191 protein-coding genes, 1 tRNA gene and 2 pseudogenes (2 of these 194 running past the window's edge) are annotated in these 230,686 nt (G+C 49.6%); 78 read left to right on the forward strand and 116 right to left on the reverse strand.

Features of this window, described 5'->3' with window-relative positions; all coding sequences use genetic code 11:
• The 8 genes from RGU75_RS21180 to RGU75_RS21215 all read right to left on the reverse strand — a co-directional run.
• A protein-coding gene (locus tag RGU75_RS21180; protein WP_322239385.1) for a flagellar basal body L-ring protein FlgH crosses the window boundary here: on the reverse strand, window positions 1-403 show its 5' portion. The gene continues 383 nt to the left of window position 1, outside the view; the window shows 403 of its 786 coding nt (coding positions 1-403); it begins with the start codon at window positions 401-403; the stop codon falls past the left edge of the window.
• Window positions 403-1,185 (reverse strand): flagellar basal-body rod protein FlgG, encoded by a 783-nt coding sequence (gene flgG / locus RGU75_RS21185; protein ID WP_322239387.1) that lies wholly within the window; start codon window positions 1,183-1,185, stop codon window positions 403-405. Before flgG ends, RGU75_RS21180 begins: the two co-directional genes overlap by 1 nt.
• A 195-nt stretch (window positions 1,186-1,380) precedes the next feature.
• A complete protein-coding gene (locus tag RGU75_RS21190; protein ID WP_322239389.1) occupies window positions 1,381-2,124 on the reverse strand; it encodes a flagellar basal body rod protein FlgF in 744 nt (247 codons plus the stop codon).
• A 94-nt stretch (window positions 2,125-2,218) separates the two neighbouring features.
• The gene (gene flgE, locus RGU75_RS21195) at window positions 2,219-3,508 is read right to left on the reverse strand and encodes a flagellar hook protein FlgE (RefSeq protein ID WP_322239391.1); all 1,290 of its coding nucleotides are present in this window, start codon (window positions 3,506-3,508) and stop codon (window positions 2,219-2,221) included.
• Window positions 3,509-3,607: 99 nt separating this feature from the next.
• Window positions 3,608-4,270, reverse strand: a complete 663-nt coding sequence (locus RGU75_RS21200; protein ID WP_322239393.1) for a flagellar hook assembly protein FlgD — start codon at window positions 4,268-4,270, stop codon at window positions 3,608-3,610.
• A 166-nt stretch (window positions 4,271-4,436) separates the two neighbouring features.
• Entirely contained in the window at window positions 4,437-4,832 is a 396-nt protein-coding gene (gene flgC / locus RGU75_RS21205) for a flagellar basal body rod protein FlgC (RefSeq protein WP_416186887.1), read from the reverse strand.
• A gap of 113 nt (window positions 4,833-4,945) precedes the next feature.
• Window positions 4,946-5,350: a flagellar basal body rod protein FlgB gene (gene flgB / locus RGU75_RS21210; protein WP_322239397.1), complete on the reverse strand. Its 405-nt coding sequence runs from the start codon at window positions 5,348-5,350 to the stop codon at window positions 4,946-4,948.
• Between the two features lie 273 nt (window positions 5,351-5,623).
• A complete protein-coding gene (locus RGU75_RS21215) occupies window positions 5,624-5,758 on the reverse strand; it encodes a hypothetical protein (protein WP_322239399.1) in 135 nt (44 codons plus the stop codon).
• Between the two features lie 124 nt (window positions 5,759-5,882).
• Between RGU75_RS21215 and flgA the strand changes: the two genes are divergently transcribed.
• The 3 genes from flgA (at window position 5,883) to RGU75_RS21230 (ending at window position 7,622) form a co-directional block, all read left to right on the forward strand.
• A complete protein-coding gene (gene flgA, locus RGU75_RS21220) occupies window positions 5,883-6,602 on the forward strand; it encodes a flagellar basal body P-ring formation chaperone FlgA (protein ID WP_322239401.1) in 720 nt (239 codons plus the stop codon).
• A gap of 183 nt (window positions 6,603-6,785) precedes the next feature.
• Window positions 6,786-7,142 carry a flagellar biosynthesis anti-sigma factor FlgM gene (gene flgM, locus RGU75_RS21225; protein ID WP_322239403.1) on the forward strand — a complete coding sequence of 119 codons (357 nt, stop codon included), beginning with the start codon at window positions 6,786-6,788 and terminating at the stop codon, window positions 7,140-7,142.
• 21 nt (window positions 7,143-7,163) lie between these two features.
• Window positions 7,164-7,622 carry a flagellar protein FlgN gene (locus RGU75_RS21230; protein WP_322239405.1) on the forward strand — a complete coding sequence of 153 codons (459 nt, stop codon included), beginning with the start codon at window positions 7,164-7,166 and terminating at the stop codon, window positions 7,620-7,622.
• Between the two features lie 63 nt (window positions 7,623-7,685).
• On the opposite strand, the gene RGU75_RS21235 is transcribed toward RGU75_RS21230, so the two are convergent.
• From RGU75_RS21235 to RGU75_RS21290, 12 genes are all read right to left on the reverse strand, one after another.
• Complete coding sequence (locus RGU75_RS21235; protein ID WP_322239408.1) at window positions 7,686-8,279, reverse strand: flagellar protein FlhE; 594 nt, start codon at window positions 8,277-8,279, stop codon at window positions 7,686-7,688.
• A 1-nt stretch (window position 8,280) separates the two neighbouring features.
• A complete protein-coding gene (locus RGU75_RS21240) occupies window positions 8,281-9,039 on the reverse strand; it encodes an RNA polymerase sigma factor FliA (RefSeq protein WP_322239410.1) in 759 nt (252 codons plus the stop codon).
• Between the two features lie 118 nt (window positions 9,040-9,157).
• Window positions 9,158-10,024: a flagellar biosynthesis protein FlhG gene (locus RGU75_RS21245; RefSeq protein ID WP_322239412.1), complete on the reverse strand. Its 867-nt coding sequence runs from the start codon at window positions 10,022-10,024 to the stop codon at window positions 9,158-9,160.
• 34 nt (window positions 10,025-10,058) lie between these two features.
• Entirely contained in the window at window positions 10,059-12,863 is a 2,805-nt protein-coding gene (flhF, locus tag RGU75_RS24010) for a flagellar biosynthesis protein FlhF (protein ID WP_416186836.1), read from the reverse strand.
• Window positions 12,860-14,947 carry a flagellar biosynthesis protein FlhA gene (gene flhA / locus RGU75_RS21255; RefSeq protein ID WP_322240711.1) on the reverse strand — a complete coding sequence of 696 codons (2,088 nt, stop codon included), beginning with the start codon at window positions 14,945-14,947 and terminating at the stop codon, window positions 12,860-12,862. Before flhA ends, flhF begins: the two co-directional genes overlap by 4 nt.
• Before the next feature lie 41 nt (window positions 14,948-14,988).
• The gene (gene flhB, locus RGU75_RS21260; protein WP_322239414.1) at window positions 14,989-16,137 is read right to left on the reverse strand and encodes a flagellar biosynthesis protein FlhB; all 1,149 of its coding nucleotides are present in this window, start codon (window positions 16,135-16,137) and stop codon (window positions 14,989-14,991) included.
• A gap of 150 nt (window positions 16,138-16,287) precedes the next feature.
• A complete protein-coding gene (gene cheZ, locus RGU75_RS21265) occupies window positions 16,288-16,971 on the reverse strand; it encodes a protein phosphatase CheZ (protein WP_322239416.1) in 684 nt (227 codons plus the stop codon).
• 1 nt (window position 16,972) lies between these two features.
• Window positions 16,973-17,371 carry a chemotaxis response regulator CheY gene (cheY, locus tag RGU75_RS21270; protein ID WP_322239417.1) on the reverse strand — a complete coding sequence of 133 codons (399 nt, stop codon included), beginning with the start codon at window positions 17,369-17,371 and terminating at the stop codon, window positions 16,973-16,975.
• A gap of 237 nt (window positions 17,372-17,608) precedes the next feature.
• Window positions 17,609-18,649: a protein-glutamate methylesterase/protein-glutamine glutaminase gene (locus RGU75_RS21275; RefSeq protein ID WP_416186888.1), complete on the reverse strand. Its 1,041-nt coding sequence runs from the start codon at window positions 18,647-18,649 to the stop codon at window positions 17,609-17,611.
• 272 nt (window positions 18,650-18,921) lie between these two features.
• Window positions 18,922-19,551, reverse strand: coding sequence for a chemoreceptor glutamine deamidase CheD (gene cheD, locus RGU75_RS21280; protein ID WP_322239421.1), 630 nt, complete (start codon window positions 19,549-19,551; stop codon window positions 18,922-18,924).
• Window positions 19,548-20,417, reverse strand: a complete 870-nt coding sequence (locus RGU75_RS21285; protein WP_322239423.1) for a CheR family methyltransferase — start codon at window positions 20,415-20,417, stop codon at window positions 19,548-19,550. Before RGU75_RS21285 ends, cheD begins: the two co-directional genes overlap by 4 nt.
• A gap of 531 nt (window positions 20,418-20,948) precedes the next feature.
• A complete protein-coding gene (locus RGU75_RS21290; RefSeq protein WP_322239425.1) occupies window positions 20,949-22,706 on the reverse strand; it encodes a methyl-accepting chemotaxis protein in 1,758 nt (585 codons plus the stop codon).
• Between the two features lie 436 nt (window positions 22,707-23,142).
• Here RGU75_RS21290 and RGU75_RS21295 point away from each other — a divergent pair, with 436 nt between their 5' ends.
• Together RGU75_RS21295 and RGU75_RS21300 are read left to right on the forward strand one after the other, a co-directional pair.
• Window positions 23,143-24,066: a DedA family protein/thiosulfate sulfurtransferase GlpE gene (locus RGU75_RS21295; RefSeq protein ID WP_322239427.1), complete on the forward strand. Its 924-nt coding sequence runs from the start codon at window positions 23,143-23,145 to the stop codon at window positions 24,064-24,066.
• Between the two features lie 89 nt (window positions 24,067-24,155).
• A complete protein-coding gene (locus RGU75_RS21300; protein ID WP_322239428.1) occupies window positions 24,156-25,094 on the forward strand; it encodes a LysR substrate-binding domain-containing protein in 939 nt (312 codons plus the stop codon).
• Window positions 25,095-25,120: 26 nt separating this feature from the next.
• Here the strand turns inward: RGU75_RS21300 and RGU75_RS21305 are convergent, their stop codons facing one another.
• On the reverse strand, window positions 25,121-26,065 hold the full coding sequence (locus RGU75_RS21305; RefSeq protein ID WP_322239430.1) for a hypothetical protein: 945 nt from the start codon (window positions 26,063-26,065) through the stop codon (window positions 25,121-25,123).
• A 123-nt stretch (window positions 26,066-26,188) separates the two neighbouring features.
• On the opposite strand from RGU75_RS21305, the gene RGU75_RS21310 reads away from it, so the two are divergent.
• The 9 genes from RGU75_RS21310 (at window position 26,189) to RGU75_RS21350 (ending at window position 47,314) form a co-directional block, all read left to right on the forward strand.
• Complete coding sequence (locus tag RGU75_RS21310; protein ID WP_322239432.1) at window positions 26,189-26,917, forward strand: glutathione S-transferase; 729 nt, start codon at window positions 26,189-26,191, stop codon at window positions 26,915-26,917.
• A gap of 607 nt (window positions 26,918-27,524) precedes the next feature.
• On the forward strand, window positions 27,525-30,056 hold the full coding sequence (locus RGU75_RS21315) for a hypothetical protein (protein ID WP_322239434.1): 2,532 nt from the start codon (window positions 27,525-27,527) through the stop codon (window positions 30,054-30,056).
• A 187-nt stretch (window positions 30,057-30,243) separates the two neighbouring features.
• A complete protein-coding gene (istA, locus tag RGU75_RS21320) occupies window positions 30,244-31,767 on the forward strand; it encodes an IS21 family transposase (protein WP_322240175.1) in 1,524 nt (507 codons plus the stop codon).
• Between the two features lie 11 nt (window positions 31,768-31,778).
• The gene (gene istB, locus RGU75_RS21325) at window positions 31,779-32,549 is read left to right on the forward strand and encodes an IS21-like element helper ATPase IstB (protein WP_322232626.1); all 771 of its coding nucleotides are present in this window, start codon (window positions 31,779-31,781) and stop codon (window positions 32,547-32,549) included.
• Window positions 32,550-32,673: 124 nt separating this feature from the next.
• Window positions 32,674-35,208: a hypothetical protein gene (locus RGU75_RS21330; RefSeq protein ID WP_322239436.1), complete on the forward strand. Its 2,535-nt coding sequence runs from the start codon at window positions 32,674-32,676 to the stop codon at window positions 35,206-35,208.
• A gap of 840 nt (window positions 35,209-36,048) precedes the next feature.
• Complete coding sequence (locus tag RGU75_RS21335) at window positions 36,049-41,067, forward strand: hypothetical protein (protein ID WP_322239438.1); 5,019 nt, start codon at window positions 36,049-36,051, stop codon at window positions 41,065-41,067.
• A 417-nt stretch (window positions 41,068-41,484) separates the two neighbouring features.
• Window positions 41,485-42,363, forward strand: coding sequence for a translesion DNA synthesis-associated protein ImuA (gene imuA / locus RGU75_RS21340; RefSeq protein ID WP_322239440.1), 879 nt, complete (start codon window positions 41,485-41,487; stop codon window positions 42,361-42,363).
• Between the two features lie 50 nt (window positions 42,364-42,413).
• Window positions 42,414-43,889 carry a DNA polymerase Y family protein gene (locus tag RGU75_RS21345; protein WP_322239441.1) on the forward strand — a complete coding sequence of 492 codons (1,476 nt, stop codon included), beginning with the start codon at window positions 42,414-42,416 and terminating at the stop codon, window positions 43,887-43,889.
• A gap of 206 nt (window positions 43,890-44,095) precedes the next feature.
• A complete protein-coding gene (locus tag RGU75_RS21350) occupies window positions 44,096-47,314 on the forward strand; it encodes an error-prone DNA polymerase (protein WP_322239443.1) in 3,219 nt (1,072 codons plus the stop codon).
• Between the two features lie 344 nt (window positions 47,315-47,658).
• Here RGU75_RS21350 and RGU75_RS21355 read toward each other — a convergent pair whose 3' ends face one another.
• Window positions 47,659-47,907, reverse strand: a complete 249-nt coding sequence (locus RGU75_RS21355) for a DUF3297 family protein (RefSeq protein WP_322239445.1) — start codon at window positions 47,905-47,907, stop codon at window positions 47,659-47,661.
• Window positions 47,908-48,363: 456 nt separating this feature from the next.
• On the opposite strand from RGU75_RS21355, the gene RGU75_RS21360 reads away from it, so the two are divergent.
• Together RGU75_RS21360 and RGU75_RS21365 are read left to right on the forward strand one after the other, a co-directional pair.
• Window positions 48,364-50,388 carry an AAA family ATPase gene (locus tag RGU75_RS21360; protein ID WP_322239447.1) on the forward strand — a complete coding sequence of 675 codons (2,025 nt, stop codon included), beginning with the start codon at window positions 48,364-48,366 and terminating at the stop codon, window positions 50,386-50,388.
• Window positions 50,389-50,397: 9 nt separating this feature from the next.
• Complete coding sequence (locus RGU75_RS21365; RefSeq protein ID WP_322239449.1) at window positions 50,398-51,264, forward strand: hypothetical protein; 867 nt, start codon at window positions 50,398-50,400, stop codon at window positions 51,262-51,264.
• 367 nt (window positions 51,265-51,631) lie between these two features.
• Here RGU75_RS21365 and RGU75_RS21370 read toward each other — a convergent pair whose 3' ends face one another.
• The 5 genes from RGU75_RS21370 to RGU75_RS21390 form a co-directional block, all read right to left on the reverse strand.
• Window positions 51,632-51,952 carry a hypothetical protein gene (locus RGU75_RS21370; RefSeq protein ID WP_322239451.1) on the reverse strand — a complete coding sequence of 107 codons (321 nt, stop codon included), beginning with the start codon at window positions 51,950-51,952 and terminating at the stop codon, window positions 51,632-51,634.
• Between the two features lie 66 nt (window positions 51,953-52,018).
• Window positions 52,019-52,231, reverse strand: a complete 213-nt coding sequence (locus tag RGU75_RS21375; RefSeq protein ID WP_322239453.1) for a hypothetical protein — start codon at window positions 52,229-52,231, stop codon at window positions 52,019-52,021.
• 54 nt (window positions 52,232-52,285) lie between these two features.
• A complete protein-coding gene (locus RGU75_RS21380; protein WP_322239455.1) occupies window positions 52,286-52,672 on the reverse strand; it encodes a hypothetical protein in 387 nt (128 codons plus the stop codon).
• A 597-nt stretch (window positions 52,673-53,269) separates the two neighbouring features.
• Window positions 53,270-54,253: an aldo/keto reductase gene (locus tag RGU75_RS21385; protein WP_322239457.1), complete on the reverse strand. Its 984-nt coding sequence runs from the start codon at window positions 54,251-54,253 to the stop codon at window positions 53,270-53,272.
• 398 nt (window positions 54,254-54,651) lie between these two features.
• Window positions 54,652-55,212, reverse strand: coding sequence for a gamma-glutamylcyclotransferase (locus RGU75_RS21390; protein ID WP_322239459.1), 561 nt, complete (start codon window positions 55,210-55,212; stop codon window positions 54,652-54,654).
• A gap of 275 nt (window positions 55,213-55,487) precedes the next feature.
• Between RGU75_RS21390 and RGU75_RS21395 the strand changes: the two genes are divergently transcribed.
• Complete coding sequence (locus RGU75_RS21395; protein ID WP_322239461.1) at window positions 55,488-56,375, forward strand: 1-aminocyclopropane-1-carboxylate deaminase/D-cysteine desulfhydrase; 888 nt, start codon at window positions 55,488-55,490, stop codon at window positions 56,373-56,375.
• 101 nt (window positions 56,376-56,476) lie between these two features.
• Here the strand turns inward: RGU75_RS21395 and RGU75_RS21400 are convergent, their stop codons facing one another.
• A complete protein-coding gene (locus tag RGU75_RS21400; protein ID WP_416186837.1) occupies window positions 56,477-57,370 on the reverse strand; it encodes an EamA family transporter in 894 nt (297 codons plus the stop codon).
• Window positions 57,371-57,599: 229 nt separating this feature from the next.
• Between RGU75_RS21400 and RGU75_RS21405 the strand changes: the two genes are divergently transcribed.
• Entirely contained in the window at window positions 57,600-58,616 is a 1,017-nt protein-coding gene (locus RGU75_RS21405) for an IS30 family transposase (RefSeq protein ID WP_322234666.1), read from the forward strand.
• A 145-nt stretch (window positions 58,617-58,761) separates the two neighbouring features.
• Here the strand turns inward: RGU75_RS21405 and RGU75_RS21410 are convergent, their stop codons facing one another.
• Window positions 58,762-59,052: an HU family DNA-binding protein gene (locus RGU75_RS21410; protein WP_322239463.1), complete on the reverse strand. Its 291-nt coding sequence runs from the start codon at window positions 59,050-59,052 to the stop codon at window positions 58,762-58,764.
• Window positions 59,053-59,302: 250 nt separating this feature from the next.
• Between RGU75_RS21410 and RGU75_RS21415 the strand changes: the two genes are divergently transcribed.
• A complete protein-coding gene (locus RGU75_RS21415) occupies window positions 59,303-60,577 on the forward strand; it encodes a DUF2863 family protein (RefSeq protein WP_322239465.1) in 1,275 nt (424 codons plus the stop codon).
• Between the two features lie 256 nt (window positions 60,578-60,833).
• On the opposite strand, the gene RGU75_RS21420 is transcribed toward RGU75_RS21415, so the two are convergent.
• The 4 genes from RGU75_RS21420 to RGU75_RS21435 form a co-directional block, all read right to left on the reverse strand.
• Entirely contained in the window at window positions 60,834-61,322 is a 489-nt protein-coding gene (locus RGU75_RS21420; protein WP_322239467.1) for a hypothetical protein, read from the reverse strand.
• A gap of 296 nt (window positions 61,323-61,618) precedes the next feature.
• The gene (locus RGU75_RS21425; protein ID WP_322239469.1) at window positions 61,619-64,684 is read right to left on the reverse strand and encodes an efflux RND transporter permease subunit; all 3,066 of its coding nucleotides are present in this window, start codon (window positions 64,682-64,684) and stop codon (window positions 61,619-61,621) included.
• 20 nt (window positions 64,685-64,704) lie between these two features.
• Window positions 64,705-65,889, reverse strand: coding sequence for an efflux RND transporter periplasmic adaptor subunit (locus RGU75_RS21430; protein ID WP_322239471.1), 1,185 nt, complete (start codon window positions 65,887-65,889; stop codon window positions 64,705-64,707).
• A gap of 187 nt (window positions 65,890-66,076) precedes the next feature.
• A complete protein-coding gene (locus RGU75_RS21435; RefSeq protein ID WP_322239473.1) occupies window positions 66,077-67,672 on the reverse strand; it encodes an efflux transporter outer membrane subunit in 1,596 nt (531 codons plus the stop codon).
• Between the two features lie 314 nt (window positions 67,673-67,986).
• On the opposite strand from RGU75_RS21435, the gene RGU75_RS21440 reads away from it, so the two are divergent.
• The 5 genes from RGU75_RS21440 to RGU75_RS21460 all read left to right on the forward strand — a co-directional run bounded on the left by RGU75_RS21440 (window position 67,987) and on the right by RGU75_RS21460 (window position 72,630).
• Window positions 67,987-68,712 (forward strand): TetR/AcrR family transcriptional regulator, encoded by a 726-nt coding sequence (locus RGU75_RS21440; RefSeq protein WP_322239474.1) that lies wholly within the window; start codon window positions 67,987-67,989, stop codon window positions 68,710-68,712.
• A 178-nt stretch (window positions 68,713-68,890) separates the two neighbouring features.
• Entirely contained in the window at window positions 68,891-69,514 is a 624-nt protein-coding gene (locus RGU75_RS21445) for a paraquat-inducible protein A (RefSeq protein WP_322239476.1), read from the forward strand.
• Complete coding sequence (locus tag RGU75_RS21450; protein ID WP_322239478.1) at window positions 69,511-70,335, forward strand: paraquat-inducible protein A; 825 nt, start codon at window positions 69,511-69,513, stop codon at window positions 70,333-70,335. Before RGU75_RS21445 ends, RGU75_RS21450 begins: the two co-directional genes overlap by 4 nt.
• Window positions 70,328-71,959 (forward strand): intermembrane transport protein PqiB, encoded by a 1,632-nt coding sequence (locus RGU75_RS21455; RefSeq protein ID WP_322239480.1) that lies wholly within the window; start codon window positions 70,328-70,330, stop codon window positions 71,957-71,959. The genes RGU75_RS21450 and RGU75_RS21455 overlap by 8 nt, the downstream gene beginning before the upstream one ends.
• Window positions 71,956-72,630, forward strand: coding sequence for a PqiC family protein (locus tag RGU75_RS21460; protein ID WP_322239482.1), 675 nt, complete (start codon window positions 71,956-71,958; stop codon window positions 72,628-72,630). The genes RGU75_RS21455 and RGU75_RS21460 overlap by 4 nt, the downstream gene beginning before the upstream one ends.
• A 139-nt stretch (window positions 72,631-72,769) precedes the next feature.
• On the opposite strand, the gene ampC is transcribed toward RGU75_RS21460, so the two are convergent.
• From ampC to RGU75_RS21475, 3 genes are all read right to left on the reverse strand, one after another.
• Entirely contained in the window at window positions 72,770-73,954 is a 1,185-nt protein-coding gene (gene ampC / locus RGU75_RS21465; protein WP_322239484.1) for a class C beta-lactamase, read from the reverse strand.
• A gap of 302 nt (window positions 73,955-74,256) precedes the next feature.
• Complete coding sequence (locus RGU75_RS21470; protein WP_322239486.1) at window positions 74,257-75,609, reverse strand: TAXI family TRAP transporter solute-binding subunit; 1,353 nt, start codon at window positions 75,607-75,609, stop codon at window positions 74,257-74,259.
• 4 nt (window positions 75,610-75,613) lie between these two features.
• Entirely contained in the window at window positions 75,614-76,804 is a 1,191-nt protein-coding gene (locus RGU75_RS21475) for an acyltransferase (protein WP_322239488.1), read from the reverse strand.
• Window positions 76,805-77,026: 222 nt separating this feature from the next.
• On the opposite strand from RGU75_RS21475, the gene RGU75_RS21480 reads away from it, so the two are divergent.
• Window positions 77,027-77,251, forward strand: coding sequence for a DUF3820 family protein (locus RGU75_RS21480; RefSeq protein ID WP_322239490.1), 225 nt, complete (start codon window positions 77,027-77,029; stop codon window positions 77,249-77,251).
• A gap of 101 nt (window positions 77,252-77,352) precedes the next feature.
• Here the strand turns inward: RGU75_RS21480 and RGU75_RS21485 are convergent, their stop codons facing one another.
• The 5 genes from RGU75_RS21485 to alkB form a co-directional block, all read right to left on the reverse strand.
• Window positions 77,353-77,847: an acyl-CoA thioesterase gene (locus tag RGU75_RS21485; protein WP_416186838.1), complete on the reverse strand. Its 495-nt coding sequence runs from the start codon at window positions 77,845-77,847 to the stop codon at window positions 77,353-77,355.
• Window positions 77,848-77,970: 123 nt separating this feature from the next.
• Window positions 77,971-79,071, reverse strand: a complete 1,101-nt coding sequence (locus RGU75_RS21490) for a lipocalin-like domain-containing protein (protein ID WP_416186839.1) — start codon at window positions 79,069-79,071, stop codon at window positions 77,971-77,973.
• Window positions 79,071-81,653, reverse strand: coding sequence for an FtsX-like permease family protein (locus RGU75_RS21495; protein WP_322239492.1), 2,583 nt, complete (start codon window positions 81,651-81,653; stop codon window positions 79,071-79,073). Before RGU75_RS21495 ends, RGU75_RS21490 begins: the two co-directional genes overlap by 1 nt.
• A 19-nt stretch (window positions 81,654-81,672) precedes the next feature.
• Window positions 81,673-82,353 (reverse strand): ABC transporter ATP-binding protein, encoded by a 681-nt coding sequence (locus tag RGU75_RS21500; RefSeq protein WP_322239493.1) that lies wholly within the window; start codon window positions 82,351-82,353, stop codon window positions 81,673-81,675.
• Window positions 82,354-82,581: 228 nt separating this feature from the next.
• The gene (gene alkB, locus RGU75_RS21505) at window positions 82,582-83,241 is read right to left on the reverse strand and encodes a DNA oxidative demethylase AlkB (protein WP_322240721.1); all 660 of its coding nucleotides are present in this window, start codon (window positions 83,239-83,241) and stop codon (window positions 82,582-82,584) included.
• Between the two features lie 492 nt (window positions 83,242-83,733).
• Between alkB and RGU75_RS21510 the strand changes: the two genes are divergently transcribed.
• The 8 genes from RGU75_RS21510 to RGU75_RS21545 all read left to right on the forward strand — a co-directional run bounded on the left by RGU75_RS21510 (window position 83,734) and on the right by RGU75_RS21545 (window position 92,209).
• Complete coding sequence (locus tag RGU75_RS21510; protein ID WP_416186889.1) at window positions 83,734-85,215, forward strand: ABC transporter substrate-binding protein; 1,482 nt, start codon at window positions 83,734-83,736, stop codon at window positions 85,213-85,215.
• A gap of 28 nt (window positions 85,216-85,243) precedes the next feature.
• Window positions 85,244-86,182, forward strand: coding sequence for an ABC transporter permease (locus tag RGU75_RS21515; RefSeq protein WP_322239497.1), 939 nt, complete (start codon window positions 85,244-85,246; stop codon window positions 86,180-86,182).
• Between the two features lie 9 nt (window positions 86,183-86,191).
• Window positions 86,192-87,118: an ABC transporter permease gene (locus RGU75_RS21520; protein WP_322239499.1), complete on the forward strand. Its 927-nt coding sequence runs from the start codon at window positions 86,192-86,194 to the stop codon at window positions 87,116-87,118.
• Between the two features lie 13 nt (window positions 87,119-87,131).
• Complete coding sequence (locus RGU75_RS21525) at window positions 87,132-88,091, forward strand: ABC transporter ATP-binding protein (RefSeq protein ID WP_322239501.1); 960 nt, start codon at window positions 87,132-87,134, stop codon at window positions 88,089-88,091.
• An 81-nt stretch (window positions 88,092-88,172) separates the two neighbouring features.
• Entirely contained in the window at window positions 88,173-89,138 is a 966-nt protein-coding gene (locus RGU75_RS21530; protein ID WP_322239503.1) for an oligopeptide/dipeptide ABC transporter ATP-binding protein, read from the forward strand.
• A 48-nt stretch (window positions 89,139-89,186) separates the two neighbouring features.
• Window positions 89,187-90,797 (forward strand): gamma-glutamyltransferase family protein, encoded by a 1,611-nt coding sequence (locus RGU75_RS21535; RefSeq protein WP_322239505.1) that lies wholly within the window; start codon window positions 89,187-89,189, stop codon window positions 90,795-90,797.
• A gap of 282 nt (window positions 90,798-91,079) precedes the next feature.
• A complete protein-coding gene (locus RGU75_RS21540; RefSeq protein WP_322239507.1) occupies window positions 91,080-91,289 on the forward strand; it encodes a hypothetical protein in 210 nt (69 codons plus the stop codon).
• A 92-nt stretch (window positions 91,290-91,381) separates the two neighbouring features.
• Window positions 91,382-92,209, forward strand: a complete 828-nt coding sequence (locus RGU75_RS21545) for a GntR family transcriptional regulator (protein ID WP_322239509.1) — start codon at window positions 91,382-91,384, stop codon at window positions 92,207-92,209.
• Window positions 92,210-92,251: 42 nt separating this feature from the next.
• Here the strand turns inward: RGU75_RS21545 and RGU75_RS21550 are convergent, their stop codons facing one another.
• The gene (locus tag RGU75_RS21550) at window positions 92,252-93,073 is read right to left on the reverse strand and encodes a M55 family metallopeptidase (RefSeq protein ID WP_322239511.1); all 822 of its coding nucleotides are present in this window, start codon (window positions 93,071-93,073) and stop codon (window positions 92,252-92,254) included.
• Window positions 93,074-93,442: 369 nt separating this feature from the next.
• On the opposite strand from RGU75_RS21550, the gene RGU75_RS21555 reads away from it, so the two are divergent.
• Complete coding sequence (locus RGU75_RS21555) at window positions 93,443-93,640, forward strand: hypothetical protein (protein ID WP_322239513.1); 198 nt, start codon at window positions 93,443-93,445, stop codon at window positions 93,638-93,640.
• A 66-nt stretch (window positions 93,641-93,706) separates the two neighbouring features.
• On the opposite strand, the gene RGU75_RS21560 is transcribed toward RGU75_RS21555, so the two are convergent.
• The 7 genes from RGU75_RS21560 to RGU75_RS21590 all read right to left on the reverse strand — a co-directional run bounded on the left by RGU75_RS21560 (window position 93,707) and on the right by RGU75_RS21590 (window position 102,711).
• Window positions 93,707-94,780 carry a P1 family peptidase gene (locus RGU75_RS21560; RefSeq protein ID WP_322239514.1) on the reverse strand — a complete coding sequence of 358 codons (1,074 nt, stop codon included), beginning with the start codon at window positions 94,778-94,780 and terminating at the stop codon, window positions 93,707-93,709.
• The gene (gsiD, locus tag RGU75_RS21565) at window positions 94,780-95,664 is read right to left on the reverse strand and encodes a glutathione ABC transporter permease GsiD (RefSeq protein ID WP_322240723.1); all 885 of its coding nucleotides are present in this window, start codon (window positions 95,662-95,664) and stop codon (window positions 94,780-94,782) included. The genes RGU75_RS21560 and gsiD overlap by 1 nt, the downstream gene beginning before the upstream one ends.
• A 53-nt stretch (window positions 95,665-95,717) precedes the next feature.
• Complete coding sequence (gsiC, locus tag RGU75_RS21570) at window positions 95,718-96,638, reverse strand: glutathione ABC transporter permease GsiC (RefSeq protein ID WP_322239516.1); 921 nt, start codon at window positions 96,636-96,638, stop codon at window positions 95,718-95,720.
• A gap of 260 nt (window positions 96,639-96,898) precedes the next feature.
• Window positions 96,899-98,467 carry a glutathione ABC transporter substrate-binding protein GsiB gene (gene gsiB, locus RGU75_RS21575; RefSeq protein ID WP_322239518.1) on the reverse strand — a complete coding sequence of 523 codons (1,569 nt, stop codon included), beginning with the start codon at window positions 98,465-98,467 and terminating at the stop codon, window positions 96,899-96,901.
• A 193-nt stretch (window positions 98,468-98,660) separates the two neighbouring features.
• Window positions 98,661-100,571: a dipeptide ABC transporter ATP-binding protein gene (locus tag RGU75_RS21580; RefSeq protein ID WP_322240726.1), complete on the reverse strand. Its 1,911-nt coding sequence runs from the start codon at window positions 100,569-100,571 to the stop codon at window positions 98,661-98,663.
• 26 nt (window positions 100,572-100,597) lie between these two features.
• On the reverse strand, window positions 100,598-101,611 hold the full coding sequence (locus tag RGU75_RS21585) for an isoaspartyl peptidase/L-asparaginase (RefSeq protein WP_322239520.1): 1,014 nt from the start codon (window positions 101,609-101,611) through the stop codon (window positions 100,598-100,600).
• A complete protein-coding gene (locus tag RGU75_RS21590; RefSeq protein WP_322239522.1) occupies window positions 101,608-102,711 on the reverse strand; it encodes a MurR/RpiR family transcriptional regulator in 1,104 nt (367 codons plus the stop codon). Before RGU75_RS21590 ends, RGU75_RS21585 begins: the two co-directional genes overlap by 4 nt.
• A gap of 144 nt (window positions 102,712-102,855) precedes the next feature.
• On the opposite strand from RGU75_RS21590, the gene RGU75_RS21595 reads away from it, so the two are divergent.
• Together RGU75_RS21595 and RGU75_RS21600 are read left to right on the forward strand one after the other, a co-directional pair.
• On the forward strand, window positions 102,856-103,503 hold the full coding sequence (locus RGU75_RS21595; RefSeq protein ID WP_322239523.1) for a hypothetical protein: 648 nt from the start codon (window positions 102,856-102,858) through the stop codon (window positions 103,501-103,503).
• A gap of 323 nt (window positions 103,504-103,826) precedes the next feature.
• Window positions 103,827-103,902 (forward strand) — tRNA-Lys (locus RGU75_RS21600).
• A 749-nt stretch (window positions 103,903-104,651) separates the two neighbouring features.
• On the opposite strand, the gene RGU75_RS21605 is transcribed toward RGU75_RS21600, so the two are convergent.
• Window positions 104,652-105,296, reverse strand: coding sequence for a LysE family translocator (locus RGU75_RS21605; protein WP_322239525.1), 645 nt, complete (start codon window positions 105,294-105,296; stop codon window positions 104,652-104,654).
• A gap of 686 nt (window positions 105,297-105,982) precedes the next feature.
• Between RGU75_RS21605 and RGU75_RS21610 the strand changes: the two genes are divergently transcribed.
• Window positions 105,983-107,053, forward strand: a complete 1,071-nt coding sequence (locus RGU75_RS21610; RefSeq protein ID WP_322239527.1) for a flavodoxin family protein — start codon at window positions 105,983-105,985, stop codon at window positions 107,051-107,053.
• Window positions 107,054-107,500: 447 nt separating this feature from the next.
• Window positions 107,501-107,830, forward strand: a complete 330-nt coding sequence (locus tag RGU75_RS21615) for a hypothetical protein (protein WP_322239529.1) — start codon at window positions 107,501-107,503, stop codon at window positions 107,828-107,830.
• Window positions 107,831-108,151: 321 nt separating this feature from the next.
• On the opposite strand, the gene RGU75_RS21620 is transcribed toward RGU75_RS21615, so the two are convergent.
• Window positions 108,152-108,520, reverse strand: a complete 369-nt coding sequence (locus tag RGU75_RS21620; protein ID WP_322239531.1) for a DUF2784 domain-containing protein — start codon at window positions 108,518-108,520, stop codon at window positions 108,152-108,154.
• 415 nt (window positions 108,521-108,935) lie between these two features.
• On the opposite strand from RGU75_RS21620, the gene RGU75_RS24015 reads away from it, so the two are divergent.
• A complete protein-coding gene (locus RGU75_RS24015) occupies window positions 108,936-109,004 on the forward strand; it encodes a VOC family protein (RefSeq protein WP_323506680.1) in 69 nt (22 codons plus the stop codon).
• 430 nt (window positions 109,005-109,434) lie between these two features.
• On the opposite strand, the gene RGU75_RS21630 is transcribed toward RGU75_RS24015, so the two are convergent.
• Complete coding sequence (locus RGU75_RS21630) at window positions 109,435-109,707, reverse strand: hypothetical protein (RefSeq protein WP_322239534.1); 273 nt, start codon at window positions 109,705-109,707, stop codon at window positions 109,435-109,437.
• 631 nt (window positions 109,708-110,338) lie between these two features.
• Between RGU75_RS21630 and RGU75_RS21635 the strand changes: the two genes are divergently transcribed.
• From RGU75_RS21635 to RGU75_RS21645, 3 genes are all read left to right on the forward strand, one after another.
• Complete coding sequence (locus tag RGU75_RS21635) at window positions 110,339-110,968, forward strand: PEP-CTERM sorting domain-containing protein (RefSeq protein ID WP_322239535.1); 630 nt, start codon at window positions 110,339-110,341, stop codon at window positions 110,966-110,968.
• 245 nt (window positions 110,969-111,213) lie between these two features.
• Window positions 111,214-111,468 carry a type II toxin-antitoxin system HicA family toxin gene (locus RGU75_RS21640; RefSeq protein WP_322239538.1) on the forward strand — a complete coding sequence of 85 codons (255 nt, stop codon included), beginning with the start codon at window positions 111,214-111,216 and terminating at the stop codon, window positions 111,466-111,468.
• Between the two features lie 217 nt (window positions 111,469-111,685).
• Window positions 111,686-111,802, forward strand: coding sequence for a toxin-antitoxin system HicB family antitoxin (locus tag RGU75_RS21645; protein WP_322239540.1), 117 nt, complete (start codon window positions 111,686-111,688; stop codon window positions 111,800-111,802).
• A gap of 455 nt (window positions 111,803-112,257) precedes the next feature.
• Here RGU75_RS21645 and RGU75_RS21650 read toward each other — a convergent pair whose 3' ends face one another.
• The 4 genes from RGU75_RS21650 to RGU75_RS21665 all read right to left on the reverse strand — a co-directional run bounded on the left by RGU75_RS21650 (window position 112,258) and on the right by RGU75_RS21665 (window position 114,803).
• Window positions 112,258-112,659, reverse strand: coding sequence for a hypothetical protein (locus RGU75_RS21650; protein ID WP_322239542.1), 402 nt, complete (start codon window positions 112,657-112,659; stop codon window positions 112,258-112,260).
• A 283-nt stretch (window positions 112,660-112,942) separates the two neighbouring features.
• Window positions 112,943-113,104 carry a hypothetical protein gene (locus RGU75_RS21655; RefSeq protein ID WP_322239544.1) on the reverse strand — a complete coding sequence of 54 codons (162 nt, stop codon included), beginning with the start codon at window positions 113,102-113,104 and terminating at the stop codon, window positions 112,943-112,945.
• A gap of 63 nt (window positions 113,105-113,167) precedes the next feature.
• Window positions 113,168-114,214 carry a nucleotidyl transferase AbiEii/AbiGii toxin family protein gene (locus RGU75_RS21660; RefSeq protein WP_322239546.1) on the reverse strand — a complete coding sequence of 349 codons (1,047 nt, stop codon included), beginning with the start codon at window positions 114,212-114,214 and terminating at the stop codon, window positions 113,168-113,170.
• Window positions 114,207-114,803, reverse strand: coding sequence for a DUF6088 family protein (locus tag RGU75_RS21665; RefSeq protein WP_322239548.1), 597 nt, complete (start codon window positions 114,801-114,803; stop codon window positions 114,207-114,209). The genes RGU75_RS21660 and RGU75_RS21665 overlap by 8 nt, the downstream gene beginning before the upstream one ends.
• Before the next feature lie 189 nt (window positions 114,804-114,992).
• Here RGU75_RS21665 and RGU75_RS21670 point away from each other — a divergent pair.
• Window positions 114,993-115,352: pseudogene (locus RGU75_RS21670) on the forward strand (helix-turn-helix transcriptional regulator); the annotation flags it as partial.
• On the opposite strand, the gene RGU75_RS21675 reads toward RGU75_RS21670, so the two are convergent.
• The 3 genes from RGU75_RS21675 to guaB form a co-directional block, all read right to left on the reverse strand.
• Window positions 115,353-116,609 (reverse strand): tyrosine-type recombinase/integrase, encoded by a 1,257-nt coding sequence (locus RGU75_RS21675; protein ID WP_322239550.1) that lies wholly within the window; start codon window positions 116,607-116,609, stop codon window positions 115,353-115,355.
• Window positions 116,610-116,908: 299 nt separating this feature from the next.
• Window positions 116,909-118,486 carry a glutamine-hydrolyzing GMP synthase gene (gene guaA, locus RGU75_RS21680; protein ID WP_322239552.1) on the reverse strand — a complete coding sequence of 526 codons (1,578 nt, stop codon included), beginning with the start codon at window positions 118,484-118,486 and terminating at the stop codon, window positions 116,909-116,911.
• A 371-nt stretch (window positions 118,487-118,857) separates the two neighbouring features.
• Window positions 118,858-120,318 (reverse strand): IMP dehydrogenase, encoded by a 1,461-nt coding sequence (gene guaB / locus RGU75_RS21685; protein WP_322239554.1) that lies wholly within the window; start codon window positions 120,316-120,318, stop codon window positions 118,858-118,860.
• A gap of 190 nt (window positions 120,319-120,508) precedes the next feature.
• Between guaB and RGU75_RS21690 the strand changes: the two genes are divergently transcribed.
• A complete protein-coding gene (locus tag RGU75_RS21690) occupies window positions 120,509-121,036 on the forward strand; it encodes a DUF4124 domain-containing protein (protein ID WP_322239556.1) in 528 nt (175 codons plus the stop codon).
• A 256-nt stretch (window positions 121,037-121,292) separates the two neighbouring features.
• Here the strand turns inward: RGU75_RS21690 and RGU75_RS21695 are convergent, their stop codons facing one another.
• A complete protein-coding gene (locus tag RGU75_RS21695) occupies window positions 121,293-121,670 on the reverse strand; it encodes an RnfH family protein (protein WP_322239558.1) in 378 nt (125 codons plus the stop codon).
• Window positions 121,671-121,679: 9 nt separating this feature from the next.
• Window positions 121,680-122,120, reverse strand: a complete 441-nt coding sequence (locus RGU75_RS21700) for a type II toxin-antitoxin system RatA family toxin (protein ID WP_322239560.1) — start codon at window positions 122,118-122,120, stop codon at window positions 121,680-121,682.
• Window positions 122,121-122,185: 65 nt separating this feature from the next.
• Here RGU75_RS21700 and smpB point away from each other — a divergent pair, with 65 nt between their 5' ends.
• Window positions 122,186-122,635, forward strand: coding sequence for an SsrA-binding protein SmpB (gene smpB / locus RGU75_RS21705; RefSeq protein ID WP_322239562.1), 450 nt, complete (start codon window positions 122,186-122,188; stop codon window positions 122,633-122,635).
• Between the two features lie 134 nt (window positions 122,636-122,769).
• On the opposite strand, the gene RGU75_RS21710 is transcribed toward smpB, so the two are convergent.
• From RGU75_RS21710 to ppsA, 3 genes are all read right to left on the reverse strand, one after another.
• Window positions 122,770-123,696, reverse strand: a complete 927-nt coding sequence (locus RGU75_RS21710; protein ID WP_322239564.1) for an SPFH domain-containing protein — start codon at window positions 123,694-123,696, stop codon at window positions 122,770-122,772.
• Window positions 123,697-123,713: 17 nt separating this feature from the next.
• Window positions 123,714-124,181 carry an NfeD family protein gene (locus tag RGU75_RS21715; protein WP_322239566.1) on the reverse strand — a complete coding sequence of 156 codons (468 nt, stop codon included), beginning with the start codon at window positions 124,179-124,181 and terminating at the stop codon, window positions 123,714-123,716.
• Window positions 124,182-124,325: 144 nt separating this feature from the next.
• Window positions 124,326-126,734 (reverse strand): phosphoenolpyruvate synthase, encoded by a 2,409-nt coding sequence (gene ppsA, locus RGU75_RS21720; RefSeq protein ID WP_416186890.1) that lies wholly within the window; start codon window positions 126,732-126,734, stop codon window positions 124,326-124,328.
• Window positions 126,735-127,037: 303 nt separating this feature from the next.
• On the opposite strand from ppsA, the gene RGU75_RS21725 reads away from it, so the two are divergent.
• Complete coding sequence (locus tag RGU75_RS21725) at window positions 127,038-127,883, forward strand: pyruvate, water dikinase regulatory protein (RefSeq protein WP_322239570.1); 846 nt, start codon at window positions 127,038-127,040, stop codon at window positions 127,881-127,883.
• A 103-nt stretch (window positions 127,884-127,986) separates the two neighbouring features.
• On the opposite strand, the gene RGU75_RS21730 is transcribed toward RGU75_RS21725, so the two are convergent.
• From RGU75_RS21730 to rpsB, 16 genes are all read right to left on the reverse strand, one after another.
• Window positions 127,987-128,775, reverse strand: coding sequence for an RNA methyltransferase (locus RGU75_RS21730; RefSeq protein WP_322239572.1), 789 nt, complete (start codon window positions 128,773-128,775; stop codon window positions 127,987-127,989).
• Between the two features lie 72 nt (window positions 128,776-128,847).
• Window positions 128,848-129,474: a ribonuclease HII gene (gene rnhB / locus RGU75_RS21735; protein ID WP_322239574.1), complete on the reverse strand. Its 627-nt coding sequence runs from the start codon at window positions 129,472-129,474 to the stop codon at window positions 128,848-128,850.
• A 206-nt stretch (window positions 129,475-129,680) separates the two neighbouring features.
• The gene (lpxB, locus tag RGU75_RS21740) at window positions 129,681-130,838 is read right to left on the reverse strand and encodes a lipid-A-disaccharide synthase (protein ID WP_322239577.1); all 1,158 of its coding nucleotides are present in this window, start codon (window positions 130,836-130,838) and stop codon (window positions 129,681-129,683) included.
• Between the two features lies 1 nt (window position 130,839).
• Window positions 130,840-131,628, reverse strand: a complete 789-nt coding sequence (gene lpxA, locus RGU75_RS21745) for an acyl-ACP--UDP-N-acetylglucosamine O-acyltransferase (RefSeq protein ID WP_322239579.1) — start codon at window positions 131,626-131,628, stop codon at window positions 130,840-130,842.
• 5 nt (window positions 131,629-131,633) lie between these two features.
• Window positions 131,634-132,140, reverse strand: a complete 507-nt coding sequence (gene fabZ / locus RGU75_RS21750; protein ID WP_322239581.1) for a 3-hydroxyacyl-ACP dehydratase FabZ — start codon at window positions 132,138-132,140, stop codon at window positions 131,634-131,636.
• Window positions 132,133-133,188 carry a UDP-3-O-(3-hydroxymyristoyl)glucosamine N-acyltransferase gene (lpxD, locus tag RGU75_RS21755; protein ID WP_322239583.1) on the reverse strand — a complete coding sequence of 352 codons (1,056 nt, stop codon included), beginning with the start codon at window positions 133,186-133,188 and terminating at the stop codon, window positions 132,133-132,135. Before lpxD ends, fabZ begins: the two co-directional genes overlap by 8 nt.
• A gap of 23 nt (window positions 133,189-133,211) precedes the next feature.
• The gene (locus RGU75_RS21760) at window positions 133,212-133,733 is read right to left on the reverse strand and encodes an OmpH family outer membrane protein (protein ID WP_416186840.1); all 522 of its coding nucleotides are present in this window, start codon (window positions 133,731-133,733) and stop codon (window positions 133,212-133,214) included.
• 59 nt (window positions 133,734-133,792) lie between these two features.
• Window positions 133,793-136,180: an outer membrane protein assembly factor BamA gene (gene bamA / locus RGU75_RS21765; protein WP_322239585.1), complete on the reverse strand. Its 2,388-nt coding sequence runs from the start codon at window positions 136,178-136,180 to the stop codon at window positions 133,793-133,795.
• Between the two features lie 106 nt (window positions 136,181-136,286).
• On the reverse strand, window positions 136,287-137,654 hold the full coding sequence (rseP, locus tag RGU75_RS21770; protein ID WP_322239587.1) for an RIP metalloprotease RseP: 1,368 nt from the start codon (window positions 137,652-137,654) through the stop codon (window positions 136,287-136,289).
• Entirely contained in the window at window positions 137,654-138,823 is a 1,170-nt protein-coding gene (gene ispC, locus RGU75_RS21775; RefSeq protein ID WP_322239589.1) for a 1-deoxy-D-xylulose-5-phosphate reductoisomerase, read from the reverse strand. Before ispC ends, rseP begins: the two co-directional genes overlap by 1 nt.
• Window positions 138,824-138,831: 8 nt before the next feature.
• Window positions 138,832-139,665 (reverse strand): phosphatidate cytidylyltransferase, encoded by an 834-nt coding sequence (locus RGU75_RS21780; RefSeq protein ID WP_322239591.1) that lies wholly within the window; start codon window positions 139,663-139,665, stop codon window positions 138,832-138,834.
• The gene (gene uppS / locus RGU75_RS21785) at window positions 139,665-140,429 is read right to left on the reverse strand and encodes a polyprenyl diphosphate synthase (RefSeq protein WP_322239593.1); all 765 of its coding nucleotides are present in this window, start codon (window positions 140,427-140,429) and stop codon (window positions 139,665-139,667) included. The genes RGU75_RS21780 and uppS overlap by 1 nt, the downstream gene beginning before the upstream one ends.
• A gap of 228 nt (window positions 140,430-140,657) precedes the next feature.
• The gene (frr, locus tag RGU75_RS21790) at window positions 140,658-141,218 is read right to left on the reverse strand and encodes a ribosome recycling factor (protein WP_322239595.1); all 561 of its coding nucleotides are present in this window, start codon (window positions 141,216-141,218) and stop codon (window positions 140,658-140,660) included.
• 173 nt (window positions 141,219-141,391) lie between these two features.
• Window positions 141,392-142,108 carry a UMP kinase gene (pyrH, locus tag RGU75_RS21795; RefSeq protein ID WP_322239597.1) on the reverse strand — a complete coding sequence of 239 codons (717 nt, stop codon included), beginning with the start codon at window positions 142,106-142,108 and terminating at the stop codon, window positions 141,392-141,394.
• 294 nt (window positions 142,109-142,402) lie between these two features.
• On the reverse strand, window positions 142,403-143,284 hold the full coding sequence (tsf, locus tag RGU75_RS21800; RefSeq protein ID WP_322239599.1) for a translation elongation factor Ts: 882 nt from the start codon (window positions 143,282-143,284) through the stop codon (window positions 142,403-142,405).
• 194 nt (window positions 143,285-143,478) lie between these two features.
• The gene (gene rpsB, locus RGU75_RS21805) at window positions 143,479-144,231 is read right to left on the reverse strand and encodes a 30S ribosomal protein S2 (protein ID WP_322239601.1); all 753 of its coding nucleotides are present in this window, start codon (window positions 144,229-144,231) and stop codon (window positions 143,479-143,481) included.
• Between the two features lie 374 nt (window positions 144,232-144,605).
• On the opposite strand from rpsB, the gene map reads away from it, so the two are divergent.
• The 3 genes from map to RGU75_RS21820 all read left to right on the forward strand — a co-directional run bounded on the left by map (window position 144,606) and on the right by RGU75_RS21820 (window position 148,963).
• Window positions 144,606-145,409, forward strand: a complete 804-nt coding sequence (gene map / locus RGU75_RS21810) for a type I methionyl aminopeptidase (RefSeq protein WP_322239603.1) — start codon at window positions 144,606-144,608, stop codon at window positions 145,407-145,409.
• Window positions 145,410-145,609: 200 nt separating this feature from the next.
• On the forward strand, window positions 145,610-148,162 hold the full coding sequence (locus tag RGU75_RS21815) for a [protein-PII] uridylyltransferase (protein ID WP_322239604.1): 2,553 nt from the start codon (window positions 145,610-145,612) through the stop codon (window positions 148,160-148,162).
• 54 nt (window positions 148,163-148,216) lie between these two features.
• Window positions 148,217-148,963 (forward strand): pseudouridine synthase, encoded by a 747-nt coding sequence (locus tag RGU75_RS21820; protein WP_322239606.1) that lies wholly within the window; start codon window positions 148,217-148,219, stop codon window positions 148,961-148,963.
• A 140-nt stretch (window positions 148,964-149,103) separates the two neighbouring features.
• Here the strand turns inward: RGU75_RS21820 and RGU75_RS21825 are convergent, their stop codons facing one another.
• Complete coding sequence (locus tag RGU75_RS21825; protein WP_322239608.1) at window positions 149,104-149,574, reverse strand: DUF1854 domain-containing protein; 471 nt, start codon at window positions 149,572-149,574, stop codon at window positions 149,104-149,106.
• A gap of 13 nt (window positions 149,575-149,587) precedes the next feature.
• Window positions 149,588-151,849 (reverse strand): ABC transporter ATP-binding protein, encoded by a 2,262-nt coding sequence (locus tag RGU75_RS21830; protein WP_416186891.1) that lies wholly within the window; start codon window positions 151,847-151,849, stop codon window positions 149,588-149,590.
• 356 nt (window positions 151,850-152,205) lie between these two features.
• Here RGU75_RS21830 and cphA (RGU75_RS21835) point away from each other — a divergent pair, with 356 nt between their 5' ends.
• Complete coding sequence (gene cphA / locus RGU75_RS21835; protein WP_322239612.1) at window positions 152,206-154,404, forward strand: cyanophycin synthetase; 2,199 nt, start codon at window positions 152,206-152,208, stop codon at window positions 154,402-154,404.
• A gap of 191 nt (window positions 154,405-154,595) precedes the next feature.
• The gene (gene cphA / locus RGU75_RS21840; RefSeq protein WP_322239614.1) at window positions 154,596-157,166 is read left to right on the forward strand and encodes a cyanophycin synthetase; all 2,571 of its coding nucleotides are present in this window, start codon (window positions 154,596-154,598) and stop codon (window positions 157,164-157,166) included.
• A gap of 203 nt (window positions 157,167-157,369) precedes the next feature.
• Here cphA (RGU75_RS21840) and def read toward each other — a convergent pair whose 3' ends face one another.
• Window positions 157,370-157,906 carry a peptide deformylase gene (def, locus tag RGU75_RS21845; RefSeq protein ID WP_322239616.1) on the reverse strand — a complete coding sequence of 179 codons (537 nt, stop codon included), beginning with the start codon at window positions 157,904-157,906 and terminating at the stop codon, window positions 157,370-157,372.
• A 361-nt stretch (window positions 157,907-158,267) separates the two neighbouring features.
• Here def and RGU75_RS21850 point away from each other — a divergent pair, with 361 nt between their 5' ends.
• Window positions 158,268-159,371, forward strand: coding sequence for a hypothetical protein (locus tag RGU75_RS21850; RefSeq protein WP_322239618.1), 1,104 nt, complete (start codon window positions 158,268-158,270; stop codon window positions 159,369-159,371).
• A gap of 238 nt (window positions 159,372-159,609) precedes the next feature.
• Window positions 159,610-159,957 (forward strand): hypothetical protein, encoded by a 348-nt coding sequence (locus RGU75_RS21855; RefSeq protein WP_322239620.1) that lies wholly within the window; start codon window positions 159,610-159,612, stop codon window positions 159,955-159,957.
• A gap of 705 nt (window positions 159,958-160,662) precedes the next feature.
• Here the strand turns inward: RGU75_RS21855 and galU are convergent.
• The 10 genes from galU to smc all read right to left on the reverse strand — a co-directional run bounded on the left by galU (window position 160,663) and on the right by smc (window position 178,545).
• Window positions 160,663-161,538 carry a UTP--glucose-1-phosphate uridylyltransferase GalU gene (gene galU, locus RGU75_RS21860; protein ID WP_322239622.1) on the reverse strand — a complete coding sequence of 292 codons (876 nt, stop codon included), beginning with the start codon at window positions 161,536-161,538 and terminating at the stop codon, window positions 160,663-160,665.
• Between the two features lie 311 nt (window positions 161,539-161,849).
• Window positions 161,850-164,048: an NAD-dependent DNA ligase LigA gene (ligA, locus tag RGU75_RS21865; RefSeq protein ID WP_322239624.1), complete on the reverse strand. Its 2,199-nt coding sequence runs from the start codon at window positions 164,046-164,048 to the stop codon at window positions 161,850-161,852.
• A gap of 390 nt (window positions 164,049-164,438) precedes the next feature.
• Complete coding sequence (locus RGU75_RS21870) at window positions 164,439-166,007, reverse strand: FGGY-family carbohydrate kinase (protein ID WP_322239626.1); 1,569 nt, start codon at window positions 166,005-166,007, stop codon at window positions 164,439-164,441.
• 20 nt (window positions 166,008-166,027) lie between these two features.
• Window positions 166,028-167,155, reverse strand: coding sequence for an alcohol dehydrogenase catalytic domain-containing protein (locus tag RGU75_RS21875; RefSeq protein ID WP_322239628.1), 1,128 nt, complete (start codon window positions 167,153-167,155; stop codon window positions 166,028-166,030).
• 54 nt (window positions 167,156-167,209) lie between these two features.
• Window positions 167,210-168,205, reverse strand: a complete 996-nt coding sequence (locus RGU75_RS21880; protein WP_322239630.1) for an ABC transporter permease — start codon at window positions 168,203-168,205, stop codon at window positions 167,210-167,212.
• Window positions 168,183-169,682 carry a sugar ABC transporter ATP-binding protein gene (locus RGU75_RS21885; RefSeq protein ID WP_322239632.1) on the reverse strand — a complete coding sequence of 500 codons (1,500 nt, stop codon included), beginning with the start codon at window positions 169,680-169,682 and terminating at the stop codon, window positions 168,183-168,185. The genes RGU75_RS21880 and RGU75_RS21885 overlap by 23 nt, the downstream gene beginning before the upstream one ends.
• A gap of 67 nt (window positions 169,683-169,749) precedes the next feature.
• Window positions 169,750-170,637 carry an ABC transporter substrate-binding protein gene (locus RGU75_RS21890; protein ID WP_322239634.1) on the reverse strand — a complete coding sequence of 296 codons (888 nt, stop codon included), beginning with the start codon at window positions 170,635-170,637 and terminating at the stop codon, window positions 169,750-169,752.
• 339 nt (window positions 170,638-170,976) lie between these two features.
• Window positions 170,977-171,858: an AraC family transcriptional regulator gene (locus tag RGU75_RS21895; RefSeq protein WP_322239636.1), complete on the reverse strand. Its 882-nt coding sequence runs from the start codon at window positions 171,856-171,858 to the stop codon at window positions 170,977-170,979.
• A 1,365-nt stretch (window positions 171,859-173,223) separates the two neighbouring features.
• Complete coding sequence (locus RGU75_RS21900; protein WP_322239639.1) at window positions 173,224-174,387, reverse strand: cell division protein ZipA C-terminal FtsZ-binding domain-containing protein; 1,164 nt, start codon at window positions 174,385-174,387, stop codon at window positions 173,224-173,226.
• Window positions 174,388-175,023: 636 nt separating this feature from the next.
• The gene (smc, locus tag RGU75_RS21905) at window positions 175,024-178,545 is read right to left on the reverse strand and encodes a chromosome segregation protein SMC (RefSeq protein ID WP_322239641.1); all 3,522 of its coding nucleotides are present in this window, start codon (window positions 178,543-178,545) and stop codon (window positions 175,024-175,026) included.
• Window positions 178,546-178,971: 426 nt separating this feature from the next.
• Between smc and dapC the strand changes: the two genes are divergently transcribed.
• The 10 genes from dapC (at window position 178,972) to RGU75_RS21955 (ending at window position 190,470) form a co-directional block, all read left to right on the forward strand.
• A complete protein-coding gene (dapC, locus tag RGU75_RS21910; RefSeq protein ID WP_322239643.1) occupies window positions 178,972-180,183 on the forward strand; it encodes a succinyldiaminopimelate transaminase in 1,212 nt (403 codons plus the stop codon).
• Window positions 180,184-180,338: 155 nt separating this feature from the next.
• On the forward strand, window positions 180,339-181,166 hold the full coding sequence (gene dapD, locus RGU75_RS21915; protein WP_322239645.1) for a 2,3,4,5-tetrahydropyridine-2,6-dicarboxylate N-succinyltransferase: 828 nt from the start codon (window positions 180,339-180,341) through the stop codon (window positions 181,164-181,166).
• Window positions 181,167-181,472: 306 nt separating this feature from the next.
• Window positions 181,473-182,624 carry a PilT/PilU family type 4a pilus ATPase gene (locus RGU75_RS21920; protein WP_322239647.1) on the forward strand — a complete coding sequence of 384 codons (1,152 nt, stop codon included), beginning with the start codon at window positions 181,473-181,475 and terminating at the stop codon, window positions 182,622-182,624.
• 127 nt (window positions 182,625-182,751) lie between these two features.
• Window positions 182,752-183,105 (forward strand): ArsC family reductase, encoded by a 354-nt coding sequence (locus RGU75_RS21925; protein WP_322239649.1) that lies wholly within the window; start codon window positions 182,752-182,754, stop codon window positions 183,103-183,105.
• Between the two features lie 2 nt (window positions 183,106-183,107).
• Window positions 183,108-184,250: a succinyl-diaminopimelate desuccinylase gene (gene dapE, locus RGU75_RS21930; RefSeq protein ID WP_322239651.1), complete on the forward strand. Its 1,143-nt coding sequence runs from the start codon at window positions 183,108-183,110 to the stop codon at window positions 184,248-184,250.
• A gap of 260 nt (window positions 184,251-184,510) precedes the next feature.
• On the forward strand, window positions 184,511-185,395 hold the full coding sequence (prmB, locus tag RGU75_RS21935) for a 50S ribosomal protein L3 N(5)-glutamine methyltransferase (RefSeq protein ID WP_322239653.1): 885 nt from the start codon (window positions 184,511-184,513) through the stop codon (window positions 185,393-185,395).
• Between the two features lie 301 nt (window positions 185,396-185,696).
• On the forward strand, window positions 185,697-187,676 hold the full coding sequence (locus RGU75_RS21940; protein WP_322240730.1) for an ATP-binding cassette domain-containing protein: 1,980 nt from the start codon (window positions 185,697-185,699) through the stop codon (window positions 187,674-187,676).
• Window positions 187,634-188,608 (forward strand): Rossmann-like and DUF2520 domain-containing protein, encoded by a 975-nt coding sequence (locus RGU75_RS21945; protein ID WP_322239655.1) that lies wholly within the window; start codon window positions 187,634-187,636, stop codon window positions 188,606-188,608. The genes RGU75_RS21940 and RGU75_RS21945 overlap by 43 nt, the downstream gene beginning before the upstream one ends.
• Window positions 188,609-188,816: 208 nt before the next feature.
• Entirely contained in the window at window positions 188,817-189,614 is a 798-nt protein-coding gene (locus RGU75_RS21950) for a cystine ABC transporter substrate-binding protein (RefSeq protein WP_322240732.1), read from the forward strand.
• Window positions 189,615-189,807: 193 nt separating this feature from the next.
• Window positions 189,808-190,470: an amino acid ABC transporter permease gene (locus RGU75_RS21955; RefSeq protein WP_322239657.1), complete on the forward strand. Its 663-nt coding sequence runs from the start codon at window positions 189,808-189,810 to the stop codon at window positions 190,468-190,470.
• Between the two features lie 100 nt (window positions 190,471-190,570).
• On the opposite strand, the gene RGU75_RS21960 is transcribed toward RGU75_RS21955, so the two are convergent.
• Together RGU75_RS21960 and RGU75_RS21965 are read right to left on the reverse strand one after the other, a co-directional pair.
• Entirely contained in the window at window positions 190,571-190,726 is a 156-nt protein-coding gene (locus RGU75_RS21960; RefSeq protein ID WP_322239659.1) for a hypothetical protein, read from the reverse strand.
• Between the two features lie 110 nt (window positions 190,727-190,836).
• Window positions 190,837-191,076 carry a hypothetical protein gene (locus RGU75_RS21965; protein WP_322239661.1) on the reverse strand — a complete coding sequence of 80 codons (240 nt, stop codon included), beginning with the start codon at window positions 191,074-191,076 and terminating at the stop codon, window positions 190,837-190,839.
• 214 nt (window positions 191,077-191,290) lie between these two features.
• Here RGU75_RS21965 and RGU75_RS21970 point away from each other — a divergent pair, with 214 nt between their 5' ends.
• From RGU75_RS21970 to ureG, 13 genes are all read left to right on the forward strand, one after another.
• A complete protein-coding gene (locus tag RGU75_RS21970; protein ID WP_322239663.1) occupies window positions 191,291-192,151 on the forward strand; it encodes a ferritin-like domain-containing protein in 861 nt (286 codons plus the stop codon).
• Between the two features lie 331 nt (window positions 192,152-192,482).
• On the forward strand, window positions 192,483-193,736 hold the full coding sequence (gene urtA, locus RGU75_RS21975) for an urea ABC transporter substrate-binding protein (protein WP_322239664.1): 1,254 nt from the start codon (window positions 192,483-192,485) through the stop codon (window positions 193,734-193,736).
• A 210-nt stretch (window positions 193,737-193,946) separates the two neighbouring features.
• Window positions 193,947-195,563 (forward strand): urea ABC transporter permease subunit UrtB, encoded by a 1,617-nt coding sequence (gene urtB / locus RGU75_RS21980; protein ID WP_322239666.1) that lies wholly within the window; start codon window positions 193,947-193,949, stop codon window positions 195,561-195,563.
• A gap of 86 nt (window positions 195,564-195,649) precedes the next feature.
• Window positions 195,650-196,753, forward strand: a complete 1,104-nt coding sequence (gene urtC, locus RGU75_RS21985; protein ID WP_322240734.1) for an urea ABC transporter permease subunit UrtC — start codon at window positions 195,650-195,652, stop codon at window positions 196,751-196,753.
• Window positions 196,750-197,604 (forward strand): urea ABC transporter ATP-binding protein UrtD, encoded by an 855-nt coding sequence (gene urtD, locus RGU75_RS21990; protein WP_322239668.1) that lies wholly within the window; start codon window positions 196,750-196,752, stop codon window positions 197,602-197,604. The genes urtC and urtD overlap by 4 nt, the downstream gene beginning before the upstream one ends.
• A 131-nt stretch (window positions 197,605-197,735) precedes the next feature.
• On the forward strand, window positions 197,736-198,434 hold the full coding sequence (gene urtE / locus RGU75_RS21995; RefSeq protein ID WP_322239670.1) for an urea ABC transporter ATP-binding subunit UrtE: 699 nt from the start codon (window positions 197,736-197,738) through the stop codon (window positions 198,432-198,434).
• Window positions 198,435-198,442: 8 nt separating this feature from the next.
• Window positions 198,443-199,405: an urease accessory protein UreD gene (locus RGU75_RS22000; RefSeq protein WP_322239672.1), complete on the forward strand. Its 963-nt coding sequence runs from the start codon at window positions 198,443-198,445 to the stop codon at window positions 199,403-199,405.
• A 55-nt stretch (window positions 199,406-199,460) separates the two neighbouring features.
• On the forward strand, window positions 199,461-199,763 hold the full coding sequence (locus tag RGU75_RS22005; RefSeq protein WP_205320292.1) for an urease subunit gamma: 303 nt from the start codon (window positions 199,461-199,463) through the stop codon (window positions 199,761-199,763).
• A 65-nt stretch (window positions 199,764-199,828) separates the two neighbouring features.
• Window positions 199,829-200,191: an urease subunit beta gene (locus RGU75_RS22010; protein ID WP_322239676.1), complete on the forward strand. Its 363-nt coding sequence runs from the start codon at window positions 199,829-199,831 to the stop codon at window positions 200,189-200,191.
• The gene (gene ureC, locus RGU75_RS22015; RefSeq protein WP_322239678.1) at window positions 200,188-201,888 is read left to right on the forward strand and encodes an urease subunit alpha; all 1,701 of its coding nucleotides are present in this window, start codon (window positions 200,188-200,190) and stop codon (window positions 201,886-201,888) included. Before RGU75_RS22010 ends, ureC begins: the two co-directional genes overlap by 4 nt.
• Before the next feature lie 15 nt (window positions 201,889-201,903).
• On the forward strand, window positions 201,904-202,425 hold the full coding sequence (ureE, locus tag RGU75_RS22020) for an urease accessory protein UreE (RefSeq protein ID WP_322239680.1): 522 nt from the start codon (window positions 201,904-201,906) through the stop codon (window positions 202,423-202,425).
• A gap of 13 nt (window positions 202,426-202,438) precedes the next feature.
• A complete protein-coding gene (locus tag RGU75_RS22025) occupies window positions 202,439-203,119 on the forward strand; it encodes an urease accessory protein UreF (RefSeq protein WP_322239682.1) in 681 nt (226 codons plus the stop codon).
• Between the two features lie 78 nt (window positions 203,120-203,197).
• On the forward strand, window positions 203,198-203,848 hold the full coding sequence (gene ureG / locus RGU75_RS22030) for an urease accessory protein UreG (RefSeq protein ID WP_322239684.1): 651 nt from the start codon (window positions 203,198-203,200) through the stop codon (window positions 203,846-203,848).
• 24 nt (window positions 203,849-203,872) lie between these two features.
• On the opposite strand, the gene RGU75_RS22035 is transcribed toward ureG, so the two are convergent.
• From RGU75_RS22035 to gabT, 6 genes and pseudogenes are all read right to left on the reverse strand, one after another.
• Window positions 203,873-205,177, reverse strand: a complete 1,305-nt coding sequence (locus RGU75_RS22035) for an MFS transporter (protein ID WP_322239686.1) — start codon at window positions 205,175-205,177, stop codon at window positions 203,873-203,875.
• A 43-nt stretch (window positions 205,178-205,220) separates the two neighbouring features.
• Window positions 205,221-205,784 carry an isochorismatase family cysteine hydrolase gene (locus tag RGU75_RS22040; RefSeq protein ID WP_322239688.1) on the reverse strand — a complete coding sequence of 188 codons (564 nt, stop codon included), beginning with the start codon at window positions 205,782-205,784 and terminating at the stop codon, window positions 205,221-205,223.
• A gap of 221 nt (window positions 205,785-206,005) precedes the next feature.
• Window positions 206,006-206,467 (reverse strand): MarR family winged helix-turn-helix transcriptional regulator, encoded by a 462-nt coding sequence (locus RGU75_RS22045; protein WP_322239690.1) that lies wholly within the window; start codon window positions 206,465-206,467, stop codon window positions 206,006-206,008.
• A gap of 221 nt (window positions 206,468-206,688) precedes the next feature.
• Window positions 206,689-206,975 (reverse strand): annotated as a pseudogene (locus RGU75_RS22050) (ABC transporter permease subunit); the annotation flags it as partial.
• Window positions 206,976-207,199: 224 nt separating this feature from the next.
• A complete protein-coding gene (gabD, locus tag RGU75_RS22055) occupies window positions 207,200-208,654 on the reverse strand; it encodes an NADP-dependent succinate-semialdehyde dehydrogenase (RefSeq protein WP_322239692.1) in 1,455 nt (484 codons plus the stop codon).
• A gap of 715 nt (window positions 208,655-209,369) precedes the next feature.
• Entirely contained in the window at window positions 209,370-210,683 is a 1,314-nt protein-coding gene (gabT, locus tag RGU75_RS22060) for a 4-aminobutyrate--2-oxoglutarate transaminase (RefSeq protein WP_322239694.1), read from the reverse strand.
• Between the two features lie 108 nt (window positions 210,684-210,791).
• Here gabT and RGU75_RS22065 point away from each other — a divergent pair, with 108 nt between their 5' ends.
• Window positions 210,792-210,962, forward strand: coding sequence for a hypothetical protein (locus RGU75_RS22065; RefSeq protein ID WP_322239696.1), 171 nt, complete (start codon window positions 210,792-210,794; stop codon window positions 210,960-210,962).
• Window positions 210,963-211,348: 386 nt separating this feature from the next.
• Here RGU75_RS22065 and RGU75_RS22070 read toward each other — a convergent pair whose 3' ends face one another.
• The 12 genes from RGU75_RS22070 to RGU75_RS22125 form a co-directional block, all read right to left on the reverse strand.
• Window positions 211,349-211,915, reverse strand: coding sequence for a hypothetical protein (locus RGU75_RS22070; protein ID WP_322239698.1), 567 nt, complete (start codon window positions 211,913-211,915; stop codon window positions 211,349-211,351).
• A 100-nt stretch (window positions 211,916-212,015) separates the two neighbouring features.
• Complete coding sequence (locus RGU75_RS22075) at window positions 212,016-212,228, reverse strand: hypothetical protein (protein ID WP_322239700.1); 213 nt, start codon at window positions 212,226-212,228, stop codon at window positions 212,016-212,018.
• Window positions 212,229-212,258: 30 nt separating this feature from the next.
• Window positions 212,259-212,474 (reverse strand): hypothetical protein, encoded by a 216-nt coding sequence (locus RGU75_RS22080; RefSeq protein ID WP_322239702.1) that lies wholly within the window; start codon window positions 212,472-212,474, stop codon window positions 212,259-212,261.
• Between the two features lie 264 nt (window positions 212,475-212,738).
• Entirely contained in the window at window positions 212,739-213,092 is a 354-nt protein-coding gene (locus RGU75_RS22085; RefSeq protein WP_322239704.1) for a hypothetical protein, read from the reverse strand.
• A 70-nt stretch (window positions 213,093-213,162) separates the two neighbouring features.
• The gene (locus RGU75_RS22090) at window positions 213,163-213,492 is read right to left on the reverse strand and encodes a type II toxin-antitoxin system RelE/ParE family toxin (protein ID WP_322239706.1); all 330 of its coding nucleotides are present in this window, start codon (window positions 213,490-213,492) and stop codon (window positions 213,163-213,165) included.
• Window positions 213,492-213,761 (reverse strand): type II toxin-antitoxin system Phd/YefM family antitoxin, encoded by a 270-nt coding sequence (locus RGU75_RS22095; RefSeq protein ID WP_322239708.1) that lies wholly within the window; start codon window positions 213,759-213,761, stop codon window positions 213,492-213,494. The genes RGU75_RS22090 and RGU75_RS22095 overlap by 1 nt, the downstream gene beginning before the upstream one ends.
• Before the next feature lie 164 nt (window positions 213,762-213,925).
• A complete protein-coding gene (locus RGU75_RS22100; RefSeq protein WP_322239710.1) occupies window positions 213,926-214,309 on the reverse strand; it encodes an LPD7 domain-containing protein in 384 nt (127 codons plus the stop codon).
• Window positions 214,266-214,937, reverse strand: coding sequence for a hemagglutinin repeat-containing protein (locus RGU75_RS22105; protein WP_322239712.1), 672 nt, complete (start codon window positions 214,935-214,937; stop codon window positions 214,266-214,268). Before RGU75_RS22105 ends, RGU75_RS22100 begins: the two co-directional genes overlap by 44 nt.
• 216 nt (window positions 214,938-215,153) lie before the next feature.
• Window positions 215,154-215,357: a hypothetical protein gene (locus RGU75_RS22110; RefSeq protein WP_322239714.1), complete on the reverse strand. Its 204-nt coding sequence runs from the start codon at window positions 215,355-215,357 to the stop codon at window positions 215,154-215,156.
• A 53-nt stretch (window positions 215,358-215,410) separates the two neighbouring features.
• Entirely contained in the window at window positions 215,411-215,620 is a 210-nt protein-coding gene (locus RGU75_RS22115; protein WP_322239716.1) for a DUF4926 domain-containing protein, read from the reverse strand.
• On the reverse strand, window positions 215,617-224,322 hold the full coding sequence (locus RGU75_RS22120; RefSeq protein WP_322239718.1) for a hemagglutinin repeat-containing protein: 8,706 nt from the start codon (window positions 224,320-224,322) through the stop codon (window positions 215,617-215,619). The genes RGU75_RS22115 and RGU75_RS22120 overlap by 4 nt, the downstream gene beginning before the upstream one ends.
• Window positions 224,323-224,436: 114 nt before the next feature.
• Window positions 224,437-226,248: a ShlB/FhaC/HecB family hemolysin secretion/activation protein gene (locus RGU75_RS22125; RefSeq protein ID WP_322239720.1), complete on the reverse strand. Its 1,812-nt coding sequence runs from the start codon at window positions 226,246-226,248 to the stop codon at window positions 224,437-224,439.
• 463 nt (window positions 226,249-226,711) lie between these two features.
• Here RGU75_RS22125 and RGU75_RS22130 point away from each other — a divergent pair, with 463 nt between their 5' ends.
• Window positions 226,712-228,154 carry a catalase gene (locus RGU75_RS22130; protein WP_322239722.1) on the forward strand — a complete coding sequence of 481 codons (1,443 nt, stop codon included), beginning with the start codon at window positions 226,712-226,714 and terminating at the stop codon, window positions 228,152-228,154.
• 197 nt (window positions 228,155-228,351) lie between these two features.
• On the opposite strand, the gene RGU75_RS22135 is transcribed toward RGU75_RS22130, so the two are convergent.
• From RGU75_RS22135 to RGU75_RS22145, 3 genes are all read right to left on the reverse strand, one after another.
• A complete protein-coding gene (locus RGU75_RS22135) occupies window positions 228,352-229,122 on the reverse strand; it encodes a hypothetical protein (protein WP_322239724.1) in 771 nt (256 codons plus the stop codon).
• Complete coding sequence (locus tag RGU75_RS22140; protein WP_322239726.1) at window positions 229,115-229,915, reverse strand: hypothetical protein; 801 nt, start codon at window positions 229,913-229,915, stop codon at window positions 229,115-229,117. The genes RGU75_RS22135 and RGU75_RS22140 overlap by 8 nt, the downstream gene beginning before the upstream one ends.
• Window positions 229,916-230,209: 294 nt before the next feature.
• On the reverse strand, window positions 230,210-230,686 hold the end of the coding sequence (locus RGU75_RS22145) for an FAD-binding and (Fe-S)-binding domain-containing protein (protein WP_322239728.1). It continues 2,565 nt past the right edge of the window; only the last 477 of its 3,042 coding nucleotides appear in the window; its start codon lies beyond the right edge, outside the window; it ends in the stop codon at window positions 230,210-230,212.

A 230,686-nucleotide genomic window follows, 5' to 3' on the forward strand; every position in this document is an offset into this window, starting at 1 on the left:
AACTAGCGCTACCGGTACGACTGGCATTGGTACCGGAATTCTTTGTGGCATTGACGTTTTCATTGACAACAATCGTCAAAATATCGCCGACATTACGCGGTCTTCTGTCTTCGAATAAAGCTTGTGATCCGTAGCCGGATTGAAAAATAGAGCCATTCACTGGCGCTACCGGACGGACTTCGGCACGTGCAGACATCGGCTGTTGTATCAACGGCTCACGCGGGATTTGCGCACAACCAGCCAATTGCGCAGTAAGTAGAACGATTACACCCGCCAACCTGATGTGCAAATTGCTATGCTTATCAGTGCAGTTGTGCGTATTTTTCGCCTCGCAGGCAATCTCACGCGTACGGCTATATTTTCCTGCCAACCGATCCAGACCAGCGTTAACCACTTCCATCATCACAACTGCGTCAGTTTTTGTAACATTTGATCTGATGTAGTCACGGCCTTGCTATTGATTTCATATGAGCGCTGAGTCTGAATCATGTTTACCAGCTCTTCCACCACGTTGACGTTGGAGCCTTCAACGTATCCCTGACTGAGCGTTCCACCGCCATTTTGGGCCGGCGCGGTTTGATTAGGACCTCCAGAAGCATCGGTTTCAATGTACAAATTTTCGCCCTGACTTTGTAAGCCGGTCGGATTCAGAAATGTCGCTAACTGGATTTGTCCCACCTGTACAGCAGCGGTGTTGCCCGGTTGCGTGACCGAAACAGTGCCGTCACGACCAATCGACATACTAGTAGCGTTTTGCGGCAAAATAATTGCTGGTTGCATCGGAAAACCGCTGGCTGTTACCAATTGACCGTTCTGGTCAGTTTGAAACGAGCCATCGCGGGTATAAGCTGTTGTACCGTCTGGCATCAAGACCTGAAAAAAGCCATCGCCGTTGATCGCGATATCCTTAGCGTTATCGGTCTTGGTCGGATTGCCCTGCGTATGGATTCTTTCAGTGGCCACCACACGCACACCGGAGCCGACCTGCAAACCCGACGGCATGCGCGTCTGATCCGACGTCTGTCCACCCGCCTGGCGCAGGTTTTGATACATCAGATCTTCAAATACAGCACGACTACGTTTAAATCCTGTAGTGCTGACGTTGGCAAGATTGTTGGAAATGACGTCGAGGTTGGTCTGTTGAGCGTCAAGACCGGTTTTAGCAATCGAAAGGGAACGCAACATCTAAAACTCCTGCAAGGTGGCCGAAGCCGTAATCAAATATTCTCGGGAAAGACTGGCTAGCTAGTCACCGGAACTGTGAAATGTTCAATCCAGATCGGAACAATCAAACGTGGCAAAATTGCATAACTATTCAGCCTGTATTCAAGCGAAACGATGAGACTCAGATTCAGCTTAAGCCTCAACCACAACTCAACCTCAACTCATGCTCAGCAATTGATTGGCATGTTGATCGTTCGTATCGGCGCTCTGCACTACTTTCATCTGCATCTCAAACTGTCGTGCATTGTTGATCATGTCAACCATCACTTCGACCGGATTCACGTTGCTGCCTTCTATCGCACCCGAGGTAACAGTTACCGTTGGATCAGCTTCTGCGGCAGCCATCCCGTCACGCATACGAAACAAGCCATCATCGCCGCGCACTAAATCTGCGTTGGATGGCTTAACCAATTTCAACCGACCAACTCCCGCTGCGCCAGTGATCGGATCGCCCGCCCCCATAGCGGTAATCAATCCATCTTTGGTAATGCTGACAGTCGAACCCGGTGGCACGACCAGCGGACCGGCGTCGCCGATCACAGGTCGTTGATCCATGGTAGTCAATTCACCGCCAGCGCCAACCTGAAGATTGCCGACGCGTGTATACGCCTCCCCGCCATCGGATGCTTGTACTGCTAACCAGCCATTGCCATTGATGGCGACGTCCAATGCGCGACCAGTTTCTGTAATCGGACCATTGCGCATATCGGCTCCAGGCGTTGATGCCACTACAAACGACCTGGTTGCCGCACCTTCGCCGACTACCGGCACCGCGCGGAAGTTGTTGAGTTGCGCCCGAAAACCGGCAGTTGAGACGTTCGCCATATTGTTCGCTATGGAAGCTTGTTGCTCCATAGTTTGCTTGGCGCCGCTCATGGCGACATAAATCATCCGATCCATGATGCACTCTCTTTACATTGCGCTGCGCGGAGTTCATCAGACCAGTGATGACAGCATGAATCAAACGTCAGCAGGTGTAGTGATGGCAACTTCATTAGCGCATGCTCACCAAGGTCTGCATGACCTGATCTTGCGTCTTGACTGTTTGTGCATTGGCTTGATATGTGCGCTGTGCAATGATCATATTCACCAGCTCGCTAGTCAAGTCAACATTAGATGCTTCCAGCGCGCCGGAACGTAATGCTCCTACTTTGCTACCGACACCTGGCGCGCCAGTCAGCGGCTGACCGGAGGCAGCAGTTTCCGAATAGCCATTGTCGCCAGTAGGCACCAAGCCATCAGGGTTGGCAAATGCGCTCAATACGATTTGCCCCAGTGACTTGGTTTGCTCATTTGAATATTTGCCGGTAACCGTACCGTCCGGATTAATCGCAAAAGCGGTCAACGTACCCGAAGTGTAGCCATTTTGATTCTGGTTTTTGGCCTCACTGACATTCCCAAACTGACTAGTGCTAGTGATATCCATGCTGAACGCTAATGGGGTTGACCCGTTACCGAAATCCAGACCTGCAAAATTTATTTTCCCACCAGCCGGGCTAGTCGGTTGGCCCGCTGCATCAACGGCTAGTTTTCCGTTAGTGTCAAAGGCAATGGCACTCAGTGCGGCACCACCGCTTGATGGCTTGGTCGCATCAGTGGCGTCAGGCGCCACTTTTGCACCGTTAGCATCTAGCGGCCAGCCGTCGGCCGTGGCGTACATACTCCACGCGTTAGCACCAGTTTTAACAAAATAGGTTGAAATTTCGTGTGAGTTACCGAGCGAATCAAACACCGTTGTCGCATTGGGATAGTTGTAAGTCGTCGAATCCGTAGCGTCGAATGGTGTTTTGATCGGGACCGCACTGCGCGAATCCAAATTGAATTGCGACACAATAGCGGTAGTCGATTTTGGTGCCATGGCAACTTGCGGTATCTGTAGCGCCGTTGGATTGCCACCACTCAAAGTACCGCTGGCGGTGACAGGATAGCCAGTCAGACGCAGACCGCTTGCGCTGACGATATAGTTATCTTTATCCACATTGAACTGGCCATTGCGTGAATAGGATATTTCGCCACTAGGACTAGCCAGACGAAAAAATCCATCCCCGCCCGTGATCGCCATATCGAGTGCTCGTGTGCTGGTCTGAACTGCACCTTGCGTGAAATTTTGCGTAATACCGGCAACATGCGTCCCCAGACCGACCCGTGAACCTGCATAGACATCAGCGAACAAAACACTACCTGTCTTAAATCCAACGGTCCCCGAGTTGGCAACGTTATTGCCGATAACATCGAGATTATTAGATGCGGCATTTAAGCCGCTTACTCCCTGTGCAAAACCCATTGTGTTTCCTTTTCGGATTGATTGTAAACAACCTAATTTTTTACCATCGCTAACCCGGCGTTATGCCATGAACCACGATGAAGATGGTGACAGACCCAATTACAAAATCAACTTAACATCACTCAAACTGACTTTGGCTGGCTTGCCCACATCTAGCGAAACCGACCCGCCGCTCTGCACAACGCTGGCCACATTCTCGTACGTGAGCGTATTTGCTGCGACTTTGTCGACCCCAGAAGTACCTGCAACACTGATCGTGTAATTGCCATCCGCCAATTCCGTTCCGGCATCGCTCTTGCCATCCCACACCATATTGGTAACTCCCATTGGCTGCGCGCCAAGATCAAAGGTACGCACGACATCACCTTTGGCATTGGTCACGCTGACACTGACCTTATCGGCAGAGCCCAGCATTTCTACGCCAAATTTAGTATCGCTACCGCTTACATATTTGATGTCTTGACCCGGTACCAACACCGTCCGACCGATCAACGACGCCGCTTGTAGCGCCTGGTTGGCCCCACTTTGATTCACCAGCGAATCCAGCGTCGCATTGAGTTTTTCGATCCCACTGACGGTGCTCATCTGGGCTAATTGCGAGGTAAGCTGGGCATTGTCGAGCGGATTAAGTGGGTCCTGATTATTCAATTGCGTGACGAGTAATTTAAGAAAGCGTTGTTCACTGTCAGCGGTCGATGTACCGTTTAGCGATGCCGTTGCAGAAGACTGAGCGTCGAGTGAATTTGTTGCGGTAATTGCCATAAATTTTTCCTGAATCGAACGAAGAAGAAAGCACCGCGTAAAAAACGCGTAATGCACTATTCTGAGTTGCGTGAGCTGGGCTAAATAGTCCTGTTCTAAATAAGCTGATAGTAAGTAATCTGGTATTACGTGATGAGCTCGCTTCAAGTGATATCTCGCTATTGCTTTATTGGCCGATCGTCAGGGTTTTTAGCATCATGGTCTTTGCGGTATTCAAGACTTCCACGTTCGCTTGATAGGACCGCGATGCCGACATCATATTGACCATTTCCTCGACCACATTGACGTTCGGCATTGTGACGTAACCATCTGCGGCGGCCATTGGATTTTTAGGGTCGTACACCATCCGCATGGGCGACTGATCCTCCACTACACCTGCAACTTTGACGCCACCGATATCGCTTTGATTCGATGATGCGACTTCAAACATGACTTGCTTGGCCCGGTAAGGTTTACCGTCGGGGCCGCTCACGCTATCGGCATTGGCAAGATTGCTGGCGGTGACGTTCATACGTTGCGATTGCGCGCTCATGGCAGAACCAGCAACATCGAAAATACTCATGGAAACATTCGACGGCATGTGCTTATCCTTTCGTAACTAGGTGCTGACATCTCTATGTCAGTTTATGACTTCGGCCATTTGCCGACCGTCTTATTGGTACTTCCAATAAGACATTACTGCACCGCCGATAGCATTGATTTAATTTGCGCACTAATCACGGTCAGACTAGATTCGTAGTGCAACGCGTTATCAGCAAAATTGACACGCTCAACATCCATTTCTACTGTATTGCCATCGATACTGGATTGGGTGGGAATCCGATACAGTAAATCTGTATCGTTGCTAAGCGTTTGCTCACCTGCCAAATGCCGGGAAGAAGTCGTTGTCATAGAAAGCGATTCAGATTGCCGTCCACGCTCAACTGCCTGCGTCAACGTGCTGCTGAAATCGAAATCGCGCGCTTTGTAATTAGGCGTGTCTGCATGGGCGATATTGACCGACAAAACCTCTTGCCGCCGAGCGCGCAAATTGAGCGCCTCCTGCTGAAACCGAAGTGCATTATCAAGTCTGTCGACCATGTTTCCATCCTATAAATTAACCGCCCTGCCTACATCCCGAGTGCATTCCGATCTTGGCTATCCAAGTAAACCAACCGCGATAAGATCGCGTAATTTTCCTAGACCTTTTGATGAAAACAATTATAGGTAGCGCGACGCCATCCCAATCGCTAGAACAAGAAGAGAATGTCAATCCAATTCACACTTTGCAGGGACCAATGCATTTGTCCGTGCATGCGTTTTAGATCGTAGGTAAGCCCGATTACCCAAACAAGACTGCGATCACTTGCCTCTTCAACGGTTGGTGCGAATCGAATATTCCGTAAAATCAAGGCAACTGACTGGTGCGCCAGTGATCACCGATCCAAAATCGGCAAAAGTGCCGTTTTCACCGGCGTGCGCACCACCATCAACAGATGATTTAATCAAATATATTACCCAGAGCGAGGCTGCATCAATGCACCTGCATCGACAAAATCGACGGCAATCACGATCATTCCGCACGCAGCTTTGCGTCCTTTTACGCTTTAGCGTGGACCTGCTAGCTGCTGTCATGAGTATGCTTCTGGTTGCGAATCACTCTTACGCTAGTACACAAAGAGCTACGCCGCTTAGCGGTAATGCGCTGCCGATCATTAAGGCATTTTTGTTAAATCAGGCTGCTGGGCTGCCCGGAAAAATTGTTATTACAGTCGATACCCCGATGTCCGGCGCATTGCCGCCGTGCGATGCGCCCGAGCCATTTTTACCAAGCGGCGCAAAAGTATGGGGCCGCGTATCCGTAGGCATCCGCTGTAATGGTGTCTTACCCGTCGCCGCGACGTCGATCAATGCGCCCGCTCCTCAAGCGCAACAGGCGTGGACACGCTACGTGCCGGCCTATGTCGCAGTCATCGCCAATTATGTTGTCGCAACCCGTGCGATCAATGCGGGGGAAACATTGCGCGCTGGTGACTTCAGTTTGCACGAAGGCGATCTCTCCATGCTGCCACCCAATATTCTGACTAACGTTGAACAAATTAATGGCATGGTCGCACTCAATCGCATTGCGTTGGGCGCGCCAGTGCGACCAGAACTATTGCGTGGCGTGGTCGTTATACAGTCGGGACAAAACGTCAAGGTAATGGCAACAGGAACCGGATTTGTCGCCAGTACCGAAGGTCGCGCCATGACTAGCGCAGCCATCGGTTCCCGACTACAAGTCAAGACCGTCAGTGGCCAAATGGTCAGCGGTAAAGTGCGCGCGGACGGCAGTGTTGATTTACTATATTAGTCCAATGACTATTCGCTATAGTGGGATAGCAAACATCAAGTTGATAACCCAAAAGTATCGACAATGGCATAAGTTGTCAACTTAACATCAATAAAAAAGCTATCTCGCTCCCTACACGAACAACCAGACTAAAGTTTTTCAACCAACTGCCGTTATACCGTTGAGATCCTCTGAGGAAATATTTTGAAAATCAATCTACCCATTAATTCGGCAAATAGTATCGTTAGCCCTGCCTCTGGCATCAACAAGCCAAACTATAGTCGCGTTCAGGGGAGTAATCCCCCTGCTACGACAGCGACCAACGTTGTCGATACCGCCTCCGGCCTACCGAATAACCCCAGTTCGCTGACAAACCAGGTGCGTGAATTGCAAAATCAACTGGTGCAACCAAGCAATGGCGATTTCGATGCTGCCAAGGTGGAAAAAATCCGTCAGGCTATCAGCGAAGGGCATTATCAGGTAAATGCAGGCAAAATCGCTGACGGTCTGCTGGACACGGTAAGGGACTTACTAAAAACGTCAGCCGAACCGAACCAATAATTTGGGTCACCTGGTAACTTTATGAGCAGACATCACATCAGCCTTATGGATGAGGAACGCGCCGCTATGGAAGCGTTTCTGGCGTTACTCGAGCAAGAGGCGCAAGCCTTGATCGGTGGCAAATTCTCGGATTTGGCGTTGTTGACAGAGCGCAAAGGACAATTGGCTGATCGTATCGCTGTCCTTGACCATGAGCGCGAGCAACAATTGCAAGAACTGGGTTATCCGACCAATCGCGCAGGTGCAGATGCGGCAGCCGCGGCTGGCGGCGATGGCTTGCAACGCGCTTGGCAGAGACTGTTGTCATGCGCGGCGACATCACGCGACCTGAATCACCGAAACGGTATTCTGATCCATACTCATCTGGAGTTCAGTCGTAATGCAATTAATTTTTTAAGCGCCTGCGGACAATCTCTGTACGGTCCCGATGGACAGCACAGGGTTGGGCGAGGAGTTGGTAAAAGCCTCGCTTCAGGCTGAAACACGCTCCTATATCGGCCCTTAATATCAGATACCACAATTGGCACGGTTAGTATTAAGTGGTTATTCGTAATTCATGGTGACCTGACCCGATTGCCCCTGCAATCCTGGTGTCAAAGCCCCTCTCCCGCTGATCACAAAAGCAAACGTAAAATTTGAATAGGCGTTATCGCCATCAAAAGCTTCAGTGGACCCGCTCGCACGGCTCAAGCCAACACATCGGGTTGCATTACATAAATAGGCTAGTAATCCAACTGGAGGCGGCGACATGAAGGCGTACCGCCAACTAACTTTACGTGCTGTAGCGTTGTTTTTGATAGTTCCATAAGGCTTAATCTGACCGGACTCGACTGCTTCACCACGTTGGAAAATGGCCGGTAGTGAGATTGATCCGGTCCACGAACCGTTGACCCTTTTGTTTAACGCCTCCTTAAATCGGCTATCTCCACCTGATTTATACCGCTTCAACGGATCGTTAGCCGCGGTGTCATAACGCTGTAAATAGCGCGCTAAAGGTATCGCATCGGGTGCGGTTTCCGTGGCGTTAGCAGGCGTAGAACCCACCATTAAAAAAAATAAAAGCCACGTTCCACTGCCTGCCTTTGCCCATTTTCCATGCGCGGAATGTACGCTTTTTTTCTCGTATTGTTGACGCATATCAAACCACCTCCGCCCCAATCGTGTCACGCATGCGCCCACGCAAACGACTGATAGCCTGACTATGCAATTGGCAGACGCGAGACTGACTTACCTCAAGTACTGCGCCAATTTCCCGCAAATTTAGCTCCTGATCGTAATATAAACTCAGCAAAAGACGCTCTCGATCAGGCATACTTTCTATCGCCTCCAACAGCACCTTACGCAGCCCGCTTTGCAGCAATTTCTGGAGAGGATCACTATTGTCGGTCGGCTTATCTTTTTCATGATGCGCGCCGCTTAATTGCTGATCAAGAAACGAATTCTCATTACTGCCACCTTCGAAGTCTTCGTAATACACCAACTGACAACCATGAATCTCTTGCAATAGTCGTTGGTATTCCTCCAGTGACAACGCCATGGCCTGCGCGATTTCACTTTCAGTCGGTGACCGCGCAAGTTTTTGTTGAAGCCCTTGCAAGGCGACCTCAACCTTGCGCGCAGACTGTCGCAACCCACGTGAGAGCCAATCGTTGGCACGCAACTCGTCAAGCATTGATCCACGAATTCGCTGGCTAGCGTAGGTTTCAAACTGCGCCCCCTGATTGTCCTGGTAACGATTAGCGGCATCCAATAGGCCCAACATACCAGCTTGTATCATGTCATCAAGCTCAACGCTGGCTGGTAATTTGGCAATTAGCTGCAAGGCCAGACGACGTACCAACGGTGCAAATTTAGTCAGCGTCCCGGACTTGTCCATTCTCCCCTGTGCTGTATACATTGCGATGTTCCTTATCTTCCCTATCTTCTTAATTAACGCTGGTACCAAACTTTAGGTATCGCCACTGACTACGCCCCTCACACATTAGCTGACGTGCCAAAGTCATTCGGTCATTCGGTCATGCAAGCAGTTCCGGCATCGCTGTGCGGTGTGAAGAGTCTCCATTTGCCACATCGCTCCTTACCTTGGATGACCATTGCATCAGGTCAGCCGCTATCCGGCGAAACGTCAGGGCTGCGGTGCTCCTTTTGAATGCCTCTACCACGGTCAAATGTAATTGCTGCGCGTGTAAAATCTGCAAGTCAGTCATCACCGCACCAGCCGGTTCCACCGATACGGCCAGATAACGACTGCCGGTAACGGCAAGATTAGTAAGAATGCGAGATGCCTCTGCATCGCTGGCAGCACCATTCAGCACTATCCGTACCTGTTGAAGCGCGTGTGCATGGTGAAGACGTTTGATACAAGCATAAGCGGCCGTAATGGACGCCGGTTGTGGCTGCAACACCACCATCACATAATCGGCCTGACATGCTAATGGCGACAGCGTACCGTCGTCGCCTAAAGCGGCATCAATCAGGATAATCTGATCTTGGCGCAATTGCTGTAACCCAGTCGCTGATACCGCCTTTGATACTAACTCTCTCCGTGCTATGAGTACCTGAACGCCGCAAGCGGCACGACCACCCGCCGCATCCAGAGACAGCCGTCCCGACACTACGTCGCTCCAGTTACCCAATGCGTCAACTTGCCAGATCGCAGAAGCTGTGCCTGAAGGACTCGGCGTGTGATGGACAGATTCATCGATAAGTAATACGTGCTGACCTTGTTGTGTCAGTGCAGCGGCAAGATTCATCACGACCGTGGTCGCGCCACTTTTACGACCGCTTCCTACCACGGCGATCATCCGTTGGACGTTAGTTGAAGAGGACTGCGCCATCATCGCGCGCAACCCATCGGCCTGATCGGACATTTTTGGGATCATCCTAATCTCCGCTGGCGTTGGCGGGTCTCAGCCGTCACCGCAGCCCCGACTCAGGAATTGCCGATATATTGATCAAAGCTATGGCTGGATCGATATCCACTACACCAGAGTCAGCACTTTCACGATTTTCTATCGGCATGTCTTTTGCGGCATTTTGTAGCGACACTACGCCAGTATCCAAAACGTCCATCAATACCAAACATTTTTCCAGCCCTTCGAGCAACACCGTGCCTGACACGGCAGCCGACACCGGACTGATCCCGTCCATGCGCATGCGCATTGATCTTCCAGCCAGATGGGCTAACAATGCACGAGCCGACGGGGCCCATTCCGCTTGCGCACGTTGCAAACGCCATACGGTCACGCTGGTCTGACCAGCGATGAGCAATCGCTTCATCATGTCGGCATCACCAGGCTCACCGCAGCCACCAGATTGCTGGATAGCCTGCTTCAACAATTTGAAATAAGTGTCGGCTTCCACACGCCAGCGATACCACTCGATCATTTGTGAGGCCGCTACTGATTGCCCCAGATTGCTTAACAAATGCCATTGCGCCAAACTCTTACCTGATCGTAAATCGATGATCCTCGTCACCACGCAACGCACCTCGGTGATCACTTGGCAATGAATAGTCGTATCGCCTTTTTTTTGTAAATTGCGTAGACCAACCGTTATTTCTGCTAAGGATTGAAGCGCTGCTTTGCCTTTATAGATAATCGGTTCCGACGATCCAAAATGCAGTTTATCAGCTAGCTTCGTCAGAGAAATCAACGTATCAGCAAAGATGACGGAAGTAGAAGCGCGGCCCCGCGCCAACCATTGCAAACTGCTGTTTTGCTGATCAATGAGCAAGCTGAACGGGGGCAAGCTATCCAGAACATGGATAACAGGCTTGCCAAAATCCTGTTGTTGCAGCCACGATAATTGCCGCAGAACAGGTGAACTGGCTGACGCTTTTTCCGCGGTGACAGGGTTCTGGCGAACAGCCGTTGTCAATATCTGACGCGGCGCGGCAAGCGCCATACCAGTACTATCCGACAACAGCAAACCGCCATGCAACATATAAGCATCGCCGCTATGCGCCGCATTTAGCGTCACTTTGCCACCAATCGCCAGCACCACCTCGTTACAACCGACTGCAATTTCGTGACGGGCATGTGTCATCAATGTCTGGGTTACACCGGTAGCGCTCACCTCTTTATCGTCCAGTTGGCGTCGCAGGCTTCGTGTCGCATCAAAACCAATACCACCGGCGGCAAGAGCGGCTGCATTGGCTCTCAATGCTACGGAGTCATTGGATAGCGCCCGAATCAATTGCCGACATTGCATGCGCAAGCGCTCCGTAGTTGCGGTGTGTAATACCGTCTGGGCCTCGTGCGCCGCGGCTTGCAAAGCGGCAGCTTGAGCGATCTCCGGTAACGGCGTCAGTGGACTTTTCAGATCAGCCTCACCGGGAACAAATAAGGCACTCCGACTCGCGGACTGAAACACACTTTCGACTAGTTCAGACCGATTGGCAACGATCAGATTTTCAGGCACTTTTTGGCCGGTTGAAACATAATGGACCGGCAGTCGGTGGCGTATGGCCGTGTCCAGCAATGCGCCTGGATGCGTGGCTTCGTCCATCTTTGTGAATATGCATCCAGCTAATGTGCCGCCATCGATATCTTGACGGTACGCGTGTACCACTTCGTTAAGGGTATCGCCATGGCTGCTGGCATTGAGAAGCAACAAACGCTTAACCGGATGGCCTGTGCCGCACAGCATCGCGACCTGTTCGGCGACACTACGATCACGCTGACTTTTGCCCACAGTATCAATCAGCACCATATGTTTATCCCGCAAATCGTCAAGGACCAGCCGCAGGTCCACAGCATCCTTCACCGCATGCACCGAAACACCCAAAATCTGACCATAAATACGCAACTGCTCGTAAGCACCGATTCGGTAAGTGTCAGTGGTCAACAATGCCAGCTTTTCAGGACCGAAACGCATTACGCAGCGGGCCGCTAATTTTGCGGTGGTAGTCGTCTTGCCAACGCCGGTCGGCCCCATCAACGCATAGACGCCGCCATTATCCAGCAGTGCATTTTCATCTTCGAGAACTGGCAGATTACGTGCTAACTCGGCTTTAACCCACGCCATACCGGAAGCGTAATTTCGTCCCGTCGGCAAATGATCCAGCATAGCCTTCGCCAGCCGTGCACTGAATCCCGCTCCCAGCAGCATGCGTAATAAATGACTGCGAACGGGATCGCGACGCTGCTTTTCGTTCCATGCCAAACCTGCCAGTTGCTCCTCAATCATGCCGCGCATTGACTGTAACTCGGTTAATACACTGTCTTTAGTTGGACTGTCATCAACTTTTATGACTGGTGTTTGCAGCAATGGCTGAGGCAACGGTGGGACCGCAGCAATGTTGATCGGCGCAACAAGCTGCTCAGAAGGCGTTGATGGCGTGGTACTAATCATCGGGATGATTGCCGGTGCGACCGCAGACAAGACAGCAGACGCAAAAACGTCGCCCTCTACAAACGCCACGATTTCTACGCCTTGTGGGGTAACACGATTAGAAATAATCACGGCATCCGGCCCTAGCTTTTCGCGCACCAAACGTAGCGCCTCCCGACTGGTTGCTGCGGTGATCGTCGTGGTGTTGACGACATTACTGATGGCAGTGATATTGCCTCCCTGGCTAACCGGTGTGGATGCTACAAAATCTGCTAAATGACTTGCTGATTCAGCTTTTGATTCAGTTTTTAAGTTGCTCATCAAGATGCGCTCAGATTCGCCCATTAACGCTTGATCGGTTGCGGTCATGTCATTAAGGGCGTTCAACCTTTACCTCCGATAGTGGCAGTAACCTTGATATTGCGGTTATCTGGAATTTCGGCATGCGACAGCACTTTTAGCTGCGGCAAGCTACGTCTTAAAAAGCGCGCCAAGAGTGCACGCAGTGGATGCTGGACCACCAGAACAGGCGTCAGACCAAGTTGTTGCTGGCGATCAATAGCCACCTGCGTCTGACTCAGCAAACTATCCGCCAGACCAGGCTCAAGACCGCTTCCGGTGCTTAACGCCTGTAACAACATGCGATCAAGCGCCCCATCAAGACCAATGACCTGCAATTCGCTATCGCCGGGAAACAACTGCTGCGTAATCGCACGACGTAACGCCAATCGTGTCATTGACGTCAACTCGTTAGCGTCACTGATCGCTGGCGCATGTTCGGCCAACACTTCTAAAATGGAGCGCATATCACGGATAGGAACACTTTCGTCAAGCAAGTTCTGCAAGACTTTCTGTAAATTCGTCAGTGACAGGACCTTTGGCACCAAGTCATCACAGAGCTTGGGCGCTTCTTTGCTGATCCGATCCAATAGCTGCTGAACTTCTTGCCGTCCTAATAATTCGGCTGCGTGCGCATGGATCAGATGGTTCAGATGTGTCGCGATCACCGTGCTTGCATCGACCACTGTGTAGCCATAAATTTGCGCCTGTTCACGCAAATTGCTATCTATCCAGAAAGCGGGAAGCCCAAAAGCCGGATCGACGGTGGCCGTACCCGGCAAGGACGCGCTGACCTGTCCTGGGTTGATCGCCATCCATTGCCCCGGAATCGCTTCACCATGGCCTATTTCAACCCCTTTGAGAGTAATCACATACGCATTGGGCTTGAGTTCAAGGTTGTCTCGAATATGGACGACTGGGACCAAAAAGCCGATGTCCTGCGCAAACTTTTTACGAATACTTTTGATGCGCCCGAGTAGTTCACCATTTTGCGTGCGATCCACCATGGCAATCAATCGATAACCAACTTCAAGTCCAAGCGGATCAATCAGCGCCACATCGTCCCACGTCGCCTCCGCTGGCTCCATCGCCGCAGCCGCAGCAGCGGCAGCGTTCGCGGCAGACGCGGGACTATTGGCAGCATCCGCCGCCATTACTTTGCGTCGGGCGACGCGCTGACCAATCCAGACCAGACCACCAGCAATCGCCAAAAACGCGAAATGCGGCATACCCGGAATCAATCCCATCAGGCCAATGATGCCCGCGGTCAAATACATTACCTGTGGATTGGAGAACAATTGCCCCATCAACTGCTCGCCAACGTTCTCATCGGTAGTCACGCGTGAGACGATCACACCAGCAGCGGTCGATATCACCAGCGCCGGAATCTGGGCGACCAGACCGTCGCCGATGGTGAGCAAAGTGTAACTCTTGGCAGCGACTGATATATCCAATCCGTGCTGCGCCACGCCGACCACCAGTCCGCCAATCACATTGATCAACATGATGAGCAAACCGGCAATGGCATCACCGCGCACAAATTTGCTGGCACCGTCCATGGAACCGTAAAAATCAGCCTCTTGCGATACTTCTGCGCGGCGTTTACGTGCAACATCCTCACCAATCAGTCCTGCATTCAGGTCAGCATCAATCGCCATTTGCTTACCCGGCATTGCGTCAAGGGTAAACCGTGCGCCCACTTCGGCAATCCGGCCTGCACCTTTTGTGATGACCATAAAATTGATCAGCACTAAAATGATGAACACGACGATGCCGACCGCAAAATTACCGCCAACCAAAAAGTGACCAAACGCTTCGATCACCTTCCCCGCAGCATCTGGCCCTTTATGACCTTCCATGAGAACCACGCGGGTAGAAGCGACGTTGAGCGATAGCCGCAACAAAGTCGAAAACAACAAAATCGCCGGGAAAGCAGCAAAATCCAGCGCCTTCATTGTGTACATGCTGACCAGCAACACCATCACTGACAGCGCAATGTTGAAAGTAAATAGCAGATCCAGCAGAAACGGCGGCAACGGCAAAATCATCATGCCGAGAATCAGAATGATCAGAATAGGACCGGCCATGCCTTTGATCTGATTGCCCGCTAACAGCAACTTTGGTAGTTGCATAAAAGAGGTCAGGCCAGATTTGGCGGTTAAGTCTGCAAACTTCATACCGGACTTCCTAATGGATCAAGTGATTCGGGTACTGGTAAATCTTCCGGATTACGCGGGGCGGCGCCGTTGCCACTTCCCTCGCGCCAACGCTGCAACTGATATACCCAGGCCAACACTTCAGCAACCGCGGTATAAAGCGCTGCCGGTATCTCATCACCGAGATTGGTGTGCCGATAAAGCGCACGGCTCAAAGGTGGCGCTTCGAGAATGGGCACATTATTTTCGACACCGATGGCACGGATTCGCAAGGCGATCAGATCGGTCCCTTTGGCCACCACGCGCGGTGCACGCATTTCTTTATCCTGATACTTAAGCGCGACGGCAAAATGGGTTGGATTCGTGATCACTACGTCTGCAGTCGCCACGTCCGACATCATGCGACGACGCGCCATCTGTTGCTGCTGGCGACGTATCTTGGCCTTGACCAGCGGATCGCCTTCACTTTCTTTATGTTCTTGGCGCAGATCTTCACGCGACATGCGCAACTTCTTATGAAAACTCCATAGCTGATAAGGAACATCAATAGCGGCGATCAAAAACAATGACGCGATAATCCATCCGCAACAATTGGCGACTAGTCGCACTGTATAAGGGAGCGCTGAATTAATCGGTTCGGTTAAGAGCGCCAGTATCGCGTCCATTTTTGCGGAAATAATCGCGTAGGCGATGCTACCGACCAAAAATGATTTGGCGATGGCCTTGGTTAATTCAGCCAGCGATTGAGACGAAAACAGCCGGCCAAGGCCAGCGAGTGGATTTAGCTTGGAGAATTTGGGTGCCAGCGATTCAACTGAAAACAGCCATCCACCCAACAAAAGTGGCGCTACCAGCGCCGCTATAAACATCAGCCCCAATAGCGGCGCAATGGCTTGTAATGCCTCAAGCCACACCATTCCAGCCTGCGCCAGCATGTGCGAGGGATCGAAGGCAGAAGCACGTTCGAATTGCAAGCTGCTTTGTAAAGCATGGCCCAGCCGTTCGCTCATGGGTATCGCGGTCAACCACAACCCACCGACGCCGGTTACCAATAATACGAACGTAGTCAGTTCTCGTGAACGTACAACCTGCCCTTCTTCCCGCGCCTTTTCAAGACGACGAGGTGACCCTGGTTCCGTTTTTTCGAGATCGCTTTCTTCCGCCATGCATGCTCCGTGCCTGAGGGAGCGAAGTGTGCTCCCCCGACAGGGATTATTGCTGCTGGAGCCATGGTTTGATCAAGGGAACAGGCTCGAGAACGGGTTGCTTCTTGGGCAATCGATGCGTTTGAGAGCTATCCGCACAAATCAGAGGACTTAAAAACCCATACTGGCAAGCAGGTCATCAACTTGGGTCTGATCGGATACAGCATCTGCCGAACTGATAGGAGCGACTTGCGGACCGTTCAAGAGACCTTGGGTATCGGTCTGAATCACGACATCAGGACGCTTATCCTGTGATGTATTGTCAATAAGCAATTGCAACAATTGTGTTTCCATTTGTTGTACCACTTCCATCATTTTTTTGATTACCTGTCCCGTCAGATCCTGAAAGTCCTGCGCCATCATGATTTCAGTCAATTGCACGTTCGTTGCTGCTGTTTGCTGCGGGACTGCTTGCAGATAGCTGCGCGTGTCGGTCACAAGTGCTCGGGCATCGCCTAGCGCCACAGGTTTTGCAAACCAGGCATCCCAACGGCTGTGTAATTGCCTGGCTTGGGACGCTAACTGATCTTGAATTGGTTGTGCAACATCGACGGCATTCAAAGCACGTTCCGCCGCACGTTCGGTCATGGCAGCCACATAATTGAGACGGTCGCGCGCATCCGGTATCGCCTGTGCTGCTTTGGCAATCTCTTGATCCAACCCTAACTCGCGCATGCTTTCGCGTAACGTCCGTGTCAAATGCCCAATACGACTAACCAGCTGTTCGGCAGTGTCTGCGGCAACCGGAATGGGGGATTGAAGCGACATATCTGATGCAACGATGGTATGCGGCATCTCACACTCCTTCTCTTTGAATTTTTTCAAAAATCTTGGTGATTTTCTCTTCCAGCGTTGCGGCGGTGAATGGCTTCACCACATAACCGCTTGCACCCGCCTGCGCCGCTGCAATAATATTTTCTCTTTTGGCTTCCGCCGTGACCATCAATACTGGCAACTTTGCCAGCAACGGATCGGCGCGAATCACCTTCAACATGATCAAACCATCCATGTTAGGCATATTCCAATCCGAGACAACCAGTCCGAAGTTACCCGCTTTCAACTTCTCCAGCGCCGCAACACCGTCTTCTGCTTCATCGACGTTGATGAAATCCAACTCTTTGAGCAGATTGCGAATAATTCTGCGCATGGTTGGGAAATCATCTACCACGAGAATTTTGATACTTTTGTCGATCATTTAGTGCTCCAGACGATGATTACTATTGCAGGTCGACCGCTTTTCTGGCGGACAAAACTGCTACTTTATAAAAAATTTTCAGGTAAAAGGTAGGACTAAACACCACTGCTTATCGATCTGGTCTTTGGACTACAAATGCCGTGCACATTAGCTTTCAAACAATCGGTATAAATTGGTGTGCCTGGCTTCCGGTAGCCTCTCATTAGTCTTCACTTGCCACTCGTTAACTTCTTTTCTTTAAAAACGACGCGTTCTTTCGCTCAGTACCGTAAAACGGGTGAATACACGCTGACTCATTTCACTCATACTCACCACTTCAGTTGCTGCCCCAATTGCTATCGCTTCGCGTGGCATACCAAACACCACGCAACTGGCTTCGTCTTGCGCAAACGTGTAAGCACCCGCCTGACGCAACCGTAGCAAGCCGGCGGCGCCATCGCGGCCCATACCGGTCAGGATGATGCCAATAGCATTTTTTCCTACGGCTTTGGCAGCTGAATCAAATAAAACGTCGATTGATGGTCTGTGCCGATTGACTGGTGGCTCCTGATCGACCTGAAGTAGGTATTGCGCGCCCATACGCGCTATCGAAAGGTGATAGCCGCCTGGGGCAATGTAGGCATGACCGGGTAAAATTGGTTCGCCGTGAACAGCCTCCTTGACCGTAATTCGACACAATCCATTAAGACGTTGTGCAAAAGATTGCGTAAATCCGGGCGGCATGTGTTGCGCGATCAAAATACCAGGGCACTCCGGTGGCATGGGCTGCAATATCTCCCTAATTGCCTCGGTCCCACCAGTCGAGGCCCCAATGACAATAATTTTTTCTGCATTTAATAACGACACACACGCTAAGGGCGGCGGTGCAACATTGATCTCGTTTTTCTCGCGGCGAACCAACGTGCGCCTGATCTGCAGACGTGCACGTGATGCCGTACGAATTTTATCTGCAACCAGATTGGTGTATTCAACCAGGTCATCAGAGGCACCAAGCCGCGGCTTTGGAACAAAATCGACTGCACCCAACTCCAGCGCACGCAAGGTAGTTTCTGATCCTTGTTCCGTCAGCGAAGAGACCATTACGACCGGCATTGGTCGTAATCGCATAAGTTTTTCCAAAAAATCAAGGCCATCCATACGTGGCATTTGTACATCTAACGTCAACACATCTGGATTTAATAGTTTAATCAGCTCACGCGCAACAAGCGGATCGGGCGCTGTCGCAATCACAGTCATATCCGGCTGACTATTGATGATTTTACTAATCAGACAGCGCATTAAAGCTGAATCATCAACACATATTACTTTTATTTTATTAGCCACTTGTCCCTCGTTTTTTATGGCCGTCTCATTCCGGGTTTATTTCACCGACTACAACAATTCAACTTATTTCCGTCAATTCAGATCTCTTAATACAGGTGTACGATCTGATCATCAAATCGCGGCAAGCAAAGGAAAGCTGGGATCAGCTTCAGTCCGTCAAGATTTAAGCACCGTTTAGTCCGCGATACAAACGTGTAGTGAGGATCAAAGAAAGCTTCCCTGCAAAGTTACGGCAAACGCGCTAAAACCTGCACCAGTTCACGCTCCTCTTTTTGCACTTGCACGAAATCATCATGTCGACGTAACTTCAACACCATCACTTTTCCGGTTCTTGGAAAGTAATTCACTCGCCGCGGTAATTGCCCGCGTAAATCCTGCGCTGCTAAACGAATCTGATTCAACTCAAGATAACGCAGCACAAACTCAGCGTTGCGATCCCCTATGTTTAACATCGTCATATTTGCTAATACCGCACCGCCACCGAAAACCTTGGCTTCGAGTCGATCACGACGCGCACCGGCTTTCAATAGCTCGTTCAAAAGCACTTCCATGGCGTACGCGCCATACCGCATGGCATGCATTGATTTCATTCCCTGCAAAGCATTCATTGATACCGCGGCTGTGGCATCCCGCGTATTGGCCCCGCCATCTTCAGGCAGCATGAAATGATTCATACCACCAATACCCGCCATACTATCGTGCACACACGCCGACACGCATGAGCCGAGTACTGTTGTCAGTACCATGTCCTTGTCGGTGACGTAATATTGATTGGGTAACAGCTTCACGGCTTCAATCTGAAATTCGCGATCAAAATAATGATGACTAGCGACCGGCTCCATTTTTGCAGAAATCATGGTCGCACTTTAGGTGTGGTCAGTTCATAGACGGTTTGTCCACGCAATCTAAACGGTTGATTTACATAAGAAAAACTCTCCGAATGTCCAGCAAATAACAGGCCGTGCGGCTTCATTAAAGGCGCAAAACGCTCCAGAATTTTTCCTTGGGTTGGCTTATCGAAATAGATCATTACATTGCGACAAAAAATGGCGTCAAATGGCTCTTTGAGAGCCCAGTTTGGGCTCAAAAGATTCAATTGTTCAAAGCGGACCATAGCGGCAACTTCCGGTCGAATTTTTGCCTTTCCGGTCTGTGCTCCGGAACCTTTTAAAAAAAATCGCTTCAGCCGCTCCGGTGACAATTTTCTCACCTGTTCGATGCTGTACTCACCGGTTGCAGCCTTATCAAGTACCTGCGTGTCGATATCTGTTGCCAATACCCGGGCGGTGCTAGCCCGATTACCGAGCGCCTCAATAAGCGTCATGGCGATTGAATACGGCTCTTCACCGGTGGAAGCAGCAGAACACCAGACGGTGATCGGCTGGGCGCATTTAAGAGCGTGCGCTGCCAATAACGGAAAGTGATGCGGTTCGCGAAAAAAAGCGGTCAGGTTGGTAGTCAGTGCGTTAGTAAAGGCCTCCCATTCGAGGCTATCCTGATCAGATTCCAGCATCGCCAGATAGGACGCAAATTCGGTAAGTCCCAAAGCGCGCAAGCGCCGCGATAACCGGCTGTAGACCATTTCACACTTTTTTTCGCCCAAGGCTATACCAGCGCGTTGATAGATCATATTTCTTACGCGGGAAAAATCATACTCCGTGAGCACAAAGTCGCGCATAACGCTAGTGTTTGAAACTGGTGATATTGGTGAAGAACGCGTCATGGCGTTACCGTCCTGACCATGCGGATACAGAAAAATCGTTCGCTAGCATCCTGCAACGGAAGGTTTTTCGAAAATTTTGGAGTGCACACATCAAATAATTTGCCAGTGATATTAACGATGATGCGAACCATCTAAGAATGACAGCCAACGATGTCAGAAACTGATGGTCATGCTGTGATTTTCTGCAACTATCTGGATATCCCTTCAACACAGTCAACGTTATGTGTACCCGATCAAAATCAATCGATTGGCAAATAGCATTGGCTACCCATTTTTTTCTTTGCGTATTCGACCGAAAAATATTGTTATGCATGTTTTATCTACACGATGATAAATATACATAAATCTGTTGCCATTCAATGGGTCGAAAAACACGTTAAAACAAGGCTTCCTTCCTGCATGTAACAAATACTTGCGCCCGAAAGCTTACCTTGAATGTCGGACTGATCACCTGCGTACAAGTTTGCAAATCTGATTAACGACCCATACAAAGCAATTTGACAACGTTCACCAAGCAATTCGACGGAATCGTTATTCAGAGCCCGTTGGATGCTTTGATGGCGAATGGGTGTGACTTGTATGGCCTGCGCGACCATGTAACATGCGCGCTGGTGGGGTAATATCGATGACGCGCTTGGCTGCCGGCTGGTTTTTTTCGGTAGTGGTTTGTGATGTATTCAATGATGCATGCAATGAACTATTGAATGATGTCTGACCATGCAAATGTGTCACAACATCATGTCGATCCAGCTTAAATGCGCTGACGACGTCAGCCAGAGCAGCAGCTTGATCTTGCAAACTCTCAGCCGCCGCAGCCGCTTCTTCAACCAATGCGGCATTTTGTTGTGTGACCTGATCCATCTGACTAACCGCCTGATTTATCTGATCGATCCCGGCAGTTTGTTCATGACTGGCCGCGCTAATATCACCCATGATGTCAGTGACGCGACGGATGCTAACTACAATGTCGTTCATCGTGGTACCGGCCTGATCAACCAGCTGAGAACCAAGGGTGATTTTGTTGACCGAATCATCGATTAAACCTTTGATCTCTTTGGCAGCACTCGCGGAACGCTGCGCCAAATTTCTGACTTCTGCAGCGACGACGGCGAAACCGCGCCCTTGTTCACCCGCCCTCGCCGCCTCGACCGCGGCATTCAATGCCAGAATATTGGTTTGAAACGCGATCCCATCGATGACGCCGATAATGTCTACAATTTTTTTCGATGACGCATTAATTGAGCCCATCGTCGTCACCACCTGAGTGACGACAGAACCGCCGTGGAGAGCGACTTCCGATGCAGTGACGGCAAGTTGATTAGCCTGGCTTGCATTGTCGGCATTTTGCCTTACGGTTGATGTCAATTGCTCCATCGATGCCGCTGTTTCTTGCAGTGAACTAGCTTGTTGCTCGGTACGCGACGATAGATCCTGATTCCCTGCTGCGATCTGACTCGATGCGGTGGCAATCATATCGGTACCATTGCGTACTTCACCCACTATCTGCTGAAGGCTTGCATTCATATCTTTTAACGCCTGCATGAGTTGCCCGGTTTCGTCCTTCGACCTGACTTCAATATCGGTGGTTAAATCACCATCCGCCACCCGACGCGCAACATCCACTGCAAACTCCAATGGCTGCGCTACCTTGCGCGCAATCCACATCGCCATCCCCATACCAATGACGATCATCGCGATCAATAGTGCACAAATAGCAAGGCGAGCGTTACGGAAAAGTGTCTCTCCATTTGCGCTAGCTTTTTGGCTGCCAATACTATTCGCCTTTTCCAACTGATCGAGCGAAGCATTTAATCCTTGAAAGGTCGAAAAAGATTCATCACGAATAGCGTTTAGCGCATCTTCTTTTTCGTTTCCTTTCGATAACGCGAATATCTTATCGTTCTGGGAAAAGAAAGTCTCCATACCGGCTTTAACTTTTTCAAAAGTAATCTTCTCGGCCGCTCCTAGATTCATCGCTCCATAAAAAGATATATTTCTTTTTAGCGCCGCTTTTATTTCTGGCACCTGGACGGAATAGCTTTCCATGCCCTTTTCATCGTAGGACGTGACGTGCTGCAACTCCATTAGACGCAATCTGGACAACTCCGATTTCAGACGCAGAACGGCACGAACACTTGGTAACCAGTTGCTGTTAATTTCGGTGGCTGCGCTATTTACACGCCCCAACTGCAAAATCGAAAAGCCGCCCAGTAATATGGTCAGAATCAGCATCAATGCGAAAGAAAGTACCATCTTCCTTGCAATCTTGAGGTTATTGAACCAAGTCATATTTTTCTTTTCAATTCAAAAGTGTAAGCAACGTATCAGTCGCAGCGGTGTAAAAATGGGTGCAGATGTCAGGATGTTAAATATCAATATGGCACTATTCTAGTTTTCGATCAGTCACGCTTAAAAGATCTTTATATAATCTCTGAAAAGTAGCCGTTACCAAGACCAACAACGCGACTTAAAGGGGTTAACGGCAACATTGAAGATTTATTTAAGCCTTCTACTACAGAATTTTCACAAGAAGATTTGACGAAAGCGATGCACATAAAAACTCATCAGAGAGCACGTAGAACATTTGGCGCGGACTCCATGACAAAAAAACGCATAACAAACCATGCTAAACATGAGCAAGCAGTAAAATAGGGGCTCAATACCAACCATCTCCAGTCAAACCCATGAACACATCACCAAACACAGTCGTTGCACTGGAGATTAAATGTCTTACCTGCTCCAACTGATCGAGCAATACGGTCTGATTATTGTTTTTTTTAATGTCTTACTCTCACAGTTAGGCGTGCCGCTGCCAGCATATCCGACGTTGATCATCACTGGCGCACTAGCCAGCGGTGGTGAATATTCAACTACAATGTTGTTACTCACGGCAGTATTGGCGGCATTAATTGCTGACTATGGCTGGTATCTGACAGGACAACGCTACGGCAGAAAAGTGATGGGAATGTTATGCCGCGTTTCGCTGTCGCCAGATTCCTGCGTACGGCAAACGGAGGCGATTTATGCACGATGGGGTCCGCCCTCATTGCTAATTGCCAAATTTATTCCTGGCTTCGCCTCAATCGCCAGCGCATTGGCCGGTACGATCGGGACCCGTCGCCCAACTTTTCTGCTCTTTGACGGGGCTGGTGTGGCCTTGTGGGCCGGTCTGGCAATTTTCCTTGGTTCGCGCTTTAGCACGACAATCGACCAGTTATTGCTTCTGCTAGAAGAGTTGGGTGAAACCGGTTTAGCGATCATCCTTGCTGGAGTTGCCATTTTTGTCGTGGGGAAATGGTGGCAACGCAAACGTTTTATGAAGTCATTACTGATGGCGCGTATTTCGGTGGCGGAATTAGAACGATTACTGCAGCAAGGTATAAAACCGGCGATTGTTGATGTCAGAACGCCTTTGGCGCAACAGCAGGGTTGGATTCCTGGTGCAGTCATCACCTCATTACAACAGATCAATACCTTCACCCTCGATGCGACGACCGATCAGGAAATCATCGTCTATTGTGCGTGTCCTAATGAAGCATCGGCGGCAGCGGTCGCCAAACAATTGATGCAACGTGGTTATAAAAAGGTACGGCCCCTGACTGGCGGTATCGATGCGTGGGTTGCTGCTGGTTATCCTGTCGAAACCTGACACCGAACTAAGACAACATGGTTGTAGCGCTGGCGGTATTGCGATGAAATACCAAAGGTGTCGAACTATTTTCCCCCACGAAAGTTGGCATGCTTAGATTAAGCCTTGATGCGTTACAAATTTTGGATGCAATTGACAGGCGTGGTTCATTCTCAGCAGCGGGCATTGCCTTACATCGCGTTCCCTCGACAATTTCCTACACAGTCGCCAAACTGGAACAGGACTTAGGCGTACAAGTATTTGAGAGACGTGGACCAAAAGTCACATTAACCTTAGCTGGTGCTGAACTTCTAAAAGAAGGCCGCTATATTTTAAAGGCCGCAGAAGACCTTCAACATCGCGTCAGACGCGTGGCGTCCGGCTGGGAAACTGAACTCACCATCGGGTTGGATTCACTATTTTCAGGCGGAGCGCTGGCAACCGCACTGGTGACTGATATCGCCGCATTCTATGAAGTCGCTGATCATACGCGGCTGCGCATTGCACGAGAATCGCTGGATGGCACGTGGGAAGCACTACTTGATCGTCGTGTCGACCTGCTCATTGCAGCGCCGGGTGAAGGCCCAGCTGGTGGCGGCTACATTGCCGAGCCGATGGGAAGTCTTTCATTCGTCTTTGCCGTCGCGCCAAACCATCCTCTTGCACAAGTAACGCACCCTTTAGGAAAAGCCGACATGCACCCTTATCGCGCCATTACGGTGGCCGATTCTGCCAGAAAAATGGCGGCGCGCACTGTCGGACTTTTGCTGGGACAAAATACCTTAACAGTACCCGATATGCAGAGTAAGTTCGCATTACAAGTTGCCGGGATCGGCTTTGGTTTTTTGCCAGAACCGTGCGCGCGTGCAGCGCTTGCTTCGGGTCAGTTAATCGCCAAAGAAGTGGAAGAACCGAGACAGGATGAACAGTTTTATCTGGCTTGGCGAACCGGTGAGAATGGTGCTGCGCTGGCGTGGTGGGTAGAACGCATGCAGCAACCAGATGTAATGCCGCGCCTAATCAATCGCATGATTCAGGGAATACATTAATCCACATCGAAAACGCAATTGATCTTTTATGACGATGGCTTCTGCTGACGCTGATACTCACTATGCTTGATCTCAAGATAGGTAGCACGATCCATTTCATGTAACTGTTTCGCATATTGTTCGGTAGAAGTAAACCAACTTTGCAGCCGCATTTCACGCTGCGCGGCGGGTGGCGCAGAAAATGCGGAGAGGTAGGAATCAATGGCGAGGTAATAGCGCATCGTATTACGCTCCACCAGGCCACGCACGCCGCCGATATAATCCGGGCTTGCATGCAATTGCTTACTCGTACCATTTTGGATGGTGAACCCGACTTTATCTCGACCGATTGTTGCGAGATAACTTTGCATAGCTAAACGCCCTGCGAAGCTGTAAGCGTATGAATACGTCAGATGCAGAAAAGTTTTACCTTCCTGAAGCGATGCTGCTTCAAGTTGTATATGGTAGTCACTCGTACTAAGGGGACCGTTTTTTGCATGAAGACGCACAGCAAAATAATCTGGTGTCTTCGCAGCTACGCTGTACGAAAATGTGACATCAAAAGCTTGAGAAAGTGGCTTATCGTATTTTGTCCCAACGCTAACCAGCAGCGCGTCGCCACTTTTATCTGCAGAAGCATGACAATATTTGATATTAAGATGCAGCGTTAACACGTCACACCAATGCGACGGATCATTGAGCGCTATATTGACGGTAGAAAATGGGTAATCCACTAATACGTAAATATCACCCTTCAAATGACTGGAAGACTCGGTAGAGTCGAGATATAACGGCCTATTAAACTGATTATGACTAAGTTGTCCGCGCAAATCGGCATATCTGGCGCGTAGGGTTACGGGTGAAAGCGATTCCACTACTTCTGGCTTGACTATTCCTGCGGCAACAGCGGATCCCGCACCAATTAATAGCATGCAGATAGCTAAACAGCGCAACATCCGCCTTGTTGAATATTTTTTAACTAAAGTATTCATCCTTCTTATATCTTACTGCGTGCAGAATTTATCTGCTGAAATACTGTCACTCAACAGTAGGTTCTAATAACCTACGATTGTTTGACCTTGCCTTGTCCAATATCTTCCGGCTATAGTTAAGGCATGCGTTATAAACTATATTACTGGCCGACGATTCAAGGGCGCGGAGAATTTATTCGACTCGCGTTAGAGCAATCCGGGGCGACCTATACAGACGTAGCACGTCGATCGGAGCGAAGCGGGATGGGCGTGGCGGCGATGCTGCGTTTGATGGAAAATGGCGTCAATCCGTTACCCTCGTTCGCCCCGCCGTTCTTACAATCTGGCGATATATTCATTGGGCAAACTGCAAACATCCTTTTGTTTTTGGGCCCACGTCTACATTTAGTTCCTGAAGATGAAGCAACGCACCTCTGGGCCCATCAGCTACAACTCACCATCGCCGATCTGGTCACCGAAGTGCACGATACCCATCACCCTGTCGCCAGTGGCCTGTATTACAAAGATCAAAAGCCTGAAGCATTACTGCGCGCAACTGACTTCACTGGTGCAAGGCTACCGAAATTTTTGGATTACTTTGAGTCGATTATCGTCAGCAACCCAAAAAGTGACAAACACTTAATCGGCGACGCGTTATCTTATGTGGACCTGTCAATGTTTCAGATAGTCGCAGGATTGCGATATGCATTTCCAAAAACCATGAAAAGACTTGAACCCGATTATCCCTGTTTGATAGCATTGTACAAATTAGTCGCTTCACAGCCGCGGATAGCACGATACCTGGCCTCATCAAGACGGCTGGCGTTTAACCAGCAAGGGATTTTTCGCCGCTACCCTGAATTGGATAGCTGAGCGCACACGCAGTACCCATCAAGAATAACAGCGTTTAGTACGGCTGAGCGTCCTAATATAACGCGACCACGCCACCACCTAATACCCCACATATGAGAACTAAACTTTCGTTCTAGTCCTAGCGACAGAAGAAAAGCTTAGTGATAATTTAGAGAAACCAACGCAATTAAATAAATACGATACCGTACTTATTTAGTTGCTATTGGTAGCGTCCACAGGGCGTGAATTTGAAAGCTTTAGCGCGTACAAGGCAACAACTAGCTTGTCTTACCTTCAATTTATATCCTTAGTTTCAATTTATATCTTTTCTTAACTGTCACCCAGCCATGTTAGACGGCTTCGCATCAATAAATGCACGATTGACAACCAAAACTATAACCGGAAACATCCCCAGCTAAGTCGGTGTTTCGCAGCATCTTGGTCGCTCGTCGTTACCTGTCAATAACATCATCAAAGGATGCCCATGGGCCCTATCACCTCCCGTCTCTCAACGTCACCGCCCCCCGCGAATTCCGCAGCTCACGCGCCGGCTTTAACTGCCGGCGCCCGTTCGACATTTAGCACTCGGGTCACAAACTGCAATGGTGTTGATGCCTCACAACACAAAGTGAAATTGTCGCATCATGCAAAAGCGCCCAGGGAAACCCGCAGACAACGCATTAATACGGAAATTAAAAATGAAAAAATAAATGAAGAAAATGAACAAGTGGAAATGGCCGCACTGCGAGATGGTTACGCGCAATTTTACGGGAATCCTGGCGACGTTTCTTGCCTTAGCTCATGCGCTGCGGAAGGACCTATCAATAAAACAGGATTGGCGCTAGCCATTGTACTGATAGCAAATGCATGTAAACCATCGCTATTATTTTCAGCTTATTGTAAACAGACGGGAACGCGTTTTCCTATCTTACCGACGACCACTGAAGACCTGAAGCTAACGGCACCCATCAAAAGCCGGAACAATGATACGGCTGCAGTCACACCGTCAAATATACCCACGTTAGCAGACATCGGGAACGGCCTTTTAGAATGTGGAAAATATGTATATGACAGCCTGCCAGCGTTACCCAAGGGAGGTATACAGGGCGTCGGCGCAAGTGTTCCTGAACATAACCGGGAAAGATATTGGCACGTAGCTGATCAAGAACCTAAGCCTACTCCTAAAACTTTCTGGGCCGCCCTTACCGCCGATGCTGAGACAACTTCTTTAAATACCTCAGCAGCAATATTTAGCGGTATCAACGCTTATCACCACTGGCTACCGAATGTTCCGCAAGACGAACGATTAAAGGGTCTAGCACTCGAGTACACCCGTAATAATATAGTCGATGTTAAGCAGCTTCTGGTCGCGTTCGCACCTTTAATTCGGCGCGAGTGGGGGAAGGAGGTAACGGTTGATCAATATGAGTACGCGATATTGAAGTATGCGACGCAGCTCCAGCGCGCTCCCGCTGGCAGCAGGGTCTGGTTGAGTGACATTGTGCAACCGCAAACGGTTAGGCCGCAGACAGAATTAAAAGAAGCAGCCACGAAGCTATTCTTTAATGCTTTAGCAGAAATAAATGAAACATTGGGCGCTCGAACCTTAAGAGATTTCATACACAGCATTGTAGACTGGGATCTACACGCTAATCCCACCTTGGATAAATTGCCTAAATTGGCTACTCAAATAAGAGGGTTAGTGCTCAGGAGGCTGGCGCTTCCCGGGCTTTCACTGACTGCGACGGAGCGTCACCGATTGGATACGCTGGTAAATTGGTTTACCGAGGCGACATTGGTGGATATGGATCCGTTGCTTAGCGCGGAACTTAACATTCAGCATCCTGACTTTGGCCAGACTTCCTATCATAGTCGTGACGGCACATTAATGAGCATTGGGGCCGGATTCATTCATCAATTTCCAGCAAAAACCAGCCACGCCCTCACGCCCGCCGTTCTGCGTGAGGTGGGCCTGCATAGCTTGATTAATCTTTCTCCTCAAGCATGGCCATCGACTACCGGCGCTGCCCTGATACGCTTTTACAATTCGCTTCCGGCAAATGCGCCTGGTGAGCCCTTAAAGAGTCCCGCTGAACGTATGAAAGCCGGACTATCTTCTCTGATGGCGCCTGTACTAACCAAAATTCGGCTCTTGCAGGAAGTCAAAATTAAAGAGAATGCGTTCTTATTATGTGCAGCCGAACGGTTCAATAACGATACATTTCACGAACAGCAGTCCAGGAGTGCGCTAAATGAACTTGAGTTAAGTAAATTTCATTTATACAAATTCGGCATTGAGCATTTGCCACAAACCGATCAAGAAAATCTTATCCGCTCAAGTAGTGAGGGTCGACTAGAAGTATTTGTACCCGAAGTGATTTTATATAAAGCCGAAGACGATAACGCCTCTTATAAAGCCACACTTACTGCAACATCTGGATTTATTGTCGGAACCGGATCCACACACAGCACGGGGTCTTCCGAATATTATTTATTTTCAGAGGAGCGCTCCTGGAGCTCCCCGGTTGTTTCCAGAATTACGAAACAAATAGCGGGCGATGTAACAAGGTACGTGAATGACCATCATGCCACCTTTACCAGCGGCGTCCGGTTCCAGCCGTCCAGCCAGATTAGCTTTGAGACTTCATCTATCTTTACATTTGGAACAAATCCAGATGAAATCGCCATCGCCTTGAGTGGGTTGTACAACTTCCCACCATCGATACATAAAAGATTTATCGATGCGTCAGCGGAGAAACCACCATCGACAACCGTAACCGGAAACCTCCATTCTACAATTTATGCATTCGGAAAATTCCTTATTGGAATGATTCCAGAGGGAAGTTGCGTAATTGCCGTCCTTGACACAGCTGAAATGATCGCACTGCCCGCAAATACCGACGAGGGTCTCGCGGAGCAAGGAATGGCAATAGGGACGGATGCCTTATTTTGTTTCACCGGGATGGTCAGAGCAGAGCAGGCAAGTTATCTGATTCCCTCTGTTCGCCCTCCTTTTAACTTCAGAATTTCAGACGAATTTGCGGAATCCAAGATTACAACGCATCTGGCAAAACAAGCGCCCGAAACCGGCTCAAAAGTGGATCTGAAGCAGGAGTGGGTATTCTGGCCGATCGTGACCACCGATTCTGGTCTATCGTGACCGACCATTCTGGCGCATCGTGACCGCTCATTCCGGTCTATCGTGACCGATTTCAAGCCCGACCAGAATCGGCGGTCACGATAGCAGAATCATCGGTCACGATACCGGAATGGTGTCGTACAGCACCGTGATGATGTTACGCATAGAGCAACCGAACGGGTACGCTTCCAGTTTGTCTGGAGACAACGTGCCCGTACAAAGGATCACTATGCGTAAGATAAAAGACGTATTACGTTTAAAACTGGATGCCAAACTATCGCACCAGCAGATTGCCGCAGCACTGGGGATTTCAAAAGGAGTCGTCACCAAGTATGTCGGCCTGGCCGCCGTTGCCGGTTTGGACTGGTCGGCGGTGCAAGATGTAGACGACACCGAGTTGGCGCACCGGCTTTTGGTCACGCCAGAACGGACCCGAGACCATGTCCAGCCAGATTACGCCAGGCTGCATCACGAACTGCGGCGCAAGGGGATGACGCTGATGTTGCTATGGGAAGAGTATCGTGCCGATTATGCCCAGCACCAGACCTATGCCTACTCACAGTTCTGCGTGAATTACCGGCAGTTTGCCAAACAGCTCAAACGCTCTATGCGCCAGATTCACCGGGCTGGCGAGAAACTGTTCATTGATTATGCTGGTCCGACTATCGGTCTCACTGATGGTAGCCGTGCCCACATCTTCGTCGCTGCTCTGGGCGCATCGAGCTACACCTATGCCTGTGCTACGCCGCGTGAGACGATGGCCGACTGGCTCACTTCGACAGCGCGTGCGCTGCGCTTCTTCGGCGGGGTACCGCAGTTGATTGTTCCCGATAATCCGAAGGCTATGATCGCCGACGCCAATCGCTACGAACCACGCAGTAACGACACCGTACGCGATTTTGCGCGCCACTACGGCACCTCCATCTTGCCAGCCCGTCCGCGTCATCCTCAGGATAAAGCGAAGGCCGAATCAGCAGTGCAGATCGTCGAGCGCTGGATCATGGCGCGTCTGCGACATCAGCAATTTAGCAGCGTCCACGAGGTCGATGTCGCCATCGCACCGCTGCTGAGCGTACTTAACGATAAGCCGTTTCAGAAGCTACCCGGTAGTCGCGCCAGTGCGTTTGCCCAACTCGATGTCCCGGCGCTACGGCCTTTGCCATTGCAATGTTATGAGATGGCGCATTTCAAGACTGTCAGGGTGCATAACGATTACCACGTTGAGATCGGCCGCCATCACTACAGTGTGCCGCAAGCCCTGGTCGGTCAGGTGCTGGAAGCCCGGATGACAGCGACGACAGTGGAAATCCTGCATCGCGGTCAACGTGTCGCCAGTCATCCGCGCAACAGTGGCGAAGGCGGGTTCACCACCGACACCCTGCATATGCCGGTGGCGCATCGTGCGCAATTGGAATGGACGCCACAGCGACTGATTCACTGGGGACAGACCATCGGTACGGCGACAGCGGAGGCGGTGACGCGTCTGATGGCCGAGAACAGACATCCCGAGCACGGCTACCGTGCCTGTCTTGGTCTGCTGTCATTGGCCAAGCGCTACGGCAAGCCACGTCTTGAAGCAGGATGCATGCTGGCCTTACAGCTCGGTGCCTGCCAATACCGCCACGTCCGTGACATTCTCAAAAATAACCGTGATCGCACACCGTGTGCCCCAGTTGGCGATTGGGTCAGTCCTGACCATGCCCATGTGCGTGGCCCTGATTACTATCAATGAGGATGTCAACGATGATGATGCATACCACTCTGGCCCAATTGCGGACCTTAAAACTCGATGGCTTAGCGACCGGACTGGAGGAACAATTGACGCAGGCCAGTATGGCGGCGATGAGTTTCGAGGAACGTCTGGCACTCTTGGTTGATCGCGAAGTCCATTGCCGCAATGACCGCAAGCTCCTGCGCCTGCTTAAGAACGCCCACCTGAAATACGCACAAGCGGCGATTGAAGACATTGATGCCCGCTCGGGGCGTGGCATCGACCGCCGTGAAGTGATGAGTCTGGCGCTGGGAGATTGGGTCAGTGCTGGCCACAGCATTCTCATTACCGGACCGACCGGTGCTGGCAAATCGTGGCTGGCCTGCGCACTGGCACAGTACGCCTGTCGGCGCGGATACTCTGCTGTTTATCAACGCGTACCCCGTCTACAGGAAGAACTACGCATCCGGCACGGCAGCGGCAGCTTTGGGAAATGGCTGCTCCAACTCGCCAAGATCGATGTCTTGGTACTTGATGACTGGGGCATGGGCGCGATCGACAGCACGACCCGTTCCGACTTGCTGGAGATGATTGACGACCGGGCGGCAAACAGAGCGACGATTATTACCAGTCAACTTCCTGTTGACCATTGGCATGCCTGGATTGGCGACGCCACTATTGCCGACGCCATCCTGGACCGCATTCTGCAGCGCAATCATCGGCTGACACTGACCGGCGATTCACTGCGTGGCGCAGAACGACCTAAAACCAGCAAAAAGGAGAAAACTATCGACCCATCGTGACCGCAGACATTACAATTTAACCGCGTAACAACATCGCAGGCGCAGCGGTCACGATCGGCCAGAATGAGCGGTCACGTTGACCAGAATACGCAAGGAGAGAAGAAAGCTTGCGGCAAGTACTCATATGGCGATGAAACCAAAGGACTTACAGTTTAGAACTGGGATTTCCGAATTTATTGACACTACACCAGCTAAAATCGTAACGCTCCCTAACAAGATTTCAGTTCGGGGAAACACCCTCAGGGTGCCGCGCAACTTGGCCCCGAAAGGCCTTATACAAAAGTCTGAGGGTGGGCAAATATATATCGTCATGGGGTTAGCTAATTCAGAAAAAAAAGTGAGTTACCTCTGGAATGAGCCAAAACAAATATTGGAATTGCAAACCGATCAATGGTTGAAGTCATATGAACATCTGCTCGATCAAGATCCGCAAGTTTTATCCACATTTATGCGTAAATTTCCCCAACCCTCATCCTCAGCAGATGTAGCCGGCATGTTATACAACAACAAACGTCTCAACAGCGTGCGCCAGATCAAATACCAGAGTTTCTTTGATCATCCGCCTGTGCAGGCAAAGCATGGTATCTACAGCGTAGGAGACCGTGAATATATCAAACTTGAGGGCGGATTCTATTTACTCGAAGAACAATCCGAGCCCAGTGGAGAACGTCGTATTAAGGGAGAGGGTATTTTGGGAAAGGGCATACCGGAAGACTTACGTCTTGATATGAAATATGACGGCGCTAATTGGTACGTAACGAACAATCATTTGATTACACCCATGAGCGAACTTCCCAAGACTATTACTTCTTTTAACGCGGCAATAGAACAGGGGTTTAACCTACCAGAAGGTTGGTCGACATCCACGATGTACGTTGATCATTTTAACCGCGATCAATTTATTTTCAGCTTTCATGATAAGGAAGGCAGAATCCAGTATCGCTCTGGCCCGGACCGAAATGATGCACTCGAAGAACTTACCACTGAAAAATTCGATGAAAAGCAATGCCGAGTGAAACGAGCGCCACCCGTCAGTTTGCAAGCAAGCTGTAGTTCGCCGGCCGCGTATATTTCTCCTCTGCCATCCGAATCCATGCGTAGACAAGCGATCAATGAGCTGGTTGCATTAGACATTGAAACGCGTCCGTTTTATGAACGCCCACTGCTGCGACTTGAAATACTTCGCGATGCTGAAAAAATTCAAAATGTGTTCCACACTAATCCTGAACTGGAACTACACTTTTCCACCATAGCCCTCCTTATCCGTAGAGAAAGATCAACATGGCTGCGCATAATGAGCCAAATGAAGACGTTGCAATGGGGAACTGATACCGTACCGGCAAAAAGTTTATTGCGCCTGTCAAATTTTTGGAAAGGCGTGCAGGACCATTTAAAACGTGCATCGTTTGAAGATTTTGGAGGTCAGGAATCGGCGTTAAACGATATCTGCGAGACGAACCTGAAACTCTGCGAGAGCCAGCGATCCTATAGTGAACTGAAAGAGGTTTATCTTAAAAAAGTAGTTACGTTGAATCGGTTAAGTAATGAATACAAAACTGACTTCCTCATACCACAACAAAAAGCCACAACCCGCTTATGGAAAGTGGTTATAGGTCCCGTTTTAACCACAAAGTTTACTAAGGCTGAAGACTGGACATTCGAGATACATGCGAGAGGTATATCGGAAATAAGAAAGGCTTATGGACAAAACTTTGCTGATAATGTCCTATCTGCTTACGCCACCAACCATGAACATGCGGAAAATTTGGTCGACTGGTCGAAAGACGCCCCTGAATCATTCTGGAAGGACGCTTCTGCGTTTTTTCACGTTATCCCTGAAGATATAACGCTAGCTTACAAAAAGGAAATGATTGGAGTACTGTCGAATTTTCGGAATCACGCTGCTCCGGCCAGTGCCGACAATTTACGCATCGTCTCACCGGCAATCAGCCCAGAAGGAGTTCAGTATCGATATAACCTGCAGAACCACGTAAAAGGCGCTCCTCAGGAGTCTTCGCTCTTTGGCAACGAGATTACAGCCTATACGTTTGAAGAGAATTGGGAGGGTGGGCAGCGGGGCGAGGTATTTCTAACGACCTCAGCATTTTTATCACCCATTAATAGCCCCATGACGCTGGAGGAAGTTCTGGGACACGAGTTGGCACACCTGGCAATTCCAGAGGGTCAGCAGGAAATTTATCTCTCTGCAGACCAATCAAAATTCGGCCATTGCTCAGAAGACGGGATGCGTCGGCACGCGGACGCGATACTCGGCTCACCGGCGGCATTTCTGAGTTATATAAAAAATCCACCGGATATGAAACTAGGTTTTCTAACGCATTTCAGGACGGTATTGCCCTCTCGTTTCAAAGAGCATTTTCCCCAGGGCATCAAAGGAGCTATCAATCAGGAACGCTTTGATGGTTTTGTAACAAAATTGTTCGAAGGGCCACCTGATGAAAAAATTAAGGCGTTTATGATGCCCGACATATTTGTATCATGGCTTCAACACATGTTGAAAACACTGCCCACTGGAGACGCTCAACCATCAAATTTTAGACATAAACGCGAGTCCTCACCTAACCCTTTAGATGCTCAAATCCAAAAACTTCTGGTACGTGAATTGTTTGACGCAAGCCGACGCAAAAAAAACACCTGATGTCGCACCCATGGATTTGATGTGTGTTAGCTGTCAGGTCGTTATGCAATATCAAAAATTCATGAAGGCCTATCGACTTTATTTTAACTAAAAAACCGAAATCGCTATTGCTAGTGTTGCGAATATACCTATGCGTTGAGCCCGTTTGTTGTAACTTATATTGATTCAGTACAAGCCTACATGGTTTGTGACATTCGCAGAATCGCTCCACCACATTACGGTTTCGGTACTACTGGCAGTATTCTCTTTGTTCGTTCCAGTTTTCTGTCGCTTGTTGCATATCAGCTCTCTCTTGAGCATAACAAATTAGACTTTCGTTCTCGTCCTAACGACAGATGAAAATGGCAATGATAATTTAGATAAACCACCGCAATTAAACAATGTCGCCTCGTACTTTTTTGAACCACTTTCTTTTGCGTTCAGAAGGACATGAAATTCTTTTTTAGTTGGTATGAGAAGAGACGAACAGCCTACCTCATTTTGATTTTTACCATCTTCACTCAGCTATCACCGAGCAGTTTTAAATGGCATGACCTCACTGAAAGCGCAATTAAATATCCGTGAACATGCGCAGAAAAGTCAGTGCTTTACAACCTCTAAGTTGTTCATAGTTACCGGTTATTAACATCATCAAAGGATGCTCATGGGTCTCGTCATCTCCACTCCCTCAACCCTAACCTCTTTTAAGAGCTCCGCAGCTCGACGACAGGGTACTAGCCCTGGCACTCCATCCCAATTCAGTACGCGATTCAAAAGCTGTAACGGTTCTGAAACGTCCCTGCATCGCGTGAATTCACCGCATTCAAAAGCACCTAGACTAAAGCGCAAAGAACGCATTGGGTGAGAAATAAAGCTGAAAAGATAGCCCAACAACAGGAACAACAAAGAACGGCGGCAATTCGAGAGATGAACACGCCTATATTGCAGGACTCAATCCGCCCACTAATCGGTAAAACAGAATTGGCCCATGCAGTTTTAGGGCTAGTCACTGGAATTAATCCCATGCCAATTTGGTCGGCTTACCGTGATCATCCTGGCATGCACTTTCCTGTGTTGGCGAATACAACTGGACGGACGTATCTGGTGGGACCTATCGAACGCGAAAACACTAGTACTGCGAAGGTCGAACCGTCGCACTTACCGACCTTGAAAGACATCGGAAACAGCCTTTCAGAATCTGACAAGCATATAGACGACCACCTACAAAAGTTACCGGGTTCGCGGAGGTTATTGCAGGTAGCCAAGGATGCGCCTGTCTTTTTGAAGAGTCCATATCGGCCGCCAGATGATGAAGCTAAACAAGAGACATCTGCTTCTTTGATCAGAAGCTCCTCTCCCCCGGCACCGACGGTAACTGCAGCTCCGGGTTCCACTCCTGTTACTACCAGCATCGCAAAATCCTCATCTCCTACAAATCAGGCTTATGCTTCGATAGACAAAGCAGCGATGTTGAGCGGCATAAACGCTTACCAACACTGGCCTACGAACGTCCCGCAAGACGAGCGATTAAAGGGTATCGCATTCCAGCGACATAATGATCATATCTCAAATGTTTATCAGCTTCTGGACGCGTTCGCGCCGTTAATGCCACGTACATGGGGAAACAAGGTATCGGTGGATCAGTATGAGTACGCGATGTTGAAATATGCGATGCAATCCCATCGTTTTTCTGCTGATGGCGGAGGCGCTCGGATTGACCCTGCAGAACCGCAGCCAGCCAAACAGCAGGCAGAACTGCAAAACGACGTCGCGAAGTTATTTTTCAGTGCTTTAGTACAAATAAATGGATCATCTAGCGCGCAAAGCTTAGAGGATTTTGTACACGACCATGTAAGCGCGGAACTAGACACTAATCCTACACTGGATAAATTGTCCAAATTTGCAGTTCGTACCAAAGCGACGGTTCTTCAGCGGCTAGCATTGCCAGCGCTCTCGCTGAGTGGAGCCGATCGTAACCGGTTCAATACACTCACAAGGTGGTTTGCCGAGGCGGTATTAATTGATATTGATCCTTTGTTCAGCACACGACTTAACATTGAGCATGCTGATTTTCGCCATACGCCGTACCACAGCCATGACAGCACATTAATGAGCATCGGGGCGGGATTTATTAATCAATTTCCAGCTAAAACTAGCCAGGTCCTTACGCCCGCAGTTTTACGTGAGGCGGGACTGCATAGTGTGATTGATATGTCTCCTTCGGCATGGCCATCTGCCACTGGACAAGCGCTGATGCGCTCCTACAATTGGCAGACAAAAAATATATCGGGTGAGCGTTTGGGAACGCCATCTGAACGGATAAAGTTCGCACTTGCGACCTTAATTGCACCTGACATACCAAAGATCCGACTCATGCAGGAAGTCGAAATTAATGAGGAGGAATTCTTATTAAGTGTGAATGATCGGTTTAATGGAGATGCGCTCCACAAACTGCAATCCAAGAATGCGTTAAATAAACTTAAACTCAGCAAATATAATTTATACAATTACGGCCTAGAGCATTTACCTTTATGGGATCGAGAGAACTTAATCGCATCAGGTAATGCTGCGCAATTAGAAGTGTTTGTGCCGAAAGTAATTTTGTATGAAGCCAAACATGCTGATGTCTCTTATAAAGCCGTGTTTAATGCAACATCAGGCCTCATTATACGAACCGGTTCAATAAACAACGATGCGCCTTCTGACTATTATTTATTTTCCGAAGAGCGCTCGTGGGGATCGCCCGTCGTTTCAAAAATTACGGAACAAATACATCAAGCCGGTAGTGTCAATAAGTATGTGAACGAAAATCATGCCAGCTTTACCAGCGGGGTTCGGTTCCATCCATCCAATCACACCACCTTCGAGGCTACATCTACCTTTATCCATGCAGAGAATTTTGACAAAATTGCCAGAGTCGTGAGTGGCTTACAGAGCTTTTCGCCGACAATACATGAAAGGTTTACTGATGCCTCCCCTTCGCAACCACTGTCTCCAACGTTAACTGAAGAAATCTTTCACTCCGAAATTTATGCACTTGGAAAATTTATTATTGGGATGATTCCGGGAGGTAATTGCGTGATCGCCATCATGGATACTGCAGAAATGATCGCACTGCCGGCAAAAACCGAGGATGGTAAAGCCGAGCAAGGATTAGCGGTAGAGATGGATGCGCTATTTTGCTTTACCGGACTGGTTAAAGCTGATCAGGCGCGTTATCTAATACCCTCTGTTCGTACTCCTTTTAACTACAGGTCACCGAACGAATTTGCTGCATCTAAGGCTACAGAGCATCTTTCAAAACAACCTCCCGAAATAAGCCCAAAAGCCGGCTTACCGATAGAACACACGAAACTTGAAATAAGTACACATCTCGCTACCAAACCAGAAGATTTGCACTTCAGAACTGGCATTTCCGAATTTGTCGATACCGCACCAGCAACCGTCAGCGCGCTTCCGAACACGATTTCAGTTAAGGGAAACACGCTCAATATCCCGCATAACCTGTCCCCCAAAGGACTCATACAAAAGATGGCTGGTGGACCGATATATCTGGTCATGGCCTTAGATGGTTCAGAAAAAAAAGTGGGTTACCTCTGGAATGAATCGGAAGAAAAATTGGAATTGCAGACTGAGCAATGGTTTAAAGGATATGGACATCTGGTCGATGAAGATCCGCAAGTTTTTTCCAGGTTCATGAAAAACTTTCCACAACTCTCATCGTCATCGGACGTAGCGGATATGTTGTACAACAACAAAATTCTCAACGCGGTGCGCAAGCTTGAGTACCAGAGTTTCTTTGACCAAGCGCCGGAACGGCCAGAAAGCGGCGTCTATAGCTTAGGAGGCCGTGAATATGTCAAGCTTGAAGACGAATTCTATTTACTGGAAGAGAAATCTGGACCGGGCACGGAACGTCGCGTTATGGGAGAAGGTATTCCAAACGACTTACGCCTTGATATGAAATATGACGGCGAAAACTGGCACGTAACAAATAATCATTTGATTACACCAGTCTCTGAGCTTCCTAAGACTATTACCTCTTTTGATGACGCAATAAAACAGGGGTTTAACTTACCAGAAGGTTGGTCAGCATCGACGATGTACGTTGATAATTTTAATGCCGATCAATTTATTTTCAGCTTTCAAGATGAGAGCGGCAACATCATATATCGCCATGGCCCGAACCAAAAAAATGCATTCGAAGAACTTTCTGCTGAGGCGTTTGAAGAAAAGCGATGCAGAGTGAGGCGAGCGCCACCTGGTACTTTGCAAGCAAGTTGTAGCATGATGGGCTTTAACATCACGCCCTTACCACGAGAGTCGGCACGGACTAAGGCAATCAATCATCTTGTTACGCTGGATATGAAAAACCTTCCTTTTTATGAGCGCTCGCTGCTTCGACTTGAAATGCTACGCGATGCTGAAAAAATTGAAAATGCGTTCCAAAAAATTCCCCAACTCGCACAAGATTTTCTCGCTTTAACCGCTCGCATGGTTAGCAAGCCGAAATTGACCGTGTCTGCCGCCAGCAAGGAGCTACGCACGTTAACATGGGGACGCGGCACTGTGCCAGCAAATAGGCTGCGGGATTTGACGCAGTTTTGGCAAGAAGTACACTTACAGCTAGAGCATGAATCCTCTGATCATTTGGGAGGGGCGGCCACTGCACTGAAAGATGTGTGCAAACTAGGCCTGCAACTCTGCCAGACACAACAGTCTTATGGCGAATTAGCAGACCTTTACGTTGATCAGGTAAAAGAGCTGAACCACTTAAATGATGATTACGAAACCAACTTCATCATGCCGCAACAAAAAATGACATCGCGGCTCTGGAAAACGGTATTTGGTCCCCCTCCAGCCTCAGTACTGACAGAGGCTGGAGGCTGGACATTTGCGGTGCGTGCCAAAGGCTTATCTGAAATAAGTGCTATTTATGGAGCGAAATTTGCCCACGATATTAGTGCTGCATACGCCAATAGCTACTCACTTGCCGGTCAGTTGACAGACTGGGCGAAGAACGACCCACAACCATTCTGGCAGCATGCTTCTGCTTTTTTTCACGTTGCTGAAGAAAGTTTGACAATGGCCTACAAAGATAATTTGGTACGAACAATATCAAAATTTGGCAGTTGCGCCGCTCCCTACAACATCAATAAGCTACGCATTATCTCGCCGTCAATCAGCCCGCAAGGAATACATTACCGATATAACCTGGAAAAACATATAGAAAGCGCACCTCAGGAGGCGTCGCTCTTTGCCAACACGATTTCAGCCTACACTTATGAAGGCGGCCCTGAGCGTGGCGAGCTTTATCTGACAACCACAACATTTTTATCACCAATCAACAACCCCAGTTCGTTGCAGGACACCTTACAACATGAGTTGTCACATTTGGCAATACCGGACGGTCACCAGGAATTTTATCTTACAGCAGACAGATCAAAATATGGGCACTACTCAGAAAACGGTCTGCGTCGGAACGCCGACGCCATACTCAGTTCACAGGCGGCATTTCTGGGATATGCGGGAACTCAACCACAAACAAAGCAGATTTTTTTAGCGCATTTCAAAACGGTATTGCCCGCTACCCTCAAGAATTATTTGCCCGAAGGTATTAAGAACGATCTCACTGATAAACGTTTTCAGGAGTTTGTCAAAAAAGTCTTCGAAGGACCACCCGATGAAAAAATTGCGGCATTTATGATGCCTGATCTATTTATCGCATGGCTTCAACATATGTCAATAGTATTACCTAAAGTAGGTGCTGAAAATACAAAATTGAGACATACGCGCGATGCTTCACCTAACAATATGAATGTCCAGGTCCAAAAATTTCTGGCACGTGAATTGTTTGAGGCGAGCAGTCATAAAAAGTAAAATTGGTGTAGATTTCATGGTATTTTTGCCTCATGTGCATGATGTAAGGAAGGTATGCGGTATCAAAAGCACATCGAGGTGAGTTGATATTCGTCAACCAAAGTACCGAAAACAATGCCACAAATGAATCGAAGCGAACTTGTCGCAAAGCCAACTCACCTAGGTTCCGCAATATGCGGAAAGAATCACCCCGCTAACGCTATCGATCTACAGACAAAATAAAGCCAATATTTAGCAAAATTCAGCATCAAAGTGGGCTCATAACAAAATTAGCTAATGAATTATTGAAGAGCCATTGAAAAAGTACTGTATATTTATACAGTACAATAGAAATTATCTTTTCCTCGTCTATTCAAATAATCTGTTAATTAAGTCAGTTAGCAAAAATGCTATCCGACTAAACAATTGAGCTAAATTATGTCCGCCACTCCACATATTATTGCGCCTCCTGCCGCTCGCTCCAGCAGCATATCCGTTGCTGCACAGTCGCTAGTTGAATCGCTCCCGCATGCGTTGTGGCGCGGCAATCAAATGTCATCTTATCGCGGCGCCGTCATGACATCTGGTCATGACGCTCTGGATCAAGAACTCCCCAATCGCGGATGGCCCCATTCGGCATTAATAGAGCTTTTGTTGCAGCAAGCTGGAAGTGGTGAAATGCATTTATTGCAACCTGCCTTAACCATGCTCACGCAAGAGAATCGAAGGATCGTCCTTTTGCACCCCCCCCATTTACCCCAAATAGCAGCGTGGAGCGGCTGGGGTCTGCCTGTGCATCAATTGCTATGGATAAAGACCGCCGGAAGCGCTGATGCACTTTGGTCAGCTGAGCAGATTTTACGCAATGGTAGTTGTGGTGCTCTGGTTTTCTGGCAATCTCATATCCGTACCGATGCGCTACGACGCTTGCACCTCGCAGCACAAGCCAGCAACACCATGTTGTGGATGGTCCGACCTTTGAGCGCGGCCCATGAGTCGTCACCTGCGCCGTTAAGACTGTTGCTCCGCCCTGCACATAACGGTATCGAAGTACAACTACTCAAGCGTCGCGGACCGCAACATATTGAACCGCTTTACCTGACTTGGGCCAATAGCGAAGCATCGGATGCAGTGGAAGAAACATCAAATCCATTAATACATTCAGTCAGCACAAATATTACGGACACAAAAATACTCTCAAGAATCAACATTAAGACAACTCAGTCCATGAAGAAGAACCAAGGGCATAACCAGGAACTCGCACTAGAAACACAAATCCAGTCTGTGGAATTGCCAGCACCGCATAACCAATATTGACGCGAATTGACTCGAACTGACGCGTACAGCCACTTTTTAGGAGGCCAATAATGATGCCTTTGTGGATTGGTGTACATCTTCCTTTATTACCGCTTGAAACCTGCCGCCCGCGCTGGTCTGCACCAGGCATGATGGCGGTAATGGATCACGATCAGGTATTGACGATGACAACCGATGCTGCCGCCAGCGGTGTGCGCAGCGGAATGCGGCGCGGCGGCGTGCTGGCAATCGCTCCCCAAACTACCCTTTATGAACGGGATTTAGTCAAGGAGCAAAGTGCAATGGATGCGATAGCGCTGACATTGTTGCAATACACACCGGAAGTCACACATGCCGAAGAAGCCAGCTTACTGCTTAACATCAGCGCCAGCCTGAGCGCTTTCGGCGGTCGCTTAGTACTCTGTCGTCGTGTGCGTGCAAGCATTGATGCGCTCGGCTTTACCGCACAAATCAGCATGGCGCCAACCGCACAAGGAGCGTGGTGTTTAGCGCGTTATGTACCGCGTTCCGGTCTACCCAAACAACGTCGCAGCGTCCGAATGGATACCGCACTGCGCTACATCCAGGCATTACCATTTTCTGTATTGCCGGCAACACATCCTTATCAAGAGTGGCTGGAAGGAATCGGCTGTCGCACCATTGCTGATCTTCGCAGATTACCGCGCGCGGGATTGCTGCGACGTAGCGACAAACGGATACTGGAAACGCTCGATTGTGCGTATGGCGTCGCACCGGAAATGTTTGAATGGGTGCAAGCCCCGAAAGAATTCTCAGCCTATCTGGAATTACCAGATCGGATAGAACATGCCGAATCGGTCTTGTTCGGCGCACGTCACTTAATCCAGCAAATGATCGGCTGGCTGGCGGCACAACAGTTGGCGATCTCTGGTTTTGTTCTTTCAATGGAACATGAACGCGGGCGTCAGGCAATTGCACCAAGCACTTTGGAAATAACACTCGCAGAACCGGCATGGCATGAAGCGCATTTGTTGCGCTTGCTAAAAGAGCGTCTTAGCCGTTATCAGCTAAGTGGTCCGATTATTGCCGTGCGACTGAGTGCAACCCAGGTAACCCCAATGTTGCCACCTACCGCATCACTCTTTCCTGAGCCCGGCGGCACCTCAGCTGACTATCATCGTTTGTTAGAACTCTTAACAGCACGACTCGGCGCAGAAAATGTCCTCGCGCCAGCTGCATTGGCAGATCATCGGCCAGAAGTGGCGAATGCCTGGCAAGCTGCCAGCAATACCCTTTTGCAGACGACCAATACGATCATTGCAAGCCAACGACCATTTTGGCTTTTACAACAACCACTCGCCCTGTTGGTGCGCGACCATCGACCATTTTATGGATCACCGTTAAGGTTGCTGTCGGGGCCGGAAAGAATTGAAGCCGGATGGTGGGACGAAGGACTTGCTGTACGCGATTACTTCATCGCAGAAGGCAGTGAAGCGGCGCGTTATTGGGTCTATCGCGAACGTGATGGAGAAGATATCAATTGGTATTTACACGGACTGTTTGCCTGAATCCTCTCGTCTTTAATTCAGTAATGAAAATCGTCAATAAATGATAATCCCACTTAAATAAGAGTATTGGCGTACTGCATACAAACCAAGAATCACCTTCAAGAATATCAAAAATACGCGTTAAATTTTGACTTATTTTTTACTAATTAAATGTAAAGACTTCCCGTAAAGCCGCGTTTTATCGTTTTTTTATCGTTTTTTTTAAAATGAATACTCTGCCCCTAAAATCAACACTTCCGGACTATGCTGAACTGCACTGCGCCACCAACTTTAGCTTCCTGCGTGGTGCGTCGCATCCGGAAGAATTGGCTACCCGCGCTGCACAGTTAGGCTACCGCGCACTCGCCATTACCGATGAATGCTCTGTAGCTGGCGTTGTCCGCGCACATACCGAAGCCAAAATCCATAAGCTGCATCTGATTATCGGCAGCCGATTTCAGTTAGTCGACCAAGATGACAATCCGACTTTCTCAATCATCGTATTAGCCCAAAATCGCGAAGGCTACGGTAATTTATCAGAGCTCATAACATTAGCACGTACGCGGGCTACCAAAGGATCATACCGCCTGAGCGCCGATGATCTGACTGAACTTGATGTCGCTCCCCACTCAGATGAATGCGAGAATCCGTACGCACATCTGCGCACTCTGCCTGATTGCCTGATCATACTGTTGGCTAGTCATGGCATGAGTGCTGCCGCCCTCGCCAAACAGGCAAAGTGGCTGAAAAAAAACTTTCCACAGCGGGCCTGGATCGGTTTAACGTTGCTCCATCGTGCCGATGACGATCATCATCGTGGCATCGTCGAAATGGTGGCAAGCAAGATGTCCATTCCAATAGTTGCGACCGGCGATGTCTGCATGCATGTGCGCTCGCGCAAGCCGTTGCAGGATACGCTGACCGCTATCCGTTTGGGTAAGCCGATTGCAGCGTGCGGATATGATCTGGTACCAAATGCCGAACAGCATCTGCGGACGCGATTGCGTCTGACTAACCTCTACTCACCTGCGGCATTAGCAGAAACCATCAACATCGCCGATTTGTGTCATTTTTCACTCGATGAACTACGTTACGAATATCCGGATGAGTTAGTACCTGCGGGTCAGACGCCCACCACTTATCTGCGACAGGAAACCTATATCGGCGCGCACCAATTGTTTCCGGAAGGTATTCCCCTTAAGGTCCAAAAACAAGTTGAGCAAGAACTCGACCTGATCAATGACCTCGGTTATGCGTCGTACTTTTTAACCGTCTATGACATCGTTCGCTTTGCGCGCAGTCAGGACATACTATGTCAGGGACGCGGTTCGGCTGCGAATTCTGCAGTATGTTATTGCCTCGGCATTACCGCAGTGGACCCAGCGCGCAGTACGCTTTTATTTGAACGCTTTATTAGCAAGGAACGCAACGAACCACCGGATATCGACGTCGATTTTGAGCATCAGCGGCGCGAAGAAGTTATCCAATATATCTATAATAAATACGGACGGCTGCGTGCTGCATTGACGGCAGTAGTGATCAGCTATCGTCCGCGCAGTGTATTGCGCGATGTCGGCAAAGCGCTTGGTGTTGATCTCGGCGTAGTCGATCAGGTTGCCAAATCGCATCGGTGGTGGGATGACAAGCACAATCTGGATCAGCGTTTTCTGGAGTGCGGGGTCGATCCCCAATCAGCGCTGGCCCAGCAGTGGTCAACGATATCCCATACGTTATTGGGATTTCCCCGCCATCTGTCTCAGCATCCCGGTGGCTTTGTGATTTCACGCGGCAAGTTATCACGTTTGGTGCCGATCGAAAACGCAACGATGAAAGATCGTAGTGTTGTCCAATGGGATAAAGACGATCTGGATGCCTTGGGAATACTGAAAGTTGACATACTGGCGCTAGGCATGCTGACGATGCTACGGCGTGCCTTGGCGTTGGTGGCGCAACAACGCGGTGAAGCATTTGAGCTGCGCAATATTCCTGCCGAAGATACGGCAACCTACGACATGATTTGCAACGCCGATACCGTTGGCGTATTCCAAATTGAAAGTCGGGCTCAGATGAGCATGCTGCCGCGTTTGCGACCAAGAAAATTTTACGATCTGGTCATCGAGGTGGCAATCGTCAGGCCCGGACCGATTCAGGGCGGCATGGTACATCCTTATCTTCGCCGAAAACAAGGGCTAGAAAAAGACAACCTTCCTAATGACGAATTAAAAGCGGCTTTAGGCCGCACTTTAGGCATCCCTATTTTTCAGGAACAGGTCATGCAAATCGCCATTATCGCAGCAGGATTTACACCCGGCGAAGCAGACGGTCTGCGCCGTGCGATGGCAGCATGGAAACGAAAAGGCGGATTGGATAAATACCGTGAAAAATTGATTGCCGGGATGACGGCAAATAATAAATATGAAAAGTCATATGCCGAAGCAATCTACAGCCAAATTCAAGGATTTGGCGAATATGGCTTTCCAGAAAGTCATGCGGCCAGTTTTGCTTTGCTGGCCTATGCCAGCGCATGGTTGAAATGTCATGAACCGGAGGCTTTTCTATGCGCGCTATTGAATAGTCAGCCAATGGGATTTTATTCGCCATCGCAACTAACGCAGGATGCCCGCCGCCATGGCGTTGAAGTGTTGCCGGTTGATGTCACCATCAGCAATTGGGAGGCAACTCTGGAAACCTGTTCTCAATCAGAAGCAACTCAATTAAATACAGCGCAGCCAAGGGCAAGACAAGCAGTAAGATTAGGACTAAATATGGTGCGCGGCTTAAGCGCCGATAGCGTGATGGCGATCGAAGCGGCCCGTGCAATCAGAGCCTTTAGCGACATTCATGACATGGCCTTACGCGCGCATTTAAAGCGCGATCAGTTACAAGCATTGGCGGCAGCCAACGCACTGATCGCCCTATCTGGCAATCGTCGACAGGCGTTATGGCAAGCATTGATCAGCGCACCCGATAGAGATTTGTTAAAGATCGCAAAAGTAGAAGAGCCGTCGCTATTGCTAAACGCACCCAGTGAAGAAGAAAGTCTGGTCAACGATTACCGCACGCTAGGACTGACACTTGGTCGCCATCCTCTCGCATTTTTGCGCAAACAATTAAGCGCAAAACGGTTCGTTCCAGCCGATGTACTCAACACCTTTGCCAATGATCAACTGGCCCGTGGCTGCGGCATCGTCACTGTTCGGCAACGTCCCGGCACAGCAAAAGGCACCATGTTTGTCACCATCGAAGACGAGACCGGTTCAATCAATGTCATTGTCTGGCCTGGATTAGTCGAAAAACAGCGCAAAGAATTGCTCAGCGCCACCCTTCTCGGCGTCTATGGCATTTGGCAATCCAAGGACAACGTCAGACATCTGGTCGCTAAACGACTGGTGGATTTATCTGCATTACTTGGGCAATTACAGACTAGCAGCCGAGATTTTTGTTAAACGCATTTACCGCAAGATTATTTACTTGTAGCAGAGCAAATCGACCCCGCCAATCAGTGTACGATTTTATCGCGCCTTAACACTTCTCGAACTTCTGACTTCGACCGAGATTGTATGAAAACGCAAAAGCAGGAAATTTTCGTGGGTAGAGTGATCATTGCCGATATCGTGACGATCACGTAGCGACCGTTTTATGGTGCCGATTGTTATGTGCACCGAATTTTTCTGCGTTTTCACACAGCCTCGGCCAAAAGCGGACGTGTAATCGCTATCGAAAAAAAGTGAGCGCACACGCCCTTGCAGGCTATCAAAGAAGTAAAGAAATGCGAATCAAAGAACAGCACCTACCGATAGAAAGATTCGACCGTGCCTTTCACTTTAGTCATTAAGGGGTTGCCCTTCCGATCTAGCGCCTTTCCGGCCGGGACTTTAATCCATCCCTCGCTGATACAATATTCCTCAACATCGAAGCGTTCTTTATCGTTAAGTTTAATACCAACATCATGTTCAAATATGGCCGCATTATGGAAAGGGCTACGAGGATCGACTGAGAGCCGATCAGGAAGTGGGGGGCGGTTTTGGGTATCGTTCATGGAGTCAATTATCAACTATAAGATTAACCAAAACAATTTTTTTTCGTGGTTTCGCTAAATCACTTGATTGAATCTGCCGCCAATTGCGGTCATTTACACAGCGCCAGCTGAACGGCCCCTTCAGACTGATAGCAGCCTGTCAGGCTCTCTCATAAGCTTGCACAATGATTGATTTAATGTCAATCTCAGTTTTGCCGTTTGTCACGCGACAAATGGCCACAATCGAATAGCTGCTTGAAACGAATAAATAGCGTCTTTGTTGCACGCGGATGGCTTTTTAAGCACTTGATGGAGGCCTCGGCGGGGGCGGCTGGATTAGAGTCGGATTCCCCTAAATGTAGACCAATGACAGTTACGGTTTTGAAATCTAAAGCGTTGAATTTGGCAGAGCCTTGGTTACCTATCAAAGTTAATTTCATCAGATAGTCGAAATAATTAAGTTACATAAAGAATATCATGATCCGAATATCACGCTCTTTGGTGAGCGCTCCCTTAAGTGACGGACAGAGATCGGCGCTCCGTAAAAAGGCGTATAGCTTTTTTGAATCGCCTCTCGAGGCACGCCGGCAGAACCGTTACGACTTTGATGCATTCAATCCCGATTGGAACATTCACGCTGTACGGGCCGCGCTTACCCAGCTATTTCACGGGAAATGTGCTTACTGTGAGTCGCCTCTTTCTGCAGCATCGGGGTACGTTCACCGTCACCGTCCAGCGAAGGATACGATTTCCGAAACCGGCGTATATCTGCCCGACCACTATTGGTGGATGGCCTATCGCTGGAGCAACATGTTTCTGACGTGTGCGATTTGTGCTAGAGCCAAGGGTTCAAAATTTCCAATTGAAGGCCCGCGTTCACCTGTCGACGGTCAGTCAGGATCGTTACGCGCCGAGCGTCCTCTTCTGCTGAATCCCTGTGAGGACGACCCGTCGCAGCATCTGATCTCTGACCGTAGCGGCAGACTCCTGCCCAGAACCTCGAGAGGTTATGTAACGATCGAGACCCTTGATCTGAATCGCCTAGATCTGGTTGGTGAGCGGAAAAAACTGGCGCAGACCGTTTCTATCGATCTTGAAGATATGTTAAACGAGATGACGAGCGACCGCGCACCGTACTCGGGTTTCGTGAGATCCCTCGTGTTTGTCAGAACAGATGAGGGAAAACAGGCACTGGGTGCTGCGCGGGCCAACGCGCAACATTTCAGCGAGAGAGCTGGAAATGAAGCCGGGGGCAGACCGGATGAGACGGCCGAGAAGGATTCGTCCAACTATATTGCCAGTGTATCGATGAGCAATGTTGGCCCTCTGGGTGACATTAAAATCGATCTGAACCGGAGTACTGATGAAAGGGCTCCATGGCTCGCGATCATTGGCGAAAACAATATCGGCAAGACATCGATTCTAAAAGGAATCGCTGTCGCACTTGCGGAAGGGAGCGCCATCAGGAAATACAAACCTGGGATGATTTCCGGATCGGATCATGGAGGCGTCACCGTAGAGCTCAGTAGGACCGGTCGAAATTCGGTCCAATGGAACGATAGAAATCGTCTCGAAGTGTCCCGATCGAATGGTAAGGTTTTGATTTTTGCATACGGCGCAACCAGACTTCTCGGACGGGATGAAGATAAAGAAAAACGTTCCAGAATAACCAACCTGTTTGACCCCTACCGTGGACTGACGGATCCTGTAAGATGGCTTCTTTCATTGAGCAACGAGCAGTTCGATTACGCGGCTAGAGCGCTCAAGTCCATATCCCATCTGCCAAAGGATGCCAAGCTTGAGCGGAATCCGAACACAAACGAAGTGTTCTTACGGAGCCACGGTGTACTAACTCCCTTCAACCGGCTTAGCGACGGCCTGCAGTCCATGCATGCACTGGCGTGCGACATCATGAGTGGTCTCCTCGAACACTACGTGGCTGCAGAGATCGCGGAGGGCATCATCCTTATTGATGAGATAGAAAACCATCTTCATCCAAAATGGAAAATGCAGCTGGTCCCGATGCTCAGAAAAGCATTTCCAAGAATGCAGTTCATCGTTACGACGCATGATCCCCTATGCCTGAAGGGGCTCAGTCACGGAGAGGTTCTGGTATTGCGGCGAGACCAACATGGAGTGGTCAGGGCGCTTGAGAACCTGCCTGACATCGGATCGATGCGGGTCGATCAGATACTTACTTCTGAGCACTTTGGTCTGTCGTCAGCTGTGGATCCTGATGTCGAGCGGCTTTTTGATGAGTATTACAGTCTTCTCCGTTACGAAGAGTTTGCACCCGCCGACCGCAGCAGGCTGGATGCGATTACGTTGGAATTGCAGAGCCAGCATCAGTTCGGCTTTACCCGGCGAGAGCGTTTGATGCTGGGTGCGATCGACCGATATCTGAGCGGGATCCCGGAAGCCGAACTAGACTCGAAAAAACTGCTTTCCGATCTCAACCGTAAACTGGCGCAACTGTCGTCTCCTAACGATGACAACAAGTGAGTTAGGCAAATGATTTTTATCGCACGCGGGAATGTCCCTGCCGTATTGTCCGCTACTGATGCAGATCGGCTGGACGAGCTAGCTCGTGCTAAAGCGCATTACAACAAGCAGGTACTCCCTCGCAAGGGGTTCGAATTTGTGCATTACAAACACGACTCGGTTAAGGTCGCCTTAAGGATAATGTTTGGCCGATTCTGTGCCTACTGTGAATCCGATTACGCCTGTGCGACCCCAGCTGATATTGAGCATTTCCGTCCCAAGGGCGCATATCTTGTTCAAGGCAAAAAGAAAGCGAAACTACATAAGCCTGGTTACTGGTGGCTGGGCGCGTCGTGGGACAATCTCCTTCTGTCCTGTCCCGGGTGCAACCGGGTCTGGACCCAAGAGATAAAAAGGGTTGCGCAGGCGCCGACAATGGACCTTGCAGGAAAGGGCAACTGGTTCCCTTTGGCTGATGAGTCCAAGCGAGCAACCAAGGAGGGGGATGAGGTACACGAGCAGTCAGTACTGGTTAATCCCTGCATCGACAAACCGAAAAATCATTTCAGGTTCCTTGAGAACGGGATGATAGAACCCATGGACATTCGGGGCGACATATCGATCAAGGTGTATGGGCTGGCGCGCGCCGACCTGGTCAGTTCAAGGTCAGATCACGCGAAGCGAATCCGTTTTGCGATGAGCATGTTAAAAATGGCAGTCAACGAACTCAACTTTGCCAGTCCAAATCCCTTTGAAAAGATCAAGCTGGCCCTGGACGAGATTTATGCGATCAGGAGGGAGCGTTACAAGGCAGTAGTACATGCCCTGTTTGACACAGACTTCAGGCAACTGATGGACGGGGTCGAGTCTGCTCTGCTGGATTACTTTAAGACCTAGAGGCGCACAGAAATCTTCAAATATCCTGTGCAAGTGCTGTAGGAGCCCGTCGCGCCTACGACCCACCGGCTGACACAGCAAGGAGGAATCGGAGGTGCTTAGTCGGACGAAGACGAGGTGACAATCTGCAGATGACATGATCTAGAAGGTCCGCTTTGGGGCTTGGATTCAACCGGTCAGAAGCGGCAGTTCCGCCAATGTCCGCAATCGCTGCATAGCTGTCATTGCAATGAAAAATCTGTACGACTCTTATTGGTCGATAGCGCGGGCATTAAGGGCAATATTGCCAGGGGCGATAACAGTGTAATCTGCGCCATTTCTGAGCTGACACTTCCTGTCAGATCAAACCATGACTACTGCATTGCACTCAATCAGGGCCGGGATTGCGTTTAGGCGATAATGCCGCCGGATCAATGGCCGGTGTTGAAGACGGTTGTAAACTGCTACCACTTTCTACTTTGGATTCCACCATTTGCTCAATGCCGGCACCCGGATCTTCGGTTCCATCCGCCTGCACCGCGACTTCATGCAAAATATGCTGCGAATTCAGCCTATCTTCCGTGGCGGAAGGTGAAGACTGATCCTTTTCTACGTGAGAGGTTGATCCAGAACTAGAAGTCTGGGTCGGTACTTTCTGAGCTAAGAATTTTTTATCTTCCTGCTTAAATTTCTCTTTGCTGGTATCCATTTCTGCTCCCAACTGTCTAAGAATTTAATCGCGCCCAAGTCCTATTGTAGACTCCGTATTCAAAACTTAAGGCTCAATCGACCATCCGGCATAGACATCACGCCTATCGTCTTCGTACTGCCACTTTACACCGCATTCCTCGCAGACGTAATGCGTCATGATGACTGCGGGCTGCCCCATATTGCGAACTTTCACCGGTTCACCAATTTGCGTCAACTTAGGATGGCCCACGCCTTTACGTTTTCTCAACTCTATTGCATTGCATGCTTGACACGACATACTGACTCCCTTTATTCGGACAACTCCAAAAAAATATCACCACGCTTCATTCGTCTAGCCAGCGTTGGAGTCGATGTCAGCCAGGCTTTCACGCCCACGTAATGTTATCTCAAAGCCATCGCCGGATTCGTTAGCGACGATATGCCCTTTTCTACCGAGAAAAACTTCTACGTCAGCTTCAAGCGGCGCGAGCGGGTCGGTCGAAATAGCCCGAAGTCCTTCAATGCAACTTTTAACGAATAGCGTTTGCTCGCCCTTTTCTGTTAGGGCCAGTTGCCCATTCTTCCCATAGGCAATATATTTCAAACCCGATAGGCGCTTAGCATTACGCGCTACGCAAGCCGTCTCTGGCCCACGGTTCCGTGTCCGCGCGATCTGTGCCAAGGCGTCGTATTCATCTTTTGTTAAACTTGTTGGACCGTTACTATTATTGTTACTCATTACTATTCCTGTTAAATATTCTTCTGTTATTTTCCGCTTGCTGAAAACCTGCATCATTTTAACGCAGCGCAATTAAACAGTTGAGTTGTAAAACAAGCTTATTACATAGAAAACTCTTTGAAGACCGCTAATAACCCTATTAATCATGTTATTGCATACGCAAGGAAACACAATGCCAGCCGAGTGCACTCACCGACCAGTGCAAACGCACTACCGGCGCGTTCTTTAATAGCCTCAATTGAATGACAATAGAACATCATTCATCGAGGTTGACACGCGTCAAAATGATAAACAAGAAATCGCATGCAAACCCTTCAATGTACGGAAAAATGGCACCGATACCTGGTCAGGCTATGCTTAGTCCCAATAAATGATGCGACAAATAAGTTCGAAGTTGTACATCCAGCAAGCCGAATAATTGTCGAATGTATATTGAACCGCCTTTAACTGAGTGGTCTGTAAGTGGATTTGCAAAGGCGTGGACGGAACGGGATAGACGGTGTGTTTTCTTTTTAATTGGTCGGCCAAACCGTCGATTTGTGACAAACAAACTGGCGATATCATTACATTAGTTACGCATCATATCGCCAGCAAAAATCACCAGTAATGTTGAACGTGTGGTCGAACTCGCTCACGATAAAGAACATCTATTGCTTGCAGCAAGCTATCTGGTAGCGGCGGCAAATCGGCGGCGATCATATTTTCTGCAACCTGATCCGCGCGCTTGGCGCCCGCTAATACGCAGGTGACCGCCGGTGACATCAATATCCAGCGCAGCGCCAGTTGCGCCATCGACATACCAGTCGGTACCAAAGCGCGCAACGCTTCAACTGCTTCCAAACCGGTGGCATAATCCAGCCCTGAGAACGTCTCGCCACGATCAAAAGCAGCGCCTTGTCGATTAAATTGACGATGGTCATCTGCTGCGAACGTACTGCTCGCATTGAACTTACCCGACAACATACCGGAAGATAACGGCAATCTGGCTAGCACACCTACATGACGACGCGTGGCTTCTGCAAAAAAGAGCTCTTGCGGACGTTGACGGAAAATATTGTAAATGATCTGAACGCTCTGCACATCCTGATATTCAATGGCCTTTAATGCTTCTTCCACCCTTTCAACGCTAACACCGTAATGCTGCACCTTACCGGCTTTGACCAAGTCATCCAATACACCAAACACTTCCGGCATGTAATAAACATCGGTCGGCGGGCAATGCAATTGCAGCAGATCTAGTGCATCAGTGTCCAGATTTCGCAAACTGCGTTCAACAAAGGCAGTTAAATTTTCGCGGTTATAACCGCCAGCAACATGCGGATCTAACCGACGTCCGGCCTTCGTCGCAATATGAAATTTTTCGCTACGTTCTTTGCGCAATTGCGCCAATAACCGTTCACTGCGGCCGTCACCATACACATCTGCAGTATCGAAAAAATTCACGCCTTCATCTAATGCCTTGTGTAACGCCAGACGCGACTCTTCATCGCTCACAGTGCCCCACGTTCCACCAATTGCCCAGCTACCAAAACTAACCGTTGAGACTTTCCAGCCAGTCCGGCCAAGTACACGATATTCCATTGATTGTTCCACCTTGATGTTGACTACTCATTAGTTGTCGACCGTTGCCGAGACTGAATTGCCGACATTGAATGACACTCTGCAATACGTCACTCTGTTCACTATAAGGGCTTCAAGAAAATACATCCAATGATAACTTTGCTTTGGTTGATACCGGTTTTGACATCAACACACCGACACTGTGCTCATTGATACCAGAATCACTGCCGTCATCATGGCGCTGATTGCGCTGCAAGTACTTTAGAAGGTAGCTAAACGCTATACAGATCCCGCTGCGGCAGCTTCCCTTGCCCGCTCTGCGTCATAGACTTTCAGATGTGCGTAAGCAATCCGCAAAGGTGACGGACTCTGTCACATCTTACTTCGTGGCAGACCTGAGTTATCAGGTCTGCCTGATGTCACAATGCGATCAAATGGCGCTCAATTTCAAACACATGCGCATCTTCTTTACCGAGCGCTCTGAGTGCTTCTGCCAGACCAACGAGATAGTCTTTATTGTCGCCGCTGGGACCAGCGGATGCGGCGATTTGTCGTGCAATCTCCAGCTCGGTCGCCGGTCCGAGGAAGGCCGAATTTTCTTCTGTCGCGATATAAACCAATCCCTGAGCGCTTGTGCCATCTTCAAATACCATCTCTGTGTAGAGACGCAGGTAACCGTTCTTTTCGCGAAAATCAAGCTGCTCTAAAATATCTGGCGTAATAAGATAGGCCATTCCTTCGCAAACTGCGTCAGTTTGCGGTATCAGCGTCACCACTCTGCCGGGCGCATCAAGCGTCCCGCGATGATCGTATGAGCCTTGCCAGAAGCGTCGGCTCCAATGTTTAATATATGCAGGCCGTCGTTCGACAAACGGAAAATCAACTTTGAATATCAACGATCCATAGCCGAATAACCAAACACTGGAATGTGCATTAAAACGATCCATCAATTTATTAATAGCCGTTGTATCAGCAGGCATGGCCAAACCTTTTAGCGCTTATTAGTAATCGTGTTAATAACCAACTACGGGGATTCAGAAACATGAAATTAGTTATCTATTAATTAAAACCTAATACTACAGAAATCTTTCTATGCTTGCTTGTCAAAATTAGCTGAAAGGTTGAAAAAACATAATCTGATCGTACACACTTTAAAGCCACACAAACGCATTTGACAAGATTAGTCGGGATTGCCATTTCCCTAAAAAACATCTATAAACTCTTCACCCTTCTTTATTATGAATGCTCTGCCCTCATGCCTTTTTTTGCCCCGCCGTCACCGCTTCACGCCATCGCATTACCATCGTTGATTGGGCGGGCGGTATGGATTAAACGTGATGACTTATACCATCCAACAGTCTCCGGAAATAAATTTCGCAAGCTTAAATATCCACTCATCGCGCTTAAAGGCCGCAAAGTTACACTGACCACGATGGGTGGGCCTTGGTCGAATCATCTGCATGCACTTGCTCATGCGGGCGCTTTGTTTGGATGGCCAACGCGCGGATTGGTACGTGGAACCGAAGCAATGAATACAGCAACGTTAGATGACTGTCGACAACTCGGGATGGAAATTCAATTTGTGACACGCGAAGACTATCGCGCGCTACGTGATATAACGGATGAATGGCGACGCTACCTATCCGAAACAAACGATGACGTCTGGTTTCCAGAAGGCGGTAGCTCGGCCGCCGCACTAAAGGGCGTAGCGGAACTAGTCAACGAACTTCCCTTTATTCCAGAAGTCATGATGGTGGCTTGCGGCACTGGTGCTACGATGGCAGGATTATTAGCAGGCATGCAGGGCAGAGGACGTGTAATCGGCATCGCCGTACTCAAAAATGCAGGCTATCTCCATAAAGAAATTGCATTATTACTGCAACAAGCTGGTTATCCATCCTACACAAATTATGAGCTTATCACCGATGCGCATCATGGCGGCTATGGAAAAGCACCGCCAGAATTACGACAATTTTGTCGCGATTTTTCGCAGGAAACTGGTATTCCTATAGAGCCGGTCTACACTGGAAAGCTTTTTTTTGCTTTGCGAAATATGGTCCACGCTAATGCATTTAGAGATGACGAACGCATTGTCGCTGTGCATACAGGAGGACTACAGGGAGCACGTGGATTTGCCGACTGACAGATCGCTTCGTATCGCCTTGGGCGTTACTTCTATAATGCTAAACCGAGACTTGCATTAGACGATCCGACGAATGTTGTAGGTTATACATTACTCAGATTTCACTTTCGCGTTCTGCCTATCGCGCCCGTAATGCCCATTGAGCTCACAATAATGCACAACACCGCAATTCCCTGCGATGACGTCAATCCTTCTTTTAAAAACAGATAGCCGGAAATCGCGCCCAAGGCAGGTTCAAGGCTCATTAGCATACTAAAAGTTTTGGACGGCAATCTTGTTAGCGCGATCATCTCAAGGCTGTAAGGCAGAGTCGACGAAAACAACGCTACCAGCAACGCAGTCGGCAAGATCGATAATGAGAACAAGTCAGTTCCCGCATGATAAAAGCCAATAGGAAATATAAAAATGGTCGCCACCAACGCACCTAATGGGACACTCATGCGGCCATTCGCATCACCCGCCTTTTTACCCGCGATGATATAAACAGCCCAGCAGGCGCCAGCAAACAACGCAAATAAGATGCCCGTCGTGTCTAGCGCCCCTGACAATTGTCCGATCGGCAATAACAGATACAACCCAAAGACGGCCAATCCTAGCCAGATCAGATCAGCAGGACGGCGCGAATAAAATATGGCAACGGCTAAAGGCCCAGTGAATTCGATGGCGACTGCTGGCCCCAACGGTATTGTTTTCAACGCCATGTAAAACGCGAGATTCATACAACCTAACGCGGTGCCATACATAATGATAGGACGCCAGGCGATCTGCGTTAACGGGGTTCGCCAAGGGCGAAAAATGGCACATAAAAAAATGGCTGAGAATCCGATGCGTAAAGCCGTCACACCTTCGGCCCCAATACCAGCGAATAAGCTTTTAGCCAGCGCAGCGCCGCCTTGCAGCGATGACATCGCGACTAGCAAGCAGACTATCGAAAGCGCTTTGCCTTGGCCCTTCGCCACCGACTGGACTGCGGGTGCTTCAGAAGAATGCTGCATGAATAGTCTTTTTTGAGTCACTACAAAAGAAATAACCAGCACATAACCAGTAAATACCAAGTAAATAATAACCGGCATCCGCTTAGATCACTTTGATGCATTTAAGAAATAGGGAAGATAGTATCCTTGATTTGCCGTTAACTCACCAGTCGACCAGCTATTCGAACCAAAGAGTAAACAGGGCGTTCTCAAAGACCAAGTGCAACACCTTCTGCTGTAAGGTGCCGCCATGGCGAAAATTTACAAACATTTAACTACTCAGGAACGCGCCGTCGTCATGACCATGCGCGACGACCTGTGCTCCACCCGATCCATTGCTAAACGCCTTTGCCGTTCAGCCAGCACGATTAGCCGCGAACTCAAACGCACCAGCGGTGCCGGCGTCTACGATGCCAATCTGGCCCACGCACAATGCCAGGCGCGTCGTGTCCTGCCGCGACGTCTTCCCAAACTGCACGCGGACGGGGCCTTGTTCCAGGTCGTCCGGCATCAGCTAAAACTCCTCTGGTCGCCGCAGCAAATAGCGCGCAAACTCAGGGCCCTTTGGCCCGACAATTCTGAGAAATCTGTGTCCCACGAGACCATCTACAACGCCATCTACTTGCACCCACGCGGCGAACTCAAGCGTGAGCTGATTGCCTGCCTGCGTCACCACAACCAGGTCCGTAAGCCACGCAGCCGTGGCACCGATCGCCGGGGTCAGATCCCAGATATGCAGAGCATCCACATCCGGCCTCCAGAGGTCGAGGACCGCCTCATTCCCGGCCATTGGGAAGGGGACTTGATCAAGGGTGCCGGCAACCGCTCATCGGTGGGCACGCTGGTCGAGCGCACGACCGGCTTTGTGGTGCTCGCCAAGATGGACAACGCAACCACCAAAGCGGTCGTCGACAGCTTCTCGGCGGTGCTCAACCGCGAGCCGGCAGCGATGCGCAAGACCATGACTTACGACCAAGGGCGCGAGATGCACGGCCACAAAATCCTCACCGAGCGCACCGGTGTTCAGATCTATTTCGCCGACCCGCACAGCCCTTGGCAGCGCGGGTCAAATGAAAATACCAACGGCTTGTTGCGCCAATACATGCCCAAGGGTTCGGACCTGTCGATCTACTCTCAGGACGAACTCGACGCCATCGCCTTGTCGCTCAATACGCGTCCAAGAGCAAGGCTCGATTATGAGTCGCCACTCGTCGTTTATACTCAGCACATCGCGTTGCTACAACATCCGACTGACACTGTTAATTAACCCAGTGTTGCGCTTGGTATTTGAAACCGCCCAGTCTTGATCGTAGCCCAACTGATCGATGCAACATGGAACGTTAACAAGCTCAGAAGAAAAAAAATGGCGAACGTTGGTTCGCCATTTTTTTAAATCAGCCCAACAGAAAAATTTATTTTTTCTTTTTTGCACCGTTAACAGCGTCTTTAAATGCTTTACCTGCGGTGAATTTGACCGTCGTTGCTGCTTTAATTTTGATCGCTTCGCCTGTACGTGGATTGCGTCCGGTGCGAGCAGCACGCTTACCACTGCCGAATGTACCGAATCCAATTAATTGTACGGAGTCGCCCTTTTTTACCGCTTTAATGACGTTAGCAATCAAAGAATCGACAGCACGTTTAGCGGCTGCTTTTGATAGTTCACAATCTGCAGCAATACCTTCAATCAATTCATTTTTATTCATTTGGTGACTCACTCTATAGGTTGATAGAAAGAAAATTCTAGCACTGCATTGCCTAAAAGAAAATGAAACGTCGGTTATCAGGGCAAAATAGATGAAAATACACCCTATTTAACATAAATGCACACCCTCAACGCCTGTTCCTCTCCTGAAATTGCCGTGTTAGGGGATAATTACGTCTACATTCCTGCATGCGCAACGACCTCTTTATTGTTACGCCAACAGATTCTTGTATTCACTTAATCAAACAATCATGCCAAAAAACAAGCGCCCAATACCCCGAAAATCCGCCCCTTCCGACGAAGAAATTCAGGATGCTTTAGTTCAGCAACTGTGCGATCTGTCTATCGGTCTGGCCGAGCAGGAAATCGGCGCAAGCAACGAAAATAACGAATCGGATGGTTCAAATGGACCATCAAACGATACCTTAAAAGAACAAGAGCGCGAAGTGTACAAGATCATTAAAAAAAGTCTGCATCAAAAGAAAGACGACGTCTTATACGAATCGCTAGACCGCTTAAAACACGCAGACACGGCCGTCTACCAATTGCTAAAAGAGCGCATTGAAGAGGCTGCAGAAGTAGTCTTAACGCGTCGTGATGAAGGTATTACAGTTGAAATCAATGCATTTTTAATCCCTATGTTCGTACGCACGATCGGTGGCCTAGAGTGCGCGCAGTCATTTCAAAATCAGGATGCCTTCGATTTGCTGACCAAAAGTTTGCAAAAGGCGCAATTGGAAAGTCAGGACGCCACGGTCGTTCTGGTTAGCTACGCCTATCATTTGGATGAAATCGACAGCATCACTTTTAGCCACATCAACGCCATGGTGCGCGAAGCGCTGGCATCGATGACCGACAAAAAAGCGGCTGCGACACCCGCTATTGAGAGTAGCTTTGGCGGTTGGCCTGACAGCGATTTCGGGCCGGATGATATCGCGGTCGAACTGCGCTTTTTGCTTGGCTTTACGTTAAAGACTGCTGATGACGCGTTTTATCACGTCCCGGATGAGGACGCTGCCGTTGACGCTTATTTTGAAGCGCGTGAGAAGCGTTTCCAAAGTTGGACAGAGCAAGCCGCACCGCTCGTCAAGCAATGCCTTATCACCGATGACCGCGAAGTCGATGTTAATTTTCTCTATCAGGATCTATTTCATGGCGGCAAAGAACGCGGTATCGCCGAATACTTTATGCTGCAAATGATGTCGGAATTAAATCACGGTCTGGAACAGCAAGGTGTCAGTGCAGAAAATACTACCGCCATTATCGGACCGGCGGAAGTTCGCGGCGACGTGGTTTTGCGCGTGAATTTATATAACGAATCCGATGGGGCGTTGATCGCATCGTCAGAAAAACCTTCCGCGGTTACCCGTGAACTAGGTATTGAAATCGAAGATACCTACGATGCACTGACGACAATCGGCGTCAGATCGTTGTCGATTGCGATGAAATTTGATGTTTACGGACAAGCTATAGACGTTGAGGCTTATGTAGAAGGGGAAGCCGAAGCTGAAAAGAAGGCTACATAGGCCGATAAAACGCAAACGCGAGTACGCACTAAAAAACTAGCGCGTTGTTCGTATTTGTCTGGTATTCATCTCGTATTTATGGCGTCTCGGTGTTTCTGCGACCACATCTCGGCTAGCCTTTAGTGACGAGAGCAGTTTTAATTCGAGAAGAACCAAGCGCACGCTCAGCAATGCTGGTGCGCTTGACGGCAGCCTTTTAAACCGCCCATCTCCTCAAGTCAACTCAGATAACTATCAACTCCATCATGCAAGATCATTACTGACTGCCGCTCGGCATCGCACCAGAGGGTGGAATGATTATCACAGGGGGGCCTACCTCGGTGGTCACACTCTCTCTTAAAATCCCACCAGACTGAGAACTTCCTCCGACTACGCCACCCGGCTGCATACGCTGAACACAATCCGAACGATCTTTTTCAGGCAATGCATCGCAACGGCTCAATCTATTTTTCTCGAGTTGCGCTTGCGGATCGGTCAACTGACCTTTTTTTGCTGCCTGAAGTGCCGCGCCAGCTTCACGCAGGCAAGTAGGCCGGTCTTCATTGGATGTACCGTTCATACAGGCGGTGCGTTGCCTTTGATAAGCGGCATTCGCATTCGATTGATTGCTATCTGCGGCTTGTACGGAAGTACCAAAAAGCATCGCCAGTAATGCAGCAAGGGCCAAAAATGAGGCACGAAAATGTTTGAACTTGCTTTGTGATGATGTATTTGATGTCTGGATCAGGTATCGAGGGGAAAGCATAAAAACCTCCTTTTAATAGCGGCCAATAGATATCTGGCTGCTGAAGACGAATTATGTTGCGAATATCGATGATGCCAGTGTTGGACTTCTTAAGATGTAATAAATTGTCTCAAACCAATTAAAGCCAGAAACAGAGGAGCACTAAAACGTTTGTGTGACATATACCTCGTATTGGTGGGATACGTACTATTGCATCCCACCAAACCAAACTTCAACCACCGCTCCCGATGATTGAAGCCCATTGAAGCTGAGCTTAGCCTTGTGACCATTAAATTTCTGTGATGTTCAATCGATTCTTAATCTGCCTGCAATAATTTTCCCGGAGCGGCTTTTTTTGCAGCAACCGCCTGATGATCTTCAGCCAGGAACAAATACATGGCAGGAACAACAAACAGCGTGAATAATGTGCCGATTGACAGGCCGGTAAAAATCACCAGCCCCATCGCATGCCGCCCCGCCGCGCCCGCGCCAGATGCGATCACCAGCGGTAATACACCAAAGACCATGGCCGCAGTCGTCATCAAAATAGGCCGCAACCGCACAGCGGCAGCCTCTTCAATCGCCTGCCGTTTACCTACGCCGGTTTTTTGTAGTTGATTCGCCACCTCAACAATCAAAATACCGTGTTTGCTGATAAGCCCCATCAGGGTCACCAAACCGACTTCGGTATAAATATTGATCGAAGCAAATCCCAAAAAGATAAACATCGTGGCCCCGAACAATGCCAGCGGCACGGACACCAGAATCACAATTGGATCGCGGAAACTTTCAAACAATGCAGCCAACGCCAGAAACACAATAATCACCGCAAATAGCATAGTCACGAGGAACCCGCCCGACTCCTGCATGAACTGCCGCGACTGTCCCGAATAATCAACCGTATAACCGCTCGGCGCGACCTCGGCGACTGCGCTGCGCATGAAAGCCAACACATCCCCTTGTGAGGAACCAGAAACGCCTGAAAGCGTGACCGAATTGAGCTGCTGAAAACGACTGATCGCTTCCGGCACTACGTCGTATTTAATATGGGCAACAGTGCTCGCTGGAATCATCGTACCGGTTGGCGTCTTGATGTAAAAATTCAACACCTCGGACGGATTTAAACGGTTGACTTGCAAGACCTGTGGAATCACCTTATACGAGCGCCCCGCGATCGAAAAATAATTGACGTAACCACCGCCCAGCGCAGCACCTAACGCAGCGCCCACATCTTGCTGCGTCATACCAAGCGCGGCAATCTTATCCCGATCCACCACCACTGTCGCCTGCGGTTTATCGATCTTCAGGTCAGTATCGATAAAGTAAAATTTGCCGGAAGTCCGCGCCTTGTCCAATACGAGTTGTGCGATGGTATTGAGATTTTCGAAAGGCTCGGTAGTGGTGATAACAAACTGCACCGGCAATCCAGACGAGCCCGGCAAAGCGGGAAACTGAAACGCTGCAATTTTTGCACCGGCAATCTTATTCCACTGCGCCTGCAAATCTTGTTGAATTTCCTTGGCGCTGCGGGTTCGATCTTCCCACGATTTCAATAGCATGCCGCCAATACCGGCATTCACGGTAGGCACACCGGTTATCTGGAACATTTGGCTATACTCAGACATGCCCTTGCCGACCTTGAAAACCTGGTCCGCATACCTTTGCATTTGATCCGAGGTAGCCGTTGGTGCACCGACGACCTGAGACAAGACGATGCCCTGATCTTCTTCCGGCGCAAGTTCCGATTGCGACATCTTGAACATCAGGCCAAGCACCACCATCAATATCACCGCCATCACAATTAACACCGGCCAGGTATTCAACAATGAATGCAAGGTGCGCTGATAAGTGTGATGGACCTTTTCAAATACCCGATCGATTTTTTGTACAAAGCGCCCCGTGTCCTGCTCCGGACGGAAGAAGCGCGAACACATCATTGGTGACAAGGTCAAGGCGACCACGCCCGATACAGCCACCGCACCCGCCAGCGTGAACGCAAACTCCGTGAATAACGCACCGGTCAGACCACCCTGAAAACCAATCGGTACGTACACCGCAATCAGCACCACGGTCATGGCCAGAATCGGACTACCAAGTTCACGCGCGCCCAGCAACGCGGCATCCATCGGCGACTTGCCTTCCTTCATATGCCTGTCAACGTTTTCCACCACGATAATCGCATCATCCACGACCAGACCGATCGCTAGGACGATGGCCAGCAGGGTCAGCAAATTGATGGAGTAACCCAATGCCAACATCACAAAGAAGGTACCGATCAACGACAACGGCATCGCAATCACCGGCACCAACACAGCGCGGACACTGCCGAGGAAAAGGAAGATCACAATCGTTACAATCAACAGCGCCTCAACCAAGGTTTTAATAACCTCTTTAATCGAGGTATTGATGAACGCAGTTGAGTCGTACACAATTTCGCCCGTCAAGCCCGCTGGCAACTGTGACTGAATACTCGGAAAAACGGCGCGAACACGTTTAGCAACGTCCAGAATATTGGCATCTGGCGCAACTTTGATACCAATGAACACTGAACGTACGCCGCTAAAGGCTACGTTGAAATCATAGTTTTCAGATCCAAGCGAGACTGTCGCCAGATCCTCCAGTCGAACCACGGAATCACCACTGTTCTTGATGACCAGTTTCTTAAACTCATCTACCGAATGGAGATCGGTACCAGCGGTCAACGGTATCGTGACCATTTGACCTTTGGTTGATCCCAGCGCCGCCAAATAATTATTATTCGCCAGGGCCTGACTGACATCCGCAGCTGTCACGCCATAAGCAGCCATTTTTGTAGCGTCAAGCCACGCTCGCAGCGCAAACAAACGCGCACCCAGCAACTCGGCTGTCTGCACGCCATTTACCGAATCCAGCTTAGGCTTGACCACCCTGCTTAGAAAATCGGTCACGTTATTGGTCGGCAACGTGTTGCTGTAAAAACCCAGATACATGGCATCCGTGGTCTGACCTGTCTGAACGGTCAGTACTGGTTGCTGCGCCTGCGCTGGTAACTGATTTTTAACCGAGCTGACTTGGGTATTAATTTCGGTCAAAGCCCGATTGGCATCGTAGTTCAGCCGCAAAGTTGCCGTGATGGTTGAGACGCCACTACTGCTGGAGGACGACAAATAATCGATCCCCTGCGCCTGCGCAATCGCCGACTCGAGCGGTTGCGTAATAAAACCCGCTATCGTCTGCGCATCAGCGCCGTAATAGGTAGTCGACACGGTAACAACGGCGTTCTGCGTTTTTGGATACTGATTGATCGGCAAGCTAAACAGTGAGCGCAATCCCAGCACCACCAGGAGCAAGCTCACCACCATGGCCAAAACAGGTCGGCGGATAAAAATATCGGTGAAATTCATAAAGGATCGCCTTGGTGGCCTCAGTGTTCCTGCGGAGTCGGGTTTGGATTATCGAGTGGCTCGACCGTATTGTTAATGACTACAGCAGTACCGTTTTTCAACTTCAATTGTCCACTGGTAACCACACGTTGGCCTTCCTTCAGACCGGTCAATATCGCGACCTGATCACCTCGCGTTTCGCCGGTTGTCACAAAAACCTGCTGGACTACAAGATCGCCTTCTTTAGGCGCGTTGGCCGCATCTTTAGGTGCATCCTTAGGTGCATCTTTAGAGCCATCTTTTTGTGGCGGTTTCTTCTCGGCCGGCGCGATAACGAACACAGTGGACCCGTACGGGTTGTATGTAATCGCGGTTTGCGGCAGCGTCAAATACATCTTCTTGCCACCTATTTCAACGTTCACATTTGCAAACATACCTGGCAATAGCTGGCGCTTGGCGTTAGACACCGTAGCCTCAACCTGCACATTTCGCGTAGCCGGATCCACCTTGGAACTGATGGCGGTGACCTTACCACTGAAGGCGGTATTGGCGTAAGCGTCGTTCGTCAGATTTAATACCTGTCCAACCAATAATCCACCGAGTTGTTTTTGCGGGATATAAAAGTCAACATAGATTGGATCAATCGTTTGCAGCGTCACAATCTTATCGCCAGGATTGAGATATTGCCCCGGATTAACTGTCGTTATTCCTAACTTACCCGCAAATGGAGCGCGAATGGTCTTCTTATCAACCGTGGCAGATTGTTGGTCGGCTAATGCGCGCTTGCTCTTTAAATCGGCCATATCGCTATCGATCTGCGCCTGACTAATCGCCTGCACTGCAAGCTGTTGTTTGTCACGCGCTAATACCGAGGCCGCAAGTTCAGCATTGGCTTGTAGAGAGTGCAATTGGGCAATGTCGGAATCAGCGTTCAGTTGAACCAGCAACTGTCCGGCTTTAACATCCTCACCTGACTTGAAATTGACTGTGCGTACCAACCCCGCAATTTCGCTCGTCACATCAACGCCTCGCACCGCCACCATCGTGCCGACCGACGATAAATGCGGCTGCCATTCAACGTTTTTAATCGTCGTAGCCGAAATCGTTTGAGCGCCTTGTTTGGGCGCACTAGCGATCAATTTTCTGATATGAAGAAAAAATCCAAGAGCCAATAAAGCAATCAAAAAGATCACCGCTCCAAGCATAATGAGCATGCGTTTAGTCATGGATACTTCCCTTTAGCATTCTGAATTCAGATGTTATTTGTTGATTTTTGTTAGGTCTATTGCGTGCAGGGTAAAACAGGCATAACGTCTACATTATTGCCGCTTTCGGCTCCGGGTACTAAGTACTGAGTACTAGGGTCACCACTAAAGTAGCTGTCACAGCCACATTGTCCAACGTGCAGATCGATCAATCTTCTTTAATAGGAACAGGCAAGGTCACCCCTGTGGACGCCGCTGCCAACGTGGCGCGATTCCACCAGCCGCCGCCAAGCGCCTGAAACAACGCGGCGCTGTCGGCATAACGTGCCGCTTGCGCCTGAACCAACCCGACTCTCGCCTGTTGATAAGTGCGCTGTGCGTCGAGTAGCGTGAGATAACTAATTGCACCAAGCTTAAATTGTTGCGTGCTCAGGTTCAAAGATTCCCGCGACAGGGATTCGACTTCGGCCTGTTGCTTCAGCGTCGATGCGTCTAAATCTAACGCTCGCAGTGAATCCGCCACATTTTGAAATGCAGTCAGCACGGTTCCGCGATAATTCGCCGCAGCCACATCGTACGCAGCAATCGCCGCCCGCCGTTTGGCGGTCAGTGCGCCACCATTAAAAATCGGTTGAGTCAGTCCTGCGGCCAAACTCCAAATCGCCGCACCGCCAGTAAATAGCTTAGGAAACTCAGTGGCAACCGGACCATAACTTCCGGTCAAATTGATTTGTGGATAGAGATTGGCGGTGGCGACACCAATTTGCGCACTGGCCTGGTGCAGCAAGGCTTCGCTGGCGCGAATATCCGGTCTTTGTCGAACCAGCGCCGATGGTAACGATACCGGCATTTCTTGTGGCAGTTGCAACGATCCCAGATCGAATTCAGACAAACCCGCTTCGCTTGGAAGCTTGCCCGCGTAGACGGATAATTGGTTACGCGTTAAAGCTAATTTTTTTTCAAGCGGCGGTATCGTCGCGCGCGTCTGCGCGACCGTATTGCGCTGAAGCAGAATGGTCGAACGCGCGATAGCACCAAGGCTGAACTGTTTCTCAATCACGTCTAACTGCTGCTCTTGTGCCTTGAGTATCTCGCGCGTAGCCTGAAGTTGAGCCCGCAATGAGGACTCCTGAATCGCGGTTGTCACCAAATTTGATGTCAGGGTCAAATAGGTCGCTTCTACCTGAAACTGTTGATAGTCAAGACTAGCCTGCAGCCCTTCCAGCTGACGACGGTTAGCGCCGAATACATCCAACGTGTATGACACGTTGACTGAAGCGTTATACAAATTAAAAATTCCTGAACCTTGGCTGTTTAGTGGACTAGCCTTCTCACGCGTAGCGCCAAGTTGGCCGGAGACACTAGGAAAAAGCAGACTGCCAGTTTGGGCGCGCAAATTTTCCTGTGCTTCACGCAACGAAGCTTGGGCAGAAGCCATGCTTGGACTACGTTTAAGCGCGTCACGAATCATTTGATCAAGCGCAGCAGATTGAAAGAGTGACCACCATTGTGCCGGAATATCTTGCCCAATGGAAAAACTCTGTGCAATCCCTGCAGGACCGGGCGCAGCGTCAGTTTGTTGCGGAAGCGACGTCGGGGTGTAATGATCACCAACGTCAGGTACATCGGGGGCCTTGAAATCAGGACCCACGGCACATCCGGCGAGCAGCAGCAACATAGCCACACTCAACCGTGCACGCGCAGTCAGATAAGAACCTCCGCTTATGTGCTGGCGCATGGCCTGCAATCCAGCCTTATGCGCTCGGTTTCTTAGCTTATTACGTGGTCGATTTGTAGGGATCATGGTTCTTATCCGACTGTGTGATATACCGACACCATAGCTTGAAAGAGTTAATTCAAATAACAGCAACTTATCGCAGATTTTACCTAATTTTTCTAATCTTTTCTGACAGAGAATAACCGCTTCTCTGGCCTGTGCTCGCTGTTAAAACAAGTTAAGCACTGGTAATATTGTGAGGCTTTTAACTACGTTTGTTGTTTCTTTAACCTTGGGGAAAATTGGTTAAAGGTTGATCTCACTGACGACCTGAGCAAGATACTAAAAACGAAGTATGTTAATGTAGCATGAATTAAAAAAACCAAACGTTTTATTTACCCATGAAAATAACAGCTCCAAAAGACAGACAAAAAGTGGCGCAGGAATCGGTCCAGGACCTGGCCCTTACTGCTCCAGCTACTATTATCAAAAAAAACCGTGTTGGCCGACCACGTTTAGGCACGGAGGCAGAACGCCTCGATCTTCTGCTCGATGCCGCGACGACGGTCTTTTTGGAAGAGGGCTACGGGCTAGCAAGCATTGCCCAGATTGCTCGCGCTGCCGGTGTGTCCACGCGTACCATTTACGAGAATTTTTCCAATAAGTCTGCACTTCTGATCGCAACGGTTAAACGATTAGTCGTCAATGAGCTGACCAAAGTCATTGAAGACGGCGTACTCGAGACCTGCACACCAGACGCGGCGCTCACCAGACTCGGCACCGTCATTCTGACGCGGGTCACTTCTCCGGATGCCATTAGGCTGTACCGCCTGGGTTTGGCGGAAGTTGCACGAAATCCAGATCTGGCAGAAACTGTTTATCAGGCTGGGCCGATGCATACTGAATCACTGGTTGCTGGTTACCTTAAGGCACAAGTCTGCCGCGGAACGTTGGAAATAGATGACCCAGTGAAAGCGGCCAGATTATTCATCGGCATGGTCACCGCAGCCCCGCTTCAAATTGCGTTATTTGGTTTAACGCAACGAATAGGCCAAACTGAACTAGACCAACATATTAAAAGCGCGGTACAGTTATTTCTTAGGGGCACATTGCCGCGAGAGAAATAATGGAAACTATGATGAGAGTCAAAACGCGAGCCATATAAAGAACCCATATGTCTCCTTCACCATGAATCCCCATTAATTCATTCCACCCGGCGCAAACATTCGCGCCTTTACCCAAGAGTTTAACAATCGAGCAATATTTTTCCACCCTGTTTTTATCGATCAATATGCCAGACCCAACATGCGCGAACTCCCAGACCTGATCGCTTGCGAAGGATGTGATGCTGTTTATCATAAGCGGACTCTGCACAACCGTGAGATCGCGGTTTGCTTGCGCTGTGGTACAGAACTGGCGCGCGATTCATCGCACACGCGAGCACGTATATTGCCGCTGGCTGTCGCTGGCCTGATCGTGTTCATCATTGCAAATGCCTTTCCGATTGTTGAAATTGAACTACAGGGACTGACCAATCAAACGACATTGTTTGGTGCCGTGCTGGCCTTAAGCGCGGAAGGCATGTCGCTGGTCGCTTTTTTAGTATTGGCAACCACTATCCTCTCGCCTCTTCTACAGTTGGTCATACTCATCTATTTGCTAGTTCCACGTTCAGAGGCGCTACAACCTCCCGTATTTCGCTGGTTGCTGCACACGATGCAAACGCTGCGCCCTTGGGGCATGATCGAAGTATTTTTACTTGGCGTGCTGGTAGCTATTGTTAAGCTGTCAAATATGGCCACCGTCCTACCGGGCATCGCGTTATGGGCTTTCGCCGTATTGACAATATTACTGGCAGCAATTATTTCATTTGATCCGCGCTACCTATGGCAAACAACGTCGCAATATGAAGACGGAGAAACGCCGTGAGTACGCCAATGTCATACCCAGCTGCGTCTGATGCCAGAGCCGAGATTAATGGCGGCGTTATAGACTTCCAGGATGAGGAAGAAGTTAGCAAAATCGCACTTCCAACTGCGGTCAGCCTTGGTTTGATTTCCTGCCATCATTGCGGCACAGTATGGAAAGAAGTAAAAGAACACGAACGCTGTGGCCGCTGTAAAGCCACGCTGCATACGCGTAAGTCAGATAGCATCAACTGCACCTGGGCGCTGCTTATCGCCGCTTGCATCATGTATATTCCAGCCAATCTGATGCCGGTCATGATCACCCGAACGCTTCTCAGCGTTCAGCATGACACGATCTTGAGCGGTGTCATTTATTTTTGGATATCAGGAGATTGGGAACTTGCCGGCATTATTTTTATCGCTAGTTTTTTAGTGCCGTTATTTAAACTAAGTGCCATGATATTGCTGACCATCACGGCGCAACGACAAAGCAGATGGCGTCGTTTCCAGCGCGCAAAGCTATATCGTATTGTGGAACTGATTGGGCGCTGGTCAATGCTGGACGTTTTTGTCGTATCGCTACTCGCGGGACTGGTGCAGATTAGTGGCTTCGCCAGAATTACCGCCGGCGTTGGCGTAGCGGCATTTGGCTCGGTAGTGATCTTGACCATGCTCGCCTCACTGACCTTTGACCCACGACTTATATGGGACCAAGGGGACCAAGGGGACCAAAATCCCGAAGAACCGCATCAGGATCGGACGCAAGACCAAGCTTCGGAAGTCACTGACATGGCAGACGCCACAGACAGACAAGAGAATAAACGGAAAGAACGCAATGACTGAAGAAAAAGAAAATCCTTCGCTACCCGACCTGCCGACGCCGCGGATGAAACGCCAGCGTAACTGGTTGCCGTCTCTTGTATGGTTGATTCCGATTGTTGCCGCCTTAGTCGGTCTGACGCTGGTGGCAAAAATAATCGTCGAACGAGGTCCGGTTATTACCGTCACGTTTATTACCGCAGAAGGTCTGGAGGCGGGTAAAACCAAAGTGAAATACAAAGATGTGGATATTGGGACGGTTGAAAAAATTACGCTTAGTAAAGACCACTCTCATATTATCGCGACAATACAATTACTTAAAGAGGCCAAAAGCTTTACCGCGATGGATGCCCGCTTTTGGGTGGTACGCCCGCGCGTTGCCGCATCCGGCATATCCGGCCTTGGCACCCTACTCTCTGGTGCCTATATCGGTGCCGATGCGGGTAACTCCACAGAGACCAAAGACGAATTTACCGGACTTGAAGTCCAACCCATCGTTACCCGTGACTCTACCGGCTTACGCTATCTGTTACATGCCAGCGATATTGGATCGCTGGATATTGGCTCGCCAATTTATTATCGCCGCATTAAAGTCGGCCAGGTCGCCGCTTACGATCTGGACAACGATGGCAAAGGTGTCACTTTACGTATTTTCATCAACGCTCCTTACCAGAAGTTTGTTGGCGCAAATACGCGGTTTTGGCATGCCAGCGGATTCGATATGCAAATTAGTTCCAGTGGGTTTAAACTTCGCACCGAATCGTTGGCAACGGTTGTTTTGGGCGGGATCGCCATGCAATCGCCCGACGATAATATTGGAACGCTGGCGAAAGAAAATACCGCATTTGGATTGGCAGAAGATCAAAGCGCCGCAATGAAACCAGCCGACGGCCCGCCTCAGACAGTCTTACTTTACTTTAACCAGTCGCTACGAGGACTATCGCCAGGTGCCACGGTTGACTTCCGAGGCGTCGAACTAGGTGAAGTCAAATCGATCGGAGTCGAATATGACACCAAAAAACGTGAGTTTCTGATGCCGGTACTCATCCAGATCTATCCTGAACGATTAGGACGCCGGATGATAGAAGACGAACGGGAATCCCCTTATACCCAGCAGCAACGGTTGCAATATATGATCAGTCGCGGACTGCGGGCGCAACTGCGGACTGGCAATTTGCTTACCGGTCAGATTTACGTCGCACTCGACTTTTTCCCCAAAGCACCGGCGGTAAAATTTGATGTCACAAAAGCACCATTAGAATTGCCAACCATTCCAAACAGCCTGGACGAAATCCAATCTCAAATCGCTGATATCGCGCGCAAATTGAGCAAAGTACCATTCGACCAAATTGGCACCGATCTCCAGAAAACGTTGGGAACACTCAATCGCACTCTGACCAATACGGAGAAATTAACCAACACATTGAACACCGATATTGCACCAGACGTTTCCGCAGCAATGAAAGATCTGCGCAAAACTTTGTCCGCTGCACAGCAAACGTTATCGTCGGACGCACCTCTACAGCAAGATATTCGTCAAACCTTGCAAGAACTATCGCGCTCGGCGGCTTCATTGCGGGTGTTAACCGACTATCTGGAACGCCATCCCGAATCTTTGATCCGCGGCAAGCAAGAGGACAAAAAATGACATTCCCCCTATTTCGTGCGTATCAACCCGCGCATCGCCTTGGTCTTAAGCACGCCCATAAATCTGCGTTTTATGGCCTCGCTGCCATCGCCGCAGTCACGATATTAGCCGGATGCTCGGTGACGCCAACACGGTTCTACACGCTCGCAACGCCATCCGCGGTTCGTGCATCCAAGCCCGTTGTGGCACAACAAAGCATCTACATTGAAGTGCCTGCGGTTGGCGTGCCAGAACGTCTGGCGCGACCGCAACTCGTGGTGCGTGCGCAAAATACCCGGGTCGATATTCTGGAGCAGGATCGCTGGTCATCGCCATTCAATTACGAACTCAGGGATGCGCTGGCAAGCGGACTGGCAGACCGACTGAGTGCGGTCGACGTCACCCGTGGCGGTCGTCCATCTGGCGCACCTGGCTATCGGATTGCGATTGACTTGCGTGAATTCGATGCAGCACCGGGGGATAAGGTTCACGCGTTATTCGGTTGGACCATCACACGCTCTGACGATGGCCGCAGCACTTCGTGTCAGTTAGCGGTTGCGGAACCAGTGAATGGCGGAATCGACGGGTTGGTTGCGGGTGTCCAGCGTGCGATAGCGGAAACCGTGGAGGCTATCGCGGTAGACGTGGGCACATTGGCAGCGGGTAATCCCAGCCGGTGCAAAAGTCTTTAATGAGATTGTTTTAGCCTGACCTTGCAAAAAAACTTATTACTAAAAAAACACGCAATGGAACGTCAGCAACTCCTTGCGTGCTTTTCAGTGGAGACGTGATGTTTCGCTAACTTAGCCGGTACTAGAGAGGGATTAGCGACTATTTTTTTGATCCGCTCTGACGATTCAATTGATCTAATATTTGATAAGCAGCGGTCACTCTTTGATCCACCGGATAGGACTTGTTTGCCAGGATCACAATCCCTATTTTCTTTGTCGGAATAAAAGCAGCATAAGATGAAAAACCATTAGTAGAACCCGTTTTGTTAATCAGCACATCTTTTTTTGGCTGCAACGGCGGATGCAAGGCCGTTGCTATAGATCCATCATAGACGAAGGACGCGGCGTTTCCAGCTAGTAATTTTTTCAGTTCCACCGGATAAGCATACTGTTCCCAGATCAAATCCTGCGTAAACTCGCCCGTCGTGAAATATCCTGTATGCGTAGCGGTCACTGCTCGCTGCAATGTGGCATCAAGGTGGATCACCGCCATATTGGCTTCAATAAATCGAATCAAGTCGGCAGAATCAGTTTTCACTCCATAAGCTTCTGACGCCAGAACGCCGGGATTCACTCTGACCGGCACATCCTTTGTTGTGTAGCCTTGCGCATAATCCTTTTGCTGATCTGCTGGCACATTGATATAACTGTGCGTCATCCCCAACGCAGGAAATAAATTCTTTTCAAGCGCATCTTCAAAAGACACGTTCATACTCTTGGCGGCAATTACGCCGAGCATGCCAATACTGACATTCGAGTATTTTCTGTAAGTGCCCGCGGCGTGCGTCGGCTTCCAGAGCTTCAAATAATCCATCAACTGGTCGGTATTATTAATACTGTCCGGCACTTGCAGCGGAAGGCCACCGCCAGTATGTGTGCCGAGATTAAGAAGACTGACGTTATCGAAACTGCTGCCTCGCAATGAAGGCAAATACTTGCTTGCACTATCCGTTAGCAAAAGACTGCCATTAATTTGCGCATAAGAAGCCAGTGTTGCCGTAAAGGTTTTGCTAAGCGACCCGATTTCAAAAAGAGTTTTGTTGGTAATGCGTTGCTGCGTCTCCTTTGAAGCCAAGCCATAGTTATAGAAATAACTCTCTCCATTAATCGTGACGGCAATCGCCATGCCCGGGATACTATATTTTTGGATGAGCGGCGCGACAGCATTGTCCACGACATCTTTTATGGTGGCTTGTTCGGCATTACCTGCAGCAAAACTGCTGTTTGCCAAAAAAAATGATAGAAAATATAAAATTTTTATCCTGCTTATTGCACTTCCACGCATAGGTTAAACACCCTTCAATTTCAAATAAAAAGATTTATTAAAAACGTCTCGCTGACATAACTCTGACGCAAAAGTGATCCTTTATCAAGATCGGAAATTCACCACTTTGCACAGCAAATCGGCAATATCCTCGCTTGCTCAACTTGCTCAACTCGCTAGCATGGATGAAGTTCAGATCAATCTAGTCAGTAATGAAATCCGCGCATAACCGGATTATTGACCAAGCCATTCATGAACCGGCGAATCATATTGATGACATTTTATTGCCGCGTCAGGGATGATTGGAAAGGCGCAGTTGGACTTTAATGATTATTGGCCAGTCTGGACCGGACGAAGCCTATATGTTCCCGGAGCACATAAAATTGATCGGCAAAAGCTAGTGGCATTTTCATCCGATTAACAGATTCTTCAATATGATCGAGCCGTTGCAGCATATCGGCACGCTCTTCCGGAGTCTGCGCGGTTGCCCCACGCTCGAGCGCTATCAACGAACCGTACCAGCGATAAATCCGTGATTTTATGCGCCAGCCATAGAGCAAAGGAACCAGACGAAATGCGGGGATCAGAAGCAATATCAACGGCAGCAATATCACCACAGTGCGATCAACAAGGCTAGCCAGCCAGTATGGCAATGTACGATAAAAAAATCCTTTACCTGACTTGTAATACCGCGTTGCATCGTCGCTGATCCGAAATTCGTGCGCCAGCGGAGCGGGAAACTCATTAGCGCGTTGCAATATGTTCGCACCGCTATGCACTTCCTTGAGGGCGTCAATGAGCAAGTCAGATAAGGCCGGATGCAAATCATCCCGTGCAATCAACTCAGCAGTCGGTGCTATGAGTTGAATATCGCGGTTAGGAATATTTTTTCCAAAATCGAATACCCCCTTAGGAATTTTCAACTCATTCAGATAAGCAAAGCGCCGCGCATAAGCACTCGCCTGGGCAAAATCCAGCAGGCGAATACCGGGCGCTCGCAGTAACCTACCCATAGTTGGCGGCGCAGCGGAGTCACCCATCAAGAATGCTGCATCGATCGTATCATCCGTCAGTGCCTTGGCCGCTTCATCCCCGCCCATATCCAACAGTGCAGTGTTGCCGCCCGGGACAATACCATTTGCCTTCAAAAGAGTGAGAGCGAGCACTCGCGATCCACTTCCTTGCAGACCGATTGCCACGCGCTTGCCTTTTAATTCGGATAGCCGATCAATGGATTTTTTGCCTCGATAAAATACCGACACCGGAACGTACGCAATACTTCCCAGCGACATCAAACGATCTGTCGACATATCTGCCGCCACGCCGCCTTGCACAAGTCCGATGTCGACGCCAGTGGTTGGATCGTTCAGTTTTCGGAGATTATCCAGTGATCCTTCAGACGTGACGATGATGAGCTTGACGCCGTTTCGGGCTAATATCTTGCGATATTTTTCCGCATCGTTCCAGAAATTACTATGCTCCGGTCCGGTCGAAATAGTGAGTGTTTTGGGCGGTGCCGGATCGATCAACCAGATCGCCAGCCAGATCCCGATGATCCCAAGCAAAACAATCGGACCGAAACTGATCGCAAGATCGCGCCACGAGATCGCGACAAAGCGCGTCTTGATGTTTTTAACAGATTGCTTATATTCAGATGCAGTGTTTGGAATCGCCATGAACCTATTTTAACGTTGAAAGCGTCGGTTGCAAAAATTGCGGTGCATTACTATCAACCAGCGGACGTCGCAGTGTGCCCCATGAAAGGCGGCCAAGCGGACACTGCACCCAACGATAAAACGCAGCACCAGCCAAAATACTTGCCATCCACGCCACCAGCATACCGATCGCTTGCAATAGCGGCCTTGTCGCAACAAAGCGGGTAAAAATCGCGTTCACAACCAAACAAACCGGAAAATGCACCAAAAATATACCATAGGAAATATTCCCACACCCGCGAAAACGCGACCACCATTGTTTTCCGACAATAATATTGGACTGACTGCTAAGCCGACTAATCCAAATTAAAGCACACGCAATGACCAAAGCAACCGCAATGCGGCTACGAAAATCGATGAGTAGCGCGCCGGTTGCTGGCAACAATATCGCCGTAAGCAGAAGCGCAACCGACAGTGGCCGACGCGCCGGATCGCGTGCCCACCAGGCAATGACGCCTAAACCGTAGCTTCCAAAAAAATATACTGCCCAGGAATCCCATCGCGCATCCCGATTAAAGTATAGAAGTGATAAACAAACGCCGCCGATGATCATCGCGGGCACAAGCCATGGCACGCTGCGCCGCGCAGCCAGCTTGCCCGCCGACCACAGCATCAGCGTTAACAAAGCATACAACTGAAAGTCAATCGCAACATACCAGGCACCGGCCGATATCGACTCATACCCTAATACGGTATGGAGTAACAGAACGTGCGCAGCCATTTGCGCGAACGTGGGCATTGCAGAGATAGAGGAATGCGTCATCCACACACCAGCCAAAATCGACGCGCCGACTGCCAATCCTGTCGCGACCATAAAAGGCGGCACTAAACGAATATAACGCCGCCATACCGTGTGTAACGGGTCGATGAAGCCCGGCGCACCTTTTGGGGAGAGCGATTTCGCAGCTAAAAACCCACTGGTCACAAGAAAAACCTGTACCGCGATCCGCGCGTAAGATTCCAGCCAACCGATAAAAGTGGGCGCGAAAGGTCTGACGTAGTCCGACATAGGGCCATAAAATGCCAAATGGTGCAGCACGATCAACTGTGCGGCGATGATCTTTAAGAAATCAATAAAGCCGCTTTGGAAGCCGTGGCTATTACTGTTTTTTAGATCGGAATTCGATGGCCCGGGCAAAGGCGGAAGATCGCGCATTTTTACTTGTTTTTATAACGACTGGGCGCTCATGATACTGTTTACGTTGTGCCTGTCTAGTAAATTAATTTTTACACCCGATATTTTCTGAATGACAATTCTTACTCATGAACAAGAATGGTAGGACGGGAGCAACATAACCATTAATATTCACCGCAAAATAAGTTGCACATTATGTTATACCTAGCCGGTTTGACCACGCACTAAGCCCCGACATTTAAGATGAACCCCGACCATTTACCCCTTTTAGTGAGCCGCGAAATGCCCTTCGGCAAATATAAAGGTCGCTTGATTGCCGATTTGCCAGGCCATTATTTGGGCTGGTTTGCGCGGGAAGGTTTTCCATCCGGGGAACTGGGAGGGCTATTAGCGCTGATGTATGAGCTTGATCACAATGCACTAAGGCATCTGCTTGACCCGTTGCGGACCACAGCCAGACAAAAATAACGCTCTCTCGGCCGCTATCGTTAACAACAGGCAATCATCAACGCGCCATGCCGCTGCGGCAGATTAACCCATGACGCGTAAAGAATCACGCCAATCCTGGTTTAACGTTTGGTTTCGATTTTTTTGCGGAATTCTCTGCGAACTATTGCATTTTGAAAACGTTGTATTTGCTCATCGGTGACAGGAACCAGCGGTGCTACGGGGATAGGCTTACGATGCTCATCGACTGCAACCATTGTAAAATAGCAACTATTTGCATGGCGAATCAAGCGTTTCTGGATATTTTCGGTGACAACTTTGATTCCGATTTCCATGGATGTGGTGCCCGTGTAGTTGACCGACGCCAAAAAAGTGACCAATTCACCCACATGAATCGGTTCGCGGAAAACGACCTGATCGACCGATAGCGTCACCACATAAGTAGCAGAATAACGGCTAGCGCAAGCGTAAGCCACGCTGTCGAGATACTTTAGTACAGTGCCACCGTGCACATTACCCGAAAAATTTGCCATGTCAGGCGTCATCAACACGGTCATCGTGAGTTCGTGCGAAGGAGAAGCGATCATTGTGAGTTCCGGGGAGGGAGAAGCATTCATAAAACCGTACCTTTAATAATATTGCGAATTCTATTGATATTGTTTAACACGCATACGAAGTTACTTTTTTTCATATTATGCCGCAGATAGCATGCCAAACATCGCAAAGCCACTGCACCGCGCTCAAAATTTCAACGGTTTCACATAACCGGTCAATTCAAAATAGCCGCGCCCAACCGGCTTGCCTGCCCTGCTGACCGTCACAGCGCCCTCCCAATAGACCGATCCGGTCGACTGTCGTGAATCCAGTTCCTGATCGTCTTGCAAGGGATTCAGCGCCCATTCAACCGTTCCTGTACGCAACACGGATTGCACCGGATAACTGGCATCCGTGCGTGGCGAGCGCCAATTGCGCTGCGGTAAAAACTGCACCTGATCCTGGTTAAACTGCGTCGTTTCTCCATTCGCCTCACGCAACACCGCATGCGCCCACACTTTGGCACCGTTGCGACTACGAATTTGAAATGCCATCAACGCCACGCCATCGTCCAGATTAGCACCCAGCCAATCCCAGCCAGAGGCATCGGCCGCCAACACGCTGGTCGACCACTCATGATCAAGCCAGGCCGTTCCCGTCACCACTTCCTCACGACCAGCGCGTCCAATCGTGCCACTCACACGTAATTGTGGTTCGCTATAGTAATAACTGGCCTGTGCCGGCAAAGGCCCCTTGCGAGAATAACCGTTCTCTCCTTGTAATAAAGGAGCTTGTGTTGGCGTCAAAGCAAACTTCAGGGTGAAATCCCGCGCCTCAACGGTGACTTGATACCTACCATCAACGCCGCGCACTAGTCGCCAATTATCCAGCGCCACATCAGTATTACCTTCTTTTGCATACGCAAGACCAAAACCGGCGCGGGCGCTCTTTTGATCATGTAACAACTTACCCAGACTAGGATCGGATAACGCGGCGTGCGCGATGATTAATTGGGTTGGCGCAAAAGCACTGGGGTTAGCATGATCGTTATCCGTGGCGGACCGAAAAAAAGTGATCTGAAATCCCAATGGCTTACCGTCCGGTTTGGTCAGCCAACCAGTGGCGTACCACCATTCCGTGCGAAAATCCGGATGCGCACCAGTATCGCGGGGCAGCGAGACTGCATGATCTGGTGTTACCTGAGAAAACTGCGGCGGCGCGGCATCTGCCATACGCATTGATGTCGCTACCGATACGGAAAACATCATGAACAAAACAGCTAACCAACGTTTGCAGACCGTGTGCATTACCAATCTTCCTTTACAGCGCGTACCGCATCAATAGCCACCGCCCGCAGTCCTGATACGACCGCCGTGATCGTGGCAGAAATCAGTAGCAACAGCGCGACCGAACCGAGACTAAGCCACGGCATATGTAGTTGCATGGTCCAATGAAACGACTGCGGGTTAACGATAAAAACAAGGATCAGACTGATTGTCCATCCCAGCAAGAAACCGACCGCAATCCCCGCAGCGGTTAGTAGACCACCTTCCACCGCCAAGACGCCCAAAATCTGCCGCCGCGTCACACCGACATGACGCAACATGCCAAATTCCTGCGTGCGAGCCAAGGTCTGCGCCGAGAAGGTCGCTGCCACGCCAAACAGACCAATTACAATCGCAACGATCTCCAACAAATACGTCACGGCAAAGCTGCGATCAAAAATTTTAAGACTAATGTCGCGAATGTCACCCGGCGTAGAAAACTCCAGCAACTTGCCAAATGACAACTTGCGCATTGCCGCTACCACCGTAGAGAGTTGAGCGCCGTGCTGCAGAGTAATCGCTGAATCCGTCGCATCATTATCCCCGCTCAGTCGACGATAATCGTTCAGTTGCAACTCAACAGTCCCGGTTTGCCGCGCATAGTCGCGCAAAATACCTGCAACCACAAAATGTTGTGCGTGCGCGCCAATCGGTAGTTGAACCCGCTGACCCAACTTGTATCCATAACTATCTCGCATCGCCTCAGATACCCAGATCGGTAACGCATCAGATGAAATTGCTGATGGAAGAATATTTTTACCGATTAATGGCAGACTTTGCGCTGGATCTGATACATCAATTTCACGCGCGACTAATGTCACAGGCGGACGCGCCGAATCGAGTGTCAAGGTGGAAGTGTGCGAAAACCTGGCGCGCTCAACACCTGGAATGGCCGCCAGCAAAATCTGCTCACCACGTCGCATTGATCCGGTATCGCCATTAGTTGCCGAGCGCACGTATAAATCGGCCGACAGCAATCCTGTCAGCCAGTCGTCAACCGACACCCGAAAACTCGACACCATGATCGCCATCGCTACAATTAAACTAAAGCTTGAGAGCACACCGCCCAACGCGATCGAAGCCTGACCCGGCACATTGGCAAGACGCGCCACCGCTAAAGTCCAGATGACACTACTATGGCCACTCACTTTTTGGACGACAGGAAACACCAGCGCCGATAATCGCGGCGTCAGCGCAATGCCGCCGATCAACAACAATGCCACAGCGATGTAACCGAAGATCGGCAGATCAAACAACGGCGGCATCTGCGTCAACAGCCCACCAACCATCAGGCACAGCAACGCAGGCCACGCCGTCGCAAGACGCCCTAACGCAGTTTCTTCGCTACCCGATTTTAGTGCCGCGGCAGGCCTCGCTCGGGATGCTTCGAGCGCTGGCACCAGACTGCCAAGTAGTGCAATACCAGTGCCAAGCAGCAAAAAAATACCCGCTGCGGGTGCATCGACCTGCACGCGTGGTTCTACGCCACGGAAAAAACCGCCACCCAAATCACCACCGAAAAAATGTAATGCCGCTGCCGCCATCACGTATCCCAACAGCAATCCTAAAAGCGATCCCAATCCTCCTAGCAAACCGCCTTCCAGCAAAACCTGACGCAGCAACTGACCACGTTCCAAACCCATCACACGCAATAATGCAAACTGCGCACGGCGTCGAATCACCGATAACGCCTGTGTCGAAAATACCAAAAATGCGCCGGTGAACAGCGCCACCAATGCCAGCACATTCAGGTTAACCCGATAAGCACGCGACATATTATTCGTGCGATCTTCCTGATCCTGATTTTCCTGAACCTGCAACCGGCCTTGCATCTGCGTCTGAAGCGCACGTCGAAATACCTCCCGATTGACACCGGGTGACAATCTCAGATCGACGCCCGACAATTGTCCTAAACGGTCAAACCGCCATTGTGCCGCGCCGATATCCATCACCGCAATGCGCTGCCCTTCCCTTGCTCGCACCAAACCGCCAGCGACGCGCAAATTAACTGTTCCGGTGCCATTGCGCAACGCAAGTTGATCGCCCGGCCGCACATTGAGCCATTCCTGTGCTGCTGTAGAGAGAAATATCGCATCGTCAGAAAGCGTATCAAATGGATGCGTCGGGTCCGGCACGCCGATTAAGTCAGGTGCAATAAGAGCGGCTCGAAAGACATCAATTCCCAAGACTTTCAATGCACTGCGCTGTCCCGGTACAGTGACATCGAGTTCCAATATAGGACTTGCCAGCGCCACCCCTTTTTCACGTGCAATGACTGGATACAAGCCCTCGTTGAAGAGCGGCTGCACGCCACGAATCTGGAGATCGGATGCACCAGAGAGACTCCTCGCCGCGGCCGAAAACTCGTTAAATGCCGCGCCATTAATTAAGTCGACGGCATAACCCAACGAGACCCCGAGCGCGATAGCAATGATCGCCACCAGCGAGCGCACCGGATGCGCGCGCCATTCAGCACGCAAGAGCCAGCGCGATAATAGACGGGTCGGACTGAAGCCAGACCGGAATCGGTCAATGGCGGGCGGTTTCTCAATCACTTGACTCATTGCCCGATTTTCGAAGAGGTCATGCCGCGACTCGCAAAGGATGCAAACCACTTGCAGTCAACTCAAGAATACGATCCGCGGTGGCGGCCGCTGCCATCGAATGCGTCACCATGATCGCCGATGCACCGTTAGCTTTGATTTCGTTGCGTAGTAAAGTCAACACATCATGCGCAGTTTCTGGATCGAGATTACCGGTTGGTTCATCGGCCAGAATAAGTTTAGGGCGATGCACTAGCGCACGGGCGATCGCAACACGCTGCATTTCTCCGCCAGACAATTGGCGTGGAAAGTCGTTACCTCGTCCCGCCAGACCAACCGCTGCCAGCATCTCAGTGGCACGTTCAAACCCCACCCCATTCAACAACAGCGGCAACGCCACGTTTTGTTGCAGGGTCAAATGCGGAAGGACATGAAAAGCCTGAAAAATGAAGCCGAGTTTTTTTCGCCGTAAGCGTGTAGCCGCATCGTCATTCAGACTAGACATAGCGACACCATCAATCAATACCGCTCCTGAATCCGAGACATCAAGCCCGGCGATCAAATTTAACAGGGTCGATTTACCGACGCCGGAATCACCCATCACAGCGACGTATTCTCCGGGCTGAAGCACAAAGTCGAGATGCGCCAGAACGGTGCGTCCATGACCATAAGATTTTTGCAAACCGCGACATTCCAGCGCGGGAACCGTGGCTTTATTCATAGTTACGCATAGACAGTGTTAATTCTATTGGCATGACATCTAACAAAGATTGAATTGTGTGGAAAATAGAAATAGGAAAATGTAAGCGCGCATTAGATAAACTTATGCAATCACTATGAGTGTAGCGGATTCGGCGCAAAGTCACCGGCCGCCGAATTTAAGCGATTAAGACTAATCACTATCACCCAAATAGTACGCACCAATTCACCATTTCAGGGACCTGTTCGGTTATTTGCTTACTTTTCGAAACGTCAGATTGATACGAAACGCACCCGTCAATGGATGCACCCCGTCTTTGATCGGCAACACGCCGTGAAAATACAGTCTGGCCGGACCGCCCCACACCACCACATCCCCGTGCGTCAACTGCACGCGCAGTGGTTTGTCCTCACGTCGCAGCCCGCCAAATTGAAAATTTGCCGGAAGACCCAATGAAACCGAAACGATAGGGGCGCCCAGATCGGGCTCGTCCTTGTCCTGATGCAACGACATCTTTGCACCCACCGCATAGCGGTTAATAAGGCAGGCGTCCGGTACAAAACTCGGATATCCGGCAGCAGTCGCCGCCTCTATCCCCAATCTGAGTAACGCGTCTGGAAGCGGTGGCCATGGCAATCCTGTCTGTGGATCTGTAGTGTTGTAGCGGTAACCAGTTCGATCTGCCAGCCAGCCAAATCCCCCGCAACTCGTCATCGCTGCCGACATCTGAAAGCCACCCGGCGTCACCATGTGACGAAACGGTGCTTGTCCCACAACATCAGTGAGCGCCGCAAAAATCACGGTTTCATAGGTCAAAGCAAAGTGTCGAAGCACCACAGCACCGGGGCAAATTGTTTCTTTCCAGACACGGCTTTGCTCTGCATGGTCGAATAAATTCAGCGTCATGATCAATCCACTTGTTTTCGTTACAAATAGCACCAAGGCACGATAGAAAGATGCGAATCGACCAAAAGGAGCATTTTCAATCTTACCAATAATGATAAAAGAATTTTACCTCCGCTTTATACTTAGCTCTCGTGCATGACATCAGAACTCATTTAAAAATATTTTCTTTTTTGTGACGGGTATTTCCCAAGCACACAATTAATAATATTATAAAAGCCCTCAATTTAGCGCCACTACGGTGCTAAATCAGTCCCAAGATGGTGCCTTGTGCACGCATTAAATGCAACCGCGCACCAAGCTGAATCCGCAGTTAACATTCACCTATCACCAATCAAGTCTTTTAGATTATTGCATGTCCACGACCATGTATACATCAACGACGACATCAACTAATATACCAACGGACACACCCATTCACGCAGGCAACTTACCGTTTGCATCAACATCGATTATCACAATTAAGGGTCGACAATGGCGAAGCGTTTGGCATCACTAATGGTTTATGGGGTCTATGGCGTCTCTGGTTTGTTGGCTGGCATCGGCGGTTCTGCCAATGCGATGACCATCAATATTTCTCTGGATAACGATCCCGGCAAACTTGATCCGACCCGCTCATCGATGATCGCCGAGCGCATGGTGTATCAAAGCATCTTCGACAAATTGCTCGATCTGGACGAGACTGGCAAGATCATTCCCATGCTGGCCCAGCGCTGGACCATTTCGGATGACAAAAAAACCTATACGCTCTTTCTGCACAAGGGCGTCAAATTCCAGGATGGCACACCGTTTAATGCCAAAGCGGTGGAATTTAATCTGCGCCGCGGACAGGAAAATAACTCCCTTCGCAAAAATGATCTCAAATACATTAAGCAGATCACAGTCGTGGATGACGCGACGGTGAAGCTTGAACTGAGCGAGCCGTTTGCACCGTTTTTATCGATCCTCACTGATCGTGCGGGCATGATGTCATCACCCGAAGCCGTGAAAAAATTTGGCGACGACTACGTCAATAATCCGGTCGGTACGGGTCCCTTTATTTACAAGGGCCGTCTGAAAGGCGCCACACTAACGCTGGATAAAAATCCCAATTACTGGCAACCCGGCTTGCCTAAAGCGGATCAGGTGGTCTACAAGATCATGTCCGACGTCAACGTCGCATTCAATAATTTGCGCAGCGGTCAGGTGGATATCACCAATCGTTTTCCGTACAAAGAACTCAGCAACAGCAATCCCGGTGCCAAATATACGGTCATCAACAAACCTTCACTCGGCTTCCGTGGTTTCTATTTTAATACTTCCAAATCGCCATTCGATAAAAAAGAAGTACGCGAAGCGATTGATATCCTGATCGACCGCGTTGCTATTGCCAAGGTGGTCTATAACGGCGCTGTATCTCCCGGCCATTCACCCTTCAGCAAATCCCAATTCGCTAACGGACCTTTGGATCTTCCCCCAAAAGTCGATCTGGCAAAAGCCAAGGCGTTGTTAAAGGCCGCTGGCAAAGAAGCTGGATTCTCGTTTCGCTTGACCTTGCCGACCACGCCGGAAGAGTTACAAGTCGGTCAGATGATACAAGGCATGCTGCGCCCTGCCGGCATCAGCGTCACGCTAGAAAAAGCCGACTTGGCGACCCAAATTGAATCTGGCAAAGCGGGTACTTATGAAGCGCTGATGGTTGGCTGGAGCGGCCGCCCCGATCCCGATCAGAATATCTATGATTTTGCGGTCACCAACGGTTCGCTGAATTATTCCAAATACGGCACCAAAGAAGTCGATACGCTGTTGCAGCAAGCGCGGATCGAAAGTGATGACGCAAAACGGAAAGTTTTCTATGATCAGGCGATGCAGATTCTGGTCAGCGATGTGCCGTATGTTTATCTGAATCATGACAACGTCCTGTTCGGTATTGCGAAGGCCGTCAAAGGATTCAAATTCGTGCCCGATGGCGTGATCAGAACTGTGACGCTTTCCAAATAGACCTCACCGATACAAGTTACCCAAACCCATGCCTAAGATTTTGAAACGGATTTTGCTGGTTTTGCCGACGTTGTTGCTGGTAAGTATCGTGATTTTTTCGTTGCTTGCCATTTTGCCTGGTGACCCCGTAACCGCCATCCTAGGACAAGAAGCCACGCCCGAAGCAGCACTTGCATTGCGGGCGCAACTGGGGCTGGACAATCCTATCTATGTGCAATACGGGCATTGGCTTTGGGCAGTTTTACACGGTGATTTAGGACGCTCCTTTGTTGACCATACTCCGGTAGTCGATAGTCTGATGCAACGACTTCCCGTGACCATCGAGTTGGCACTGGGAAGTTTTCTGGTGGCCGTTCTGATTGCCGTACCGGCCGGGATCATGGCGGCTGCCCGTCCTCGCGGTGTTGCCAATTATGTCAGCACATTTATCGCATTGTTTGGCATGTCCGTACCGCATTTTTGGCTCGGCATGATGTTCATCGTATTGTTTGCGGTCAAGTTAGGATGGCTTCCCGCATCTGGTTACGTCCCTTTTATGGAGGACTGGCGCGGCAATCTTCTCGCCATGCTGATGCCGGTAGTGGCAACGGGATTGCGCGAATCGGCGATCCTTATGCGGATGGTGCGCAGCAGTCTGCTGGAAGTATTAAACGAAGATTACATCCGCACTGCATTCTCAAAAGGTTTAAAAGACTGGCAAGTCGTCATCGGTCATGCTTTGCGTAACGCGATGATCCCTGTGGTGACCGCGAGCGGCTTGATGGTCTCTGGCTTGCTCGGCGGTTTAGTCATTACTGAGAGCATCTTTGGGATTCCCGGAATGGGAAAAATGATCGTCGATGCCATCTTCCAGCGCGATTATGTGACAGTACAAGCCGGTGTCATGGCGGCGGCCTTGATGGTCATCATCGTCAATCTTGCGGTAGATCTGCTTTACAGCATGATCGATCCGCGTATCGCTAAATAGAGGATACGCATGAATCAATTGCATCAACCTCTTGCCCAAACCGGGCAAACCGGACAGACCCAACCAGCAAGTCCGGTCAATGCACTCCCGCAAGTAGTGCGCTTTGCCGCCTTGCGCCGCTTCGCAGCTAACCGTCTGGCTGTGGTCGGCGCGGTAATTATCATGCTGCTGATTTTGATCGCCATATTTGCACCGTTGATGGCGACGCATGACCCCATTTTTGATCAGGACTACGGCAACATTTTGTCGTCCCCTAGCAGCGCGCACTGGATGGGAACCGACGACTTAGGGCGCGATATTTTTTCACGCATGGTGTTCGGAGCGCGAATCTCGTTGCAAGCGGCGCTGATTGCTGTCGGACTGGCTTTTTTTATCGGCGTACCAATCGGTATTGCAAGCGGTTATTTCCGCGGATTTTTGGATGAATGGATCGTGATGCGGGTGGTAGATGCTTTGCAAGCTTTCCCTTCATTAATTCTCGCGCTAGCCCTTGCCGCAGCGTTGGGCGGTGGTTTTTATAACGCGATGGTCGCCATTGGGATTGGTTTTATTCCGGCCTTCATCCGACTCGCCCGCGGGCAAGCAATGTCTATCCGCAATCTGGATTACGTCATGGCGGCGCGCTCGGTCGGTGCCACCGATCTACGTATTATGCGACGCTACGTTTTGCCTAATGCAATGGCGCCGTTGGTCATTCAAGCGACATTTGCGATGGGCTCGGCGATCATTGCCGAGGCTGGATTATCGTATCTGGGCATAGGCGCAAGACCGGAAGACCCAAGTTGGGGCTCGATGCTGCATATCGCGCAGGGTTACCTGAATACCAATCCGACATTGGCATTGTGGCCCGGCATAGCGATTTTTACCGTCGTGCTCGGATTCAATCTTCTCGGCGATGGCATTCGTGAAGTCTTTGATCCCAAATTAAGTCGCTAAAGAAAGCTGATCCATGCTGGAAGTCAACAATCTCAAGGTCGAATTTAAAAGCCATGGCAAATCCGTCGCTCCGGTAGATGGCGTATCGTTCACCGTCGGCGACAACGAAACCGTCGGTTTACTTGGCGAATCCGGCTGCGGAAAAAGTGTCACTGCCCTTTCCGTATTGCGGCTATTTCCCATGGCGAGTAAGCCGATATTAAGTGGTGACGTGCGCTACGGTGGACGCGATTTGTTGGCGGCCAATGATGCAACGATGCGCAGCATTCGCGGCAAAGAGATCGCGATGATCTTTCAAGAGCCGATGACCTCACTCAATCCGCTCCATCGTATAGGTACGCAGCTTGGTGAAATGCTCCGCATGCATACCACGCTTGACCGTCAGCAGGTTGATGCGCAGGTCATCGCCATGCTACAACGCGTCGGCTTGTCGCGCGCAACACAGTTAATTGACGATTATCCCCATAGTCTCTCGGGCGGTATGCGCCAACGTGTCATGATTGCCATGGCCCTTTTATGCAAGCCAGGACTATTGATTTGCGACGAACCGACTACGGCGCTGGACGTGACCATTCAAGCGCAAATCCTGGACCTGATGCGCGACCTTAAGCGGGAACAGGGAACGTCCATTTTAATGATTACGCATGATCTCGGCGTAGTGGCGGAAATGTGCGAACGGGTCGTGGTTATGTATGCCGGACAAGTGGTAGAACAAAGCACAGTGCGCGACCTGTTCGACGCGCCTGCCCACCCTTACACGCAAGCTTTAATGCGCGCACGCCCGGCGCTGGATAGCATTCCCGGCCAGCCGCTCATGGCAATCCCGGGATCGGTGCCACTGCCGGGATCAGTCGCAACGGGTTGTCGCTTCGCGGCACGTTGCCCCAAAGCAGACGACCGCTGCCGTGCGTTAATGCCAGCGCTACAACCAGTCAAATCCAATCACTTGGCGCGATGCTGGTATCCGGGCTGATCCCATCAAATCCTTGCCGAATTTGAAGCCGACTTTAAAGGCGAATTTAATGCCGAATTTAACGACTATGCCGACACTCACATGACTTCACCAACGTTACCGCTACTGCAAGTCTCTGGACTCAAAAAACATTTTCCATCAGGAACCCGCGGTTTGCCGCCGGTGAAGGCGGTCGATGACGTTTCGTTTGAGATCGCCGAAGGCAAGACGCTTGGATTGGTTGGGGAATCCGGTTGCGGCAAATCGACAACCGGACGCAGTGTATTGCGCCTGATTGAACCAACTGGCGGCGCGGTTCATTTTATGGGTCAGAATCTTGGTGGATTATCAGCGTCTAAATTGCGTGCCATGCGCCGCAATATGCAAATGGTGTTTCAAGACCCGTTTGCCTCGCTCAATCCACGCATGACAATCGGCGAAGTGCTGGAAGAGCCATTGATCGTGCATCAACTGTTTGACCGAGCAACCCGTAAACGTAAAGTCGCAAAAATACTGGACGTGGTAGGACTCAGCCAATCCTATGCTGGCCGTCACCCGCATGAGTTCTCGGGCGGACAGCGGCAGCGCGTAGGGATTGCCCGCGCCATCATCACGCGTCCCAAACTGGTGGTCGCTGACGAGGCGGTATCGGCATTGGATGTCTCCATTCAAGCCCAAATTCTCAACTTGCTGTTAGATTTGCAAAAAGAATTGGGACTCACCTATTTATTTATCTCCCACGATCTAGCCGTGATTCGCCACGTCAGCGATACCATCGGCGTCATGTATCTGGGGCGCATGGTTGAGTATGGAAATTGCGAGTCCGTTTATAAAGCACCGAAGCATCCCTATACGCAAGCGCTACTATCCGCGATTCCACGTGAACATCCCGATCAGATTCGCCAGCGCATCGTATTACAGGGCAGCATTCCCAGCCCGACCGCGCCACCGACCGGTTGCCATTTTCATCCCAGATGCGCATCTTGCATGGACATCTGCAAAACGCAGGCCCCGCCGCCAGTTCAAACCGCTCCCGGCGAATATGTGACTTGTCACCTTTATTCTTAGCCACCTTATTGTTAATATCCTTTATAGCTAACCGCCTAGAAAGAATGTATGCCATCCTTCAACACTAATCACTATCCCTACGCTTCCCGCCGAAGTGCAGTCTTCGCCAATCGCGGCATGGTGGCAACATCGCAACCCTTGGCTGCGCAAGCTGGTTTACAGGTTTTGCAAGCTGGTGGAAATGCCATTGATGCAGCCATCGCTGCGGCCGCCGCGCTGAGCGTGGTCGAGCCAACCGCTAACGGTATCGGAGGCGACGCCTTCGCCCTGATCTGGCACAAAGACAAGTTGCACGGGCTCAACGCCAGCGGCGCGGCGCCGCAGGCCATTTCGCTCGAAGCCCTTAAAGCCGCGGGACATACCAGCATGCCAAAATACGGCGCATTGCCGGTGACTGTGCCGGGGACACCGGGCGCGTGGGCCACCATGGCAGAACGTTTTGGCAAGTTGCCGTTGACCCAGTCGATGGCTGGTGCGATCACTCTGGCGCAAGAAGGATTCCCCGTTTCGCCGATGATCGCCGTAGCTTGGGAAGCGGCGCATAAAGGCTTCACCATCAACCTGAAAGAAGCACACTTCAAGCCATGGTTCGACACCTTCGCCCCGCAAGTCCGTGCGCCCCGTGCTGGTGAAATCTGGCGTTCCGCAGACCACGCCCAAACGCTACGCACTATCGCTGAAGATAACGCCGAAAGTTTCTATCGCGGTGCCTTGGCAGAAAAAATCGCCGCCTGTGTACGTGGTGCTGGCGGCTATCTGGATGTCGCCGATCTGGCCGCTTACAAACCGGAATGGGTCGATCCGATCAGTGCCAATTATCGTGGCTATGACGTATGGGAAATTCCGCCAAATGGTCATGGCTTGGTGGCGTTGCTGGCACTGAATATATTGAAGGGATTTGATTTCAGCGAGCGTGATGCGTTGCTGACCTATCATCGTCAGATCGAAGCGATCAAGTTGGCTTACGCTGACGGTCTGACACATATTGCTGATTCTGGTCACATGCGGGTGTCGGTTAAAGATTTGCTGTCCGATGGTTATGCCGACGAGCGTCGCAAACTGATCGGGCAACGCGCTAACTTGCCTGTGGCTGGTGAACCGCCGCGTGGGGGAACCGTTTATCTCAGCACCGCTGATAACGAGGGCAATATGGTGTCGTTCATTCAGAGTAATTACATGGGCTTCGGTTCTGGATTGGTCGTGCCGGGCACTGGCATCGCGCTGCATAATCGTGGTAACAACTTTACTTTGGACGCTTCTCATCCTAATTGCCTGGGGCCTGGCAAGCGGCCTTATCACACTATTATTCCTGGCTTTCTGACCAAGGATGGGCATGCGGTTGGGCCGTTTGGTGTGATGGGAGGCTTTATGCAGCCGCAAGGACATGTGCAGATGGTGATGAATACGGTGGATTTTGGCTTGAATCCGCAGTCTTCACTTGATGCACCGCGTTGGGAATGGGAGACTGGTAACAAAGTTAGTATTGAGCATACTACTGTTGAACCGTTGTTTCGTGGTTTGAGTGGGTTAGGTCATGATGTTGCCTGGTCTGGTAATCAGCTTGGATTTGGTCGTGGGCAGATTATTTGGCGCGATGAGTTTGGTGTGCTTTGTGGTGGTACGGAGCCGCGTTCGGATGGGTGTGTGGCGGCTTGGTGACGTTGGTTTTTTTGACGTTTGAATGTTGATTTAAATTTTCTTTTAAGTAGTGTCGATTTGGTTAGGTTAGGTTAGGTTAGGTGGTTGTTTAGGTTAGTTGGTTGTTGAGACGGTTGATGCTCCGTGGATGCTTGTCGGGGGTAGCCCGACAGCTAGTTACTTTTTCTTGCTTCGCCAAGAAAAAGTAACCAAAAAGAAGGCGACCGCAACGACGCCGCCCTGCGGGTTCCCAAGTATTTCAGCCGCCAGTCGGGTTGAAAGACCAACTCGCTACGCTCAAACATGTCTTCCAACAATTCCCGACTGACAGCTGAAATACTTGGCAGCGTCCATGACGGAGTACGTCAAGGTCAACTTCAAGAACAACCGCAACGTCAAAGGTGGCTGCGCCTGCAAGGTCAAAGGCAACGTCAACTGTGGCTGCGCCTGCAAGGTCAAACGCAACTGCAACTGCAACTGCAACTGTGGCTGCGCCTGCAACGGCCTTTATAGTTGATGTGATTTAGTTTTGTACTAACCTCATCTACAAGCTTTATATGAATACGCACTTTAGACTGATTTTCGATAACGACAAATAAATCATCATGAAGAAAATCTCAATCACCCGCGTTTTATCCGAGTTACCTGACTCGTCTGAATCGGTTCCAGCCATTACTGGTGGTGAGCCTGTTAAATCAGTTTCACTGCCTGAATATGTCTATGCAAAGTTACGCGAAGATATTTTTGAGATGCGGCTGTTGCCGGGTGATCAAATCACGGAAACTGATATCGCAGCTCATTTCAAGGTATCCCGTACACCCGTGCGTGAGGCTTTGCAACGTTTACAGGGTGACGGTCTTGTGCAAGGCTATGTGCGTGGCGGTTGGGAAGTTGTGCCGATCAATTTAAAACGTTTCGAAGATTTATACGAATTTCGTAAACTGATCGAAGTACACGCGGTCGGCCGCCTTTGCGCTGGATTAGCCGGAGGATTAGCCGATGGTGGCGCGGTCAATGGTGCCTTGATCGATAACCTCAAAGCGATCTGGTGTGTGCCGGTGAGCGAACGCTTGACTGATGGCGGCCAGGTCGCTGCTATGGACGAGGTATTCCATCAAACCTTGGTGCGTGCGAGTGGAAATCTGGAAATGGCAAGTGCTTTTGACCGCCTGACTGATCGCATCCGTATCGTACGGCGTTTAGATTTTGTCTACGGTGATTGCGTACAATCAACCTACGATGAACATGCGGCGATTTTGGCGCAAATCAGCGCGTACGCGGGTGGGGAAGCTATTCGACTGATAACGGAACACATTGAAGGTAGCCATGCCGAAGTGAATCAAATTACGTTGCATAGCCTTCACAGCGCACGTGCCGCGGCGTCAACCGAGCGAGTGCGTTATGCGGCGGTAAAGGTATTGCGCAATGCTTGATCAGGTATTTAACACCATTATTCTGACACCGTCATTTCGCGCTTAGTTACGCAACATAAAAGACATCGCCGACAAGCTATTTAATATCCTGACAGCGTATTGCACAGAGGGTGCAGAGAAGCTCACATTAACACCATCAATCCTCTGCAATATCGGCAGTTGACAGAAACAATCTGCCAGCGCAGGACTCTGCGTTTGTAGCTTGCAGGTGATCTGTGGCTGTAGAACGAACGGAGCGGCGTCTTTAATCGTGTGCATTGCGGCTTCGGCGCCTTCGGCTAGCAACGTAACAGCACGTTGTGGCGATATCGAGATGCCGCTGGTATTTCCTTGCGCCATTTTTACGCTGATCAGATTGGCTTGTGGAAATAGCAGTTTGGCCTCATCAACGAAGATATCGTCACCGCTGCCAAAAATCACCGGGACGCCGAACTCTCCGGCCAGTGCGCCGTAGATTCCAGCCTCTCCTAACTCCAGATCATTGAGCCAGACTCGGGCGAAGGCGAAGCTGTTGATGGTGTGCGCGAGGATACCGCTACTTTGTGAGCGGCCGTGATAGCCGACCATCATCACCGCGTCAACGCCGGTCTCGACGCCGCTCATCATTCCTAGCAGGCGGGGTTTGCCGAGAATTGCGCTGGCGGAGGGGTGCAATAGATCCGGTAGGAGGTTACGAAAACCGCCGTGTGAGTCATTGACGAGGACTTCTGTTGCTCCTCCGGCGAATGCGCCCTCGATTACTGCGTTGGCTTCTAGTGTCATTAGGCGTCGTGCACGTTCGTACTCGGGATTACCGGCGCGGGTTTGTTCGGGATGGAATACGCTGGCAATGCCCTCTATGTCTACCGAGATAAGTATTTTCATTGTGGTCATTCTTAATTAGGTCTTCTATTGCGATGGTTTGAGTCGTCTGTAGCTGAAACGGTTGCGGCTCCGCGGGTGCTTGTCAGGGATTAGCCCGGCGGGCTTCCTCGCCGAGAAAGTGCAACGATAAGGACACGGCTCTTTCGGGTTGTTGTATCAAATACAGTCGTCGTTAATTATTGCGGTTGCCGCTCCGTGGGTGCTAGTCGGGGGTAGCCCGACAGCTAGTTACTTTTTCTTGCTTGGCTCGGCGCCCCCCACCAAGAAAAAGTAACCAAAAAGAAGGCGACCGCAACTGACGCTGCCCTTCGGATTCCCAAGCATTTCAGCCGCCAGCCGGGTTGAAAGACCAACTCGCTGCGCTCAAACATGTCTTCCAACAATTCCCGACTGACAGCTGAAATACTTGGCAGCGTCCATGACGGGGTAGGTCAACTTCAACTTCAACTTCAACGGCAACGGCAACTTCAGCTTCAAGAACAACCGCAACTTCAAAAGTGGCTGCGCCTGCAAGGTCAAGAGCAACGTCAACTGTGGCTGCGCCTGCAACTGCAACTGCCTAAATAGTTGATGTGATTTAGTTTTGTACCGATCTCATCTACAAGCGTTATATGTTAATACGTCTTAATTGAATTAATTACGTTTAGTAGTATCGTCACCAGACGCCGCCACATCCCGCAACGATCTGCGCAGATGACCGTCCCGCCCTTCCACTGTTTCAGCTGCAAACAAGGCATTAACTATCGCTTGTTCAGTGCTCTCAGCCACGGCCTGAAACAACGGATCAAGCACGCTATCGTGCAGCGTTGTCCATTGTTGTGTCGCGCAATCGGGACGGTATGAAACCGTTTGCGTGGTCGAGAACGCTAGCGCTAGGTCGCCGCTGCCGTGTCCGTAGTTGGAGCCGGCGCGACCAAGACCGATACCGCAGCGCGTGGCTAGACGTCTTAACTGACGTGCATCCAGCGGTGCATCGGTTGCGATAATCATGATAATTGAACCCATTTCCGGCGCGTCGTTTAGAGGCAACCAAGGATGGGCCAAATTGAGTTGATGCAGTTGTTCGCCGATGTTGATGCCGGCCAGTGTCAACTCAGGGAGTTTGCCGAAGTTCGCCAATACTAATGCGCCGACACAATATTGTTGACCATTAGCGCCGCCAATGTTGGCGTAGCGCGATGCAGAGCCGATGCCGCCTTTCAAGTCAAAGCAGGACATGCCACGGCCTGCACCCACGGAACCTTGTAAAAATATCGGTTCTGCGGCGTTCAATGCATGCTGGTAATGCTCGGTAGTGACCGCCATCGCCTGAATATCGTTGAGGTAGCCATCATTACATTCAAATACCAACGGATTGAGAGTGGGATCAGCGCGCCCGATTTCGGGATTCGTTTTGATCGCTGAGATGATCTGTGCGGTGGCGACCGTGCCTACCGACAGCGTATTGGTCAACGCAATCGGCGTCTCCAGCACGCCTAGTTCCTGCAACTGTACCAAGCCGATACTTTTGCCAAAACCATTGAATACCACGGCTGCGGCAGGCACTTTGTCGCGGAACGGGTCACCGTCGTGGGGGCGGATGACTGTCACGCCGGTCTGTATCGCACCTTGCATCAAAGTGACGTGACCAACAGTGACGCCAGCCACATCGCTGATCGCATTGTTGGGGCCGGCAGCGAGCGAGCCGATGATAGGAATGGATAGCATCAGCGACGATCGATCTTAGGGTCCAAAGCATCCCGCAGACCATCTCCTAGCAGATTAAATGCTAGCACCGTAAAGAAAATTGCCAGACTCGGGAAGATCGCAATATGTGGCGCTGTCATCATGTCGGCACGTGCCTCATTGAGCATCGCGCCCCACTCCGGCATCGGCGGCTGTGCGCCCATACCAAGGAAAGACAGACTCGCTGCGGTAATAATCGAGGTACCGATACGCATCGTGAAATATACCACCACAGCCGACACCGTACCGGGAAAAATATGCCGCAAGATAATCGTGCGATCATTCGCGCCAATACTGCGCACCGCCTCAATAAAAGTCAGATGCTTCAATACCAGCGTATTGCCGCGTACCAGGCGGGCAAAGGTGGGAATGCTGAAAATAGCCACCGCGAAGATGACGTTCGACATACCGCTACCCAAGATCGCAACGATACCGATGGCCAGCAAAATGCCGGGGAAAGCGAACAATACGTCGCAGATACGCATAATGATGCGATCGGCCCAGCCTTCATAATAGCCCGCGATCAGACCGAAAAATGTACCCACGATTGCGCCCACCGCCACCGATGAAAATCCTGCGGCAAGAGAAATCCGCGTACCCATCAATATACGGCTAAAAATATCGCGGCCCAGAGAGTCGACACCGAACCAGTGCGCCAGCGATGGACCGGCATTTAGTGCATCATAATCAAAATAGTTTTCTGCGTCATAGGGCACCAAATACGGTGCTGCTATTGCCAACACGATCAAAAACAATACGAAGCAACCGGCTGCGACGGCCAGATGTTGCTTCTTGAACTTGCGCCAGAACTCACTCCATGGTGTCCGAATAGAAGTGGGAAGCGGGGCTAAGACAGCAGCCACAATAGCGGCACTGCGGACGGATGGAAGATCGCTGGTTGGGTTCGACACGGCCGGCCTCACTTGTAACGGATGCTCGGATTGATGACGGCATACAACATGTCAACGATCAGATTAATAAAGATGAATTCGAGCGAGAACAACAGAATCTCCGCCTGAATAACCGGATAGTCACGCATATCAACCGCGTCAATCAGCAGCCGCCCCATGCCCGGCCAGTTAAAGACCATTTCCACCACGATAGAACCGCCCAGCAAAAAGCCGAATTGCAGGCCCATCATCGTCACGACCGGAATCAGCGAATTGCGCAAACAATGTTTAAGAACGACAACAGTTTCAGAAAGTCCCTTGGCTCGTGCGGTTCTCACAAAATCTTCTTGCAGAATCTCTACAAAAGATGCACGGGTAAAACGCGCCATCACCGCAGCGACTGCCGCGCCAAGGGTTAGCGACGGCAAGATATAGTGACGCCAACTATCTGCACCAATCGTCGGCAACCAGCCAAGCTTGACCGAAAACAGTTCCATCAACAGCATGCCAAGTGCAAACGCCGGGAATGAAATCCCAGACACTGCCAATGTCATGCCTAGTCGATCAGGCCATTTATTGCGCCATACCGCAGAGACGATGCCAATGAACAAACCAAAGAATACCGCCCACACCATGCTGGTCACCGTCAGCAAGAACGTAGGCCAAAACCGCTCCGCAATCTCCTGACTCACCGCACGCTTGGTACGTAGCGAATGTCCGAAGTCACCCCGCAAGGCATTGCCGAAATAATTCAAAAATTGCTGATGAATCGGCTTATCCAGACCAAGATCGTGACGAATCATCTGCACCGTCTGGAGATCCGCTTCGGGTCCCGCAACCAGACGCGCAGGATCGCCCGGTAACAAATGGACGAACATAAACACCATGACCGCAACAATCAGCAAGGTCGGTATCAGGCCCATCAGGCGTTTTAATACATAAGGAAACATGGCACGTTCTGGTAAATGGTGAATCTGCAATTTCTACAGAGCCAGCCGGGATGAGTGATGTTGCATGATGTTGCGTTATTTTTTTGCACTATCTGGCGAGCGGTCTTGCAGCCGCAATATGGCATTAGCGGCATTAGCAACTTTTACGGCATTACTCCAAGTCTGCGACCACCCCATCGCCTTTTCCTGCTGGTACAACTTTATTTGATGGGAGTGAATGATGTGTTTTTATTCCATTCATTCCCATCAGCAAGTGACGACTATTTCAATTCTATTTCGTCGAAATTGAACGATCCATCAGGCATCACAAACATACCGCTCAGATTTTTGCTTCGTGCGTACAGCAATTTTTCAGTCACGAGGAAAGCCCAAGGTGCATCCTTCCAGATTTCAGTCTGCGCATCTTTGTAAAGAGCAGTTTTTTGCGCACGGTCAGTGGTAGTGAGCGCATTGGCGATATCAGCATCCACCTTGACGCTCTTGTAATAGGCGGTATTGAACAACTTAGGTGGGAACGATTCCGACGCTAATAATGGACGCAAGCCCCAATCCGCCTCGCCAGTAGACGACGACCAACCTGTGTAATACATCCGTACCGGCGCCGTGGCGGGATTCGGTGAACTTTCCACCTTCTCCACACGTTGTCCGGCTTCCAGTGCCATGACCTTCACTTTGATACCAACCTGCGCCAACTGCTGCTGAACAAACTGAATGATTTTCTGCGCTGTTGTGTGGTTATAGGCTGACCACAACTCCGTTTCGAAACCGTTCGGATATCCCGCTTCAGAAAGTAATTGCTTGGCTTTTTTAATGTCGTAAGGCCAAGGACCGGTTTTCAAGGCGTAATCGACGCCTTGTGGCAACACGCCATCTTGCGGCACGGCATAGCCATTAAAGGCAACTTTTACCAGCGCTTGTTTATTGATCGCGTAATTGATCGCTTCGCGTACTTTTGGGTTATCAAACGGCTTTTGTTGCGTGTTCATCGAAATGTAACGTTGCACAATCGATGGCGAAGAAATCAAATCCAAATTGGTCTTGCTCTTCAGCAAATCAGCTTGTTCATAAGGCAGTGGAAACGCAAACTGTGCCTCGCCGGTTTGCATAATCGCGCTGCGGGTATTGTTATCGATGACCGGCTTCCAGGTAATGCTATCAATCTTCGGATAACCTTTTTTCCAATAGCCGTCAAACTTGGTCACTTTCAAATAATCGGTTTGCTTCCATTCCACAAATTTGAAAGGGCCAGTACCGACCGGATGGAAAGCAATTTCCTTGTTACCGTATTGCTTCAAAGCAGTCGGTGAAATCATCGCGGCAGAAGAATGTGCCAGCGTATTGATAAATGGCGAGAAAGGTTCTTTCAACGTGATCTTGGCTTCGTAGTCATTGACAACATCGACCTTAACAATCCGATTGAACAGATTAAACCGTTTAAGTTTATTATCCGGATTGATCACCCGTTCGAGCGACATTTTGACCGCATCTGCCTTGAAATCAGTACCGTCCTGAAACTTCACATTTTTGCGCAGGCGGATGGTGTACACCAAACCGTCTTTGCTAACGTCATAACCTTCTGCCAGCACATTCACCAATTTCAAATCTTTATCAAAGCCAAACAAACCTTGATAAAACGACTTAATCACTGCTTGTGACAACGTATCATTACTATCATATGGGTCCATCGTAGTGAACGTCGACGCGACTGCCAGCGTGACATCTTTGGCGGCAAAAGCCTGCCCCGCTGCAAGTTGTGCTGCCAGTGCGACTGCGGTGCTGACTAGCACTTTGCCGATCGGTTTTCCATAAAAATGTCGCGCTGAAAGCATGTTATTTCCCCTGGTTCAGATTTAATTCAAGATTGGTTAGGCAGATACAAATGACTATTAAAGCAAAAAAAACAAGAAAAATAGTGGACGAATCACGCCCCAGAATTAAGCGCAGAATTGACGCCTTATTCATTCGCTAGTGCAGCTAAGAAAGTAACGCACTCGAGGCGATTTTGCATAAGTTGCATCCTATTTAAAAAGCGCCACCTACCTTATGCATAGCCACAAAGTGTCCCGGGCCAACTTGCCTCAACGGCTCAACCAACGGCAGATCGCCGACTGCACGAATGGGACTAGGAATTTCATCCTGCTGCAACGCGCGTTTCCGATGACGCTGAGTTGGATCAGCGACCGGCACGGCAGCCATTAACTTGCGGGTATAAGGATGCTGCGGATTTTCAAAGATTGCACGGCGCGGACCAATCTCCACAATTTGTCCGAGATACATGACCGCCACCCGATGACTGACGCGCTCCACCACAGCCATATCATGTGAAATAAAGATGAACGAAATACCTAATTCTTGCTGCAAATCCAGCAGCAAATTCACAATCTGCGCCTGTATCGACACATCCAGTGCCGAGACTGATTCGTCCGCAATCACTATCTTGGGATTCAGTGCTAACGCACGCGCGATACAAATGCGCTGACGCTGACCGCCAGAGAATTCATGCGGATAGCGCTGTGCATGTTCCGGCAGCAAACCTACCCGCTCCAGCAAATACGCCACCCTGTCTTGTGCGCCTTTTGCCATGCCATGCACCAACAGCGGTTCCATGATGGAGTATCCCACCGTTAAGCGTGGATCAAGGGAGGCGAACGGGTCTTGGAAAATAAATTGAATCTCACGCCGCAGCGAACGCAATTCCGAGCGCGGCAAAGTCGCCAGATCACGACCACCAAACTCCACGCTTCCGCTGGTGATATCCACCAGTCTCAACAACGAACGTCCAGTGGTCGATTTGCCACAGCCCGACTCGCCAACCAACGCCAATGTCTCACCCGGATAGAGATCAAAACTAATTTGTTCGACCGCATGCACGCGCTGCCTAACGCGACTGAAAATACCGCTTTTTATATCGAAGCGCGTCGTCAAATTGCGTACTTTTAGCAACGGCTGTTGCGTCGGATCTGCACCGGGAATCGACCGGACCAACTGCGCTGCATCGGCCAGGTCCACGCTCATCGACGGTACAGTTCCAGCGATGGCAATTCGCTCCGGCAAGTCGGTCCCTTGCATTGCACCAAGACGCGGCACTGCCGCCAGCAACGCACGCGTATAGGCATGCTGCGGTGCTGCAAAAATCCCGTGTACGACCCCTTCTTCGACCTTTTCACCCTGACGCATGACAACTACCCGGTCTGCGATTTCTGCAACGACGCCCATATCGTGGGTGATGAACATCACGGCCATTTGCATTTCATCCTGCAAAGCGCGGATTAGTTGCAATATCTGGGCCTGAATCGTCACGTCCAGCGCCGTAGTTGGCTCATCCGCAATCAACAGTGACGGCTTGCAAGATAGCGCCATCGCGATCATTACGCGTTGGCGCATTCCGCCAGATAATTGATGTGGATGCCGATCCAGCATCCGCCGTGCTTCTGGAATCCGCACGATCTCCAGCATACGTAATGCTTCAGCGCGTGCAGCAGAAAAGTCCTTGCCCTGATGCAGTCGAATCGACTCAGCGATTTGCTCACCCACCGTAAACACGGGATTAAGTGACGTCATCGGCTCCTGAAAAATCATCGCGATTTCTGCACCACGGATGTGCCGCATCGTATTTTGATCGGCGCTTGCCAGATCAATGGCGCTGCCATTACGACGGTGAAACATCATCCGACTGGTGTTGGATATCTTGCCGCCACCATAATCAATCAAGCGCATAATCGCTTGTGAAGACACTGACTTACCGGAGCCCGATTCACCCACAATCGCCAATGTTTCCCCCGCATCAACATGGAATGATAGCCCTCGCACTGCTTCGACCGACCGCTCCGAGGTCACAAAACTGACCCCAAGCTGATCCACGGTCAACACACGGCGCGCAACTGGATTGCGCAACTCTTCAGACGCTGGCACTTGGTGCGCTGATTGGGTCATGGTCGTCATGGTGGTCATGATCCGCGTCATTGGCTATCTGACTTATAAATTGCCGTCAGCGGCGATTCGCCGACTCTTGCGACGCCGCGATACATACCTTCAGTATTAAAAGGAAACGTCACATTACCTTTTGCATCGATAGCAATTAACCCGCCACGACCGTTATAACGCGGCAACAATTCCATCACCACCTGTTCGGCCGCATCTTTTAGCGATAGTCCCGCATACGCCATCCGCGCTGAAATATCATACGCGGCGACAGTACGCATAAAGGCTTCGCCCGTTCCGGTAGCCGAAATAGCCGCCGTACGATTGTTGGCGTAACAACCCGCTCCAATGAGCGGCGTATCGCCCACCCGGCCTATACGTTTATTTGTAATCCCGCCAGTCGATGTCGCCGCCGCCAAGTTACCGTGCGAATCAAGCGCTACCGCCCCAACTGTTCCAAATTTATTATCCGGATCGATGGGCGCAATCTCGGCAGCAGCGTTGCCAGCAGCTTCGCTAGTCGCATCATGATCCAACAACATCATGCCGCCCTGATTACGCGCACGTAGCCACTGCGCATGACGCGCTTCGGTATGAAAATAAGCAGCATCGACAACCGCAACACCATAATCCGCCACAAAACTTTCTGCACCCGCACCCACCAACAAGATGTGTTCGCTATGCTCCATCACGGCACGTGCCGCCAATATCGGATTGCGCAGATGGGAAACATTGGCAACCGCACCGGCAGCCAACGTCGCGCCATCCATAATCGCTGCATCCAATTCGTGCGTTCCTGCGGACGTGTAGACCGCCCCTTTGCCGGCATTGAACAGCGGGCAATCTTCCAACATACTGACCGCAGTAGCAACGGCATCTATTGCGCTGCCGCCATCCGCCAATATTTTTTGACCAGCGCGAAGGATGTCATTCAAAACTTGGTGATACGCCCGCTCTTGCTCGGTATTCATCGCGCTGCGCAAAATCGTACCCGCACCACCGTGGATGGCGATCGTCGCGGAGATGGCTGAAGTTGAAATTGCGGTTGTCACGTTAGCTCAGCCTTTTTGGGAAGTGATTTGATTTTTCCTGTCTTAGTAACAGGTAATTTAGTAGCAGCCGACTTAGCACCGGCAGACTTAGTATCCGCAGACTCATCAGCGGCTACTTTTAGCAGCGACGATTTCTTATTGGTTTTGCTGGCCTTCACAACTGGCTTACTTTGTTCAGCGTCAGACTTTTCCTGCCAGTCCGGATAATGCAACCAAGGCAGCACAAATTCAGTCATTTTCGATGCAGCATGGACGGAGCGATCCGCCCGATGCGCAACCGCGTCGCAGGTTGCCTGAATCAGCGCCAGCGCCGCAGCATCCGAAGTTGGCGACAATTGACGCTCGGTCTGCGCATACAACGTCACATCGGCCAACGGCACCAACGGCGAAGTTGGCACATCGGTAAACGCCAGCAACTGCGCGCCGCGCTCCTTCGCCAGCGTTGCCAGCGTGATCGTATCCGAGACATAACGCGGGAAAGCCATCGCAATCACCAGATCGCGTTGATCCACTTTAAAAAACTGACGCGCTGTCTGCGACGGGCCGCCTGGCCCAGCCACCGACAACACATTGCGACAATACGGCTCCAATCCATGCGCCGTGATACCGGCCAGATGCGCACTTGCCCCAAACCCAAGCACAAAAATGCGCTCCGCCTTGAGTATCATGCTGACCGCCCGATCACACAGTTCCGGCACCAGCGCCCGCTTGGTCGCCTCCAGATTCTGAATATCCGCAGCCAGCGCATTCGCCATGATTTCTGCACTAGTCGCCGCCCGCCCAACCTGATCGCGCAGCTTTTCAACCGGTGCTAACGACGATGCAAAATCCAATACCAACGCCGCCCGAAACGCGGGATAGCCATCAAACCCAAGAGCATGCGCAAAACGATTTGCCGTCGCCAGAGAAAAGCCAACAACGTCAGCCAGTTCATCAATGGTCATCGTCGCCGCCCGAAAGACATTCGCCAAGACGTAATCAGCAGCCTTCCGGTGCGCCTTTGACAGCTCGGGATAAACTTTGCCTATACGCTGGGCAACGGCGCTATGACGTTGCCATGCATTTGCAGTGTGATGTTGCACCCGATATCTCGCTCTCATTATTAAGTTATGTAAATATATTCTCAAAACATTTTTATGTAAAGAAAATTTATTTTCATTTTTAAAGCGTTAAAAATTGCACAGAACTATGCAAAAAATAGGTGATTTCATGCTTAAATACACAATATTGCGTATAAACAAGAAATGCAAAAAAATGCACCGCTGAGGCATAACCTGAAGAGTAAAAGTAGAGAAAAGACAGAGCAAAGGCAAAATATGCGCAGCCACGTAACAGGAAAAATCATCAGCTTTGCTTTAGCGCTCGGCGTCGTTAGCGCCCTATTTTGGGTGATGTCGACATCAATAAATTTACCGCAAAAAGACAAACCACAGCCATCGCCGCAAACCACCGACACTCCGAGCAAAGCTAGCCTCGCTCCAAATAATCCTCCAAATCGAGAGCCAAACCAAACAATCCAATCCGATCAGCAGAACCAAATATACAAATGCAGAACCAACAATCGGGCAAGCTACTCGGATCAAAAATGCGGCGATACGCAAAGAACGACCACCGTTAACATCCACGAAACAAGCGGCGGATTTATCAGCCCAGATCCACACACCATCGCGGACACACGCGCAAAAATAAGAACAGAAATGCAGCAGCCAGGTGCAACCGCCATCGTCTCTGACTCAACGACGAATAATCCTCCTTATGAATGCACGTATCTTGCTGCGGAAATTAACGCGATTGACGCTGCGTCGAGAGAACGTCATACAGGACAAGAGCAACAGCGACTTCGGTTGAGACGAGAAGAGGTGAGGACGCGGGAGTTTCGTTTGGGATGTTGAGGTGTGTGATTCACGCACACTCGTTTCACATTCCTAAAACAAAATCGTCGCGATAATTTTGCGCATGAATCCGCTCTTTGGGCGTTGCAAAATAAACTGCAAACTCTTACAAAAGTAAAGTTTTGTCTGCAATTTTAGCCAAGCGCTTCGCTTGCAGAAATGTATAAAGAATATCGGCCCAAAGCGCACTAAAAAGTAACGGAGCCTGACCGATTAAACGCCCTCTAAGCGCTTGCTCTTTGATTATTTTAAAGAGACTAAGCCAGAAAAAAACAGAAGCACTAGTACAAATATTGAACAGAGGATATAATTCCACCCCTGTTGGGGCGTTAGCTCAGTTGGTAGAGCAGCGGACTCTTAATCCGTAGGTCGTGTGTTCGAATCACACACGCCCCACCAAGCTACATAAGGCTCTCCGAGATATAGCGGGAACCTTTTCATTTTTTGTGGTGGGGGAAATTTTGTCTAATCTTCTCAATCGCAGCCTTAAGCGAGTCATTCGCAAGGTGCGCATACCGCTTTGTACTGCTTGCAGACTTAAATCCCAATACAGCGCCGACAGTATATTCCCCGAAAGATGGAAGGCTCGGACGAATGTAAATTTATCTAACCGTCTGTTGATATCCTATTCTGAATCTTGCATGATTTTCTCTCCTTGGGATCAACTTACTGCGTAACGTGAGTGATTTTTATGGAATGGGCGGGGATAAATTATTAAAAAAGTGATCACCGTGTTTACCTAACACACACAAAATCGAACAAAATGTTTCCAAGGAAGGAAATTTCAAGGTCTGTGTACTCCTAACCGATCACATAGCTCATAACGGTTTGTCGCCAGAACAGGCGGAACAAATCGCCCAACAGATGGCGCTTGGGCCGGACTACTTTAAGGGGTATATGGTATCGACTGAGGTGAATCGTATAGGCAGAAGTGATCCGTCCATCGTTGAAGCGCTTGGTTAGAAACTGGAGTTAGCGCCCTTTCCGTCGACGCCGAATGTCATTTGATATTTTAATCAACTGCCTGCTTTCGACCCGAAGCGGTCTTTCGACTTGCCGGAAACGAGTAACTCAATATTTACGTAAAAAAACTACCTTCGTTTGTGTGAAGTTGAGAATCTACGTGACTAATCGCTTGATAAATACCTTTAAGTAGGGCGCCGTATAAAGGCCAGAATCAGGCCAAATACGATCAACATTGCACCACTTATAAGATTGAACCATCGAAATCTTCGAGCGTTATTCGTCAACGTTCCGAGCCGTGCGCCGATACCCGCATAAATGGCAATGGCTAACAATTCAAACAATAAGAACGTCGTACCGAGTATAAAAAAGCTAGTCGCGTATGCCGAACGATCAACAAATTGCGGGAAAAATGCGGTAAAAATTAGAATTGCCTTTGGATTTCCCGCTGCGACGAGAAATTCTTGTTTCGCAAGTCGCCGTAGCTTGTCCCTTGGAAGCTCGGCGTCGAACTGAGTTTCTTTAACTGAATCTGATAGGTGAACGGGTACAGAGCGGAGCATTTTTACGCCGAGCCATACGAGGTAAGCTGCACCACCAAATTTCAATAAAGTGAAAAGTGTTTCTGATGCAATCAGAAGCGCTCCTAAACCAAAGCCGGAGATTGATATCATCCCAGCAAAGGCGAGCAATCTTCCAAATGCCGCAAGTATTGAATAGCGGACGCCATCACGAGCACCATTGGATAAGGACAGTACGTTATTTGGGCCGAATGCCATATTTAGAGCAAAGCAGGCAGGAAGAAAGAGCCAGTAATTTTGAAACGACATTTTATTCACCTCTCTTTAGCTAACTGTATTACCGTTGTTAGCCGATTGTACGCATTTGGTAACTGGCGGTTTAGACCCGAAGCGCATGTTCGGACATTCTGGAGAACGGTCATGTATCGTCGGGTGCAAAAGTGTCAACCTATTTCAGGACGGAAGCCCACAAAAAAAAGCCCGCATGACCTTTCGGTTGCGGGCTGAATCCAAACCTTTGCGGTGTTGGAGGAGACAGCTAAACTTTAACACAAAAATGGTGCGGTGCAATATGGTAAAAATACGGTAGTGCCAATTGCCTAACCATAACGCGGACTATGCGGGGCGCTGTTTCAATCTGGCGTGGGGTACAAATACCCTAAAAATGGCGATGGGCCTTTTAGAATTATGATTTATTCTAGATCGAAAAAAACAACAATGCGTATAAAAAACTGCAACAATTCATTTCCTTGTCGCAAATAATATTAAAAAATCCATTGATTCAGATTGCTTTTCACCTTTGCTGACACTACGATAAATCAAATGCGTGCGGATTCTGCAACCCAAGACGAGCGCGTGTAAGTCTGCAATCAATGATTCAGAGAACGATAGACGAATGATTGCTCTGATCGTCCTATTTCTTGATACAGCATCGCTTAGCGAGGCTTTTCACTGCACTAAAACCGCCCGCTCCCACACCCGATCTGGAGATTATTGTGACGGAACCACGCAAAGGCCAAGCGCCTGCAGTGTTAAAAAGAGATGAGTTTCACCTTGAATTTCGTCGCTCTTTTATTGATCCCACGTTTGATGTGGTGAAGTCGGAAATCGATAAAGTCGAGCAAGTGGCGTGGGAAAACTATATCAATGGCAACAAATCACCCATCACTGCAAAGGCGGGTCCCGAATTTGAGGACCCTGATTATGATCTGTCGGTGGAGTGGAAGGCGACCCGCGATGCTTTGATTGAAGCGGAGGATCGACAAAAGAATCCTGCGACGAAATCGCGGGTTTTGTTGATTTGTGGTTCTGCGCGCAATGACGGCAGTTGTCCTGGCGAGATATCCAAAAGTTTTCGGCTAGTTAAGTACGCTACCGAGACGTTGGAAGCACGCGGTATTGAGGTGGATTTGCTGGATCTGAGTCTGCTCATTTCGGACTATGACAAGCATATTTATCCTTGCAAAGCCTGTGCTTCTACAGCGATGCCGTTGTGTCATTGGCCGTGCAGTTGTTATCCCAATCATGGTCAGCGGCAGACCAATGACTGGATGGCGGATATCTACGAAAAATGGGTGTCGGCGCATGCGATCATTATTGTGACCCCGGTTTATTGGTATCAGACGCCGTCGGTGTTGAAACTAATGATAGACCGGTTGGTGTGTGCTGATGGTGGCAATCCCGATCCGACCACAACGTCGGGCAAAGATGCGAAGAAAGCCAAGGATCTGGAGTTGAAAGGATGGCCGTATCCGAAGCATCTGGCGGGCCGTGGTTATGGTCTGGTGGTGCATGGTGACGTGGCGGGGATTGAGGGCGTGCGGCGCGGATTGTCGGATTGGCTGGATTGGATGGGCCTGATTGATGCGGGTGCATCGTCGCGGCTGGACCGGTTTATCGGCTATTACGAATCGTATGCAGAAAGCCATGAGGTTTTGGACCGTGACCTGGCGGTGCAACAAGAGGTGCGTAACGTTGCCAGCGCTGTGGCGAATGCGGTGGTCAAAATAAGGGAGGGGAATTTTACGCCGCCGGATGCGGATTTGAAGCGCCCTAGGCCTAAATAGGGTTGGCTTTATTGGACGGCGTTTGCAGCTTACAAACGATTCAGCGGAATCTTGCTCTAAAAGTTTGCGCTTGATGGATATATCCGCTATCGTCTGCTGGTCTCCGAGAAAAAGGAGAACGGGTTTGATCGCTCGACAATGTACAAGGCGCACAACGGCGCAATGCCGTTTTTTTGTGCGACTTTCCTTCGCTCGTCCTTAATGGGCGGTGGTGGTGGGGATACCTTCGGGTATGCCGGTATCCTTGTACGCCGGTCGATCAACCTTATCATTTACCGCCCACCCCGTTTGATCGCGGGGCGCGGTCTAACCGTACAAGGAATCAATAATGTCTAGTACCGTCACATTTACTACCCCCCACTTACAAATCACGCCACGCCTTGCCCACCAAGCCAGCGCCCGTTTCATTCAAACGATTGCCGCTAACATTATTGGGAGGATCCAATCATGAGCGATCCGAGCATGAATGATCCGTCATCGTCTCCAAAACCAGAGTCATTGCATCAAGCGTTTTCATGGTTACCGGCCCGCCATCAATCAGATGAGCCTGCGCAGTTTTATGCCATGACAAAGGATGTCTGCGAAGGTATTCAGACCTGTGTCGATTTGGCCCATTTCAGCATCATGGACAGAGATAGTGATACGACGCCAATGCTGAATGTGGACGACACGGATGGGTTGCTGTGCTTGGCGATAACGTCGTCTCAGATGCTGGCGCACATTGCTTCTCTGCGGATTGATGGGTTGGATGTGTGTGCGCGTAAGAGGCGTCAATAATCCTGCTTTAAAGTGGCCAGTCTCACCGCACGTGCTCTGATTTTTTTAAGCATTTCGAAAAAAAAGAAATTCACAAACCGCAAGCAACATTGGCCTCAGATCAGCGGACTGGGCTGATCTCGGCTTGATGATACCAAGGTGAAGCAACTGCTCACCTTGGGTTTGGTCGGCTTGCGCCATCTATTTATCGGTGATTTCTGGCGCAATAACTAGATCAGTCCAGCGTATTGTTGATTTGGGTAATTTCGCAATATACTGATCTGTCGCGCCAAGAGCACGCGCCGGATCAGCAATTTTCTTAGCACAGCGACTGCGCAAGCATCATCGCGGCTTATTGCGGGTGATGAAAAGCCAGCCATAGATGCCGAGATTGACAATTATGACGACACAAGCCAGTAATAACTGGATGTCTCTGGATAAACCGGCGGGATAGATAATCGCCAGGAAATAATGTTCGACGAAGTCACCCGCATAGCCCGATTGACCAGCTTTGACGCGCAGGAAATTCTCGATATAGGTAAGAGGACAAATGCGCCCCGTAAGCTCTACAAAAAATCCCCATGCAACGGCTGGCAAATGCGCGACGATGAGCCAACGCCAGCGCACCACTAACGCGGCTCCGAGAAGGACGAACGCGATAAAAGTGAGATGAAATAGCAGTACTGCGTCGGCGGCTAGTCGATAGAGCATGATCTCAATGGCACGCGGTGGGCGGCCAAACCTTTTATAAATAACACTGTAAACACACATTTATCTATGACACCACGATCTGGCGTGTAATTTGCCCGCGTCGGCGAATTTATGCGAAAGACGTTTGTGTCACCTTCATAAAACGTTGAATGGGAATGCATTTGACATCTTAGCGCCATCCTTTAGTTTAGTTGCAATCTATGCAGCCACTCAGGTTGACGATGCACTATTTTTTGATCCGGTTGAGGACTTCGCTTCGTTGGCTGAGCAGAAATAGGCTAGGCTCAGGCAACATTGGGCGAGCGCACCGTATAGGTCAGATGGATAACTCAGGCAATTTAAACCTGCATCGTCAAAGTTAGCAAGATGCGTCAGATAGCTGCGCGGTACGCCCCAACAACAAGTGAGGTAAAACATGCTGGATCACATTTTTGTTTCGGTCAGCGACATGCAGCAATCAATCGCGTTCTACGAAAAACACTGATACCACTTGGCATTAGCCACGTGATTGACTACGACGGGGCCAAGGGACCTGCGGGCCATCCTGACCTGAAAGGCTTTGGCCGCGACGGCCGTGTATTCTTCTGGCTGCGGCACGGTACTGCAGATGCCCGCGCAATCCATGTCGGCTTTGTCGCCGATAGCGAACCGGTAGTGGATACGTTCTATGCTGCAGCCATCGCAGCAGGTGCTACCGATAACGGCAAACCTGGCGCTCGCCTCTACTACGACCCGCGCTACTACGCTGCTAACGTTTTCGATCCCGATGGTTACAGCCTTGAGGCGGTGTACAAGAGCTGGCAACACCCGTAGTCATGAGAGAGAATCCTCAATGACTACGAACTTGTGCGTTATGGCGTGATTAGCCCATTGAAGAGCACCGTATTGATGCTCTTGTGATGACGAGGTTACGGTTAATACACCAATGAGGCCGCAAACTCAAGTGCGCTTCTAAACTGAGGGCGGCTCTTATAAGTGAGTGCGGCGTAGAGTTTCAGTCTGTGCTTAAAAGCCTTCCGATTCGTCACCGCATTGCTACTTGAGACGATAGAAAAATAATCGCACGCCTCGTTGACGACGGCCTCCATTTCGCGGTCAACGTTTTGTCCTGAATCCGCCTGAGTGGCCAATTGCTGCACTTGAGAAACATAGAGTTTGATCAAACTTTCATCACGAGACGCTTGCATTCGCTACTCCAATAAAAAAATGTAATCGATCCTACGACTCTGTACCCACTTGTCGAGTGAGACAGCAAGTTAAGACATCTCTCAACAGAAACAGTTATCATTTTAACATTATTTATTTATATACAACGTGTTTAATATTGAAATTATCGGTCTACGGAATAATTGAGAGCTTTGAAGTGAACATTCCTCGAAACGCGAGAGCGGTCACGGATTTAGTTATTTTAGCTATGCACACAATGATGATGATCAGGAATTCTCTCTCGACGGATCACTTGGGATGGAAGCCCCACGGCTACGAATCGACAGTAATCTTCCAATAAGTTGATGCATCAGCAGCGATGCCCTGGTCGATGGTACGTTCCAATTTAGTTGGCAATCCTGTTCGCAATGATCAGCGTCCATCCAGCAGATTTCTTGGGCGCAGGATTCGGTAGTTTTGGTCTGGATCATGCGCTCACACAAAATCAGAAAAAGAAAACGGCTAACAGTAAGTCGATATTCTTTACAGCTACAACCTTTTTTGACAGGGGTTGCGCGTAAGTATCTGATTGTTATATCAATAATTTTTAGGCATCTTTATTGCTTATCTAACTCCGATAGTATTAATTTTTACTTGACCATAAAACTAAAAATGAAACTTTCCCACCTGACTTTCCTCGCCGCCGCATTATTTAGTCTTGCCGCCGTGTCAAATAACGCGATTGCGGCCGCGATAACCTCGTTAAGCGGTACCGCGGTTACTATCCCTGTCACTCAGACGTCGAGCGCAGGCCCGATTGCGGTCACGCCCAACATTACATGGTCCAGTACGACCGCGTATTCGGTATTTGGCTACAATGCCAGTTATGGATTTGGAAACAATGGAAACTGGAACGCAAATCTTTCAATGGTCGGTTCGAATTCAGCCAGTGATACGATGACATTTTCATTCCTGGCACCGGTAGCCGGTTTTGGCGGCTTCCTGAACTACGCTCCTGGTTATGGCCCAACGGCCATTTCAACGTACGATGCGATGAATACTCTCTTGGAATCTACCCTACTGACATTTACAACTAATGGCTCGACTAATTCTGGCGAATTTTTAGGCTTTCTCGATACAACAGCAGATATCAGCTCTTTTACATTACAGGGTGCATACATTGGCGGGGCGAACTTTATCGTGGTGGATGGAGACGTTCCTGAGCCGGCTTCCTTAGCACTTTTGAGCTTGGGCTTGTTAGGTTTTGGCTTGGCGCATAAGCGTAGACAATCAGTCGCTTAGATTGCGTAATCCTTCTGCGTGAAGGCTTACCAGATTGGAAGCAGAATGAAGTGTCGACGTTGCCTGGCAATGTTGCATTGCCGTTTATTGTTAAAAAATATTATTAGAAACGCTGCCTGAAGTTTCTGAAACTCCCAACCAGTAAACGCCAATTTCTTACTCGTCCCCGGGGAGCCATTGTTACGGCATCTCGCAGCGTTTTAAAGATAACAGGTCTGCAATCACAATGTGCTATCAATTAGCGCATGAAAGCAAAACACCGAAGAACGTTACAAGCGGTATTTACCAAACCAACCTTGCCGTTTATTATTTTTTCTGACATGGAAGCGCTAATCATTGCGGTCGGAGGCGAAGTGCGCGAAAGCGAAGGGTCTCGCGTTGTGTTTGAATTAAATGGCAAACGCCTATATCCCCACCGTCCACACCCCGGTAAAGAAGCCAAGCATTATCAAGTTGAAGAACTCCGTGAGTTGCTTACTTCACAAGGAATCACACCATGAACAATGCAATGATTTATAACGGTTACACCGCCCGTATAGAGTTTGATCCACGCGACAATATTTTTGTGGGCCGCGTGCTGGGCATCACCGACAGCATCAGCTTTCACGGCGAAACGGTCACAGAGCTCAATGCTAATTTTCATCAGGCGATTGCGCATTATTGTGCCGATTGCAAAGCCACTGGTCGCCCCCCGAAAAACCAGCGTCCGGTAAACTCATGCTGCGCGTGCCGCCAGAAGTGCATGCTTCTGCTAGCATTGCCGCACAAGCATCCGGCAAGAGTCTGAATCAATGGGCCAGTGAAGCATTGGCACGGGCTGCGCACGCTCTATAGCGTGAATGCCAAGTGCCCATCTAATCGGCATAAGCTACGATCTGCGCACCAACTCTTATTGGATTTAAGTACGGACGATCACACCTTGATTTAGAGACCCGTTACTAAAACACTGCCCGTAGGTCGACATCTGCTCACGACCGATGCACCTATTTTTTGTATAAACAAAAAATACCTGACCTAAAGAATTTTTGTTTATACAATAAATCGAATGAACCATGAATTCGATACAGCCAACGCCAACGCGCATGGCATCGGCCAAAAACGTACCAAGGGCTATACCATCAAAAACGTTTACCAGTCACTTCACCGAAGCACCAAAGTATACGCGCTCCACCAACGACAAAGCCTGCTTAACGCGGGCTTATAAGGTTTTGGTGCGGGTTGCTACCACCGTTTACCGGCGCTAAAATCACTCCCATTGGATCATCAATGAGGTTCGCCGACCCGCATGGTTAAAGGGTTTGGCTGTGGTCGATATGGCGTCCCAGACGATGCCCCCCCAATCCCACCTGTTTATTCGGGGGATTCTTCTCCAACAGCAACCACAACGAACGAATCAGATTCTTGATCATCAATTCGATATGTTGACGGTATAAAAAGACGATGGGATAGACCAGAAAATCCAGGTGCCGGCCTGTCCCTGCCGCTCGATCCACAAGCATGTCCGCAGCATCCCTGTAGCCTGTTGCGTAGACCGACCACTTGTCACCATACAAGCGATGGTTAAGCTGCGCGCTGTCAACCCATGAACCGCTTTTGAAAAGCTTGTCGCCGGGCACCGGGAACAAGACTCCACTGATCAGATCTGAGGGATCGTCCAATCGCGGTTCTTCATCATCGCCGGGAGTTGTCATGGCCTGACCTTATGTCTATCGAACAGACGTTCAAAGAAATCGATCACTATTTTCTTGGCCTGCGGCCCTACAATCCATGCCAAACGCGAGCACATCCTCTCCCCGCATTGACATATTGCGATGGTCTTTCCACCGCAAGCGCTGGACCCATGTTTGAAAGCCGTGAACTCTCCAAGGTAGGAAGTTCCCAAGATTTCACCTAGATCGCCGGAACGAATGGGCTTTGTCGTGGGCAGCTTCTCTTCGATGAATTCGGCCATCGCAGTCTTTCCCAACGTCTTCATTAGGTGGGCGACACGTGCGCCTGACGCGTATTGCGAGGGGATAGCTTTGCTAGCGCCTTAACGGCAGCATTTACTCTCTTCGGTTCAGCATCGAGAACCGTCATCTCGTGGCCGTTGACACTCTCCTTGGTGGATATACACCATTTTGCGAACTGCGTCATTCCCCTCCCCGATTTGTTGTAGTTTTCTTAAAATAGTATCAGATTAATCACATAGGTAACGGTTTACGCAGGTTCGCCAGGAGGAACATCTTCAGGAGACGAGGGCACATTTGCCTTTTGCTGAATGATTCGGCATCGTTCCAGCAGAACCTCAAAAGGCTCAGCGTCATCCAGGAACAAGCCGTCATCGACCATGTGCTGATAGTCGGAAGCAAGCGTAACCAGCGCACCGTCATCTGGTACAAGTTGCAGGCCGCCAGAAACTGCCGCGTGGTAGTCGATCAGTTCGCCCTGCGGGGATTTCTCGGCGAAGAACATGTTCTTATGATCGGCAACTGCTTTACCGAGCGCAGTGTCTGCGATAGCCGCATCCACGAAACCGGCCGCATCCAGCCGAGCCACGTCATGCCAATGACGAGCAAAACGTTCACCCCCACGGAAAGCACCCTGGGCACAGAAGACATGGATCGCCGTGGCCTTCTCCCAAAAGGTGCGCTCGGCGCGCATCACCTGCGGCGTGGCCATCGGGAATACGAGCATCGGCAGGTATGCAGCCGCATCGCACTGGATAAGGCGTGGTTCGCTGGGCTCGCCGGTAGAGCGGGCACCGAATTCCAGCATGACAGCCGAGGCAACGTAGCCCGTACCTGCTATCAACGGAACGTAGTCGATAAAAACCTTGTCATGTTCGGCCCGTACCGATGCGGGTAGAGACTGCCGCTCAAGGTCCTGCTTGAGCCTTGGCACAATTTCGCTAGCAACCCATTCTGCCAAGCGCGCCCGGATCTCTTTGCTCCATTTCTTTTCTTGGCTCTTGCTGGCTGGCAGCGGTGCGTCGGCGTCTCCGACTAGATCACCTGCGATTGCGCGGATATCGTAGGTCAGATCGACATCCTCCGAAAACCGGCGGATGACACCATAGGCCTTGGACAGAGATGTTCCACCCTTGAAGACCAGATGACCAGCATGGGGACCATCGAACAGGTGTCGTAGCGACCAGACGACCCAGATATCTTTTTCAAGCAGATGAGGCAGGCGGCCGGAACTGCTGGCAGCCGCGTTGAGCGCCTCCAGACGCTCAACAGTGGAGAGTTCGAAAAACTCAGCCATGCGCCAGCAAAGCGCTAACTTCTTGCGCCATCCAGGTCGGCAAGCGCGCACGCGCCGATGCGACTTCTTCGAGTTCGGACGGTTGCAGTTTGGACCGAAGCTTACGTAGTGCTTCGCCAGCCTTCTCAGGCCCCAGCCAAGCGAGCGCCCGCACTACTTCTCCAGCTGGACGGCCAGGAAAGATCAGTTGCCAGATTGGCGCGTGCCGGAATTCGACCGTTTGCGCGCCGACCTTCAGACGCCGATTGCGCCCGGATGTCAGATAGATGGCCTTCATTGGCACTTGAGTGGTGAGGCCAAGCGCATTGGCTGCAGCTGCCCCATGGGGCACGATTGTTTCCCCACGCTGACTAGCCAGTCCTTCGACCAGTTTGTTGGTGGACGGCGCATGCGTCCCGAAACGGCTCTCCACGGGCAAAACGTAAATACCTCGCCCAGCCCGCAACAAGGCACCGCGCTTCACCAGGCGAGAGAGCACTTGATCGACAGCAGCCCTGCCACCCAAATGCAGAAGCTCCTTAGCGACCAAAGGGGTGCCTTCCGGCAACCCGGCTGCGTATTCCAGTACTTGTTTGGCAATGGTTTGCATAATGAAACACCCTATTTGGTAGAATTATGCGAAAACTTCTGACACTTGTCAAGTTGGCTGACGGATGACTTGGCAGCGCCCGCCCATGTACGCCCTAGCGAGTTGTCTACAAGACTGCCTATAGTCATCATTGCTCTACGTGACCAATTCCGAACGATGAATGATCATCGCCCCGTGAGGGAACAAAAGATGGATAACCAAGATTCAGGCCAACTTGACCGCATCAACGCTCGCAGCACGTCGGCCGAACCGCCTTGCGGCGTCGACGGATACGAAGAACGCCACCAACTTGTCGTTGCCCACCCTCTCCCCTTACGGCGCACCATCCGCCGACCCGAACTGCACCAGTTGGTCCCGCTCGCTGATACGACGATCTACGATATGGAGCGCCGTGGAGAATTTCCGAGGCGCTTCAATCTGACGCCGCGTTGCGTGGTGTGGGATCTTGCGGAGGTAGAGGCTTGGCTGGCGGCGCGCCGCCAAGCCTCGGATGCAGATGCGCTGAAACGCACCCCTTCACCGGATGTACGCCAACGCAAGCGACGCCCGTCAAACAAGCGCCCGAAGCGTAGGCACCGACAGCGACGCAGGGAGCAGCGTGGCCGTATAAGCACCAGCTCCCACCCAAGCATCAACCATATTCGCCCACTCCTGCAACATGTGCCGACGCTGCTCACCGTATTCCGCTTTGTTGTAAATGGCTCGCGACGAACGTCCGTCCTCGTGCGCCAAGGACTTCTCGATCCAATCACGGTTAAAGCCAACTTCGTTGAGCAATGTCGATCCAGTTCGCCTCAGGTCGTGCACTATGAACGGTTCCAGTGGGAGGCCGGTTGTTTTCGCCCGCTCAGCCACGATCTGCGTGACCCGATTCAACGTTGCCTGGGACATGCACCGACCCGCGTCGTAACGCGACGGCAGCACGTACTTGGAGCCGCCAGCGCAAGTGTGCAGCGCCACCATGATGTCGATTGCTTGCCGGGATAGATAGACGTTGTGCGGATTGCGGCCCTTCATGCGGGACTTCGGAATGGTCCATAGAGCCCCCTCGAAATCGACCTCATCCCAAGTCGCCTGGATCAACTCGCTCTTACGCACTAGGGTGAGGAGGATCATCCGTAGCGCCAGCCGGATGGTAGGGTATGTCGCCACTGACTCCATTTGGCGGTGCATCAACCGGATTTCGGTTGGCGTGAGCGCCCGGTCCTTCGGAACAAATGTAGCAATGGATGCCGCCCCCACATCGTCCGCAGGATTGGCGACCTTCTCACCGTGCAGGATCGCAAAGACGTAGATCTGTTTGACGATGTCGCGGACATGGACGGCGGTAGCCAGCGCTCCCCGAGCCTTGACCTTCTGGCAGAGCGTTCGCAGATCGTCGGCGCTGATCTCGCCGAGCAGTCGATTTTTGAAAACCGGCGTGATGTCGCGGTCGATGATGCTCTTGCGCATTGAGCGCGTGGTCTCCGCCATCTTGGCACCCGCCAGCCATTTGACGGTAAACTCGCCGAAAGTCTTGGCCTCGGTCAGACGGCGTTTTTCGCGCTGCTTCTCCATTGCTGGGGACTTGCCGTTGCCGATTGCCCGCTTGGCATCCAGCAGCTTCTCCCGGGCCATCGCCAGCGAGATACCCGCCGGACCATAGCGGCCGATAGTCAGCGCCTCTCGACGACCATTGAGACGGTAGTCGTAGCGGAAAGTGATCGTTCCCGCCGTTGATACCGTGACGTACATACCGTCACGGTCGGCGAGCTTGTACGGAGCCGCGCCAGGCTTGAGGTTTCGGAGTGCGGTGTCGGTAAGCATCTTGGGTTTTCTCCTGTTCGAGACGGTTTTTACCGTCAAGGGTCAGAAGACCTAAAGATGCCCGAAAACCCGCATGAAACCTAGCTTTCCGGGGTGATTTTTACCGTCAAGACCGAAATAGTCATAACGGTAAAAATCTGGGTCTGAATCCGAGGTCAAAATCTTACCGTCAGCTTTACCGGCAAGTTATTTTGCTTGGGGTCGATAGCTACCGATAGCTACCGTGACGTAAATTATTATAAATCAATAACTTACGTCACTTTTTCGATAGGCACCGATAGTCCCCGAACAACCTCAAATCACTCCCACTCAATCGTTGCCGGAGGCTTGCCTGAGATGTCGTAGACGACACGATTTATGCCGCGTACTTCGTTAATAATCCGATTCGATACACGCCCCAAAAGCTCGTACGGCAAATGTGCCCAATGTGCTGTCATAAAGTCTTGGGTTTGCACGGCGCGTAAGGCAACGACATACTCGTAGGTGCGCCCGTCGCCCATGACGCCAACGGATTTGACCGGCAAAAATACGGCAAACGCCTGACTGGTTTTGTCGTACCAGGACTCACCGCTCTCGTCTTTGGTATTGCGCAATTCTTCAATGAAAATCGCGTCAGCACGGCGTAACAGATCAGCAAATTCTTTTTTGACTTCACCCAAAATGCGCACGCCTAAACCTGGGCCCGGGAACGGATGACGATAGACCATGCCATGCGGCAGACCTAATGCGACGCCGAGTTTGCGGACTTCGTCTTTGAAGAGTTCACGCAATGGTTCGAGTAATTTCAGATTCAAGGTTTCTGGTAAACCGCCAACGTTGTGATGACTCTTGATGGTGGCGCCCTTTTTGCCCTTACCAGCGCTTTCGATGACGTCTGGATAAATCGTTCCTTGCGCTAGCCATTTGGCGTTTTTTAGCTTGGCTGATTCGACCTGAAAAACTTCGACGAATTCACGACCAATGATTTTACGTTTGGCTTCAGGATCAGTTACACCCGCCAGATGCCCCATGAACTGGGCGGTAGCATCGACACGGATGACTTTGACGCCGAGATTTTCGGCGAACATTTCCATAACCATGTTGCCTTCATCGAGACGCAGCAAACCGTGATCGACAAATACGCAGGTCAACTGATCGCCGATAGCGCGATGGATCAGGGCTGCGGCGACACTACTGTCGACGCCGCCGGACAAACCGAGAATGACCTCATCCGTACCGACTTGCTTGCGGATTGACTCTACCGCTTCGGCGATGTAATCGGGCATATTCCAATCAGGCTTGCACCCACAAATATCCACAACGAAACGTTTAAGGATGGCCTCGCCCTGCTCAGTGTGCGTGACTTCAGGATGGAACTGAACGCCATAAAAGCGACGCTCTTCATCGGCAATACCAGCGATCGGGCAATTCGTGGTCGATGCCATCAACTTAAAACCTGGCGGCATCTGCTCCACTTTGTCGCCATGACTCATCCATACTTTCAGCATCCCGTGTCCGTCTGGCGTGACGAAATCAGTGATTTCATTGAGCAGCGCGGTGTGACCACGTGCCCGTACTTCGGCGTAACCGAATTCACGCACTTTGCCCATTTCGACCTTGCCGCCGAGTTGTTCGGCCATGGCTTGCATGCCATAACAAATACCAAATACCGGCACGCTCAATTCAAATACTGCTTGCGGCACGCGTGGCGTATCGCCTTCGGTCACGCTGTTCTGTCCACCGGAAAGAATCACGCCAGCTGCACCGTAATTGCGAATGAATTCGTCTGATACATCGTACGGATATACTTCGGAAAATACACCCGCATCACGCACACGACGTGCAATCAACTGGGTAACCTGAGAACCGAAATCGAGAATGAGTATTTTTGAGTGCATGATGTGCGCCTAAATAGCATAAAAAAATAAATAAGACTTACGCAAAATCGCCCCAGTGGCAGTGCGCCTTTCTGGACGCCTAGCGTGCCGTCTTGGTCAACACGCTTTGTTGGGATGGTTTTGCGTAAGTCCTGATAAAAGGTAAATTCCAATCTGGTACGATAATATGCGCATGCAATGCAGAGAGCGCTAGCTTTCATCCGACTACAAACAAAATCAAGTTAAAACCGCAACTACGTCGACCTTTATGACAACAAGTTACGTGCACTTAAGCCGAAACCACAAGCGCCACGTATGGTAAAACCACACGTGGCGCGACGTTCACAGGCCAAGCTGGGGATCGGTGGTAAAACCGTTCACCAGAATATCGGTCACTCAGTCCGATAGTTCGGCGCTTCCTTGGTGATCTGCACATCATGCACATGCGACTCACGCATGCCAGCCGATGTGATTTGCACGAATTCAGCCTTGCTTTGCAAATCTTCAATTGTCGCGCAGCCACAATAACCCATGGATGAACGGACACCGCCTATCATCTGATACAGGATGGTCAAGACGCTGCCTTTGTAAGGTACGCGTCCTTCAATCCCTTCAGGGACAAACTTATCGGCCTTGCTTGCCGAATCCTGAAAATAGCGATCAGCAGATCCATCCGACATCGCGCCCAAACTACCCATGCCACGATATGATTTGTAGCTGCGCCCCTGAAACAGAATAACTTCGCCAGGCGCTTCTTCGGTCCCGGCAAACATGCTGCCCATCATCACCGTCGAGGCACCGGCTGCGAGTGCTTTGGCAATATCGCCAGAGAAACGCACGCCACCGTCCGCAATCACAGGCACGCCGGTTCCCTTGAGAGCTGCAGCGACATTTGCAATCGCCGAAATTTGCGGTACGCCGACGCCAGCTACGATACGGGTGGTGCAAATTGAACCTGGGCCAATACCGACTTTAACGCCATCTGCACCATGCTCAACCAACGCCAATGCTGCGGCGGCAGTGGCGATATTGCCGCCAATGACATCTACACCGGGAAAATTTTGTTTGACCCATCTCACGCGATCCAAAACACCTTTTGAGTGACCGTGCGCAGTATCGACAACGATAACGTCAACGCCTGCTTTGACCAACAGGGCTATGCGCTCTTCATTATCAACACCAACACCGACCGCCGCACCCACGCGCAACTTGCCCTGATCATCTTTCGATGCCAGCGGATGAGTTGTTGATTTTTGGATGTCTTTAACGGTAATCAAGCCCCGCAACTCAAACGCGTCGTTGACGACCATCACGCGCTCAAGGCGATGCTTGTTCATCAGTCGCTTGGCTTCGCTTAGATCAGCACCGTCCTTGACGTACACCAATCGATCCCGAGGTGTCATCTTGGCGCGGACTTGCGCGTCCAGTTCTTCTTCAAAGCGCAAATCGCGGTTGGTAATGACACCAACCAGACTTTTGCCTTCGACTACTGGAAAACCGCTGATACCATGCTGTTCAGATAGCGCAATAACGTCACGAATAAGCATGGTTGGTGGAATGGTGATTGGATCACGTACCACACCGGACTCAAAACGTTTGACCTTGGCGACTTCTCGCGCTTGCTCCAGTGCCGTCAAATTTTTATGGATGATACCAATGCCACCTTCTTGGGCCATGGCGATTGCGAGGCGAGCCTCGGTAACCGTGTCCATTGCTGCTGACAATAGCGGTATGTTCAACACAATGTTACGCGTCAAACGTGTCTTGAGTGTAGTATCTTTAGGGAGTACGTCCGAATAAGCCGGAACCAACAGCACGTCATCGAATGTGAGTGCATTTTGAACAAGACGCATAGCTTTTCCTATAGGCGCAAAACCGAATTATACAGAAATCTTGACAACTCGTCGCCTATGTAACGCTTTTTAGCGTAACTATTCGCTTCTCTGTGCTCCTCTGTTTCACTCGCTGATTGACATGGCAATCAAAGCATGGCGAAATCAGACTCTGACTTGATCGCCGACTCTTGTAAGGTTTTGGATAAAAATGATCCAACTTCGTATAAAACACTTTTTTATCACTACCGCCACGTTTTGCCTGTTGGGCATTGGTAGCGCAGCTTTAGCACAATATGTGTGGCTCGATGATAAAGGTTCGAAACAATATTCGGATATGCCGCCACCTACTTCCGTACCGGCCAAACGCATACTGAAGATGCCGGGAAATTTTTCCATTCCCTCCGCCGATATCAGCCCAAATAAAGCCGAAAGGAGCGACACGCAAAATGGCACTCAAAGCATGGAAAAAGTTCCGCCTACGCTGGCGGAGCAAAACGCTGCTTTTAACAAACGTCAGAGCGATCAGGCTGAAAAAGACAAGAAAGCCGCTGATAATGCCAAAATCGCAGCAAATAAAGCCAAAAGTTGCGAAAGCGCCCGGGCTTTTCAGCGGAACCTCGACTCTGGCCAACGCATCGCTCAAGTGGACAAAAATGGACAGCGTGCTTTTTTTGACGATAGTCAACGTAACCAGGCGTCGCGTGACAACAGGCAAGTTTTGGACGAGTGCAAATAGATCTACACTTATGCCGTGAGTCTAGGAGACTTGGTTGCAACGTGATCGTATAGTTGAAAATTGTCGGCGCTGTAAGCATAACTGTAATGTATTTATGCTGAAAAACAAAAAACAATCCATTGGGGTGCCGAGCGATTTCGGGCGCCGGAACCGGCACCGACTGCCTTGCGAAGCCTTGGCTTATGGAATAAAACTCTGAAACGTGGTCGCTGGCTAGCGACGGTACTTGAAAGCAATTTTCTCCCGTTAACCCGTTTTACGATTTCTCATGGGATTTTTTGTCTGCCCGTTTCCGTCTCGATTCCTTAGGATCTGCAATCAGAGCGCGATAAATTTCAATTCTATCCAGTTCCCGTACAACGGTATCGAGCGTTTTGAGCTTGCCGAAAATACCGACGCGACAAAGGTCTAGGTCAATTTCAGGACATTCATCTAGCAACCCGCTCAAGATAATCGCATCTTGTAGCAAGGTGCCTTGCGGCACACTCAAAGTGCGGATTGGCTGACTGGTTGGCGTGCCATAGCAAACCTGAATGCGGATCAACGCTACGCTGGAATCTGCCTTCTCCGAGTTTGCAGACGCATCAATGATTTTAGTGTCAGGGGCCGTGACCTGATACGTATTAGTCGTCATATCCGCATCTCACGGATTGTCGCCGTAAACAGTTTCAGCACGTTTGCAAAACGAGTCTACAAAACTATTGGCGATCATACTGAACACTGGACCGATTAATTTGTCCAAAATTTTATTTGAAAATTCATAGTGCATATCGTACTCAATCTTGCATGCATCTGCTCGTAACGATTTAAACGTCCATGTGCCTTCCAGATGCTTGAAAGGCCCTTCCACTAGCCGCATTTGCATTGAGACCGGGGCATTATTGATATTTTCAGTAGTAAACGACTGCTTGATGCCGTGATAGTGTATGTTGAGGGTCGCGATTAATTTGTTATCGTCCCGCTCGAGCACCTTAACACCGCCGCACCATGGCAAGAATAGCGGATAATCTTCCACGCGCTCGACAAGGGCGAACATTTGTTCAGCGCTGTATCCCAATAATACCGTTTTGTGTACAACTGCCATTAGCTTCAACCATTTGATAGAATCACAACTTGAAATTTTAACCGACCTGCACCATCTTTGACTACATGAGTATTATTGACAACAAAAAAGCTTTTCATGATTACTTCATTGAAGAGCGTTTCGAAGCCGGCATGGTTCTTCATGGCTGGGAAGTAAAAGCTATCCGGGCAGGACGCGCTCAGCTAAAAGAAGCCTACGTGATTATCCGTGACGGTGAAATTCATTTGTTTGGCGCGCATATCAGCGCCTTGCTGAGCGCCTCTACGCACGTCCATCCAGAGGCAGTACGTACCCGAAAATTGCTTTTGCATGCCGAAGAGATCAAAAGACTGATCATCAAGGTAGAGCGTTCAGGTTTTACAATGATACCGCTGAATTTACATTACAAAGGCGGCCTCATTAAATGTGAAATTGGAATCGGCAAAGGTAAAAAGCAACATGACAAACGCGATACGGAAAGACAACGTGACGGCGAGCGCGAAGTGCAAAGTGCGATGAAGCAACACCGACGTTAAGAGTTTTCTTCCATAAAGAAAGTCTGTTTAGCATCGGGGCTTTAAATGTCAACAGCGCCATCAAAACGTTTTGCTGGCGCTATTTTATTTTCTTCTGCGTAGAGACTTAAAATTTTTGTATTAAAGGTTTTGCGTTAAGGCTTTCTCACGCCACCCTGGGATTTAACCACTTGCATCGCTGTGCTTATCAAGCCACTGATATCGCCCAAATTTGATGGGATGATAATAGAGTTGTTGGTTTTTGCAAGTTGGCTAAATGCTGCGACGTATTGTTCGGCTACCTTTAGATTGGCAGCGTCCGTACCACCGGGTTCTTGCAATGCTGCTGCTGTTTTACGAATAGCTTCGGCACTGGCCTGAGCGATTGAAAGAATTGCAGCAGCCTGACCTTCAGCGCGATTGATTGATGCCTGCTTTTCACCTTCTGACTTGGCGATCGATGCTTCACGCTCACCAGTGGCAATATTAATTTGCTCTTGCTTGCGTCCTTCAGAGGCAGCAATCAATGCACGCTTCTCACGCTCGGCAGTAATTTGGGCCTGCATCGCGTGCAAAATTTCTTTTGGTGGTGTCAAATCCTTGATCTCGTAACGTAAAACTTTTACGCCCCAGTTAGCGGCCGACTCATCAATCGCGTTCACGATCGTGGTGTTAATGTGATCACGCTCTTCAAACGTTTTATCGAGTTCCATCTTACCAATTACCGAGCGTAAAGTCGTTTGCGCTAATTGTGTAATCGCAGCAAGATAGTTTGATGAGCCATAAGATGCGCGCATCGGATCGGTAATCTGAAAGTAAAGAACACCGTCAACTTGCAACTGCGTGTTATCACGCGTGATACACACTTGCGGCGGAACATCGAGTGGGATTTCTTTTAGAATATGCTTGTATGCAACGCGGTCGATAAAGGGCAAAACGATGCTCAGTCCTGGTCCAAGCGTTGCGTGGTACTTCCCTAAACGCTCCACAACCCAAGCATGCTGTTGCGGCACGACTTTGACCGTTTTCATGACAAACACGATAGCGATAAAAAATATAATTAACGTTACGCCCTGGAACATAGTAAATCCTTCCTCTATTATTTATTTGAATGACCGGCCACAATTAAGCGACTGCCACGTATTTCCTGAATAAAGAATTGCCCGGAATGCGCCACTTCTCCTTGGGCCAATTCAACATCCCACAACGCACCACGGTACTTAACCCGTGCTGTATACAATCCAACATCGGCTGCATCGCCGCCAACGTTTTCTTTCATCCAATGCGCGACATTGATGGTCTGCCCGATGTCTAAATTGACATTGCGATCCTTGGCAGAGTCGATCTTTTCACGCTTACCAAATTGACTACGCCGCACCACAATTGTCCCCGCAACCGACACAATGGCAGCAATCACGAATTGCCACTCCAAATCGGCACCAAGCCAAGCCACTAGCGCACCAGCAACCATACCGATGGCGATCATCAACAAATAAAAGGTTCCGGTAAACAGTTCAGCCAACACGAGAGCGCCGCCTAATAAAAGCCATCCTATCCAAGGCATCATAAATTACTCCCTTGCAATTATTTGTTATTAGTTTAACGCACAAAAAAAAATGCGAGCATTTTGCTCGCATCTTTATGGAAAAAAACTTAATTGAAGCAGCTTTAAAACCTGCTTCGAGGTCAAATCAACCTACAGATGGCAATGTTATTGCGCTGCAGCGAGATTCTTCCATGTATCAATGACAGTATCGGGATTAAGCGAAATTGACTCGATACCTTGCTTCATCAACCACTCGGCAAAGTCTGGATGATCAGATGGACCTTGACCACAAATACCGACGTACTTCCCTTTTGCCAGACAGGTCGCGATGACCTTGCTCAACAACACTTTGATGGCAGGATCACGTTCGTCAAAGTCAGCTGCTAATAACTCCATGCCAGAATCACGATCAAGACCTAGGGTTAATTGAGTCAGATCGTTGGAACCGATGGAGAAACCGTCGAAATGCTCAAGAAACTCTTCAGCCAAAATAGCGTTAGAAGGCACTTCACACATCATGATGACGCGCAAACCGTTCTCTCCACGTACGAGGCCATTTTTACCCAGTAAGCCAATGACCTTTTCGGCTTGGCCAACTGTACGCACGAACGGCACCATGATTTCAACGTTAGTCAAGCCCATGTCTTCGCGCACACGCTTCATCGCCTGGCATTCCATTTCAAATGCTTCAGCAAAATCTTTAGACAAATAACGTGCAGCTCCACGGAATCCCAACATCGGGTTTTCTTCATCTGGCTCGTAGCGTGAACCGCCGATGAGTTTTTTGTACTCGTTCGATTTGAAGTCTGACAAACGCACGATCACGGTCTTAGGCCAGAATGCTGCGGCGATAGTCGCAATCCCTTCAGCCAACTTATCAACATAAAACGCTTTAGGTGACGCATGACCACGCGCTACCGATTCAACGGCTTTCTTCAAATCTGCGTCGATATTCGGGTACTCCAGAATCGCCCGTGGATGCACACCAATATTGTTATTGATGATGAACTCAAGACGCGCCAGGCCAACACCGCTATTTGGAATCGACTGAAAGTCAAAAGCCAACTGTGGGTTACCGACGTTCATCATGATTTTCAATGGCAGCTTCGGCAATTCACCGCGTGCCACTTCAGTCACTTCTGTTTCCAGCAGGCCGTCATAGATCTTGCCTTCATCACCTTCAGCACAAGACACCGTGACAAAAGTACCATCGACCAGAACATCGGTTGCATCGCCGCAGCCAACGACAGCCGGAACACCCAGCTCACGCGCAATAATCGCCGCATGACAGGTACGACCACCACGGTTGGTAACAATCGCAGCAGCGCGCTTCATGACCGGCTCCCAGTTAGGGTCGGTCATGTCGGCAACCAATACATCACCCGGTTGCACACGCTCCATATCCGCAGCATCGTGAATCACGCGAACTGGGCCAGCGCCGATTTTTTGTCCGATAGCACGACCGGTTGCCAACACGTTACTGCTACCTTTGAGCTTAAAACGTTGCTGTGCATCAGTTGGTTTTTCTTGCGACTTCACGGTTTCTGGACGTGCCTGCAAAATATAAATTTTGCCATCGCGACCATCTTTGCCCCATTCGATATCCATCGGACGCTCGTAGTGCTTTTCGATAATGGTGGCGTACTTTGCCAACTCAACGATTTCAGCATCATCGAGCGAGTAACGATTGCGCATTTCAATTGGTACGTCAACGGTGCGGACCGAACGGCCAGCTTTTGCTTCGCCAGTGAATTCCATCTTTATCAGCTTCGAGCCGATATTGCGACGAATAATCGGCAATTTGCCTTTTTCCAGCATTGGCTTATGGACGTAAAACTCGTCGGGATTAACCGCGCCCTGAACCACTGTTTCGCCCAAACCATAGCTCGACGTGATGAACACGACGTCTTTAAAGCCAGATTCGGTATCGAGCGTGAACATCACACCAGCTGCTCCCAAGTCCGAACGCACCATGCGCTGCACGCCCGCTGAAAGGGCAACTTCAGCATGAGTGAAACCTTTATGGACACGATATGAGATCGCACGATCGTTATACAACGACGCGAATACATGCTTCATCGCTTCGAGAATATTTTCGATACCGACCACGTTGAGGAAAGTTTCCTGCTGGCCCGCAAACGATGCATCTGGCAAATCTTCAGCTGTCGCTGAAGAACGCACGGCAAAAGACATCTCGCTGGACGAATCAGCAACCAGGCGCTGGTAAGATTCTTGAATATCTTTTTCAAGCTGCGGTTGAAATGGCGTAGCAACGATCCATTCACGAATTTCAGCACCGGCTTGCCCTAGCGCCCGTACATCTTCCACATCTAATGTTTCAAGACGATCGGCAATGCGTTGCGCCAATGACAATCCGCCGTTGGCACTGTAAGACAGAAAGTCTCGGAAAGCCTGCGCCGTAGTAGCAAAGCCACCCGGAACCCGCACTCCAGCGGTTGCAAGCTGGCTAATCATTTCACCCAGCGATGAATTTTTTCCGCCGACGGTATCAACATCCGTCATTCGCAGATTTTCAAAGGGAACAACGTAAGCCGCTCCCTGGGCAGCGCCCATCTGTATTGCATTTGACATAACAACCTCTAGTTTGATGATAAGAAATCTTTAAGTGCATGCGCGTAACCATTCTCTTTTGTTATGCTCTGGCAGGTCGCGCTAATTTATCTGTTGGTCGCCATTTTATGTCAATTCGCAACTAAAGTGAGAACTAGACTAGTAACAGAATGTGCCCATTGTGAGCAATTTGATCATCAAGGCTCTTTATGCCAAGGTCTTGTATCGTGTACTCTATCACTGCGAACAGTATTAGGATTTAGTTAGATTTCCCTCTTTTTAACCGGTTTTTTTCTCATATACACTATGTCAGACGCTCCAACGCTTCCACTGCCAGCCGCAAACCGCACTGTCTTTTTTGTTTCCGACGGCACCGGCATTACCGCCGAAACGTTCGGGCATTCGGTCCTGACACAGTTTGAACTGCGCTTTAAGCAGGTGCGGCTGCCGTTTATCGATACGCTCGATAAGGCTTACGAGGCGACGCGCAGAGTCAACGAAGCATTCGCTACAGATGGCAAATTACCAATTGTTTTTTCTACATTGGTAAAAACAGATTTGTCAAAAGTCATACAGCAAGCCAAGGCTATGCATATGGATTTGATTCAAACTTTTGTCGAGCCACTGGAAAAAGAGTTAGGAATTAAATCAACTCATACCGTCGGTCGCAGCCATAACACTGCAAATTCCGAGGAATATAAGAATCGAATCGAAGCAATTAATTTTTCGCTGGCGCATGACGATGGGCAGTCGAACAAAAATCTGGCCGATGCTGACGTTATTCTGGTTGGTGTGTCACGCTCAGGCAAAACACCAACTAGCTTGTATCTGGCGATGCAATATGGCATTAAGGCGGCAAATTATCCGTTGATTCCCGAGGATTTCGTCCGCGAAAAATTGCCAAGTGGCCTAATGCCATTTAAACAAAAAATCTTCGGTCTGACTATTTTGCCGGAGCGACTGTCCGAAATACGTAATGAACGACTTCCAGGTAGTAAGTATGCCGCGCTTGCTAACTGCCGCTATGAAATCAATGAGGCGCAAGCCATGATGCAACGTGAGGGAATAAGGTGGATGTCATCAACCACCAAGTCAATTGAGGAGATCGCCGCGACCATCCTGCAGGAGATGAAAACAGAAAATGATGGATAGTATGAGTCGATCAGCCAACCAATCTGCTTACCGGTATTATCCCGCTATAACGAGGTAATGCTTTATTCGAATCAACGTAGCTTGATGACATGGCTGGCAACCATTAATTAGGCTGTGATTGGCGCACTTGCTCAAAAAAACAAATAGCGGCAGCGGCGGCGACATTGAGTGACTCCATTTGTCCCAAATGGGGAATAACAACCCGCTCGCTGGCTTCTGCCAATAAATCCTCAGCAACGCCCTGCCCTTCATGACCGAACAGCCATGCCACAGGCGTTTTCAGGTCTGCCTGAAACAGACTCTTTTGGGCATAGGAACTGGTTGCCAAAACCGGTATTTGTGCATGCGTGACAATCGCTAACAAATCGACATTCTCAAAAATCTCAAGCAAAAAATGGGCCCCCATACCAGCACGTAGTACCTTTGGCGACCAAGCATAGACAGTGCCAGACGAACAATAAACCTGTTTGATGCCAGCGGCGGCGGCGCTACGCAAAATAGAACCGAGATTACCAGGGTCTTGCAGATTATCGAGCAACACCGCAGATTGGGTGATGGCGTCCGGCACAAAAAATTGCGGTGTATCGACGACAAATAATAGCCCTACTCCATGCTCCACCTGGCTCAGAATAGTAAACTGCGCGTCAGAAAAGGCAACACACTGAACGCCTCCTGACTCACAACGAGCAATCAAAGCTGCCGCTTCCGGGTGCAACAATGCGCTTTCGCTAGCAACGCATAACGATGGGAAGCCGTAATGTTGTAGATATGACTCGGTTAAGTGGACGCCATCCAGCAAAGACTTACCCAACTTGCGCCGCGTTTGTGAGCGGGTAGCCAGCAGTTTCAATTCTTTATACAGAGAATTATAGGGGGAGGTAATCAGTTTCATATTGGCGAAAGGTGAGGATTGCAGCTAACTTGTGGCACATCGGACATTTTAAGACGATTAAGGTACGCGAACTTAAACTGCACGTTCAAGCAACAACATTGCGCGAACCGGAGCATACGATTTACGATGGACTGGCGATACACCGTGTACACGCAGCCGCTCCAGATGTAATGCGGTCGGGTAGCCTTTGTGCTGATCGAAGGCATAGAGCGGATATTGCGCGTGCAAAATGTGCAACGCCGCATCACGCGCAGTTTTAGCGAGTATCGATGCAGCCGAAATCGCTTGAACCTTGTCATCCCCCTTCACAATCGCCTCGGCACGAATGCTCATAACCGGACAACGATTGCCGTCGATCAGCGCGAGCGTCGGTGGCATCGACAACCCTTCGACAGCACGCTTCATCGCCAGCATACTTGCCTGCAGAATATTTAGGGTATCGATCTCTTCCTCGCAGCATTCCGCAATCGACCAAGCTAACGCACACTCTTTAATTTGCACCGCCAATAGTTCGCGTCGCTCTGCTGTCAACTTTTTGGAATCACGCAGGCCGATAATAGGACGGGATGGATCAAGTATGACGGCTGCAGCAAAAACCGGCCCCGCGAGCGGTCCACGCCCTGCCTCGTCAACGCCACAAACAATCTCGTCTGGGTAGTCATAATCAAATAGCGGCAGATCAATGTCAGAAATTTTCAAATTAGTGTCCAACTATCTATAAAAAAATTCATAATAGTGCAATGTCGATACGATATCGGCAGACAAGGCGGCTTAGAAATCAAAGACACGCCAGCACTTTAACTTTACCAGTCACGGTCTTCAACTCTGGCAGAGCGCAGCATAACTCGCAACGCCTGGTCATTTAAGCAGCTCAATACATCGGGTATAATAATAAGAAGACATAATTAATACTGATCAATGATTTTCAATACTGCTTGTGCACTCTCGTTCGCGGTGTCGCGTAACAGCGCGATGTGCATCTCAGTAAAACGCTCACGCAACATCTCTTGAAGCGCTACGTCTTGCAATTGGCTCCACAACGCGTCAGCAAGCTTTTGCGGCGTTGCCGCATGCTGCAATAACTCTGGCACCAGAAATTCCCGGGCCAAAATATTTGGTAGTCCGATCCATGGCTGATAGCTCATGTGGCGCAATATTTCCCAAGTGGCACGCATCATCTTGTAAGCAATCACCATCGGTTTTTTGTACAGCGCGACTTCGAGCGATGCCGTACCGGATGCCACCAGAACAGCATTCGCTGCTTCCATTGCAACATGTGACTGACCATCAAGCAATTGGATTTCAACATCTTGCAAGCCAGCTTCTTTGATCAACTCGATAAACAAAGCGCGCTGTTTCGGGCCGGCCATTGGCGCTATAAAACATATATTTTTATCACGCGCTGCCAGCATTTTGGCAGCACCGACAAAACTGACTGTGTTGTAACGAAGCTCCGACATGCGGCTGCCCGGCAAAATTGCCACGACCGTAGCATTGGCTGGCAATCCTAGCGTGACACGTGCCCCCGCGACGTCCGGCACCATTGGAATGACTTGCGCGAGCGGATGGCCCACATAAGTTGCAGGAACTCCAGCCTGGCGATAAATTTTTTCTTCGAATGGAAATATCACCAGCATATGCGAACCGGAGCGTGCAATTTTCTTGATCCGCCCGCCACGCCAGGCCCAAATTGATGGACCGATAAAATGGACTGTGGGAATACCCGCGTGATTGAGTTGCGTTTCTAGTCCAAAATTAAAATCGGGAGCATCCACCCCAATAAAAATATTTGGCTTTTCGATGAGTAAGCGATCTCGCAAAGCGACCTGAATTCCTTTTAGCTCTCGATAGTGGGCGAGTACTTCAAATAAGCCGTTTACCGCTAGCTTATCCATCGCCCAATGACTAACGAATCCATAATCTGCCATCTTGGGACCACCGATGCCGTACATCAAAGCCTCCGGCAATTGTGGTCGCAACCCAGATAACAAACAACTCGCTAACAGATCGCCCGAGGTCTCTCCGGCCACCATTGCAATCGAAACAGGTGATATGTCCGGCACGTTAGCGAATAATGCCGCGTTGAGAAGAGCTGATGAATTCGCGCAGCATGCGAACATACTCGGCTGAGTCAGGAGACTTTAACTCTTCTGCCTCTAGCGCAGCTTTGGCTTCCTCTAAAGGTAATCCTGAACGATAAATCAATCGATAAGCACGCTTAATCGTCATGACCTGTTCGCTGCTAAAACCACGTCGTCGCAAGCCTTCGCTATTAATCCCCGCAGGAACTGCCCGATTACCGGCAGCTGTTACAAACGGGGGGACGTCCTGGCTGACTGCCGCAGTAAATGCAGTCATTGCGTGAGGGCCGATACGGCAAAATTGATGTATTGTGGTGAATCCCCCAAGCAAAACCCAGTCGCCCACGTGCACGTGTCCTGCCAATGTCGCATTATTTGCTATGACTGTATGACTGCCAATTTGACAGTCATGTGCAACGTGAACATAAGCCATTACCCAATTGTCATCACCTAACCGCGTGACACCGACATCCTGCGATGTCCCCAAATTGAGCGTTACAAATTCGCGGATTGTATTGCCGCTTCCAATCTCAAGGCGCGTCGGTTCGCCAGCGTATTTTTTGTCCTGTGGCGCTGCACCAATCGAGCCAAATTGAAAAAATGTATTATCACGACCAATGCTGGTATGCCCCTCAATCACAACATGTGGCCCAACCTTGGTTCCGGCATCGATAGTGACATTCGGCCCAATGATCGAATAAGCACCGACTTCGACCGTACTATCAAGTACAGCGCGGGAATCAACAACTGCGGTAGAGTGAATTCGACTCATCGAAATCACGCAGAAATATTAGCCGGAGCAACAGGAGCGACGGCATGTTCAGGCGTTACGGCATGGCGCATGGTGCACATAAATTCTGCCTCCACAGCAAGCTCTCCATCTACAGTGGCAATCGCTTTGTATTTCCAGATTCCACGTACCACGCGCAGAATTTCAACCTCTAGTTTGATCTGATCCCCGGGTTCGATAGGGCGACGGAAGCGCGCCTTATCTATACCTAGAAAATAGACCACAGTATTTTCGTCCGGTTTGCGGCCTTCACTCAAAAAAGATAATAACGCGGCTGTTTGCGCTAATGCCTCAATGGTTAATACACCGGGCATAACCGGTTTGTTCGGAAAGTGACCGTTAAAGAACTCTTCGTTGATCGTGACATTTTTGATAGCAGTAATCGATTTACCACTTTCCCAGCGCAATACCCGATCCACCAGTAATAACGGATAGCGATGCGGTAAGTATTCTTTAATCTGGCAAATATTGAGACCGTTATTAAGACTATTCATTATCTTTTTCTGTAAGCTGTTTAATGGAATTTTCCAAGGCCCGGATTTTCTGTCGTGTGGCGCTCAAATTGCGCACCAGCGCTGCCGATTTTTCCCAATCGCCATGCTTTGCAATTGGATAGAAACCCGTGTATTGACCTGGCTCCAAAATAGAACGTAAGGCGAGTGTACCGGCTGAAACGTGCACATGATCAACGATGGTGATATGACCATGTATCATAGCCGCGCCACCGATAGAGCAATATTTCCCAATCTTAGCGCTACCGGCAATGCCTGCACATGCAGCAATAGCAGTGTGCGCACCGATATGGCAGTTATGGGCAATCTGGATCTGGTTGTCCAGCTTAACCCCTTCTTCAATAACGGTATCGGATAAGGCTCCGCGGTCAATCGTCGTGTTTGCGCCAATTTCAACATCGTCCCCGATCATCACACGACCGGTTTGTGGAATTTTAACCCAAGTTCCTGCATCGTTCGCAAAACCGAATCCATCGGCGCCGATTACCGCACCCGAGTGGATGATACCGCGCTGACCAATTTCACATTCTGCATAAATCGTGACATGTGCATGTAATCGGGTCATCGACCCTATTTTTACAGCACGACCAATCACACAGCCCGGGCCGATATACGCATGATCAGCAATCACCGCCTCTGCATCAATAACAACGTTCGCACCAATACATGCGGTCGCCGCTATGCTTGCAGATGGATCTATAACGGCAGAAGGATGAATACCGGCATTCACCAATGGCGCATTTAGTTCCACAAAAATTTGCGCAACGCGCGCAAAGTAAGCATAGGGATTTGTAACAACAATACGTGTTCCCTGAAAGCTTACACTGAGGAAGGCATCATCCGCCACAGACAAAACGATGGCCGCTGCCTGACTTTGGATTGCTTGAGATCGAAACTTGGGATTGGAGAGAAATGTAATTTGTGTTGCCGTTGCATCACTTAACGGCGCAATGCCGGATATCGCAATATCCGCATCGCCAATTAACTGGCCGCCCAAGCGTTCGACCAGTTCTTTCAGCCGAATGCTCATTGTGGCCTCATTTAAAAACTAGATTACTTGTTGAGTGCTTTCAGCACTTTATCGGTAATGTCAATACGTTTATTCGCGTATACAGCATCCTGAAAGACGATATCGTAATTTTCAGCATCTGCAATTTGCTTAATTACCTTATTGGTCCGCTCCAGCACAATGGCCAACTCCTCATTCCGACGCTGGTTCAGATCCTCTCGAAACTCACGTTGTTTACGTTGAAAGTCTTTATCCAGATCAGCTAGTTCGCGTTGACGCTTTAATCGCTCAGATTCCGGAATTGTTGCAGAATCCTTATCTAACTTGTCAGACATACCCTTCAGGCGAGCAGCCAGATCCTGCAAATCTTTATCGCGCTTGGAAAACTCAGCCTGAATTTTAGCGTCTGCAGCCTTGGCAGGTGCAGCCTCACGGAAAATCCGTTCGTTACTAACAAAAGCGATTTTTGAACCCTCCTGCGCATAAACAGCCGCGCTCGAGGTCAGACAAAGTGCCAAAACCGCAGCCAATTTCAGCGATCCGAATGATGTAGTAAGAGACTTCAAAGCCGTTCTCCGCTATTCAAATTAAACATTATGCCATTCTTGTACAACAGTGCCATTTCTTAGAATCCTGTGCCTAACTGAAACTGGAAATGTTGCACTTTATCAGAAACACTTACACCATCTATAATTTGAGTTTTAGCATTCAAAGGCATACCCCAACTCAACTTCAATGGGCCAATCGGAGAGACCCAGCTCAAGCCGAAGCCAGTTGAGTACCGCAAGTCTTTGAAAGACATTGGCGTCTTATCAGCAAATACCTGACCGCCGTCCAGAAACGTAAACCAACGTAACGTACGATCATTGCCAGAACCAGGGAACGGAAACTGCATCTCGAGGTTACCAAATATACGCTTAGAGCCACCAAGTGAGTCGCCATATTGATCGACCTTCGAGCCGAGTGTTGAAGCTTCGTAACCGCGTACGGTTCCAATACCACCAGCATAATAGTTTTTGAAGACTGGGTAAGCCTGACCAAATAGCCCTGCACCGTAATCAACTTCGCCGTTCATTGCCAATGTCACGGCATTACCAAATAGCGGTTGGAAGTATTGATGCTGATAACTTGCTCTGTAGTAACGCAAAGTACCAACAGCAGATACTTCCAGATTAGCACGCTGATAACGGCCCTTTGTCGGAACCAGAGCGCTATCACGACTATCACGTTGCCAAGCTACAGTCAGAGGGAAACTAGTTGTCGCTGCCGAACTTGGACTTCTAAGGAAGCCCGTCGCAGGGTCAATTCTGCCATTACCGAAATCGGCCACATATTGCTGATAAAGGCTCGGGCTCAGACCATCCGCATATACTTTGGTATTTTCAACACCAATGCCGAAGAAAATCGTGTCAAGTTCTGAAAACGGAACACCGAACTTGACATCACTACCAAGAGTACGGACTTTATAGTCACCCTGCGTGTACACGGAAGGACTCACTGTGCGCAAGTACAAATCATACGTCCGACTGACGCCGTCGTCGGTGAAGTACGGATTGGTCTGCGATACGGCAATAGTCCGATTAGTGTGACTAGTGTTGACTTCCAAGCCTACCGTGTTACCACTACCAAACGCATTCTGTTGCTGAATAGAACCGGTTAAGCTGACTTTGTCGGCTTGTGAAAAACCTGCACCAATCATAATGTTACCGGTCGGCTTTTCGGTCACCGTCATGTTGACATCAACCTGATCCGTGGTCCCTGCGACTTCTGGCGTATCAATATTCACATCTTTAAAATAACCCAGGCGATCAACCCGATCACGCGATAATTTAATATTTGAACCGTCATACCATGAATCTTCAAATTGACGGAATTCACGACGCACCACTTCGTCACGGGTCTTGGTATTGCCAACCACATTTATGTGGCGCACGTAAACCCGTTTACCAGGGTCGACCATAATGGTAAACGCGACTTCCTTTTTATTCCGATCTAATATCGGATTAGCATTCACATTAGCAAATGCATAGCCGAAATTACCAAGGCGCTCTGAAATTTTCTTCGTAGTGTCGGTTAACTTCTGGCCGGAAAATACCTCACCTTTTTTCAGTTGTATTAATGACTTAAGCTCGTCTTCACGACCGAACATCTCACCTTCCAACTTGACATCAGATACTGTAAATTTATCGCCTTCATTAATATTTAAGGTAACGTAAATATCTTTTTTGTCTGGTGTAATTGATACTTGGCTAGAATCAATCTGCATTTCGATATAACCACGGTTCAAATAATACGAACGCAAGGTCTCTATGTCGCCAGCCAGTTTTTCTTTGGAATATTGATCAGCCTTGGTGTACCAGGTAAACCAACCTGGCGAACGCAAATTAAGTTGTTCTCGTAACTTATTGTCAGAAAAGACTTTATTTCCAACAAAATTAATTTGCTTGATGCGAGAAACGTCTCCTTCATCAACCGCAAAATTAATGTTAACGCGATTTCGCTCAACTGGCGTTACCGTCGTTGTGACTTTCATACCGTACAAACCACGCGACAAATACTGACGCTTCAACTCTTGCTCCGCGCGATCAACTAAAGCCTTAACGTAAATACGCGACTCACCGACGCCGATCTGCTTCAGGGCTTTGGTGAGCTGGTCTTTATCAAATTCTTTGGTTCCAGAGAATGCAACGCCAGCAATTGCAGGTCGCTCCTCGACCATAATCACTAGTACATTGCCATCCGACTCCACTCTGACGTCTTTGAAGAAACCAGTGGCATACAGCGCTTTAATGGAAGCTGTTGCCTTTTCGTCGTCGAAAGTTTCACCGACACGCACCGGGAGGTAATTGAAAACGGTACCAGCCTCGGTCCGTTGGATACCTTCGACACGAATATCCTTGATCACAAAAGGCTGCACAGCCAGCGCCTGTCCTGAACAGAGAGCGAAGGCCGCGATTGCGATCAAACGACGGGGAAGAATCGACAAAGGGAAATGCTGGGAATGTAATTTCATTAGCGATCGTTTGTTATCAATGTCCTCGCCGACCACGATTGTCGGACAAGAAGAAAAAACTTGAGATGAACCTCACTATTTGAGAAGCATGTAGCGAGGCTCAACACTAAAATATAAGGCGAACGATGTCATTAAACATAGCAACTGCCATTAACGTCATCAAAATGCCAATACCTGCACGTTGAGCAATTTCTCCAAAACGTTCAGGAACGGGACGTCCGGTCAAAACTTCCACCGAATAATACAGCAAAAGGCCCCCATCTAAAACCGGGATAGGGAGCAAATTCATGACACCTAAACTGATACTAATAAAAGCAATAAAGCTGAGATAACTAATTGCGCCAATACGTGCAGTTTGCCCTGCGTAGTCCGCTATAGTAATCGGACCAGTAATATTTTTCCAGGAAACCTGACCAACCAACATTTTTCCCAGCATTTTTAAGGTCAAAACGCTGCTATCCCAGGTTTTTTCGGCACCTTTTACCAGCGCTGCCAACGGCGTACTACTGGCAACAATCATTTCTGGCGCTAATGGTACCTCTACTTTAATCTGGCCGAATGTCTCGCCTTTATTTTCTTGCCGGGCTGGCGTCACTTCGAGTTGAAAAACCTGACCCTCACGCAATCCTGCGATGGTGAGCTTTTTATCTGGTGAGGAACGTACCTTTTCAACTAATGCCAAGCCATCATCAACCGCAAGACCATTAACACTCGTAATTAAATCACCCTCACGTAACCCAGCCTTCATAGCAGGCCCATCAGGCATGACTTTGCCCAGTACCGCTTTTGGTCGTGCCAGTGAAATCCCCAACTTCCCTAAAAAATCACCCTCTAGCTCCTTAGCGCTAATACTGTTTAACGGTAAAGTGACAGTATCCAATACATTTCCGCCTGAAGGTCCAGTATTCAGGTGCTGAACATCCAGCTTCACACTACCTTTTTCAAGCGCAACCTGCATCAGCTTCCAGCGAAGGTCTGACCAAATCTGAATAGGCTCACCATCCACCGCGGTCACCAACTCACCACCACGTAAGCCAGCTTGATAGGCTACAGATTGCTCTGGGACGGCGCGTAATTTAGGTGTCGGCTCTGGGATGCCATGGATGTATAAACCAGCGAATAACAAAATAGCGAGCGCAAAATTCGCTAGCGGCCCAGCAGCAACAATCGCTATACGCCGCCATACGGACTGATGCGTGAACTCACGCTTAAGATCTGCCGGAGACATGGCGCTAATGTCTTGCTCGCGCGCATCAAGCATTTTTACATAGCCGCCTAATGGCAACAGGGAGATCGCCCATTCGGTCTGATCTGGCCCAAAGCGGCGTGAGAAGATCACTTTTCCCATCCCGACAGAAAAACGCAAAACCTTCACGCCGCACAAACGTGCGACCGAGTAATGACCGAGTTCGTGAATGATGACTAATGAACCCAACGCCACCAGAAAAGCTAAAATTGTTTGTATGAAGGCCATCAGGAGATTAATGAGCGAACTGCAAGACGAGCCAGATGATCCTGCTCAAGCAGTGAGTTAATATCGGTTACCGTGCATAACGGCAACTTGTCCATAGTACGGGCGATTAATTGATCTATCATGCGAAATCCGATTTTTCCATCAAGAAACGCTTCGACAGCGACTTCGTTCGCTGCGTTTAATACCGTCGCCGCTGATCCCCCTGCCAACAGCGCATCATACGCGAGTTTCAAACAAGGGAAGCGAGTCAGGTCAGGCTTAGTAAATTGCAATTGACCGATTATAGTCAGATCAAGTGGAGCAACGCCAGAGGAAATACGCTCAGGGTAAGCCAAAGCATAAGCAATCGGCGTGCGCATATCAGGATTACCTAATTGCGCTAAAACAGAACCGTCCACGTAGGACACCATCGAATGAATAACACTTTGGGGATGGATCACCACCTCAATTTGACTCGCTGGCGTACCAAACAACCAATGCGCCTCGATGACTTCGAGGCCTTTGTTCATCATGGTCGCTGAATCGACTGAAATTTTTCGCCCCATTACCCAGTTAGGATGGGCAACTGCTTCTGCTGGCGTGACTAATTCGAGCGTCTCGACCGCTCTTCCGAGAAATGGACCACCAGATGCCGTCAACAGAATCTTGACAATTCCCGCAGCGCTCGGATCACGCTGATATCCGTGTGGCAGGCATTGAAAAATCGCATTATGCTCGCTGTCAATCGGCAAAAGCGTTGCGCCACTGATGCGCACGGCATCAATAAACAACTGGCCCGACATGACGAGCGCTTCTTTGTTCGCCAACAGGATTTTTTTTCCGGCATATGCTGCTGCCAGCGATGGTGCCAATCCTGCGGCACCAACAATCGCAGCCATGACCGTGTTGCAAGACGGTGAACTCGCCACTTCGCACAAGGCTTGCTCACCGTAAGAAACCTGTGTTTTTAAGCCTTTTGAAAGCAGTAGCCGTGACAATTGAGAGGCCGCTTGCGCAGTACCCACAACAGCAACCTGCGGCCTGAATTGTTCGCACTGCTCTGCCAGCTGCTCAATCCTGCTATGCGCGGTCAACGCGTAAACGGCATACCGCTCAGGATGGCGCGCAAGCACATCGAGCGTGGATACACCTATTGAGCCGGTTGAACCGAGAATTGTAATATTTTGCATGAGTGACCTTAAAACCAGTAACCCAATAATGCTACCAACGGGAGCACAGGAATCAACGCATCAATTCGATCTAAAACGCCGCCATGCCCCGGTAACAGTTGACTGCTATCCTTAAAGCCGGCACGGCGTTTTAATAATGACTCAAATAAGTCCCCTATTACACTCGCCATTACCAATATTGTCATGACACCAAATAAGCCAGGCCAACCCCACACCAGGAATAGCTGCACAGGAAAAGTATCTGCTAACGGTATCGCTGCAGGAGAAACGCAAATGAGGCTGGCGATCACCAACACAAATACCCAGCCTCCAATCGCCCCCTCCCACGATTTACCCGGCGAAATGGACGGTGCTAACTTACGTCTTCCAAACGCTTTGCCACAAAAATAGGCGCCAATATCTGCAACCCACACGATGGCCATCACTGAAAGCAAGTAAATTGGAGAATGCAGGAAAAGTCCGAGGATAGCAAGAAAACAACCAAAAATCGAGATCGCGTAGGTGAATCCAACGATGCGATTACCAACACTGTTGAGCGCCGGCAATCCTAAACCCAAAGAAGGCGTAAAACGCAGACACCAAAGCGCTACGCAAAGAGCAAATAGCGAACCCAGATTGGCACCATTGCCTTTTACCAATACCAAAATGAGTAAGATCATTGTAGCAGCGGCACAAGCTAACGCACGCTGGCCAGTGACGCCAAAAAGCCGCGCGCACTCCCAAATGGCAGCGGCAAAAAAAAGTACGGCGACAATAGCAAACGCAGGAAAAAAATTGAGATAAAGAATCGGCAATAACACTGCCAATAGTAACAACGCTGTAATTACACGCGTTTTAAGCATCAAGACGCCTTTTTATGTTTTACCAATTGCTCACTGGTACGCCCAAAGCGACGCTCACGCTGCTGATAAGAGGCAATCGCCTTATCTAGTTCAGCGGCGTCAAAATCAGGCCAATAAGTATCCGTAAAATAGAGTTCGCTATACGCTAATTGCCATAGCAAAAAATTGGAAATCCGCTGCTCACCGCCAGTGCGAATAAATAGGTCTGGTTCCGGCGCATAAGCCATAGCCAGATGCTCAGCGAGTTGATCTTCAGTAAACGACAACCCGTTGTCAGGGATACCTTGGGCCAACATCTTTTTTACAGCCTGCATAACGTCCCAACGACCACCATAATTTGCACAAATGGTGACAGTTAAATTGGTATTGTTCGCAGTTTTACGCTCAGCATTGGCAATCATATCCCGCAACTTAGCGTCAAAACGACTCAGATCACCAACCACCTTCAGACGAATTCCATTGTTATGCATTTTTCCAACTTCACGTTCGAGCGCGGTAACAAAAAGGCGCATTAATAATGACACCTCTTCTTCAGGACGTCGCCAGTTCTCAGAACTAAATGCAAACAAAGTGACAAACTCGACACCAAGCTTGGCACATGTCTCTACAATATTACGAACCGCCTCGACGCCTTTACCGTGCCCCGCAAAGCGTGGCAAAAATCGGCGCGTAGCCCAACGGCCGTTGCCATCCATAATGATAGCTATATGCCGAGGCACTACCGCACTTGACGGCACTGAAAGCGTCGAACTTGAATAAGTCATGAAAAATGAAATAAGAATGATTGTTTAGAGCCTGCTGCTTCGAATCGTCCGTAAAATTCTCGGTACCGATTTAGAATCTTACTACGCAGACTTGATCGGAATGCGGGAGCAGCACAAAAAATTTCACTTACAGAAAAATTTCTTCTAGTAAACGTCTGTTCATGTGCCGCTCGTCAATCCATTGATGGCTGCTTACAAAATATCCTGAATCGGACATCCAGCAATACTTTACACCGTCAAAATTTCTTTTTCTTTATCTACGACCTGCTTGTCTACATCGGATACCGCTTTGTCTGTCAGCTTCTGAATTTCATCTTGGGCGCGTCGCTCGTCATCATCGGAGCACTCTTTATCTTTAACGAGTTTTTTTAGCCCTTCATTGGCGTCTCGACGAATATTACGTATAGCAATTTTCGCATCTTCTGCTTCGCTTTTGACGAGTTTGACCATTTCTTTACGACGTTCTTCCGTCAATGCCGGAGTCGGAACACGAATGATCTCTCCTTGCGTCGATGGATTCAGGCCTAAATCAGCTTCCCGAATCGCTTTTTCGATGACAGCAATCATCTTCTTTTCGAATGGCTGTACACCGATGGTACGGGCATCAATTAAGGTCACACTTGCGACCTGGCTCAAAGCCGTGGGGCTACCGTAATACTCAACTTGAACATGGTCCAATATGCCGGTATGGGCACGGCCGGTACGTACTTTGGCCAAATCTGCGCGCAAAGTCTCAAGGGACTTCTGCATTCTCAGATCGGTACTTTTTTTAACGTCAGCAACGCTCATGCTGCTCTCCTATTCGTAAGCCTTAGGCTTTAATCTTTGAATAACTTAATTTAAAAAACTGCCTAATATTCAGCTATACCGTCCACTAAACATTCCAAGATATCATTCTAGAATGAAGACCCTGCGGAGATACCATGCAGGTCCACCCTCACACGCGTGAACAGGTTGATATTTTAAACGTGAACCAGCGTACCCTCATCTTCACCCATAATCACGCGCAGTAACGCGCCCGGTTTATTGATAGAAAATACTTTAATGGGTAGCTTTTGATCGCGGCACAACGCAAACGCCGTTGCGTCCATTACTTGCAGATGCTTAGTAATAACTTCATCAAAAGTAATAGTGGTGTAGCGTGTCGCGGCAGGGTCTTTTTGAGGATCTGCGCTGTAGACGCCATCAACTTTGGTCGCTTTAAGCACTATTTCGGCGCCAATTTCGGAACCGCGCAACGCCGCCGCCGTATCCGTAGTAAAAAATGGGTTACCAGTACCTGCTGCAAAAATCACTACTTTATCTTCTTCCAGATATTGCAACGCTTTTGGTCGTACATATGGTTCTACCACTTGCTCGATACTGATCGCCGACATGACGCGTGCAGTCAATCCGGCTTGACGCATAGCATCTGCCAGCGCTAGTGAGTTCATCACTGTTGCCAACATGCCCATATAATCTGCCGTGGCGCGATCCATTCCTTCTGCACCGGGTGCCACACCGCGGAAAATATTTCCGCCGCCTATAACAATCGCCAGTTGCACACCTAGCGCTGCAATTTCGGCAACATCGGCAACCATACGATCGATAGTCGCTCGATTGATGCCATAGGCATCATTGCCCATCAGGGCTTCACCGGAGAGCTTAAGGAGAACACGCTTATATGCTGGTTTGGTCATGGTCTGAGTCCTTCGTTCTATCCGATTAACAATTAATTATTACGTATTTTTATTATTACACTAGCTATTCGAGGCTACTATTTTTTAAATTAGCCACCTCGATATTTACTACGATCATGCATTACAACTTAGCTGTACAAATTACAACTTTGCGCCTGTAAAGTAAATCCGCCCCATTAAACTGCAGGCGATTTGCAGTCACAAAATGCTTGTCGCGCCATTTAGTCCACGTATGGATCAAAAAATTCCCGACAACAGAAAAAACGGGCCTTCCGGCCCGCTTTTTCCTATTATTTAAGCTTGTCCGGCTGCGGCAACCGTTGCCGCAACCTCTGCAGCAAAGTCATCTACTTTTTTCTCTATGCCTTCACCGACCACAAACATCGCGAACGACTTAACGCTGGCATTTGCCTCTTTAAGCATTTGTTCGACGGTTTGTTTGTCGTTTTTTACGAACGACTGATTCAATAAAGAAACTTCTTTCAAGAACTTCTGTACCGAGCCTTCAATCATCTTTGCAGCGATTTCAGCAGGTTTGCCAGATTCTGCAGCCTTCAAAGTCGCTACCGAGCGTTCTTTTTCGATCAGTTCCGCTGGCACTTGATCCGAAGACAACGATACTGGCTTCATTGCAGCAATATGCATAGCAACATCTTTTCCGACTTGCTCATTCGCAGCGTCGTACTCAACCATTACACCAATACTGGTGCCGTGAATATAAGAAGCGAGTTTGGCAGTGGTTTCAAAACGCTGAAAACGACGAATCGACATATTCTCACCGATACGACCAATCAATTCTGTACGACAAGATTCGACAGTACCTCCATTCAATGGCAAGGCGGATAAAGCAGCGATGTCAGCTGGATTATTTTCCGCTGCCAACTTGGCGCAAGCGTTAACCAATGCGATGAATTCGTCATTTTTGGTTACGAAGTCTGTTTCGCAGTTAACTTCTACCAAAGCGCCAACGCCGCCAGTGATATAAGCAGCAACAACGCCTTCGGCTGTAATCCGGGAGGCTGCCTTCGAGGCTTTTCCACCTAATTTAACACGCAAAATTTCTTCTGCTTTGACCATGTCGCCTTCGGCTTCCGTCAACGCTTTTTTGCATTCCATCATTGGCGCATCAGTTTTTGCGCGCAGTTCACCAACCAGTGCTGCAGTAATTACTGCCATATTATTCTCCTAGAATTGGGGCGGGTAAGGCGCTTTCGCCATCTGGTCGCTTAAGTCTCTTGTGAGGCTAAAACCGTCAAGAACTAGACCGAACCATCATCCGCACACCAGTCAAAAATATTCGGGATATACAAAAAAAGGGGCCATCGCTGCCCCCTTTTTTTGGTTGAAGTGTGTTACCTCAATCTCAGGATTTACGCCTGATCGTTAACTTCAACGAACTCGTCACCAGCATTAGCCTTGATCAACTCAACTACATCATTAACAGCGTTAGCACGGCCTTCAATGATTGCATCAGCAACACCACGAGCGTACAAAGCAATTGCTTTAGACGAATCGTCGTTACCAGGAATAATGTAAGTTACGCCTTCTGGTGAGTGGTTGGTATCAACAACGCCGATCACCGGGATTCCCAGTTTTGCGGCTTCAGTGATAGCGCCTTTGTGGTAACCGACGTCGATAACAAAGATTGCGTCAGGAATGCCGCCCATATCCTTGATACCGCCAATAGCTTTTTGCAATTTGATCATTTCACGCTGGAACATCAAACCTTCTTTTTTGCTCAGATTTTCTACTGAACCGTCAGCGATCGAAGCTTCCATTTCTTTCAGGCGCTTGATCGAAGTCTTGATGGTTTTGAAATTAGTCAGCATACCGCCCAACCAACGTTGATCAACGAAAGGTGAACCTGAACGTGCAGCTTCAGCAGCGATGATTTCACGTGCCTGACGCTTTGTACCAACAAACAGGATGTTGCCGCGATTGGATGACAATTGGCGAATATACTTCATCGCTTCTTGGTACATACCAAGGGTTTTTTCGAGGTTGACAATGTGAATTTTGTTACGATGACCGAAGATGTAAGGTGCCATCTTTGGGTTCCAAAAACGAGTTTGGTGACCAAAGTGAACACCGGCTTCCAGCATTTCGAGCATTGTTACGGACATAATTTTCTCCAGGGTTGGGTCTGGAATCTGCTCAGTCACCAGATTTGTATATATACATATACAAGAAGGGCACCCTTTTCGAGCGGATTCGCGATTTAAAACAACGAGTTACGACGTTACTATCTTTAGTGCTAAACAAAATAATGCAACGCTGCCTGAATAGCAATTCCAGCCAGCCCAAGATTCTACCTCAAAACAGGGTAATGCTTCAAGTACCCAATGCCTGTTTACAGCGAAGCTAAGCCAGCTCGACTATAATTAGGGCTAAATTAGGCAAGCTGCCGAATCTCAATTTAGCTGGGACTACCATTCCCTCTATTTTTTATGATTCTTTCGACATTATTTTGTCATTCTTTTCCCACATTTATTCACCTATGTCCTCTATTTCAATTAAAACATCCGAAGATATCGCCGGTATGCGGATTGCTGGCAAACTCGCCTCGGAAGTTCTTGATTACATTACTCCTTACGTTAAAGTCGGCGTCACTACCGGTGAACTGGATCGTCTTTGCCATGAATACATGACAAATGTTCAGGGAACCATCCCAGCGCCATTGAACTATTGCCCCCCAGGTTACACGCCCTATCCAAAAGCAATCTGCACATCAGTAAATGATGTGATTTGTCATGGTATCCCTGGCGATAAGGTTCTTAAAAACGGTGATGTCGTGAATCTTGACATTACGGTTATTAAGGACGGCTATCACGGCGATACAAGCCGCATGTTTTATGCTGGCGAACCGTCAATCATGGCAAAACGTCTCGGTGATGTGACATATGAATGCATGTGGCTTGGGATTGCCAAAATTAAACCCGGCGCGCATTTGGGCGATATTGGCTACGTCATTCAACAACATGCAGAAAAAGCCGGATACAGTGTTGTTCGCGAATTTTGCGGGCACGGAATCGGCAAGGTATTTCACGAAGAGCCTCAAGTGCTGCACTATGGACGTCCTGGCACTCTCGAAAAATTAGAAGCAGGAATGATTTTTACCGTCGAGCCAATGATCAATGCCGGGCGCCGCGACGTTCGCGAAATGGGCGACGGCTGGACCATCCGTACAAAAGACCGTAGTTTGTCGGCTCAATGGGAGCACACAGTTCTGGTGACGGAAACAGGTTATGAAATTCTGACAAAATCGGCTGGAACGCCACCGCCGCCGGCTTTCATCGTGTAAGCTGGCGCTACAAAATTTATTGCCATATTAATCATTGCGTTACTCGGCAGGCCGGTTTCAATCCTGGATTGACAACTGCCTCCCGAGTTTTTCGTTAATGTGCGCTTGTCATTTGGCGCGGGAAGTAATCGTATCATTCGTCAATATAGCAATCGTTCCAGCTGTCCCAACCGCCTTTTTCCGCTCCCTTTAGCAAAGCTATGTCGACACTTGCCAAAACCCTAAAAAATCAACTCAAAACTGAACGGCAAACGGTCATCAATGCTTTTTTAGTCAACGGCAAACCCGAACCGCTACTGAAGCAATTACGACAAAGTGTCGATACCGCTCTGACGTTAGCGTGGAAAATACTCCAGTTACCCGCCTCCGCCTCATTGGTTGCAGTAGGCGGGTATGGTCGGGGGGAGTTATTTCCGCATTCTGATGTCGATCTATTGATTTTATTAGAAGCGGTACCCGATGCTGAGCTAAAGAACAATCTGGAACAACTTGTTCAATTATTTTGGGACATTGGCCTGGAAATTGGCCATAGCATCCGTACGATAGACGAATGCATGACCGAAGCTGCTGCCGATATCACCGTCAAAACCAGTTTGCTCGAGGCCCGACTGGTCACTGGCAACAAGCACCTTTTCTCTGAGTTACAAAAACGGTACGACGCAGCGATGGACCCACGTGCCTTTTTTCAAGCAAAAAAACTGGAAATGCGGCAACGCCATGTGAAGTTTGAAGATACCGCGTTCAGCCTTGAGCCCAACTGCAAAGAAAGTCCGGGCGGCCTGCGTGATTTGCAGGTGATATTGTGGGTCGCCAAGGCCGCGGGCCTAGGTGACTCATGGACTCAGCTTGCCAAGCGATCTTTGATTACAGCCACTGAAGCACGGCAGCTAAGACAAAAAGAACGCGCGTTCAAAGACATCCGCATTCGTCTGCATATTCATACTAATCGCCGCGAAGATCGACTGGTGTTTGACGTCCAGACACCAATCGCTGAAACCTTGGGTTTCAAGACAACCGAGACCCGACGCGCCAGCGAATATCTGATGCAGCGCTATTATTGGGCCGCTAAAGCGGTCACACAGTTAAATTTGGTGCTTTTGCAAAATATTGAAGGGTATCTGTTCCCACAGCCCATAGTTCCTCGGCCAATTAACGAACGTTTTAATCAAATAAACGGGCTAATTGACATAGTCGCGGATAATCAATTTGAGACCATGCCGTCCACGATGCTCGAACTATTCTTGCTTATCGCGCAGGATACCAGGCTTAAAGACATGACCGTGCGTACGCGCAGGGCTCTATGGCATGCGCGCGCAAAGATTGATGCTGCGTTCCGTCGAAATCCCTACAATCGCTCATTATTTTTGCAAATTATTCAAGCACCGCAAGGAATAACCCATGCTCTACGCGGGATGACTGAGACCGGTGTTTTGGGGCGCTACCTCCCCAATTTTCGTCGCATCGTAGGTCAAATGCAACATGACCTGTTTCACGTCTATACAGTCGACCAGCATATTTTAATGGTGGTTCGCAACGTGCGCCGCTTTACGATGAGCGACCATGCACACGAATATCCCTTTTGCAGCCAGTTAATTGCCAACTTTGCGCGCCCCTGGATACTTTATGTAGCGGCGCTTTTTCACGATATCGCAAAAGGTCGCGGCGGCGATCATTCCCAACTCGGCATGGCCGATGCCAGCCAATTTTGTCAGCAGCACGGATTGACGGCAGAAGACACCGAGCTCGTGGTCTTTTTGGTGCAACAGCATCTGACGATGTCTCAGGTGGCGCAAAAGCAGGATATGTCAGATCCTGACGTTATTTTGCAATTTGTTAATACGGTCAAGGATGAACGTCATCTAACAGCGCTCTATTTACTGACCGTCGCCGACATCCGTGGAACCAGTCCCAAGGTTTGGAACGCCTGGAAAGGCAAGTTACTAGAGGACTTATATCGCATCACCCTAAGAGTATTAGGGGGTGAAAGCCCCTCCACTGATCGTGAACTAAAGAATACCCAAGAAGATGCATTGAGGACATTGCGCTTATATGGCTTGCCCAATGATGCGCATGAGCCATTGTGGGCGCAACTGGACGTAGCGTACTTTCTACGCCACGATGCCGCCGATATAGCCTGGCAGACGCGTTCTTTCTACACACTCGTCAATAGCCCGAAACCGATCGTTAAGGCCCGGCTCGCGCCAATCGGCGAAGGCTTGCAAGTGGCTGTGTACACGCCCGATGAAACCGATTTGTTTGCACGTATTTGCAGTTATTTTGATAGCAAGAATTTCAGCATTCTGGATGCGAAGATTCATACAACCAAACATGGATATGCCCTTGATACATTTTTATTGAGTGCGCCGTTGTTCGCCAAACATTATCGCGATATTATTAATCTGATTGAGCACGAACTGACCGAGCAACTTGAGGCGCGTGGTCCACTACCTGCGCCGACTCGTGGTCGGTTGTCACGGCTGTCACGTACCTTTCCGGTTACGCCAACAGTTGACTTACGGCCAGACGAACGGGGACAATATTATTTATTGGCTATCACTGCCAATGACCGCGCTGGTTTGCTTTATTTGATCGCGAACGTACTCGCCAAATACAAAATTAATTTACATACGGCCAAAATTATGACGTTGGGCGAACGCGTCGAGGATGTATTTTTAGTCGATGGCAATGCGCTCAATCATAATCGCCTGCAACTACAACTCGAAACCGATTTACTCGATGCTTTGCAGATTTAAGCCTTATTTTATTTTGCTTTCACCATTTTTTACCTTTACCTGATTTGCATCTTTATGACTGAACCGTTACGCCTTTCCAAACGCATGTCCGAACTCGGCCTGTGCTCACGCCGCGAAGCCGATGAATGGATCGCCCGTGGCTGGGTGCGTGTAGATGGCATCATTATCTCTGAGCTTGGCAGCAAAGTACTTCCACATCAACACGTCACAGTAGAGCGCCAGGCCAGCGCCGAACAGGCAAAGCGCGTCACTATATTGATCAACAAACCAATGGGTTATGTCAGTGGTCAGGCCGAAGATGGCTACAAGCCAGCTGTCGTTCTGGTCAACGGTGCCAGTCGTTGGAAAGAAGATAAATCCGTGCAGGAATTTCACGGTAGTCAATTGCGTCATCTGGTTCCTGCTGGTCGGCTGGATATTGATTCCGTTGGTTTACTGGTTTTGACGCAGGACGGTCGAATTGCCAAGGAACTGATTGGCGAAGACTCGTCCATCGATAAAGAGTATCTGGTTCGCGTCCAATATCCGCATGGTGCAAAGTTGCCTGACAGCGATCTGCGGCGACTTAATTTTGGCCTTTCTCTGGATGGCAAGCCACTAAAACGGGCCATCGTCAAATGGCAAAACGAAGATCAACTGAGCTTTACGCTACGAGAAGGTAAAAAAAGGCAAATTCGTCGCATGTGCGAACTTGTCGGCCTGAAGGTAACGGGATTGAAGCGAATCCGAATCGGCAAAATCACGCTTGGAGATTTGCCGACAGGAGAATGGCGTTATCTGAATCTTGACGAAAGTTTCTAAAGGGCAAGTCACATTCTATTGCAGAATGTGCTTTCCCTGAATATCAAACTTCGAGCGGTATAGTGACAGCGAAAGCATAATCTCAAAGAAAGCGACGTTTTCAAACTTCCGCTTTTCAGGAAAAAAATAGCCAAATAAATTTATAAAAATCGATCTAAAATTTTACGGCTTACTTTATCCAGAGCGTGCATATCCCTGATCACAAAATGTACGCCGTGGTTATCCGCGATAAGCAAGGATGCGCCAACTAGTCGACGGATATCTTCCTCGCCCTTTAACGTAAAAATAGCGTCACCTCGGTTCGTTGTTACAGTCCAGCTACTCGGCGTTGAATAGCTCGATACATGTTGAATGCGTGTGATTTCAGGCATAAACTCGCGACTTGCCAACTCGTGCTCGACCATTGCGCGGGAATCATCCGGCAAATCACTTAAATGATCGATCCATGCAAGCTCCTGCCCATTCGCGGCCACAATTGACAGGCCTTCGTCGGCTGCGCTAATCGGAAACGCCCGCACTGGCAAAACGCCCTGATAGACTTCACCCTCGGCCGCAGTAAATACCAGTCGGCCAAACGCATTTAGACTCAATCGAAAATCATGCAGTGTCATTTTTATTGTCATCTTAATCGATAGTCTCAGGAATTTTACCGGTAATGCTATTCCAGTTTTCCAATTCCGGTTCTTCATCAACGTTGCGTAATTGGGCCTGATACAGGCGGTAATATGCACCTTCACTCGCCATCAGTTCATCATGATTACCGACCTCAACGATCTCCCCACGATCCATTACTACGAGTCGATCTGCTTTTCGTAACGTTGACAGACGATGCGCAATAGCGATGGTCGTACGGCCTTGCACCAGATTATCCAGTGCCTTCTGAATCTCTTTTTCAGTACTTGTATCGACGGACGAAGTCGCTTCGTCCATGATTAAGATACGCGGATCAATCAACAAGGCGCGCGCAATCGAAATACGCTGGCGCTCACCGCCTGACAGCGCCTGACCCCGTTCGCCGACCAGAGAATCGTAACCTTGTGGTAAACGCAAAATAAATTCATGCGCATGCGCGGCGCGGGCTGCGGCCACCACTTCTTTGCGGGTCGCCTCGGGCTTGCCATAAGAGATATTGTCAGCGATGGTTCCGAAGAAAAGAAATGGTTCTTGCAGGACGAGACCGATATTGCGACGATATTCGGCAATAGGCAAGGCCCGAATATCCACGCCATCGATCCTGATCGCACCTTCGGAGACATCATAAAAGCGACAAATCAGATTGACCAGCGTGCTTTTTCCTGAGCCACTATGTCCAACCAAGCCGATCATCTCGCCCGGTTTAATGGACAAATTCACCCCCCGCATCACCGACCGATTACCGTAGCGGAAGCCGATATCACGCAGTTCAATGGCGCCTTGAACATTCTCAAGATGCACCGGATTGGCTGGTTCGGGAACGCTCGAGACGTGATCGAGAATTTCAAAAATGCGCTTAGCACCGGCGGCGGCTTTTTGTGTCACCGAGACAATTCGGCTCATCGAATCCAAACGCGTATAAAAACGACCAATATAAGCGAGGAAAGCCACCAAAACACCCACGGTTATCTGATTTTGTGAGACTTGCCAAATACCGAAGGCCCACACCACCAACAACCCTATTTCGGTCAGAAAGGTAACCGTTGGAGTAAATAACGACCAGATTTTATTGACCCTATCGTTGACCAGCAAATTATGCCGGTTGGCTTCCTTGAACCGTGAAGCCTCGCGTTTTTCCTGAGCGAACGCTTTAACTACTCGTATTCCTGGAATCGTGTCGGCCAGAACATTGGTCACTTCCGACCAGATACGGTCTATTTTTTCAAAGCCGTGACGCAAGCGGTCACGTACCAAATGGATCATCCAGGCAATAAATGGTAACGGCAGAAGCGTAACCAACGCCAACCAAGGGTTAATCGAGATCAAAATCGCTGCGGTCATCAGCATCATCAACACATCAATTGCGAAATCGAGCAAATGCAACGATAAAAAGACACAAATACGATCAGACTCAGATCCGATACGCGCCATTAAATCACCAGTGCGTTTTCCACCGAAGTATTCTTGCGATAAACGCAACAAATGTTCGTAGGTCGACGTGCGTAAATCCGCACCAATACGCTCACTGACAATCGCTAAAATATAAGTCCGCGCCCAACCCAGTGTCCATGCCACCAAAGCAGAACCCAACAAACCGGCCATATACAGTCGAACGAGGCCGACGTCGATTGGCTTGCCATTTTGATATGGGATAAGAATATTATCCATTAACGGCAACGTCAGATACGGCGGCACGAGGGTCGCGGCGGTCGATGCCAGCGTTAGCAAAAAGCCAAATATCAAAGACCATTTGTAAGGCTTGGCAAATCGCACCAACCGAAACAAGGCCCAGCGCGATGATACTGCGCCCTTTTTTTCTGGACAGATTGCACACGAATCCTCACCCGGCGGCAGTGGAGCCTGACATTGGGCGCACACTCCTTCATCCAGATGATGTACCGGTTGCCCAGACAAATATGCTTCTAGTTGCTGCTCAAAATGGTTGATCAATCGCAAAGCAATGACATTCAATCCCAGCGTGTAGCGCCAGCATGCCAACCGTTTTTGTGGATCGATGAGTTCAAGGCTTCCTATCCCTGCGTGATCGAAGTGACGTAACGACAGTCCATCTGAATAAAGCCATTGTCCCCACTCTATGTCGCCTGACATTTTGGCCAATACACGACGATCAGTCACGACCACCAAACCACGCGTAAAATGTAATGCGGAATCGATATCCACTTCTAACCAAGCAGCGATCTTTTCTTCGGGCGCTAGTTGTGGTGCGACCTCCACACTCCAACGATCGGGCATAGATTGCATGATATTTTTGGAATGTAAAATCGAGCTAAGGTGTTCGCTTGTCATCTGAACCGCATGGTACATCCCTTAGTAGGATGAAATGGAATGAGTGGAATGTTGCTTATTCGCTTTTGATAAGCAACAATAACGTCACATTTTGTGTGATGTTTGATGCAATGAATCAATTACGGTGGCATATCATTTAATAGACAACTATTATTCTGCCGTATTTTAAGGGTTTTCATAAGCTGATTGCGATCAATAGACATTATTTATTTTTTATTTTGTGTAAACCATTTAACACTTAAAGCGTTAAAACCAATTGGGTATTTCTGCAGCGTGCGATCCCATGGCCTTCCTAGATACTCATGAAAAACATAGAATTTCTCCGAATTACGTCCCTACGCGGACCAAATATATGGACGTATCGTTCAGCGCTAGAAGCTTGGATCGATATCGGAGAACTGGAAGATTGCCCTTCCAACGTCATTCCAGGCTTTAACCAGCGTCTGACAAGCTGGTTACCGTCGTTGATCGAACATCGTTGCAGCTACGGCGAACGTGGTGGTTTTGTGCAGCGCCTGACTGACGGCACCTGGCCCGGTCATATTTTGGAACATGTCACTTTAGAATTGCAAAATTTAGCCGGTTTACCGGGCGGTTTTGGCAAAGCGCGTGAAACATCCAAGCGCGGCGTTTATAAAGTGGTCGTCCGCGCACGTCACGAACAAGTCACTCGCGCCGCTCTATACGCCGCACGCGATCTTGTGATGGCAGCGATTGAAGATCGTCCATTTGACGTTTCCGCCCAGATCACCATCTTACGAGAAATGGTTGATTCGCTATGTCTTGGGCCAAGCACCGCCTGTATAGTTGATGCAGCCGATCAACGCCGCATTCCTTCGTTGCGACTGTCAACCGGCAATCTGGTACAGCTTGGTCATGGCGCGCGCCAAAGACGCATCTGGACCGCAGAGACGGATCAAACCAGCGCCATCGCAGAAAGTATTTCACGCGACAAAGATCTGACCAAAAGCTTGTTGCAAGCTTGCGGCGTGCCGATTCCGGAAGGACGCCTGGTCGACAGCGCCGAAGATGCATGGCTGGCCGCTGAAGATATCGGGTTGCCTGTCGTGGTCAAACCCACCGATGCTAACCACGGTCGTGGCGTTTTCATCGACTTAAATACCCGCGCCGAAGTCGAAACCGCCTACGCTGTTGCGCTGGAGGAAGGTAGCAGTGTCATCGTCGAGCGTTTTGTGCGAGGCAACGAACATCGCCTGCTGATTGTTGGCGGCAAGTTGGCCGCTGCCACACGCGGCGAACCGCTGTCAGTGACTGGTGACGGCAAATCAACTATCAGCGAACTAATCGACAGTCAGTTAAATAGCGATCCCCGACGCGGCGATTTGGAAGAGCATCCCCTTAATCCGATCATTTTGGATCAAGAACCTATCATCAGAATGGAGCTGGAACGTCAGGGTTATTCCTCCACCACGATTCCACCTGAAGATAAGCAAGTACTCATTCAGCGCACCGGTAACGTATCAATCGACGTCACTGCAAAAGTTCATCCTAGTGTCATCGCTGCGGCATCACTGGCAGCACGCATTATCGGTCTGGATATCGCTGGCGTCGATTTGGTGGCAGAAGATATATCCCAACCCCTGGAAAAACAACGCGGTGCGATTGTCGAAGTCAATGCTGGACCAGGGCTGTTGATGCATCTGAAGCCAGCCGAAGGCGAGCCGCAACCGGTCGGACAAGCCATCATTAATCACCTGTTCTCAGGTGAAGAAAATGGTCGCATTCCAATAGTTGGTGTCGCTGGTACGCATGGCAAAACTGTGGTTTCTCACTTGATCGCTCGTCTGCTGAATCTGAATGGACAGCATACCGGCCTGGCATGCAGCGATGGCCTTTACTTCAACAATCAACAAGTTGAGAAAAGTAATTGCGCGCATTGGACCGGCGCGCATCGGGTATTGCTTAATCGTGCGGTAGAAGCTGCCGTATTCGAAAATGGCGGCACGACTATATTAGCCGAAGGGTTGGCCTACGATCGTTGTCAAGTCGGTGTGGTGACTAACATCGCCGCAAATGACCAACTACCTGAATACTATATTGACGATGCAGAGCAAATGGCAAAGGTACTTCGGACCCAGGTCGATATTGTCCTGCCGACCGGCGTTGCCGTTCTGAACGCGGCAGACCGTTTAGTGGTTCCAATGGCAGAGTTGTGCGATGGCGAAGTTATTTTCTTTGGTATCGATCAAACGCTACCGGTGATCACCGAACATCTGGCCCAAGACAAACGCGCCGTATTCGTTCGTCAAGGACAAATCATACTGGCAAGCGGCAAGGATGAAATCATGTTGGCGCGTGTCGCTACCATCCCATTGACTGCCGACGGTCAACCGACCTTTCAGACAGAAAATGTATTGGCAGCAGTCGCAGCAACCTGGGCCCTTGGTATTTCGGTGGATTTGATTCGTGCGTGCATCGAGACCTTTAATATGGAACAAGTTGTGCCACATGCCAAATCACGAAAAAAACAATTGGCGTAATCAATTCACCAGCACACGTAAATATGTTGTGTAAGAAATATAAGAGCATGATGTGATGTTGCGGTGATTGATTTGGCATTGCCCTTAAACCAAGACATTTTATGTTTGGATTGCCAGGATTTACATTTGGCAACCCACATTAGTACCCATTAAAATTGGTCTAACAAACCAAAAAATCAGGAAACTTGTTAATGGACGTATCACGTATCCGAATTCTACGCGGCCCAAATTTATGGAGCCGCCACACAGCGATTGAAGCAATCGTGTCTTGCGCTGAAGCAGAGCGATCGATTGCCGGAATGGTCGGTTTCGAGACTCGGCTGCGCGCTCGCTTCCCCCATATCGGGTTCCTTGAATCGACTGGCAGCGACGACAAGATTTCAATGGCACACGCGCTGGAAAGTGCCGCGCTTGGTCTGCAATCGCAAGCCGGTTGCCCTGTCACGTTCAGTCGGACCGTTCAAGCCTTGGAATCCGGTGTTTATCAAGTTATCGTTGAATACACCGAAGAAGCAGTCGGCAAACTGGCTTTTGAATTAGCCCAAGCTTTATGCAATGCCGCCGCCAACAATCAGCCATTCGACTTGGCCGATGCATTGGCCCGTTTGCGAGACCTCGACGAGGACGTGCGTTTGGGGCCAAGTACCGGTTCGATCGTTGAAGCTGCGATAGCCCGAGGTGTACCATTCCGTCGCCTCACCGATGGTAGCATGGTGCAATTTGGCTGGGGTAGCCGCCAACGTCGTATTCAGGCAGCAGAAACCAGCGCTACTAGCGCGATTGCAGAATCGATCGCGCAGGACAAAGAACTCACCAAGATGCTGCTTAACGCGGCGGGTGTTCCTGTCCCGCAAGGCCGCGTTGTTTCAAACGCTGCCGATGCATGGGACGTTGCGCAAGAAATCGCCAGCCCGGTTGTGGTCAAGCCACGCGACGGTAATCAGGGAAAAGGCGTCGCCGTCAATATCAACACGCGCGAGCAGGTCTTCGCTGCCTTCGATGTCGCCGCAAAAATCTGTTCGGATGTCATCGTTGAGCGCTATCTGCCAGGACACGACTTTCGCTTACTCGTGGTCGGCAAAGAAATGGTTGCTGCCGCCAGACGCGATCCGCCGCTCGTTATAGGCGATGGGGTCCACACTGTTCGTGAACTGGTCGACAAAGTTAACAGCGATCCCTTGCGCGGTGACGGTCATGCGACGCCCCTCACCAAAATTCGCTTCGACACCATCGCTTTGGCAACACTAGCCAAGCAAAATTACCAGGCTGATACTATCCCGCCAACAGGCGTGCGTGTAGTTTTACGCAACAACGCCAATCTGAGCACTGGCGGCACCGCCACCGACGTTACCAATGACGTCCATCCACAAATGGCTGCGCGCGCGGTCGCCGCAGCGCAAATGGTAGGGTTGGATATTTGTGGTGTTGATGTCGTCTGTAACAGCGTCCACAAGCCACTGGAAGATCAAGAAGGCGGTATCGTTGAAGTAAATGCTGCACCAGGCCTGCGCATGCACATCAGCCCTTCCTACGGCAAAGGCCGCGCGGTCGGCAAGGCCATTATCGCAACCATGTTCAGCGCCCATGACGATGGTCGTATTCCATTAGTCGCAGTTGCCGGAACTAACGGCAAAACCACCACCGTGCGCCTTATCGCTCACCTGCTAAGTTGCAAAGGCCTGCGTGTCGGCATGACCAACTCAGATGGCGTGTATATCGAAAAGCAGCGCATTGATACCGGCGATTGCAGCGGTCCGCGTAGCGCTCGCAACGTCCTGATGCACCCTGACGTCGATGCAGCGGTATTCGAAACCGCCCGCGGTGGCGTCTTACGTGAGGGCCTTGGCTTTGATCGCTGTAACGTCGCCGTTATTACCAATATCGGCATGGGCGATCATCTTGGCCTGAGTTTTATCAGCACAGTGGAAGACCTTGCCGTAGTCAAACGCGTGATTGTTGAAAACGTCGCCCCTAACGGTGTTGCAGTATTAAATGCCGGTGATCCGATGGTCACTAACATGGCGAAAGTGTGCCCAGGTTCCGTCACCTTTTTTGCCCATGATAATAGCAACCCGGTGATGACGACGCATCGCGCACAAGGTAATCGCGTGGTCTATCTGGATGGTACAGATATCGTCGCGGCCCAAGGTACTAACGAAGTGCGCCTGCCATTGGCTGAGATTCCATTAACCCGCAACGGTGCTATTCGTTTTCAGATCGAAAATGTGATGGCAGCAACCGCAGCAGCGTGGGCTTTAAAACTCGATTGGGAAATCATTCGGACCGGACTGCGCACATTTATCAATGATCCAGCTACCGTACCAGGCCGTTTCAATGTATTCGACTATCGCGGTGCAACGGTGATCGCTGACTACGGTCACAATCCGGATGCGATTGTCGCGCTGGTTCAGGCGGTTGAAAACATGCCCGCGAAACGCCGTTCTGTTGTCATTAGCGGTGCAGGTGATCGTCGTGATGAGGATATCCGCCAGCAAACCCAATTGCTGGGTGACGCTTTCGATGAAGTCATCCTTTATCAAGATCAGTGTCAACGTGGGCGCGCCGATGGTGAAGTATTGGCGCTGCTGCGAGATGGCTTAAAAAATGCGCGCCGTACCACCGCCACCCAAGAAATTAATGGTGAATTCATTGCTATCGACACTGCACTGTCAACATTAGGTGAAGGTGACTTATGCCTGATTCTCGTAGATCAGGTCGAGGAAGCGCTGGAACATATTGCAAAGCGAATTGCCGAGGGATAGATACTGACATCCTCGACTGATAAAAAAACGGGCTAACCTTATCGAAAGGTTAGCCCGTTTTTTTAGTGCTTAAACTTGTTAAGTAATGATAACTTCATCATTTCAAACAACCCTTTAATACATAACAATGATGCTTATGACGTGATTATCAACTTAAATTGGCCATGATCCTACAAAATGACATCTTGTACGTCAGAGTTTCGTCAGTCGTCATCATCCGGATCTAACTCTGGAAACAACACAGAAGTATAGCCAAAAAGTGCTAAATCCTTGATCCGCATTGGATACAAAACGCCATCTAAATGATCACACTCGTGCTGAACAACCCGCGCATGAAATGCATCAACCGTGCGACTAATCGGGGCACCGTACTGATCGACACCTTCGTAATGTAAATTAGTCCAACGCGGCACCACGCCGCGCATCCCTGGCACTGACAAGCAACCTTCCCAGGCGTCATCGGTGATATCTGACAAGGGCCGCAACACCGGGTTGATCAACACTGTCTCGGGTACTGGCTCAGCCTCAGGATAGCGGACACTATTTTTAAAACCAAAAATAACGATGCGTAAGTTGACGCCGATTTGCGGTGCGGCCAAACCAGCACCATTTGCCGCATGCATGGTGTCAAACATATCGGCGATCAGCGCTTCTAGCTCGGGGGTATTAAAGTCGGTGACCGGTTCTGCTTTCAACAGCAGACGCGGATCACCCATTTTTAGAATTTCACGAACGCTCATAGAATCAATCGAGAAGCAGAGTATTGGAAGGACCTTATTTTAACCTCAGTTCAGTGAGATTCGAAAGTAATGAAATATTCCTTTGAAACTACATTCTCGGTTTACAGCACGATTGGTTTGCAGCACAGCCGAGCATACCTTCAGCTTCACCTTCCCAATACCGTCCTGCTATCGGTTTTGGAAGCGTGATGTCAATTTATGTTTTCTTCGTATTAATGTTCTGACAAATTTTTCAACTTCCGTATCTAAGTCGTTTCCCTAAGCACTGCGCGTGCGCTCGTAATTTTGCACTAATTTCTTGTATCTTGCGTTTTGGCAGCTATCTGGGAACGACTTTTTTAATATTTTTTATCGGATCAATATGCATCGCAATATAAGTAGTAAATTTTCTCAATTTCCGGGTTCTTTTCTCTTTCGAATTCTTACAATTTTTTGCCTGTCTGCGACACTGCATGCGGCGCCGCTCAATCCGCCGAAAACTGATAAACCTTTTGGATTTTCCCTATCCGGATTTTCTCAAGATATTCCTGAACCTTACACGCTCTATCGCGATGGGCAATTCGTTAAACATGGACTTACCGATAAAGCGGGAAAGGGTTACATTAAAAATTATATTAAAACGAGTTGTTACGTCATTCTATTGAGCAATGACCAACGTCTAAAAGTGAATCCAAAGGGAAAAGAGTGCAACGAATATAAATTACCGATCGATATTGAAGATGATGCTGCGACAAAAGCAAAAAAAGAAACAGATAAATTACGCGAAGAAGAAATGCAGAACGATTATAAGAAGCAAGCTGCTGCCAACGATGATGAGCTAGCCTGGTTAGGAAAATTACCACCTATCTGGTCAAGTGAGGTTTTTGAAGAGCGAACTTCAAAATTATTTGAAAAAATGGGCATTGATATGGATGTCGGCACCATTGATCTGAATCAGTTCGCATGCAAAAATCCCGCTCAGATTGGCGACATTCCTGACATGGACGCGGTGAACGAGTTTTTGGAAGCAACTATTGCAACACTCTCAGATCCACATTCTAAGAAGGGAAAATATTATGCAAAAAATATTAATACCATCTGGAGGAATCTAGTATCAGCTGCGGCAAAAGGGAATTGGTTGGCACGCGTACAAATTTATCGACTATTAGGTAGAAAGCACCACGATAAAATGAGCTACCTTGAACGGTATCGTCTATTGCAGGTAACGGAATGGTTGCAAGAGAAAAAAATTGGCTCACTTTATGGTTTATTCGGGGTTGCTCTGGAAGCGACTGGATTCTCGGACAATGGTTTTTTGGATCGATTCTCTGCAATGAAAGGTAGCTACGGATCGCAATACGTATTAGGTACTTCGCTGCTTAGTGACCCAGATCCTAAGCTGCAAGAAACAGGAAAAAGGATGATAAATTGTGCCCGCTCTGCCCTACCTGCATTTGCAAAGCTATATAAGCCTGCGCCCAAATAGGGTTGGACTTTTGGGCATTGATCACCGACTCGCACAGCGCAACGTGGCTCAGTCGGATGACGCCGATGTAAGCCTAATTGCATTCACATAAATTCTGCCTAATCTCAAAAAAAATATGACCATAAAAGCATACCAGCACACTCGAAGCTTATGGAAGGGGGCTCTCATATCACCGTTGATAGTTCCCTTGTGTATGTGCATTTACCTCGTGGCCTTCTTTATAGGATGTACAGATGAAGTGTCTATTGCAGTCTTCTATGATTTGCGGCTAGCGCTATTTGCTATCATGTGCATTGGCGGCTTTTTCACTTACTCCATCACCTTTGTATTGGTTGTGCCGATGGCTCTATGGCTGCGGCGAAAACAGGCCCTATCGTCAGTGCGCCTGTGCATCTGGTGCGCTGCGCTCGGGCCTGTGACATTGTTCCTTTATGCACGACTACTAAACGGATCTTCTGCAGAAATTAACTATGAAGAAGTCCTTTTCGGTATTGGGTTCGGTCTGTGCTCGGGTATTGTTTTTTGTGCGGCTTCGGGCGTGAGGCTGCTGGCCCGCCATTCTCAAAAAAATCAAGACGCAGCATGAATTACCCCGGTCAGCGGTGCATGGCGCGCCAACTGCGACGTGTCACACCCGCACGTGAACTTTGTTCACGCACATCGCGATCGCATCCGCTATTTTGAGGAAGACAAACCATTGTGGTGGGGCTTCATGCATGAGTAAAAGGAAAATGATCCGCGCCTGGTTTAGACCCTGTTGAAGACCAAACCTGCTTGGGTAGAAGCCGGGACGTTGCACCAGAAAACTGATCCTTTGGTGTGGGATTACCTGTTTAGTCCCGTTTGATATAACCGCGTTTTAAAAACAGATTCGGTTTTTTCCTGCTGCCATTTTTTGAGGGCTTAAATCGGGGTTTTTCCATCAATCGCCGGTTGCGGGATATGGTGGATGGTAGAACCCATGCAGTTTATCTCCCCATGAGAGCAGTGTCCGGTTCAAGATTATTGCACCGAAAACTGCTAATCAGGGCATCTAAGCGCGCCTTTGCTCTGAAGTAAGGCCAACTACGAATCGGGATATGATTGCACGGTACTAAACAGCTAGTCTGTAACACAGCCACTTGTTTTTTCCACGCATCTGATCGGAAATATCTTAAAGAAAGTTTTTTTCATGAGATTTTTTTTGAAACCCTCACGGCAGTCCACGCTGACCTGCTCCGCATTATGTAGAGAAGCGCTTGTGAGAATCACAGGCGCAATACTTCAGGGTTTAGAAGGTGCCGAAGGAAATTTACTGAAATTGTTTCAGATATTCAGCGAACTCAGGACCGGTTTCATGGTGCTTGAGGCCCATTGCCAACGTTGCTTTCAGATAGCCTAATTTCGAACCACAATCGTAGCGCTGACCAGCGTAGCGGTATGCTAATACCTTTTCTTTTTCCATCAATGCCGCAATACCATCGGTTAATTGAATTTCACCGCCAGCGCCCTTACCCGTCGCTTCCAGACAGTCGAAAATACCATTCGTCAGTACGTATCTTCCGACGACCGCCAATGTAGACGGTGCATCCGCAGGAAGTGGCTTTTCAACGATACTATTTACGCGTTCCAAATTTGGTTTAAAAGAGTCAATACTGACGATCCCGTATTGTTTAGTGTCCGCGCGCGGCACATCCTGCACTGCCAATACGCTACTACCCTCTTGCTCAAACACGTCGGTCATTTGCGCTAATACCGAGCGCTGGCCCGCGTCGACATCCATAAAGTCATCTGCCAACAATACCGCAAACGGTTCATCACCAATGACAGGGCGTGCGCACAGTACCGCGTGCCCAAGACCCAACGGTGCCGATTGACGGATAAAAATACAATTTACGTGCTTAGGAATAACATTACGCACCAGATCCAGCAGCCTGATTTTTCCGGCTGCTTCCAATTCACTTTCAAGTTCATACACGGTATCGAAGTGATCTTCAATCGCTCGTTTGTTCCGACCGGTAATAAATACCATATCAGTAATACCCGCAGCGACAGCCTCCTCAACAGCGTACTGAATTAAAGGTTTATCGACAATCGGAAGCATTTCTTTCGGCTGCGCTTTGGTGGCTGGCAAAAAACGGCTACCCAACCCGGCTACCGGGAATACTGCTTTTCTAATTTTTGTCATGATCGCTTTCTAAAAGAGTGCGTAAATCAATTTATGCGGAGGCTGTTCGATGAAGTCTTCCGCGTTACTAAGCTTGGACAAAGCTTGCCCTGTATCAGCGTGCCTTAAACCCTTGACGACGAAACTGGCCATTCTCGCTAGTGTCCAGCTCCTCTGAACGCGTTCAGCTAGGATTGCTTTTCAGAATAAATTTCTATTTAACTAAGAATTTGACTTGGTTTTCGCCGGGAGGTTCGCAAAACAATCTATCCCATTGATCAAAGACTGTAGCCCAGTGCCTTGATTATGCGTCAATTATTGTCTGTATAACATTAAAAAAGAGGAGTTTGAATGTTAATTAGTTCCAGCCATTGCACCTCGGTCAGTATCGTCAGATTAAGTTCACGCGCTTTCTTTTCTTTTGAACCCGCGCTTGCACCGACAATTACAAAGTCGGTTTTTTTAGATACCGATCCTGCGACATTGGCGCCCAATGCTTCTGCTTGGGCTTTCGCTTCGTTACGACTCATCGTGTCCAGATTTCCTGTAAAAACAACTGTTTTTCCAGAAACGGCAGAAAGCGCGGAAGGGCGCTCGAAATCTATAACAGTAACAAGTGGCTCTGCGGATGCTTGATTGCCGGTCAGCGCGTCAAGCACCTCACTGTTATGCGGTTCAGCAATAAAACCAAGGATGTCATTCACCATACTTTCTCCCAACCCATTGATTGAGAGTAAGTTGGCGTAGGCTTCCGAATCGGGATTTTGCGCAGCATCCATAGATTTGCGCCACTCATCCAGTGACAAATAATGTTTAGCAAGCAGGCGAGCGGTGGCCTGTCCCACCTGATGTATTCCCAAGCCGTATATAAATCGATCCAGAGAAATGACTTTAGCGCGCTGGATTGCAGCAAACAATTTCGCCGCAGATGTATCACCCCAACCTTCCCACAAACGTAGCGGCGGTAGCGAGCGGCCATCTTTGTCGCTCTTGCCATCCCGATCTTCCAAAGTGAAGATATCAACTGGCGTTTTAATCAGCCCTCGTTCATAAAAAAGTGCAATATTCTTCTCGCCCAAGCCCTCGATATCAAATGCATCCCGAGATGCGAAGTGCTTCAAACGCTCAATTACTTGCGCGGCACACACTAATCCACCAGTGCAAAAACTCCCTGCATCACCGTCCTCTCTCACCACCAGGCTATCGCACACAGGGCAATGCGTCGGAAAAATATAGGGAATGCTGCTTTCGGGACGTGCGTCTTGCACCACGCCAATGATCTGGGGAATTACATCACCCGCGCGTTGAATAATCACCGTATCACCGACACGTACATCTTTACGTTGAATCTCATCTGCGTTATGCAAGGTTGCTCTCTGCACGAGGACGCCACCAACACTAATGGGTGCCAAATGGGCAACTGGTGTGATTTTTCCTGAGCGCCCAACCTGGCACTCAATTGCATTGATTACCGTTTGCGCACGTTCCGGAGCAAATTTCCAAGCAGTTGCCCATCGTGGCGATCTGCTGACGAAACCAAGCCTGTTTTGCCAATCAAGGCGATTAACCTTGAGAACAATCCCGTCAATTGAAAATCCAAGCGATGAGCGCTTGCGTTCAATATCTTCATAGTAAGTGACAAGCGCACTCAGTGAGGTTTCAGTCACCTCCACCAGACGGCTTGGTTCGTTCAGCGCAAAGCCCCAGGTTTTAAACTTGGCGCGCGCTTCCCATTGCGTGCCAGCGAAAGCTTCTGAAATTTCACCCCAAGTGTAGGCGTAGAAACGCAGCGGTCGCTTGGCGGCGATGCTTGCGTCTAGCTGACGCATACTCCCGGCGGCGGCATTGCGTGGATTCGCAAAGATTTTTCCACCGACCACTTCTTGTTCAGCGTTAAGTTTTAGGAAACCATCATCGGTCATGTAGACTTCGCCGCGGACCTCCAAAATTGCAGGCCAACCATCACCATGTAACTTCTTTGGTATATCGCTAATGGTCTTGACGTTGGCGGTAATATCTTCGCCCACGCCACCACTTCCCCGCGTGGCCCCAGAAACCAGTATTCCGTTCTCGTAACGTAATGAACAAGACAAACCATCAATCTTTGGCTCACAATCGATCTCAACGATAACGTCTGAGTCTTTGAGTTCGCGGAGAAAATTTCGAACTCCGTCGAGCCAGCCTTGTATATCGTCTTCGACAAAGGCATTATCCAACGACAACATCGGTACACGATGGATGACTTTCTTAAATCCTTTAGCTGGCTCAGCCCCTACTTTTTGCGACGGACTATCAGAGCGTATCAACTCGGGAAAGCGGGCTTCAATGGCGTTATTACGCTGCCGCAACGCGTCATATTCAGCGTCACTTACTTCCGGCGCATCTTCTGCATGATAGAGATTATCGTGATGAGCAAGCAGATCCGCGAGCTCGGTAAGCTCAGACGCAGCTTCCTGTGCTTCCAACTGCTGCACCGGTGTATCAAAGTTTGAAGTACGACTTAACGTACGATTTTGTGCTAATTTTGTCATTGTGTCCGTCCCGAGCGCCAGAAATCCTGTATTAAATATTGCATACTTTGTTATGGCCGTTGCTCTATTTCTAATACCTTTAAGTATACAGGCGAGCGCAACAAAAAGCTTTTGCAATACGAGATAACTAGGGACGTGGCCAACTATGACGTTGGTGTCGATCTTACGCAACATGACCTTGATAGTGCAGAGGCGCTAATAACGGAAAGATGAAGAGTAGGATTTCTTATTATTATTTTTTGTAGTTTTTGATTATTGCATTCAAGTGCAGCTGGGATTGGGCTTTTTATGCACTACTGGTGCAACTAACGGTCCCACGATTTTTTTGGGCGCACATGAGAATCTGCTGATTTCTTTGCTTACCGCAGATTCAAGTATTTTAGTTTCACCTTATACGCACGTGTCCCCGTCAAACCCGCCCGCATAATCGCTCTGAAGTCTGTGCATTATCGGTTTCAATGCGGGATAAAGGTCAACATAAAGCGCATATGCCTTGCGATAAATCTGACTATCCGTTGGATTAGGTATAGTTCGGGAAACCAGCGTCACCCAACCTTTTTCCGCCGTTTGGTTATCCACCAATCCAACACCAACAGCCGCAAGCAGCGCCGCTCCCAAAGCAGCTTCTACATTCTGTTCAATGGTGTAGACGGGATAACCAGTAACGTCGGCAATGATTTGCATCCATAAATCTGAATGCGCAGCGCCGCCGACCACAATCAGTTTGGCATCGAGAGACTGTGCTCCTTTTGCACCTGCCTCAATATTATGTTTGAGGGCGAAACTGACGCCCTCCAATACGGCCCGATAAAGATGTGCTCGTGTATGAAACAGGCTTAGACCGACGAAAGCACCACTGGCCTTTGCATCCCAGATTGGGCTGCGCTCTCCCATCAAGTAAGGCAAAAATAGGATTCCGTCCGATCCCGCAGGAATCTGTTTCGTCTTTTCTTCCAGAATTTGATGGACATCGCCAGCCTCCACATACTTTGCCGCCTCAATCTCCGTCTGACAAAATGTATCCCGAAACCAACTTACGGAAGCGCCAGCCGTAATTGCACCACCAAAGATATAAAGATCTTTTTGGCTGTTGTGGACGTGCGGCATGCTAATCAGGCCGTGACGCGCATCGACTTGCTGATTAATATAGCCCCAACACATACTGGTGCCGATCATGGCCACATGATTTCCTGCCCGAGTCACGCCCGCTGCAAAGGTCGCAACAGCTGCGTCAACACCGCCCGCCACAACTGGTGTGCCGGCGGCAAGCCCAAGACACGCAGCCAGTTCAGACCGCAATCCACCCACCACATCGCTGGAATCGACCAGACGCGGCGGCATCATTGCAAGAGGAATACCGAATTCAGCCAGCAGTTCTTTCGACCAGGCGCGTGCTCGCACATCATAGATACCGCCAATGTTCCCAGCCGAACTATGATCAATCGCCACTTCTCCACATAGCAAGTAGTTAACATAGCTATTTGGCGGAAGAAACAAATGCGTCCGTTGCCACACATCCGGGCGATTATTCTTTATCCACAGCATCTTGGTAAAGCCATAGTAACTATCAACCGAATTGCCAGTGATATCGAATAGTCGCTCCTGATCGATTGTTTCCTTAATCCACTTAACTTCTTCATTGGCGCGTCGATCCATCCAGATAAGACACGGATGCAGTGGTTTCATCCACGCATCAACCGGGATGCCCGCACCGCCGTATAAACTACTGACGCAGACCGCTTTGATCTGTTCAGCGGGTAACCCACTTTTTTCTACTACCTGCTTGATGCACTCCATGACCGCCTCGCACCAGACCGAAGGCCATTGCTCGGCCCAAAGCGGTTTTGGCGTATCCAGTTGATAGCCCTTGGCGTGCTGAGCAATAATCCGACCAGCGCTATCAACCAGCAATGCCTTGGTACTTTGAGTACCTATATCGACGCCAATAACGTAATCCATGCGGTAATCCATGCGATGCCTTAGGTAGACGTTGGTTTGAGCAGCACTTTGATCGAATCAAGCGAATTAGCAAGAGCGAATGCTTTTTCCCACTCATCCAGTGAAAAAGTGTGTGTAACTATACCTTCGGAAGTGACCAGACCTCGGTCAAACAAATCAATGGCAACCGGATAACAATACGGTCCCAGATGCGCGCCACGGATATCAAGCTCTTTACGGTCGCCGATAATTGACCAGTCAGCGCTCGTTTCCTTCCCGAACACACTAAATTCTACAAAACGGCCCAATTTTCGAATTAGCTCAAGACCCTGAGTGACACCGGCCGGCACGCCTGTCGTTTCAATATACACGTCACAACCATAGCTATCGGTAAGCGAATCAATAATCACCTTTGCATCATCGTCAGACGGGTTAATAACCATATCCGCGCCCATTTGCAGCGCCGCATTCAAGCGTTCGGGAACTAAATCAATGACCACCAATTTTTTAGGCGTTTTTAAACGTGCAACCTGTACCATCATCAAACCGAGTGGACCGGCGCCAGCAATGACGACTACATCATCAAACTGAATGTCTGCACGATTGATAGTATGAATAGCGCATGCCATCGGCTCAATCAAAGCCGCATCTTCCAACGACAGACTGTCTGGAATCTGATGCACGATCGCAGTCGGTGGAATACGCATGTAATCTGCCATTCCACCGTCTGCGACATCACGCTGGAAGCCGAAAATATTGTGCACTTCGCACATCCAATATTTTCCTGATTTACAGTATCGGCATTTCTCGCAAGGCACAATCTGTTCGGCAATAATACGGTCGCCGATCCTAACACCAAAATGTTCCTCCCCGCCCTCCCCCGCTGCAACTACGTAACCGAAAAACTCATGGCCAGGAACGACGGGGGGCTTAACCCACGATGGCTGTCCCTCACCACCCCAGAACATGGCTGCGCCAGAGTGGCACTTGCAGTCACTGGCGCAAATACCACAGGCTGCAATCTTGATCACCAGCTCTTTGTAGCCGGCAATCGGTCGCCTGATTTTTTGCAGTCGGTAATCCTTCGGCCCGTGGCAGACCACTGCTTGCATAGTATTTTTAAAGAATGTCACTTTTTCTGATTCAGCTTGAATTTTAGTTTCCCCCATGATTAATTCCATAAAATAGTTAACTGTATGATTGCCCACAGAGGACAATCAGGCTTATTTGCTTGCGCTGCGACTAATGTAAATAGCGAGCAGAATAATGACGCCCTTTATAATATTCTGGAGGTAAGGAGATACTCCCATCATATTCAGGCCATTGTTGAGTACGCCGAGCATCAATGCGCCAACCAACGTGCCGAGAATGGATCCGCGGCCGCCATTGATTGCGGTTCCTCCCATTACGACTGCCGCAATCGCATCAAGTTCGAACGAGACGCCCGCGTTAGGCTGACCGCTCATTAGTCGCGATGTCAGCACCAATCCGGCAATTGCCGCAGTAAAGCCACTAATCGCGTAGACCATAAGTTTGTAACGAGGAACACGCACACCACTTAACCGCGTGGCCTCCTCATTGCCACCGATCGCGTAGATGTAGCGACCAATCGGCGTGTGGTCAAGTACGATATAGGCAATAACGAACACCATTAACATGATCAAAATGGGCGTCTGGATGCCGGCGACACTGCCCCGACCGAAAAATTCAAACCAGTCAGGTAAGCCGCCAATCGGATAGCCACCGGTATAAATCAACGCCAGTCCACGGGCAATGCCCATCGTGGCGAGAGTAACAATAATCGGCGGCATCTTGGCATAGGCGACAAAAAAGCCATTTGCCATTCCAAACAGAATCCCCGCCACCAGTCCGATGAGGATAGCAAACACTGCCGGTATGCCTGCCACCATAAGACCAGCAGTGATCGTTCCGGTAAGCGCCATAACAGCCCCGACAGACAAATCGATACCACCGCTTAAAATCACGCACGTCATGCCGACCGCTATGATCGCGTTAATAGAAACTTGCCGCGCGATATTGACAAGATTAGCAGCAGACAGAAAGTCGTCAGTCGTGGCGGTCACAACCAGACAAACGAGAAGCAGCCCTACAAACGGAAAAAAGGCAGGAGATTTTTTTAGTTGTTCCAGTAGCCCTGTAAATGAATACGCAGGTTTTTCTGAAAAATGACGTGCATTAATGTTTACCGGTGGTTGCATTGCGCATTACCTCACTCGAATTGATAGAATCCGCCGCTAGCACTTTGACGATTGATCCTTGTTTGAATACCGCCACTCGATTACACATACCGATTATTTCTGGTAACTCTGAAGAAATCATGATGATCGAATAGCCGTGTAGCGTTAACTCCCGCATCAGACTATAAATTTCGGCCTTTGCCCCAACGTCAATGCCGCGTGTCGGCTCATCAAAAATAAGAATCTTGCAATGATGATTAAGCCAGCGAGCGATGACCACCTTCTGCTGGTTACCTCCGCTCAAGGTTGATACCAAAGCGTTCAAACTGGATGTTTTAACACCGACTTTGTCGATCATTAACTGGCTCGCGCAGCGCTCAGCAGTCCTATCGATCAAACAACCCTGACCCACGTATTTGCCTAAATTGTTGATAGATATATTGTCTTTAATACTGAAATCGATAATCAGGCCTTCGGATTTTCTACTCTCAGGCAAAAGACCGATACCACTTTCCAGAGCCTCGGCAGGGTCGCGCAAGGCAGCTAACACACCATTCACGTACACCGTCTTATGCGCGGTGGGATCGGCACCGATGACCGCACGCGCCAGTTCGGTGCGACCCGAACCGACCAGACCCGCAAAACCGAGAATTTCACCTTCGTAAAGGGTGAAGCTATTACTCGGCCCATCCTTATCGATGCGTACGTCCGTTGCCTCCAGCACCACGCGTTCAGAATACCGATGTACTGGCTTGGGCGGGAAGTTACTTTCTAGTTTCCGGCCTACCATCATCTCCACCAAACTATCGACATTGGAAGCTAACGTATCGACCATCCCCACGTATTTTCCATCGCGTAAAACAGTGATCCGATCACACACTTCAAATATTTCGTCCATGTGATGCGAGATAAAAATCATCGCCACGCCATCTTCTTTAAGATCACGCATAACGCTAAAAAGATGCTCTGCTTCCATGGGTGTGAGCGTCGCTGTGGGTTCGTCCAAAATAAGAATTTTGGCGTTTAATGCCAATGCTTTAGCTATCTCGACGAACTGCTGTTGGGCGATACTGAGTTTGCTAATACCGACAGAAAGGTTGATATTAATTTTCAGCTTATTAAATATCTGCTGCGCCTTTTGACGCATGCTTGCCTTTGATAGCAAACCAAACCCGTTCGTCAGCTCGCGCCCCAAAAAAATATTCTCCACGGCATTCAGATACGGCACCAAGCTGAATTCCTGAAAAATAATGGCGATGCCAGCACGGATTGCATCGTTATAACTATAAAAATTTTGTAGATTGCCATTCACAAAAATTTGACCATTATCAGGACGATAAATCCCACTGAGGACTTTCATCAAAGTTGACTTGCCGGCGCCGTTTTCGCCCAATAGGGCATGAATTTCTCCCTTATTAACAGACAAATTAATATCGGACAACGCCTTCACACCAGGAAAACTTTTTGAAACATTTTCCAATTTCAAAATCGTGTTCATTGTCGCCTCGCACAATCGATCAAAAATCAGAGCGCACTCTCACCATGACGTCGTGAGAGTGCGACGACTACCAACGGAATGTGTTAGCAGCGGCCTTATCCACCAACTTGACGTCAACCGGCACAGTGGGCGGCACGTTTGCTCCCCATTTTTTTGCTAATGCAATCGCGAGGGCCAGCCGTATCTGGTCGCGTGGATATTGCGCTGCGGTTGCAATAAATCGGGAGTTATTTTTTTGGATTGCCGCAATCGCTTCTGGTGCACCGTCCACGCTCACCAGCTTGACATCTTTGCCACTAGCTTCAATGGCCGATAGCGCGCCCATCGACCCAGTGTCATTAACGCTAAACATACCTTTTAGTGCGTGATTTGCTTGCAGGATGTTTTCAGTGACGGTCAGCGCCTGATCCCGCTCCTGCTTACCGTTCTGGATGGTAACAATCTTAATTCCGGCAAACTTTGACAATGCCGCCTTACAACCTCGCACCCGATCAAGAATCGGGACCACAGGAATCCCATCAAGAATCGCCACATCTCCACTGCCATTAAGACTCTTGGCAAGATAAGTGCAGGCCATCTGACCGGCATCGAAATTTTTGGACCCGACAAAAGAATCCACCGGACCGTCCGCATGCGCATCCACCGCTACCGTCACCACCCCCGCGGCGTGTGCAGACTTAACGGCTGATTGAATACCTACCGAATCGGTTGGGTTAATCAACAAGATATCGACCTTCTTCTGAATCATATCCTCGACATCACTAATTTGCTTGGAGACATCATGTCGGGCATCGGTCACTATCACCGTGGCGCCAATGCTGGCCGCAGCATCCATCAATCCTTGCTTCATGGTGACGAAATACGGATTATTTAATTCTTGAAAAGACATCCCGATTTTTAACGGTGCAGCTGAAGTTGATGGTGAAAAGGTTATTGCACAAAGTATTACTGTCATGCATAGCGCTAAATTTTTTTTGCAAATCATAACGATCTCCTCTGTTTTTTTATTTAAATGATGCCAATGAAACGGCATGAAATTCTGGTTTATAAAAAACTTCCCGATAACCAGGAAATCATGACTTTACTGGTAGAGCAATTGCAGCCCTTCCTGTCGCATATGTTTAAGATAAAATTCATAAAAATGCACCCTCCTAAAAGTTGAAAAACACTTTCACTAACGTCCCAGGACGCATCTCTGACCTCACATAACTCTTACTAAAAAAGAAGAGAAAAGAAAGAAAGATGAACGTTATTTACCCCCGGTCACTCAATTAATTCACCCGCACCCACCTCTTCAAGCTTTGTTGTAATTTGAAATTTTTATCTCGTCATATGCACGAAATTTAGATGGTGACATCCCTTTTTGGAGCAAAAACTGTCGATTAAAATTCGACACATTATTGAATCCAACTTTGAAGCAGATATCGGTGATGCTCAGTCGCCCATTCGTCAGTAACTCACAAGAACTCTTGATGCGTAGATGGTTGATGTAACTAACGAAAGTCATTCCAGTATGTTTGTGAAAAGCACGTGAGAAGGCGCTAACGCTCTGGCCTGTCAGGGCGGCGAGATCAGGCTCATGCAGTTCATTTGAAAAATTTTTACTGATATACCTTAAGGCGAGATCTATCTTCGATGTCGCAAAGACGTCCGGCTCGGATATGTATTCTGAACTCGCTAGCCGCTTGCGACCGGCATCGCGCGACAGTAGTTCTATTAAAGTTAGAAATAGCTGTACCCGTCGAAAACCATGTGCCTCAGTTAATTCCTGCATCAATGGCTGCGCTAACAAGCCAGTTTCTGGCTCGAATAATAAGCCGCTATGCGATTCTTTTAATAATCTTCTGAGATACCGCAGTTCTGGAAAAATTTTGATTATATTCAAGGCCAACGCACTCGGAAATTGCAGCACAAGACAACGTTGTTTCACCGTCTCGATGCCAGGTAATTCACTGACCCAGTTATGTGCAAGATTAGGCCCTATCATTACCAGGTTTCCCGGAACGAAGGTGCCAATATAATCGCCGACAAAAAATTTTCCCGTTGTGGCAGTCACGAGATGAATTTCGTACTCGGGATGGCGATGCCAGCGGACAGTCTTGTAAGGATAACCATGCGACCAAGCACGAAACGACTCATTACCGCCAAGATGCACAACTTCAATATCTGGCACCATATCAGCACCCAACGCTAATCAGCATATCAGACCTCTGACGCCTGATTCATAGGGCATCTGGCAAACACACGTTTTTGATTTTTTAACGAGTTTTATTTTTATCCATAATTGGACTATGGATAATTCAAAAAGAAAAGCTGTCATTATTTTGTCCCCGCTGGTTGCACTGCGCTGATAGTCGTGCGACATACGGGATGTGCAAAAGGAAGTGCAAATCCCGCGGTCGAAACAGATCACGTCGTTATGGTTTATGTGACTTAGTCTAGATGCTCAATCTTTGAGGGACTACCAAAAAAAGTGCATGCCACGATACTTTTTTGCGATTATTTGACCCTTCACTTTTGAAGTCCGTAGTTCTAGCGAATCACTAAAGATTAAAAAAATTTGTTTTGAAAAATTATTAAGGCATATTTTTTGCCCTAAATCGGGATCGAATAAGCAAGTAATCTGTAGACAATGACCTCTAATGATTAGCGCTAAATACTGCTTCATCACCTCTGTAGACGTTAAGATTTATGAAAAAAGGATGTGACGTGGCACGATTTTTTTTGCCTCTTTTTTTGGACCGGATATGTGTAAGCGTAATTCGGAAAAGTACACTTACGATGCAACTATAAATACGAGGTTGTGAACCGATATAGGACGCATCTTAAGATTTTTCTTAACTTGTGTTCACATCATCAAATCTATCAAACGAATGATCAGATTTTTTAAACTCATGTTGGATACATATAATCCAGGCCAAAAGAGACCGACACATTAAGAAATAAAGTAATCGTGAATGACAAATCTGCATAGTCTGAGCGTGACCAGCAAAGCAGGATATGAACAATAATAAACACCAAAAATATAGGTGAGATTGGACGCATCTGCGCAAGAAGGTTGTGTATATTTATCGCAGGAGCGATGGCGGAGGAGTTGTGGCGTCACATCGAAAAACATGACGAAGGCTAGCATTTCATCGATCATCACGGACTAAAAGCGGCGATTGAAAAATGGAATGCAGGCGTGGCTATCGGCTACTTTGATGAAGGAATATCAGCGGTTACCTCGGCAGAATTGATGGGTGAAATTCGACAGTAAATTTCTAATCTGATTTTCCGAGTACAAGGTACGAATAGCTAAAGATGGCGCAAGAAGAGATGCCGACGGATGCGTCAGTCTCATGTTGCAAGCGCCGGGACATATATACTACCCAACCGCACCACCCGGCTACATCCGTCGGTCACCCAGAGTAATACTAAGGCGGTACGATTATGTATCCATATGTTGAAGCGCAACTGCAACTATTTAAATCTAGCTAGTAGATATTTCAAATTCGATATCGAATAGCTGAAGTCACGACAAAAACTTACGGCAGAAAAATTAACTAAACAAACGCAAAGCGCGCGTGGAACCTGCTGGAATTTCGGCACCGTCCATGTCGAGATAGAACGCATCCACCTGACCAGCGATTTCTGATAATTGCATGTCTGCCAGTGGCTGATTACTGTCATCCACCACCACACCGCTTAAACGCGATGCGAGCGAGCGAGCGCAGGCGACCATCGCACCATAACCATCGCGTGACTGAGAAACGCGTGGAACGTCGAGTAAAAGTGTCAGACGCGCCGTTGTTTCGCTGGTTGCGCTGGCATTTATCGACAGCGAGAACAACACCCCGCCATCGCCATCCGACATAATCAGACGACCTTCCGGGCGGGCATCAAAGCCTTGTCGGGTCAAAGCCGACATCAGCGTCGTTACTGCCCAAGGCGCCCCTTTGGACTGAATATTCACACCCAACTGAGCATCATGTTCAATCACGAATTGATGTAATGCGCGTGCGCCTTGCATCACTTCGGTCATATCAGGAATGTCCGGTTCAGCTCCAAGATCGTCGCATATCTGACGTAAACTTATTACCAATTCAGAATATTCAATCTCGTTCAATGGGTTACTACGATTCGCCATCTGTACACCAGCCATCAACGATTTGTAGATGCCGCCATGTGCAATCGGCTCCCATTCGCCATGACTATCTTCACCTATATAATTAACTGGTTTGTTGCCGACATAGCGCAAATTTTGGAGGACTGGCAAAATCTTATCGCCGCGCACCGGGGCTTCCAACGAAAGTGGAATCACGCAATCAATCAAGCCATCGACAGGTAATTCAATTTGCGGGGGAGCAACGGTCTTTACCATCACCGCCTCCAATCCTGCGACTTCTTCCGCTGCAGACGGCGCGGTCATTTGGCCCTGCGGTTCAATTGCCAATTGCTCTGCAGTCAATTCAATATTATCTTGTGGAATATCGTATGGCACCGATCCGTCGGGTGTGGCTTCTGGAGTAAACAATACGGGCTCATGTCGCTCTGATCGCTCAGACGGAGCCGCTGGCGGTGTCATCAAGACGTCGTCATGTGACGTGGAGAATGCCCGTTCAACACTTTTCTTGGCCTTATATTCTTGCCATTTATTATAAGAGACGACGCCAACAATAATGACACCGCCTATGACGAACAGACTGGTTTGTAGATCGGTCATGCTACTAAGGCCTCGAAAGCGAACATACTGGCAAATACAACGGTGCCGGAGTACGCGCAAATAACGGTTGAAATAGGGAGCTAGTCATGTCCACTGCCCGCAGTCTGGACAGTGATCCCAGGCGGCAATAAGTCTGCGGTAAATTCAGTGGCAGCATAAACTAACGAATAAGTTAATAGTAAATAAGTAATAAGTGGTTAGCAACGGGCGACCAAATTGTTATCGAAGTGGTCCAGATGAAGCAAACAATTCGAAATTAAACCTAAAAAGAGGCGATAAGAAATAAATCGTCTGCCATTGATCATCATCTTCAGCCAACCGATTTTGTCTTCATAAACCTAATTTTCACAATGAATTCGAATTTTGCAATAGTGCATCTACCAATGCATCTACCAATCCATCATTATCAATAAATGTAAGAATAACGCCTACTGTTATTGAATATATTTCATTAACTTTCTTAATTACCGCGGATTAAGTCGGTTATACAGCCGAAGTGACATGACCAATCCCCAAAAAGCCTTTGTCGGACACAAGAATTCAGCTAGTGTTCCCAAAAAGTCATCATTTCGGTATTCTTCATAATGACGGCATAATCACGCGATAACAAATGAAAGACAACATTTCCATTCATCATCAAGCTACAGTCGCAAAGCTTCTGGCGGACTCCATATCCACCGCCACAATGCGCGAAACGCCCTGTTCTTGCATCGTTACGCCAATCAATTGATTCGCCATCTCCATCGCAATTTTGTTATGAGAGATGAACAAAAACTGCGTATGTTCAGACATGCGCTTCACCATATTGCAGAAGCGCTCAGTATTGGCGTCATCCAACGGCGCATCAACTTCGTCTAGTAAACAAAATGGTGCCGGATTCAGTTGGAACATTGAGAACACCAGCGCTGTCGCTGTCAGCGCTTTTTCACCGCCCGACAACAGATGGATCGTGGCGTTCTTCTTGCCCGGCGGTTGTGCCATCACTTGTACGCCGGAATCAAGAATCTCGTCGCCGGTCATAATCAGCTTAGCCTGGCCGCCGCCAAACAAGATCGGGAACAGTTCAGCAAAGTGGCCATTTACCCGATCAAACGTATCCTGCAACAATTCACGTGTTTCAATATCGATCTTGTGAATCGCATCTTGTAGTGTGTTGATCGCTTCGGTCAGGTCAGCATTTTGCGCATCGAGAAAATTCTTACGCTCGGAAGCCTGCGCCAACTCATCCAAGGCCGCCAGATTAACGGCACCCAATCCAGCTATCGCATTCGTCAGCCGGGTGACTTCACCTTGCAAATAAGACGGACGCAAATCGTCATGCAACTTTTCGCTCAATGCGACTTCATCTGCGCCAAACTCGACCAGTTGCTGTGCATATTGCTCTTGGCTCAAACGTGCAGCCTGTTCCTTCAACTGTACTTCCATAATGCGGTCCCGCTGTGGTTGCAAGCTGCGTTCCGCCTGTGTCCGCGTGTCTTCGTGCTGCCGCAAGTTTTGCGATACCTGATCCAACTCGTGCCGTGCATCGGCCAAGGCACGTTCCTGATCCGTGCGCTTGTCCAGCAAGTCTTGCAAACCGGTTTGCGCGGCCTGATCGTCCAGACTCTCTAACTCCAGATGGCCTTGCTGCATATTCGCAAACAACTGCGCCGCTTGTTCCAGTGCAGTAGAAATACTGCGCTTTAATTCTTCGATTTTGTTGCGATGTGACTTTTCAGCGTATTCAGTTTCCTGCGCGCTGCGTTCCAGTTCGCGCAGGCGTTGGCGGGCATCGTTGAGTTGTTGCTCTTTATTAAGATAGTCGGTTTGGCCATCCTCATGCTTTTCCTGCAACTCGCCCAACTCAGCATCGAGTTGTTCAAACTTCGCCTCAGATTCCATCTTAATTTGCTGTTGCTCGTTTTCCTGAGCGGCAATTTCGGCCAGATCGGTCGCGATTTGTGAACTGCGCTGATTGAATCGTTCTTGCAATTCGGAGAGTTTCATCACGTCAATCTGCAAGCTATGCACCGCTTGCGTGAGAGCGTTATGACGAAGGCGCAACTCTTGTAGACGTTGCGTCGCTTGCGTTAACGCCGCCTCAGCGCGTACCGAGCGCGAGCGCGCTTCGTCGGCCAGCATTTGCTGCGCCCGCAATTGTTTGGTGATGTTTTCAATCTCTTGCTGGCGCGCCAACATTCCGTCCTGCTCCGAATCGGAAGCATAGAACCGCACGCTGGTTTTACTAATCACGTGCCCTTGGCGGGTCACAAAACAAGCGCCTACCGGCAATTTGCTACGTTCGGCAAACGCCGTTACGGTGTCGTCTGCCACAAATACGTTGTGCAACCAATCTTGCATTAATGCGCGCAAGCCCGGATCGTTGAGCTGCATCAAATTCAGGAAGGGCTTAAAACCGGCTGGAACGGGGACGCTGCTTTCTGATGCTATCCCGCTAGGCGTGAATAATGCGAGTTTCCCTGGAGGCGCATCGTTAAAAAAGCCTTTGGCCCAGTCCAGATTCGACATTTCCAGGGCAGATGTACGCTCGCGCAAAACCGATTCGAGTGCAGTTTCCCAGCCTTGATCGATGTGCAGCTTTTGCCATAGACGTGGCAACTCGGCAAGCTCATGCTTTTGCAACCATGGCTGCACCTTGCCCTGACTCTGCACGCTTTCCTGCAATTGCTTTAGAGCCGTCAGACGGGCTTCTAATTGCGCATTGTTTGCAGTTTCGGTATTCACCTGCTGCTGTGCGGTGCGCCGCTCTTCTTCAAGACGCGGTTGTTGCTCTTGCGCCTCTTCCAGCTGCATGCTGACCTCTTCCAGCCCAGCCTGCTTTTCTTCGAGCTGCATTTTGAGGTTGGTCAAATGCGTGGTGTCTGGCAAGTTCAGTCCACTTTTTTCCTGCGACAAGCGCTCGCGGCGACCGGTCAGGCCATTCAAAATATTCGAGGCGTTACGCTGATGCGTTGATTCCAGCTCGATTTGCTGCTGGAATTGCATGATTTTGGCGCGTGACTCTGTAGTTTTGAGTTGCGCCTCACGCCATAATTGTTCCAGTGCCGGCACGTGATCACTATGCTGTTGCGCGGTAACTTGCGATTGCTCTACGCGGGCGGCCAACTCTTCAAGGTGAATCTCTGCTTCCGACAAATCATCCTGGTGCTGCGTGCTTTGGCGTTGCCATTGGTCGCGCTGCGCGGTCAATGAATTGAGTTGCGACTGAAGGCGATTGCGCGATTCGATAACAAATTTGATTTGCGCTTCCAGACTGCCGATTTCAGAATTGGTCTGATACAAATGGCCCTGCGCCTGATGCATGCGGTCACCCGCTGCATAGTGCGATTGCCGCATATGCTCAAGTTCTGTTTCAACATGCCGCAATTTGGCAGTTTGCTCTTCTAAATCTGTCTGCGCTTTTTCGATCTCGCGGAAAAATTTTTCTTGCTCGGCTTTGGCTTCGTTCTTGCGCAATAACCACAACAATTTTTGTTTTTCTTCCTGATCACCTTGCAATGCATGGAATTTATGCGCAACAGCCGCTTGCGCCTCTAATTTTTCGAGGTTACTGTTCAACTCCCGCAGAATATCTTCCACGCGCAAAAGATTGTCGCGGGTGTCGTTCAGCCGATTTTCAGTTTCACGGCGGCGCTCCTTATATTTAGACACGCCCGCGGCTTCTTCCAGGAAAATCCGTAATTCTTCAGGCCGCGCTTCAATAATGCGGGAAATCATCCCTTGTCCAATAATCGCGTAGGCGCGTGGTCCCAAACCCGTACCCATGAAAATATCCTGGATATCGCGACGTCGAACTGATTGATTATTGATGTAATAAGTAGACGTTCCGTCGCGCGTCAGCGTACGCTTAACCGCAATTTCAGCATATTGGCCCCATTGTCCGCTGGCTTTGCCCATCCCGTTATCAAAAACGAGCTCCACAGACGAGCGACCCGCAGGCTTACGATGTGACGAGCCATTAAAAATGACGTCCTGCATCGACTCACCGCGCAACTCGGAAGCTTTGGATTCACCCAAAACCCAGCGCACGGCATCAATAATATTGGATTTTCCGCAACCATTCGGACCGACTACACCGACCAGTTGGCCAGGAACCTGAAAATTGGTTGGATCAACGAAAGACTTGAATCCCGCTAATTTAATGGAAGTTAGACGCACGTTATTGACTATTCTTATCAAAGTCGGCGAATACAGCGCCGCCGCATTCAAAATGCATAAAAGCGAGAAAAATCTCGCAAAGGATCAGCATCATAACATTCGACGTGACCTCCGTTGACGCGGAAAAGGTCAAAAATAGTGATAACCCATACAATCGTAAAGAGGCAATAGTTGGAGGGTGACTCTAACGTAGTAAAAACGTGTCTTCCACACCGCCTTAAATCATTTTATTTAATAGCCATTAAGGAACAAAGTACGCTCAAGATTGCACCAAAGAAAATATTTCTTCAAGTTTATAAGCAGTACTCCACACACTACCCCCGCTTATTTGCCTCTGTGTATTTAGTTCTGTGTATTTACTTCTGTATATAATGCGAAATACGCTTTTTTGCCTTACGAATCCTTTTTCTGCCATTTAAAATCTCCGTGAATCCACTACTAGACCAGTTGCAGCCTTATCCATTTGAAAAACTGCGGATGCTCTTTTCCGACGTCACCCCAAATACAGCCTATAAACCGATCAGCCTCGGGATCGGTGAGCCTAAGCATCCGACGCCAGCTTTTATACGGCAAGCGCTAGCAGACAATCTGGACGGTCTCGCCAGTTATCCGAGCACAGCCGGAAGCGAAGCCCTACGGAAATCAATCGCAGGATGGTTAGAACGCCGCTATAACTTGCCCGCGCTCAACGCTACTACGCAAATCCTCCCAGTTAGCGGCTCTCGAGAAGCCTTGTTCGCCTTGGCACAAACCGTAGTGGACCCCTCTGATCGTGATGCATTGGTCATGTGCCCCAATCCGTTTTATCAAATTTACGAAGGCGCAGCGTATTTGTCGGGCGCGCAACCGTATTTTGTTAATTCAGACGCAAATCGCAACTTTGCGCCGGATTACAGCAACGTGCCGGAAAATGTCTGGGCGCGCGTTAAACTCCTTTATTTGTGTTCGCCGGGTAATCCAACAGGTGCGGTACTGACTCTGGACGACTGGAAAGAACTGTTTGCGCTCTCAGATCGTTATGGATTTATCATCGCCGCCGACGAGTGTTACTCAGAAATATATTTCAAACCGGAAGCGCCACTCGGCAGCCTGGAAGCAGCACATCGTTTAGGACGCGATGGCTACCCGCGCCTGATCACGTTCTCCAGCTTATCCAAACGCTCCAATGTACCGGGCATGCGCTCGGGCTTTGTCGCTGGTGACGCTTCTATTTTGAAAAAGTTTTTGCTCTATCGCACCTATCACGGTGCTGCGATGAGCCCTTCGGTGCAATCAGCATCAATAGCAGCCTGGAACGACGAAACCCATGTTGCAGAAAATCGTGCAAAATACATCACCAAATTTCAGCAAGTGACACCATTGTTGCAAGAGGTATTGGACGTATCGCTCCCTGACGCGGGATTTTACTTATGGGCTAAAGTCGATAAATGCACTACGCTTTCAGATGTCGACTTCGCCAAGTGCCTGTATGCCGAATATAATGTCACGGTCTTACCGGGAAGCTATCTTGCCCGTGATGCACATGGCATCAATCCAGGTCAACAGCGTATTCGAATGGCACTGGTCGCAGAAGTCGACGAATGCCTTGAGGCGGCACATCGCATTGTTAAATTCGTTCACGGTTTACAAAACCAATAAACGTACCAAATTTGTTCACCACTGGTAGTGACTGTCGATAACGACTAATAAGTACAATCATCAATAGTAGTAGTCAATAGTCACCCGCGGCGTCTGAGCGCTTTTCACACACATCGTGTTTAATAACATTTTTTTAACTTTTAACTGACAAAATCATGACTCAATCTCTAGAACAATTTATTGACCAAGCCTGGGAACAGCGCACTGAATTCTCACCTAAAACGGCCCCTTCCGACCTGCGCGCAGCGGTCGCCAAAGTGATCGCCGAGTTAAATCAAGGTACCTTGCGCGTCGCTGAAAAAATCGACGGCAACTGGATTGTTAATCAGTGGATCAAAAAGGCCGTGCTGTTGTCATTCCGCCTGGAAGACAACATGCCGATGCCTGCAGGTGAAAATATGCAATTCTATGACAAGGTTCCGACCAAATTTGCGAACTACACAGCGGATGATTTCGCCAAAGGCGGTTTCCGCGTGGTGCCACCGGCGGTCGCACGTCACGGTAGCTTCATCGGCAAAAACGTCGTTCTGATGCCTTCTTTTGTCAACATCGGCGCATATGTCGACGAAGGCACGATGGTTGATGCTTGGGCAACGGTTGGCTCTTGCGCCCAAATTGGTAAAAACGTCCACCTGTCCGGCGGCGTTGGTATTGGTGGTGTTCTGGAGCCTATGCAAGCCAATCCGACCATTATTGAAGACAATTGCTTCATCGGTGCGCGATCGGAAATCGTCGAAGGCGTCGTAGTTGAAGAAAACTCAGTCATTTCGATGGGCGTCTATATCGGTCAATCAACCAAAATTTATGACCGCGCAACGGGCGAAGTAACTTACGGCCGCATTCCGTCGGGCTCAGTCGTCGTTTCTGGCAACCTGCCATCCGCCGATGGCAAATACAGTCTGTATTGCGCTGTTATCGTTAAACGTGTGGATGCAAAAACACGTGCAAAAACAGCTATTAACGAACTACTACGCGACGCTTAATAAGTAACGCAAAATAAATAAGCCTCGGAACCAACGTGTGCACTGGTTCCGTTTCTTATTTTAAATATAAATTTACCACTTAGTTTTGTTGATATTTTTTGCTTATTTCGTGATTATTCAATCCAGACCGAACGCCATAAAGCAAAATTGAAACTAAAGTGACTTGTTTAGGACTTACTCAAAATTGTCCCAGCAACGGGCTTGCCAACTCTGTCGATGCAGACAGTAGCGACTTTGGCTAGGAACGCACAAAGCCGCTGGGGCGATTTTGCGTAAGTCCTGACACCTATTTTTTGAGGAACCCTTATGGCAATGGATCGCTTGTTCCGTCTGATGCAGGAAAAAGAAGCATCGGATATGTTCCTGACCATCAACTCGGCAATCCACCTTAAGATTAAAGGTCAGTTGGTACCGATCAATCAGCAAAAAATGGATAAGGCAACCATTCTTCTGCTATTGAACGAAGTTGTGCCGGTCGCGCGGTTGCAAGAGCTGGAACGCGATAAAGAACTGAATATGGGTTTACACATCAGCGGAATCGGTAGTTTCCGACTGTCGGTATTCAAGCAACGCGGCAATATCTCCGCAGTTATTCGTTATGTTCCATTCGACATTCCGGCGTTTGAAAGTCTTGGCTTACCCCCCGTTCTGATGGAACTAATCAACCGCAAACGCGGTTTGCTCCTTGTCGTTGGTGCCTGCGGCTCAGGCAAATCGACGACAATTGCATCAATGCTGGACTATCGCAATAAAACCCAGGCCGGTCACATTCTGACGCTCGAAGATCCGATTGAATTTTTATTCAAGAATGAGCGCTCGATCGTCAATCAACGTGAGCTCGGAATTGATACCGACAATCTCGACGTTGCACTCAAAAACGCTTTACGGCAGGCCCCCGATTGTATTTTGATCGGAGAAATCCGCGACAGAGAAACGATGTCAGCGGCACTTGCCTATGCCCAATCAGGCCACTTGGTGGTGTCAACGTTGCATGCAAATAATAGTTACCGCGCTTTAAATCGGATGATCGGCTTTTTCCCTCTGGAAAATCGTGCAACCTTGCTTGAAGATCTGGCATCAACATTAACTGCCATCGTGTCGCAACGGCTGGTCAACACAACAGACGATAAACGTACGCCAGCGGTTGAGATTATGCTCAACACCAGGCATATATCTGAGCTAATGGAAGATGGAAAAATCGGTCAGATTAAAGATGCCATGGAAAAAAGTATGGCGCCAGGCTCACAGACCTTTGAGCAAGCACTGATGCGATTGATCGAAGAAGGTATCATTACGCAAGAAGAAGCACTTTCTCAAGCCGATTCCCCTAGCAATTTATACTGGCTCATCAGCAACGCCAGTGACAATGGCGCTGCGTCCAAAAAAACAAACACCGTACCACCTTCTCCAGATAAAGGCGAAGGCCCGACCTACACTGAGTTTACGCTTGATTTATAGCAATCTTTAAAGGTTTAGCAGCGGAGCCGATATATATCGCCTTATAGCCAGCTCCGTGCGCAGCTAAAGCGCACGTTGCTTCGATTTATACTCATCGTCCATATCACTCAAAAGAATGTAACCTCGCATGGCAATTACCCTTTATGGCATCCCGAATTGCGACACAGTTAAAAAAGCCCGCACCTGGCTTGAAGATCAAGAGATCGCCTACACGTTTCATAATTTTAAAAAAGATGGCGTCAGCGTCGCCCTGATCAACACATGGCTCGCCGATATCCCCTGGGACGTGCTGGTGAATCGCAAAGGCACAATCTGGCGCAATCTATCTGACCAGCGCCGCGCCAGCATTACCGACAGTATCAGTGCGACGCCTTTGATGATGGAGTTCCCTTCCGTTATCAAGCGGCCGGTATTATTTACTGGCAAAAACACCTACGTCGGCTTTTCCGACGCGCTTTATCAACAGATTTTTAATCAATAACTATGTCAAATACCGTCGTCAGCAAAACCCTTGCACTTGCAGAGGAGTTGATCTCCTTATCTTCCGTCACACCACAGGACAAAGGATGTCAGGACCGTCTGATCGAACTCCTTTCTCCGCTTGGCTTTGTCTGCGAAACGATTCAGTCTGGTGATGTCACCAATCTCTGGGCCCGTAAAGGCACCACGCAACCATTACTGGTGTTTGCTGGTCACACAGATGTAGTGCCAACTGGTCCACGTGACCAATGGCAATCAGACCCCTTTCTGCCCAGCCATCGTGATGGCAAATTATATGGACGTGGTGCCGCCGACATGAAAACCTCGATTGCCGCCATGGTGGTGGCAGTCGAAGAGTTTACGCTGGCCCATCCAAATCATTCCGGCTCTATAGGTTTTTTGATTACCAGTGATGAAGAAGGTCCTGCCACCGACGGGACCGTGGTGGTCTGCGAAAAGTTAAAAGCCCGCGGTGAACAGCTCGATTATTGTATCGTCGGCGAACCGACTTCCAGCGGTGAACTCGGCGATATGATCAAAAATGGCCGACGCGGGACGATGTCAGGCAAGCTCATCATCAAAGGCGTGCAAGGCCACATCGCTTATCCGCACTTGGCTAAAAATCCACTCCACCTGGCGATGCCAGCACTAGCGGAGTTAGCTGCGGAAAAGTGGGATGACGCTAACGAGTACTATTTGCCAACTTCTTGGCAAATGTCAAACATTCACGGTGGAACCGGTGCATCAAACGTCATTCCTGGCGAAATGGTCATTGATTTCAATTTTCGCTTTTCAACAGCCAGTACGGTAGAAGACCTGCAACAGCGCGTCCAAGCGATTCTAGACAAACATGCACTCGAATACTCGCTGGCGTGGATTATCGGCGGTCGCCCATTTTTGACACCACGTGGCGCATTGAGCGCGGCTTTAGCATCTGCCATCAAGGCAGAAACCGGGATTGAAACCGAATTATCGACAACTGGGGGGACTTCTGATGGACGTTTTATTGCGCAAATCTGTCCTCAAGTCATCGAATTTGGTCCCCCTAATGGCAGCATTCACAAAATCGATGAACACATTGAAGTGCGCTTTATCGATCCATTGAAAAATATCTATCGTAAGACGCTCGAAAATTTGCTGCCGTAATTTGCTGCCGTAATCCGGTATGCAATCGCCTTGTCGTTAGAGCGACAAGGCGATGAACTCACCTCCTCCCAGCTAAATACAATAACGACCAAAACATAGGCATTCAAGATGTCGCCTTTTATTTACGTTTTGTATGCGATTAATCGGATCTTTCTGCTCAACGCTTTCATATAGAACGGCAGCGAGAAATACACATCAATAGTCGACCAACATTGCGCCTCTTCTTCTCGTCAGCGCTCATAACATCTATAATCCGTCCCATGACACCCAATTCTTTCGCCACCATCCGCGATTTGCTGCGCTACGCAGTCACTCGCTTTAACACCGAAGCACTATTCTTTGGCCACGGCAGCAGCACAGCCCTAGACGAAGCCGCCTATCTGATCCTGCATACATTAAAGCTGCCACTCGATAAAATCGAGCCGTTTTTTGACGCGCGATTGTTGCAGCAAGAAGTGGACACAGTGCTACGCGTCATCGAACGCCGCAGCACTGACCGCGTTCCCGCCGCTTACATCACGCAAGAAGCATGGCTCGGCGATTACCGCTTTTATGTTGATGAAAGGGTGATCGTTCCACGGTCGTTTATTGCTGAACTGATTCCCGATTTCTTTTCGCCATGGGTTCAAAATCCCGCAGCAGTCACCAATATCCTGGAATTGTGCACCGGTTCTGGCTGCTTGCCGATCATGTTGGCGGATGCCTTTGGCAACGCGCATGTTGACACTGCTGACATTTCTGCCGATGCGTTGGCGGTAGCGCGGCGCAATGTAGACGATTACGACTTGCAAGATCGGATCACTCTCATCGAATCTGATTTGTATACCAACGTACCTGACAAAAAATATGACCTGATCGTTACCAATCCGCCGTACGTTAATACTGGCTCAATGGGTAAGTTACCGAGAGAATATCTGGCGGAACCGCAGATTGCTTTAGCTGGCGGTAGTGACGGAATGGATTTAGTGCGTACAATCGTGGCTGGTGCAAAACAACGCCTGACCAAAAACGGTGTGTTGATCGTGGAAATCGGTAACGAACGCGCATTTGCCGAAGCAGCATTCCCTGATATGGAAATGACATGGGTATCGACCAGCGCGGGCGATGACATGGTGTTTTTATTAACAGCCGATCAGCTGCCTTAACAACAAGAAGATGCCAGAATTTAGGCAAATTGATAAAAGCGCCTTATCATAGGCGCTTTCTTTTTTAGGGAAGCACGCTAAAAGTGGCAGGAAGGGTTAAATATCCGACGATTTTGGGTGTTTAATAGTCTTTCCTGACTTACTGAAGATTCAATCAATGATTGACCGCCATAATTGATGCTAAATGTGCTTCCAGGCATGCAGCATTTATTCTGGTCAATGTGAATACTGCGTCACTTAGCTTCCCCCAACGCATTTCCAACACACCATTTTCATGATACGTTTCCTACAAGTTTCAATGATGCGCGGCATCAAGCCGCTGCTCGACAAAGTCGATATTACCCTCAATCCGGGTGACAAAATCGGCCTGATCGGGGCTAACGGCGCCGGTAAATCAAGCCTGTTCGGACTATTACGCGGCGAACTTCACGCCGATGCCGGCGAGATCGACTTTCCCTCCAAATGGCGCATGGCATACGTCGCGCAGGAAACCCCTGCCCTTGACCGTCCAGCGTTGGAATACGCCATTGATGGCGACATCACGCTGCGTCGTCTGGAAGAAGAATTGGCTTTTCTGGAAAGTGAACCGGAAAGCGCTGCCAATGGCACGTTGATCGGCGATTTGTATAGTGCGCTGGCCGACGCCGATGCGTACACGGTGCGCTCACGTGGTGAACAATTATTGACCGGCCTTGGTTTCTCAATGGCACAAATGCAAGAACCCGTCGCCAGTTTTTCCGGTGGTTGGCGTATGCGTTTGAATCTGGCGCAAGCGCTGATGTGTCCGTCCGACTTGTTGCTGCTTGATGAACCGACCAACCATTTGGATCTTGATGCCATTATCTGGCTCGAAGACTGGCTCAAACGCTATACTGGCACACTGATTATCATCTCGCATGATCGCGACTTCCTTGACGGCGTCGTCAATGTCATCGTGCATATCGACGAACGCAAATTGAAGCGTTATACCGGCAACTATTCATCATTCGAACGACAACGTGCTGCGCAAATGATTCTGGCCGCTGGTGCGCTTGAAAAGCAAACCCGTCAACGCGCACATCTTGAATCATTTATCAGTCGCTTCAAGGCGCAGGCAAGCAAAGCCCGTCAAGCGCAAAGCCGGATGAAAGCACTCGCCAAAATGGAAGAGCTGGCACCACTGCGCGCCGCTGCTGAATTTTCTTTTGAGTTTCGTGAGCCACTGAGTGCGCCTAATCCGTTATTGACGATGGAAGATGTCAGCGCCGGTTATCGGATTGAAAGCGCAACCAGCCATGATGTCACGGAAAAAGTTATCATCGCCGGGATCAACTTCTCACTGCAAATTGGTCAGCGAATTGGATTGCTGGGCGTCAATGGTGCGGGTAAATCAACCTTCATCAAAACCATTGCAGAGGAACTGAAACCACTGCACGGTGACGCCCAGTTCGGTAAAGGTTTGTCGATTGGCTATTTTGCCCAGCATCAAGTTGAAATGCTGCGTCATGACGAATCACCGTTATGGCATTTGGCAAAAATTGCGCCGACGACGCGTGAACAAGAACTACGCAATTTCTTGGGTAGCTTTAACTTCAACGGCCCGATGGTAACCAGTTCTATCGCACCGTTCTCCGGTGGCGAAAAAGCCCGTCTGGCCTTAGCCTTGATCGTCTGGCAGCGCCCCAACCTGCTGCTGCTGGATGAGCCGACCAACCATCTGGACCTGGAAACCCGCGAAGCGTTGACCATGGCGCTGGCGCAATTCGAAGGCACGCTGGTACTGGTATCGCATGATCGTCATCTGTTACGCGCAACGACCGATCAATTCATTATCGTTGCCGATGGCAAAGTGGAACCGTTTGACGGCGATCTGGACGACTACAAAGACTGGCTATTCAAAACCAAGCTTGCTGCCAAAAACGTTGGTAAAGATGCCGGCTTACCTAAAACCAAGGAAACCGCAAAAATCACCAGCGCAGTCGCACCCGCCGCAGCGCCGCAGGTTGACAGCGCAGACCGCCGCGAACAAAAACGTCAGGATGCAGAGGCGCGTCAAAAACTCGCGTCGTTGAAAAAGCCGATCGAATCAAAGATCAAACGTTTAGATGAGCAGTTAGCAAAACGTAACGCACAAAAAGCAACCGTTGATACGCATCTGGCCAATCCGGAAGTGTACGATAAAGATAAGAAGAAAGAGCTCACAACTTTGCTGACCGATCAGGCGTTTTACGCCAAAGAGTTGGCACAACTGGAGGCTGAATGGCTAGAACAGCAGGAAGCATTGGAACAGCTGGGCAACTAACCAAGGTGCGCAATACTGCAGATAAGACGATTGACGGTATTGACTCCTCCGATGCTAAAGATGCCAAAGATGATGCAGCTGGCCAGCAAAACGCTGGTCACGCTTCCCGTGTATCAACCTTTTCCATCATTGGTTGCGGTAAAGTGGGAAAAACGCTTGCGCGGCTTTGGCGCGCGCACCAGACATTCCAGTTACTGGACATACTAAATCGCTCGTCCGACAGCGCACAGCGAGCCTGCGCGTTCATCGGCGGCGGTACTCCCGTCAACACCTATGCCGAGTTGCGCCACGCAGACGTCTACCTGATCGCTGCTGGTGACGATCAGATAGCCGCCTGTTGTGCAGCACTTGCCGCTAGTGGAAAGCTCTCTGCGCGCAGCGTCGTCTTCCATTGCAGCGGCGCGTTAAGTTCCGATACACTGATTTCTGCGGCCGAGCAAGGCGCAGCAGTTGCCAGTATTCATCCAATTCGTAGCTTTGCCGATCCACAAACGGTTGTTGAAGACTTCGCCGGCACTTACTGCGGCAGCGAAGGAGACAGCATAGCGCTCGCCCGACTGATTCCCGCGTTCGACGCCATAGGCGGATGTTGCGTCGCCATCAAACGCGAAAACAAAATTTTGTATCACGCAGCAGCTGTATTTGCATCAAACTATCTGGTAACGCTAATCGATGTGGCCCGCCAAGCATATGTAGAGGCGGGTTTGGCGCCCGACGTTGCACTACGCTTAATCGAACCACTGCTCATTGAAAGCGCCACTAACGCCTTTAAGCTAGGCCCGGCAATCGCCCTTACCGGCCCGATTGCGCGTGGCGACATGGACACCGTCAAGCGACAACGTGACGCGGTGCAGCATTGGAACCCCGAAATTGCCGGGCTATACCAACAGTTTGAAGGATTGACGTTGCATCTGGCGCGACAAAAACCCTAAAGAAATTCATAAAAGATTTTTCTTTTTACTAAACAACTATCTAACAACCAAACCATTACTTCCCATTCGTCAGGATGAGCGCTTAATATAGTCGTTAAAATTTTTATCAACATATACACACGGATGGCCCAAGTCCGCAATTTGCTAATCCCTTTAGCTTAGCGATATCACTCAATTCACACCGACCGAAGGATTAAAAATGGCTTCAATAAAACTTTCCAGTCTGACCAAAATCGCCGCTGCCGTTCTTATCTCCAGTTTAGCGGTCAGCGCTTTTGCCGCCGACCTTCTCGATACGATCAAAGCACGCGGAACACTCAAAGTAGCAATGGAAGGCAATTACCCTCCATTCAACTTTAAAGACCCTAAAAATGGTCAACTTACCGGCTTTGAAGTCGACGTGGCTAATTTGATCGCAGCCAAACTCGGCGTAAAAACAGAGTTCACCACGACTGAATGGAGTGGCATTCTGGCGGGCCTGGGTGCAGGAAAATATGACGTGATTCTGAATCAGGTTGGCATCACCGATGAGCGCAAAAAAGCATTCGATTTTTCTATTCCGTACACGATTTCCAGTGCGCAGCTGATCGTCCGTAAAGATGAAAAACGCAACTTCACTAGCCTGGAAGATTTAAAAGGTAAAAAACTTGGTCTGGGACAAGGCACCAACTTCGAACAAAAAGCGAAAAGTGTCCCAGGTATTGATGTCAAAACGTATCCAGGCTCGCCAGAATATTTATCAGATCTGGCAAGCGGTCGAATTGATGCAGCCTTGAATGACAGCTTGTTGGTTGGCTATTTGTTAAAAAATACCAAGCTACCGTTAAAAGCCGGTGCACCAATTGGCGCAGTCGATAAAATTGGTATTCCGTTCCAAAAAGGCAACCCAAAATTTCAGGCTGCTCTTGACAAAGCCATTGAAGACATCCTGAAGGATGGCAGTTTTAAACAAGTGTCGATGAAATGGTTCGGTATCGATGTCAGCAAACCGCCGACTGCAAAGTGATAGCATTTGCGACGTATCATTTGTAAGCCAAAGAGATTTTTTCGGCGATAATCTAAGGATGCATCAGATGGATGCCATTAATGCAATGCATTAACAAACCATTCACGGCTTAGCTGTTTTAAAATGAGCGTCTTATCAGCGCAACTATCCCCGCCCGAATTGTCGTGCGGGGATATTTTTTCACAAAGACATTATGGAATTACTGGAATTGTTGCAGCTTGCACTGCCGACCTTGATAAAAGGCGTGGGCTACACCCTGATATTTGCGGTGGCATCAATGCTAGGCGGTCTTCTACTCGGTTTTCCGCTGGCGGTTGCGCGCATTTTGCCGTCGCGCCTGTGTCAATGGCCTGCCACCGTCTATATCAGCTTGCTACGCGGCACGCCCTTGCTGGTGCAGATTTTTGTGATTTATTATGGCCTGCCAAGCGTTGGCATCAATTTTTCTCCCTTGACTGCCGGTATCCTTGCATTAAGTCTCAATTCATCAGCCTATCTGTCCGAAAGCCTTCGGGGCGCTATTATTGGTGTGGATAAAGGTCAATGGTCGGCCAGTTACAGCATCGGTTTGACATATTGGCAGACACTGCGCTATATCGTCGTTCCTCAGGCCATCAGGATTGCCGTGCCTTCGATGAGCAATACACTCATCAGTTTAATAAAGGACACGTCCTTAGTGTCGGTCATCACCGTCACGGAACTGATGCTGGCAACTAAAGAAGTCATCGCCGTGACCTTTCGTCCACTGCCCTTATATCTTGCAGCCGCGGTGATGTATTGGTGTTTAAGCATTTGCTTTGAGCGCCTTCAAAGCCGTCTTGAGAAGAAATTGGGTAAAGCGCATAAAACTAACTAAGTTTTATGCGGCTCTTCTGCGCTGTAGAGCGCTAAACCGACTCAAAACCAGCGCTCCGCAATTTGTCTATGCCGGTCCAGATACTTTTAAAGCCAAATATCTAGAAATTGCTCGGATTATGATCTGGTACCGGATCCTCTTCAGGGCTAGGGACGGGTCCCGGTCCTGGCAATGGTGGCTCTTCCGCCGGGACGGGTGTTGGCGCGCGGTGCCCAATACTGCCCGCTTGCGATTCAAAAAAGGCTGCTTCAGGCATGCTCTTCTCCGTCTGATGTAAGATTTTTATCGACAGTTCTCAAGGACAACTCTCAGTTCAAGCTCCCCATTACGCCAATCAATGGCGCTGATAACTTTTAAAATCTGAGTTTACTCCGTCAACGCAATCAAATTATCAACCTCAATTTTAGCAAAATCGACACTGCTATCGAACGCCGTATCACGGGTCGAATGTGCACTTTCCGTATTATTTCTACTAGTAACCTGAGCGCCAGCAATAAGAATTTGGTATCCATCGTGCCAAAGATCATCGTGGCCTTGCGTCGGCAGTGGCACGATGGTGTAACCACGATAGTCAATATTTTCATTTTGATTATCAGCTGAGAGCATTTTTTACCTCCATTGAATTGGTCGGAAATTTATCTAAATATCCTAGCATGCGACCGAAAATTACGCATCTCGTGTCGATGGTGTACTGTGTAAGAGTGATAACGTTATTGAAAGTGAACCAAATCCATTGTTATTCGTCCTACTTGCAGTGGTGCAAGAATCTATGCGTTTTCATTATCCACCCGCAGTCTCAACTAGTTTGGAGAGATCGATCATGACAACACACAGCACGCACAGCGAGGACGAATCGACCACAGAGCATCAGCAAACCCCGCATTGGCGTATTGACGACCTGGCATTCTCGACAATCGATATTCCAGCCGTTCGTTCGGACGAAAATCTATTTTATCTCGTCGCCTGCGCCTCATTTGTAGAAAGCGGTTCCGATTTATATACGCAAAATTTAATTGCTTATTACGGTGACGATCCAGAAATAGCCGACTGGTTAACCCACTATTGGGAAGTAGAAGAACTACAGCACGGCAATGCCTTAAAAGCGTACATTGCCCACGTCTGGCCAGAATTCAACTGGCAACTTGCCTATAACGATTTTCTCGAAGAGTATTCGCGTTATTGCAAGGTCGAACTGCTTGAGCCTAGCAAAGCCCTTGAAATGGTCGCCCGTTGCGTTGTCGAAACTGGCACTGCCACTTTCTATCAAGCATTAGCCCGCAGCACCAATGAGCCTGTCATGCGCGATTTAGCAACGCTGATCGCAAACGACGAAGTTAATCATTACAAACATTTCTTCCGCTATTTTCGCCGTTTGCGCCAAAAGGAAGGCTTAAGTCGCCGCCATATTTTCGGTGCTTTGCGCCGACGCACATTTGAAATGAAAACCGAAGATAGTGCATGCGCTTTACGGCACGTCTTCAAGTTCCGCGAACCAGAACACGCCAACGACTCCTTACGTTTAAAAACAATTAGCGCAATGATGAATACGACCGTGCGCACCAATCTGCGCGCCGATATGACTATTAAAATGATGATGCGCCCTCTCGACCTGCCACCCGTACTCCAAACTCTGGTCGCCTATCCGGTGACACAAATTATGAACCGGGTTTTTTTACGTTAGGATTTTGGAGCTAGTCCGTGCGCCAAAGCACTTCATCACGTTTTCCGCTCACCAATCTGGCCGCAGTGGTAACAATATCACGCCCTAAAATAATCCGACCGCACTAACTCAGTGCGCAGTCAGGTTGTGCTTTTACTAACACGCACTCAAAAGACGCGCACTTTCGGCCCACGGTTCGAATGCTGTCTATCTTATAACCCTATTGTCATAAAACTGATTCCCCAGTGCAATTTCCAAGGGTGATGCCATTGGCATGCATCCTGCTAATACAGGTGGGAGGCTAGTACAAATAGTGATTGCCCTCTCATCCATACATAACAAGGGGATTTACATGACACGTCGCACAGTCTTAAAAGCTACAGCACTTGGGGCATTCGCACTCGCCGCAGCATCTTGGCTGCCGTCGGCGTTTGCCGCCGACACCATCAAAGTCGGTATTCTGCACTCCCTATCAGGCACCATGGCAATTTCAGAGACATCTTTGAAAGATGTCGCGCTGATGACCATCGCAGAAATCAATGCGCACGGCGGTGTTATGGGCAAACAATTGGAGCCGGTCGTCGTCGATCCAGCTTCCAACTGGCCGCTATTCGCTGAAAAAGCGCGTCAACTGATTTCACAAGACAAGGTTTCAGTAGTATTTGGCTGCTGGACATCAGTGTCACGTAAATCGGTTCTTCCGGTTTTCAAAGAAACCAACAGCCTGTTGTTCTACCCGGTCCAATACGAAGGTGAAGAATTAGAGAAAAACGTTTTCTACACCGGCGCTGCACCAAACCAGCAAGCTATTCCTGCGACAGAATATCTGATGTCAAAAGAAGGCGGCGGAGCTAAACGCTTTGTACTGCTGGGAACCGACTATGTCTATCCACGCACAACCAACAAAATTTTGCGTGCCTTCCTGCATAGCAAAGGTGTCAAAGATACTGACATCGACGAAGTGTATACACCGTTCGGTCACTCCGACTATCAAACCATCGTTGCTAACATCAAGAAGTTTGCAGCAGGCGGCAAGACTGCCGTTATCTCGACCATCAACGGCGACTCCAATGTTCCTTTCTACAAAGAACTGGGCAATGCGGGCTTGAAAGCTACTGACGTTCCAGTCGTTGCTTTCTCAGTCGGTGAAGAAGAGTTGCGCGGCGTGGATACCAAGCCATTGGTTGGCCATCTGGCTGCATGGAATTATTTTGAGTCGATCAAAAATCCTATCAATGCTGCATTCATTAAAAAATGGAAAGCCTACGCAGTTGCGCAAAAACTACCTAACGCCAGCACTGTCGTGACGAACGATCCAATGGAAGCGACCTATGTCGGCATCTACATGTGGAAACAAGCAGTAGAAAAAGCGAAATCGACTGATACCGATAAAGTCATCGCCGCGATGGGCGGTCAGAAATTCAATGCGCCGTCAGGCTATGTATTGGAAATGGACGCCACCAATCACCATCTGCACAAGCCAGTAATGATCGCCGAAATCAAAGCTGACGGTCAGTTCAACGTCGTCAACAAGACCAAGACCACTATCCGCGCGCAACCCTGGAGCCCATACATCGTGGGTAACGAGAGCAAGCAAAAGCTGTAATCGTCTCATTGCAATAAGTGTCAACGGCCTCATTCACCACGCATGATCATAAGATTTAGCGCGGCGAATGAGGAAATGAGGATACAGCAAAGTATCGATGCATTACCAAACTCTAGCAACACCATTTCTTGTTGAGATGAACTGCTTCTGACGGCTTGCTTCAAGTCCGTCACCGCAGACAACGCTTTACCTTACTCAAAAAAGAATGCAATGAATCGGCTCAAAAAAACGCTTATCATCGGCTGGCTCTGCATTCAAACGATGGCAGCACATGCCGCCGTTGATCCAGCACTCCTAAAATCATTAGCCGGCGACGATCCGGATGTCCGTATCGAGGCTGTCAACAAGATTGCAGCACTCGCTAACGAAGATGCCGCAAAAATCCTCAATGCGCTTAATACCGATGCGCTGTATTCCCGACCCAACGGTGATGTACTGATCATCGACGACACGAAGACTGACAACCCGGCGTTTAATCCTGCGACCGATCAATCCGGCGCAACACCAGATGATGCAGAAGGTATCAGTGTCAACAACCGACTACGCGGCGCTGTCGAAGGTGCGCTATCGGGATTGAAGCTATTCTCTCCAGATAGCAAACGGCGCATGGCAGCAGCAATCGATTTGTTGAAAGACGCCAATCCGGCCCAGATTCCGCTCATCAACAAAGCCCTACAAAAAGAAAGCGATCCTGACATTCAGGCCACTTTGCAACAGGTCATCGCCACCGCCAACTTGCATGCGACTGATCCCGCATTGCGCAAAGCGGCAATTAAAACCCTTGCCACCAGCACCAACGCCAGCATCAAACCAGCACTGCAAAGACTATTGGATAAAAATCCCGATGGCAGTTTTATCGAGCCAGATGAATCCATCCGAATTGAAACGGTTCGCACCCTGGGCGCATTGGATCGCCAGTTGGCAACCACTGAGTTCATCGGAAAAGTGTTTTACGGCATCTCTCTCGGCAGTGTCCTATTGCTAGCCGCGCTGGGTCTCGCCATTACCTTTGGGCTAATGGGCATCATCAACATGGCGCACGGCGAAATGTTGATGATCGGCGCTTACACCACCTACGTCATTCAGATGTTATTTCGCAAGTTTCTGCCAGGTGCGCTGGATGGATACTTGTTAGTGGCCTTGCCAGCCGCATTCATCGTCACTGCTGCCGTCGGCATTGCGCTAGAGCGGTTGGTCCTGCGCTGGTTATATGGTCGGCCACTCGAAACACTTCTCTGCACCTGGGGAATTAGCTTGATGTTGATGCAAACCGTACGCACAATTTTTGGCGCTCAAAACGTCGAGGTCGCCAATCCATCCTGGATGTCGGGCGGTGTCACTGTGCTCGGCTCGCTGGTTCTGTCATACAACCGCATTGTCATTATCTTTTTCGCCTTGTTTGTCGTATTTGCAGTCTGGCTGATTTTGAACAAAACCCGCCTTGGCTTATTTGTTCGCGCAGTCATGCAAAATCGTCGTATGGCGGCGTGCGTCGGGGTCGCTACCGACAAGATCGACATGATGACCTTCGGCCTCGGCTGCGGCATCGCTGGGCTGGGCGGCGTTGCGCTTTCCCAACTCGGCAACGTTGGTCCAGATCTGGGTCAAAGTTATATCGTCGATTCATTCATGGTCGTGGTCCTCGGCGGCGTGGGTCAACTGGCTGGAACGGTGATTGCCGCCATCGGTCTGGGTGAAGTAAATAAATTTCTTGAACCGGTCGCGGGCGCAGTGCTGGCCAAAATCGCGATTCTGGTATTCATTATTGTATTCATTCAAAAACGTCCACAGGGCTTATTTGCACTGAAAGGCAGGAGTGTCGAATGAAAAGCTCTACCATTATTCCGCCCCCGTTGGCGTCTGGCGACTCTATAACCAAAGTTGAGGCGCAACCGCAAACCTCATTCCCGGTCATGCCTGCAAAAACATCACTGTTCTCGCGACCAGCATGGATCGGCATTGGGATTTGCGGCGTGATTCTGTGCCTGCTCCCGATACTCAACCTGAGTTTTCCTGACGGACACCCGCTGCATATTTCAAGTTACACCGTCGCCCTTATCGCCAAATTCATGTGCTACGCCATGGCGGCGTTGGCGCTGGATCTGGTGTGGGGTTACGCCGGTATTTTATCCCTCGGTCACGGCGTATTTTTTGCGCTAGGCGGTTACGCGCACGGCATGTACCTTATGCGGGCGATTGGCCGCGACGGCGTCTATCAAAGCAACTTGCCTGATTTTATGGTGTTTCTGGATTGGAAAACCTATCCATGGTTCTGGTCGATGACTGACAACTTCTGGTACTGCATGGCGTTGGTCGTGTTGGTGCCGGGCGTATTAGCGTTTGTATTCGGCTATTTTGCGTTCCGCTCGCGGATCAAAGGCGTCTATTTTTCAATCATTACGCAAGCGATGACCTTTGCCTTTATGTTGCTGTTCTTCCGCAATAATACCGGCTTCGGCGGTAACAATGGCTTCACCGACTTCAAACGGATTCTGGGTTATTCGATTACCGCGCCATCTACCAAGGCCGTGCTCTTTTTGATTACCTTTGCGTTTTTGTTAAGCACATTGGTGTTGTGCCGCTGGATCGTCAACTCCCGCCTCGGACGCGTGTTACAAGCCGTCCGTGATTCCGAATCACGTCTGATGTTCATCGGCTATAACCCGCTATGGTTCAAGTTATTTGTCTGGACGCTTTCAGCAGTGTTATGCGGCATTGCCGGTGCGCTCTATGTCCCACAAGTCGGCATCATTAACCCATCCGAAATGTCGCCCGCCAACTCAATCGAAATGGTAATCTGGGCAGCGGTCGGCGGTCGTGGATCGTTGATCGGTCCGATCATCGGTGCCTTCACCGTCAACGGTTTGAAGAGCTGGCTCACGGGCGCATTTCCCGAACTCTGGTTATATGTACTCGGCCTCATCTTCATTCTGGTCACCGTCTTTATGCCACAGGGAATGGTTGGCGTCGCAGTCAAATTAAAACAAAAATTCAGTGCCTCTAAGGAGTCTGCATGACCGAGCTCTTTAATCCAAAATTGCCCACTGGCACTGTCGACAACAGCCGACACTCCGACCATGGCACATCATACGCTCGGCTCAAACCCGAGGGCCTTGACACCAGCCACGGCGCGATTCTGTATTTAGAAAATATTACCGTTTCGTTCGATGGTTTCAAGGCGTTGAATAATCTAAATCTGGATATTTCGGTCGGCGAATTACGCTGCATCATCGGCCCTAACGGCGCTGGCAAAACCACGATGATGGACGTGATTACCGGGAAAACCCGGCCCAGTTCTGGTACAGCTTTTTTTGGCCAGACCATCGACCTGACGCAACTCACCGAATATGAGATTGCCCACTTAGGCATTGGTCGCAAATTTCAGCGCCCGACGGTATTTGAGCAACATACCGTGTTTGAGAATTTGGAACTGGCGATGAAAATGGACAAGCGCGTCCGAATCACGCTGTTCGCAAAATTAACATCGGAGCAATTGGGAAAGATCGATGAAATTCTAAGACTGATCCGTCTCAACGGTCAGGAAAGCAGATTAGCAGGTTTGCTTTCCCACGGTCAAAAACAATGGCTCGAAATCGGCATGCTGTTAATGCAAGAACCGCAATTAATATTGCTGGATGAACCGGTCGCCGGCATGTCGGACGCCGAAACTGCGCGCACCGCTGAACTACTCAATGAACTGCGCGGCAAACATTCGATTGTCGTGGTTGAGCATGACATGGGCTTTGTCACCGAAATTGCCCAACAAGACAAAGTTACCGTCCTGCACGAGGGATCAGTCCTTGCCGAAGGCAAGATGTCCGAAGTCCAGGCTGATGAGCGCGTCATCGAAGTTTATTTGGGACGTTAATATCACTCAAAGTGGCATCGTTGACGCCAGACAATATAAAAATGGCGGCGACCATTCAAAACTGGATTGCGCAAATTACCGCTCGGTGCGGTTCTACGTAAGTCCGAAAAAGATCATCAGGAAAATTGCATATGTTAAACGTCGATCTTCTGAACCAATACTACGGTTCCTCCCATACTTTGCGGGGCGTGTCATTAAACGTGGAAAAAGGCAAATGCCTGAGTCTGCTGGGACGCAATGGCGTCGGCAAAACAACCTTGCTGAAATGTCTGATGGGCGTATTGCCAGTTGCAACCGGCAAAGTGACGCTGGAAGGCCGCGACATTACCAAGTTAAAACCGCATCAACGCGCCGCCCTTGGTATTGCTTATGTCCCGCAAGGTCGCGAGATTTTTGCACGGCTGACGGTTGAAGAAAATCTATTGATGGGCATGGCGACCAAATCCGGCAAGAAAGCCTCGCTGATCAAAGGTGAAGTCTACGAACTTTTTCCGGTATTAAAAGAAATGCTGCAACGGCGCGGCGGCGATCTGTCCGGCGGCCAACAACAGCAACTTGCCATCGCCCGCGCTTTGCTGGCCGAACCAAAACTGATCATCCTTGATGAGCCGACCGAAGGCATTCAACCGTCAATCATTAAGGACATTGGTCGCGTGATCCGGCTTTTACGCCAAAGGGGCGACATCGGTATTCTGCTATGCGAACAATATTTCGACTTTGCCCAGGAGCTGGCTGATAACTTTATCGTCATGTCGCGTGGAGAGGTTGTTGCATCCGGAACACAGGCACAAATGGATGATCCGAGCGTTAAAAGACACTTGGCGGTATAGTCTCGAAAATGAAATTTGTTGATACCCCAGACCTTCCCATACCGACCAAAACGCTCGGCCCAACCGTATCCGCGGCGCTCGTAACCGCAGCCGGGCAGCGCGAATTTCCGGATTCAGCGTTATATCTGCAAACCAATAAACCCGCTCCATGGCAGGCCCGGCTAACGCTGGGATTTGCCAACGATCAAGGCACAACGCGCCTCGTCGAACGCAGCCATTTTGGACCGTTGCGGGTACAAAAAACGCTTTACCCAGAACACCCTTCAGTCTGCCACGCGATCATTATCCATCCACCCGGTGGCGTCGTTGGCGGCGATCAATTGACAGTCTCAGCCACAGTCGGTGACCACGCGCACGCGCTCATCACCACACCCGGCGCAGCGAAATGGTACAAAGCCAACGACAACGTGTCGCAGCAGCAAGTAAATCTCACCGTCGATGAGGGTGCGACGCTTGAATGGCTGCCGCAAGAAGCCATCTTCTTTAACCACGCCGCTGTCAAACTAGATCATCAGGTTACGCTCGCCGCCGATGCCAACTACATCGGCAGCGAAATACTATGCTTCGGGCGTACCGCATCAGGCGAGTCATTTGATGATGGCAAAATAATGCAGCGCACCAGTATTCGTCGCGGAGGCAAACTGATCTGGTTCGAGCAAGGCACATTAAGCGGAGGCACGGTAGCTATGCGCAGCCCTTTGGGGCTAGCCAACTATACCGTCTGCGCCACGCTGATCGCCGTGGGGAAAGCATTACCAGCCAAGGTCATCAATGACCTGCGCGAGGCCAGCAACCAGTTGGTCGACGGTCAGGCGATGATCGGTGCAACGCAAATGAAATCAGTCATGGTGCTACGATTTCTTGGTCATTCCAGCGAACTTGCCAGACAATGGATGACGCAGGCGTGGCAACAGATCAGGCCAGAGTTATTAGGACGAGAAGCCGTGATTCCCCGTATCTGGAATACCTGAATATGGCGTTTCAATCAGACAAAAAACGTAACAAGATAAAGAAGGAAAGAGCCAAATGGAACTGACTCCCCGCGAAAAAGACAAACTATTGATCTTCACCGCCGCGTTATTGGCGGAACGACGCAAAGCCCGTGGATTGAAACTGAATTATCCAGAATCAATTGCCTTGATTACTGCCGCGATCATGGAAGGTGCACGCGATGGCAGAACGGTCGCTGAGCTGATGTCGGAAGGCACTAAAATTCTCAGTCGGGCGGACGTGATGGACGGTATCGCCGAGATGATCCACGACATCCAGGTGGAAGCCACTTTTCCGGACGGTACCAAGCTGGTGACGGTGCATCACCCGATTCCGTGATTTCAGCGTTACTGTTTGCTCACTTACCCTATTTTGTTCCCTCATTTTAGACACTGGAAATCACCATGATCCCCGGCGAAATGCTGATCGAAGACGGCGACATCGAACTCAATGTCGGCCGCAAAACTACCACTGTCACAGTCGCCAACAGCGGTGACCGGCCGATTCAGATCGGTTCGCATTTTCATTTTTTTGAAACCAATCCAGCGCTGATTTTCGAGCGGGACGTTGCCTATGGCATGCGCCTCAATATCGCCGCCGGTACTGCCGTGCGTTTTGAACCGGGCCAGAAGCGGACCGTTGAACTGGTCGCGCTGGCGGGTGAACGCAAGGTCTACGGTTTCAATGGAAAAATCATGGGCGCACTGGACCACAAATCGGACCAAAAAGAAGAAGAAAAACCAAAGAATCACAAGGAAGCCCAATGAGCAAAATTTCACGTCAGGCCTACGCCGAAATGTTTGGTCCGACCACCGGCGACCGTATCCGCCTGGCAGACACAGCCTTGTTCATTGAGATTGAAAAGGATTACGCAACCTACGGCGAAGAAGTTAAATTCGGCGGTGGCAAAGTCATCCGCGACGGCATGGGCCAGTCGCAACGCAATCACCGCGACGTCATGGATACCGTCATCACCAATGCCGTCATTCTCGACCATTGGGGCATCGTCAAAGCCGATATCGGCCTAAAAAGTGGCCGGATCGCCGCCATCGGCAAAGCGGGCAATCCCGATATCCAACCCGACGTCACCATGGCAATTGGCGCAGCAACCGAAATCATTGCTGGCGAAGGCATGATCGTCACCGCTGGCGGCATCGACTCACATATTCATTTCATCTGTCCGCAACAAATTGAAGAAGCCTTGATGAGCGGCGTCACCACCATGCTAGGCGGCGGCACCGGGCCAGCCGTTGGCACGGCAGCGACAACCTGCACGCCAGGACCATGGCATCTGCACGCGATGTTGTCGGCGGCAGACGCATTCCCTATGAATCTGGGATTTCTAGGCAAAGGCAACGTCAGCCTGCCAACGCCATTAGAAGAACAAGTGCGCGCTGGTGCAATCGGCCTGAAGCTGCACGAGGATTGGGGTTCCACCCCAGCGGCCATCGACAACTGCCTGAACGTCGCAGACCGCATGGACGTGCAGGTTGCGATCCACAGCGACACCTTAAACGAAGGCGGCTTTCTGGAGCACACACTGGCGGCGTTTAAAGACCGCACCATCCATACCTTCCATACAGAAGGTGCGGGCGGTGGCCATGCGCCGGATATTATCGCCGCAGTCGGTCAAGGCAATGTGTTACCGTCCTCCACCAATCCGACCCGTCCTTACACCGTCAATACGTTGGACGAACATCTGGATATGCTGATGGTCTGCCATCATCTTGACGCGTCGATTGCAGAAGACGTCGCCTTTGCAGAATCCCGAATTCGGCGCGAAACCATTGCCGCAGAAGACATCCTCCACGACATCGGTGCCATCAGTATGATGTCGTCCGACTCGCAAGCAATGGGCCGCGTTGGCGAAGTTATCATGCGCACCTGGCAAACCGCCCACAAGATGAAAACCCAACGCGGTTCGTTGCCGGAAGACAGCAGTCGCAACGACAACTTCCGCGCCAAACGCTACATCGCCAAGTACACGATTAATCCGGCCATAACGCACGGCATTTCTCATGTAGTCGGCTCCATTGAAGTCGGCAAGATCGCTGATTTAGTCCTGTGGAAACCAGCCTTCTTCGGCGTCAAGCCATCCATGATACTAAAAAGTGGCATGATTGCGGCAGCACAAATGGGCGATCCAAATGCTTCCATTCCTACGCCCCAACCGGTCCACTATCGGATGATGTTTGGTGCGTATGGCGGCGGCCTCAAAACTTCATTAACCTTCGTTTCGCAAGCTGCGTATGACGATGGGATCGGCGACTTGCTGAAACTGAACAAACCGGTGGTCGCAGTAAAAAATATGCGTCACTTACGCAAGCATCACATGATCCACAACAGCGCCACGCCGCATATGGAAGTCGACCCGGAAACCTACGAAGTGCGCGCCGATGGCGAACTATTAGTCTGCGAACCGGCAATCATCTTACCGATGGCGCAACGTTACTTTTTATTCTGATTGTTTCAAACATTTATGCTAACTCTTAATACAAAAATCGACCATGCCGACCGCATTGATGGCGAACTGGTATTGCCCTACGACCTGCGTGAAAAAAGCCGTCTGCGCGCCGCACTTACTTCCGGGCAGGAAGTTGGCGTCTTTACCGTCCGCGGCACAGTCCTGCGCCATGGCGATCTGATCGCTGGCGAAGACGACGACGGTACGCAATCGGTGATAAAAATAATCGCCGCTGACGAGGCCACGTATCGCGTTGAATGCGCGACGCCATTCGCACTATTACGTTGCGCATTCCATCTTGGTAATCGCCACACCCAGGCGCAAGTCGGAGATGGCTTTCTACGCATTCGCAAAGATGCCGTACTGCGAGAAATGCTGGAAGGTCTCGGCGCAAATGTGATTGAGCAGCTAGCCGCATTTGAACCAGAATCCGGTGCGTATGGCGGTGGACATCACCACAATGATGGCTTATTGGCACCCGTCCCGCTGCGCCAAAAAATTCATCGGCCCGGCGACAAGCCAGAAACCACAACCTAAACGGATCGCCACCATGCAAGCGACCGCTCTGCTCCACTTGCTGCAACTATCCAGCCCATCGCTGCCGATTGGTGCCTATAGTTATTCGCAAGGTCTGGAATCGGCGATAGAACGCGGGCTGGTAAAAGATCAGGCCTCCGCGCGGGACTGGATCATTGATCATCTACATCACGTTGTGGCCTATTTTGAAGCACCGATTTTATGGCGCTTGTTACAGGCTTTTGAACTGCGTGATGCTGATGCGGTGCGTGTCTGGACCGAACGTTTTATTGCCGCACGTGACACCGCCGAGTTCCGCGCTGAGACCATTCAAATGGGCTACTCTTTAGGCAAGCTGGTGATTGATCTGCACATTGGTGATGCCACGTTGATCGCCCTATTGCAGGCAGAACCTGAATTGCCATTACCGACCGCATTCGCCTTTGCCGCTGTGGCACTCAACATACCGCACGAAGCCACACTGCTGGGAATGCTGTTTACATGGGCCGAAAATCAGGTCTTGGTCTGTGTTAAATCCGTACCTTTGGGGCAGGTTTCGGGACAGCGTTTATTACTATCCTTACAGCCAGAACTACAACGTGCCGCCGAGCTTGCGCAACAATTGGCGGACGACGACTTATCCAATTGGTCACCAGGATTATCGCTCCTGTCGATGCAACATGAAGAGCAATACAGCCGACTTTATCGATCCTGAGTTGTGCATAATAATGCCCCGTTTTAGGCGTCAGCAAGCGATACCGAATTCAACCATTTTTTGTAAGAGATTTCTATTATGAGCAACACGACCAGTACCAATACTATTGCCACCCCAAACCCATTACGCGTCGGCATTGGTGGCCCCGTCGGTTCCGGCAAAACGGCACTGTGCGAGATGTTATGCAAAAGTATGCGTGACGACTATGAAATGGCGGTCATCACCAATGACATCTACACCAAAGAAGACATGGAAATCCTCTTGCGCGCCGATGCATTGCCAGCCGAACGCCTGATGGGCGTGGAAACCGGCGGCTGCCCGCACACAGCCATTCGCGAAGACGCCTCGATCAATCTGGAAGCGATTGCCCGCATGAGCGCCGACTTTCCTGACCTTGATCTGATTTTGCTGGAATCCGGCGGTGACAATTTAGCCGCCACTTTTAGTCCTGAATTGTCCGACCTCACGATCTATGTCATCGACGTCGCCGGTGGCGAAAAAATCCCACGCAAAGGCGGTCCCGGCATTACGCGCTCGGATCTTCTCATCATCAACAAAACCGATCTCGCACCTTACGTCGGTGCCAACCTTGATGTCATGGCGCATGACGCCAAACGCATGCGCGGCGACCGCCCTTTTCTCTTCACCAATTTGCGCAGCGGCGATGGCGTAGAAAAAGTCGTCGCCTTCATTCGCACGCAAGGTTTGCTGGACCGCGCAAAATCATAAATTGATACACGCCGACGCGTTAGCTTAAGTTGATGCGTCGGCATGTTGTTTCGATGGAACTGGATCACGCCATGCTATAAGCTCGTCTACGCTAAAGCGAAACCGTCCAGCGCGAAACGACACACGCAGGTGTCGGTACTTTCTCAAATAATAGATCCCAACCATTGCAGCCGCAAAGCCAGAAGCCGCGCCGACACCAAGCGCCCAACGCGGGCCGAATCGGTCTGCTACCCAACCCACCACTGGCGCACCAAGCGGTGCGCCGCCCAACGCCACCGCCAGCATTATAGCCACCACTCGCCCACGCATCGCAGGCTCGGTGGATAGTTGCACCAAACTATTGGTAGACGTGGTGAAAGTCTGCGTCGACACGCCGATGATAATCAGCGCAAGGCCAAAAAACACATAGTTAGGCATGATCGCCGCTAACGTGCAACCAATCCCAAAGACCACAGCGCCAATGAGCAGCAGCCCGATATGCGGTTGCGCCCTTCTGGCCGCCAACAACGCGCCCGCCACAGAACCGATCGCCATCGTCGACGTCAGCAAACCATATTGCCCCGATCCGGCATGGAAGACTGTCACTGACATGGTCGAGATAAAAATTGGAAAGTTAAGTCCAAAAGTACCAATCAAAAACAGCATGAGAAGCACCGCTTTCAAATCGGGACGCCGCCATACATAGTGAAATCCCTCGACTAATCCACCGGGCGTCCGCGGCGCTCTTTTGGACCGATGCAAGTCACTCACGCGGAGGAATGTAAGCGAGCAAAGTACCGCAACAAAAGAGACCGCATTAATGAGAAAAACCCATCCCGAACCAACCGCCGCAATCAACAGACCGGCAAGGGCTGGTCCGATCATCCGTGCCGCATTGAACGACGTCGAGTTCAACGCCGCCGCGTTCGCAAGATCGGCTTCTCCAACCAGTTCCGACACAAACGTCTGGCGTATCGGAGCATCAAACGCAGTGACACAGCCAAGCAAAAATCCCAACAAATACACGTGCCACAACTGAATCAGCCCGAAAAGTGTCAGCAACCCCAACGCGAGCGCCAACACCCCCATCATTGCCTGCGTGGCGATCAACAGTCTTCGCCTGTCGAAATGGTCAGCAACGAAACCCGTCAAGGGCAACAAAAGCAGCTGCGGTCCAAACTGCAACGCCGTCACAATCCCAAGGGCTGTCGCATTCTTATGCGTCAAATGGGTCAGCACTAACCAATCCTCCGTGGTGCGCTGCATCCAGGTGCCGACATTAGACACAAGGGCACCACCCACCCAAAGCCGATAATTGACATTATTTAATGACCGGAAAGTACCCATCACCGTACCACTATCGCAAGCTTTGCAACCTGCACCGTAAACATACTCATTCGTGATCCTTATCGAGCAATTCGATGATCTCTCGCACTGAACCGGTCTCGCCCAACCGTGGAAAAATCAGCGTGATGCTATTGGCGTGCGCTTCGGAGCTCCGGTCAGTCATGGCGTCGATAGCCAGCGTGACATTGAACCCAAGCTCGTGCGCCTGACGTGCGGTCGACTCAACACCGATGCTGGTCGCCACGCCGACGATCACCACCTGTGTCACAGCACGGTCTTTCAGATACGCAGCAAGGTCGGTGTTGGTGAATGCGCCCCAAGTATGCTTCGTCACCACGGCATCATCCGGCTGCTGTTTCAGCTCCGGGACAATATCAATCCATCCCGCAGGCGGCGTCCCCATATGACGCGCTTGTTCTGTTCGCCCCGGCGCACCACCCGCTACGTTGACCAATACGATGGGCAAACCATGGCGGCGAAAGGCATCAGCCAACATCGCGGCGCGCTGTATTACTTCGCTCATAGGAGGGACGGCCGACAGAGCGGCCATGCCGTTCTGCAAGTCGACAACGATAAGTGCGGTCTGAGGATCAAGTGTAGTGACTGTCATGATATGTTTTCCTTTTTTGATGTGAACTTCAAGATGATTAAATGGTAACCGGCGCACGACGCTCGGCGCACAACACACATTGATTACAAAATGATTACAAAATAAGACTTCCCTACTTCGTGAAAGTCGAAAACCAACGGACGCAGTTCGACTCAGCACCTTCGCGCAAAGCCACCGGCACTCTCGTTTCTCAATTTAATTAATACAGAGAGAAGCACAGGTTATGCATCAACCAGGCGACTAAGCAGCTTGATACTGACAGCAAGTGTTGCTTGTTCTTCCGCCGACAATTTGGTGTTGATGCTACGGAACAGCCAATCCTCCCGCGCCGACCGTGCCGCGCTGACCCATTCTCGACACGCCGTCGTGAGCGACAAGATCGTTTGTCGCCCGTCTGCTGGATCCGGCGCCCCACTCACCATCCCGGCTGCGGTCAATACGGCGACGGTTGCACCGATGGATTGCGGCCGCATACCTTCCGCCAAGGCGAGCGCTGTCACCGTTGCTGGTCCCTCGCGCTCCAAGCGACTCAGAACCGACATTTGCGATGCCGTGAAATCCCCCGGATACACCTCTTCGCGCAAGCGCCGCTTTAGTTTACCCATTAACACCCGAATCTCACCGGCAAGCATCAACGTGCGCGCCGCCTCATCATCATGGGCTTGTTGTTCGTGTTGGTTCATAGACTCATTTCGATAAACGATAAAAAAACTTCCATCCTCAATCTCTAAGCTTACAACTACGGATTACAACGGCAAACTACAAAGCTTAACTACAAAGTTAATCTACGAAGCTTACCTTCTTATTAGGATAGATAGTTTGTTGTCCGATGTCAAGGGGACCGCGACGTTGCTGTGAATTTGTATAAGATATGGCGCTTGTAGGGTGTTAAGTAAATCCCCATAACGCGACGACCGCTAAGCAACAATGGCATCGCAAACGCGCTGGCGCTATGGGCGAACAACAACAAGGCGCAGGATAGAATCCCCGCCATTGCCATCGGAAAAAGTATGTGACGCATAATTACCAGCGCGTAGCACCTAGCGTGGCCGCGGCTTCTTCATACGCACTGGAAGCTACTTTTAAGGCGCTCGCCGTCGGCAGAACCGCCAAGGGAAATGCGGTCTGTATCAACCCCAACAGGACGCGGTTTTTACGATACAGCCATTGAATCGGCCGTTGCAGCATGCCGAGCTAGAGTTGTTATTTTGTCTATCTCGAAAGCGTCGCGAACCAGGAAAAAGTCGCACCGTTCCGTGCCTGGATCATTGAATATTGCGGGACGAATGAACAGACAATACCGGAGCCATTTTAGCCGTGCATGGATTAACACGACTAAAGCCGCGGAACGCCCGTTATCAGTCAGTTCAATCGGTCGATTTTTTCCGGATTATTAGGATACGTATTTCAACGAATCAAATTCCGCCCATGCACAAATACTTGATGACCTGATAGTCTTCGATACCGTATTTCGAACCTTCGCGGCCCAGACCGGATTGCTTGACGCCACCAAATGGCGCGACTTCGGTAGAAATCAGACCAGTATTGATACCGACTATGCCACTCTCAAGCGCTTCCGCCACCCGCCAGATACGGCCGATATCGCGTGAATAAAAATAACTGGCCAATCCGAATTCGGTATCGTTGGCCATCGCCACCACTTCGTCGTCAGTGGTAAAGCGAAACAAGGGTGCCATCGGGCCAAACGTTTCTTCGCGCGCCACCACCATATCGGAAGTAACATCGGCCAAAATAGTTGGCTCAAAAAAACTATGGCCCAACGAATGACGCTTGCCACCCGCAAGGATGCGCGCGCCCTTGCTCAAGGCATCCGCAATGTGCTGCTCGACTTTTTCAACTGCTTTTTGATCAATCAACGGCCCTTGGGTCACGCCCTCTTGCTGACCGTCCCCGACTTTCAACTTGGCAACTGCCGCTACCAGTTTTTCAGCGAATGCATCGTACACGCCAGCTTGCACGTACAAGCGGTTGGCGCAGACGCAGGTCTGTCCGGCATTGCGGTATTTGGACGCCATTGCGCCCTCGACAGCGGCATCCAGATCAGCGTCGTCGAAGACGATGAATGGTGCGTTCCCACCCAGTTCCAACGATAGTTTCTTAATGGTTGGCGCACATTGCTCCATCAACAAACGTCCGACGCCGGTTGAACCGGTGAACGTCAGCTTACGCACAATCGGATTGCTGGTCATTTCTGCACCGATGACACGGGCAGCGCCTGTGACAACGCTAAACACACCCGCTGGAACACCGGCGCGCTCCGCCAGTACTGCCAGCGCCAACGCTGAGAAAGGTGTGGATTCCGCAGGTTTCAGCACCATCGGACATCCCGCAGCCAACGCCGGGCCAACTTTGCGGGTAATCATCGCTGCGGGAAAATTCCAAGGCGTAATCGCCGCGCAAACGCCAATCGGCTCCTTGATCACAACAATACGATTATTTGGCGAGGTCGATGGAATGGTGTCACCGCCAGCGCGTTTACCCTCTTCAGCAAACCATTCAATAAAAGAGGCTGCATAAGTGATTTCACCCTTGGCTTCAGCCAGCGGCTTGCCTTGTTCCAATGTCATGATCAGCGCCAGATCATCCGCATTCGCCAACATCAGATCATTCCATTTACGCAAAACCACGCTGCGCTCTTTGGCCGTTTTACGACGCCATGATTTCCAGGCCGCGTTAGCGGCAGCAATCGCACGTCTGGTTTCGGTCGTACCCATTAGAGGAACCGTGCCGATAGTCCCGCCGGTAGCGGGATTAGTGACAGGAAAAGTCTCACCGTTATCGGCATCGGACCAGACACCGTTGATATAAGCTTGCTGGCGAAATAAAGAAGCGTCTTTTAATTGCAACATAAAAAATCCTTAGCGGGTAGTTAAGACAGGGAGTTTATGGGCGTTGCTATCACAATACAGTCAAGATGCAATACAGCAACACGAAAAAGTAAGCCGGGGATGACATTATTAAGGCGGCTGAAAACTCTCAAGCCGCAGCTGCGAATATTACTGAATTTTAACCAGAGCGTGTTAACGTTCGAATGTTGATTTATAAATGGTTTGTTAGATGTTATTGGTATGGTTTCGATTCGTCGACGACTGAAACGGTTGGTGCTCCAGGGATGCTTGTCGGGGTGGCCCGACAGCCAGTCATATATGGACACTCTCAGTTTGACAAGCATTCAATCGATGATCAGAAACCGGTCAAGATTGCATCCATATATCGGGACTTTAGGCGGGATTATTCCCTTGTCCCTGATCGAGCCAAAAGAAACTAACCAAAAAGAAGGCGACCCCAGAGACGCCGCCCTCAGATCACCAAGTTTTTCGACTTTCAGTCAGGTTGAAAGACCAACTCGCTACACTCAAACATGTCTTCCAATAATCCCGACTGACAGCTGAAATACTTGGCAGCGTCAATGACGATAGGTCAAAAAAAAATTCAAAACAAATTCAAAGACTACCGCAACAGCCTTCATAACGTATGTGATTCAGTTTGCACCAACCTCACTTTAAGCTTTATATGTCAACACGCCCGAATGCGTCATTTTGATCGCCAGAGACAGATCAAAGACTACGCACTGCGCATCACGGTGCCCAGAATAGCCAGCGCTTCATCCATCACAGCATCAGGAATCGTCAATGGAAAGAGAAAACGAATAACGTTACCGTAGACGCCGCAGGTTAATAATAACAAGCCTTTTTTAAGTGCTTCTGTCTGGACCCGTTTAGCGAAATCGGCATCAGCATCGCGGGTGCCCGGCTTCAGAAATTCAACTGCCACCATTGCACCAAGCCCACGAATATCGGCAATCTGAGGCACCTCTGCACCCAAAATTTCAAGTTGATTCTTGAGCTTTTTGCCGAGGATATTGGCACGGTCGACCAGTTGCTCTTCCTCGATCACTTCCAGTACGGCCAGCGCGGATGCAACCGCCAGCGGATTACCGGCATAGGTACCGCCCAGACCACCAGGCGCTGCTGCGTCCATAATCTCGGCCCGTCCGCACACTGCAGACAAAGGCATACCACCAGCCAAACTCTTGGCCATCGTCATCAGATCAGGAATTACATTGTAGTGCTCAATAGCGAAGAGCTTGCCGGTGCGCGCAAAGCCAGTCTGAATTTCATCGACGATTAGCAAAATACCCAGCTCATCACATAACTTACGCAACGCTTGCATGAGTTCGACAGGTGCGCAATAAAATCCGCCCTCACCTTGCACCGGCTCCAAAATAATCGCCGCTACACGTTGCGGATCAACATCGGTCTTGAACAGCATTTGCAAGGCTGCCAGTGAATCTTTTGTTGTGACGCCATGCAACTCGACCGGGAATGGGACATGATAAATTTCGGAAGGAAATGGTCCAAAGCCCACCTTGTAGGGAACGACCTTGCCGGTCAACGCCATTCCCATCATAGTGCGACCATGAAAAGCGCCCGAGAAAGCGATCACCGCTGTGCGACCCGTTGCAGCACGGGCGATTTTGACCGCATTTTCTACAGCCTCGGCGCCAGTAGAAAAGAATGCTGTTTTTTTGGCATGAGTGCCCGGCGTGATCGCATTGATGCGCTCTGCCAGCGTAACGTAACTTTCATACGGCACAATTTGATAGGCAGTATGGGTAAATTTACCTAACTGCTCCTGAATAGCGGCCACCAGTTTGGGATGGCGATGCCCGGTATTCAGTACCGCGATACCGGCAGCGAAATCAATAAAGCGGCGATTTTCGACATCCCATATCTCTGCATTTAACGCATGTGAAGCATAAAAATCACACATAACGCCGACCCCGCGTGGCGTCGCAGCATTCTTGCGTTGGTGAAGTTGCGCGTTGGTGGAGTTGTTAATTGGTACTGTAGTGGCGTGAAAACCATCGTTTTTCATGAAAGCTCCGTTAGTGTCTGGTTATGTATTCTAAAATCCATAACGAATACTAAAGCTGCCGTGGATCTATAATATAGTGCCACTTTCAATTTTCTTATGGAGCCACTTTTGCCGATCGCCTCACTTTCCGAGTTTCTCCAGATGCGTATTGAGCGCCCTAAGAAACTGGCGTCGAAGCAAGCCATTGCAGAGAAATCCGACGGAGGCAAAGATGCAATCGCAGTGCCCTCTACGATCAGTGTATGGCTTCGAGAACAAGCCACCAGTCATCACGCGTAAAGAAACCCAAAGCTAAAACCACTTTATTCAGTCAACAAAACGCCGCTCCTTCCGCACAATAAATGCAGAAGGAGCGGCTTTTTTGCGTCGACCCGAGTCAGAAATGCGCGATGAATTTATTGCGCAGATTGATAGCGACTACACCAATAGAGCCTGTTAGCTAAAATTGAAATCAATGACAAAATAAATTTTTGGTTCAGATAGGTCAGCTACGAAAATAACATAATTGCAGAGCTGAAATTTCAGGCTTAAGTACAAAAAAATTCATTTGAATTTGCAGGAATTGAGGAAAGGAAACCTGTCTTAATTTATGCTCTTTTTTTGCCTAATGATTACGCTTTTTATTAATATCGGGAACCGTTGATGCACCATCGGGAAATGTAGTTTTATTTCATGAGCACGAGGCTACCGATAATCACCGCCATAAATAAAACACCGCCTATAACAATAGTTAGCCAATTCAATACACTAAAACGATCATTTTTATCATGATCAGGTGTGACTGCATGATTGATTTGATTCACACGGATTTGTACAGGCACGAAGAAAATTGGTGCCATCAATGAAATAAGTAAACAAATATGTCCGAGCCTGGAGATAGATGCCACAACAATCCACGCGATAGTGAGCGAACCTGCATGTAGCTTACCCTGGCTAGTATTCGGCGTTTTGAAATCACGTATTTTTTTAAACATTTGATAGCAAAACAAAAAAGCAAAGAGTGCTCGCGCAAAAGGCACAATATTGATCTTTTCCCGCGCCTTAACAAGCTGCCAATTTCGATAGAGCCAGACTATCTGGTAAAGCCCAAACGTACAAAACGACAACACTAAAAGCTTGGTAATTGAAACAGCGAAGAACGGTGTTTGCATCTCCGCTTTACCGTTAAACGAGCTAAGTACTTCTAATGGGGTTTCAGAAATAATGCTTTTTTCGTACTGGTTTGTATTCAAAATTTTCTCTACTTAGAAAGGACCTCAAGGGACCACAAAGTCTAGAGTAGCGTTCTTTTTTGTTAAACTGTTTCCTTCTTATATTAGTTAGGTGAATTACTTAACCAATGCCCTGAGCAACCATCGCGAGCAGATTGAATCTTCGCTGAAATTCAAGATTTTTGGATGGGCGCTTGCTGATGACGTCAGCAATTTCTTTATCGTAACCACTGTTGATATAGGCTAAGTTTTTCTGAACGTTCGTCGCATAGAACAGAAACTGTCCCTTACCGATAGACAGGCTTGGATTGGTCGCGACATATTCGGATTGCAAAATATGTAAGAACGCTTCTGCCTGTGCTGATTAAGGCACGTCGTAGCCGAGATTATAATCAGCCAGATTTTGCGCAGTATTTGCCAGCATGGATAACGCACCTTGTATTTGCTCTGGTGTTGGATGGTCTGTGTTGTACACTTCTTTCGCATAACGGCTGGCATTTTTTTTAATAAGTTCAACTTCTTTCGGATGCAACTGCCAATTATTAACATCAGGGCAGTCCGACGCAATATTCACCGCCAAACGCCGCCGACCTAGGCGGGGTGCGGCTATGGCCTATTTTTTAAAGCGCCTTAAATCCAGAACTCTCACATCATTTTTTACCGCAAAGCCAAATACAGCGCCAACCCCTAAAAATATAAATCCAGTTATAACAACAATATTTTTTCAAGAACTGTTTGCATTAAGGATGTATAACCATGGAAGCAAAAACACAAGCTGTCGTTGCATAGCTAATAAAAGTATAAATTTTTACTTCAAATTTTATCAAACTATCTTTTTTATGATTTAGCATGTTTTTGGTGGGTTGCATAAAGTAGGTGATTTAAATGGACTATCCATAATTGGCGTAACAATTGGTTGTAGCCATAAGCTACCAATCGAGAAACCTGTTTGCACCCAAGGATTTTGTGAAATCACATATGCGGGAATAAGAATCGAAGCGGAATCGTAAAGAGCTGTTCCTGAACTGGCTGGTTTTAACAAATAATTAGTCGTTTTAAATGCGCCAGCCAGTACGGCGAGTCCCAAATTTACAGGGGAAGGTGTCCAAATAGACGCCGCACCTAATCCTGTCGCAGCCTTATCAGTAAAGTCCACCATATTGTCATGATGTTGCTCGGGCGTTGTATCTGGCGTCAATTCACCTACAGACTTTCAATTGATTAGAAAATACATTAATAGCTGCTTCTTAAATATTGTATTGGTCCGATTACGTAACCCTCAAAAGTCGTCGGGTAAGTAATGATTCCATATCTCTTCTAACATCGACAATGACATGCACATACATGGTGTCTTGCCTTACTTCGTAAATGACGCGATTCATTCCAGATAAGACTTGCCTGTACTGTGTGAGATTTAGCTTTTCAATTTCACCTGGAATGCAACCAGCCTGCGGAAAATTTTGCAGATTACGAATGGCGTCTTTTATTTTCGCGTAAGTAGTGCGCCAAGTGTCAGCGGAAAAATTCTTGATAATATAGGCTCTGAGTTCTTTCAGATCTTGCTCAGCCGAATCGAGTATGACGACTCTGAAGCCCATTAGTGATCAGCCTTATCCAGTTCAGCGAACACATCCTCAGCGTCACGAAATTTACCTTGCTCAATTTCACGATTACCGAGTGCCAGAATTTTTAGCAGCGCGAGCGTTTCTTCTTGTTCTTCAAAGCTCTTCACGTCCATAACAACCAGCTTGGCTTCACCATTTTGCGTAATGAGCATAGGCTCACGATTTTCGGTGATGTCTTTGATAATTTCAGCGGCGTGACTCTTGAGGTAGCTGATAGGCTTTACCTGAGTTGAGAATTTCATGATCAGACCTCTATTGCAAATGAATGAGGACCAATTTTAGTCCTAATTAAGACTCATGTACATAGCCGGAATTCGTATTTTTACAATGAAATTAGTAGCATTTGCACCCGCGAAGAATGCAAATATGCAGGGACTGCCCGGACAGCTTGGACAGCTTGGACCGACTAAATCTTCAGCCTTGGAAGATGAACCTGCTCTGCACTACCCGTACCACTGCCGTCTGATCTTTCAACGAAATAACTTTTAATGACATTGCTATCATTGACAATCTTCATTGCTGGTTTGCAATCGCGGATGACTTCCAGATCGGCTTTGCTCGGTCTATAGCCCGTGATTTGTTCTGGACGGAATGCACCTGATAAAACTGCCTCCAGAAAAACTTGTGACTTGAATTCTTCGCTGCCAGTCAAGTGAAGTCGCTGCCATCCCTTCTCTACAGCCAATTTGATAGCGACCTTGATTTCGTCGTCCGTGCTACTCGCTATTTTTATTTGGCAACCATAGTCATAAATTTTTCCGCCACCATTCAGGTTGATTTGAAAACACATGCCGATCTCGGTTACAATCTCGTCCACCCCATTGCAATGCTCCGCAAATATCTCCAACAAAATCGGAATGTAGGTTCTGGAAAAAATCGCTTCGCGGTATTTTCTGCCGTTCTTGAAATCGGTAACCGTTGGTGTGCCCTTTAGAAGCGGACGCCCCGATCTGAAAGCTGAGTCCGGTTTGCTGACCGTTGGAACCGAGCGTAGCGCCAAGTCCCACGTTGCTGCCACTGTTGGTCGATTGCACATCGGTGGTGTTGGTGGCGGCGATCAAATGAATATTGCGCGCCGCGTCGAGGCTGATGTCGTGTGCTTGCAGTTTAGCGCCTTCCATGCGGATATCACCCTCGCGACTGGTAATGTTAATTGTGCTGGCTTGCGCTGTCGTGCCACGCGCTTGCGTTGCCCTGTTCTTGCTGTCCTGCTTGCTTTGACCTACACCCAGACTGACGCTGACGCCAAAACCCTCACCCTTCGCATCCGGATCAGGCGGTTTTTTGGCGAGTACATCTTGAGTCGCATGAATGCTGCCATTAGCGGCATCGGCCAATCCCGGCAATGCCGCCGACAGTTTGTAGGCGTCATAACCGGCTTTGAGGGCAAGTGCACCTTTGAGGCGATGATTGGACAATTCCTATCGGTGTTCATAATCCACTAGCAAGTTAGTTCCAAGATTGCGATTTTCGTTATTTGCGAGGGGCATTTCCTCCTGACTGATCGGTACTTTGAGGAAGATACCGATACTGATACTGATACTGATACTGATACTGATTTTATTGAACGTTTCTCTATTACCATTAGAAAAAAATAAACCTATTACTAGAATACAATATGTAATTCGACCAACTTAGTTGGTTCTTTCGCTGTACGCGAACGGAGCTGGCAAGCTCCAATTTTTAAACACCTCATTTAAAATCCATATCAACCAAACCGTGATATCGAGCAAAAGAACCATTTGATCGAAAGCACCACTCATTGCCACAATTCCCTTCATAGCATTAGCAATGCCGACTAAACTAACGAGCATTTTCATCCAGAGCATATGGTTCATTGTATATGCCCTGATACATAATTCTTTCATGCTTTTCTAGCTGAACTTCGTGATTATTCGGTACGCTGTACAAGTTCCAAATCATCTTCCTTCACTGTTAGCACTGCAAGCGAATCACCTACATTATCGACAAACTCGACTTCGTATTGCGGATGCATTGAGGCAAACACCATCAACACAGCTCCAGATGTTCCACTTGGAACATCTGGAGCAAGAGATCGAATTGATCTTACGACATCATATTCAAAGAATTTTGTTTTCATTTTTTGGTCGGAATGCCTGTTGTTAGTCTAACTATGCCGTCATTGTTGCGAATCCATCCAAATGTGACGTCAATCACTTTACCGTTTGCACCAGTGATAGGAATAATTTGATTAAATTTGACGCCTTGTTCAATAACACCTATCTGCACTGCTGAAGCTTCGCTAAAAATAATTTGATTGGCAAGCTGGTTGGCATTACTTTTATTAAATCCAAGGGCGGTGTCAAACCATGTTGCTTTGGAACCACCGATCGGATGATCCGTATTCAATAGATAGCGAGCTAATTTATCATCAACGCTTGCTCGCGTGGCTGCGAGCTCTATACCTGCACCTTTTGCCCCAAATATTTTTGCCAAAGTCCCGGTTAAATTCCCCACCAACTCAGGCATGGCAGCCAGCCCCAGCAATTCCAGCACTGTATTCTTATCAGCCCCCGCCAACTTAGCCTGATCAATATCCCTCGATGTCATTCCACCTAACAACGCTGTCTGTTGCGCGGTAATCTGCTGCAACTGTCCCGGATTGTCCTGGTACAGCATTTTTCTCTGCTCCAGAGCATCGACCGCATTAACAATACTATCTACCTTTGAGATACAGGAATAATCGTCACAGGATTTTCCAACATATTTATTGGCAACCGCGACACGGTCGTCAGCCCACGCCGTAGGATTCTTGGCACCATATCTGGCTTGCTGTTCCGGTGTCCAGGAACCATCGGCGTTACCGCTTAAGAATGGGTTGGCATGTTCTGCCGCCGTCGCCTGAAACATGGACGATGGTTTATTTTCTGCAATGAACTGTTTTGCCACCTCATCGCTTTTCCCGCCCTTTTGCGCAGCATCATCAACTACCCCATAGCCAGTTGATAGTAAGCGTTGATATGCCTCTTCGGGAGATATTTTTTCACCCGTTTTTTGCTCTAGATATTGTTGATACTGCGTAGCGCTATCCTTCGCCCATTTTCTCTCATCAGGATGCAACTGCCGGTTATTTACATCAGCAATCACCCCCACATTCGCCCCAATCCCCGCATCCCCCAAGCTTCCGCCAGCCAATGCCCCCGACGCCGCGCCGACCAAAGATGCACCCAAGCTCATCATGTCATTAAAATCCTGCGTTCCAGGTTCATAACCCTGACTAATTAAATAATCACTTAATACCGGTACCATCGCTTCATGCATCATGCCAGCCGCAAGTCCGGCGGCTGCGCTGCCGCCGCCGATCCTGGCTTCGATCAAGCCGACGATGCCGTGCAGGGCGATTTTTTGCGGGGAACCGTCTGGCCATTTTCCTTGCGCCAGATCGCCGACCATGTTGGTCAGCACTGCGCCAACCAAACCCGCGATGCGCTGATTGTCTTGTGCTTGCTGTTGTTGTAGTTGCAGATCCTGCGCTTGTTGTAGCGTGAGCGTATTGGATAGCGTCGCATTGGCGGTGGTCGCGTCGCGCTCGGTGAGTGTGTTTGCGGTGGCTTTGCTATTGGCGTCCGTGGTGGCGTCGCCGCTGCCAGTGATGGTGACCGTGGCGGGGCTGATGACGCTGTTGGTGTTGCTGCGGTCATCACCGTTTTTGGGCATGCCGATACCGCTGAGATTGCCTAGAACGTTGCCCATCACGTTGCTGGCGATGCTGCCGGTGGAGAGGCTGACACTGATACTTTCGGCGTCGGTGTGCTGGGTATTGACGAGATCGCGGCTGGTGAGGCTGGCGGTGCGCAGACTGTTTTTGTCGGCGTCGGCTTGGCTGGTGATGGCAGCACCGGTGAGGTCGGTATTGCCTTTGACGTTGATGTCAAAGCCGCCTTTTCCAGCGGCGATGCCGCTTTGTCCGACTGCACTGCGATAGTTGTGGTCTACCGTTTGGCGTGCGTAACTGACACCGCCACTAGCCAGCACGCCGACGCAAATGGGTGGAATACATAGACTGAGACTGAAGCCACCGTTTTCTTGTTTGCTGTCAAAGTTGCTGATGTCCTGTTGCGTCAAGATGTTGAGATTGCCGCCAATGTCGAGATTGACTTTGTTGGCCGCCAGTTGCGCACCGATCATATTCAGATCGCCGCCACTTTTAACGCGGAGGTGATTGGTGGCGCTGATCTGGGTATTGTCGTAGGTAGTCTCATGACCGTTAGTGTGCCCTTTAGAAGCGGACGCCCCGATCTGAAAGCTGAGTCCGGTTTGCTGACCGTTGGAACCCAATGTAGCCCCAAGTCCCACGTTGCTGCCACTGTTGGTCGATTGCACATCGGTGGTGTTGGTGGCGGCTATCAAATGAATATTGCGTGCCGCGTCGAGGCTGATGTCGTGTGCTTGCAGTTTAGCGCCTTCCATGCGGATATCACCCTCCCGACTCGTGATGTTGATTGTGCTGGCTTGCGCTGTCGTGCCACGCGCTTGCGTTGCCCTGTTCTTGCTGTCCTGCTTGCTTTGACCTACACCCAGACTGACGCTGACGCCAAAACCCTCACCCTTCGCATCCGGATCAGGCGGTTTTTTGGCGAGTACATCTTGAGTCGCATGAATGCTGCCATTAGCGGCATCGACCAATCCCGGCAATGCCGCCGACAGTTTGTAGGCGTCATAACCGGCTTTGAGGGCAAGTGCACCTTTGAGACGATGATTGCTGGTGTGTTGACGTTCGGCCACCATGTCACCGATACGCGTGACCGCACCACCTATGCTGCCGGTTAAACTGCTGCCTAAGGTCACGCTGTGGCTTTCTGCATGATATTGACTGATGCTGTTGTTGTGCACTGCTTGCAAATCGACGGCATTGCCGCCAATGTTGAGCGTGTCTTTTGCCAACAGTTCCGCGCCTTGTGTGGTGACATTGCCTTGCCCTGTGCCGCGGTATTGCGAATCCAGACCTGCTTGCAGGTTGAGATTGCCGCCATTGGCCGATAGCAGGCTGGTGCTGTAATCGGTCGTGTCTGCACTGCTATTTTGTAGTGCACTGTTGGTGCCGTAGTTAGTGAAGCGCGCATTAGCTCCACCTGTGATATCCATTCTGGTGCCGCTGCTGTGACTGCTGGTATCGGACGTTTGCGTGTTGGCAGCGGCGAGTACGTTGATGTTACGTCCAGCGCCGATGCTGATATCCTGATCGGCGGTAATCGCGCTGGCGGTGATGGTGGTATCGCGCCCACTGTTGATATGTACATTGGCGCCGCTGATATCGCTGCCAATCTGATAGATGCTTGTATCGGTCTGGGCCTGATCCTGCGCAGTCTTGCTATAACTAAGTCCTGACATGAAGTTGGCAGAGAGGCCGTTGCTGGTTTCCTCGGCAGAGAAACTGTTTTGGCTGGTTTGTTGCGCACTGGTGATGTTGACATCGCGTCCTGCATTCAAGGTCAGATCGTTCTCGGCGATCATCTGACTGCCGTGGATGGTGGTGTCGCGCCCTGATTGCATGGCAATTGTCTTGCCGGTGAAGCTGCTGCCGATCGCCTCTGTGGTCTGGGCATTCGCTTGCGAACGGCTGCTGGAAGACGACAACAGGCCTTTGGATGTAGTGTGGATGGCCTGATCGAGACTGCCGCTTTGTTGCCCCGTACCGATCGTGATATCACGTCCTGCAACGGCAGCCAATTGATCCGCAGCATTGACGGTGGCGGCGCTGGCGTGAATATCCTGACCGGCAATCAAGGCCAGATTACCACCCGCATTGATCGCGCTGCCATTGACTTGCGTCTGACGTTCATTGAGGTGATTTTGATCGTTGTAACGGACATTGCTGGTGGCTTGCGTGGTGACGGTATCGAGGTTCAGGTCACGACCAGCTACCAGTGCCGCGTCGCCGGTTGTGTTGAGCGTAGCCGCTACCAGATTAATGTCACGTCCGGCTTGTATCGATAGTTGATCGGCAGTGATGCTGGCGATGCTTCCTATGCCGATCGTCGTGCCGTTTTTGCTATTGCTGGTTGTGGTGTCTGTACGCAGCGTGACATCGTGACCGGCGAGAAGTCCGACGCGGTGACCGCTGATGCTGCCGCCGCTGTTAAGGATGTCATTTTGGGCAATTAATAATGTGCTGCCGGTTTTGCCGGTACTGCGTAGCTTGCCGCTATTAGCGATGTCGGCGGCATGGACGACCAGATTATTTGCCGCTTGCAGCGTGCCGCCGTTGTTGAGACTGCCGTTTACCGTCAGGTCGATATCGTGGGCGGCGATGAGGCTGCCAGTGGGCGCAATGTCGCCAGCGCTCGCGCGACTGAGGTAGACCACGGGCGCCAATACCTGGGTCTGACTGCCATCTGCCAAGGTAACTGTTTGACTGACCAGCCACACCATGTCGGTAGTGAGCGCGGCCATTTGTGCGGCGCTTAATGCAATGCCGGGTGTCAGCTGGAAGGCATCAGCGCTGGCGACTCCGGCCTCCATCAAGGCCTGATATTGGGTTTCGTTGTTAGTGTAGTCACCTAGAAAACGCTTGCCGGTCAGTTCGGCGATCTGGTCGTTGATCAGCTTCTGCTCATAATAGCCATCACCCAAGCGCTTTTGCAGCCGTTGCGGATCAAATGAGAGGCGACGCAAAAGATAGTCGCTGGAAATAAATTGTTTGTAGTTGGTAAACGCCGGATCGGTTTCAATCAGATACGGCTGCCCCGGTTGTGGATGGACAATAAACAAACCATTGTTGGGTAGCACCAAATTGGGTAGCGGCGTAGTAGCCGTGCCCACTGTATGGCGTGCGCCGTCGTCGAGTGTCTTATCGGCGGCATTAGCGTCTAACTCGCTGCCGTCGATGAGGGGGACATCACCGCTATCAACGCCGTTGCCAACGGCATGGTTGGGACCAGTTACCGGTTGCGTATGATCTTGTTGGGTCCATACCGCTAACGCCAGCGGCACCGAAGGCAGAACGACATCGTAGGCGGCTCCGTCATTGTCGTACTGATAGTGGTTGTCGTGATGGCTGCCGCTGACCCAATGATAGTAGTTTTGGCCGGCGGTCATCGTCTGCGTGGTACGGATTTCTCCGGCTGCGCCAAGATTGTGGATCGCTTCGGCATTGCCACTGAGCGTACCACCGGCAATGATGGTGCTTTTATCGTTGATAATCGTGCCAGATAACAGCATATTGCCGCCGGACGTGATCATGCCGGGATCGCTATGCGTTACCACTGTGTGCTGCACGGTCTGTTGGTAGTCGCGCTTGTAGAACTTCTCAAAACGCGCACCACCCGGAACCACCAGCACGATGCCGCCTTTACCCGTTTCGGTCAAACTGATCTGATCGGCGCGATACCAGATGTCGCTGTTCCAGGCGCGGTATTCTGTAACGTGACGGGTCAACGCGGGATCGTTCTGCAAACCGGTGCTGAAGTGATTATTTTCATTGATCAATGCGGCGGTGGAAAGACTTAAAGCGCCACCGGCGTCGATGGTGGCGGAGCTGTTGCGGATTACTGTGGCGTTGCCAGTGACGTGCCCATCGGCATCGAGTCCGCCGCCCAGCACCATGTCGCCCATGCTCTGAAGTAAAGCGTGCTCACGATTGATGATCGTGTCAGCGCCGATCTGCAACGTATTACGCGAGGCAATTACACCGGCCTGCTGGCTGCTGGGGTCCGACGCATTGATCAGCGTGTGCGCGCCGATCACGATATCGTTGCCGTAAATACGTCCGGTATTGTGGAGAGTGTGGACTGCGTGCAGGATGGCGCTGCCCTCGCCACTGTTGATCAGGCCGTTGTGCTGGTTGTCGATCATGTCAGCACGCAGGTGCAAGTGGCGTACTGCGGTGATATCACCACTATTTGTCAGCGTACCGGTCGTGGTCAGTGTCAGATCACGATTGACCAGAAACGTATTGCCTGCGGTGTGACGGTAATCGCTCTGCAAATGTAATGTCGCGTCCTGTCCTGCAATGAGCGTGCCTTCGCCGGTCAGGGTCGCCGCATCAATTGTCACATCACGCCCGCTTGCGATGGTCCCGCCGTTATTGGTCAGGCTTCCGCTGGTGGACAACAGAATGTCACTGGTTGACCCTTCTTTTGCCTTGTTACCGCCCGTGTTGGCGATCACGCCAGCGCTATTATCGAGACTAGCAACGGCAAGCGCGATCGTGCCAGCCGCGCCGAGTTGGCCCCCAATGTTGGTCAAGGCGGTGTTGTGATGGCTATCACTTACGCGCAGGTCGCGGCCTGCGTAGACGGAACCGGCATTGTTATTGAACAGCCCCCGCGTGGCGAGGGTCAGGTTGCCAGCCGCGACGATTTGGCCGTCCGCGCTGTTATCGAGATGTGCGCTAGTGAGTATCACGTCGCCATTACCGCCGATAGTACCGGCATGGGCATTGATAATCTGGTCACCACCATCGATCTGTGTCGCTCCGGTGCCGCTGTTGGCAATGCGCCCGGCGCTATTATCCAGATTACTACTCGCTATGCGCAGTGTGGCGGCGCTGCCGTTCGCTTCGATACGGCCATTCCGGTTGGTGAGCCCGCCGCTCGTCTGGACGTTGACGTTGCCGCCACTTTGGATGACGCCATCGGTATTGTCGACTTGGCCGGTGATTTGCGCGTCGGCATCGTCGGCTCCGCCACCATCTACTACCAACGTCAAGTCGTCGTTGGCGTACAACGTACCACCGCTGTTATCGAAGTTAGCGGCATGCAGATCGAGCATTCCGGCGCTGCCGATAAAGCCGCCAGTATTGTTGGCGATGCCATTGTCAATACCTTGCGTCACCCAAAGTGACAGGGCCGCCGAACCTGTTCCCTGAGCCAGGCTTTGGAGAGTACCGCCCGCGTTTTGCAGACTCTGCGCGGTAATGTTAAGACCATTTTGGGTGGCTTCAATCTTGCCAGCGGTATTGTTCAGTTGTGCGGCTATGTGGAGTGCCAACTGACTACCGCCGAGATAGCCAGCGCGGTTGTCAAACCCGCCTTGGGTGGTGGTGATGCGGGTGCGCCCTTGTGCAAACAGCGTGCCACCCCGATTATCGATACCGGCTGCGGTGAGTGTCAGTTGCCCATTGCTGCCGATGCTGCCGTTGACGTTGCGCAATGCGCCGCTATCTAGGCGCATGACGCCTGAACCGGCATGCTGAATCGTACCAGCATCGTTACGCAGACTACCGGCTTGCAGTGTGAGGTGGTCGGCATTGAATGATAGTACGCCGCCGCTGTTATCAATGTCCGCGTTCGTGCTGATGGTGGCGAGGGTTCCCTCACCAGCGCCCGACTGGGTAAGCGTGCCGCCCCGATTGGAGAGGCGCGCCGATTGACTGCGCCATTGCCCACTACTAAAAACACCGCGGTCGTTGATCAGCGCACCAGTGGCGCTCAGCGTTGCCACACCGCTTGATTGCAGATTGCCGCCCGTGTGATTGATATCACCGGCAGTGGCGGTCAGCGTGATGTTGCCCGCAGCACTGGTCTGCGCATTCGCCAAATGCACACTGCCACCGCTCATGGCGATGTTGCCACCTGCGCTGTTCTGACCGGTCGCCGATAGCATCCCACTGGCGCTTAGATGGAGATTGCCAGCTAGCGTAGCGTGGCCTTTAGCGTCAATCCCCGCAGCTAGAATGCCAGTCGAATCAAGACTGGTTGCGTGGATCGTCATATCATGTTGGGCCGCTAGTGTGCCGGTATTGCTGACGTTACCGGCACTGGCGAGGTGGACGCTGTGCTGACCATACAGCGTGCCGGTGTTGGTCACATCGTCATCACTGCGCAGGGTAATCTGACCGCTGGCATTCGTCTGGCCGTTAAGCGTAATCTTGCCATGGCTGTCGATGCTGATATCTCCCGCTTGCGCGGCTAGCGTGCCCATGCTGACCACGCCGACACCGGCTTCGGTACCGATCAAATGGATCTTGTTGGCATACATACCGCCCAACAAGGCCACGTCGATACTGACGGTTGGCTTGTGATCATCGCCCTGCATCACCTGCACGCCCAGATCGGCATAATTGACGTGATTAGTGCCCGCGACGACGTTGAGGCGGTCAGCCCATAATTGCCCGTTCACCTGAACACTACGGCTTATAAGATCAAGCTGACTGGTATTTGTACCCTGCAAATCATCAATGCGGATATCGCCACCGGTGACGCGAAATGCCTGCAAACTACTATCGCCACCAAACATCGGCGTGCCAGTGGTCAGCACGCCGCGCGTCGTGTTGATGAAGCCGCACCCACTGCACGTGATCCCGTTCGGATTGGCGATAATTACCTCGGCGCGCTGACCGGCAACTTCGGTAAAACCCGACAGTTGGCTACGTCCACCACCGCGTACTTCATTAAGAATAATTCGCGCACTGCCAAGGCGTAATGCAGGATTGCCATCGACCAAACCGCCTTGCTGAGTACCGGTAATACCGCGTGCATTATTGAGAATCGCCCCGTGATTATTGACATCGAACTGGCGGTATTGATTGTGACTGAGTCCTGATGCGTTCGGCGCGGTGATCTGGACTAGTGGCCGCCCGTTGGCGGTCTGGTCGACCGTGGGACGGTGCGCACCAGCGTTAGGGTCGGCGATAATCTGGGCCTGCACCACGGTGACGCTTCCAAATAAAGCAGCAATGATCAGGCTCAAAGGAATAAAGCGCAAACCAGACCACTGAGTTACCCGAACCGGACCGGAAGATCGTTTGGACTTTCCACCGCCTCCCGACACATTCTCTGCAACGACCATGCGTTCGCCACGAGCGTGATTAAAGATGATGCGGTAGGCTTGTTTGTTCATAAAGTATCCGATTCAGGAAAAGCATGACCAGAGAAAAAATGTCGGTCAAGGTGTTGAAGCGTGCGCGAAATGATCCAGTGACGTTTTGTACCGGACGACATGCGAACGCCTTTTTTAATATTGATAGCTGAGATTGAAACCAACCGCTGGCGTCGCAGTGACAAAACCTGCGGGCTTATAAAGCGGCCAACTGGAGAAAAGATCGACACTGATCCCCCGATAGCCGCCACGCAAACCTACAGTGGCCCCGACCATCTTGTCGCCCAACAGATACTGCACGCTCGGGCCGAATACCTTGCCAACATCGATGCCGAGATAAGCCGACTGGCCGCTCTGCGTCAGCGGAATATCGAGTTCATTACGGAAGAAGAAACCGCGTTCACCCGCCAGGGTCAACTCGCCGTCAAAACCGCGTACGGTATAGCGATTGCCGAGCGACAGTTGGTCTGTCATATACAACGGGGAACGCGTATTTTGAGCACGTAACGTGCCGATGTATGTCAACGGTTGCAGCGCAATACTGAAAGGCACAACCAAAGTGGCGTCGATACTTTGCAGTGAATAACGGAACGTAGGATCGCTATCGCTACGCCAATCCTCGTCTGCCTGACCGTTAAACCATGACACGCCCCAGCGGTTGGCGAAAGTCAGATCAAGTTGGGCATTGCCGAAATAGTGCTGGTGTACCCAGGCTAGTTCAGCAAAGGTGGTATTACGCTTTTGACCGTCGATTTCGGTGGCGTCGATATAGGTATGACTCCAACGTTTGCCGACTTTAAATTGCCAGCTATTTTTTTGGAACTGATTTCGCTGAAATAACTGCGTCACGTTAAATTCCAAATTACGCGACTTCCCAGCTGACACGAAGTTCTGATAAGCGCCTGCAATTTGCTGATGATAGTCAAGGCTGCTGGCACTGAGCGCGTAACGCCAGTACCCAACCGGAACGGCATAATAAAGGCTATTGCCGCTGGTGCCGTGCTGCCCTGATTTGCGATCGGCATCGGTATTGATGCCGATGTTCACCATATCGCTTAAGCCTAATGGATTGTCGACGCCAAGGTTGAAGCCCGTTTGCAATTTGCCAGTGCCCTGCGCGCCACTATCGTCCATGTGTGCGCTTAATTTCCACGACTTGTCACGATCAACAGCGATGACAACGTCGCTTTCACCGGAGACGTCTCCGGGTACGATTTCCAACGTCACATCCTGACTTGGGACGCGCTTCATCTGTTCCAGTCCTTGTTCCAGATCGCGCAAATTAAGCAGCCGCCCCGGGCTGGTAGGAAAAGCATTTCTGACGGTTCCATAAGTCGCCGGATCAGAAAAACGCAACGTTCGAATAAGGCCCGGCACCAAGGCGAGGGTAAGAGTTCCAGTGGATAAATCTTGGACCGGAATGCCGATACGGGTTGTGCTATAGCCTTGCTGCAGAATCCGGTTAGTCAAACGTTCTACAATCAGGTTCACACCGTCTTTGCCAAGGCATGCGCCAGCGTAACGGCGCAGATAATCATGCGCAAAATGGAACGGGTCAAACAATAAATTACTCGCGCCAGCCAATTGCATAACGGGTGAAAGCGATTGCGGAACGCGAAGTACAAATTGCGCAACTGTGAAACACGGCGACTCTACCGGCAGCGACAATAGGTTCGGGTCATTATTATTTTCCACAGCGCCAGAGACAAATGGCGCTAACGCGTCCAGGTCAACTTTGGGAAGTTGCAAGGCGCGCTGACGTGATAGGGCTTCGGCCTGACTGCGACGCCGTTGCTCTTCTGTAGAGGAAGTTTGAAGTGCCTCCGCTTGCGCCGTCTGGGAACCAAAGACCACAATACTAAAGGTGAATAACAAGCTTGCCGTTAAGCTAAAGGCAGCAGGCCGTTGAAGGTAAGCAATGCTGGGAATGATGGCGTATTGTTTCAAGATTGCCTTTTTGAAAATGATTCAATGACATCATTCTACAAAGCAATAACCTCCAATAGATATCAGATAACGCTCAAAATAAGAGAGACTTTTCTATAACTTTATTAAGATTTATTACCCACATGGGCCAATTCGTGTAAGCCAGATGCCGAGCCCACAAAATCGGTATAGAAGTTGGCCCCCAGTGCGCTACATATTCCTCCCGGATGATGTACATTATTGGTACCAAGCGGAAACATTTACTTTGGGCACTGATGCACTAGTGACATCTATTACCAAAATGTCCACCATTAAGGCTTTGAGGAAGCGATCCCGTTTTCCTCGTGAAATGCCCTTAGTCAAAAAATAACTAAAATCATAAAAACTATTGAGTTAGTAAAATAAATTAATTTTTACTATCATTAAATTTCTGCAATACTCTGTTTCAGAGGCTTCACTCTTCCCGAACATTAAAAGGAATCGTATGAATAAGCTTACAACTGCAGCCGGCGCACCAGTACCGGACAATCAAAATATCCAGACGGCTGGTCCACGTGGTCCTGCTCTATTGCAAGACGTATGGTTTCTCGAAAAACTTGCCCATTTTGACCGTGAAGTCATCCCTGAGCGCCGTATGCATGCTAAGGGATCGGGCGCTTTCGGCACATTTACCGTCACGCATGACATTACGCAGTACACGAAAGCAAAGATCTTCTCTGAAGTCGGCAAAAAAACTGAGATGTTTGCACGCTTCTCGACCGTGGCAGGCGAACGCGGTGCGGCTGATGCAGAACGCGATATCCGCGGTTTCTCGTTGAAGTTTTATACGGAAGAAGGTAACTGGGATTTGGTCGGCAATAACACGCCTGTGTTCTTTTTGCGCGATCCGATGAAGTTTCCTGACTTGAATCGTGCTGTCAAGCGCGATCCAAAAACCAACATGCGTAGCGCTGATAACAATTGGGACTTCTGGACCTTGCTGCCTGAAGCACTGCATCAGGTGACCATTGTGATGAGTGACCGTGGACTGCCAAGGTCATATCGCCATATGCATGGTTTCGGCAGCCACACGTTCAGTTTTATCAATGCAAAAAATGAACGTAATTGGGTCAAATTCACATTCAAGACGATGCAGGGCATTGAGAACATGACCGACGCCGAAGCGTCTGAATTAGTCGGTAACGATCGCGAAAGCGCACAGCGCGATTTACTCGAAAGTATCGACAAAAAAGATTTCCCTACCTGGAAATTATTTGTTCAGATCATGCCGGAAAAAGATGCTGGTACTTATCACATTAACCCTTTCGATCTGACCAAGGTATGGCCACGTAAGGACTATCCGCTGATTGAAGTCGGCGTGATGGAATTGAATCGCAATCCAGAGAACTATTTTGCCGATGTTGAGCAAGCGGCGTTTTCTCCGGCCAACGTTGTGCCGGGTATCAGCTTCTCGCCAGACAAAATGCTGCAAGGCCGTTTATTCTCTTACGGCGATGCGCAACGCTATCGCCTGGGCGTCAATCACCACCAGATTCCGGTGAATGCGCCAAGATGTCCGGTCAATAGCTATCACCGTGATGGTTCTATGCGCGTCGATAGTAACGCTGGTAGCACAATCGGCTATGAGCCAAACAGCAAAGGCGCATGGCAAGAGCAGCCAGATTTCTCCGAACCGCCATTGGCACTAGAAGGTGCAGCGGATCATTGGAATCATCGCGTTGATGACGATTATTATTCCCAACCGCGGGCATTGTTTCAATTAATGACGCCAGCTCAACAGCAGGTGTTGTTCGATAACACAGCACGTTCTGTTGGTGGTGCATCTAAAGAAATTCAGGCGCGTCATATTGGCAATTGCACCAAAGCTGATCCTGCGTACGGCGCTGGTGTTGCGAAGGCATTGAGTTTGTTGGCTAACAACAAGTAAGCTGAATAATTTGGTTCTTATTTGAATTAAAAAAGTCTCGACTACGTTTTGTAGCCGAGACTTTTTTTGCCTAATGCCCGGTCATGAAATAAGTTAACTTTTATTCTGTCGAAAGCGCCGAAGCCGAGCGTATCCATAAAAAATGAAACATGAGAATGATTTGTCATAACGCATGACGATCCATTCTAGCGCCCCGATTAGTGCGCCCTTTTAGCCGGTCTTTGCTGAAAAACCAACATTGCGATCAGCATGAAAGCGAACAACGAAGCCGACGCCGTGTAGCGGCTTAAAGCCAAACCACCGGCATGGAGCGGCTTATCCAAAAAATCACCGACCACAGCGCCAAGTGGACGTGTCAAAATAAATGCTGCCCAGAACAAGATGGTGCGACTTATTTTTGTCCCGTAGTATGCCGCGACAACAAGCGCCAGCAGACCGGAGAATATTAACGCAGCCCCGCCGTAGCCGAATCCTGCCGTATCTGCCGTCCAGTCACCAAGCGCAGTTCCTAGCGTTTGAGAAAACATAATAGTCACCCAATAAAACATCTCGGCTTTTGGAGAACTGATGGCGTTGACCGATACAGACCCAAACGTGCGGTACCAGAAAAACAGCGAAGCGATCAATAACGCAAATAATAAGGATGATCCGCCTGCATATCCAACTCCAAGCGAACGGTCAGCAAAATCTGCCAACGTCGTGCCGACCGTTGTCGTAGCAATAATCGTTATCCAGTAGAGAAATGGGTGAAAGCTCTTTGCCTTAATCTGAGCGGTTACAGCAATCAAAAATACAGCCGCAAAAATAATCGTTCCGACAAGATAACCAAGATTCATCGACATGGACACCGCATCGCCACCGGTTTCCCCAAGTGTGGTCGCGGCTATTTTTATAATCCAGAAAACTAAAGTCACCTCAGGAACCTTACTTAAGGTATGTGAATTAGTATTATTTAGTGGGTTAACCATGCGTCTGATCCTTATTAAGTTTGCCAATTATGCCGTTATTCCGGGAGACCGACAGATAGATCACCAAACTCGTAATGATCACTAAAAATAAGGCACTGATGCCAGCCGTTCCCAAACCAAGACCGCCATTTACTATTGGCTGAGATAACAGATCGCCGCAAGATGCGCCAAACGGACGAGTGAGTATAAAAACGATCCAGAAGCATGCAACAGCGTTGGCTTTGAAAGCGTAACGGGCCAGCGCTACAACAGCAATAAGTGTGCCGAATAATAGCGTCGCTTTAGGATAACCAAGCCTCAAACCTTCAGCGATCCAGTCACCTGCGGCAGTGCCTAAAGCAAACGTGAATAAAATAGCCGTCCAGTAAAAAAACTCACGTTTAACGGTATTAATGGAATGAATCGATAGCGTTTTCTCTTTGAAATACCACACGGCAAACGTCGCGATCAGTACCGCGCTGAATGCGCCGGTCGAGACAGCCAACGGCACTCCGAAGTTATCACTCAGGTTATCGGTAACGAGTGTGCCAAATACGCTAATTAATACGACGGCTGCCCAATATAGCGAAGGGATATAACGCTTTGCGCGAATTTGCAAAGCCAACGCGATGGCAAGCAATACTCCCGTACAAACGGACGTGCCGATTAATCCAAAATGCAGATCGACATTAAGATAATCGGCGGCAGTCTCGCCCACCGTCGTAGACATCACTTTGATCACCCAGAAAATTAGCGTGACGGCTGGCACTTTATTAGCCCAATGGGATGTTGATCGTGTGGCAAGAGTATTCAAGGTACGCTCCGAAACCGAATGGATATAACCCAGAGCATGACTTAGAAAACTTAGGCCAGACATAGGCCAAAAGTGGAATTAGTCGCAGGCGTGCAAAGAGTTTGGTGCAGACCTCTGATATCGCTTGATTCATCGACCACTGAAACGGTTGGTGCTTCGTGTACGCTTGCTCAGTCTCTTCCAGCTTTAAACCAGGCTCAGACGCTCTGCATTTCCCTGTCATATTTTAAATGTCGCTCAATAGTTGCGTCATCTCCTATTGAGCTGTCTGTTTTTATTAGATCACGACAACAATCACCGGGCTGAGAAAAATGTTAATAGTGCTGTCACAGGATGTTGAATTTCAATCCCATCGATAAGCTTAGCCTGACATCTGCACGAATAACCCGTTGCCAGCAACACCTCATCCTTTTTTTGAGCGCGTACGATGGGTCCCCAGCTTTGACCATAAATCGTTTCAGAAATAGATCTTTTTTTAGCTTCATGGCCATATGTGCCGGCCATTCCGCAACAACCGCTTGCTTTGATTTCTAGCCGCAGACCCAACGCTTCAAAAACCTTTTGCCAGTCTGTGATCGCTGAAGGAACGTTAGTTTTTTCGCTGCAGTGTGGAAGCAGAAAAAAATCGGGAGATCGCGTCGCGGGAACTCTTCTCAAATCGGCGACATGATCTGCTAACCATTCCTGCACCAGCTGCACGGAAGGCCCGGCATTTTCTCCCAGTACTTTTACGTACTCCGCACGATATGCAAGTGTCATCGAAGGATCGAT

Source organism: Glaciimonas sp. CA11.2, assembly GCF_034314045.1.
In the GTDB taxonomy this organism is placed as follows: domain Bacteria; phylum Pseudomonadota; class Gammaproteobacteria; order Burkholderiales; family Burkholderiaceae_D; genus Glaciimonas.

Coding starts and splice junctions, on each gene's coding strand:
- RGU75_RS21815 (WP_322239604.1), top strand. CDS start 145,610: ATGTCGACACTTGCCAAAACCCTAAAAAATCAACTCAAAACTGAACGG.
- RGU75_RS21455 (WP_322239480.1), top strand. CDS start 70,328: ATGACTGAAGAAAAAGAAAATCCTTCGCTACCCGACCTGCCGACGCCG.
- pyrH (WP_322239597.1), bottom strand. CDS start 142,108: ATGACCAAACCAGCATATAAGCGTGTTCTCCTTAAGCTCTCCGGTGAA.
- RGU75_RS21295 (WP_322239427.1), top strand. CDS start 23,143: ATGTCTTACCTGCTCCAACTGATCGAGCAATACGGTCTGATTATTGTT.
- urtB (WP_322239666.1), top strand. CDS start 193,947: ATGAATCGGCTCAAAAAAACGCTTATCATCGGCTGGCTCTGCATTCAA.
- RGU75_RS21960 (WP_322239659.1), bottom strand. CDS start 190,726: ATGCCTGAAGCAGCCTTTTTTGAATCGCAAGCGGGCAGTATTGGGCAC.
- RGU75_RS21350 (WP_322239443.1), top strand. CDS start 44,096: ATGAATACTCTGCCCCTAAAATCAACACTTCCGGACTATGCTGAACTG.
- RGU75_RS21305 (WP_322239430.1), bottom strand. CDS start 26,065: ATGAATACTTTAGTTAAAAAATATTCAACAAGGCGGATGTTGCGCTGT.
- RGU75_RS21245 (WP_322239412.1), bottom strand. CDS start 10,024: ATGATCCCAAAAATGTCCGATCAGGCCGATGGGTTGCGCGCGATGATG.
- map (WP_322239603.1), top strand. CDS start 144,606: ATGTCCTCTATTTCAATTAAAACATCCGAAGATATCGCCGGTATGCGG.
- cheD (WP_322239421.1), bottom strand. CDS start 19,551: ATGATTTCTGCAAAAATGGAGCCGGTCGCTAGTCATCATTATTTTGAT.
- lpxD (WP_322239583.1), bottom strand. CDS start 133,188: ATGAGCATTCGGCTGAAAGAACTGGTCGAACGCTTGGGCGGCCAGTTA.
- RGU75_RS21850 (WP_322239618.1), top strand. CDS start 158,268: ATGCATCGCAATATAAGTAGTAAATTTTCTCAATTTCCGGGTTCTTTT.
- RGU75_RS21355 (WP_322239445.1), bottom strand. CDS start 47,907: ATGAACGATACCCAAAACCGCCCCCCACTTCCTGATCGGCTCTCAGTC.
- RGU75_RS22120 (WP_322239718.1), bottom strand. CDS start 224,322: ATGAACAAACAAGCCTACCGCATCATCTTTAATCACGCTCGTGGCGAA.
- uppS (WP_322239593.1), bottom strand. CDS start 140,429: ATGACTTATTCAAGTTCGACGCTTTCAGTGCCGTCAAGTGCGGTAGTG.
- RGU75_RS21230 (WP_322239405.1), top strand. CDS start 7,164: ATGAGCAGACATCACATCAGCCTTATGGATGAGGAACGCGCCGCTATG.
- dapD (WP_322239645.1), top strand. CDS start 180,339: ATGACTCAATCTCTAGAACAATTTATTGACCAAGCCTGGGAACAGCGC.
- galU (WP_322239622.1), bottom strand. CDS start 161,538: ATGACAAAAATTAGAAAAGCAGTATTCCCGGTAGCCGGGTTGGGTAGC.
- RGU75_RS21530 (WP_322239503.1), top strand. CDS start 88,173: ATGACTTCACCAACGTTACCGCTACTGCAAGTCTCTGGACTCAAAAAA.
- cphA (WP_322239612.1), top strand. CDS start 152,206: ATGAAAAACATAGAATTTCTCCGAATTACGTCCCTACGCGGACCAAAT.
- RGU75_RS22115 (WP_322239716.1), bottom strand. CDS start 215,620: ATGAAAACAAAATTCTTTGAATATGATGTCGTAAGATCAATTCGATCT.
- RGU75_RS21500 (WP_322239493.1), bottom strand. CDS start 82,353: ATGAATAAAGCCACGGTTCCCGCGCTGGAATGTCGCGGTTTGCAAAAA.
- guaA (WP_322239552.1), bottom strand. CDS start 118,486: ATGCACTCAAAAATACTCATTCTCGATTTCGGTTCTCAGGTTACCCAG.
- ampC (WP_322239484.1), bottom strand. CDS start 73,954: ATGCGTGGAAGTGCAATAAGCAGGATAAAAATTTTATATTTTCTATCA.
- RGU75_RS21635 (WP_322239535.1), top strand. CDS start 110,339: ATGAAACTTTCCCACCTGACTTTCCTCGCCGCCGCATTATTTAGTCTT.
- smpB (WP_322239562.1), top strand. CDS start 122,186: ATGAGTATTATTGACAACAAAAAAGCTTTTCATGATTACTTCATTGAA.
- RGU75_RS21640 (WP_322239538.1), top strand. CDS start 111,214: ATGAAAGCAAAACACCGAAGAACGTTACAAGCGGTATTTACCAAACCA.
- ispC (WP_322239589.1), bottom strand. CDS start 138,823: ATGCAAAATATTACAATTCTCGGTTCAACCGGCTCAATAGGTGTATCC.
- RGU75_RS21405 (WP_322234666.1), top strand. CDS start 57,600: ATGGCGAAAATTTACAAACATTTAACTACTCAGGAACGCGCCGTCGTC.
- RGU75_RS21440 (WP_322239474.1), top strand. CDS start 67,987: ATGAAAATAACAGCTCCAAAAGACAGACAAAAAGTGGCGCAGGAATCG.
- RGU75_RS22100 (WP_322239710.1), bottom strand. CDS start 214,309: ATGTGTTTTCAAATCAACCTGAATGGTGGCGGAAAAATTTATGACTAT.
- RGU75_RS21285 (WP_322239423.1), bottom strand. CDS start 20,417: ATGACGCGTTCTTCACCAATATCACCAGTTTCAAACACTAGCGTTATG.
- RGU75_RS21190 (WP_322239389.1), bottom strand. CDS start 2,124: ATGGATCGGATGATTTATGTCGCCATGAGCGGCGCCAAGCAAACTATG.
- RGU75_RS21275 (WP_416186888.1), bottom strand. CDS start 18,649: ATGCGCTGTCTGATTAGTAAAATCATCAATAGTCAGCCGGATATGACT.
- RGU75_RS21830 (WP_416186891.1), bottom strand. CDS start 151,849: ATGCCCGATCGTTGGAGTGTGGAGGTCGCACCACAACTAGCGCCCGAA.
- flhB (WP_322239414.1), bottom strand. CDS start 16,137: ATGGCGGAAGAAAGCGATCTCGAAAAAACGGAACCAGGGTCACCTCGT.
- RGU75_RS21595 (WP_322239523.1), top strand. CDS start 102,856: ATGCAAAAAAATGCACCGCTGAGGCATAACCTGAAGAGTAAAAGTAGA.
- RGU75_RS21940 (WP_322240730.1), top strand. CDS start 185,697: ATGCGCGGCATCAAGCCGCTGCTCGACAAAGTCGATATTACCCTCAAT.
- RGU75_RS21655 (WP_322239544.1), bottom strand. CDS start 113,104: ATGACGCAGTTCGCAAAATGGTGTATATCCACCAAGGAGAGTGTCAAC.
- RGU75_RS21945 (WP_322239655.1), top strand. CDS start 187,634: ATGGCTAGAACAGCAGGAAGCATTGGAACAGCTGGGCAACTAACCAAG.
- gabT (WP_322239694.1), bottom strand. CDS start 210,683: ATGAAAAACGATGGTTTTCACGCCACTACAGTACCAATTAACAACTCC.
- RGU75_RS21590 (WP_322239522.1), bottom strand. CDS start 102,711: ATGAGAGCGAGATATCGGGTGCAACATCACACTGCAAATGCATGGCAA.
- RGU75_RS21515 (WP_322239497.1), top strand. CDS start 85,244: ATGCCTAAGATTTTGAAACGGATTTTGCTGGTTTTGCCGACGTTGTTG.
- RGU75_RS21695 (WP_322239558.1), bottom strand. CDS start 121,670: ATGACGACTAATACGTATCAGGTCACGGCCCCTGACACTAAAATCATT.
- RGU75_RS21665 (WP_322239548.1), bottom strand. CDS start 114,803: ATGCAAACCATTGCCAAACAAGTACTGGAATACGCAGCCGGGTTGCCG.
- RGU75_RS21400 (WP_416186837.1), bottom strand. CDS start 57,370: ATGCAGCATTCTTCTGAAGCACCCGCAGTCCAGTCGGTGGCGAAGGGC.
- RGU75_RS21300 (WP_322239428.1), top strand. CDS start 24,156: ATGCTTAGATTAAGCCTTGATGCGTTACAAATTTTGGATGCAATTGAC.
- RGU75_RS21345 (WP_322239441.1), top strand. CDS start 42,414: ATGATGCCTTTGTGGATTGGTGTACATCTTCCTTTATTACCGCTTGAA.
- RGU75_RS21630 (WP_322239534.1), bottom strand. CDS start 109,707: ATGCAAGCGTCTCGTGATGAAAGTTTGATCAAACTCTATGTTTCTCAA.
- RGU75_RS21410 (WP_322239463.1), bottom strand. CDS start 59,052: ATGAATAAAAATGAATTGATTGAAGGTATTGCTGCAGATTGTGAACTA.
- RGU75_RS21540 (WP_322239507.1), top strand. CDS start 91,080: ATGTCTTCCAACAATTCCCGACTGACAGCTGAAATACTTGGCAGCGTC.
- flgC (WP_416186887.1), bottom strand. CDS start 4,832: ATGAGTATTTTCGATGTTGCTGGTTCTGCCATGAGCGCGCAATCGCAA.
- RGU75_RS21925 (WP_322239649.1), top strand. CDS start 182,752: ATGGCAATTACCCTTTATGGCATCCCGAATTGCGACACAGTTAAAAAA.
- flgB (WP_322239397.1), bottom strand. CDS start 5,350: ATGGTCGACAGACTTGATAATGCACTTCGGTTTCAGCAGGAGGCGCTC.
- RGU75_RS21415 (WP_322239465.1), top strand. CDS start 59,303: ATGCCAAAAAACAAGCGCCCAATACCCCGAAAATCCGCCCCTTCCGAC.
- RGU75_RS21330 (WP_322239436.1), top strand. CDS start 32,674: ATGGCGATGAAACCAAAGGACTTACAGTTTAGAACTGGGATTTCCGAA.
- RGU75_RS21555 (WP_322239513.1), top strand. CDS start 93,443: ATGTCTTCCAACAATTCCCGACTGACAGCTGAAATACTTGGCAGCGTC.
- flgG (WP_322239387.1), bottom strand. CDS start 1,185: ATGTTGCGTTCCCTTTCGATTGCTAAAACCGGTCTTGACGCTCAACAG.
- RGU75_RS21650 (WP_322239542.1), bottom strand. CDS start 112,659: ATGACAACTCCCGGCGATGATGAAGAACCGCGATTGGACGATCCCTCA.
- RGU75_RS21675 (WP_322239550.1), bottom strand. CDS start 116,609: ATGCTTACCGACACCGCACTCCGAAACCTCAAGCCTGGCGCGGCTCCG.
- RGU75_RS21900 (WP_322239639.1), bottom strand. CDS start 174,387: ATGACCGATCTACAAACCAGTCTGTTCGTCATAGGCGGTGTCATTATT.
- RGU75_RS21395 (WP_322239461.1), top strand. CDS start 55,488: ATGCCTTTTTTTGCCCCGCCGTCACCGCTTCACGCCATCGCATTACCA.
- RGU75_RS21660 (WP_322239546.1), bottom strand. CDS start 114,214: ATGGCTGAGTTTTTCGAACTCTCCACTGTTGAGCGTCTGGAGGCGCTC.
- urtD (WP_322239668.1), top strand. CDS start 196,750: ATGACCGAGCTCTTTAATCCAAAATTGCCCACTGGCACTGTCGACAAC.
- urtE (WP_322239670.1), top strand. CDS start 197,736: ATGTTAAACGTCGATCTTCTGAACCAATACTACGGTTCCTCCCATACT.
- RGU75_RS21235 (WP_322239408.1), bottom strand. CDS start 8,279: ATGCGTCAACAATACGAGAAAAAAAGCGTACATTCCGCGCATGGAAAA.
- RGU75_RS21380 (WP_322239455.1), bottom strand. CDS start 52,672: ATGAGTAACAATAATAGTAACGGTCCAACAAGTTTAACAAAAGATGAA.
- RGU75_RS21780 (WP_322239591.1), bottom strand. CDS start 139,665: ATGCTTAAAACGCGTGTAATTACAGCGTTGTTACTATTGGCAGTGTTA.
- flgE (WP_322239391.1), bottom strand. CDS start 3,508: ATGGGTTTTGCACAGGGAGTAAGCGGCTTAAATGCCGCATCTAATAAT.
- RGU75_RS21475 (WP_322239488.1), bottom strand. CDS start 76,804: ATGCGCGATCTTCCGCCTTTGCCCGGGCCATCGAATTCCGATCTAAAA.
- RGU75_RS22130 (WP_322239722.1), top strand. CDS start 226,712: ATGAATAAGCTTACAACTGCAGCCGGCGCACCAGTACCGGACAATCAA.
- cphA (WP_322239614.1), top strand. CDS start 154,596: ATGGACGTATCACGTATCCGAATTCTACGCGGCCCAAATTTATGGAGC.
- RGU75_RS21490 (WP_416186839.1), bottom strand. CDS start 79,071: ATGCACACGGTCTGCAAACGTTGGTTAGCTGTTTTGTTCATGATGTTT.
- guaB (WP_322239554.1), bottom strand. CDS start 120,318: ATGCGTCTTGTTCAAAATGCACTCACATTCGATGACGTGCTGTTGGTT.
- cheZ (WP_322239416.1), bottom strand. CDS start 16,971: ATGCCGCATACCATCGTTGCATCAGATATGTCGCTTCAATCCCCCATT.
- ppsA (WP_416186890.1), bottom strand. CDS start 126,734: ATGGGCGCTGCCCAGGGAGCGGCTTACGTTGTTCCCTTTGAAAATCTG.
- RGU75_RS22025 (WP_322239682.1), top strand. CDS start 202,439: ATGCAAGCGACCGCTCTGCTCCACTTGCTGCAACTATCCAGCCCATCG.
- RGU75_RS21495 (WP_322239492.1), bottom strand. CDS start 81,653: ATGAGTCAAGTGATTGAGAAACCGCCCGCCATTGACCGATTCCGGTCT.
- RGU75_RS21700 (WP_322239560.1), bottom strand. CDS start 122,120: ATGGCAGTTGTACACAAAACGGTATTATTGGGATACAGCGCTGAACAA.
- RGU75_RS21890 (WP_322239634.1), bottom strand. CDS start 170,637: ATGACAGTAATACTTTGTGCAATAACCTTTTCACCATCAACTTCAGCT.
- RGU75_RS22135 (WP_322239724.1), bottom strand. CDS start 229,122: ATGGTTAACCCACTAAATAATACTAATTCACATACCTTAAGTAAGGTT.
- RGU75_RS21535 (WP_322239505.1), top strand. CDS start 89,187: ATGCCATCCTTCAACACTAATCACTATCCCTACGCTTCCCGCCGAAGT.
- RGU75_RS21520 (WP_322239499.1), top strand. CDS start 86,192: ATGAATCAATTGCATCAACCTCTTGCCCAAACCGGGCAAACCGGACAG.
- RGU75_RS21820 (WP_322239606.1), top strand. CDS start 148,217: ATGACTGAACCGTTACGCCTTTCCAAACGCATGTCCGAACTCGGCCTG.
- RGU75_RS21375 (WP_322239453.1), bottom strand. CDS start 52,231: ATGTCGTGTCAAGCATGCAATGCAATAGAGTTGAGAAAACGTAAAGGC.
- RGU75_RS21875 (WP_322239628.1), bottom strand. CDS start 167,155: ATGGGGGAAACTAAAATTCAAGCTGAATCAGAAAAAGTGACATTCTTT.
- RGU75_RS21310 (WP_322239432.1), top strand. CDS start 26,189: ATGCGTTATAAACTATATTACTGGCCGACGATTCAAGGGCGCGGAGAA.
- gsiB (WP_322239518.1), bottom strand. CDS start 98,467: ATGCTTTCAGCGCGACATTTTTATGGAAAACCGATCGGCAAAGTGCTA.
- RGU75_RS21725 (WP_322239570.1), top strand. CDS start 127,038: ATGTCAGACGCTCCAACGCTTCCACTGCCAGCCGCAAACCGCACTGTC.
- cheY (WP_322239417.1), bottom strand. CDS start 17,371: ATGATCGACAAAAGTATCAAAATTCTCGTGGTAGATGATTTCCCAACC.
- flhA (WP_322240711.1), bottom strand. CDS start 14,947: ATGCAACTACCAAAGTTGCTGTTAGCGGGCAATCAGATCAAAGGCATG.
- tsf (WP_322239599.1), bottom strand. CDS start 143,284: ATGGCAGTAATTACTGCAGCACTGGTTGGTGAACTGCGCGCAAAAACT.
- ureG (WP_322239684.1), top strand. CDS start 203,198: ATGAGCAACACGACCAGTACCAATACTATTGCCACCCCAAACCCATTA.
- RGU75_RS22045 (WP_322239690.1), bottom strand. CDS start 206,467: ATGAACCAACACGAACAACAAGCCCATGATGATGAGGCGGCGCGCACG.
- RGU75_RS21290 (WP_322239425.1), bottom strand. CDS start 22,706: ATGACTTGGTTCAATAACCTCAAGATTGCAAGGAAGATGGTACTTTCT.
- RGU75_RS22005 (WP_205320292.1), top strand. CDS start 199,461: ATGGAACTGACTCCCCGCGAAAAAGACAAACTATTGATCTTCACCGCC.
- ligA (WP_322239624.1), bottom strand. CDS start 164,048: ATGACAAAATTAGCACAAAATCGTACGTTAAGTCGTACTTCAAACTTT.
- RGU75_RS21965 (WP_322239661.1), bottom strand. CDS start 191,076: ATGCTCTCAGCTGATAATCAAAATGAAAATATTGACTATCGTGGTTAC.
- RGU75_RS21715 (WP_322239566.1), bottom strand. CDS start 124,181: ATGATGCCTTGGATAGGATGGCTTTTATTAGGCGGCGCTCTCGTGTTG.
- RGU75_RS21955 (WP_322239657.1), top strand. CDS start 189,808: ATGGAATTACTGGAATTGTTGCAGCTTGCACTGCCGACCTTGATAAAA.
- RGU75_RS21870 (WP_322239626.1), bottom strand. CDS start 166,007: ATGGATTACGTTATTGGCGTCGATATAGGTACTCAAAGTACCAAGGCA.
- RGU75_RS22010 (WP_322239676.1), top strand. CDS start 199,829: ATGATCCCCGGCGAAATGCTGATCGAAGACGGCGACATCGAACTCAAT.
- RGU75_RS21460 (WP_322239482.1), top strand. CDS start 71,956: ATGACATTCCCCCTATTTCGTGCGTATCAACCCGCGCATCGCCTTGGT.
- RGU75_RS21370 (WP_322239451.1), bottom strand. CDS start 51,952: ATGGATACCAGCAAAGAGAAATTTAAGCAGGAAGATAAAAAATTCTTA.
- RGU75_RS21880 (WP_322239630.1), bottom strand. CDS start 168,205: ATGCAACCACCGGTAAACATTAATGCACGTCATTTTTCAGAAAAACCT.
- RGU75_RS21420 (WP_322239467.1), bottom strand. CDS start 61,322: ATGCTTTCCCCTCGATACCTGATCCAGACATCAAATACATCATCACAA.
- RGU75_RS21470 (WP_322239486.1), bottom strand. CDS start 75,609: ATGGCGATTCCAAACACTGCATCTGAATATAAGCAATCTGTTAAAAAC.
- RGU75_RS21200 (WP_322239393.1), bottom strand. CDS start 4,270: ATGGCAATTACCGCAACAAATTCACTCGACGCTCAGTCTTCTGCAACG.
- rpsB (WP_322239601.1), bottom strand. CDS start 144,231: ATGTCCGTAACAATGCTCGAAATGCTGGAAGCCGGTGTTCACTTTGGT.
- RGU75_RS21525 (WP_322239501.1), top strand. CDS start 87,132: ATGCTGGAAGTCAACAATCTCAAGGTCGAATTTAAAAGCCATGGCAAA.
- RGU75_RS21970 (WP_322239663.1), top strand. CDS start 191,291: ATGACAACACACAGCACGCACAGCGAGGACGAATCGACCACAGAGCAT.
- RGU75_RS21545 (WP_322239509.1), top strand. CDS start 91,382: ATGAAGAAAATCTCAATCACCCGCGTTTTATCCGAGTTACCTGACTCG.
- RGU75_RS21690 (WP_322239556.1), top strand. CDS start 120,509: ATGATCCAACTTCGTATAAAACACTTTTTTATCACTACCGCCACGTTT.
- dapE (WP_322239651.1), top strand. CDS start 183,108: ATGTCAAATACCGTCGTCAGCAAAACCCTTGCACTTGCAGAGGAGTTG.
- frr (WP_322239595.1), bottom strand. CDS start 141,218: ATGAGCGTTGCTGACGTTAAAAAAAGTACCGATCTGAGAATGCAGAAG.
- RGU75_RS22000 (WP_322239672.1), top strand. CDS start 198,443: ATGAAATTTGTTGATACCCCAGACCTTCCCATACCGACCAAAACGCTC.
- urtA (WP_322239664.1), top strand. CDS start 192,483: ATGACACGTCGCACAGTCTTAAAAGCTACAGCACTTGGGGCATTCGCA.
- RGU75_RS21710 (WP_322239564.1), bottom strand. CDS start 123,696: ATGTTCCAGGGCGTAACGTTAATTATATTTTTTATCGCTATCGTGTTT.
- RGU75_RS21445 (WP_322239476.1), top strand. CDS start 68,891: ATGCGCGAACTCCCAGACCTGATCGCTTGCGAAGGATGTGATGCTGTT.
- RGU75_RS21895 (WP_322239636.1), bottom strand. CDS start 171,858: ATGGTGCCAGATATTGAAGTTGTGCATCTTGGCGGTAATGAGTCGTTT.
- RGU75_RS21240 (WP_322239410.1), bottom strand. CDS start 9,039: ATGTATACAGCACAGGGGAGAATGGACAAGTCCGGGACGCTGACTAAA.
- lpxA (WP_322239579.1), bottom strand. CDS start 131,628: ATGAGTCGAATTCACTCTACCGCAGTTGTTGATTCCCGCGCTGTACTT.
- RGU75_RS21510 (WP_416186889.1), top strand. CDS start 83,734: ATGGTTTATGGGGTCTATGGCGTCTCTGGTTTGTTGGCTGGCATCGGC.
- RGU75_RS21425 (WP_322239469.1), bottom strand. CDS start 64,684: ATGAATTTCACCGATATTTTTATCCGCCGACCTGTTTTGGCCATGGTG.
- urtC (WP_322240734.1), top strand. CDS start 195,650: ATGCCTGCAAAAACATCACTGTTCTCGCGACCAGCATGGATCGGCATT.
- RGU75_RS21385 (WP_322239457.1), bottom strand. CDS start 54,253: ATGGAATATCGTGTACTTGGCCGGACTGGCTGGAAAGTCTCAACGGTT.
- RGU75_RS22090 (WP_322239706.1), bottom strand. CDS start 213,492: ATGGGCTTCAGAGTCGTCATACTCGATTCGGCTGAGCAAGATCTGAAA.
- flgA (WP_322239401.1), top strand. CDS start 5,883: ATGAGTATGCTTCTGGTTGCGAATCACTCTTACGCTAGTACACAAAGA.
- RGU75_RS21480 (WP_322239490.1), top strand. CDS start 77,027: ATGAACCCCGACCATTTACCCCTTTTAGTGAGCCGCGAAATGCCCTTC.
- RGU75_RS21730 (WP_322239572.1), bottom strand. CDS start 128,775: ATGAAACTGATTACCTCCCCCTATAATTCTCTGTATAAAGAATTGAAA.
- RGU75_RS21435 (WP_322239473.1), bottom strand. CDS start 67,672: ATGATCCCTACAAATCGACCACGTAATAAGCTAAGAAACCGAGCGCAT.
- ureE (WP_322239680.1), top strand. CDS start 201,904: ATGCTAACTCTTAATACAAAAATCGACCATGCCGACCGCATTGATGGC.
- RGU75_RS22040 (WP_322239688.1), bottom strand. CDS start 205,784: ATGACAGTCACTACACTTGATCCTCAGACCGCACTTATCGTTGTCGAC.
- RGU75_RS21605 (WP_322239525.1), bottom strand. CDS start 105,296: ATGTCGTTTCAAAATTACTGGCTCTTTCTTCCTGCCTGCTTTGCTCTA.
- def (WP_322239616.1), bottom strand. CDS start 157,906: ATGAGCGTTCGTGAAATTCTAAAAATGGGTGATCCGCGTCTGCTGTTG.
- RGU75_RS21365 (WP_322239449.1), top strand. CDS start 50,398: ATGATTTTTATCGCACGCGGGAATGTCCCTGCCGTATTGTCCGCTACT.
- RGU75_RS21620 (WP_322239531.1), bottom strand. CDS start 108,520: ATGCTCTATCGACTAGCCGCCGACGCAGTACTGCTATTTCATCTCACT.
- RGU75_RS22110 (WP_322239714.1), bottom strand. CDS start 215,357: ATGAACCATATGCTCTGGATGAAAATGCTCGTTAGTTTAGTCGGCATT.
- gabD (WP_322239692.1), bottom strand. CDS start 208,654: ATGTTGCAATTAAAAGACGCTTCTTTATTTCGCCAGCAAGCTTATATC.
- RGU75_RS21920 (WP_322239647.1), top strand. CDS start 181,473: ATGGCAATGGATCGCTTGTTCCGTCTGATGCAGGAAAAAGAAGCATCG.
- RGU75_RS21580 (WP_322240726.1), bottom strand. CDS start 100,571: ATGACCCAATCAGCGCACCAAGTGCCAGCGTCTGAAGAGTTGCGCAAT.
- RGU75_RS22095 (WP_322239708.1), bottom strand. CDS start 213,761: ATGAAATTCTCAACTCAGGTAAAGCCTATCAGCTACCTCAAGAGTCAC.
- fabZ (WP_322239581.1), bottom strand. CDS start 132,140: ATGAATAGTCTTAATAACGGTCTCAATATTTGCCAGATTAAAGAATAC.
- RGU75_RS21430 (WP_322239471.1), bottom strand. CDS start 65,889: ATGACTAAACGCATGCTCATTATGCTTGGAGCGGTGATCTTTTTGATT.
- istB (WP_322232626.1), top strand. CDS start 31,779: ATGATGATGCATACCACTCTGGCCCAATTGCGGACCTTAAAACTCGAT.
- RGU75_RS21825 (WP_322239608.1), bottom strand. CDS start 149,574: ATGACACTGCATGATTTTCGATTGAGTCTAAATGCGTTTGGCCGACTG.
- RGU75_RS21560 (WP_322239514.1), bottom strand. CDS start 94,780: ATGCTATCCATTCCTATCATCGGCTCGCTCGCTGCCGGCCCCAACAAT.
- gsiC (WP_322239516.1), bottom strand. CDS start 96,638: ATGTTTCCTTATGTATTAAAACGCCTGATGGGCCTGATACCGACCTTG.
- RGU75_RS21885 (WP_322239632.1), bottom strand. CDS start 169,682: ATGAACACGATTTTGAAATTGGAAAATGTTTCAAAAAGTTTTCCTGGT.
- RGU75_RS21390 (WP_322239459.1), bottom strand. CDS start 55,212: ATGCCTGCTGATACAACGGCTATTAATAAATTGATGGATCGTTTTAAT.
- bamA (WP_322239585.1), bottom strand. CDS start 136,180: ATGAAATTACATTCCCAGCATTTCCCTTTGTCGATTCTTCCCCGTCGT.
- RGU75_RS21360 (WP_322239447.1), top strand. CDS start 48,364: ATGATCCGAATATCACGCTCTTTGGTGAGCGCTCCCTTAAGTGACGGA.
- imuA (WP_322239440.1), top strand. CDS start 41,485: ATGTCCGCCACTCCACATATTATTGCGCCTCCTGCCGCTCGCTCCAGC.
- RGU75_RS21615 (WP_322239529.1), top strand. CDS start 107,501: ATGAGCGATCCGAGCATGAATGATCCGTCATCGTCTCCAAAACCAGAG.
- prmB (WP_322239653.1), top strand. CDS start 184,511: ATGACACCCAATTCTTTCGCCACCATCCGCGATTTGCTGCGCTACGCA.
- ureC (WP_322239678.1), top strand. CDS start 200,188: ATGAGCAAAATTTCACGTCAGGCCTACGCCGAAATGTTTGGTCCGACC.
- RGU75_RS21645 (WP_322239540.1), top strand. CDS start 111,686: ATGCTGCGCGTGCCGCCAGAAGTGCATGCTTCTGCTAGCATTGCCGCA.
- RGU75_RS21550 (WP_322239511.1), bottom strand. CDS start 93,073: ATGAAAATACTTATCTCGGTAGACATAGAGGGCATTGCCAGCGTATTC.
- RGU75_RS21485 (WP_416186838.1), bottom strand. CDS start 77,847: ATGAATGCTTCTCCCTCCCCGGAACTCACAATGATCGCTTCTCCTTCG.
- rseP (WP_322239587.1), bottom strand. CDS start 137,654: ATGGCCTTCATACAAACAATTTTAGCTTTTCTGGTGGCGTTGGGTTCA.